This is a genomic window from Pseudomonas sp. S11P7 (assembly GCF_023195435.1).
GTDB lineage: Bacteria > Pseudomonadota > Gammaproteobacteria > Pseudomonadales > Pseudomonadaceae > Aquipseudomonas > Aquipseudomonas fluorescens_G.
In genome coordinates this window covers 5,995,944-6,226,629 of record NZ_JALPKS020000002.1, presented here as the reverse complement: position 1 = coordinate 6,226,629, position 230,686 = coordinate 5,995,944, and the positions used below count along the sequence as shown (strand labels likewise).

Annotated in this window: 197 protein-coding genes, 1 tRNA gene, 5 pseudogenes and 1 riboswitch (2 of these 204 only partly in view); of the genes and pseudogenes, 111 read left to right on the top strand and 92 right to left on the bottom strand. The window is 60.8% G+C overall.

Annotated features, from left to right (window positions below; genetic code table 11):
• Window positions 1-954, top strand: the 3' portion of a protein-coding gene (estP, locus tag M0746_RS28440; protein ID WP_258451389.1) for an esterase EstP. The gene continues 954 nt to the left of window position 1, outside the view; the window shows 954 of its 1,908 coding nt (coding positions 955-1,908); its start codon lies beyond the left edge, outside the window; the stop codon is at window positions 952-954.
• Window positions 955-1,127: 173 nt separating this feature from the next.
• Here estP and trpE read toward each other — a convergent pair whose 3' ends face one another.
• The 10 genes from trpE to M0746_RS28390 form a co-directional block, all read right to left on the bottom strand.
• Window positions 1,128-2,609: an anthranilate synthase component I gene (gene trpE, locus M0746_RS28435; RefSeq protein ID WP_258451388.1), complete on the bottom strand. Its 1,482-nt coding sequence runs from the start codon at window positions 2,607-2,609 to the stop codon at window positions 1,128-1,130.
• Window positions 2,610-2,679: 70 nt separating this feature from the next.
• Window positions 2,680-3,498, bottom strand: coding sequence for a phosphoglycolate phosphatase (locus M0746_RS28430; RefSeq protein WP_258451387.1), 819 nt, complete (start codon window positions 3,496-3,498; stop codon window positions 2,680-2,682).
• Complete coding sequence (rpe, locus tag M0746_RS28425; protein ID WP_007918813.1) at window positions 3,495-4,169, bottom strand: ribulose-phosphate 3-epimerase; 675 nt, start codon at window positions 4,167-4,169, stop codon at window positions 3,495-3,497. The genes M0746_RS28430 and rpe overlap by 4 nt, the downstream gene beginning before the upstream one ends.
• Before the next feature lie 114 nt (window positions 4,170-4,283).
• On the bottom strand, window positions 4,284-5,432 hold the full coding sequence (locus M0746_RS28420; protein WP_258451386.1) for an iron-containing alcohol dehydrogenase: 1,149 nt from the start codon (window positions 5,430-5,432) through the stop codon (window positions 4,284-4,286).
• A gap of 286 nt (window positions 5,433-5,718) precedes the next feature.
• The gene (locus tag M0746_RS28415; protein ID WP_093097808.1) at window positions 5,719-6,543 is read right to left on the bottom strand and encodes an ABC transporter permease; all 825 of its coding nucleotides are present in this window, start codon (window positions 6,541-6,543) and stop codon (window positions 5,719-5,721) included.
• A gap of 12 nt (window positions 6,544-6,555) precedes the next feature.
• Window positions 6,556-7,803 carry an ABC transporter permease gene (locus M0746_RS28410; RefSeq protein WP_090286823.1) on the bottom strand — a complete coding sequence of 416 codons (1,248 nt, stop codon included), beginning with the start codon at window positions 7,801-7,803 and terminating at the stop codon, window positions 6,556-6,558.
• 198 nt (window positions 7,804-8,001) lie between these two features.
• Window positions 8,002-9,045 carry an ABC transporter substrate-binding protein gene (locus M0746_RS28405; protein ID WP_258451385.1) on the bottom strand — a complete coding sequence of 348 codons (1,044 nt, stop codon included), beginning with the start codon at window positions 9,043-9,045 and terminating at the stop codon, window positions 8,002-8,004.
• A 48-nt stretch (window positions 9,046-9,093) separates the two neighbouring features.
• A complete protein-coding gene (locus tag M0746_RS28400; RefSeq protein ID WP_208939542.1) occupies window positions 9,094-10,218 on the bottom strand; it encodes an ABC transporter ATP-binding protein in 1,125 nt (374 codons plus the stop codon).
• 348 nt (window positions 10,219-10,566) lie between these two features.
• Window positions 10,567-11,196 (bottom strand): response regulator, encoded by a 630-nt coding sequence (locus M0746_RS28395; RefSeq protein WP_090286829.1) that lies wholly within the window; start codon window positions 11,194-11,196, stop codon window positions 10,567-10,569.
• A gap of 85 nt (window positions 11,197-11,281) precedes the next feature.
• Window positions 11,282-13,678, bottom strand: coding sequence for a PAS domain-containing sensor histidine kinase (locus M0746_RS28390; RefSeq protein ID WP_258451384.1), 2,397 nt, complete (start codon window positions 13,676-13,678; stop codon window positions 11,282-11,284).
• A gap of 73 nt (window positions 13,679-13,751) precedes the next feature.
• Here M0746_RS28390 and M0746_RS28385 point away from each other — a divergent pair, with 73 nt between their 5' ends.
• Window positions 13,752-14,741 (top strand): alpha/beta hydrolase family protein, encoded by a 990-nt coding sequence (locus tag M0746_RS28385; RefSeq protein ID WP_258451383.1) that lies wholly within the window; start codon window positions 13,752-13,754, stop codon window positions 14,739-14,741.
• Window positions 14,742-14,876: 135 nt separating this feature from the next.
• Here M0746_RS28385 and M0746_RS28380 read toward each other — a convergent pair whose 3' ends face one another.
• From M0746_RS28380 to M0746_RS28370, 3 genes are read right to left on the bottom strand one after another with little or no spacing between them, the layout of a single operon-like run.
• Entirely contained in the window at window positions 14,877-15,644 is a 768-nt protein-coding gene (locus M0746_RS28380; RefSeq protein WP_258451382.1) for a TerB family tellurite resistance protein, read from the bottom strand.
• A gap of 1 nt (window position 15,645) precedes the next feature.
• Window positions 15,646-16,317, bottom strand: a complete 672-nt coding sequence (gene murU / locus M0746_RS28375; protein WP_258451381.1) for an N-acetylmuramate alpha-1-phosphate uridylyltransferase MurU — start codon at window positions 16,315-16,317, stop codon at window positions 15,646-15,648.
• Window positions 16,314-17,333, bottom strand: a complete 1,020-nt coding sequence (locus M0746_RS28370; RefSeq protein ID WP_258451380.1) for an aminoglycoside phosphotransferase family protein — start codon at window positions 17,331-17,333, stop codon at window positions 16,314-16,316. Before M0746_RS28370 ends, murU begins: the two co-directional genes overlap by 4 nt.
• A gap of 130 nt (window positions 17,334-17,463) precedes the next feature.
• On the opposite strand from M0746_RS28370, the gene M0746_RS28365 reads away from it, so the two are divergent.
• The 11 genes and pseudogenes from M0746_RS28365 (at window position 17,464) to M0746_RS28315 (ending at window position 31,557) form a co-directional block, all read left to right on the top strand.
• Complete coding sequence (locus M0746_RS28365; RefSeq protein WP_258451379.1) at window positions 17,464-20,265, top strand: LPS-assembly protein LptD; 2,802 nt, start codon at window positions 17,464-17,466, stop codon at window positions 20,263-20,265.
• Window positions 20,240-21,562, top strand: a complete 1,323-nt coding sequence (gene surA, locus M0746_RS28360) for a peptidylprolyl isomerase SurA (RefSeq protein WP_208939535.1) — start codon at window positions 20,240-20,242, stop codon at window positions 21,560-21,562. Before M0746_RS28365 ends, surA begins: the two co-directional genes overlap by 26 nt.
• Window positions 21,559-22,548 carry a 4-hydroxythreonine-4-phosphate dehydrogenase PdxA gene (pdxA, locus tag M0746_RS28355; RefSeq protein ID WP_258451378.1) on the top strand — a complete coding sequence of 330 codons (990 nt, stop codon included), beginning with the start codon at window positions 21,559-21,561 and terminating at the stop codon, window positions 22,546-22,548. The genes surA and pdxA overlap by 4 nt, the downstream gene beginning before the upstream one ends.
• Window positions 22,545-23,363 carry a 16S rRNA (adenine(1518)-N(6)/adenine(1519)-N(6))-dimethyltransferase RsmA gene (gene rsmA / locus M0746_RS28350; protein WP_258451377.1) on the top strand — a complete coding sequence of 273 codons (819 nt, stop codon included), beginning with the start codon at window positions 22,545-22,547 and terminating at the stop codon, window positions 23,361-23,363. Before pdxA ends, rsmA begins: the two co-directional genes overlap by 4 nt.
• Window positions 23,364-23,476: 113 nt before the next feature.
• A complete protein-coding gene (gene apaG, locus M0746_RS28345) occupies window positions 23,477-23,857 on the top strand; it encodes a Co2+/Mg2+ efflux protein ApaG (RefSeq protein ID WP_258451376.1) in 381 nt (126 codons plus the stop codon).
• Window positions 23,857-24,738, top strand: coding sequence for a symmetrical bis(5'-nucleosyl)-tetraphosphatase (locus tag M0746_RS28340; protein WP_258451375.1), 882 nt, complete (start codon window positions 23,857-23,859; stop codon window positions 24,736-24,738). Before apaG ends, M0746_RS28340 begins: the two co-directional genes overlap by 1 nt.
• Window positions 24,739-24,771: 33 nt before the next feature.
• Window positions 24,772-25,100 (top strand): annotated as a pseudogene (gene glpE / locus M0746_RS28335) (thiosulfate sulfurtransferase GlpE).
• 294 nt (window positions 25,101-25,394) lie between these two features.
• A complete protein-coding gene (locus M0746_RS28330) occupies window positions 25,395-27,317 on the top strand; it encodes a PrkA family serine protein kinase (protein ID WP_090286853.1) in 1,923 nt (640 codons plus the stop codon).
• Between the two features lie 117 nt (window positions 27,318-27,434).
• Entirely contained in the window at window positions 27,435-28,706 is a 1,272-nt protein-coding gene (locus M0746_RS28325) for a YeaH/YhbH family protein (protein WP_090286856.1), read from the top strand.
• Window positions 28,703-30,265: a SpoVR family protein gene (locus tag M0746_RS28320; protein WP_208939529.1), complete on the top strand. Its 1,563-nt coding sequence runs from the start codon at window positions 28,703-28,705 to the stop codon at window positions 30,263-30,265. Before M0746_RS28325 ends, M0746_RS28320 begins: the two co-directional genes overlap by 4 nt.
• Window positions 30,266-30,327: 62 nt before the next feature.
• Entirely contained in the window at window positions 30,328-31,557 is a 1,230-nt protein-coding gene (locus M0746_RS28315; protein WP_208939528.1) for a multifunctional CCA addition/repair protein, read from the top strand.
• Window positions 31,558-31,636: 79 nt separating this feature from the next.
• Here M0746_RS28315 and M0746_RS28310 read toward each other — a convergent pair whose 3' ends face one another.
• The 3 genes from M0746_RS28310 to folB all read right to left on the bottom strand — a co-directional run bounded on the left by M0746_RS28310 (window position 31,637) and on the right by folB (window position 33,801).
• On the bottom strand, window positions 31,637-32,632 hold the full coding sequence (locus M0746_RS28310) for an IS110 family transposase (RefSeq protein ID WP_258451374.1): 996 nt from the start codon (window positions 32,630-32,632) through the stop codon (window positions 31,637-31,639).
• A 303-nt stretch (window positions 32,633-32,935) separates the two neighbouring features.
• On the bottom strand, window positions 32,936-33,454 hold the full coding sequence (gene folK, locus M0746_RS28305) for a 2-amino-4-hydroxy-6-hydroxymethyldihydropteridine diphosphokinase (RefSeq protein ID WP_208939527.1): 519 nt from the start codon (window positions 33,452-33,454) through the stop codon (window positions 32,936-32,938).
• Window positions 33,445-33,801 (bottom strand): dihydroneopterin aldolase, encoded by a 357-nt coding sequence (gene folB / locus M0746_RS28300; protein ID WP_008085185.1) that lies wholly within the window; start codon window positions 33,799-33,801, stop codon window positions 33,445-33,447. Before folB ends, folK begins: the two co-directional genes overlap by 10 nt.
• 74 nt (window positions 33,802-33,875) lie before the next feature.
• Here folB and plsY point away from each other — a divergent pair, with 74 nt between their 5' ends.
• The gene (plsY, locus tag M0746_RS28295) at window positions 33,876-34,445 is read left to right on the top strand and encodes a glycerol-3-phosphate 1-O-acyltransferase PlsY (protein WP_208939526.1); all 570 of its coding nucleotides are present in this window, start codon (window positions 33,876-33,878) and stop codon (window positions 34,443-34,445) included.
• Between the two features lie 23 nt (window positions 34,446-34,468).
• Here the strand turns inward: plsY and tsaD are convergent, their stop codons facing one another.
• On the bottom strand, window positions 34,469-35,494 hold the full coding sequence (gene tsaD / locus M0746_RS28290) for a tRNA (adenosine(37)-N6)-threonylcarbamoyltransferase complex transferase subunit TsaD (RefSeq protein WP_208939525.1): 1,026 nt from the start codon (window positions 35,492-35,494) through the stop codon (window positions 34,469-34,471).
• 199 nt (window positions 35,495-35,693) lie between these two features.
• Here tsaD and rpsU point away from each other — a divergent pair, with 199 nt between their 5' ends.
• From rpsU to M0746_RS28210, 16 genes and pseudogenes are all read left to right on the top strand, one after another.
• On the top strand, window positions 35,694-35,909 hold the full coding sequence (gene rpsU, locus M0746_RS28285) for a 30S ribosomal protein S21 (RefSeq protein WP_002551877.1): 216 nt from the start codon (window positions 35,694-35,696) through the stop codon (window positions 35,907-35,909).
• A 486-nt stretch (window positions 35,910-36,395) separates the two neighbouring features.
• Window positions 36,396-38,360 carry a DNA primase gene (gene dnaG, locus M0746_RS28280; protein ID WP_258451373.1) on the top strand — a complete coding sequence of 655 codons (1,965 nt, stop codon included), beginning with the start codon at window positions 36,396-36,398 and terminating at the stop codon, window positions 38,358-38,360.
• A gap of 67 nt (window positions 38,361-38,427) precedes the next feature.
• Window positions 38,428-40,275, top strand: coding sequence for an RNA polymerase sigma factor RpoD (gene rpoD, locus M0746_RS28275; RefSeq protein WP_258451372.1), 1,848 nt, complete (start codon window positions 38,428-38,430; stop codon window positions 40,273-40,275).
• A 126-nt stretch (window positions 40,276-40,401) separates the two neighbouring features.
• A pseudogene (locus M0746_RS28270) lies at window positions 40,402-44,149 on the top strand (bifunctional diguanylate cyclase/phosphodiesterase).
• A 15-nt stretch (window positions 44,150-44,164) separates the two neighbouring features.
• A tRNA-Ile gene (locus M0746_RS28265) sits at window positions 44,165-44,241 on the top strand.
• Window positions 44,242-44,666: 425 nt separating this feature from the next.
• Complete coding sequence (locus tag M0746_RS28260) at window positions 44,667-45,107, top strand: hypothetical protein (RefSeq protein ID WP_208941031.1); 441 nt, start codon at window positions 44,667-44,669, stop codon at window positions 45,105-45,107.
• A gap of 294 nt (window positions 45,108-45,401) precedes the next feature.
• Window positions 45,402-45,875 (top strand): Lrp/AsnC family transcriptional regulator, encoded by a 474-nt coding sequence (locus M0746_RS28255; protein WP_258451536.1) that lies wholly within the window; start codon window positions 45,402-45,404, stop codon window positions 45,873-45,875.
• A gap of 224 nt (window positions 45,876-46,099) precedes the next feature.
• On the top strand, window positions 46,100-47,782 hold the full coding sequence (locus M0746_RS28250) for a flavin monoamine oxidase family protein (RefSeq protein ID WP_208939522.1): 1,683 nt from the start codon (window positions 46,100-46,102) through the stop codon (window positions 47,780-47,782).
• A 12-nt stretch (window positions 47,783-47,794) separates the two neighbouring features.
• A complete protein-coding gene (locus M0746_RS28245) occupies window positions 47,795-48,589 on the top strand; it encodes a carbon-nitrogen hydrolase family protein (RefSeq protein WP_258451370.1) in 795 nt (264 codons plus the stop codon).
• Between the two features lie 38 nt (window positions 48,590-48,627).
• Window positions 48,628-51,042, top strand: coding sequence for a pyrroloquinoline quinone biosynthesis protein PqqF (gene pqqF, locus M0746_RS28240; protein ID WP_258451369.1), 2,415 nt, complete (start codon window positions 48,628-48,630; stop codon window positions 51,040-51,042).
• A gap of 156 nt (window positions 51,043-51,198) precedes the next feature.
• Window positions 51,199-51,273 (top strand): pyrroloquinoline quinone precursor peptide PqqA, encoded by a 75-nt coding sequence (pqqA, locus tag M0746_RS28235; RefSeq protein ID WP_003444522.1) that lies wholly within the window; start codon window positions 51,199-51,201, stop codon window positions 51,271-51,273.
• Between the two features lie 81 nt (window positions 51,274-51,354).
• On the top strand, window positions 51,355-52,266 hold the full coding sequence (pqqB, locus tag M0746_RS28230) for a pyrroloquinoline quinone biosynthesis protein PqqB (protein ID WP_258451368.1): 912 nt from the start codon (window positions 51,355-51,357) through the stop codon (window positions 52,264-52,266).
• Window positions 52,267-52,406: 140 nt separating this feature from the next.
• The gene (gene pqqC, locus M0746_RS28225) at window positions 52,407-53,159 is read left to right on the top strand and encodes a pyrroloquinoline-quinone synthase PqqC (protein ID WP_090286883.1); all 753 of its coding nucleotides are present in this window, start codon (window positions 52,407-52,409) and stop codon (window positions 53,157-53,159) included.
• Complete coding sequence (gene pqqD, locus M0746_RS28220; RefSeq protein WP_258451367.1) at window positions 53,156-53,431, top strand: pyrroloquinoline quinone biosynthesis peptide chaperone PqqD; 276 nt, start codon at window positions 53,156-53,158, stop codon at window positions 53,429-53,431. Before pqqC ends, pqqD begins: the two co-directional genes overlap by 4 nt.
• A complete protein-coding gene (gene pqqE / locus M0746_RS28215) occupies window positions 53,403-54,563 on the top strand; it encodes a pyrroloquinoline quinone biosynthesis protein PqqE (protein WP_258451366.1) in 1,161 nt (386 codons plus the stop codon). The genes pqqD and pqqE overlap by 29 nt, the downstream gene beginning before the upstream one ends.
• The gene (locus M0746_RS28210) at window positions 54,529-56,340 is read left to right on the top strand and encodes an alpha/beta hydrolase family protein (protein WP_258451365.1); all 1,812 of its coding nucleotides are present in this window, start codon (window positions 54,529-54,531) and stop codon (window positions 56,338-56,340) included. Before pqqE ends, M0746_RS28210 begins: the two co-directional genes overlap by 35 nt.
• Before the next feature lie 117 nt (window positions 56,341-56,457).
• Here the strand turns inward: M0746_RS28210 and M0746_RS28205 are convergent, their stop codons facing one another.
• Complete coding sequence (locus M0746_RS28205; protein WP_003228885.1) at window positions 56,458-56,616, bottom strand: YqaE/Pmp3 family membrane protein; 159 nt, start codon at window positions 56,614-56,616, stop codon at window positions 56,458-56,460.
• A 195-nt stretch (window positions 56,617-56,811) separates the two neighbouring features.
• Window positions 56,812-58,095, bottom strand: a complete 1,284-nt coding sequence (locus M0746_RS28200) for an aspartate aminotransferase family protein (protein ID WP_258451364.1) — start codon at window positions 58,093-58,095, stop codon at window positions 56,812-56,814.
• Window positions 58,096-58,264: 169 nt separating this feature from the next.
• On the opposite strand from M0746_RS28200, the gene M0746_RS28195 reads away from it, so the two are divergent.
• Window positions 58,265-59,179: a LysR family transcriptional regulator gene (locus M0746_RS28195; RefSeq protein ID WP_258451363.1), complete on the top strand. Its 915-nt coding sequence runs from the start codon at window positions 58,265-58,267 to the stop codon at window positions 59,177-59,179.
• Between the two features lie 227 nt (window positions 59,180-59,406).
• Here M0746_RS28195 and M0746_RS28190 read toward each other — a convergent pair whose 3' ends face one another.
• The 4 genes from M0746_RS28190 to M0746_RS28175 form a co-directional block, all read right to left on the bottom strand.
• Window positions 59,407-61,185 carry an acyl-CoA dehydrogenase C-terminal domain-containing protein gene (locus M0746_RS28190; protein WP_258451362.1) on the bottom strand — a complete coding sequence of 593 codons (1,779 nt, stop codon included), beginning with the start codon at window positions 61,183-61,185 and terminating at the stop codon, window positions 59,407-59,409.
• A 181-nt stretch (window positions 61,186-61,366) separates the two neighbouring features.
• Complete coding sequence (locus tag M0746_RS28185) at window positions 61,367-63,163, bottom strand: acyl-CoA dehydrogenase C-terminal domain-containing protein (protein WP_258451361.1); 1,797 nt, start codon at window positions 63,161-63,163, stop codon at window positions 61,367-61,369.
• A gap of 90 nt (window positions 63,164-63,253) precedes the next feature.
• Window positions 63,254-64,543, bottom strand: a complete 1,290-nt coding sequence (locus M0746_RS28180) for a GGDEF domain-containing protein (RefSeq protein ID WP_208939511.1) — start codon at window positions 64,541-64,543, stop codon at window positions 63,254-63,256.
• A 190-nt stretch (window positions 64,544-64,733) separates the two neighbouring features.
• On the bottom strand, window positions 64,734-66,539 hold the full coding sequence (locus tag M0746_RS28175; protein ID WP_258451360.1) for a phenylacyl-CoA dehydrogenase: 1,806 nt from the start codon (window positions 66,537-66,539) through the stop codon (window positions 64,734-64,736).
• A 311-nt stretch (window positions 66,540-66,850) separates the two neighbouring features.
• Between M0746_RS28175 and M0746_RS28170 the strand changes: the two genes are divergently transcribed.
• Window positions 66,851-68,098: a hypothetical protein gene (locus M0746_RS28170; RefSeq protein ID WP_258451359.1), complete on the top strand. Its 1,248-nt coding sequence runs from the start codon at window positions 66,851-66,853 to the stop codon at window positions 68,096-68,098.
• Between the two features lie 87 nt (window positions 68,099-68,185).
• Here the strand turns inward: M0746_RS28170 and M0746_RS28165 are convergent, their stop codons facing one another.
• From M0746_RS28165 to bioB, 6 genes are all read right to left on the bottom strand, one after another.
• Complete coding sequence (locus M0746_RS28165) at window positions 68,186-68,482, bottom strand: pyrroloquinoline quinone biosynthesis protein PqqE (protein WP_208939508.1); 297 nt, start codon at window positions 68,480-68,482, stop codon at window positions 68,186-68,188.
• A gap of 108 nt (window positions 68,483-68,590) precedes the next feature.
• Complete coding sequence (gene bioD, locus M0746_RS28160) at window positions 68,591-69,271, bottom strand: dethiobiotin synthase (protein ID WP_258451358.1); 681 nt, start codon at window positions 69,269-69,271, stop codon at window positions 68,591-68,593.
• Complete coding sequence (gene bioC / locus M0746_RS28155; RefSeq protein ID WP_258451357.1) at window positions 69,268-70,077, bottom strand: malonyl-ACP O-methyltransferase BioC; 810 nt, start codon at window positions 70,075-70,077, stop codon at window positions 69,268-69,270. Before bioC ends, bioD begins: the two co-directional genes overlap by 4 nt.
• Window positions 70,070-70,801 (bottom strand): alpha/beta fold hydrolase, encoded by a 732-nt coding sequence (locus M0746_RS28150; RefSeq protein ID WP_258451356.1) that lies wholly within the window; start codon window positions 70,799-70,801, stop codon window positions 70,070-70,072. The genes bioC and M0746_RS28150 overlap by 8 nt, the downstream gene beginning before the upstream one ends.
• Window positions 70,794-71,972 (bottom strand): 8-amino-7-oxononanoate synthase, encoded by a 1,179-nt coding sequence (gene bioF, locus M0746_RS28145; RefSeq protein WP_258451355.1) that lies wholly within the window; start codon window positions 71,970-71,972, stop codon window positions 70,794-70,796. The genes M0746_RS28150 and bioF overlap by 8 nt, the downstream gene beginning before the upstream one ends.
• Window positions 71,973-72,134: 162 nt before the next feature.
• Window positions 72,135-73,190, bottom strand: a complete 1,056-nt coding sequence (gene bioB / locus M0746_RS28140) for a biotin synthase BioB (RefSeq protein WP_258451354.1) — start codon at window positions 73,188-73,190, stop codon at window positions 72,135-72,137.
• A gap of 90 nt (window positions 73,191-73,280) precedes the next feature.
• Between bioB and M0746_RS28135 the strand changes: the two genes are divergently transcribed.
• From M0746_RS28135 to rarD, 5 genes are all read left to right on the top strand, one after another.
• Window positions 73,281-74,015 (top strand): ComF family protein, encoded by a 735-nt coding sequence (locus M0746_RS28135; protein WP_258451353.1) that lies wholly within the window; start codon window positions 73,281-73,283, stop codon window positions 74,013-74,015.
• 183 nt (window positions 74,016-74,198) lie between these two features.
• Window positions 74,199-74,963: a TOBE domain-containing protein gene (locus tag M0746_RS28130; RefSeq protein WP_258451352.1), complete on the top strand. Its 765-nt coding sequence runs from the start codon at window positions 74,199-74,201 to the stop codon at window positions 74,961-74,963.
• A gap of 70 nt (window positions 74,964-75,033) precedes the next feature.
• Window positions 75,034-76,935: a PhoX family protein gene (locus M0746_RS28125; protein WP_258451351.1), complete on the top strand. Its 1,902-nt coding sequence runs from the start codon at window positions 75,034-75,036 to the stop codon at window positions 76,933-76,935.
• 166 nt (window positions 76,936-77,101) lie between these two features.
• On the top strand, window positions 77,102-78,076 hold the full coding sequence (locus tag M0746_RS28120; RefSeq protein ID WP_258451350.1) for a serine/threonine protein kinase: 975 nt from the start codon (window positions 77,102-77,104) through the stop codon (window positions 78,074-78,076).
• A gap of 205 nt (window positions 78,077-78,281) precedes the next feature.
• Window positions 78,282-79,169, top strand: a complete 888-nt coding sequence (gene rarD / locus M0746_RS28115) for an EamA family transporter RarD (protein ID WP_258451349.1) — start codon at window positions 78,282-78,284, stop codon at window positions 79,167-79,169.
• A 221-nt stretch (window positions 79,170-79,390) separates the two neighbouring features.
• Here rarD and M0746_RS28110 read toward each other — a convergent pair whose 3' ends face one another.
• Window positions 79,391-79,909 (bottom strand): glycine cleavage system protein R, encoded by a 519-nt coding sequence (locus tag M0746_RS28110; RefSeq protein ID WP_203419758.1) that lies wholly within the window; start codon window positions 79,907-79,909, stop codon window positions 79,391-79,393.
• A gap of 545 nt (window positions 79,910-80,454) precedes the next feature.
• Between M0746_RS28110 and M0746_RS28105 the strand changes: the two genes are divergently transcribed.
• Entirely contained in the window at window positions 80,455-82,632 is a 2,178-nt protein-coding gene (locus tag M0746_RS28105) for a malate synthase G (protein WP_258451348.1), read from the top strand.
• A gap of 321 nt (window positions 82,633-82,953) precedes the next feature.
• Here the strand turns inward: M0746_RS28105 and M0746_RS28100 are convergent, their stop codons facing one another.
• A complete protein-coding gene (locus tag M0746_RS28100; RefSeq protein WP_208939497.1) occupies window positions 82,954-83,400 on the bottom strand; it encodes a response regulator in 447 nt (148 codons plus the stop codon).
• Window positions 83,401-83,653: 253 nt separating this feature from the next.
• Between M0746_RS28100 and M0746_RS28095 the strand changes: the two genes are divergently transcribed.
• The 8 genes from M0746_RS28095 to M0746_RS28060 all read left to right on the top strand — a co-directional run bounded on the left by M0746_RS28095 (window position 83,654) and on the right by M0746_RS28060 (window position 92,974).
• A complete protein-coding gene (locus M0746_RS28095) occupies window positions 83,654-85,594 on the top strand; it encodes a DUF294 nucleotidyltransferase-like domain-containing protein (protein ID WP_258451347.1) in 1,941 nt (646 codons plus the stop codon).
• The gene (locus M0746_RS28090; protein ID WP_258451346.1) at window positions 85,591-86,298 is read left to right on the top strand and encodes a 3'-5' exonuclease; all 708 of its coding nucleotides are present in this window, start codon (window positions 85,591-85,593) and stop codon (window positions 86,296-86,298) included. Before M0746_RS28095 ends, M0746_RS28090 begins: the two co-directional genes overlap by 4 nt.
• Window positions 86,299-86,602: 304 nt before the next feature.
• A complete protein-coding gene (locus M0746_RS28085; RefSeq protein WP_208939493.1) occupies window positions 86,603-87,121 on the top strand; it encodes an RNA polymerase sigma factor in 519 nt (172 codons plus the stop codon).
• Window positions 87,118-88,092, top strand: a complete 975-nt coding sequence (locus M0746_RS28080; RefSeq protein WP_208939492.1) for a FecR domain-containing protein — start codon at window positions 87,118-87,120, stop codon at window positions 88,090-88,092. Before M0746_RS28085 ends, M0746_RS28080 begins: the two co-directional genes overlap by 4 nt.
• Before the next feature lie 235 nt (window positions 88,093-88,327).
• Window positions 88,328-90,754 (top strand): TonB-dependent siderophore receptor, encoded by a 2,427-nt coding sequence (locus M0746_RS28075; RefSeq protein ID WP_258451345.1) that lies wholly within the window; start codon window positions 88,328-88,330, stop codon window positions 90,752-90,754.
• A gap of 74 nt (window positions 90,755-90,828) precedes the next feature.
• Window positions 90,829-91,959 (top strand): PepSY-associated TM helix domain-containing protein, encoded by a 1,131-nt coding sequence (locus tag M0746_RS28070; RefSeq protein WP_258451344.1) that lies wholly within the window; start codon window positions 90,829-90,831, stop codon window positions 91,957-91,959.
• A complete protein-coding gene (locus M0746_RS28065; RefSeq protein ID WP_258451343.1) occupies window positions 91,956-92,135 on the top strand; it encodes a DUF4175 domain-containing protein in 180 nt (59 codons plus the stop codon). Before M0746_RS28070 ends, M0746_RS28065 begins: the two co-directional genes overlap by 4 nt.
• A 209-nt stretch (window positions 92,136-92,344) precedes the next feature.
• Window positions 92,345-92,974 (top strand): glutathione S-transferase, encoded by a 630-nt coding sequence (locus M0746_RS28060; protein ID WP_258451342.1) that lies wholly within the window; start codon window positions 92,345-92,347, stop codon window positions 92,972-92,974.
• 178 nt (window positions 92,975-93,152) lie between these two features.
• On the opposite strand, the gene creD is transcribed toward M0746_RS28060, so the two are convergent.
• The 4 genes from creD to rloA2 all read right to left on the bottom strand — a co-directional run bounded on the left by creD (window position 93,153) and on the right by rloA2 (window position 97,365).
• Window positions 93,153-94,520: a cell envelope integrity protein CreD gene (gene creD / locus M0746_RS28055; RefSeq protein ID WP_258451341.1), complete on the bottom strand. Its 1,368-nt coding sequence runs from the start codon at window positions 94,518-94,520 to the stop codon at window positions 93,153-93,155.
• A 174-nt stretch (window positions 94,521-94,694) separates the two neighbouring features.
• The gene (creC, locus tag M0746_RS28050) at window positions 94,695-96,113 is read right to left on the bottom strand and encodes a two-component system sensor histidine kinase CreC (RefSeq protein WP_258451340.1); all 1,419 of its coding nucleotides are present in this window, start codon (window positions 96,111-96,113) and stop codon (window positions 94,695-94,697) included.
• Window positions 96,113-96,793: a two-component system response regulator CreB gene (creB, locus tag M0746_RS28045; protein ID WP_258451339.1), complete on the bottom strand. Its 681-nt coding sequence runs from the start codon at window positions 96,791-96,793 to the stop codon at window positions 96,113-96,115. The genes creC and creB overlap by 1 nt, the downstream gene beginning before the upstream one ends.
• 68 nt (window positions 96,794-96,861) lie before the next feature.
• A complete protein-coding gene (rloA2, locus tag M0746_RS28040) occupies window positions 96,862-97,365 on the bottom strand; it encodes a retropepsin-like aspartic peptidase RloA2 (RefSeq protein ID WP_258451338.1) in 504 nt (167 codons plus the stop codon).
• Window positions 97,366-97,553: 188 nt separating this feature from the next.
• On the opposite strand from rloA2, the gene M0746_RS28035 reads away from it, so the two are divergent.
• The gene (locus M0746_RS28035; RefSeq protein WP_258451337.1) at window positions 97,554-98,441 is read left to right on the top strand and encodes an acyltransferase; all 888 of its coding nucleotides are present in this window, start codon (window positions 97,554-97,556) and stop codon (window positions 98,439-98,441) included.
• Between the two features lies 1 nt (window position 98,442).
• Here M0746_RS28035 and M0746_RS28030 read toward each other — a convergent pair whose 3' ends face one another.
• A complete protein-coding gene (locus M0746_RS28030) occupies window positions 98,443-99,000 on the bottom strand; it encodes a DUF2780 domain-containing protein (RefSeq protein WP_208939483.1) in 558 nt (185 codons plus the stop codon).
• A gap of 149 nt (window positions 99,001-99,149) precedes the next feature.
• Between M0746_RS28030 and M0746_RS28025 the strand changes: the two genes are divergently transcribed.
• From M0746_RS28025 to M0746_RS28010, 4 genes are all read left to right on the top strand, one after another.
• On the top strand, window positions 99,150-99,785 hold the full coding sequence (locus tag M0746_RS28025; protein WP_258451535.1) for a sigma-70 family RNA polymerase sigma factor: 636 nt from the start codon (window positions 99,150-99,152) through the stop codon (window positions 99,783-99,785).
• The gene (locus M0746_RS28020; protein WP_258451336.1) at window positions 99,782-100,456 is read left to right on the top strand and encodes an anti-sigma factor; all 675 of its coding nucleotides are present in this window, start codon (window positions 99,782-99,784) and stop codon (window positions 100,454-100,456) included. The genes M0746_RS28025 and M0746_RS28020 overlap by 4 nt, the downstream gene beginning before the upstream one ends.
• Before the next feature lie 153 nt (window positions 100,457-100,609).
• Complete coding sequence (locus M0746_RS28015; RefSeq protein WP_208939481.1) at window positions 100,610-100,930, top strand: hypothetical protein; 321 nt, start codon at window positions 100,610-100,612, stop codon at window positions 100,928-100,930.
• A 94-nt stretch (window positions 100,931-101,024) separates the two neighbouring features.
• Window positions 101,025-101,240 (top strand): cold-shock protein, encoded by a 216-nt coding sequence (locus M0746_RS28010; protein ID WP_208939480.1) that lies wholly within the window; start codon window positions 101,025-101,027, stop codon window positions 101,238-101,240.
• Window positions 101,241-101,304: 64 nt separating this feature from the next.
• Here the strand turns inward: M0746_RS28010 and fdhA are convergent, their stop codons facing one another.
• The 8 genes from fdhA to M0746_RS27970 form a co-directional block, all read right to left on the bottom strand.
• On the bottom strand, window positions 101,305-102,504 hold the full coding sequence (gene fdhA, locus M0746_RS28005; protein WP_090286964.1) for a formaldehyde dehydrogenase, glutathione-independent: 1,200 nt from the start codon (window positions 102,502-102,504) through the stop codon (window positions 101,305-101,307).
• A 201-nt stretch (window positions 102,505-102,705) separates the two neighbouring features.
• Window positions 102,706-103,563 carry a formyltetrahydrofolate deformylase gene (purU, locus tag M0746_RS28000; protein ID WP_208939479.1) on the bottom strand — a complete coding sequence of 286 codons (858 nt, stop codon included), beginning with the start codon at window positions 103,561-103,563 and terminating at the stop codon, window positions 102,706-102,708.
• Window positions 103,564-103,772: 209 nt separating this feature from the next.
• Window positions 103,773-104,405 carry a sarcosine oxidase subunit gamma gene (locus tag M0746_RS27995; protein WP_258451335.1) on the bottom strand — a complete coding sequence of 211 codons (633 nt, stop codon included), beginning with the start codon at window positions 104,403-104,405 and terminating at the stop codon, window positions 103,773-103,775.
• Window positions 104,406-104,534: 129 nt separating this feature from the next.
• On the bottom strand, window positions 104,535-107,552 hold the full coding sequence (locus M0746_RS27990; protein ID WP_258451334.1) for a sarcosine oxidase subunit alpha: 3,018 nt from the start codon (window positions 107,550-107,552) through the stop codon (window positions 104,535-104,537).
• Window positions 107,549-107,878, bottom strand: coding sequence for a sarcosine oxidase subunit delta (locus tag M0746_RS27985; protein WP_016772830.1), 330 nt, complete (start codon window positions 107,876-107,878; stop codon window positions 107,549-107,551). The genes M0746_RS27990 and M0746_RS27985 overlap by 4 nt, the downstream gene beginning before the upstream one ends.
• A gap of 14 nt (window positions 107,879-107,892) precedes the next feature.
• Window positions 107,893-109,143, bottom strand: a complete 1,251-nt coding sequence (locus tag M0746_RS27980) for a sarcosine oxidase subunit beta (protein ID WP_003177603.1) — start codon at window positions 109,141-109,143, stop codon at window positions 107,893-107,895.
• A 20-nt stretch (window positions 109,144-109,163) separates the two neighbouring features.
• On the bottom strand, window positions 109,164-110,417 hold the full coding sequence (gene glyA, locus M0746_RS27975; protein WP_024014589.1) for a serine hydroxymethyltransferase: 1,254 nt from the start codon (window positions 110,415-110,417) through the stop codon (window positions 109,164-109,166).
• A gap of 284 nt (window positions 110,418-110,701) precedes the next feature.
• Window positions 110,702-111,412 carry a conjugal transfer protein TraX gene (locus tag M0746_RS27970; RefSeq protein ID WP_258451333.1) on the bottom strand — a complete coding sequence of 237 codons (711 nt, stop codon included), beginning with the start codon at window positions 111,410-111,412 and terminating at the stop codon, window positions 110,702-110,704.
• A 126-nt stretch (window positions 111,413-111,538) separates the two neighbouring features.
• On the opposite strand from M0746_RS27970, the gene M0746_RS27965 reads away from it, so the two are divergent.
• Window positions 111,539-112,579, top strand: coding sequence for a threonine aldolase family protein (locus M0746_RS27965; RefSeq protein WP_090286977.1), 1,041 nt, complete (start codon window positions 111,539-111,541; stop codon window positions 112,577-112,579).
• Between the two features lie 524 nt (window positions 112,580-113,103).
• Window positions 113,104-113,637, top strand: coding sequence for an REP-associated tyrosine transposase (locus M0746_RS27960; RefSeq protein ID WP_258451332.1), 534 nt, complete (start codon window positions 113,104-113,106; stop codon window positions 113,635-113,637).
• A gap of 58 nt (window positions 113,638-113,695) precedes the next feature.
• On the opposite strand, the gene gbcB is transcribed toward M0746_RS27960, so the two are convergent.
• Window positions 113,696-114,796: a glycine-betaine demethylase subunit GbcB gene (gene gbcB, locus M0746_RS27955; RefSeq protein ID WP_208939476.1), complete on the bottom strand. Its 1,101-nt coding sequence runs from the start codon at window positions 114,794-114,796 to the stop codon at window positions 113,696-113,698.
• Window positions 114,797-115,092: 296 nt separating this feature from the next.
• Here gbcB and gbcA point away from each other — a divergent pair, with 296 nt between their 5' ends.
• Window positions 115,093-116,388, top strand: coding sequence for a glycine-betaine demethylase subunit GbcA (gene gbcA, locus M0746_RS27950; RefSeq protein ID WP_016772823.1), 1,296 nt, complete (start codon window positions 115,093-115,095; stop codon window positions 116,386-116,388).
• Between the two features lie 928 nt (window positions 116,389-117,316).
• Here the strand turns inward: gbcA and etfB are convergent.
• The 6 genes from etfB to M0746_RS27920 form a co-directional block, all read right to left on the bottom strand.
• Entirely contained in the window at window positions 117,317-118,087 is a 771-nt protein-coding gene (etfB, locus tag M0746_RS27945; RefSeq protein WP_208939475.1) for an electron transfer flavoprotein subunit beta, read from the bottom strand.
• Window positions 118,088-118,096: 9 nt separating this feature from the next.
• Window positions 118,097-119,317 (bottom strand): electron transfer flavoprotein subunit alpha, encoded by a 1,221-nt coding sequence (gene etfA / locus M0746_RS27940; protein WP_258451331.1) that lies wholly within the window; start codon window positions 119,315-119,317, stop codon window positions 118,097-118,099.
• Window positions 119,317-121,266 carry a dimethylglycine demethylation protein DgcB gene (gene dgcB, locus M0746_RS27935; protein WP_258451330.1) on the bottom strand — a complete coding sequence of 650 codons (1,950 nt, stop codon included), beginning with the start codon at window positions 121,264-121,266 and terminating at the stop codon, window positions 119,317-119,319. Before dgcB ends, etfA begins: the two co-directional genes overlap by 1 nt.
• Window positions 121,267-121,428: 162 nt before the next feature.
• On the bottom strand, window positions 121,429-123,489 hold the full coding sequence (dgcA, locus tag M0746_RS27930) for a dimethylglycine demethylation protein DgcA (protein WP_208939472.1): 2,061 nt from the start codon (window positions 123,487-123,489) through the stop codon (window positions 121,429-121,431).
• A 15-nt stretch (window positions 123,490-123,504) separates the two neighbouring features.
• Entirely contained in the window at window positions 123,505-124,035 is a 531-nt protein-coding gene (locus M0746_RS27925) for a DUF5943 domain-containing protein (RefSeq protein ID WP_005792152.1), read from the bottom strand.
• Window positions 124,036-124,140: 105 nt separating this feature from the next.
• Complete coding sequence (locus M0746_RS27920; RefSeq protein ID WP_007962626.1) at window positions 124,141-125,118, bottom strand: dipeptidase; 978 nt, start codon at window positions 125,116-125,118, stop codon at window positions 124,141-124,143.
• A 231-nt stretch (window positions 125,119-125,349) separates the two neighbouring features.
• On the opposite strand from M0746_RS27920, the gene M0746_RS27915 reads away from it, so the two are divergent.
• Together M0746_RS27915 and M0746_RS27910 are read left to right on the top strand one after the other, a co-directional pair.
• The gene (locus tag M0746_RS27915; RefSeq protein WP_042606632.1) at window positions 125,350-125,751 is read left to right on the top strand and encodes a lysozyme inhibitor LprI family protein; all 402 of its coding nucleotides are present in this window, start codon (window positions 125,350-125,352) and stop codon (window positions 125,749-125,751) included.
• A gap of 47 nt (window positions 125,752-125,798) precedes the next feature.
• Entirely contained in the window at window positions 125,799-126,215 is a 417-nt protein-coding gene (locus M0746_RS27910) for a DUF3010 family protein (protein WP_258451329.1), read from the top strand.
• Between the two features lie 122 nt (window positions 126,216-126,337).
• Here M0746_RS27910 and M0746_RS27905 read toward each other — a convergent pair whose 3' ends face one another.
• Window positions 126,338-127,282 (bottom strand): GlxA family transcriptional regulator, encoded by a 945-nt coding sequence (locus M0746_RS27905; RefSeq protein ID WP_258451328.1) that lies wholly within the window; start codon window positions 127,280-127,282, stop codon window positions 126,338-126,340.
• 190 nt (window positions 127,283-127,472) lie between these two features.
• Between M0746_RS27905 and M0746_RS27900 the strand changes: the two genes are divergently transcribed.
• The 6 genes and pseudogenes from M0746_RS27900 (at window position 127,473) to M0746_RS27875 (ending at window position 133,002) form a co-directional block, all read left to right on the top strand.
• Complete coding sequence (locus M0746_RS27900; RefSeq protein WP_258451327.1) at window positions 127,473-128,417, top strand: choline ABC transporter substrate-binding protein; 945 nt, start codon at window positions 127,473-127,475, stop codon at window positions 128,415-128,417.
• 119 nt (window positions 128,418-128,536) lie between these two features.
• Window positions 128,537-129,424, top strand: coding sequence for a 3-keto-5-aminohexanoate cleavage protein (locus tag M0746_RS27895; protein ID WP_208939465.1), 888 nt, complete (start codon window positions 128,537-128,539; stop codon window positions 129,422-129,424).
• A 141-nt stretch (window positions 129,425-129,565) separates the two neighbouring features.
• Window positions 129,566-130,530, top strand: a pseudogene (locus M0746_RS27890) (L-carnitine dehydrogenase).
• A gap of 223 nt (window positions 130,531-130,753) precedes the next feature.
• Window positions 130,754-131,230 carry a thioesterase family protein gene (locus M0746_RS27885; RefSeq protein WP_258451326.1) on the top strand — a complete coding sequence of 159 codons (477 nt, stop codon included), beginning with the start codon at window positions 130,754-130,756 and terminating at the stop codon, window positions 131,228-131,230.
• Between the two features lie 25 nt (window positions 131,231-131,255).
• Window positions 131,256-132,419 (top strand): gamma-butyrobetaine dioxygenase, encoded by a 1,164-nt coding sequence (locus tag M0746_RS27880; RefSeq protein WP_258451325.1) that lies wholly within the window; start codon window positions 131,256-131,258, stop codon window positions 132,417-132,419.
• 319 nt (window positions 132,420-132,738) lie between these two features.
• The gene (locus M0746_RS27875; RefSeq protein ID WP_016772808.1) at window positions 132,739-133,002 is read left to right on the top strand and encodes a hypothetical protein; all 264 of its coding nucleotides are present in this window, start codon (window positions 132,739-132,741) and stop codon (window positions 133,000-133,002) included.
• 238 nt (window positions 133,003-133,240) lie between these two features.
• Here the strand turns inward: M0746_RS27875 and gbdR are convergent, their stop codons facing one another.
• Both gbdR and M0746_RS27865 read right to left on the bottom strand, forming a co-directional pair.
• Window positions 133,241-134,344, bottom strand: a complete 1,104-nt coding sequence (gene gbdR, locus M0746_RS27870; RefSeq protein WP_007949927.1) for a choline metabolism transcriptional regulator GbdR — start codon at window positions 134,342-134,344, stop codon at window positions 133,241-133,243.
• A gap of 539 nt (window positions 134,345-134,883) precedes the next feature.
• Window positions 134,884-136,259, bottom strand: a pseudogene (locus tag M0746_RS27865) (L-serine ammonia-lyase).
• A gap of 435 nt (window positions 136,260-136,694) precedes the next feature.
• Here M0746_RS27865 and M0746_RS27860 point away from each other — a divergent pair.
• From M0746_RS27860 to choV, 3 genes are all read left to right on the top strand, one after another.
• Entirely contained in the window at window positions 136,695-137,642 is a 948-nt protein-coding gene (locus M0746_RS27860; protein ID WP_090287010.1) for a choline ABC transporter substrate-binding protein, read from the top strand.
• A gap of 77 nt (window positions 137,643-137,719) precedes the next feature.
• Window positions 137,720-138,565 carry a choline ABC transporter permease subunit gene (gene choW / locus M0746_RS27855; protein WP_258451324.1) on the top strand — a complete coding sequence of 282 codons (846 nt, stop codon included), beginning with the start codon at window positions 137,720-137,722 and terminating at the stop codon, window positions 138,563-138,565.
• Complete coding sequence (gene choV / locus M0746_RS27850) at window positions 138,562-139,740, top strand: choline ABC transporter ATP-binding protein (protein ID WP_034153601.1); 1,179 nt, start codon at window positions 138,562-138,564, stop codon at window positions 139,738-139,740. Before choW ends, choV begins: the two co-directional genes overlap by 4 nt.
• Before the next feature lie 279 nt (window positions 139,741-140,019).
• Here the strand turns inward: choV and betT are convergent, their stop codons facing one another.
• A complete protein-coding gene (gene betT / locus M0746_RS27845) occupies window positions 140,020-142,017 on the bottom strand; it encodes a choline BCCT transporter BetT (RefSeq protein ID WP_258451323.1) in 1,998 nt (665 codons plus the stop codon).
• 422 nt (window positions 142,018-142,439) lie between these two features.
• Between betT and betI the strand changes: the two genes are divergently transcribed.
• The 9 genes from betI (at window position 142,440) to yccS (ending at window position 156,298) form a co-directional block, all read left to right on the top strand.
• The gene (gene betI, locus M0746_RS27840) at window positions 142,440-143,060 is read left to right on the top strand and encodes a transcriptional regulator BetI (RefSeq protein ID WP_258451322.1); all 621 of its coding nucleotides are present in this window, start codon (window positions 142,440-142,442) and stop codon (window positions 143,058-143,060) included.
• Window positions 143,061-143,121: 61 nt separating this feature from the next.
• Entirely contained in the window at window positions 143,122-144,594 is a 1,473-nt protein-coding gene (betB, locus tag M0746_RS27835; RefSeq protein WP_093097563.1) for a betaine-aldehyde dehydrogenase, read from the top strand.
• Window positions 144,595-144,738: 144 nt separating this feature from the next.
• On the top strand, window positions 144,739-146,442 hold the full coding sequence (betA, locus tag M0746_RS27830) for a choline dehydrogenase (protein WP_258451321.1): 1,704 nt from the start codon (window positions 144,739-144,741) through the stop codon (window positions 146,440-146,442).
• Between the two features lie 265 nt (window positions 146,443-146,707).
• Window positions 146,708-148,150 carry a TldD/PmbA family protein gene (locus M0746_RS27825; RefSeq protein ID WP_258451320.1) on the top strand — a complete coding sequence of 481 codons (1,443 nt, stop codon included), beginning with the start codon at window positions 146,708-146,710 and terminating at the stop codon, window positions 148,148-148,150.
• The gene (locus tag M0746_RS27820; RefSeq protein ID WP_258451319.1) at window positions 148,150-149,487 is read left to right on the top strand and encodes a TldD/PmbA family protein; all 1,338 of its coding nucleotides are present in this window, start codon (window positions 148,150-148,152) and stop codon (window positions 149,485-149,487) included. The genes M0746_RS27825 and M0746_RS27820 overlap by 1 nt, the downstream gene beginning before the upstream one ends.
• 154 nt (window positions 149,488-149,641) lie before the next feature.
• On the top strand, window positions 149,642-151,069 hold the full coding sequence (gene mdtD / locus M0746_RS27815; protein ID WP_258451318.1) for a multidrug transporter subunit MdtD: 1,428 nt from the start codon (window positions 149,642-149,644) through the stop codon (window positions 151,067-151,069).
• An 80-nt stretch (window positions 151,070-151,149) separates the two neighbouring features.
• Window positions 151,150-152,535: an ATP-dependent RNA helicase DbpA gene (gene dbpA / locus M0746_RS27810; protein WP_090287027.1), complete on the top strand. Its 1,386-nt coding sequence runs from the start codon at window positions 151,150-151,152 to the stop codon at window positions 152,533-152,535.
• Between the two features lie 146 nt (window positions 152,536-152,681).
• Window positions 152,682-153,860, top strand: a complete 1,179-nt coding sequence (locus tag M0746_RS27805; RefSeq protein WP_258451317.1) for an NAD(P)/FAD-dependent oxidoreductase — start codon at window positions 152,682-152,684, stop codon at window positions 153,858-153,860.
• A 263-nt stretch (window positions 153,861-154,123) separates the two neighbouring features.
• A complete protein-coding gene (gene yccS, locus M0746_RS27800; protein WP_258451316.1) occupies window positions 154,124-156,298 on the top strand; it encodes a YccS family putative transporter in 2,175 nt (724 codons plus the stop codon).
• 78 nt (window positions 156,299-156,376) lie between these two features.
• Here the strand turns inward: yccS and M0746_RS27795 are convergent, their stop codons facing one another.
• On the bottom strand, window positions 156,377-157,114 hold the full coding sequence (locus M0746_RS27795) for a substrate-binding periplasmic protein (protein ID WP_258451315.1): 738 nt from the start codon (window positions 157,112-157,114) through the stop codon (window positions 156,377-156,379).
• Window positions 157,115-157,367: 253 nt separating this feature from the next.
• Here M0746_RS27795 and M0746_RS27790 point away from each other — a divergent pair, with 253 nt between their 5' ends.
• Complete coding sequence (locus M0746_RS27790; RefSeq protein ID WP_258451314.1) at window positions 157,368-157,820, top strand: GNAT family N-acetyltransferase; 453 nt, start codon at window positions 157,368-157,370, stop codon at window positions 157,818-157,820.
• A 123-nt stretch (window positions 157,821-157,943) separates the two neighbouring features.
• Here the strand turns inward: M0746_RS27790 and M0746_RS27785 are convergent, their stop codons facing one another.
• Genes M0746_RS27785 through M0746_RS27775 form a run of 3 tightly spaced genes read right to left on the bottom strand, consistent with a single transcriptional unit; the run spans window position 157,944 to window position 160,925 of the window.
• Window positions 157,944-158,240 carry a winged helix-turn-helix domain-containing protein gene (locus M0746_RS27785; RefSeq protein WP_258451313.1) on the bottom strand — a complete coding sequence of 99 codons (297 nt, stop codon included), beginning with the start codon at window positions 158,238-158,240 and terminating at the stop codon, window positions 157,944-157,946.
• 21 nt (window positions 158,241-158,261) lie between these two features.
• Window positions 158,262-158,756 (bottom strand): M48 metallopeptidase family protein, encoded by a 495-nt coding sequence (locus tag M0746_RS27780; RefSeq protein WP_258451312.1) that lies wholly within the window; start codon window positions 158,754-158,756, stop codon window positions 158,262-158,264.
• Window positions 158,757-158,801: 45 nt separating this feature from the next.
• Window positions 158,802-160,925: a putative bifunctional diguanylate cyclase/phosphodiesterase gene (locus tag M0746_RS27775; RefSeq protein WP_208939449.1), complete on the bottom strand. Its 2,124-nt coding sequence runs from the start codon at window positions 160,923-160,925 to the stop codon at window positions 158,802-158,804.
• A 311-nt stretch (window positions 160,926-161,236) separates the two neighbouring features.
• On the opposite strand from M0746_RS27775, the gene M0746_RS27770 reads away from it, so the two are divergent.
• The 6 genes from M0746_RS27770 to M0746_RS27745 all read left to right on the top strand — a co-directional run bounded on the left by M0746_RS27770 (window position 161,237) and on the right by M0746_RS27745 (window position 165,677).
• On the top strand, window positions 161,237-161,905 hold the full coding sequence (locus M0746_RS27770; protein ID WP_090287046.1) for a polysaccharide lyase family 7 protein: 669 nt from the start codon (window positions 161,237-161,239) through the stop codon (window positions 161,903-161,905).
• Window positions 161,906-162,156: 251 nt separating this feature from the next.
• Entirely contained in the window at window positions 162,157-162,567 is a 411-nt protein-coding gene (locus tag M0746_RS27765) for a hypothetical protein (protein ID WP_258451311.1), read from the top strand.
• A gap of 369 nt (window positions 162,568-162,936) precedes the next feature.
• Window positions 162,937-163,299 (top strand): DUF6124 family protein, encoded by a 363-nt coding sequence (locus tag M0746_RS27760; protein ID WP_258451310.1) that lies wholly within the window; start codon window positions 162,937-162,939, stop codon window positions 163,297-163,299.
• Window positions 163,300-163,398: 99 nt separating this feature from the next.
• Window positions 163,399-163,650, top strand: a complete 252-nt coding sequence (locus tag M0746_RS27755) for a helix-turn-helix domain-containing protein (RefSeq protein ID WP_258451309.1) — start codon at window positions 163,399-163,401, stop codon at window positions 163,648-163,650.
• On the top strand, window positions 163,647-164,846 hold the full coding sequence (locus M0746_RS27750; RefSeq protein WP_258451308.1) for a type II toxin-antitoxin system HipA family toxin: 1,200 nt from the start codon (window positions 163,647-163,649) through the stop codon (window positions 164,844-164,846). Before M0746_RS27755 ends, M0746_RS27750 begins: the two co-directional genes overlap by 4 nt.
• Window positions 164,847-165,209: 363 nt before the next feature.
• Window positions 165,210-165,677: a hypothetical protein gene (locus tag M0746_RS27745; protein WP_258451307.1), complete on the top strand. Its 468-nt coding sequence runs from the start codon at window positions 165,210-165,212 to the stop codon at window positions 165,675-165,677.
• A 9-nt stretch (window positions 165,678-165,686) separates the two neighbouring features.
• Here M0746_RS27745 and fba read toward each other — a convergent pair whose 3' ends face one another.
• The 6 genes from fba to tkt all read right to left on the bottom strand — a co-directional run bounded on the left by fba (window position 165,687) and on the right by tkt (window position 172,056).
• Window positions 165,687-166,751, bottom strand: coding sequence for a class II fructose-bisphosphate aldolase (gene fba, locus M0746_RS27740; RefSeq protein WP_008081027.1), 1,065 nt, complete (start codon window positions 166,749-166,751; stop codon window positions 165,687-165,689).
• A 252-nt stretch (window positions 166,752-167,003) separates the two neighbouring features.
• Entirely contained in the window at window positions 167,004-167,336 is a 333-nt protein-coding gene (locus M0746_RS27735) for an MliC family protein (protein ID WP_258451306.1), read from the bottom strand.
• Between the two features lie 56 nt (window positions 167,337-167,392).
• Window positions 167,393-167,617, bottom strand: a complete 225-nt coding sequence (locus M0746_RS27730; protein ID WP_090287054.1) for a hypothetical protein — start codon at window positions 167,615-167,617, stop codon at window positions 167,393-167,395.
• Between the two features lie 34 nt (window positions 167,618-167,651).
• Window positions 167,652-168,815, bottom strand: a complete 1,164-nt coding sequence (locus M0746_RS27725) for a phosphoglycerate kinase (RefSeq protein WP_090287056.1) — start codon at window positions 168,813-168,815, stop codon at window positions 167,652-167,654.
• A gap of 12 nt (window positions 168,816-168,827) precedes the next feature.
• Complete coding sequence (gene epd, locus M0746_RS27720) at window positions 168,828-169,880, bottom strand: erythrose-4-phosphate dehydrogenase (protein ID WP_258451305.1); 1,053 nt, start codon at window positions 169,878-169,880, stop codon at window positions 168,828-168,830.
• A gap of 178 nt (window positions 169,881-170,058) precedes the next feature.
• Window positions 170,059-172,056, bottom strand: a complete 1,998-nt coding sequence (gene tkt, locus M0746_RS27715) for a transketolase (RefSeq protein WP_258451304.1) — start codon at window positions 172,054-172,056, stop codon at window positions 170,059-170,061.
• A gap of 259 nt (window positions 172,057-172,315) precedes the next feature.
• Here tkt and M0746_RS27710 point away from each other — a divergent pair, with 259 nt between their 5' ends.
• The 4 genes from M0746_RS27710 to M0746_RS27695 all read left to right on the top strand — a co-directional run bounded on the left by M0746_RS27710 (window position 172,316) and on the right by M0746_RS27695 (window position 176,972).
• Window positions 172,316-173,311: an ArsR/SmtB family transcription factor gene (locus M0746_RS27710; RefSeq protein WP_203419812.1), complete on the top strand. Its 996-nt coding sequence runs from the start codon at window positions 172,316-172,318 to the stop codon at window positions 173,309-173,311.
• 18 nt (window positions 173,312-173,329) lie between these two features.
• Window positions 173,330-174,520, top strand: a complete 1,191-nt coding sequence (gene metK, locus M0746_RS27705; RefSeq protein ID WP_024014624.1) for a methionine adenosyltransferase — start codon at window positions 173,330-173,332, stop codon at window positions 174,518-174,520.
• A 282-nt stretch (window positions 174,521-174,802) separates the two neighbouring features.
• Window positions 174,803-176,479: an NAD-dependent DNA ligase LigB gene (gene ligB, locus M0746_RS27700; protein WP_258451303.1), complete on the top strand. Its 1,677-nt coding sequence runs from the start codon at window positions 174,803-174,805 to the stop codon at window positions 176,477-176,479.
• A gap of 97 nt (window positions 176,480-176,576) precedes the next feature.
• Window positions 176,577-176,972, top strand: a complete 396-nt coding sequence (locus tag M0746_RS27695) for a DUF1090 domain-containing protein (protein ID WP_258451302.1) — start codon at window positions 176,577-176,579, stop codon at window positions 176,970-176,972.
• Between the two features lie 113 nt (window positions 176,973-177,085).
• On the opposite strand, the gene M0746_RS27690 is transcribed toward M0746_RS27695, so the two are convergent.
• Window positions 177,086-177,535 carry a c-type cytochrome gene (locus M0746_RS27690; RefSeq protein WP_208939438.1) on the bottom strand — a complete coding sequence of 150 codons (450 nt, stop codon included), beginning with the start codon at window positions 177,533-177,535 and terminating at the stop codon, window positions 177,086-177,088.
• Window positions 177,536-177,663: 128 nt separating this feature from the next.
• Here M0746_RS27690 and mltA point away from each other — a divergent pair, with 128 nt between their 5' ends.
• Complete coding sequence (gene mltA, locus M0746_RS27685) at window positions 177,664-178,842, top strand: murein transglycosylase A (protein WP_258451301.1); 1,179 nt, start codon at window positions 177,664-177,666, stop codon at window positions 178,840-178,842.
• 129 nt (window positions 178,843-178,971) lie between these two features.
• On the opposite strand, the pseudogene M0746_RS27680 reads toward mltA, so the two are convergent.
• Window positions 178,972-179,343 (bottom strand): annotated as a pseudogene (locus M0746_RS27680) (MAPEG family protein); the annotation flags it as partial.
• 430 nt (window positions 179,344-179,773) lie between these two features.
• On the opposite strand from M0746_RS27680, the gene M0746_RS27675 reads away from it, so the two are divergent.
• Both M0746_RS27675 and M0746_RS27670 read left to right on the top strand, forming a co-directional pair.
• Window positions 179,774-180,943, top strand: coding sequence for an MFS transporter (locus M0746_RS27675; RefSeq protein WP_258451300.1), 1,170 nt, complete (start codon window positions 179,774-179,776; stop codon window positions 180,941-180,943).
• A gap of 319 nt (window positions 180,944-181,262) precedes the next feature.
• Window positions 181,263-182,528, top strand: a complete 1,266-nt coding sequence (locus tag M0746_RS27670) for a cation:proton antiporter (RefSeq protein WP_258451299.1) — start codon at window positions 181,263-181,265, stop codon at window positions 182,526-182,528.
• Here the strand turns inward: M0746_RS27670 and M0746_RS27665 are convergent, their stop codons facing one another.
• Both M0746_RS27665 and M0746_RS27660 read right to left on the bottom strand, forming a co-directional pair.
• Window positions 182,529-183,416 carry a formate/nitrite transporter family protein gene (locus M0746_RS27665; protein ID WP_258451298.1) on the bottom strand — a complete coding sequence of 296 codons (888 nt, stop codon included), beginning with the start codon at window positions 183,414-183,416 and terminating at the stop codon, window positions 182,529-182,531.
• 175 nt (window positions 183,417-183,591) lie between these two features.
• Window positions 183,592-183,996: an acyl-CoA thioesterase gene (locus tag M0746_RS27660; protein ID WP_042561508.1), complete on the bottom strand. Its 405-nt coding sequence runs from the start codon at window positions 183,994-183,996 to the stop codon at window positions 183,592-183,594.
• Window positions 183,997-184,194: 198 nt separating this feature from the next.
• Window positions 184,195-184,294: riboswitch (S-adenosyl-L-homocysteine riboswitch) on the top strand.
• 23 nt (window positions 184,295-184,317) lie between these two features.
• On the opposite strand from M0746_RS27660, the gene ahcY reads away from it, so the two are divergent.
• The 4 genes from ahcY (at window position 184,318) to M0746_RS27640 (ending at window position 189,839) form a co-directional block, all read left to right on the top strand.
• Window positions 184,318-185,727, top strand: a complete 1,410-nt coding sequence (gene ahcY, locus M0746_RS27655; protein ID WP_203419822.1) for an adenosylhomocysteinase — start codon at window positions 184,318-184,320, stop codon at window positions 185,725-185,727.
• 186 nt (window positions 185,728-185,913) lie between these two features.
• Entirely contained in the window at window positions 185,914-186,759 is an 846-nt protein-coding gene (gene metF, locus M0746_RS27650; RefSeq protein ID WP_090287084.1) for a methylenetetrahydrofolate reductase [NAD(P)H], read from the top strand.
• Window positions 186,760-186,929: 170 nt separating this feature from the next.
• The gene (locus M0746_RS27645; protein WP_258451297.1) at window positions 186,930-187,742 is read left to right on the top strand and encodes a substrate-binding periplasmic protein; all 813 of its coding nucleotides are present in this window, start codon (window positions 186,930-186,932) and stop codon (window positions 187,740-187,742) included.
• 222 nt (window positions 187,743-187,964) lie between these two features.
• Window positions 187,965-189,839, top strand: a complete 1,875-nt coding sequence (locus tag M0746_RS27640) for a DEAD/DEAH box helicase (protein ID WP_258451296.1) — start codon at window positions 187,965-187,967, stop codon at window positions 189,837-189,839.
• Window positions 189,840-190,024: 185 nt separating this feature from the next.
• Here the strand turns inward: M0746_RS27640 and M0746_RS27635 are convergent, their stop codons facing one another.
• The 4 genes from M0746_RS27635 to M0746_RS27620 form a co-directional block, all read right to left on the bottom strand.
• Window positions 190,025-190,603, bottom strand: a complete 579-nt coding sequence (locus tag M0746_RS27635) for a YceI family protein (protein ID WP_039757580.1) — start codon at window positions 190,601-190,603, stop codon at window positions 190,025-190,027.
• A 31-nt stretch (window positions 190,604-190,634) separates the two neighbouring features.
• On the bottom strand, window positions 190,635-191,186 hold the full coding sequence (locus tag M0746_RS27630; RefSeq protein WP_208939430.1) for a cytochrome b: 552 nt from the start codon (window positions 191,184-191,186) through the stop codon (window positions 190,635-190,637).
• A 191-nt stretch (window positions 191,187-191,377) separates the two neighbouring features.
• Window positions 191,378-191,536, bottom strand: coding sequence for a hypothetical protein (locus M0746_RS27625; RefSeq protein WP_258451295.1), 159 nt, complete (start codon window positions 191,534-191,536; stop codon window positions 191,378-191,380).
• 178 nt (window positions 191,537-191,714) lie between these two features.
• Complete coding sequence (locus M0746_RS27620; RefSeq protein ID WP_258451294.1) at window positions 191,715-193,478, bottom strand: flavin monoamine oxidase family protein; 1,764 nt, start codon at window positions 193,476-193,478, stop codon at window positions 191,715-191,717.
• A gap of 223 nt (window positions 193,479-193,701) precedes the next feature.
• On the opposite strand from M0746_RS27620, the gene M0746_RS27615 reads away from it, so the two are divergent.
• Both M0746_RS27615 and M0746_RS27610 read left to right on the top strand, forming a co-directional pair.
• Window positions 193,702-195,108 carry an adenosylmethionine--8-amino-7-oxononanoate transaminase gene (locus M0746_RS27615; RefSeq protein ID WP_258451293.1) on the top strand — a complete coding sequence of 469 codons (1,407 nt, stop codon included), beginning with the start codon at window positions 193,702-193,704 and terminating at the stop codon, window positions 195,106-195,108.
• Window positions 195,109-195,252: 144 nt separating this feature from the next.
• A complete protein-coding gene (locus M0746_RS27610) occupies window positions 195,253-195,972 on the top strand; it encodes a 16S rRNA (uracil(1498)-N(3))-methyltransferase (protein WP_258451292.1) in 720 nt (239 codons plus the stop codon).
• A 135-nt stretch (window positions 195,973-196,107) separates the two neighbouring features.
• On the opposite strand, the gene trhA is transcribed toward M0746_RS27610, so the two are convergent.
• Window positions 196,108-196,725, bottom strand: coding sequence for a PAQR family membrane homeostasis protein TrhA (trhA, locus tag M0746_RS27605; protein WP_258451291.1), 618 nt, complete (start codon window positions 196,723-196,725; stop codon window positions 196,108-196,110).
• A gap of 141 nt (window positions 196,726-196,866) precedes the next feature.
• Between trhA and M0746_RS27600 the strand changes: the two genes are divergently transcribed.
• Window positions 196,867-197,787, top strand: a complete 921-nt coding sequence (locus M0746_RS27600) for a LysR family transcriptional regulator (RefSeq protein WP_258451290.1) — start codon at window positions 196,867-196,869, stop codon at window positions 197,785-197,787.
• Window positions 197,788-197,994: 207 nt separating this feature from the next.
• On the opposite strand, the gene madM is transcribed toward M0746_RS27600, so the two are convergent.
• From madM to pilG, 16 genes are all read right to left on the bottom strand, one after another.
• Entirely contained in the window at window positions 197,995-198,759 is a 765-nt protein-coding gene (gene madM, locus M0746_RS27595; protein ID WP_041476796.1) for a malonate transporter subunit MadM, read from the bottom strand.
• A gap of 5 nt (window positions 198,760-198,764) precedes the next feature.
• Window positions 198,765-199,157, bottom strand: coding sequence for a malonate transporter subunit MadL (gene madL / locus M0746_RS27590; RefSeq protein ID WP_093097491.1), 393 nt, complete (start codon window positions 199,155-199,157; stop codon window positions 198,765-198,767).
• A gap of 66 nt (window positions 199,158-199,223) precedes the next feature.
• Window positions 199,224-200,144, bottom strand: coding sequence for a malonate decarboxylase subunit epsilon (gene mdcH / locus M0746_RS27585; RefSeq protein WP_258451289.1), 921 nt, complete (start codon window positions 200,142-200,144; stop codon window positions 199,224-199,226).
• Window positions 200,141-200,761 (bottom strand): malonate decarboxylase holo-ACP synthase, encoded by a 621-nt coding sequence (locus M0746_RS27580; RefSeq protein WP_258451288.1) that lies wholly within the window; start codon window positions 200,759-200,761, stop codon window positions 200,141-200,143. The genes mdcH and M0746_RS27580 overlap by 4 nt, the downstream gene beginning before the upstream one ends.
• On the bottom strand, window positions 200,755-201,540 hold the full coding sequence (mdcE, locus tag M0746_RS27575) for a biotin-independent malonate decarboxylase subunit gamma (protein WP_258451287.1): 786 nt from the start codon (window positions 201,538-201,540) through the stop codon (window positions 200,755-200,757). The genes M0746_RS27580 and mdcE overlap by 7 nt, the downstream gene beginning before the upstream one ends.
• The gene (locus M0746_RS27570; protein ID WP_258451286.1) at window positions 201,537-202,388 is read right to left on the bottom strand and encodes a biotin-independent malonate decarboxylase subunit beta; all 852 of its coding nucleotides are present in this window, start codon (window positions 202,386-202,388) and stop codon (window positions 201,537-201,539) included. The genes mdcE and M0746_RS27570 overlap by 4 nt, the downstream gene beginning before the upstream one ends.
• On the bottom strand, window positions 202,381-202,680 hold the full coding sequence (locus M0746_RS27565) for a malonate decarboxylase subunit delta (RefSeq protein ID WP_258451285.1): 300 nt from the start codon (window positions 202,678-202,680) through the stop codon (window positions 202,381-202,383). The genes M0746_RS27570 and M0746_RS27565 overlap by 8 nt, the downstream gene beginning before the upstream one ends.
• A complete protein-coding gene (locus tag M0746_RS27560) occupies window positions 202,680-203,537 on the bottom strand; it encodes a triphosphoribosyl-dephospho-CoA synthase (protein ID WP_208939420.1) in 858 nt (285 codons plus the stop codon). Before M0746_RS27560 ends, M0746_RS27565 begins: the two co-directional genes overlap by 1 nt.
• Window positions 203,537-205,207 (bottom strand): malonate decarboxylase subunit alpha, encoded by a 1,671-nt coding sequence (gene mdcA, locus M0746_RS27555; RefSeq protein ID WP_258451284.1) that lies wholly within the window; start codon window positions 205,205-205,207, stop codon window positions 203,537-203,539. Before mdcA ends, M0746_RS27560 begins: the two co-directional genes overlap by 1 nt.
• A 281-nt stretch (window positions 205,208-205,488) precedes the next feature.
• On the bottom strand, window positions 205,489-205,854 hold the full coding sequence (locus M0746_RS27550) for a DUF6124 family protein (protein ID WP_258451283.1): 366 nt from the start codon (window positions 205,852-205,854) through the stop codon (window positions 205,489-205,491).
• A gap of 601 nt (window positions 205,855-206,455) precedes the next feature.
• The gene (locus M0746_RS27545) at window positions 206,456-206,926 is read right to left on the bottom strand and encodes a chemotaxis protein CheW (protein WP_203419839.1); all 471 of its coding nucleotides are present in this window, start codon (window positions 206,924-206,926) and stop codon (window positions 206,456-206,458) included.
• Window positions 206,919-212,840 (bottom strand): Hpt domain-containing protein, encoded by a 5,922-nt coding sequence (locus tag M0746_RS27540; RefSeq protein ID WP_258451282.1) that lies wholly within the window; start codon window positions 212,838-212,840, stop codon window positions 206,919-206,921. The genes M0746_RS27545 and M0746_RS27540 overlap by 8 nt, the downstream gene beginning before the upstream one ends.
• A gap of 11 nt (window positions 212,841-212,851) precedes the next feature.
• Window positions 212,852-214,900: a methyl-accepting chemotaxis protein gene (locus M0746_RS27535; RefSeq protein WP_090287125.1), complete on the bottom strand. Its 2,049-nt coding sequence runs from the start codon at window positions 214,898-214,900 to the stop codon at window positions 212,852-212,854.
• Between the two features lie 141 nt (window positions 214,901-215,041).
• Window positions 215,042-215,581, bottom strand: a complete 540-nt coding sequence (locus M0746_RS27530) for a chemotaxis protein CheW (RefSeq protein ID WP_090287127.1) — start codon at window positions 215,579-215,581, stop codon at window positions 215,042-215,044.
• 10 nt (window positions 215,582-215,591) lie between these two features.
• Window positions 215,592-215,957, bottom strand: coding sequence for a twitching motility response regulator PilH (gene pilH / locus M0746_RS27525; protein WP_258451281.1), 366 nt, complete (start codon window positions 215,955-215,957; stop codon window positions 215,592-215,594).
• 59 nt (window positions 215,958-216,016) lie between these two features.
• Entirely contained in the window at window positions 216,017-216,421 is a 405-nt protein-coding gene (gene pilG, locus M0746_RS27520) for a twitching motility response regulator PilG (protein WP_208939416.1), read from the bottom strand.
• A 225-nt stretch (window positions 216,422-216,646) separates the two neighbouring features.
• On the opposite strand from pilG, the gene gshB reads away from it, so the two are divergent.
• The 7 genes from gshB to M0746_RS27485 all read left to right on the top strand — a co-directional run bounded on the left by gshB (window position 216,647) and on the right by M0746_RS27485 (window position 222,762).
• Window positions 216,647-217,618 (top strand): glutathione synthase, encoded by a 972-nt coding sequence (gshB, locus tag M0746_RS27515; protein ID WP_090287131.1) that lies wholly within the window; start codon window positions 216,647-216,649, stop codon window positions 217,616-217,618.
• A 153-nt stretch (window positions 217,619-217,771) separates the two neighbouring features.
• Window positions 217,772-218,671: an energy transducer TonB gene (locus M0746_RS27510; RefSeq protein WP_258451280.1), complete on the top strand. Its 900-nt coding sequence runs from the start codon at window positions 217,772-217,774 to the stop codon at window positions 218,669-218,671.
• Between the two features lie 193 nt (window positions 218,672-218,864).
• The gene (locus M0746_RS27505) at window positions 218,865-219,437 is read left to right on the top strand and encodes a YqgE/AlgH family protein (RefSeq protein ID WP_258451279.1); all 573 of its coding nucleotides are present in this window, start codon (window positions 218,865-218,867) and stop codon (window positions 219,435-219,437) included.
• On the top strand, window positions 219,437-219,874 hold the full coding sequence (gene ruvX / locus M0746_RS27500; RefSeq protein WP_041476809.1) for a Holliday junction resolvase RuvX: 438 nt from the start codon (window positions 219,437-219,439) through the stop codon (window positions 219,872-219,874). The genes M0746_RS27505 and ruvX overlap by 1 nt, the downstream gene beginning before the upstream one ends.
• An 81-nt stretch (window positions 219,875-219,955) precedes the next feature.
• Window positions 219,956-220,462, top strand: coding sequence for a bifunctional pyr operon transcriptional regulator/uracil phosphoribosyltransferase PyrR (gene pyrR, locus M0746_RS27495; protein ID WP_258451278.1), 507 nt, complete (start codon window positions 219,956-219,958; stop codon window positions 220,460-220,462).
• 27 nt (window positions 220,463-220,489) lie between these two features.
• On the top strand, window positions 220,490-221,494 hold the full coding sequence (locus M0746_RS27490) for an aspartate carbamoyltransferase catalytic subunit (protein ID WP_007913665.1): 1,005 nt from the start codon (window positions 220,490-220,492) through the stop codon (window positions 221,492-221,494).
• The gene (locus M0746_RS27485) at window positions 221,491-222,762 is read left to right on the top strand and encodes a dihydroorotase (protein ID WP_258451277.1); all 1,272 of its coding nucleotides are present in this window, start codon (window positions 221,491-221,493) and stop codon (window positions 222,760-222,762) included. Before M0746_RS27490 ends, M0746_RS27485 begins: the two co-directional genes overlap by 4 nt.
• 107 nt (window positions 222,763-222,869) lie before the next feature.
• On the opposite strand, the gene M0746_RS27480 is transcribed toward M0746_RS27485, so the two are convergent.
• A complete protein-coding gene (locus tag M0746_RS27480; RefSeq protein WP_090287138.1) occupies window positions 222,870-223,304 on the bottom strand; it encodes an NINE protein in 435 nt (144 codons plus the stop codon).
• A gap of 248 nt (window positions 223,305-223,552) precedes the next feature.
• Between M0746_RS27480 and M0746_RS27475 the strand changes: the two genes are divergently transcribed.
• Window positions 223,553-224,170 carry a C40 family peptidase gene (locus M0746_RS27475; RefSeq protein ID WP_090287140.1) on the top strand — a complete coding sequence of 206 codons (618 nt, stop codon included), beginning with the start codon at window positions 223,553-223,555 and terminating at the stop codon, window positions 224,168-224,170.
• A gap of 125 nt (window positions 224,171-224,295) precedes the next feature.
• Here M0746_RS27475 and M0746_RS27470 read toward each other — a convergent pair whose 3' ends face one another.
• Window positions 224,296-225,330, bottom strand: coding sequence for a type IV pilus twitching motility protein PilT (locus tag M0746_RS27470; RefSeq protein ID WP_208939410.1), 1,035 nt, complete (start codon window positions 225,328-225,330; stop codon window positions 224,296-224,298).
• 56 nt (window positions 225,331-225,386) lie between these two features.
• On the opposite strand from M0746_RS27470, the gene M0746_RS27465 reads away from it, so the two are divergent.
• The 8 genes from M0746_RS27465 to hemW form a co-directional block, all read left to right on the top strand.
• Window positions 225,387-226,073, top strand: coding sequence for a YggS family pyridoxal phosphate-dependent enzyme (locus tag M0746_RS27465; RefSeq protein ID WP_258451276.1), 687 nt, complete (start codon window positions 225,387-225,389; stop codon window positions 226,071-226,073).
• 23 nt (window positions 226,074-226,096) lie between these two features.
• On the top strand, window positions 226,097-226,915 hold the full coding sequence (gene proC, locus M0746_RS27460) for a pyrroline-5-carboxylate reductase (protein WP_258451275.1): 819 nt from the start codon (window positions 226,097-226,099) through the stop codon (window positions 226,913-226,915).
• 10 nt (window positions 226,916-226,925) lie between these two features.
• Window positions 226,926-227,516 carry a YggT family protein gene (locus M0746_RS27455; protein ID WP_039757546.1) on the top strand — a complete coding sequence of 197 codons (591 nt, stop codon included), beginning with the start codon at window positions 226,926-226,928 and terminating at the stop codon, window positions 227,514-227,516.
• Window positions 227,517-227,766: 250 nt separating this feature from the next.
• A complete protein-coding gene (gene metX / locus M0746_RS27450) occupies window positions 227,767-228,906 on the top strand; it encodes a homoserine O-succinyltransferase MetX (RefSeq protein ID WP_208939407.1) in 1,140 nt (379 codons plus the stop codon).
• Window positions 228,907-228,913: 7 nt separating this feature from the next.
• Window positions 228,914-229,534, top strand: a complete 621-nt coding sequence (gene metW, locus M0746_RS27445; RefSeq protein ID WP_208939406.1) for a methionine biosynthesis protein MetW — start codon at window positions 228,914-228,916, stop codon at window positions 229,532-229,534.
• Between the two features lie 25 nt (window positions 229,535-229,559).
• Window positions 229,560-229,994: a DUF4426 domain-containing protein gene (locus M0746_RS27440; protein WP_258451274.1), complete on the top strand. Its 435-nt coding sequence runs from the start codon at window positions 229,560-229,562 to the stop codon at window positions 229,992-229,994.
• Window positions 229,991-230,587, top strand: coding sequence for an RdgB/HAM1 family non-canonical purine NTP pyrophosphatase (rdgB, locus tag M0746_RS27435; RefSeq protein WP_258451273.1), 597 nt, complete (start codon window positions 229,991-229,993; stop codon window positions 230,585-230,587). Before M0746_RS27440 ends, rdgB begins: the two co-directional genes overlap by 4 nt.
• Window positions 230,584-230,686: the start of a radical SAM family heme chaperone HemW gene (gene hemW, locus M0746_RS27430; RefSeq protein WP_258451272.1), read on the top strand. 1,103 nt of this gene lie beyond the right edge of the window; 103 of the gene's 1,206 nt are visible here — the first part of the coding sequence; its start codon is at window positions 230,584-230,586; its stop codon lies off the right edge, out of view. Before rdgB ends, hemW begins: the two co-directional genes overlap by 4 nt.

Here is a 230,686-nt window from a genome sequence, read left to right as displayed (position 1 = left end):
CTGCTGGCCGCACCCTGGGAATTGACCCTGCTACCGGAAATGGCCCACTCCACCGTGCGCGCGCATCAGGACGAACTGCGCAGCCAATGGCAGGCCGACTGGGAAAACTGGCAAGCGGTCGGCCAATGGCGCGCGATTGTTTCGGCGGGCGGGCAACATCTGGACGTCGACAGCCAAAGCAGCGGCGCCAGCGCCGACGGCAGTGGTTACAACCTCAACGTCGGTGGCAGCTATCGCTTGAACGACGCCTGGCGTGTTGGCGTGGCGGCAGGTTTGTACCGGCAGAACCTGGAGGCCGGGCATAACGACTCGGACTACAAACTCAACAGCTACATGGCCACGGCATTTGCCCAGTTCCAGCAGAATCGCTGGTGGGCCGACATGGCATTGACCGGCGGCAAGCTCGACTACGACAACCTCAAGCGCAAGTTCGATCTGGGCGCCAGCGAGGGTGCCGAGAAAGGCGATACCGACGGCAGCCTGTGGGCGTTCAGTACCCGCATCGGCTATGACATTGCCCAGCCGGGCAGCGAGTGGCACTTGTCGCCTTTCGTCAGCGCCGATTACGCCAGCGTCGATGTCGACGGTTACTCAGAGAAGAGCACCCGCGCCACGGCGCTGACCTTCGACGATCAGAGCCGTGATTCGAAACGTCTCGGTCTTGGTTTGCAAGGCAAGTACAACTTCACTCCGCAAACCCAGGTGTACGGCGAGTACGCCCACGAGCGCGAATACGAAGATGACGTGCAGAAGGTCAATATCGCGCTCAACACCCTGCCGGCGAATGACTTCACCCTGGAAGGCTACACGCCGGCCAGCCACCTGAACCGTCTGAGCCTGGGTGTCAGCCACAAGCTCACTGCGGATCTGGCGCTGCGCGGCGGGTACACGTTCCGCAAGGATGACGACTTCAAGCAGCAGGGGTTGAATGTCGGGGTGGTGCTGGACTTCTGATTTGCAGATGTAAAAAAAGCGGCGCCTTCACAAGCGCCGCTTTTTTATGCTTCGACACAAAACCACATGTGGGAGCGAGCCTGCTCGCGAAAGCGCTGGGTCAGCCAACATCAATGGTGACTGACACACCCTCTTCGCGAGCAGGCTCGCTCCCACAGGGGAAATTGCGTGTCTCAGGCGTCCGGGGTTTGCTCGGCCAGCGCCACGGCGCGGAACATCGCCCGGCGTTTGTTCAGGGTTTCTTCCCATTCCAGCGCCGGCACCGAGTCGGCGACGATGCCGCCACCGGCCTGTACGTGCAGTTCGCCGTTCTTGATCACCGCGGTGCGGATGGCGATCGCGGTGTCCATGTTGCCGTTCCAGGCGAAGTAACCGACTGCACCGCCGTACACGCCACGCTTGACCGGCTCGAGTTCGTCGATGATTTCCATCGCGCGGATCTTCGGCGCGCCCGACAGGGTGCCCGCCGGCAGAATCGCCCGCAGCGCATCCATCGCAGTCAGCCCGGCTTTCAACTGGCCGGTGACGTTGGACACGATGTGCATCACGTTGGAATAACGCTCGATGACCATTTTCTCGGTGAGCTTCACCGAACCGATTTCCGAAACACGCCCGGTGTCGTTGCGGCCCAGGTCGATCAGCATCAGATGCTCGGCGATTTCCTTGTCGTCGGAGAGCAGATCCTGCTCCAGCGCCACATCGGCTTCCTCGGTGGCACCGCGAGGTCGGGTGCCGGCGATCGGGCGCACGGTGATCAGGTTGTCCTCAACGCGCACCAGCACTTCTGGCGAACTGCCGACGACATGGAAGTCGCCGAAGTTGAAGAAGTACATGTACGGCGTCGGGTTGAAGCAACGCAGCGCGCGGTACAGATCGATCGGCGCAGCCTTGAAGTCGATCGACATGCGCTGCGACGGCACCACTTGCATGCAGTCGCCGGCAAGGATGTATTCCTTGATGGTGTCGACGGCTTTTTCGTAATCGTTCTGGGTGAAGCTTGAGCGGAATACCGGATCAGCCGACTGCTGCTTGCTGAAGTCCAGGCCACGACGCGGGGTGATCGGCTGGCGCAGCTGCTCGAGCAACTCCTGCAGACGCGACTGACCTTGTTCAAAGGCATCGGCCTGCGCCGGGTCGGCGAGCACGATCGCATGCATCTTGCTGGCGAGGTTGTCGAACACCACAACCGCGTCGGAGACCATCAGCAGAATGTCCGGCACGCCGAGCGGATCGGGATTCGGGCATTTGCCCAGACGTTTTTCGACATAACGCACGCAGTCGTAACCGAAGTAACCGACCAGGCCGCCGTTGAAACGCGGCAGGCCGGCGATGGTCGGCACGTTGTAGCGCGCCTTGAATGTTTCGACGAAAGCCAGTGGGTCTTCAACGTCATGGCTTTCGGTCTCGACGCCATCGACGGTGATGCTGACATGATGGTCGTGCACACGCAGAACGGTGCGGCACGGCAGGCCGATCATCGAGTAACGGCCCCATTTCTCGCCGCCCTGCACCGATTCGAGCAGGTAGGTGTTGGGCTGGTCGGCCAGTTTCAGGTAGATCGACAGCGGTGTGTCGAAGTCGGCCAGGGTTTCGCAGGCCAGCGGAATGCGGTTGTAGCCGTCAGCGGCCAAGCGCAGGAATTCTTCGCGGATCATGAGGTGCCTCGTGGTGTGAGGGGCAATCGGTCAGGTATGCAAACGCGCCGGCAGGCCGGCCAGGAACAAGTCAGGCGCGCCAACGCCAGCGGGCCAGGGCCTTGATGACTTTCATCCAGAGTTTGCGAGTGACCACCACGATGGCGTTTCCAGAACGGGATTGAGCAGCGTCGGGCAACGTTATCTCAGCGGCTGAACCGAGGCAACCGGGAATTAACTCGCGCAGATTGTCGATCACCAGCGCCGGCGATTCCTCGGCGATCGGCCGGCCATGGTTGTAGCCGTAACTGAGCGCCACACACTTGACCCCCGCCGCTTTCGCCGCCAGCACGTCGCTGCGCGAGTCGCCGACGAACAACGATTGCGAGGCCGGGATATTGGCCATTTTCATCACGAAGAACAGCGCTGCCGGATCGGGCTTCTGCTGCGGCAAGGTATCGCCGCCAATGATCCATTTGAAGTAGCGACCGATCTTCATCTGATCCAGCAGCGGCGCGACGAAGCGCTCCGGCTTGTTGGTGATCAGCGCCATGGCCACGCCTTGCTTGTGCAGCCACTTCAAGGTGTCGCGCACACCGGGGTAGACCACGGTCAGCTCATGGCTGGCGCCGTAGGCCTGCATGAAAATTTCCAGCGCGCGTTCGGCCTCGGCGTTATCCACCGCCGAATGATCGATACCCCCGGCCAACGCGCGACGCACCAGCACCGGCGCGCCGTTGCCGACCCACTGGCGTACCGCGTCGATGCCCGCAGGCGGCCGCCCGAGGGTGAGCAGCATGTTGTCCACCGCCGCTGCCAGGTCCGGAACCGAATCGATCAGCGTGCCATCCAGATCGAACATCACCAGCCGTGGCAGTTTCCCCGGGAACAGCTGCTCGAACCCGCTCATGGGCGGGCCAGCGCCAGTTCGGAGCGCATCTTGTCGATGACTTCCTGATAGTTCGGTGCGTTGAAGATCGCCGAGCCGGCAACGAAAGTGTCGGCGCCAGCGGCGGCGATTTCACGGATGTTGTTGACGTTGACGCCGCCGTCGATCTCCAGACGGATATCACGCCCCGATGCATCGATGATCGCCCGCGCTTCGCGCAGTTTGTCGAGGGTGCCGGGAATGAACTTCTGCCCGCCGAAGCCTGGGTTGACGCTCATCAGCAGCACCATGTCGACCTTGTCGATCACGTACTTGAGCACGTCCAGCGGGGTCGCCGGGTTGAACACCAGACCGGACTTGCAGCCGCCTTCACGGATCAGTTGCAGCGAGCGATCAACGTGCAGCGTGGCTTCCGGGTGGAAGGTGATGTAGGTGGCGCCGGCTTCAATGAAGTCACCGACGATGCGATCCACCGGGCTGACCATCAGGTGCGCGTCGATCGGCGCGGTCACGCCGTACTTGCGAAGAGCCGCGCAGACCATCGGGCCGATGGTCAGGTTCGGCACGTAGTGGTTGTCCATGACGTCGAAGTGGACGAAGTCGGCGCCGGCGGCGAGAACGTTGTCCACTTCCTCGCCGAGGCGGGCGAAGTCGGCGGAGAGGATCGACGGAGCAATTACGAAGGGCTGCATGACGCACCTGTGCTGAGCTAAATCACGATGGCGCGCATTGTATACCTCAAGTTTCCACGCGCGCACCGTGACCGCGATGATTGGGTTGTGCCATGACCGGTGACCGGCGCGGACTCAATAAGCCGCGCGGTAGATCTTCTCGATGTCGGCAGCGCTGAGTTTGCGCGGGTTGTTGCGCATCAGCCGCTCAATCCCCGCCGCTTCCACGGCCATCGCCGGAATGGCGTCTTCCGGCACGCCGAAACTGCGCAGCCCGGCCGGGATTTCCACGGTTGCGCACAGATCGGCCATCGCCTGCACGGCTTTGTCCGCCGCTTCGGCCGCACTCAGATGCGCAGTCTTCAGCCCCATGGCTTCAGCAATATCCTGCATGCGCTCGACGCAGGCCATCTTGTTCCAGGTCATGACATACGGCAGCAGCAAGGCATTGCTGACGCCATGGGCAATGTTGAAGCGCCCGCCCAACGGATACGCCAGCGCATGCACCGCGCCGACCCCGGCATTGCCGAACGCCATACCCGCCATGAGGCTGGCGGTGGCCATGTCTTCGCGGGCTTGCAGGTTGGCGCCGTTGGCGTAGGCCTTGGGCAAGGCGCTGGCGATCAGTTTGATGGCGCCGATGGCCAGGGAGTCGGTGATCGGCGAGGCGTTAACCGACAAATAGGATTCGATGGCATGCACCAGCGCATCGACACCGCTGGCGGCGGTGACGCTTCGCGGGCAGGTCAGGGTCATCTGCGGGCTGACCAACGCCACGTCCGGTAACAGATAGTCGCTGACGATGCCTTTCTTCAGTTGCGCGACCTTGTCGGAAAGAATCGCCACGTTGGTCACCTCGGAACCGGTGCCGGCGGTGGTCGGGATGGCGATCAGCGGCGGGCCTTTGCGCGGCACTTGGTCGACGCCGAACAGATCTTCCAGCGCACCGTGGTAACCGGCGTAGGCGGCGACACTCTTGGCAATGTCGATGGCACTGCCGCCGCCCAGCCCGATCAAGCCGTCATGCCCGCCTTCGCGATAGGCGCGCATGCAGTCTTCGACGATGGCGATTTCCGGGTCGGGCAATACACGGTCGAAGATCTCGTAGTCACGCCCGCCCAGTTGCGCCAGCGCCAGCTCAACGGTGCCGGACTGGACCAGCGCGGCGTCGGTGACGATCAGTGGATTATCGACATCTAGGCGGGTGAGCTCGGCGGCCAGTTGTTCGATGGCTGCGGCACCGGTGATCAGCTTGTGAGCGATTTTGAACTGGGACAGATTCATTGGGCGCAGCCTCTTATAAATAGGGGAGCTGGGCACAAGATTAGCTGGGGATTTGGGGTTGTCTGTGATTCAGTTGGTGAATGCTGGATAAGGTCAAGATCAAGAGCCCCTCACCCTAGCCCTCTCCCGGAGGGAGAGGGGACTGACCGCGGTGGATGTTGGAGGTACGCCGACTCGCAATACCGAGTCGAACACAGATTTTGAAGCACACCGAGATCGGCTCCCTTTCCCCCTCGCCCCCTTGGGGAGAGGGCTGGGGTGAGTGGGGTAGCTTTTGATCTGGCCGTTAAACCTGGGCGGTACGCAATTTTTCACTACGCCCGCGTAGCCATTCCAGCGTCAGCAGCAGGATTACGGAGAACGCGATCAACAACGTCGCTGCCGCCGCAATCGTCGGGCTGAGGTTCTCGCGAATCCCGCTGAACATCTGCCGTGGCAAGGTCGCCTGCTCAGGACCGGCGAGAAACAGCGTCACCACCACTTCATCAAACGACGTCGCAAAGGCAAACAGCGCCCCGGAAATCACCCCCGGCGCAATCAGCGGCAAGGTCACCCGGCGAAATGCGGTCAATGGCGAAGCACCGAGACTCGCCGCCGCCCGCACCAGATTGTGATTGAACCCCTGCAACGTCGCCGACACGGTGATGATCACGAACGGCACACCGAGCACCGCGTGCACAACGATCAGCGAGAAGAAGCTGTTACCCAGCCCGAGCGGTGCAAAGAACAGGTAACTCGCCACACCGATGATCACTACCGGGACCACCATCGGCGAAATCACCAGCGCCATCACCAGCGACTTGCCGGGGAAGTCGCCCCGGGTCAGGCCGATCGCCGCCAGCGTACCGAAGATCATCGCCAGCACCGTCGCGGCCGGGGCGACGATGATGCTGTTCTTCAATGCGCGCATCCATTCCGCCGAAGCGAAGAAGTCGTGGTACCACTGCAATGAAAACCCCTGCAGCGGATAGACCAGGAAACTGCCGGAGTTGAACGACAGCGGCACGATCACCAGCACCGGCAGGATCAGGAACAGCAGGATCAGGCCGCAAAGGATCCGCAGGCTGTAGAACCACACCCGTTCGATGGGCGACATGTAAGGACTGAGCATTTCGAATTCCCCTTAGCTCAAGCGCAGGCGACTGGCGCCGACCAGCCAGCTGTAGATCAGATAAAGCACCACGGTCGCCAGCAAGAGCAGCCCGCCGAGTGCGGTGGCCATGCCCCAGTTGATGCTGGTGTTGGTGTAGAAGGCGACGAAGTAGCTGACCATTTGATCGTTCGGGCTGCCGAGCAGCGCCGGGGTGATGTAGTAGCCGATGGCGAGGATGAACACCAACAGGCAGCCAGCGCCGACACCGGCGTAGGTCTGCGGGAAGTACACCCGCCAGAAGCTGGCGAACGGGTGGCAGCCAAGGGAAATCGCCGCGCGCATGTAGGTCGGCGAGATGCCTTTCATCACGCTGTAGATCGGCAGGATCATGAACGGCAGCAGAATGTGCACCATCGAGATGTACACGCCGGTGCGGTTGAACACCAGTTCCAGCGGCTTGTCGATGATACCCATGGCCAGCAATGCGCTGTTGATCAGGCCGCCCGACTGCAGGAGCACGATCCACGCCGCGACCCGCACCAGGATCGAGGTCCAGAACGGCAGCAGCACCAGAATCATCAGCAGGTTGCTCTGCCGTGACGGCAGATTCGCCAGCAGGTAGGCCAAGGGATAGGCGAGCAGCAGGCAGATCACCGTGATGACCAGGCCCATCCAGAACGTGCGGGCGAAGATGTCGAGATAAATCGCCTGGTCCGGGGTCGCCGGGGCCAGTTCGCCGAGGTCGTCGATACGATGGTCGACCGCCGCCAGCAGGTAATAAGGCGTGATGCTGCTGGTGTTGCGTTTGACCGCTTGCCAGTAGGCCGGGTCGCCCCAACGTTCATCAAGGCCTTCGAGGGCTTCTTTATACGAGGCCGGTTCGCTGGCGAACGGCAGCGCCCGGGCGGTTTTGGTCAGCAGGCTGCGATAGCCGGCCAACTCCATGTTCAAGCGCTTGGACAGATCGCCCAGCGTCTGGTTTTTGCGTGCTTCGGCGAGGTCTTCGCTGGCGGCTTTGTACACCGGTTCGGCGGGCAGGCCGCGGCCGTCCCAACTCGCGATGGCAGTGACAGTGCGCGGCATGCCGCCGACCACTTCAGGGTTGCCGACGCTTTTGTAGAGCAGCGCCACGATCGGCACCAGAAACACCAGCAACAGAAACAGCACCAGCGGCGCAATCAGCGCTTGCGCCTTCCAGCGGTTAACCCGCTCGGCGCGCTTGAGCTTCTGCTTCAAGGTGGGGCTGGCGCCCTCGTTCAGGGGAACGGCGATGGCCATGACGTACTCCGCAAATCTTTGATCGTTACAGAGGTGGCGAGCCACCTCGAACTTTTGCCAGTGATCGTTCCCACGCGCAGCACAGGAATGAATACAGTGACGCTCTGCGTCACACGGGGACGCGGAGCGTCCCGGGCGGCATTCCCACGCAGAGCGTGGGAACGATCATCCGGAAAGCCATCGGCCCGTATGCTCGGCTTATTTGGCCGCCCAGGAATTGAAGCGCTGCTCCAGTTGCTCGCCGTTGTCCGCCCAGAAGCTGACGTCGATCTGCACCTGGTTGGCGATGTTTTCCGGGGTAGTCGGCATGTCCTTCAGGACGTCCTTGGCCAACAGCGGTACGGCTTGGGTGTTGGCCGGGCCGTAGGCGATGTTTTCCGAGTAGATCTTCTGCTGCTGCGGCTGCACCGAGTAGGCGATGAATTTCTTCGCCGCTTCGGCACGCTTGGCGTCCAGACCTTTCGGGATGGCCCAGGCGTCGAAGTCGTAGATGCCGCCGTTCCACACCACTTTCAGGTTGGATTCTTTCTGCACCGCAGCGATACGACCGTTGTAGGCCGAGCTCATCACCACGTCACCGGACGCGAGGTACTGCGGCGGTTGTGCACCGGCCTCCCACCACTGGATGCTTGGTTTCAGCTCATCAAGCTTTTTGAAGGCGCGATCCTGACCGCCCTTGCTCGCCAGCTCTTTGTAGACGTCTTTCGGCGCGACACCATCGGCCATCAGAGCGAACTCGAGGGTGTACTTGGCGCCTTTGCGCAGGCCACGCTTGCCCGGGAATTTCTTGGTGTCCCAGAAATCGGCCCAGCTGGTCGGTGCGGTTTTCAGCTTGTCGGCGTTGTACGCCAGTACGGTCGACCAAACGAAGAAGCCCACGCCGCATGGCTGAATCGCGCCTTTGACGTAGTCTTCGGTCTTGCCGAACAACGCCGGATCGAGTTGCTCGAACATGTCTTCATCGCAACCACGGGACAGCTCTGGCGATTCCACTTCGACCAGATCCCACGACACGCTCTTGGTATCGACCATGGCTTTGACCTTGGCCATCTCGCCGTTGTATTCACCGGCGACAATCTTGCCGTTGCCCGCCGCTTCCCACGGCGCATAGAAGGCTTTGACTTGCGCAGCCTTGTTCGCCCCGCCAAACGACACCACGGTCAAATCCGGGCCGGCGGCCATTGCGCCGGTCGCACCCATCAGGCCCAAGGTCAGGGCGGTGAACTTCAGGGATCTCAACATTTATTGTTCTCTCCACGTGCAGGGTTGGTGTTGGTATTGCCGGGGCGCTTAATGCGCCTCTGAAAGAGGATCGAGTGCGCGTACGTGCTCGACCTGCCAGCCAAGCGGCACCACGTCGCCGACGCTGAGCGCTGGATCGAGCTCGGCAATCGGTTGTTTCACGAAGAAGTCGGTCTTGCCGCAGACTTCCAGGCGCACCCGGACGTGGTCGCCCAGATAGATGAATTCCGCCACCCTCCCTGAGAAGCGGTTGACGCATTGATCACTGGAACCGTTGAGACTGACCCGCTCCGGACGGATCGACAGGGTCACCGGCTCGCCGGTCTGGCCGACGTTCACCGCCAACGCCTCGACTTTCTCGCCACGGCCCAGCTCGACCACGCAGCGCTCGCCGCTCTGGCTGAGCAGGCGACCGTTGAGGCGGTTGTTCTCGCCGATGAAGTTGGCGACGAAGGTGTTTTTCGGCTCTTCATAAAGCGTACGTGGCGGGGCGATCTGCTGGATTTCACCCTGATGGAACACGGCGACACGGTCAGACATGGTCAACGCTTCGCCCTGATCATGGGTTACATAGACCACGGTCACGCCGAGGCGCTGGTGCAGGTGTTTGATTTCCATCTGCATGTGTTCGCGCAGTTGCTTGTCGAGGGCGCCCAGCGGTTCATCCATCAGCACCAGTTGCGGTTCGAACACCAACGCGCGGGCCAATGCCACACGCTGTTGCTGACCACCGGACAGCTGCGCCGGATAGCGCGAAGCGAAGGCATCGAGCTGGACCATGCTGAGGACTTTCTTCACCCGCTCGCTGACGTCGCTTTTGTTCAGGCCTCGCACGGTCAACGGGAAGGCGAGGTTTTCCGCCACGGTCATGTGCGGGAACAATGCGTAGTTCTGAAACACCATGCCGATGTCGCGCTTGTGCGGCGGCACGTTGTTGATCGAGCGCCCGGCCAGCAGAATTTCGCCAGCAGTCGGCGTTTCAAAACCGGCAAGCATCATCAGGCTGGTGGTCTTGCCGGAACCGGACGGCCCGAGCAGGGTGAGGAATTCGCCTTTGCGAATGTCGAGGTTAAGGTCTTTGACGATCAGGTTCTCGCCGTCGTAGCTCTTCTGCACACCACGAAAGCTGACCAGTACATCACTGGCCCCTGCGTTTGAATCGACCTGGCTCATACCCGCACCTTTGTTGTGGATGACTGCTTGTGGGGTAAGCCTAGTGGCTGCTGACAGCCGCGCAAATCGGGGCGCAGGAGAGAATGGCTTAAGCCGGATGGAAGGTTGGGGGTAGGGATTGCCCTACAAGGATGGCGCTAATGGACAAGGCAGTTGCGAGGGTTGAGCTGCAAGCCGCAAGCAACGGCAAAAGCACTTGTCGCTAATGGATATGCCTACATTCTCAGGCTAAACAGAGAACCCTGTGGGAGCTGGCTTGCCAGCGATAGCGGTGGGTCAGCCGACATAGATGTGACTGACATTGCCTCATCGCTGGCAAGCCAGCTCCCACAGGAATTTGTGGTGGATTCAGAGAAGCTTGTGTTCCATCGCGTATTTGACCAGTTCGGCCAGCGAGGTGATGTTGAGCTTCTGCATCAGGCGCGCCTTGTGCGTGCTGATGGTCTTGCTGCTCAGCGCCAGTTGCTGGGCGATATCGTTGACATTGGCGCCCTGAGCCAGGCGCTCGAATACCGAGAACTCGCGCTCGGACAGCAGCGAATGCAGCGGCCGCGCATCGGTCAGGCCGACTTCGAACACCATGCGGTCGGCCAGTTCCGGGTCGATGTAACGCCCGCCCGCGGCAACTTTGCGGATCGCCGTGAGCAACAGCGCCGGATCACTGTCCTTGGTCGCATAACCGGCCGCGCCGACTTTCAATGCGCGGGCGGCCATCTGCGCTTCGTCGTGCATCGACAACACCAGAATCGCCGGCGGATTGTTCAACGCACGGATGCGCGGAATCGCCTCGAGGCCATTGACCCCGGGCATGGAGATGTCCAGCAGCACCACTTCGCACGGCACATGGCGCAGGGTTTCCAGCAATTGCTCACCATTGCTCGCCTCGCCGACCACTTGCAGGTCCTTGGCCAGGCCAATCAATTGCTTGATGCCCTCGCGGACGATGGTGTGGTCTTCGGCTACCAGTACACGGATCAATTTTTCTCTCCAGATTTCAGGTACACACCAATCCCTGTGGGAGCGAGCCTGCTCGCGATAGCGTCAGCCCAAGCACCACAAATCTTCAAACCTCACCCACCGGCACCCGCACCACCAGACTGGTGCCCTCCCCCGGCACACTCTCAAGCAGCAACTGCCCGCCCATGATCAGCACCCGCTCGCGCATGCCGACCAGGCCAAACGAAGTCGGCCGACCGGTAGCGGCAACAAATCCTGCGCCATCATCGCTCACGGTCAGACACAACTCCTCGCCTTCCAGCGCCAGCGTCAGTTCCACCGTGTGCGCCTGGGCATGGCGCATCACATTGGTCAGGGCTTCCTGCAAAATCCGGAACAGCCCCACCGCTTTGGCATCGCTGAGCGCCGGCAGATTGTCCGGCACCTGCACCAGACACGGAATCTGCGTACGCGCTTCGAACCGCCGCGCCTGCCATTCGATCGCCGAGGCAATGCCGGCATCGAGAATCGGTGGCCGCAGCGCCGTTGCCACATCCCGCACCAGCTGAAACAACTGGGCGATCAGGCGCTTCATGCTGTTCAACCGCTCATGCAGACCGGGATCGAGTTGCGCATACGCCAGTTCGCACATCGACGTTTCCAGTTTCAGCACGGTGAGCATCTGCCCCAGCTCATCATGGACTTCGCGGGCGATTCGCGCCTTCTCTTCTTCGCGCACGCTTTCAAGGTGCGCCGACAATTCGCGCAGCTGTTCACGCGAGGCGGCGAGTTCCAGCTCGATGCGTTTGCTTTCGCTGATGTCCCAGACGATGCCGTCCCAGACATACGCGCCGTCCTCCAGTCGCCGGGTGATCGCCTTGATCTCGGCCCAGCGCTGCTCGCCCTGACGCGTGAGGATGCGCCCCTGCCATGACCAGTCGCTGTCACTGTCGAGGGCCTGATCCTGAGTGCGGTGATAACTGGCCTTGTCGTCCGGGTGCACCAGACCGCGCAGGCCCATGTCGCGATGGGCGATGACGGCCGGGGCGTAACCGACCAGACTTTCACTGCCTTCGCTGATATAGGCAAAATCGATCTGCCCGGTGACCGGCGCCCGCTCCAGACGGAACACCAGCCCCGGCACGTTGGCGGCGATGCCCTGCAGGCGCGCTTCACTTTCCTGCAACGCCGCCAGGGCGCGACGCCGTTCGGTGACGTCGGTGAGGTAGACCACCAGGTATTCACTGTCGCGAAAACGCAGAAAACTCAGCGACACGTCCGCTGGCAGAACACTGCCGTCGGCACGCACGCAACTGGTTTCGAAACTCAGCGGCCCCTCTTCACTGGTCCGCGCGCGTTTCCACAGGTTGAGCCAGCGATCCATGTGCAGGCCCGGCTCAAAGTCGATCAGCGGGCGTTCGATCAAGCCACCGGCGCAGTAGCCGAGCATGCTTTCCGCCGCGCGATTGGCGTAGCGCACATGACTGTCCCAGTTGACCCAGAGGATGCCGACGGTGCTCTGATCGATGGAAAATTGTGTCAGGCGCAAGGCCTCTTCACTGGCGGCGCGCAAGGCGATGTCTTCACGCGCGGCAAGCAGACGCTGTTCCAGGCTGTGCTGCTGGCGCCGCTGCCAGAACACGATGGCGGCACAACTGAGCAGCATCACCGCAAACAACAGGCTGAGGTTCTGCCAGAACCCTGGCGATTCCGACAACCGTGGATATTTCGGTTGCAGCCACTGGTTGTGCAGCTGTTCCAGATCCTTGGCCGGAATTGCGCGCAAAGCACTCTGGACGATGCCGGCCAGTTCCGGCCAATCACGGCGCGTGGCCACTCGCAGCAGTTGCGGCAGACCGATATCGCCGACCACCACCAGCTCGGCGAACTCCGGCTCGACCGACAGCCGCCCCAGCTGGGCTTCATCGACTACGGCGTAAGCGGCTTGCTGGCTCAACAGCAACTGCAACGCCTGCCGCTCGAGCGGCACGCCTTGCAGGTTCAGGTGCGGATAGTTGCTGCGCAGGTAATCGGCGGTGGTGCTCGGCATGCGCACGGCAACGCGGGTCTGGCTGTCGAGTTTTTCCAGATCGACCACGCCGGCGCCTTTCTGGTCACTGACCACCAGTTGCGGTACGCGCATATAGGGATCTGAAAATTGCCACAGGCGCAACGCGCTCGGGGTCTGGCTGAGACCTGGGGCAATGTCGATTTCGCCGTCGCGCAAGGCGTTTTCCAATTGTCCGAGGTCTTGAAAGTTGCGCCAGCTCAGCTCGATATTCAGCGCTTTCGCCAACAGCTTCATCAGCTCGACATTGGCACCCGACAGTCGCTGCAAACGCCGATCGTACGTCGCGTACGGCGCTTGCAAGACCAGACCGACGCGCAGCTCATTGTGCAGCGCCAGCCACTGCTGCTGGCTCGCCGACAATTGCGCAAGGTGTGCAGGCGGCGCAGGCGCGGCCCAGCCCATCAAGGGAAGCCAAAAACAGCCGATAACCCACAGGCAGCAAAATCGCTTCATTGAAGTCTCATACACTGACAAATTCTGACCAACCCATTAGGCTGCCGGGATACTTTCTGGCCTGGAATAACCGATGCCCTTTGTTAATCGCCTGGCAATGCCAGCATTGTGCCTGTCGCTGATCCTGCCTTGTGCGTTTTCCGTCGAAGCCGCCGATCCGGCGCCTGCCGCCACAGCAGAAAAAACCGCCGAAGAGAAACCGGTGGAGCGCCAGCCCTTGCTTGAGCGTAGTCAGGAAGAAGCCGCTGCACTGGAACGTCTCCTGCCGGCGCAAGAGCAACAACAACTGCAGGCCGGCAGCGAAACTTTCCTGGCACTTTGGAAACCGGCCAACACGGCCGAACCCAAGGGCGCAGTGATCATCATTCCTGGCGCCGGCGAAACCGCGGACTGGCCGCAGGCAATCGGCCCGTTGCGGCGCAAACTGCCGGATGCGCAGTGGAGCAGCCTGAGTATCACCCTGCCCGATCTGCAAAGCGATGCCATCGCACCCCGTGTCGTCGAGCCCGCCGCTGCAGCGAAAGCACCTGAAACCGGCAGCAAGGATTCAACTACCGCGCAGCCGATCGAGCAGGCCGCTGGCGGTGAGGCCGAGGTGGTGGATCAGGTCGTCGCCGAAACCACCGAGGACCAATCCCGGGCTGATGCCGAACGCATCTTCGCGCGCATCGACGCGGCGATTGCCTATGCCGAACAGCAGAGCGCGCGCAGCATCGTCGTGCTCGGCCATGGCACCGGCGCTTACTGGGCGGGGCGCTATCTGAGCGAGAAGCAAACGGCGCAAGTCGAGAAGTTCGTCATGGTTGATGCGCAGGCACCGGCCAAGGTCCTGCCGCCATTGGCCGAGCTGACGCCGACATTGAAGCTGCCGACCGTAGATATTTTCTACATGGACAAGCCGCTGGATCGCAACGCCGCACTGGAGCGCATGCAGGCGAGCAAACGCCTGAAGACTTCGGCGTTCAGCCAGGTGGCGCTCAAGGCATTGCCGGATAAAAAAGCTGAGGAAGTGCAACTGTTGCGTCGGGTGCGCGGGTGGCTGAACCCGCAAAATCCGGACTGACCGTTGAACCGAGGTGCCCTCATTCGCGAGCAGGCTCGCTCCCACATTCGTTCGCATTTCGTCAGTTGAAATGCAATCACCTGTGGGAGCGAGCCTGCTCGCGAAGGGCCAGATCCGACGACATACAACTGACGGTTAGCGAAAATCGCGCCGCTCGCGAATCAACGTGTAGGCATTATGCAGTTCGCGCGTACGCTCCGTCGCCTCGCGCACCTGCGCCGCTGACGCCCCGCTACCGGCAATCTTGTCCGGATGGTGGCGACTGAGCAGGCGCCGATAAGCGCGCTTGATCTGCGCCGGTTCGCTGCTCGCCGAGACGCCGAGCAACTTCATCGCGTCCTGATAACTCACCGCCGCGCTGACGATCGGCCGCTTGCCCGGTTCGTAATCACTGGCCAGCGCCTGCACCTGCTGCGGCGTCCAGCCCAGCCACTTGCCCCACTGTGCCAGCAGCTCACGCTCACTGACACCGGCGCGACCATCGGCCCAGACCATCCGCCAACAAGCGCGCAACACGCCTTCGGCGGCATGCGGCTGCGCGCTCAGGCGGCGCAGATAACCGCGCAGATTGTCGTTGCCGGACTTGCCACGGTTGAATGCCGCAATGGCCCGGCGCGTGGCCGGCTCGCTCATCTCCAGGGCGCGCATTTCATTGCGTGCCTGCTGGATATGCCCGTCGGTCACTCGACCGTCACTTTTGGCCAGCCGCCCGAGCAACACGAACAACAGTTCGTCGTTGCGCAACATCGGCCGGCCGCCAAGTCTTTCCCGCAAATGCCCCCAGCTTTGCAGATTCAGGCGCCGATCCAGCGCCTGCCCCAACAATGCCCCAAGCATGGCCCCCGGAATGCTGGCAATCGCAAAACCCGCTCCGGCTCCAATCAGAGTCCCTGGCCACAACATATCAGCGACTCGCTTTTATCAAGGTTTCAGCTTCGGCCAGCCGCTCATGCGTGCCGACATCCACCCAGTGCCCTTTCAATCGCTCGCCGCTGACCTCGCCGGCCGCCATGGCTTTGCGCAGCAGTGGCGCAAGTTTGAAAGCACCGTCGCTGCAGCCGTCGAACAATTGCGGATGAAGCACGGCGATGCCGCTGTAAGTCAGGGTCTGTGCATTCGGCTGGCCGTCCTGCACCTTGCCGTCGACCAGGGAGAAATCGCCGTTGGGGTGATGCGCCGGATTGTCCGCCAGTACCAGATGCGCCAGCCCGGGGATCGGTTGATGCAGGACGCTGAAATCGTAATCGGTCCAGATGTCGCCGTTGACCACCAGAAACGCATCGTCACCCAACAGCGGCAGCGCTCGGAATATCCCGCCGCCGGTTTCCAGTGGCTCACCTTCCGGCGAGTACTGGATGCTCAGGCCGAACTGCGAGCCATCCCCCAAATGGTTCTCGATCTGCTGACCGAGCCAGGCGTGGTTGATCACGATTTCGTCGAAGCCAGCCGCCGCGAGGGCGCGCAGGTGATATTCGATCAACGGCACGCCGCCGGCACGCACCAGCGGTTTAGGGGTGGTCAGGGTCAGCGGGCGCATGCGCTCGCCTTTGCCTGCCGCCAGAATCATTGCCTTCATGCCGTCGCTCCAGCGCGCAAGCTGCTGAACAGCACTTGCAGTTCCGCCAGTTCGGGACGACGGGCAATCACCGCTTCTATATAAGAGAAGAAGCGCGGCACGTCGGCCAGATAACGCGGTTTGCCATCGCGGTGGCAGATGCGCGCGAAAATACCGATGACCTTCAAGTGGCGTTGCACACCCATCAGGTCGCTGGCGCGCAGGAAATCGTCAAAATCAGCCTGCACCGGAATATTCAGGGCCAAGGCTTGCTGCCAGTATTTTTCCAGCCAGCCGCGCACGCGCTCTTCAGGCCAGCTGAGGAACGCGTCCTTGAACAGGCAAGTGACGTCATAGGTCACCGGGCCGTAGACCGCATCCTGGAAATCCAGCACACCGGGATTGGGCTCGCTGAGCATCAGATTGCGCGGCATGTAGTCGCGGTGCACCAGCACTTTCGGCTGGGCCAGCGCGCTGTCGATCAGCAGATCGCTGATGTGTTGCCATTGCTGTTGTTGAGCCGCATCGAACTCAATGCCCAGCTCATGTTTCACGTACCACTGCGGGAACAATTCCAGTTCACGGCGCAGCAAGGCAACGTCGTAGCTCGGCAGTGGCGCAACCATCGGCAATTGCTGAAACGCCAGCAAAGCTTGCAGCGCATCGTCGAACAAGGCGTCGGCATTTTCGCTATCGATCACGTCGAGATAAGTCTGGTTACCCAGGTCATTGAGCAAAAGAAAGCCGCGCTCGAGGTCTTCGGCATAAATTTTCGGCACGTTGATTGCGGATTTCGCCAGCAAAAAGGCGATATCCACGAACGGTTTGCAGTTTTCCTGCGGCGGCGGCGCGTCCATCACGACGAAGCTGCGACCCTCACCTTCCCAGCGGAAGTAACGGCGAAAACTCGCGTCGCTGCTGGCCGCGGTCAACGTGGCCGGGGGCACGGTGCCCCAGCCTTGTTGCGCAAACAGATTTGCCAACTGCTCATCGAGCCAAACGTTCAGGTGTTGCAAGCGTACATCTTGGTCAGGCATTGCAAGGGTCTCCGACGGCGCTAGCCGTCAAGCGGGTCATGCTTTATTATCCAGCATCTTTTTCAGACCATCGAGAGGCGTGCGGCCCACACCGCGGGCAGATGGCACGCAGGAAGCCCGGACTAATAAGATGGCATTGAAATCCCCCGCGTTTCGTAAAAAATTTCCGTTGTTGGTAACCGGCAGTCTGCTGGCTATGCAACCTCTGGCCAGTCAATTCGTTGTTGCCGCCGAGCAGTATGACTGCTCCGTCTCGGCTACGGGTGGTTGGGACTGTGCGCCCAAATCACCGGCCGCTGCGTTGCCGCCGCGCCCGGTGCATGACGGCAGTGCCGTCAGCGCCACCGGCGATGCGCCGAGCGAGAACGGTTCGACGGCCGACACCGGCCCGAAAACCGCACTCGTCACCGAAGCCAAGGGCCGCGGTCTGAAATCCCGTAGCGAAGACTACAGTCACCTCGACTGGGTTCCGCGCGAGAAACTCACCGCCGCCCAACTGGCCGAGACCGGGCCTTACTGCTCCGGCGCCTACATCGAGCCGACTCGTCCTGGCATGAACGACAAGACGAACAAAAGCGATGCTCCGACCTTTATCGGCGCAAAAGCCTCGCGCTATAACACCGATGATCAAGTCGGTACGCTGGCCGGTGATGTCGTCCTGCGTCAGGGCAGCATGCAGGTCGAGTCCGACGAGGCCAGCCTGTACCAGGCCGAGAGCCGCGCCGAACTCAATGGCGACGTACGCATCCGCGACAACGGCGCGCTGATTGTTGGCGATCACGCCGATGTGCAGCTCGACACCGGCGAAGCCAAGATCGACAACGCCGAATACGTGATGCACAAATCGCGCATCCGCGGTAACGCGCTGTATGCCAAGCGTGCCGAAAACGCGATCATCCGCTTGAAGGACGGCACGTACACCACGTGCGAACCGAACAGCAACGCGTGGCAGCTCAAAGGCAACAACATCACCCTGAACCCGGCCACCGGTTTCGGTACCGCGACCAACGTGACGTTGCGCGTCAAAGACATTCCAATCCTGTACACGCCGTACATCTACTTCCCGATCGACGATCGTCGTCAGTCGGGCTTCCTGCCGCCGACCATCGGCAGCGGCAGCGATACCGGCTTCATGCTGGTCACGCCGTACTACTTCAACCTGGCGCCTAACTACGACGCCACGTTGTACCCGCGTTACATGAGCAAGCGCGGCATGCTGGTGGAAGGCGAGTTCCGTTACCTGACCAAGTCGAGTGAAGGTCAGTTCGGTGCGGCTTATCTGAATGACGAAGATGACGACCGCAAGCGCCAGTCCGATTACAAGGACACGCGTTACATGTACAACTGGCAGCACAAGGGCGGTCTCGACTCCCGCGTGCTCACCGAAGTTGACTACACGAAGATCAGCGATCCGTATTATTTCCAGGATCTGCAAACCGATCAGATCGGCGTCAAGAGCGAAGATTTCGTTAACCAGCAAGGCGCTGTCACCTATCGCGGCGACAGCTATACCGCCCGCCTGAATGCACAGCAGTACCAGTTGGCGACTGTTTCGAACATCACGCCTTACGGTCGCTTGCCGCAGATCACCTTCAACGGTCAACTGCCGTATCACCCGGAAGGCTTGAACTTCGATTACGAAACCGAGCTGGTTCGTTTCGATCGTGACTTGCGCAGTGGCACGTTTGTTCAGGAAGACGGCATCACCACCGAGTCTCGCCTGGACAACAATATCCAGGGTCTGGCCCGCGCCAACGGCGACCGTCTGAATCTGAAGCCGGGCGTCAGTCTGCCGATGAACTGGACCTATGGCTTCCTCAAGCCATCGCTGAAGTACCAGTACACGCAGTACCAGCTTGATCTGGACAACACCGGCAAATCGCAGATCGATGTGATGACCGCCGAGCAGAAGAAGCTTAACGGCGAATTCGACAGCAACCAGAACCGCGGCGTACCAATCGCCAGCATTGACGGTGGCCTGTACTTTGACCGCAATACTTCGTACTTCGGCAAAAACTACCGTCAGACTCTGGAACCACGTCTGTTCTACCTCTATGTACCCGAGGTGGATCAGGAGGACATTCCGGTATTCGACACCAGTGAATACACCTTCAACTACGCCTCGCTGTTCCGCGACAATCGTTTCTCCGGTGCTGACCGCGTCGGCGACGAGAACAAACTGTCGCTGGGTGTGACCAGCCGCTGGATCGAAGACGATGGTTTCGAACGTCAGCGCATCAGTGTCGGTCAAGCCTTGTACTTCAAGGACCGTGAGGTTCAATTGCCCGGTATCGCATTCAAGGACCGCGATGACGCCAGATCCAACGTCTCGCCTTACGCGCTTGAATACGAGTACCGCTGGAACCGCGACTGGCGCACCACGGCCGACTACAACTGGGATCCGGATAGCCACAGCCCGCGTTCCGGCAGTGCAATGTTCCATTATCAGCCTGAAGACAACCCGAACAAGGTCGTCAACCTTGGCTATCGCTATCGCAACGACCAGGTGCGCTTCGACCAGAACACCGGTAAATGGTCGGTGGGCGGCGGTGATTACGGCACGCCGGGCACCCCTGGCTACGTGAAGGACTACTACAAGATCCAGCAGCATGACTTCTCGGTCATCTGGCCGATCGTTCCGCAGTGGAACGCCATCAGCCGCTGGCAGTACGACTACAACCGCAACCGTACGCTGGAAGCTTTCGGCGGTTTCGAATACGACAACTGCTGCTGGAAACTGCGCCTGATCAACCGTTACTGGGTTTCCTATGACGAGTTCAGCCAGGAAGCTCCGCAAAACGAAAAAGGCGACCATGGCGTCTTCCTCCAAATTGTTCTGAAGGGACTCGGCGGCCTCACCGGCGCCAAGGTAGAGAGCTTCCTCGACAAAGGCATTCAAGGTTATCGTGAACGTGAAGACCAAGCTTTCTGATTGTCTGCGCCCGCTGATGCTGGGCGCGCTGTTCCTGGGTACGGCGGCCAACGCCGCCGTACAGTCCATCGATAAAGTGGTAGCGATCGTCGACAACGACGTGGTCATGCAGAGCCAGCTGGACCAGCGCGTCCACGAAGTGCAGCAGACCATCGCCAAGCGTGGCGGCGGCTTGCCGCCTCCGGGCGTGCTGGACCAACAGGTGCTCGAACGCCTGATCGTCGAAAACCTGCAACTGCAGATCGGCGAACGCTCCGGCATCCGCATCACCGATGAAGAGCTGAACCAGGCAGTCGGCACCATTGCCCAGCGCAACAATATGAGCATCGATCAGTTCCGTGCGGCTCTGGCACGCGATGGCCTGTCTTATGACGACGCACGCGACCAGATCCGCCGCGAGATGATCATCAGCCGCGTGCGTCAGCGTCGTGTCGCGGAACGCATTCAGGTCTCCGAGCAGGAAGTGAAGAACTTTCTCGCCTCCGACCTGGGCAAGATGCAACTGTCCGAAGAATTGCACCTGGCCAACATCCTGATTCCGACACCGGAAAGCGCCAACTCCGAAGCGATTCAGAGCGCCGCACGTCAGGCCATGGAGGTTTACCAGCAGCTCAAGCAAGGCGCCGACTTCGGTCAGATGGCCGTGGCAAAATCGGGCAGCGACAACGCACTGGAAGGCGGCGACATGGGCTGGCGTAAAGCCGCGCAATTGCCACCGCCGTTCGATCGCGAGCTGAGCAGCATGGCCGTTGGCGACATCACTCAACCTGCGCGCACGCCGGGCGGTTTCATCATCCTGAAACTGCTGGGCAAACGTGGCGGCGAAGCGCAGATGCGCGACGAAGTGCATGTTCGTCATATTCTGGTCAAGCCGAGCCCGATTCGCGACGAAGCCAAGACCGAGGCGCTGGTGAAGTCGCTGTATGAGCGCATCACCGCCGGGGAAGATTTCGCCACCTTGGCGAAAAACTACTCCGAAGATCCGGGTTCGGCGCTCAACGGCGGCGACCTGAACTGGATCGACCCGAACGTACTGGTTCCGGAATTCCGCGAAGTGATGGCCAAGACCCCGCAAGGTCAACTGTCCAAGCCATTCCAGACCCAATACGGCTGGCATGTTCTGGAAGTCCTCGGCCGTCGCGCCACCGACAGCACCGAACAGGCCCGCGAGCAGCAAGCCATGACCGTCCTGCGTAACCGCAAGTACGACGAGGAGCTGCAAACCTGGCTGCGTCAGATCCGTGACGAAGCGTACGTAGAGATCAAACTTCCTGGTGCAGACCAGGCAGCGCAGTGAAACCCAAGCGTTTCGCGCTGACACCCGGCGAACCAGCCGGCATCGGTCCCGACCTGTGCCTGCTGCTCGCCTCGCAAGCCCAGCCACACCCCCTGATTGCCATCACCAGCCGCGACCTGCTCCTTGAGCGGGCCGTGCAGCTGGGGCTGGCTGTCGACTTGCTCGATGTCGGCCCTGATCACTGGCCGGACGCTCCGGCGCCAGCCAACAGCCTGTATGTCTGGGATACGCCACTGAGCGCCCCCGTGGCGGCCGGGCAACTGGACAAGGCCAACGCGGCGTTCGTTCTCGAAACCCTGACCCGCGCCGGCAACGGCTGCCTGAACGGCGACTTCGCCGGGATGATCACCGCGCCCGTGCACAAGGGCGTGATCAACGAGTCAGGCATTGCGTTCTCCGGGCACACCGAATTTCTCGCTGACCTGACGCACACCGCGCAAGTAGTGATGATGCTCGCCACTCGCGGTTTGCGCGTGGCCCTGGTCACCACTCACCTGCCCCTGCGCGAGATTGCCGATGCAATAACGCCAGAGCGGCTGGAGCGGGTAACGCGCATCCTGCATGCCGACCTGCAGAACAAATTCGGCATCGCCCAGCCACGGATTCTGGTGTGCGGACTCAATCCGCACGCCGGCGAAGGTGGTCATCTGGGCCGTGAAGAAATCGACATCATCGAACCGACATTGGAACGCCTGCGCGGCGAGGGCATGGACCTCCGTGGCCCGCTGCCTGCCGACACTCTGTTTACCCCCAAATATCTGGAGCACTGCGATGCAGTGCTGGCGATGTACCACGACCAGGGCCTGCCCGTGCTGAAGTACAAAGGCTTCGGCGCTGCGGTCAACGTGACGCTGGGCCTGCCGATCATCCGCACATCGGTCGATCATGGCACCGCGCTTGATCTGGCCGGCAGCGGCAAGATCGACACCGGTAGCCTGCAAGTCGCCCTGGAAACCGCCTACCAGATGGCCGAGACCCGTTTATGAACGAGCAATACCAACACAAGGCGCGCAAACGCTTTGGTCAGAACTTCCTGCACGATGCCGGCGTTATCGACCGCATTCTGCGTTCCATCCATGCCAAGGCCGATGATCGCCTGCTGGAAATCGGCCCGGGCCAGGGCGCACTGACCGCCGGCCTGCTGTCCTCCGGCGCGCAGCTTGATGTGGTGGAACTGGACAAGGACCTGATCCCGATTCTCAACCAGCAGTTTGCCGGCAAGAGCAACTTCAACCTGCATCAGGGCGATGCGCTGAAGTTCGACTTCAACACGCTCAACGCCGCGCCGAACAGCCTGCGTGTGGTCGGCAACCTGCCGTACAACATCTCGACGCCGCTGATTTTTCACCTGCTGAACAACGCCGGCATCATTCGTGACATGCACTTCATGCTGCAAAAAGAAGTGGTCGAGCGTCTGGCCGCAGGCCCTGGCGGTGGTGACTGGGGTCGCCTGTCGATCATGGTTCAATACCACTGCCGCGTCGAACACCTGTTCAACGTCGGCCCGGGCGCGTTCAACCCGCCACCGAAAGTTGATTCGGCGATCGTTCGTCTGGTGCCGCACGCGGTGCTGCCGCACCCGGCCAAGGATCACAAGTTGCTGGAGCGTGTTGTGCGCGAAGCGTTCAACCAGCGCCGCAAGACCTTGCGCAATACTCTCAAGCAATTGCTCAGCAATGCCGAAATCGAAGCCGCCGGCGTCGACGGCAGCCTGCGTCCCGAGCAACTGGATCTGGCCGCGTTCGTGCGCCTGGCCGACCAGCTCGCCGTACAAGTCCCGGCCGCCCCTGTCGCCGACTGACCGGCGATGAACGCTATCGGGCAGCACACCACTCTGGTTTACTGCCCGATACTTGCCTAGACTGATTCCCCATCAGCTACGCCCCGCGTTCCGCTTCGTTAAGGCCTTTTTGCATGTCCGATTCCCGTTATAAGGTTGATGTCAGCGTCGTCACCCGCTATCTGGCAGAACAATCGCAACCCGAAAATGACCGCTTCGCTTTCGCCTACACCATCACTGTGCAGAACAACGGTCAGATTCCCGCCAAGCTTATGTCCAGGCACTGGGTGATTACTGACGGTGACGGCCATGTCGAAGAAGTACGGGGTGAAGGGGTCGTGGGCCTGCAACCGTTGATCGACGCAGGCAAGAACCACGTCTACACCAGCGGCACCGTGATGACCACCAAGGTCGGCACCATGCAGGGCACTTATCAAATGCTCGCCGAGGATGGCAAGCGCTTCGATGCAATCATCAAACCGTTCCGCCTCGCGGTGCCCGGAGCCCTGCACTGATGACGACGTATGCCGTCGGCGACCTGCAAGGCTGCCTCGAACCGCTCAAATGCCTGCTCAAGCAAGTGGCGTTCGATCCGCAACTCGATCGACTCTGGCTGGTGGGCGACCTGGTCAACCGTGGCCCGCAATCGCTGGAAACGCTGCGCTTTCTGCACAACATGCGCGAGTCGCTGGTTTGCGTACTCGGCAATCACGATCTGCATCTGCTCGCCGCCGCGAAAAACATCGAGCGCCTGAAAAAATCCGACACCTTGCGTGAAATCATCGAAGCGCCGGACTGCGCCGAACTGCTCGAATGGGTGCGCCAGCAAAAACTCATGCACTACGACGAGCAACGCGATGTCGCCATGGTTCACGCCGGCATTCCACCGCAATGGTCGCTGCGCCGCGCCCTGAAGTGCGCCGCCGAAGTCGAGACGGCGTTGCGCGATGACAACATGCTGCCGGCCTTTCTCGATGGCATGTACGGCAACGATCCGGCGAAATGGGACAGCGACCTCAAAGGTGTCGAGCGCTTGCGCGTCATCACCAACTATTTCACGCGCATGCGCTTCTGCACCGCCGAAGGCAAACTCGACCTCAAAAGCAAGGAAGGCCTCGACGCTGCTCCGCCCGGCTATAAACCGTGGTTTCAGCACAAGGAACGCAAGACCCGCGGCCTGCGCATCATCTTCGGTCACTGGGCGGCGCTGGAAGGCAATATCCACGAGCCGGGTATCTCGGCGCTGGACACCGGCTGTGTCTGGGGTGGCAGCCTGACCCTGATGAACGTCGACAGCGGTGAACGCCTGTCGTGCAAATGCGATGAACGTGGCGGACTCGCACCTTCAGTCACGCCATCCCTACCCGAAATTTCGCCAGTCAACGCGCCGCGTTAGACTGCGCTATCAGTTGAGCACAGGAACACTGCCATGACCGATTTCAAACGAATCCCCCGGAACAGGCCCAGGCCCTTCGTGAACAAGGCGCAGTCGTAGTCGACGTGCGTGACCCGGCGACTTTTGCCGCCCTGCACATCAGCGGCTCGAAGCACCTGGACAACCATTCGCTGCACGCCTTCATTCAGGGCGCCGACCTCGATGCACCGACCGTGGTGGTCTGCTACCACGGCAATTCCAGCCAGGGCGCTGCGGCCTACCTGATCAGCCAAGGCTTCTCGGACGTCTACAGCATGGACGGCGGCTTTGAGCTGTGGCGTACGACTTATCCTGCGGAAACCGCCCAAGGCACCGCCGAATAATTTTTTGTCACGCGCAGCCCCCGGCTTCCGTGGGCCTGCGCGAGGCAGACGAACGGTCTGCCACAACTAATTACGTATCTCGCCTTTACCTCTCGAATTCCCAACTATCCTTAAGCGCAGGCCATCCAAAACAGGGGAGAGCCGGTACACCGGCGCACGGGTCATCGGGAGTAGCTTCCGTGGTTGTCCACTGCGGGAGAGTTCTGGGGGGTAAACAACGGCTGCCACTGTGGCTGTTGCCAGCATCGACTGAGTGATCCGGCGTCGGCTCCACGTATCGAGCGAGGTGACGTCATGAGTATCTTTAGCCACTTCCAACAACGCTTCGAATCCACACGCCAGGAAGAATTCTCTCTGCAGGAATACCTGGAACTGTGCAAAAAGGATCGCAGCGCCTACGTATCCGCTGCCGAACGTCTGCTGCTGGCGATTGGCGAACCGGAACTGCTCGACACTTCGACCAACTCGAGGCTGTCGCGCATCTTCTCCAACAAGGTGATTCGCCGCTATCCGGCCTTTGAAGACTTCCACGGGATGGAAGAATGCATCGACCAGATCGTCTCGTATTTCCGCCATGCCGCGCAGGGCCTGGAAGAGAAGAAACAGATCCTTTATCTGCTCGGCCCCGTCGGCGGCGGTAAATCGTCCCTGGCCGAGAAGCTGAAACAGCTGATTGAAAAAGTGCCCTTTTATGCGATCAAGGGCTCGCCGGTATTCGAATCGCCACTGGGTCTGTTCAACGCCACCGAAGATGGCGCGATCCTCGAGGAAGACTTCGGTATCCCGCGGCGCTACCTCAATACCATCATGTCGCCATGGGCGACCAAGCGCCTGGCCGAATTCGGCGGTGACATCAGTCAGTTCCGGGTGGTCAAGCTGTATCCGTCGATCCTCAATCAGATCGCGGTGGCCAAGACCGAACCGGGTGACGAGAACAACCAGGACATTTCCGCACTGGTCGGTAAAGTCGACATCCGCAAACTCGAGGAATACCCACAGAACGACGCCGACGCCTACAGCTATTCCGGTGCGCTGTGCCGGGCCAACCAGGGCCTGATGGAATTCGTCGAAATGTTCAAGGCACCGATCAAGGTGCTGCACCCGCTGCTGACCGCCACTCAGGAAGGTAACTACAACAGTACCGAAGGTCTTGGCGCAATTCCGTTCACCGGCATCCTGCTCGCGCACTCCAACGAATCGGAGTGGCATACCTTCCGCAACAACAAGAACAACGAAGCGTTCATCGACCGGATCTACATCGTCAAAGTGCCGTATTGCCTGCGCGTCAGTGACGAAGTGAAGATCTACGACAAACTGCTGTTCAACAGTTCACTGGCCAAGGCGCACTGTGCGCCGGACACCCTGAAGATGCTGGCGCAGTTCACCGTGCTGTCGCGCCTCAAGGAGCCGGAAAACTCCAACATCTATTCGAAGATGCGCGTCTACGACGGTGAAAACCTCAAGGACACCGATCCGAAGGCCAAGTCGATTCAGGAATACCGCGACTCGGCCGGTGTCGACGAAGGCATGAACGGCCTGTCGACCCGCTTCGCCTTCAAGATCCTGTCCAAGGTGTTCAACTTCGACCCGCATGAAATCGCCGCCAACCCGGTGCACCTGCTTTATGTGCTGGAACAGCAGATCGAACAGGAACAGTTCCAGGCCGAGACCCGCGAGCGCTATCTGCGGTATCTGAAGGAATACCTCGCACCGCGCTACATCGAGTTCATCGGCAAGGAAATCCAGACTGCCTACCTCGAGTCCTACAGCGAATACGGTCAGAACATCTTCGACCGCTACGTGCTCTACGCGGACTTCTGGATTCAGGATCAGGAGTACCGCGACCCGGAAACCGGCGAAATCCTCAACCGCGTCGCGCTGAACGAAGAACTGGAGAAAATCGAAAAACCGGCCGGCATCAGCAACCCGAAGGATTTCCGCAACGAGATCGTCAACTTCGTGCTGCGCGCACGGGCCAACAACAACGGCAAGAACCCGACCTGGCTCAGCTACGAAAAACTGCGGGTGGTCATCGAGAAGAAAATGTTCTCGAACACAGAGGATCTGCTGCCCGTCATCAGCTTCAACGCCAAGGCCAGCAAGGAGGACCAGCAAAAACACAACGACTTCGTCACACGCATGGTTGAACGTGGCTACACCGATAAACAGGTACGACTGCTGTCCGAATGGTACCTGCGGGTCCGCAAGTCGCAGTGAGGCAGCTGCAAGCTACAAGCCACAAGCTGCAAGAAAGAGCGCGTAACCCCTGAATCAGGGCCATTCGCTTCTACTTGCAGCTTGCAGCTCAAAACTTGAAGCTCCCCGGAGGGGCCTATGAGCTATGTGATCGACCGACGCCTCAATGGCAAGAACAAGAGCACGGTAAACCGTCAGCGTTTCCTGCGGCGTTACCGTGACCACATCAAGAAGGCCGTCGAAGAGGCGGTCAGCCGGCGTTCCATCACCGATATGGAACACGGCGAACAGATCAGCATTCCCGGTCGCGACATCGACGAACCGGTACTTCATCACGGTCGTGGCGGCAAACAGACCGTGGTCCACCCCGGCAACAAGGAATTCACCGCCGGCGAGCACATCGCCCGTCCACCAGGTGGTGGTGGCGGACGCGGTCCGGGCAAGGCCGGCAACTCCGGCGAGGGCATGGACGAGTTTGTCTTCCAGATCACCCAGGAAGAATTCCTCGAGTTCATGTTCGAAGACCTCGAACTGCCGAATCTGGTCAAACGCAACCTCAGCGGCACCGACACCTTCAAAACCGTGCGCGCCGGGATCAGCAACGAAGGCAACCCGTCCCGCATCAATATCATCCGCACCTTGCGCTCGGCGCATGCCCGGCGTATCGCCCTGTCCGGCAGCAGCCGGGCGAAACTGCGCGAAGTCAAAGCCGAGCTGGAGCGCCTGAGACGCGAAGAGCCGGACAACTTCGGCGATATTCAGGAACTGGAAGCGGAAATCGAAAAACTCAGCGCGCGCATCCATCGCGTACCGTTCCTCGACACCTTCGATTTGAAATACAACCTGCTGATCAAGCAGCCGAACCCCAGTTCGAAAGCCGTGATGTTCTGCCTGATGGACGTTTCCGGCTCGATGACCCAAGCGACCAAGGACATCGCCAAGCGCTTCTTCATCCTCTTGTACCTGTTTCTCAAGCGCAATTACGACAAGATCGACGTGGTGTTCATCCGCCATCACACCAGCGCCCGGGAAGTTGATGAAGAAGAGTTCTTCTACTCGCGAGAAACCGGCGGCACCATCGTTTCCAGCGCCTTGAAACTGATGCAGGAAATCATGGCCGAGCGTTATCCGAGCAACGAGTGGAACATCTATGCCGCTCAGGCGTCGGACGGCGACAACTGGAACGATGACTCGCCGATCTGCCGTGACATCCTGATCAACCAGATCATGCCGTTTGTGCAGTACTACACTTACGTGGAGATTACCCCGCGCGAACATCAGGCCTTGTGGTACGAATACGAACGCATCGCCGAAGCCTTTTCTGACACGTTTGCCCAGCAGCAACTGGTCTCGGCCGGAGATATCTATCCGGTCTTCCGTGAACTCTTCCAGCGCAGGTTAGTGACATGACCGCCAAAGAGCAGAAGCGCCAACCCATTTCCACCGGCTCGGAATGGACGTTCGAGCTGATCCAGACCTACGACCGCGAAATCGCTCGGATTGCGGCCCGCTATGCTCTGGACACTTATCCCAACCAGATCGAAGTGATTACCGCCGAACAAATGATGGACGCCTATGCTTCGGTGGGCATGCCGCTGGGTTACCACCACTGGTCCTACGGCAAGCACTTCCTCAGCACCGAGAAATCCTACAGCCGCGGGCAGATGGGCCTGGCCTACGAAATTGTGATCAACTCCGATCCGTGCATTGCCTATCTGATGGAAGAGAACACCATCTGCATGCAGGCGCTGGTGGTGGCACACGCTTGTTATGGTCACAACAGTTTCTTCAAGGGCAACTATCTGTTCCGCACCTGGACTGATGCCAGTTCGATCATTGACTACCTGGTGTTCGCCAAGCAGTACATCATGCAATGCGAGGAGCGCCACGGCATCGATGCCGTGGAAGACCTGCTCGATTCCTGCCATGCACTCATGAACTACGGCGTCGACCGTTACAAGCGTCCCTATCCGATCTCGGCCGAAGAAGAGCGGCGCCGGCAGAAAGATCGCGAAGAGCATATGCAGAAACAGATCAACGATCTGTGGCGCACCATTCCAAAAGGTGCGGACAAGTACAGCGACAAGGACAACGCACGCTTCCCGGCCGAGCCGCAGGAAAACATCCTTTACTTCATCGAAAAGCACGCGCCGCTGCTGGAGCCATGGCAACGCGAGATCGTGCGCATCGTGCGCAAGATAGCCCAGTATTTCTATCCACAGCGCCAGACCCAAGTGATGAACGAAGGCTGGGCAACGTTCTGGCATTACACCTTGATGAACGACCTGTACGACGAAGGGCTGGTCACCGACGGTTTCATGATGGAATTCCTCACTTCACACACCAGCGTGGTGTTCCAGCCAGGTTTTGACAGCCCCTATTACAGCGGCATCAACCCGTACGCGCTGGGTTTTGCCATGTATCGCGACATTCGCCGCATGTGCGAAGAGCCTACCGAGGAAGACCGTCGCTGGTTCCCGGAAATCGCCGGGACCGATTGGCTGTCGACCATCAAGTTCGCCATGAGCAGCTTCAAGGATGAGAGTTTCATCCTGCAGTACCTGTCGCCGAAAGTGATTCGCGACCTGAAACTGTTCAGCATTCTCGACGATGACCAGAAAGACGACCTGCTCGTGCCAGCCATTCATGACGAAAGCGGCTATCGGATCATCCGCGAAACCCTGGCGGCGCAGTACAACCTCGGTAATCGTGAACCGAACGTGCAGATCTACAGCATTGATCGACGCGGCGACCGTTCACTGACACTGCGCCACCAGCAGCACGATCGCAAACCGTTGGGCGATTCCACTGACGAGGTGCTCAAACACCTGCACCGACTCTGGGGCTTCGACATTCACCTGGAAACCCTGCAGGGCGACCAGATCATGAAAACCCATCACGTTCCGCCTCGCAGTGAACACAGCGAAGGGGATTACGGTCGACTCGATCTGGCCGTGATACATCTTTAAGCCGGTTCGGCCTCCGAAAGTCTGACGCAAGGGTTATCCTGTCGGGCTAACGGAGGTTTTTTATGCAGGTTTACAAGGTTGGCGGCGCGGTACGTGATCGCTTGTTGGGGTTGCCGGTCACCGATATCGACCGGGTCGTCGTCGGCGCAACGACCGAAGAAATGCTCGCTCAGGGCTTCCGCCCGGTTGGCGCGGATTTTCCGGTGTTTTTACACCCGAAAACCGGCGAGGAATACGCCCTCGCCCGTACGGAACGCAAGAGTGGCCGTGGTTATGGCGGCTTCACGTTTTACGCAAGCCCCGAGGTGACCCTCGAAGAAGACCTGATCCGCCGCGACCTGACCATTAATGCCATGGCCGAGGACGATCAGCAGAATCTGACCGATCCGTACCATGGCCAGCGCGATCTCGAAGCGCGAATCCTGCGCCACGTTTCCCCGGCATTCGCCGAAGATCCTTTGCGTGTGCTGCGCGTTGCCCGCTTCGCCGCGCGTTATGCAGGCCTGGGCTTTACGGTTGCACCAGAAACGCTGGAGCTGATGCGCCAGCTCAGCGAATCCGGTGAACTGCAAGCCTTGACCGCTGAACGTAGCTGGAAGGAAATTTCCCGGGCATTACTGGAAAATCAGCCGCAAGTATTCATTGAGGTGCTGCGCGACTGCGGCGCGCTGAAAGTGTTGATGCCGGAGGTCGACGCGCTGTTCGGCGTGCCGCAACCGGAAGCACACCACCCGGAAATCGACACCGGGCTGCACACCCTCAGCGTGCTGCAACAGGCGGCCCTGCACAAACAACCGCTGACGGTACGCTGGGCCTGTCTGCTGCACGATCTCGGCAAAGGGCTGACGCCAGAAGAAGAGTGGCCACGACACATTGCCCACGAGCACACTGGGTTGAAGCTGATCAAAGCAGTCAACGAGCGCTTCAAGGCACCAAAGGATTGTCAGGAATTGGCGCTGCTGGTCGGCCAGTACCACACCCATGGTCACCGGGCGCTGGAATTGAAGGCTTCGACACTGCTGGAGTTGCTGCAAAGCTTCGATGTCTACCGTCGCCCGCAGCGTTTTGAGGAGTTTATTGCTGCCTGCGAAATGGACGCCCGTGGCCGCAAAGGCCTGGAGCAGCGGAGTTATCCACAGGCGGATTATTTGCGCGGTGCTGCAACCGCAGCGCGCGGTGTGGCGGTGCAGCCGTTGCTGGAAAAGGGATTCAAGGGACCGGCGCTGGGCGAAGCGCTGAAGCGCGAACGACTAAAGGTGCTGAAAGCCTATAAAGACGCGGCGTCTGCATAAAGCTTCGTCGGACCACAGCCCTGAGCCGACTCACTCCCACATTTTGGAACGCGCCCCCCTGTAGATACTCTGTTCACGGTCAAGCTTTTGCGAGGTGTTTCTCGCTAAAAAGCTTGGCCGTATTGAAATCTTCGCCGGCTCGCATACAGGCCCACAAGCCGGTCAGGTATTTGCGCATGACGGCGATGATGGCCTGCATCTTTCTTTTCCCTCGCCCGATCAAGGCTTCGTAAAAAGCTTTCACGTTACTGTCGCAACGTATGGCAGTCAGCGCTGGCATATACATCGCTGAGCGTAGGTAGGCGTTTCCGCCCTTACTTATCCGTCCAGGTTTATCGATGCTGGTACCTGATTGCGTAAGCCGCACATCGAGCCCTGCATGTCGGCTGACCTGGGCGGACTTAAGCGTCACTGGCAAGGTCGTCAATTCAGCCAATGCCGAAAATACTGAAATTTCGCCCATGCCTGGCGCTGCGATCATGTGCCCGAACTGGGCGCTTAGGGTTGGGCAATTGTCGATCAGCGCCCGACCTGCGAGCCTGAAACGCTCGATTCGCTTGTCAAAAGCTTCAATGGCTTCTTCTTCGTCTTCAATCAGCATTTTCACGGATGTTTGAGTAGCTTTGAGCGCATGCAGCTCGTTCTTGGCTCGGGTGCGATGACACGTCAAACGATTGATATGCCTTCCGATAGCCCGCAGTTCCAGCTGTATGGTCGTGGGCGGCGTCCACAATTTTGGGCTCATGCGTTCGCCGTATTCAGCTAGCAACTGGGCATCAATCGCATCGGTTTTGCTGTTTTTCAACATCAGCTTGGCAAAGTTATGAAAGCTCTTCGGGTTGATAACCGAAACGGGCAAACCCGCCGCAGTGAGTTCCATGGCCAAATCCAGGTAATAGATGCCGGTGGCCTCCATCACTACGGATAAAGGCTTGAGCTCGAGCAATCTGTTGACCGCTGCTTTGCGCCCGGCGGGCGTTTGGTCGATGTTGCAGGCACCTGCAAAACGGCCGTCGTTGCGCCAGCCCATGGCGGTCGTGCGAGACCCCACATCCAAACCGACATGCATGCTCATGCTTTCAACTCCGAGTGAACTGGGTTAGAAATGCATCCTGGTTCCCCTGACCTCGAACTTCATGCCACTGCAACCTTGTAATGCGAAGTCCGACTTGTCGGCTTCTCGATACTCTTCGTGGTGGGCAATGAGGCGGGGGGACCTCTCTACAGACAAGGTCAGGAGCAAGTCCTGCCTTTAGGAGTGATCGGTCTCCCCCAGAAACACATCTTCGTATGTCCGCACCAGCGAGCTTAGATCTCAATCGACTGGTGTGAGGGCAACATACAAGGAGTGAGCCTGCTCGCGATAGCGCCCCTGAGCTCAGTGCAAATCCGGAGGCGTAAGCTGCTGCCCTCGCCAGTCGAATGCCACCGGCGCCAATACCTGATCAATCTGCGCCTCGGCCCACAGCGTCGCGAAGCTTTTTCCCACACCCGGATGCACCCGATCCGGTGCAATCAGCGACAACGGCCACAGCACAAACGCATTTTTCAGAATTTCTGCCCGCGGCAGTACCAAACCATCGAAATTGCCGGCCAGATCGCCGTACAACAGCACGTCTATATCCAGTGGCAATCCTTTGCGATCCGGAGCATAGCGGCCATTGTCCGCCTCGATGAATTTCAGCCGCCGATCCAGCTCCATCAGCGGTAGATCGGTTTGCGCCGATACCACGAAATTGAAAAAAGGACCGCTCTTAATGCCCACCGGCTGGCTTTCGAACACCGCCGAACAGCGGATATCCACCAGGAATGTCGCCAAAGCGTCGAGCCCGGCGCGCAAATGAGTTTCACGGTCGATATTACTACCGAGCCCGAGGTAGACCTGAGTCAGCGACATCCGCGCTCGATCTCCACACCCACGCCGCCCTTGGCCGCTGGTACCGCGCCGGGCTTGGTCAGTTTCAGACGAACCCAAGTGATGTTGAATTCGTTCATGAGCACTTCGACCAGACGCTCGGCGAAGGTCTCGACCAACTGAAACTGCGCCTGCTCGGCAAAGGCCTGAATGCGCGTAGAAACGCTGGCGTAGTCAAGCGCCAGGGTCAGGTCGTCACCGGCAGCGGCCGGGCGATTGTCCCAGGCGAAGCTCAGATCAAGTCGCAGGCACTGGCGGATGCCGCGCTCCCAGTCATAGGCACCAATGACGGTGTCGACTTCCAGGCCCTCGATAAACACTCTGTCCAAGCACTTCTCTCCGCTGCACGACAAGGGCGCAATGCGCCGTTAGAATCAGGGCGTCCTCGCCCGGAATAGTTAGCATGTTTTGGTTACTGGCGATTCTCGCCTACCTGCTCGGCTCGCTGTCCTTCGCCATTTTGCTCAGCCGCCTGACCGGAAATCCGGACCCGCGAATGAGTGGCTCGGGTAATGCCGGCGCCACGAACATGCTGCGCCTGGCCGGTCGCAAACTGGCGATCCTGACCCTGCTGGGTGATCTGTGCAAAGGCTTGCTGCCGGTACTCATGGCAGCGGCTGTGGGCCTTTCGCTGCAGGATCAGGCGTGGATCGGCGTATGTGCCGTAATCGGTCACCTGTTCCCGCTGTATTTCCGCTTCCGCGGCGGCAAAGGCGTCGCCACCGCTGCCGGCATGCTGCTGGGCCTGTATCCGCCCGCCGCGCTGCTGGCCGTTTGCGCCTGGTTGCTGACGTTCTACCTGACCCGCACCAGCTCGTTGGCGGCGCTGATTGCCACGCCGCTGACCCTGCCGTTGCTGGCCTGGCAGGAACCGGCGGCACTGCTGCCGATGAGCGCGCTGACGCTACTGATTGTCTGGCGCCACCGCGGCAATCTACGCGACCTGTTTGCCGGGCGCGAACGGCATTTCTAAATAACGCCGTCGAGCGCCGTTCATCACAACGCCGACAACTGCTCCATCGGCCAGCGCGCCTGCACGCTGATCGCCAGGGTTTCCTGCTGACCGGCCTTCAGCCGCTGGCAACCGGCGAAGGCGATCATTGCGCCATTGTCGGTGCAGAATTCCGGGCGCGCATAAAACACATCGCCTTTCATGTCGCCGAGCATTTTTTCCAGGGAAACCCGCAAAGCCTTGTTGGCACTGACGCCACCCGCGATCACCAGACGCTTCATGCCCGCCTGTTTCAGCGCGCGCTTGCACTTGATGGTCAAAGTCTCCACCACGGCCTGCTGGAACGCCAGCGCAATGTCGCTGCGGGCTTGCTCGCCGTCGTCCCCGGCGCTGACGCATTGCTGCCAGGTATTGAGGGCGAAGGTTTTCAGGCCGCTGAAGCTGAAATCCAGGCCCGGGCGATCACACATCGGACGCGGGAAAGTGAAACGTCCTGCAGTGCCCTTTTCAGCCAACTTGGCGATTTCCGGACCGCCGGGATAATTGAGCCCCATCATCTTCGCGGTTTTGTCGAACGCTTCGCCGGCGGCATCGTCGAGCGTCTCGCCGAGCAGGCTGTATTGGCCGATGCCATCGACCTGAACCAGCTGCGTATGCCCGCCGGAGACCAACAAAGCGACGAACGGGAATTGCGGCGGTTTCGGCTCCAGCATCGGCGCCAGCAGATGGCCTTCCATGTGGTGCACGCCAAGCGCCGGAATCCCCCAGGCGAACGCCAGCGCCTGAGCGCAAGACGCACCGACCAGAAGCGCGCCAACCAGGCCGGGACCTGCGGTATAGGCGATCGCATCGATCTCGGTGGGCACGCAGTCGGCTTCGGCCAACACCTGACGGATCAAGGGCAGCATGCGTTTGACGTGGTCACGCGAGGCCAGCTCGGGCACTACTCCGCCGTAAGCGCGGTGCAGGTCGATCTGGCTGAACAGCGCGTCGGCCAGCAGACCGCGTTCGCTGTCATATAATGCGACGCCGGTTTCGTCGCAGGAGGTTTCTAATCCCAGTACTAGCATGGGTTTGCGCCTTGTTTAGGCTGAATTCGAAGGCGCGCATAATAGTCGCCGCGGGATGCCCCGACCAGCGGTTTTCGATCAGAGGCTTTGCATTCCGAGCGATGAGGGGTTAACATCCGCAACCCTTAAAAACCGACGTCTTCAAGTGCTCTTTTGCCGCGAGGATGTTGACCCCGGTAATGAATGAAGGTAGCTCTGGATGCCAGCCGTCAAAGTAAAAGAGAACGAACCCTTCGACGTAGCTCTGCGTCGTTTCAAGCGCTCCTGCGAAAAAGCCGGTGTACTGGCTGAAGTTCGTAGCCGCGAATTTTACGAGAAGCCAACTTCTGAGCGTAAGCGCAAGGCAGCAGCTGCTGTCAAGCGTCACGCCAAGAAAGTTCAGCGCGAACAGCGCCGCGCCGTTCGTCTGTACTAATACACAGACGTTCGTAGCAAGCTTCTTGCCTAAGCCCGGCTCACTGCCGGGCTAATGGCATTTGCGTAAAACGCTTGATGCTTCACCGTCGACGCCGCAGATGCGACCGAGACAAATCCGCTTCACCGCGTCAGGCCTGGCTTTTTTGCCAGCGGTGCACGTCTTTTCTGACGAGCCTTTCAAGGCTACTGACGAGCACACCCACTGATTCCTCTTACGACGATCAGCCCAAGGCACCTGCATGCGTGCCCGCTTTATTGAGCTATCCGAGGCCTTTTACCGGCCGTCAGCGGACTCAGCGCAACACTTTCAAATAGTCGAAGACTGATAGGTATTAACGTCAGTGGATTTTCGGCAGATACACTTCCCGACAGCGATCACGCAGACGACACCGGTCGAGCCGCACATTTTGTGCGCTTCCAACAAAGACCCGCGTCCTACAGCCTGTCGCAACGGACTTTTTGCAGCGCAGACGACGAGAACGCCATGGCCGGGCTGATACCCCAGAGCTTCATTGACGACCTGCTGAACCGCACCGACATCGTCGACGTGGTCAGCTCGCGCGTGCAATTGAAGAAGGCCGGCAAGAACTACACCGCCTGTTGCCCGTTTCACAAAGAGAAAACCCCGTCATTCAGCGTCAGCCCCGACAAGCAGTTCTATTACTGCTTCGGCTGTGGCGCCGGCGGCAATGCCCTCGGCTTTCTGATGGATCACGACAACCTGGATTTCCCCCAGGCCGTCGAAGATCTGGCCAAAGCCGCCGGCATGGAAATCCCCCGCGAAGAAAGCGGTCGCGAGCGCAAGCCCCGGCAACCGACCGATTCGCCGTTGTACCCACTACTGACCGCAGCCGCCGATTTTTACCGGCAGGCACTCAAGAGCCATCCTGCGCGTAAAGCCGCAGTGGATTACCTCAAGGGCCGCGGACTGACCGGCGAGATCGCCCGGGACTTCGGCCTCGGCTTTGCGCCGCCGGGCTGGGACAACCTGTTCAAGCATTTGAGCAGCGACACCCTGCAACAAAAGGCCATGATCGATGCCGGCCTGCTGATCGAGAACGCCGAAACCGGCAAACGCTATGACCGCTTCCGCGATCGCGTGATGTTCCCGATCCGCGACACCCGCGGCCGGATCATCGCATTCGGCGGCCGCGTACTGGGTGACGACAAACCCAAGTACCTGAACTCCCCGGAAACCCCGGTATTTCATAAAGGCCAGGAACTCTACGGCCTTTATGAAGCCCGCAAGAACAATCGCAACCTCGACGAGATCATCGTCGTCGAAGGCTACATGGACGTCATCGCCCTCGCCCAGCAAGGCTTGCGCAATGCCGTCGCGACGCTCGGCACCGCCACCAGCGAAGAACATCTGAAGCGGCTTTTCCGTGTCGTGCCGAACGTGCTGTTCTGTTTCGACGGCGACCAGGCCGGCCGCAACGCCGCATGGCGCGCACTGGAAGCCACTCTGCCGTGCCTGCAGGACGGCCGTCGTGCGCGATTCCTGTTTCTGCCCGAAGGCGAGGACCCGGACACCCTGGTTCGCGCCGAGGGCACCGATGCCTTCAAGGCGCGGATCAATCAGCATGCGCAGCCGCTGGCCGATTATTTTTTCCAGCAACTGACCGAAGAAGCCGACCCGCGCTCGCTCGAAGGCAAGGCCCACATGGCCACCCTCGCCGCGCCGCTGATCGACAAAGTGCCGGGGGCTAACCTGCGGATCCTGATGCGTCAGCGCCTGAGCGAAATCACCGGGCTGAGCAGCGAAACCGTCAGCCAGCTCGCGCAAAGCGCACCGCAGGAAGCGCCGCCCGCCTACGATCCAGGCATCGATTACGACGCCATGCCGGACTATGGCGACTATCATCAGCCGCAGGCACAGGACATGTATGCGCCGCAGCAGGAGTGGACGCCAAAGAAACCCGGCGCCGGCGGCAAAAAGTGGGACAAGAAACCCTGGGACAAGAACGGCAAGCGCGGCGGCGATCGTGATCAGCAGCGTCCGCGCACGCCGATCGGTGTCGAATCACCGACCCTGACCGCCCTGCGCACACTGCTTCATCATCCGCAATTGGCCAAGCGCGTCGAAGATGCCGGGCATATTGCTGACGAAAATCAGACCAATGCCCAGTTACTTGTGGCACTGCTCGAAGCCGTACAGAAGAATCCCCAGCTAAACTCATTTCAGTTGATCGCGCGATGGCACGGCACTGAACAGGGACGCTTGCTCAAGGCACTGGCAGAAAAGGAGTGGCTGATTGACGGAGAAAACCTTGAACAACAGTTTTTCGACACCATTACTAGCTTGTCAGCCCGCCAACGCGAGCGAAATCTCGAACAGTTACTCAGGAAAGCGCGGCAAAGCGAACTGAGCGTCGAAGAGAAAAATCAACTGCGCGACCTTTTAAGTCGCAATGTTTCCGCATCAAACCCGACCTCAACTGGCGCGTGAGGTCATAGCTCAGGTATAATCCTCGGCTTGTTTTTTGCCCGCCAAGACCTTCAGTGGATAGGGTGTTATGTCCGGAAAAGCGCAACAGCAGTCTCGTATTATTGAGTTGATCAAACTGGGTCGTGAGCAGAAGTATCTGACTTACGCCGAGGTCAACGACCACCTGCCCGAGGATATTTCAGATCCTGAGCAGGTGGAAGACATCATCCGCATGATCAACGACATGGGGATCCCCGTACACGAGAGTGCTCCGGATGCGGACGCCCTTATGTTGGCCGACGCCGATACCGACGAGGCCGCTGCGGAAGAAGCAGCCGCTGCGTTGGCAGCGGTGGAGACCGATATCGGTCGCACCACTGACCCTGTGCGCATGTATATGCGTGAAATGGGTACGGTAGAGCTTCTGACTCGTGAAGGCGAAATCGAAATCGCCAAGCGGATCGAAGAAGGCATTCGTGAAGTGATGAGCGCGATCGCGCACTTCCCTGGCACGGTTGACCACATTCTCTCCGAGTACACGCGTGTCACCACCGAAGGTGGTCGCCTGTCCGACGTCCTGAGCGGTTACATCGACCCGGACGACGGCATTGCGCCGCCAGCGGCAGAAGTGCCACCGCCGGTTGACCCGAAAGCCGTCAAGGCCGACGACGATACCGACGATGAGGATACCGAAGCTTCCGATGACGAAGACGAAGCCGAAAGCGGTCCGGATCCGGTCATCGCTGCGCAGCGCTTTGGCGCCGTGGCCGACCAGATGGAGATCACCCGCAAGGCCCTGAAAAAGCACGGTCGCAACAACAAGGCAGCGATTGCCGAGTTGCTCGCACTGGCCGAGCTGTTCATGCCGATCAAACTGGTGCCGAAGCAATTCGAAGGCCTGGTCGAGCGTGTACGCAGTGCCCTGGATCGTCTGCGTCAGCAAGAGCGCGCGATCATGCAGCTGTGCGTACGTGATGCACGTATGCCGCGCGCCGATTTCCTGCGTCAGTTCCCGGGCAACGAAGTCGACGAAAGCTGGTCCGACGCCCTGGCCAAAGGCAAGAGCAAGTACGCCGAAGCCATCGGTCGCGTGCAGCCGGACATCATTCGTTGCCAGCAGAAACTGATCGCGCTGGAAACCGAGACCGGTCTGACCATCGCAGAAATCAAGGACATCAACCGTCGCATGTCGATCGGTGAGGCCAAGGCCCGCCGCGCGAAGAAAGAGATGGTTGAAGCCAACCTGCGTCTGGTGATCTCGATCGCCAAGAAATACACCAACCGCGGCCTGCAGTTCCTCGACCTGATCCAGGAAGGCAACATCGGTCTGATGAAAGCGGTGGACAAGTTTGAATACCGTCGTGGTTACAAGTTCTCGACTTATGCCACCTGGTGGATCCGTCAGGCGATCACTCGCTCGATCGCCGACCAGGCCCGCACCATCCGTATTCCGGTGCACATGATCGAGACGATCAACAAGCTCAACCGCATTTCCCGGCAGATGCTGCAGGAAATGGGTCGCGAACCGACCCCGGAAGAGCTGGGCGAACGCATGGAAATGCCTGAGGACAAGATCCGAAAGGTATTGAAGATCGCCAAAGAGCCGATCTCCATGGAAACCCCGATCGGTGATGACGAAGACTCCCATCTGGGCGACTTCATCGAAGACTCGACCATGCAGTCGCCAATCGATGTTGCCACCGTTGAGAGCCTGAAAGAAGCGACTCGCGAAGTACTGTCCGGCCTCACTGCCCGTGAAGCCAAGGTCCTGCGCATGCGTTTCGGTATCGACATGAACACCGACCACACGCTCGAAGAGGTGGGCAAACAGTTTGACGTAACGCGTGAGCGGATCCGTCAGATCGAAGCCAAGGCGCTGCGCAAGCTGCGCCACCCGACGCGAAGCGAGCATTTGCGCTCCTTCCTCGACGAGTGATACCAGAACCCCCGGCCCAGGCCGGGGGTTTTGTTTTTATGGCAGATTAAATTCTCCGCACCGCCCTTCCCCCGCCTACCGCGTCTACACTCGAACCAATCATCCCCGAGCCATAACGAGAGCGTTATGCACAGACTGGCGCCCGTGCTTTTTTTGCTGTCATTGATGATCTGGACCGCAACGGCTGACGCGCTGACTCTGACCGATGAAGAACGCAGCTGGCTGGCGGCACACCCGGACTTACGCCTGGGTGTCGACGCGTCGTGGCCACCTTTCGAGTTTCGCGACGATCAGAACCGCTATCAGGGTCTGGCCGCCGACTATATCGGCGTGATTCGCCAACGTCTGTCGATCAAATTGACGCCGATCGAACCGGTCAGTTGGACTGTGGTGCTGGAACAGGTCAAAAGCGGCAAGATCGATCTACTGCCCGGAATCATGTCGACCCCTGAACGCCAGACTTACCTGTCGTTCACACGGCCCTATCTGGACTTTCCGATCGTCATCCTCGCCCATGTTGGCGGCGCTCAGCCGCGAAAATTAGACGATCTGTACGGTTTGAAAATTGCCGTGGTGGAAAATTACGCGCCGCACGAACTGCTGCGCACTCACCATCCGGATCTGAACCTGGTAGCCATGCCTAACGTCAGCTCGGCGTTGCAGGCATTGGCCACAGACGAAGTCGACGCAGTCGTCGGCGATCTTGCTTCCAGCGTCTGGAGCCTGCGCCAGCTCAAGCTCGACGGCCTCTACGTCAGCGGCGAAACCCCTTATCGCTACCAATTGGCGATGGCCGTACCTCGCGAGAACAAGGTGCTAGTGGGAATTCTCGATAAAGTCCTGGCCGACATGAGCCCGGACGAGATCAGCAGCATTCAGGAGCAGTGGGTCGGAAACGTACTCGATCACCGGACATTCTGGTCGGATCTGCTGATTTACGGTCTGCCAGGATTACTGCTGTTGGTGACGATTCTTGCCGTGGTAATCCGCATCAACCGCCGCTTGAGCTCGGAAATTGCCCGCCGCATCGACCTCGAACAGGAATTGCGCAGCAGCGAGTATCACTATCGCGGCTTGGTGGAAAGCCTGTCGGCTATTGCCTGGGAAGCGCGGATGAGCGACTTCACCTACAGCTACGTCTCGCCCCATGCCGAGAATTTGCTCGGTTATCCGCAATCCCATTGGCTGATACCCGGTTTCTGGCACAACATCATCCATCCGGCCGACCTGACCCGCACGCAGAACTACTGCAAAGAGGCCCTGCGCGAGGGCCGCGATCACATCGTCGACTACCGAGTGATTACCGCCGACGGCCGCTGCCTGTGGGTGCGCGACATTGTCAGCCTCATCGAACATGGTCATGAACCGGTGATGCGCGGTTTGATGATCGACATCAGCGAAATCAAGCGAACCGAAGAAGCGCTGCGTCTTTCAGAGCAGAAATTCGCCTCGGTCTTTGAACAGTGCCCGGATATTCTGGTGATCGCGCGCCTGTCCGATGGCTGCCTGCTGGAAGTCAACGAAGCGTTTGAAGAGCAGATCGGCCTGAAAGCCAGGGGACGTCCTCGGGCAGACCGCGACCGATCTGAATATCTGGGGAATTCCCGGTGTCGGCCCGGGACTGCTCCAGCGGTTGCAGGCGGGCAGCATCCGCAACCTGGAGATGCCTTTTCGCCGCAACAACGGCCAAGTGTTCACCGGTCTGATTTCCGCCGAGCCATTCGATCTGGACGCCACCGCGGCGCTGGTGGTGGTCGTGCGTGACATCACCCAGCTCAAGGAAACCCAGCAGCAGCTGCAAACCTCTGAAGAAAAATTCGCCAAGGCTTTCCATGCTTCACCGGATGGCTTGCTGCTGTCGCGCCAAAGCGATGGTCTGCTGCTGGAAGTCAACGAGGGCTTCAGCCGGATTACCGGCTTCAACAGCGCCATGTCGGTGGATCGCTCGACACTTGATCTGGGCATCTGGGTCAATCTCAATGAGCGCAAACAGATGCTCGACTTGCTGCAGCGCGATGGCTTCGTTCGCGACTTCACTTGCCATATCCGCCGCAGTGACGGGCAGATTCGCCTTTGCGAAGTGTCCAGCCGGCCGCTGCCGATCGGCGAAGAAGACTGCATGCTGACCATCGCCCGCGACATCACCGAGCGCCACCTGATGCAGGAAAAACTGCAGCAGGCCGCCACCGTGTTCGAAAGCACCGCCGAGGGCGTGCTGATCACCGATACCCAACAACACATCAGCGCAGTCAACCGCGCCTTCACCGAAATCACCGGTTACAGCGAAAGCGAAGCGCTTGGCCATACCCCGCGCCTGCTCGCGTCCGGCCTGCATGACAGCGCCTTTTACGCGGCGATGTGGCACCAGTTGACCGCCGAAGGCCACTGGCAAGGCGAGATCTCCAACCGGCGCAAGAACGGCGAGTTGTACCCGAGCTGGCTGACCATCAGTGCGGTGCGCAATCGCGACAAGTTCATCACCCACTTTGTCGCAGTGTTCGCCGACATCTCCAGCCTCAAGCATGCCCAGGCCAAGCTTGATTACCAGGCGCATCACGACCCGCTGACCGGCCTGCCGAACCGCACGTTGTTCGAGAGCCGTTTGCAAATGGCGCTGAACGGTCAGCAGGAAAACGGCGGTCAGGGCGCCGTGTTGTTCCTCGATCTCGACCGTTTCAAACACATCAACGACAGCCTCGGCCACCCGGTCGGCGACCTGCTGCTCAAGGGCATCGCCATTCGCTTGAAAGAACAATTACGCGATATCGATACCGTTGCGCGCCTGGGCGGCGATGAATTCATCATTTTGCTGCCCGGCCTGCAACAGGCCAGTGATGCCGACAACATCGCCATTAAACTGCTCAATTGCTTTGGCGCACCGTTTCAGGCCGGAGAGCATGAGTTCTTCATCAGCGCCAGCATCGGCACCAGCCTATATCCGCGTGACGGCTGCGACGTCGCCACACTGGTAAAAAACGCCGACGCGGCGATGTATCGCTCCAAGGCCAAGGGTCGCAACCGCGTCGAAAGCTACACCCGCGACCTCACCGCCCAGGCCAGCGAACGCATTGCGCTTGAACACGAACTGCGCCGCGCCATCGAGCGCGACGAACTGTTCCTGTATTACCAACCAAAAATCAGCCTCGACGATCATCGCCTGGTCGGCGCCGAAGCGTTGATCCGCTGGCGTCACCCGACGTTCGGCGACGTACCGCCCGAGCATTTCATTCCGCTGGCCGAAGAGAACGGCATGATTCTGCAGATCGGTGACTGGGTGCTCGAGACGGCGTGCCGGCAGATGTTCGAATGGAATCAGGTCTACGACAGCCTCGGCCCGCTGTCGGTCAACCTCGCCGGAGCGCAACTGCGCCAGCCGAATCTGCTCGGACGCATCGAGCAACTGCTCAAGGACAACCGCCTGCAGCCGGATTTACTGCAACTGGAAATTACCGAGAATTTCATCATGAGTCAGGCCGAAGAAGCGCTGGCCGTGCTGCACCAGCTCAAACACCTCGGCGTGCAACTGGCGATCGACGACTTCGGCACCGGTTATTCCTCGCTCAGCTACTTGAAGCGTCTGCCGCTGGACATCCTCAAGATCGACCAGTCATTCGTCCGCGGCCTGCCCGACGATCCCCATGATGCGGCCATTGTGCGGGCCATCATCGCACTGGGCCGAAGCATGCAATTCACCGTCATCGCCGAGGGCGTCGAAACCCAGGCACAACAACAATTCCTCGCCGCCGAAGGCTGCGAACAGATCCAGGGCTACATCGTCAGCCTGCCGCTGCCACCGGAAGAATTCGCGGCAACGTTTCTGCGTGTAACCGTATCGGATTTTTCGGATAGCACAGCCGAGAAACCGTCGCTATAATCCGCGACCTACTGAGGGCCTATAGCTCAGTTGGTTAGAGCAGAGGACTCATAATCCTTTGGTCCACGGTTCAAGTCCGTGTGGGCCCACCAAATTGAAAGCCGCGCTATATGCGCGGCTTTTTTATGGGCGGGTGGTTGGGCTCCTACCTTGCGAACGCAGTGTTCAGAAGACTTCCCGGAGACTGTAGGCAAGTTCCGAAGCTGCGATTTTGAGCGTTTTGATGCCTGTTGGGATTATGTTCCCAGGGATACTCTCCAGACGTCGCAGCTTATCAGCGACCAGGCTTGGAAACCCGGCGAAATCAGTGAACAGCAACAGCGCTTCGCTCTATAGCGATGGCGGCCGTAAATAAGACGTCTTAGACGTGCCGGTTTCTGGTTCCGTTTTCCAACCTACGCATGGTTGCCATTCGACTCCAACGAACGTGGTGACTCCCCACATCGCGCTCGTTGCACGTTCGGCGACAATCACTATGGAATGGAAAGACCTGCTTATTGGCGAACGCAAATACTGCATGGTGCATTTACAACCCTTTGAACTTGCGTTCGACGTCGCTGAGCAGCAGCTTGTCGTCAGATTTGAATTCGGCTTCCACTGTTTTACCGATGACAAAGGTCACGGCCAGCCGCTCAGACACAAAGGAGAGGTTCGGTATTTTTGTGCGGACCGCCATTACCGCAGCAGCCAGATTACAGACTACCTGCATAAACGCTTTTTCAAAGGTCTGGCTGTGCCCTTCTACGTAGAAAACAGTCAGCGCTACTACTGCCTTGATTTGCATGACTACGCGCTCTTTTTTTCGATCAGCAAGCCGAAGAACACGACGAACCGTCTGAAACTCCGAATCATTTCCGCCTACGAGGTCGCTGACTGGGGACGAGCGAAGCTGCCGAAAGGAAAACCTCATAACGTCCGCTACATTCTGGAAATGCGTAACGCGGGGAAATCCGTTTGAGAGAAAGCAAAAAGCCCCGATGCTTGCGCATCGGGGCTTTTTGTAAATCTCAATATCGGCCTGTTCTTTCACGGTTTCCCGTTTATCCCGCTCACTGGCTAGGAGTAGCTTGCACCACCGAAATCAACACCCTTTGCTTGCAAAGTTCCGGTCTGTGCTGACGTGCCGATGATAGCCCTTGAACTTGACAAGAGCAACCGTCCCGTCCGTTCGCTTCTTCGTAGACGACGATAGGTGCCGCCGTATGCTCCAACGTGATTGACCCTGTAACATCCGAACCTCATTGCTCATGCTATCGGAGCCACCTTTGCCAGACACCCGCCCCCCACTCTCGACGAAATCGACCGCCAGCTGATCGCCGCCCTGCAAATCAACGCCCGCGAGAGCGTAGCCATGCTCGCCCGGCAGCTGGGCATCGCGCGCACCACAGTGACCTCACGACTGGCGCGGCTGGAAAAAACCAAAGTCATCACCGGTTATGGCGTGCGCCTCGGGCAGCGCGTGGTTGATGGCGGGTTGCAGGCCTATGTCGGGATCAAGGTGCAGCCGCGGTCCGGCAAGGAGGTGTTGCGTCGCTTGAGTGCGATGGCGCAGGTGCAGCAGTTGTGTGCGGTGAGTGGCGAGTTTGATTATGTGGCGTGGTTGCGGACCGATTCGCCGGAGCAGCTGGATCAGTTGCTGGATCAGATCGGCAGTGTCGACGGGGTGGAGAAGACCACGACTTCGATCATTTTGAGTAGCAAGATTGATCGGGGGCAGCCGGTTTGAATTTTTCCCACTGGGGTTTCTCTGTGAGATGTGCAGGCCTCTTCGCGGGCAAGCCCGCTCCCACAGTGATCGAAGTGAAGTCCAGAATCGTCGTTCTGCACAACTTAATAGCAAAACGACGACACATTGAGTCTTATTAACGTGTTCCGTGCTCCCTAGAATGGCTGGCATCTTTTCCTATACTCAGACGCGCATTCCGCGTCGAGTCGCCAGCAAGGTCAGCCATGAACAAGAACAATCGCCATCCTGCAGACGGTAAAAAACCAGTCACCATTTTCGGTCCGGACTTTCCGTTTGCTTTCGACGATTGGATCGAACATCCGGCCGGTCTGGGCAGCATTCCTGAAAACCACCACGGCGCAGAAGTAGCGATTGTCGGCGCGGGCATTGCCGGTCTGGTGGCTGCTTACGAGTTGATGAAGCTTGGCCTTAAACCGGTGGTTTATGAGGCGTCGAAACTGGGCGGTCGTCTGCGTTCGCAAGCCTTCAACGGTACCGACGCCATTGTTGCTGAACTCGGTGGCATGCGCTTTCCGGTGTCTTCCACGGCGTTCTATCACTACGTCGACAAGCTCGGCCTCGAAACCAAGCCTTTCCCCAACCCGTTGACCGGCGCCTCCGGCAGCACCGTGATCGACCTGGAAGGCGAAACCTATTACGCAGAAAGCCTGAAAGATCTTCCTCCACTGTTTCAGGAAGTGGCTGACGCCTGGGCGGATGCGCTGGAGGCCGGTTCGCAGTTCTCCGATATCCAGCAAGCCATCCGTGACCGCGATGTGCCGCGCCTCAAAGAGCTGTGGAACAAGCTGGTACCGCTGTGGGACGACCGAACCTTTTACGACTTCGTCGCGACCTCGAAAGCCTTCGCCAAATTGTCGTTCCAGCACCGCGAGGTGTTCGGTCAGGTCGGTTTCGGTACCGGCGGCTGGGACTCGGATTTCCCCAACTCGATGCTGGAAATCTTCCGTGTGGTGATGACCAACTGCGACGATCACCAGCACCTGGTGGTCGGCGGTGTCGAACAAGTGCCGCAAGGCATCTGGCGGCATGTGCCGGAACGCTGCGCTCACTGGCCCGCGGGCACCAGCCTGAAATCCCTGCACCGTGGCGCACCGCGTTCCGGCGTGAAGAAGATTGCCCATGCACCCCAGGGCCGTTTCGCGGTGACTGACAATAACGGCGACACCCGCGAATACGCCGCCGTGCTGACCACCTGCCAGAGCTGGCTGCTGACCACCCAGATCGAATGCGACGAAACCCTGTTTTCGCAGAAGATGTGGATGGCACTGGACCGCACGCGCTACATGCAGTCGTCGAAAACCTTCGTGATGGTCGACCGGCCGTTCTGGAAGGACAAGGACCCGGAAACCGGTCGCGACCTGATGAGCATGACCCTCACCGATCGCCTGACCCGTGGCACCTACCTGTTCGACAACGGCGACGACAAGCCAGGGGTGATTTGCCTGTCGTATTCGTGGATGAGCGACGCACTGAAAATGCTCCCGCACCCGGTGGAAAAGCGCGTTGAGCTGGCGTTGAACGCGTTGAAGAAGATCTACCCGAAAGTCGACATCGCCGCGCGGATCATTGGCGACCCGATCACCGTGTCGTGGGAAGCCGACCCTTATTTTCTTGGGGCCTTCAAAGGCGCCCTGCCCGGCCATTACCGCTACAACCAGCGCATGTATGCGCACTTCATGCAGGACGACATGCCGGCCGAACAGCGCGGGATCTTCATTGCCGGTGACGACGTGTCGTGGACGCCGGCCTGGGTCGAAGGCGCGGTGCAGACTTCGCTCAACGCGGTGTGGGGGATCATGAAGCATTTCGGCGGTTCGACACATAAAGCGAACCCGGGCCCGGGTGATGTGTTCAAAGACATCGGCCCTATCGCCCTGCCCGAGTAAGAGGATTCTTCGATGCGTGTAGCCCTTTACCAATGTCCACCGCTGCCACTGGAGCCCGCCGCCAACCTGCACCGCTTGCACCGGGTGGCGATGGAAGCCAACGGTTCGGACCTGCTGGTGCTGCCGGAAATGTTCATGACCGGCTACAACATTGGCGCCGAAGCGGTCAGCACCCTGGCTGAGGTCTACAACGGTGAATGGGCGCAACAGATCGGACGGATTGCCAAGGCTGCGGGCATGGCGATCGTTTACGGTTATCCCGAGCGCACCGCGGACGGGCAGATTTACAACGCCGTGCAGTTGATCGATTCGACGGGCGAGCGCTTGGCCAATTACCGCAAGTCGCATCTGTTCGGCGACCTCGACCGGTCGATGTTCAGTCCGGGAGAGGCGGATTTGCCGGTGGTCGAGTTGAACGGCTGGAAGCTCGGCTTTCTGATCTGTTACGACCTGGAGTTTCCGGAAAACGCCCGCCGTCTGGCGCTGGCTGGCGCCGAGTTGATCGTGGCGCCGACAGCCAACATGATTCCGTTCGATTTCGTTGCCGATGTCACCGTGCGTTCGCGCGCGTTCGAAAACCAGTGCTACGTGGCCTACGCCAATTACTGCGGTCACGAAGGCGATATCCAGTATTGCGGACAAAGCAGCATTGCTGCACCGGACGGTAGCCGCATTGCCCTGGCCGGACTCGACGAAGCGCTGATCGTCGGCGAGCTGGATCGTCAGTTGATGAACGACTCAAGGGCTGCCAATCGCTACCTCAGCGATCGCCGTCCTGAGCTTTACGCCGCGCTCAACCGGCGCTAATCCGCTAGCATTGGCACTTCACTGTTCTGGAAGTGCCCATGCCTGCGCCGACTCACCCCCGCCCCCACACTGAGACCCTGGCCAACGGCTTGCGCGTAACCCTGCGTCATGTGCCCGGCCTCAAACGCAGCGCCGGCGCGTTGCGCGTGGCGGCCGGCAGCCACGACGTGCCGCTGGCGTGGCCAGGTCTGGCGCATTTTCTCGAACATTTGCTGTTTCTCGGGACCGAGCGTTTCCCGGCGGCGGAAGGGCTGATGGCCTACGTTCAGGGCCACGGCGGCCAAGTGAACGCCAGCACCCGCGAACGCACCACCGACTTCTTCTTCGAGCTGCCTGTGCGATCTTTCAGCGGCGCGTTGGAGCGTCTGTCAGACATGCTCGCCCATCCGTGTATGAATCTGGACGATCAATTGCGCGAACGTGAAGTGCTGCAGGCGGAATATGTCGCCTGGTCGCAGGATCCGACAGCGCAAAAGCAGTTTGCCCTGTACGCAGGTTTACCGGCAGAACACCCGCTGCGGGGTTTTCATGCCGGCAATCGCGACAGCCTGAAAGTCGAACTGCCGGCGTTTCAACAGGCGTTGAAAGACTTCCATCAGCGCTTTTATCGCACCGGGCAGATGACATTGAGTCTGGCCGGGCCGCAAAGCCTGGAACAGCTGCGTGCGCTGGCCGAACAGTTCGCCGCTGCGCTACCGGCTGGGGATAAAGTTGCGCAGGCAGCGCCTGTGCCGCTGGCGGTGAAAAGTTATCAACAGGTCGACGGAGCGCACGGGCATCTGCTCTTTGCGTTTGATGCATTGCCGCATTCGTCTGCCGAAGCGCTGGCGTTTCTTTGCCATTGGCTCAATAGCGCCAAGGCCGGAGGGTTGCTGGCGCATTTGCAGCGGCACAGTCTCGCTGAGGGACTGAAGGCGCTGCCGCTTTATCACTTCGACGGGCAGGCGCTGCTGCATCTGCACTTCAACGCGGGTGCCGAATCGCTGAAGATGATTCGCCAACATTGGCTCGACTGGCTGAGCTTTTTCGCGCAACAGGACTGGGCGCCGCTACGCGAGGAATATGCAGTCGCACAGCAACGGCAGCAGCAAATCTGCGGTGCGCTGCAATTGGCACGGCTGGACAGTGAACAGTTGCAAAACGGCCTGCCTGATTGCGCCGTTGAAACGCTGAAAAACATTCTGCGCGAACTCGGTGCTGTGGATAACTTCGCCGCGCACTGGCACTTGCCAGCCGCCAACCCCTTCCTGCGCGCTAACGAGCCGCTGGCCAACGCCGGACTGATTCGCGGCCAGACCAGCGCGCACCGCGGCTTGCGCACGTTCGCTCGGGACCGATCGCGCGGGCGCCGCGAACGCTCGCCGATGCAGTTCAGCCAGGCAGTACCGGGCAACGGTGATGAAGGCGCGATTTATCTGCGCTGGCAGGTCGACGCCGCAGCCAGCGTTGATCTGCAAGCGCGACTGCAGCGCAGCCTTCAGCAGATCCGCCAAGATGCCAGCGAGGCCGGGGTCGAGCTGTCATTCAGCGCAACGGGCAAGCAATGGCTGCTGAAACTGACCGGTCTGCAAGAGCCCATGCCCAGCGTGCTGGAGCATGCGCTGAAATGTCTGACATCGATCTCAGCCGATTCCCCGCGTGACGAGCCGGAATCGCCGCTGATGCCGATCCGTCAACTGCTCAAGGCTTTGCCGGAAAGTTGCCTGGAGCCTGTCGGCACATCCGCTGACGCTGCGAATCTGTGGGCAACTGCACGTTGGGACGGGCTCGCGCTGGGTTTCAACCCGCAAAGCCAATCTGCCATGGGCCTGGCCTTGAGTCGCATCCCCGGCCAACCGGACCACCAACTGTCTGCACCTCGCACCATCAACGGCCGATACCTGTGGCAACACATCGATACGGCATCCAGCGAACACGCTGCGCTGCTGTACTGCCCAAGCGCCAGCCAGGACCTCTCAGATGAAGCCGCCTGGCGGTTGCTCGCACAATTGCTTAAGACGCCGTTCTATCAGCGCCTGCGCGTCGAGTTGCAACTGGGCTACGCGGTGTTCAGCACCGTGCGCCAGATCCATGGCCGCGTCGCGCTGATGTTTGGTGTGCAATCGCCCAACGTGCAGCCTGACGAACTGCTCGAGCACATCCAGCAGTTCCTCAACAGTCTCCCGGCGCTGATTGAACAGATGGATGAGGCCAGCCTCAGCCAGCAACGGCAAAGCCTCGCCGATCAGTTCGACGTGGCTGATCTGGACTTCAAGGAAGCTGCCGAGCTGCTCTGGCAGGCCCGACTTGCCGGCCATTCGTCGGATTATCTTGAACGGTTGATCGCAGCCATCGGCGCGCTGGACCACTCGACACTGATGGGTGCTGCCCAGCGTCTGCTCGACGCCGAAGGCGGCTGGCTCTGCCTCGCCAGCGCCCCAGCTCCCGACGCCCCCTGGCAAGCACTGAAATGATCATTACCAAGGCTGCAAGGAGCTTTCTCAAAGATTCACGGGTCATCGCGTTGAAATTTTGAGTAACATAGCCGCCTAACTAATTGGAACATCACCGCGCTGCCGTGGACTATACCTATGGATAGCGCTATCCCAACCCACAGAAGGAGACATCTCATGGCCTGGACCAAACCTGCTTACACCGACCTGCGTATCGGCTTCGAAGTCACCATGTACTTCGCCAGCCGCTGAGTTCTGCTTACGCAGGATCGCAGTGCAACGCCTCGGCTCGCCGGGGCGTTTTATTTTCCGCGTTGAAATGATGGAGTGTTCATGTTCGTCCAGATTCTGGGATCGGCCGCAGGCGGCGGTTTTCCGCAGTGGAACTGCAACTGCGTCAATTGCGCAGGCTTTCGCGACGGCAGCCTCAACGCCAAGGCCCGCACCCAATCGTCCATCGCGATTTCCGATGACGGCGTGAACTGGGTGCTGTGCAACGCCTCGCCGGACATCCGCGCGCAATTGCAAAGCTTTGCCCCGATGCAACCGGGCCGCGCCCTGCGTGACACCGGCTTCAGCGCGATCATTCTGATGGACAGCCAGATCGACCACACCACCGGCCTGCTCAGTCTGCGCGAGGGCTGCCCGCATCAGGTCTGGTGCACGGACATGGTTCACGAAGACCTGAGCACCGGCTTTCCGTTGTTCAAGATGCTCACCCACTGGAACGGCGGGCTGGACTGGAACCGCATCGAACTCGATCAGAGCTTCACCGTCGCCGCATGTCCGAACCTGCGTTTCACGCCGCTGCCGCTGCGCAGTGCAGCGCCACCGTATTCGCCGCACCGCTTCGATCCGCATCCGGGCGACAACATCGGTTTGATCGTTGAAGATTTGAACACCGGCGGCAAGCTGTTCTACGCGCCGGGCCTGGGCAAAGTAGACGCGCCGCTGCTGGAAATCATGGCTGGCAGCAACTGCCTGCTGGTCGACGGCACGCTGTGGGACGACGATGAAATGCAGCGTCGTGGCGTCGGCACCCGCACCGGTCGCGAAATGGGCCATTTGGCCCAGAACGGCCCCGGCGGCATGCTCGAAGTGCTGGAACAGCTTCCCGAGCAGCGCAAGGTGCTTATCCACATCAACAACACCAACCCGATTCTCGACGAGGATTCGGCCGAGCGCGCAGAGCTGGTGCGGCGCAATGTTGAAGTGGCGTTTGATGGCATGAGCATTGTGCTGTAAGCATTTGAGACCGCTGCGCGGCCTATCGCGAGCAGGCTCACTCCTACATTGGAATGCGATCACCAGTAGGAGTGAGCCTGCTCGCGATAAGGCCGGCACAGACACCAGATATTTCTAGGGTTGTTCCCCGGAGAACCGCAATGACCGACACCCCGCTGTCCCCCGCCGAATTCGAAGCGGCCCTGCGCGCCAAAGGCGCCTATTACCACATCTATCACCCCTACCATGTGGCGATGTATGAAGGCCGCGCCACGCGCGAGCAGATTCAGGGCTGGGTCGCCAACCGCTTCTATTATCAGGTGAACATTCCCCTGAAGGACGCGGCGATTCTCGCCAATTGCCCGGATCGGGAAATTCGCCGCGAATGGATTCAGCGCTTGCTCGACCACGACGGCGCTCCTGGCGAAGACGGCGGCATCGAAGCCTGGCTGCGTCTCGGCCAGGCGGTCGGCCTCGACCCGGATCAATTGCGCTCGCAGGAACTGGTGTTGCCCGGCGTGCGTTTCGCCGTCGACGCTTACGTCAACTTCGCCCGCCGCGCCAGTTGGCAGGAGGCCGCGAGCAGTTCGCTGACCGAACTGTTCGCGCCGCAGATCCACCAGTCGCGTCTCGACAGCTGGCCGCAGCATTACCCGTGGATCGACCCGGCCGGTTACGAATACTTCCGCACCCGCCTCGGTCAGGCGCGGCGGGATGTCGAACATGGTCTGGCGATCACGCTCGAACACTACAAGACCCGCGAAGGCCAGGAGCGCATGCTGGAAATTCTTCAGTTCAAACTGGACATTCTTTGGAGCATGCTCGATGCCATGAGCATGGCCTACGAACTGAACCGTCCGCCGTATCACAGCGTCACTGATCAACGGGTCTGGCACAAAGGAATCAGCTTATGAGTTTTGACCGCAGCAAAGTCCCGAGCTGGCGTCCCGGCTACCGTTTCCAGTACGAACCGGCACAAAAAGGCCACGTGCTGCTGTACCCGGAAGGCATGATCAAGCTCAACGAGAGCGCAAGCGAGATTGGCAAATTGATTGACGGTGAACGTGATGTCGCGGCAATCATCGCCAAACTCGACGAGCAGTTCCCCGGTGTGCCTGATCTCGGTGACGACATCGAGCAATTCATGGAGGTTGCCCGTGAGCAACACTGGCTCACCCTTGGCTGATCTGCCGGCCAAACCTGAAGTCGGCCTGCCGCTGTGGCTGCTCGCCGAGCTGACCTACCGCTGCCCGCTGCAATGCCCGTACTGCTCCAATCCGCTGGATTTCGCCCAGCAGGGCAAAGAGCTGACGACCGAACAGTGGATCAAGGTGTTCCGCGAGGCACGGGAAATGGGCGCGGCGCAACTGGGCTTTTCCGGTGGTGAGCCGCTGGTGCGTCAGGATCTCGCCGAGCTGATTCACGAAGCACGGCAGCTGGGTTTCTACACCAACCTGATCACCTCCGGCATCGGCCTGACCGAGCAGAAAATCAGCGACTTCAAGAAGGCCGGGCTTGATCACATCCAGATCAGTTTCCAGGCCAGCGACGAGCAAGTGAACAACCTGCTCGCCGGCTCGAAAAAAGCCTTCGCGCAGAAGCTGGAAATGGCCCGCGCGGTGAAGGCCCATGGTTACCCGATGGTGCTGAACTTCGTCACCCATCGGCACAACATCGACAAGATCGACCGCATCATTGAGCTGTGCATTGCGCTGGAGGCTGACTTTGTCGAGCTTGCGACCTGCCAGTTCTATGGCTGGGCGCAACTCAACCGTGTCGGCCTGTTGCCGACCAAGGAACAACTGGTGCGCGCCGAGCGCATCACCAACGAATACCGGGCGAAGCTGGAAGCCGAAGGGCATCCGTGCAAGCTGATTTTCGTCACCCCGGATTACTACGAAGAGCGCCCGAAAGCCTGCATGAACGGCTGGGGCAGTATCTTTTTGACGGTGACACCGGACGGCACCGCCCTGCCCTGCCACGGCGCGCGTCAGTTGCCGGTGCAGTTTCCCAATGTGCGCGATCACAGCATGCAGCACATCTGGTACGACTCGTTCGGCTTCAACCGCTTCCGCGGTTACGACTGGATGCCCGAGCCGTGCCGCTCGTGCGACGAGAAGGAAAAGGACTTTGGCGGCTGCCGCTGCCAGGCGTTCATGCTCACCGGTGATGCGAGCAACGCCGACCCGGTGTGCAGCAAATCCGAACATCACGGCGTGATCCTCAAGGCCCGCGAAGAAGCCGAGAGCGCCACGCAGACCATCGAACAACTGGCCTTTCGCAATGAACGAAACTCACGCCTCATCGCCAAGGGCTGAGCCCTTCAGCGCTTCGCAAGCCGTCGCCGCCGGCGTGGATTTCGCCGAGTTGCAGCTCGGCGCCAACGGCCTGTTCTGGAATGAATATCGCCCGCTGGATGCCGCGTGCCGGATCTGGCACTGGCGCGATGGCGTGACGCAATGTCTGACGCCGGATGGCTTCAGCGTGCGCAGTCGCGTGTACGAATATGGCGGTGGTGCATTTTGCCTGACGCCTGACGGGGTGGTTTTCGTCAACGAGGCGGACCAGCAGTTGTATCGGCAGCCCCTCAATGGTGCGCCTGAACCACTGACCACCGGCGATTGCCGCTTTGGTGATTTGCAGTATGCGTGCGGGCAGATTCTGGCGGTCGAGGAGCAGCGCGATCGACACCGATTGGTGGCGGTTGATCTGGCTGACGGTGTTCGGCACGTATTGGCTGAGGGCGCAGATTTTTATGCATCGCCCCTTCTGAGCCCGGACGGTCAGCGCCTGGCGTGGATCGAGTGGAGCCGGCCGCATCAGCCGTGGACCTCAACCCGGTTGATGACCGCCCAGCGCTTGCCCGATGGCGGATTCGCTTCGCCGCGCTACGTGGCTGGCGATGACATTGAAGAGTCGATTCAGCAACCGCGCTTCGATGACGAGGGCCGCCTGTATTGCCTGACCGATCGCGGTGGATTCTGGCAACCGTGGGCGGAAGCTGTCGACGGTTTGGAATCATTGCCGGCCGCACTGGCCGATCATGCTCCAGCGCCGTGGCAACTCGGCGGCTGCACCTGGCTGCCGCTTGGTGATGCTTTCCTGGCCAGCTGGAGCGAAGGCGGTTTCGGTCGCCTTACTCTTGGCGATGTAGATTTCACTGGTGAGTACAGCCGCTTCCGTCATCTGGCCGCAGATCAGCAAAACATCTACTGCATTGCGGCCTCGCCGATCAGCCCCTCGGCGATCATTGCCATTGATCGAATGACGAACGAAGTTACCGTGCTGGTCGGCGGTATAGCGCCGTTGCCCGCCGAACGCATCAGCCGTCCGCAAACCCTGCGTTACCCAAGCGGTTCGGGTGAGGCGCACGGTTTCTTTTACCCGGCCATGATCGCCGAGAAGACTCCGCCATTGGTGGTGTTCATCCACGGCGGCCCGACATCGGCCTGCTATCCGATGCTCGACCCGCGCATTCAATACTGGACGCAACGCGGCTTTGCCGTCGCCGATCTCAACTATCGCGGCAGCAGCGGTTACGGCCGGCAATATCGCCAGGCGTTGCATTTGCGCTGGGGTGAAGTGGATGTCGAGGATGCGTGCAACGTCGTCGCGTATCTCGCCGACCAAGGCTTGATCGACGGGCAGCGCGCGTTCATCCGGGGCGGGAGCGCGGGTGGCTACACCACGTTGTGTGCGCTGGCGTTCAAGCAAGTCTTCCGCGCTGGCGCGAGTTTGTACGGAGTCAGCGACCCGGTGGCATTGGGCCGGGCGACGCACAAGTTCGAAGGCGACTATCTCGACTGGCTGATCGGCGATCCCGAGCAGGACGCCGAACGCTATGCCGCACGCACGCCATTGCTGCACGCAGACCATATCCGCGTGCCGGTGATTTTCTTTCAGGGTGAACTGGATGCGGTGGTGGTGCCGCAGCAAACCCGCGACATGGTCGCCGCACTTGAACGTAACGGCATCCCGGTTGAAGCCCACTACTATGCCGATGAACGCCACGGTTTCCGTCGTGCCGTTAACCAGGCGCATGCGCTGGAAAAGGAGTGGCAGTTTTATCGGCGGGTGATGGGCTTATCTGACTGAAATACCGAGCCGCCTCGATCGCGAGCAGGCTCACGCCTACACGGGATCTGTGGTGTTCGCAAATCCTCTGTGGGGGCTAGCCCGCTGGCGATGGCGGGCTATCGACTGACGCCGGACTCAGCGCTTGGCGATGATATACACCGCATGCACAATCCCCGGAATGTACCCGCACAGCGTCAGCAGAATGTTCAACCAGAACGCCCCGCCGAACCCGACCTGCAGAAAGACACCCAGTGGCGGCAACAGAATAGCGATGATGATGCGAATAAAGTCCATGGGGCAGCTCCTGAATGGGGGTTGGCTCACTTGAGCCATACAAGCTAATCGACCTGCGCCGTTCGTCAGGGTTCAGTGCTTCTGCCATTTCATCGCCACTACCCACAAAAAAAACGCCCCACGCCAAAAGCAATCAGACGTGGGGCGTGCGTTATACCGCGAGACGGTTCTGGAAATCGGGTGGGAAATGTCAGCTCAAACGGCAATCCCTTTGCGGCATTGCAACTGTGCCGTGCGCACTCGCGAGAACGCGCGGCCCAGGCGCAGGAGCATTTCGTCGATGTTGGTTTTGCTCACGGTGAGCGCGGGGGTGAAGCGCAGGCAGTTGGCTTGCGGCGCATTGAGCAGCAGGCCTTCATGCAGGGCGGCGTGGACCACGGCATGGGCGCAGTCGTCTGACAGGGTCAGTCCGTAGAACAAGCCTTGGCCGCGCAGGTCGCCGTGATCGTAGCGGTACGCCAATCGGGCCAGGCCTTCGCGCAGATGCTGGCCGTTTTCTCTGACGTGAGCGAGAAAGCTGCGGTCCTGCACGCTCTCAAGTACGACCAGGCCCGCCGCCGTCATCAAGGCGTTGCCGTGATGCGTGCCGCCCAACTCACCGGCGTCAAAACAACAGGCCTTGCCCCGGGCTAGCAGCGCTGCCAGCGGGACACCGCCGCCGAGGCCTTTGCCGAGCACGATGATATCGGCGCGCACGCCGTAGGACTGTTCGGCAAGCAAGTTGCCGCAGCGGCCAATGCCGGTTTGCACTTCGTCGAGGATCAGCAGAATACCCAAGTCACGGCACAGCCGTTCGACACCTTTGAGGTAATGTTCGCTGGCCGGAATCACGCCGGCATCGCTCTGGATCGGTTCGAGCATGATCGCCACGGTCTGCGCATCGACCGCCGCATGCAGCGCCGGCAAGTCGTTGAACGGTACCTGATCGAACCCCGGCAGCAATGGCGCAAAACGATTCGCCAGGTTGCAGCTGTCCGAGGCGGAGATCGTCGCCAGACTGCGGCCGTGACAGCCCTGCCTGGCAACAATGATTCGCGAAGCACCGCCGCGATGCAGTTGTCCCCACTTGCGCGCCAGTTTGATCGCCGCTTCACAGGCTTCGCTGCCGCTGTTGAGCAGATAGGCCTGATCGCTGCCGGTGCTGGCACACAGACGTTCGGCGAGGCTGAGCATGCCGCGATTGTGCAGATTGAAACCGGGATTGATCAGCGCCTGCGCCTGGTTGGCAATGGCTTTGACCAGCGCCGACGGACTGTGCCCGAGACTGTTGGCCCCGCCGGACTGGGAAAAGTCGAGGTAGGCGCGGTCCTGGCTGTCCCACAGCCATGAACCCTGCCCGCGCACGAACACTTGCTGTGGACGCTGAACGCTGGGCATCAGACGCTCAGCGCCGAGATCACTGCCAGCCTCGGGTGCGTCGTTAGCCATAAGGAGATCATCGAGATTAGGCGCCTGGCGCCGCAGACCGAACAGATTCATTGAAAAACACCCCATTCGAAGTGTTTTGAACTGCCTATGCAAACCCTGTCGAAGCGAACGCTGATCATCGCGCTTTCTGACCCTGTAAGCCCTGTGAATGCGGTTAGACTAGGTTCACCGAAGGCTTCGGGCCATTTCGATTTATCAGCCATTTCGATAAGCGTTACTTATGGATTTCAAACAACTGCGTTATTTCGTCGCGGTCTACGAAGAGGGACATGTCGGCCGTGCTGCCGAACGGCTGTCGATCTCGCAACCGGCGCTGTCGCAACAGATCCGTCAGCTCGAACAGAACCTCGACGTCACCTTGTTCGAGCGCAGCAGCAAGCGCCTGCTGCCGACGCTTGCCGCGCACACTTTGTACAATCACGCGCTGCCGTTGCTTGACGGTTTGCAACGGGCGCGCGAGGCGCTGGGCAATTTCAAGGGTCAGGCTTTGCGTACGCTGGCGATCGGCGTGCTGCAAACGGTGCACACCAGCCTGGTACCGCAGATGCTTGAGCGGGTGCGCAAGGCGCAACCGCATCTGGTGGTGCAGATCTACGAGCTGACGGGACTGGAAATCGAACGGCGTTTGCTCAATGGTTCGCTGGACATCGGCATCAGCTATCTGCCCCCGCGCCAACCGGGTCTGCACGGCGTCATGCTCTATGAGGATGAACTGACACTGGTGATTCCGGCGGACCATCCGTTGCGCGAATTCAAGAAAGTCTCGATGCGCCAGGCCGCCGAACTGCCGATGTTGCTGCTGGGTGAGGAGTTCCAGATCCGCCAGATCTGGCAGGCGCAACTGGCCAGCCTCGGTCGGCGCCCGCAGGTACAGGCAGAGCTGAACAATATGGTGGGAATTCTCGACAGCCTGCCGCATACCCGATTGGCGACGGTGCTGCCAGGGCAATCACAGCGGCAGTACGACGATGAGGATCTGCTGTGGAAGCCGCTGAGCGAACCGCGAGTGCCGCTGAAGGTCGGCCTGGTGTGTCGCGATGTGCAACGCCAGCAGGCGTCATTGGCGCTGCTGCGCGGTTTGCTTGAGGAAGTGCTGGAGCGCGAGGCGAAACCGGCGCTGGATCCGCTGGCCTGAAAACTTTTCTTCAGGCAAAAGAAAACCCCGCCGAAGCGGGGCTTTGCAGACTGTTTCCCTGACATCCATTTCACTCCGCCACCCTGGCAGAATCCTACGTGTCCGTGTTGTTGCTTTGCGCTTCCTGCGCGACGTCCATGAAACGTAGATTAGCCGTGGATCCAATTGGCGACTATGGGAGAACAGCAGCACGTCATGTAAGCGAATGCTTACATGACGCTATCGCATCAGAATTGCGCGGCATCCAGCAGGAACAACGACTCGCTGCCGGCCTTCACTGACGCGCTCAACGAGTGGATACGCGGCAGCAAACGGGCGAAGTAGAAGCGTGCAGTGCCCAGCTTGCTGGCGTAGAAATCATCCTGCGCTTCTTTGCCCAGCGCGGCTTTGGCCATCAATGCCCACATGTAGGCATACGCCGTGTAACCGAATGCTTGCAAATATTCGACAGAGGCTGCGCCGATTTCGTTCGGATTATTTTTCGCCCGGTCCAGCAGCCATGAAGTCAGCTCGTCCAGGGTATCGACTGCGTCGTTCAGCGGCTTGGTGAACTCGCCCAGATCGGCGCTCGCGGTGGCGGTGAAATGGCGGATCTCATCGGCGAACAACTGATAAAACGCACCGCCGCTGCCGACGATCTTGCGCCCGACCAGGTCCAGCGCCTGAATGCCGTTGGTGCCTTCGTAGATCTGCGTGATGCGCACGTCACGCACCAGTTGCTCCTGGCCCCACTCGCGGATGTAGCCGTGGCCGCCGAAGATCTGCTGGCCGTGCACCGTGGTTTCCAGGCCCAGATCGGTGAGGAACGCCTTGGCCACCGGCGTCAGCAGTGCGACCAGATCTTCCGCACGTTTGCGCGTCGCCGGGTCTTCGCTGAACTTGGCGGTGTCGAGTTGCATCGCCACATACGTGGAGAACGCCCGGCCACCTTCGTTCGAGGCTTTCATGGTCAGCAGCATGCGCCGCACGTCCGGGTGAACGATGATCGGATCGGCGACCTTGTCCTTGTTCTGCGCACCGGTCGGCGAACGGCTTTGCAGGCGATCGCGGGCGTACTCAACCGCGTTCTGATAGGACCGCTCGCCGGTCGCCAAACCCTGAATACCCACGCCCAGACGCTCGTAATTCATCATGGTGAACATCGCGGCGAGGCCTTTGTTCGGCTCGCCGACCAGATAACCCACGGCTTCGTCGAAGTTCATCACACAGGTCGCGGACGCCTGAATGCCCATCTTGTGTTCGATCGAACCGCAGTTGGCCGGGTTGCGCGCGCCGAGGCTGCCATCGGCATTGACCATGAACTTCGGCACCAGGAACAGGGAAATGCCCTTCGGACCCGCCGGGGCGTCCGGCAGCTTGGCCAGCACCAGATGGATGATGTTCTCGGTGAGGTCGTGTTCGCCGCCAGTAATGAAGATCTTGGTGCCGCTGACCTTGTAGGAACCGTCGGCCTGTGGCTCGGCCTTGGTGCGAATAATTCCCAGATCGGTGCCGGCGTGCGGCTCGGTCAGGCACATGGAGCCGGCCCAAATCCCCGCGTACATGTTCGGCAGATACGCCGCTTTCAGCTCTTCGCTGGCGTGGGCGTTGATCGACAGGCAGGCGCCGGCGGTCAGCATCGGATACAGACCGAACGCCAGGCTGGCGGAGTTGACCATTTCTTCGACCTGAGCCGATACGGCCTTGGGCATGCCCATGCCGCCATAGGCCGGATCACCGCCGACGCCGACCCAACCGCCTTCAGCATAGGTCTGGTAAGCCTCGGGGAAACCGGCGGGCGTGGTCACGGCACCGTCCGCCCAGTGGCAGCCTTCTTCGTCAGCGGCGCGGCTCAGTGGCGCGATGCTTTTGCTGGTGACTTTGCCGGCTTCTTCGAGAATCGCTTCAACGGTTTCGGCGTCGACGGTCTCGGCCAGCGCCGGCAGTTCGGCCCAGAGTTTGGCGACTTCGAACACTTCATTGAGGACGAAGCGCATATCGCGCAGCGGCGCTTTGTAGTCGGCCATGGCAAACCTCGCAGGATCTGGAATAGGTGATTCGTGGAATGATGTTTTCTGTGAGCCCGAGTGTACCTCAACAACTTTTGCGACACATAGGGTCAGGCCATGACTGATTTGTTATTTTTAGTCATCGGCGGATTCCCAAAAAGAAGCCCGCAATCAGCGGGCTCTTTTTTGCCGCAAACCCTTAGAGCGCGAACAGCTCCGCCGGCAATTTCATCAGACAATCACTGCCCGCCTCGATCGCCGCGCGATGTGCAGCGGTGCGTGGCAGCAGACGCTTGAAGTAAAACTCGGCCGTCGCCAGTTTGCCGCGCAGGAAATCCGCCTCGCCTGTGCCCGCGTCCAATTGCGCCTGCGCCACCAGGGCCATGCGCAGCCACAGATAGCCGAGGATGATGTAGCCGCTGTACATCAGATAATCGACCGAGGCCGCGCCGACTTCGTCGGGATTCTTCATCGCGGCCATGCCGACCTTCATGGTCAGATCGCCCCACTGTTGATTCAGCTCGTTGAGCTGCACAACGAAAGCGCCCAACTGCGCATGCTCAGCGTTGGCGGCACAGAATTTATGGACGATTTTGGTGAAGCCACGCAGCAACTTGCCCTGGCTGCCGAGCACCTTGCGCCCGAGCAGATCCAGCGCCTGAATGCCGTTGGTGCCCTCATAGATCGGCGCGATGCGGCAGTCACGCACCAGTTGCTCCATGCCCCACTCACGAATGAAACCGTGGCCACCGAACACCTGCATACCGTGGTTGGTCACTTCCAGCCCGGTGTCGGTCATGAACGCTTTGCAGATCGGCGTGAGAAACGCCAACAGGTCTTCGGCTTCCTGACGCGCCTCGGCATCGCTGCTCAGATGGGCGTTATCGAGTAGCTGGGCGGTGAAATAGGTCAATGCGCGATTGCCTTCGTTAAAGGCTTTCATGGTCAGCAGCATGCGCCGCACGTCCGGGTGAACGATGATCGGATCGGCGGCTTTGTCCGGCGCTTTGGCGCCGGTCAGCGAGCGCATCTGCAAGCGGTCGTTGGCGTACTTGATCGCGCCTTGAAAGCTCGCCTCGCCCAGACACAAACCCTGCATGCCGGTGCCGAGACGTGCGTGGTTCATCATGGTGAACATGCAGTTCAGGCCCTTGTTCGGCTCGCCGATCAAATAGCCCTTGGCGCCATCGAAATTCAACACGCAGGTGGCCGAGGCCTTGATGCCCATCTTGTGTTCGATCGAACCACAGGAAACGCCGTTGCGCTCGCCCGCTTCGCCTGCCGCATCGGGCAGGAACTTCGGCACGATGAACAGCGAGATGCCCTTGGTCCCGGCCGGCGCGTCCGGCAGTTTGGCCAGGACGAGATGAATGATGTTGTCGCTCATGTCGTGCTCGCCGGCGGAGATGAAAATCTTGCTGCCGGTGATCGCGTAGCTGCCGTCGGCCTGCGGCACGGCGCGGGTTTTGATGATGCCCAGATCGGTGCCGCAATGCGCTTCGGTCAGGCACATGGTGCCGGTCCATTGCCCGGCGGTGAGTTTGCTCAGGTAAGTGTTTTTCTGTTCGCTGCTGCCGTGGGCATGGATCGCCGACATCGCGCCGTGGGTCAGGCCCGGGTACATGCCCCAGGACGTGTTGCTGGAGCCGACCATCTCGCTGATGACCAGCCCCAGCGAACTCGGCAGGCCCTGGCCGCCGTAGGTCGGATCTGCGGCCAGGCCGTGCCAGCCACCCTCAACGTATTGTGCGAAGGCTTGCCTGAAGCCTGTAGGCGTTGTCACCACACCGTTGTCGAAATGGCAGCCCTCTTCGTCACCGCTGCGATTGAGCGGCGCGAGCACGTTCTCACAGAATTTCGCACCCTCTTCAAGAATCGCGTTGATCATGTCCGGGCTGGCGTCATGGGCGCCGAGGGCAGCGTAATTGCTGTGGAAGTCGAAGACGTGGTCGATCAGAAAGCGCATGTCGCGCAGGGGAGCTTTGTACTCAGGCATGGTGGCTTCTCCGTCAGCAGATTTCTTCAACCTACTGCCGGCCACCCCACCCGACAATCATTGTGCAGGCGCTGAATGCGCCGTCATCACTCAACCCGCAGCGGTGTCCATGCGTACCGCGCCACGACGGTTCTGCCCGAACGCCATCACGCAGTTACGCCCGGCGCCCTTGGCGCTGTACAACGCCTGGTCGGCGGACTTGAGCACTTCTTCCGGTGTGCGCTGCTCGAGGCGCTCGGCGACGCCGATACTGACCGTGACCGACACCGCAGACGCTCCTGAACCAGCGCGGCGCTGGCGACCTTGCTGGTCGTCCTGCGGGCGGTTTTCCTGGTTGCGCAGCTGGATGCTGTAGGACGCAATCGACTCGCGAATCACCTCCAGGTGCGGCATGCATTCCTCGAGGGTCTTGCCTGCGAACACCAGGGCAAATTCCTCACCGCCATAGCGATAAGCCCTGCCGCCGCCGCTGATTTTCGACAGCTTGCTGGCGACCAGACGCAACACCTGGTCACCGACGTCATGGCCGTGGGTGTCGTTGAATTTCTTGAAATGGTCGACGTCGCTCATCGCCAACACATAATTGCGTCCCAAACGCTGCATGCGTTCGTTGAGCGCGCGACGCCCCGGCAGACCGGTGAGCTCATCGCGAAAGGCCATCTGATAAGCCTCGTGCGCAACGGCGGCGGCAATCATCAACATCACCTGACTGCACATGATGTTCAGGGTGAACGGCAGGATGAAGGTTTTCGGCAGCATCCAGAACACGCCGAGCAAGCCGACCAGTTGCGCCGCATGCAAAGGCCGCGGGTTACGCCAGTATTGCCACGCCAGCAACAGAAAGGCCGAGATGAATACCGGATAGGACAACTGGATCAGGCTCATCCACGCGCCGTGCAGCGCCGGCCAACGGATCTCCGACAGCCACAACAGCAGCGCCTGTGGGTAACTTTGTTCGAGCCCCAGCGCCACACTGCCGAAGGCCAGCAACACGGCGAATCGCGCAACCATGTCCTGAAACAGATGCGTGCGTTCCTGCCACGCCGCAAACAGTCCGAACAACAGCGGCAAAAGCAGACACACCAGATGAAAGACCACCGCCGCGTCTTCACGGACCTTGCCGTTGTCGCGGTAATAATCGGTCTGGGTATCGAGCAAGAAGTAGGCGATGTACACCGTGAGCATCAGAAACAGTTCACGCTGACGTCGGTAAACCGCGCAATAGGCGCCGCCCAACAGCAGCACCAGGGTCGGCAACACGTTGAACAAGGAGGTAAAGAACACACTCAGGTCTTTGACGTACGCAGCCGCCAACCCCGCCAGCAACAATAGCAGTGAGGGAAGGAAATGACTGAAACGTACAGCGGAAGAACGCGGCAAGGGTAAAGCTCCGACCCGTCATGGCAAAGAGATAGCATTGTGCCTGCAATGTGCGGTTTAAGCACTCACAATGTGATCCAGATCACATGCTGTCTCTGTAACGGCAGAAGCCCTGACTATCTGAGCGAATCGGCAATAAAAAAACCGCTACCCCTCACAGGGCAGCGGTTTCAGCGGACAGCGGCAGGCCTCAGTAGCCCAGCGCGAAGTCTTCTTCTTTCATGTCCATCAGGTTGTTCGCGCCCGACAGCATGGTGGCCACGTGCGTGCGGGTGCGCGGCAGGATGCGCTGGAAGTAGAAGCGCGCGGTTTGCAGCTTGGCGGTGTAGAACGCCGCGTCGCCAGTGCCTTCTGCCAGCTTCTCGGCAGCCAGGCGTGCCATGTCGGCCCAGAAGTACGCCAGGCAGGCATAACCGGAATACATCAGGTAATCCACGGAGGCCGCGCCGACTTCTTCGCGATCTTTCATGGCGGCCATACCGACCTTCATGGTCAGCTCGCTCCATTCCTTGTTCAGTGCAGCCAACGGTGCGACGAACTCTTTGACGGCTTCGTTGCCTTCGTTGCTCTGGCAGAACTTGTGCACGATCTTGGTGAAACCCTTGAGGGCTTCGCCTTGGGTCATCAGCACTTTACGGCCCAGCAGGTCGAGCGCCTGGATACCGGTGGTGCCTTCGTACAGCATCGAAATGCGGCTGTCGCGAACGTTCTGCTCCATGCCCCACTCGGCGATGAAACCGTGACCGCCGTAGATCTGCACGCCGTGGTTGGCGGCTTCGAAGCCGACTTCGGTCATAAAGGCTTTGGCAATCGGCGTCATGAACGCCAGCAGCGCATCAGCTTTCTTTTTCTCTTCTTCATCGACGCCATATTTGACGATGTCGACCTGTTTCGCGGTGAAGTACACCATTGCACGGTTGCCTTCGGCGAAGGCTTTCATGGTCAACAGCATGCGGCGTACGTCAGGGTGGACGATGATCGGGTCTGCGGCTTTGTCCGGCGCTTTCGGGCCAGTCAGGGAACGCATTTGCAGGCGATCGCGAGCGTATTTCAGGCCGCCCTGGAAACCGATTTCGGCGTGGGCCAGACCTTGCAGTGCGGTGCCCAGACGTGCGGTGTTCATGAAGGTGAACATGCAGTTCAGGCCTTTGTTCGCCGGGCCGATCAGGAAACCGGTAGCGCCGTCGAAGTTCATTACACAGGTGGCGTTGCCGTGGATGCCCATCTTGTGTTCCAGCGAACCGCAGGTGACTGCGTTGCGTGCGCCGACGGTGCCGTCAGCATTCGGCATGAACTTGGGAACGATGAACAGCGAGATACCTTTGGTACCAGCCGGTGCATCCGGCAGGCGGGCCAGTACGATGTGGACGATGTTGTCGGCCATGTCGTGTTCACCGGCCGAGATGAAGATCTTGGTGCCGGAGACTTTGTAGGAACCATCGGCCTGAGGTTCGGCCTTGGTGCGCAGCATGCCCAGGTCGGTGCCGCAGTGCGGCTCGGTCAGGCACATGGTGCCGGTCCATTCGCCGGACACCAGTTTGGTCAGATAGGCTTCCTGCTGCTCAGGCGTGCCATGCTCGGAGATGGTGTTCATCGCGCCGTGCGACAGGCCCGGGTACATGCCCCACGACCAGTTGGCCTCGCCAACCATTTCGCTCACCGCCAGACCCAGCGACTCCGGCAGGCCTTGACCGCCATGCGCCACGTCGTGCGCCAGGCTCGGCCAGCCGCCTTCGACGAATTGCTTGTAAGCCTCTTTGAAGCCGGTCGGGGTTTTCACGCCGGACTCGCTCCAGGTGCAGCCTTCCAGGTCGCCCACACGGTTCAGCGGTGCCAGTACCTGCTCACAAAACTTGGCGCCTTCTTCGAGAATGGCGTCAACCATGTCCGGAGTTGCGTCTGCGCAAGCCGGAAGGCTCTGATAGTGCGCTTCGTAGCCGAGCAGTTCGTCACGAACGAAGCGAATATCACGCAAGGGGGCCTTGTAGTCAGGCATAGCGATAAACCTCTGCTGATGTAACCGGGAATGAACGACCGCGTTGATTTGTTGTGACGGTCAAACAGTTGTTTGAAACATACGTTTACGCCGAAATCTTGTCAAGCGGCGATCTTTTGCCGTTCGTCATTCATTACAAAGTCGCACTGCAGCTAACGAATCTGGCTCGCAAAGCTACTGATTTGGCCTGCAAAGGGCCCAGAACTGTCAGTTATGACAGGTGTTTATTCTCTCGACAGTGGCTTAACTGACCTTGCCCGTATTCACTTTAGCCGGGGTGGCTGAAGCCGGGCCGCTAAGGGAGAGAAAACATGCCGTTAAAAAATGGACCGCGCCTTGAAGATTCACCCGGTGAACTGGATAAAACATTCGCCACCGCAGGGCAGATAGAGATCGAGCAGAGAGGTACTGCCAATGCGATCACATCTGACTCCGAAGCCCGGCTCCTTCTAGCCTTACAGGAAAACAACGGTTTTGTGCTTTCACGCTACGGTGTCGATGGCGAAAAAGATGGCGACTTCAAGGAAACACACTGGAATTTCGAAGACGGAGATGTTTCCACGCCTACTCGCGTGTTATTGCAGGAAGACAACAAAATCGTCTTGATCGGCAGGTCTCTAAAAAACGGGATCGAAAGAGCCGCTGTAACGCGATTCAATTCAAATGGCAGTCCTGACCTGGTGTTCGGTCGCAGAGTCCTCCCTGTTCCCGATAACACCGTAACTCCACGGCTCAATTACAAATTTGTAGATGGTTGCCTGAAGCACGGAAACAAGATTCTTGTTTGCGCGTGCCATAAATCCGGGCCCCTGGAAGTGCCGCTGAGCAGGGTGTATTGCCTGATGGGCAACGGTGAGCCTGACGAAACGTTCGGCTCCGATGGCGGGTTCATCAATATCATGCTCCACGATCAGCCGAGCTATGTAACCGATGTGCAAATCCAGCACGACGGAAAGATCATTGTCGCGGGAAGCTGGACATACTCCGGTAAATCAAAAAGAACCCGCACGGTGGCACGCTACACGCCAACGGGCGTTCTCGATAATACGTTCGGGCGTGCGGGGTATGCCGACATCGTTGTTCCTGACGAGTCGAGCCCCAAAGCGAAGGCGCTGGATTTTGCTGACCTTGTCAATCGACTGGTCATACAGAGCGACGACAAGATTCTCATTGCAGGTTATTCGCCAGCAGCAGACGGACGCGAAAGCGGATTGCTCGCAAGACTGAATGTTGATGGCACTGTTGATGCTGATTTCCATGCAGGCACGCCGTTACTCGTCTCGCGGCCCTTGAACGATCTGACCTTGAATGCGCTTGCCTTGCAGCCCGACGGAAAAATCGTAGCCGTAGGCAGAAGCCTGGTGGCCGGGACCGTCATGCAGTGTTACGAGCGAATCAGCGAGACGGGTGAGCTTGAGAATTTCTGGAAGGGGAACAGTATCGGCGACTGCAGCGATGTAACAATCCAGCCGTCAGGGCGTGTGGTCATTGCGGGCAGCAGTGGAGCGTCCTTCACGGGTGCTCGTTACCCTAGGGTCTGGGGACGGGTGGGTAACTGATCTCAACGACTTTGCCAGTTCGTGCGCTCGGTTAACTGAAGTCAAGAGCGCAGGCAAGTGGCGATCGTAACCGAGTGCTTTTATCGATCAGGCGAAGGTGTCGATGATCGTCCCGAGCACTTCGTCGGAAGCCTTGGCCACCTTCACGCCCAGCTCTGCCTGGATCTTGCCCTGGGCCATCTCGACCATATTGCTGGCCAGATCCGATTGCTGGGCACGATCCACCCCGCGCAGACGATCAACCTGCACTTCGGACGACTGGCTGGTCACCGAACGTTCGATGGTGTTGTTGGCGATCTGGCTAGCGGCCTGATCGATGCGGTTCTGCCCGCTCTGAATCGAGCTCAGGCCTGCGTAAAAAGCGGTACTGCCGGAGATTTCCATAACGGTTCTCATCCTTGGAAAGGATCAATAGGCGCCATTGAAGCAGAGCCGCCAGAAAAACACCCGTCAAAAACACTAATGGCACAGTGCCTGCCCATAGACAAAAGCTTAGTCGAGCAGATCCAGTTGCAAGTGCTCGGCGACTGCTTCGGCGCTCGGCGCCTTGAGTTTCGGCACGTGGCCCAGGCACGGCGCCGGGATCCGCTCAGCCAGTGTCGCCAGATTCTCTTCCAGCCGCGAGGTCTTCGGATCGATGATATTCGCCACCCACCCGGCCAGTTGCAGACCATCGCGGGCTATCGCCTCGGCCGTGAGCAAGGCATGGCTGATGCAACCCAACCGCACACCCACCACCAGAATCACCGGCAGCTTCAGCGCGATCGCCAGATCCGACAGATTATCCTGATCGGCCAATGGCACCCGCCAGCCGCCGGCACCTTCGATCAAGGTGAAATCGGCGTTCATCGCGAGAATCCCGCGCATCGGCGCCAGCAACGCTTGTACGGTCAACGCCACACCCGCTTCGCGCGCCGCCAGATGCGGAGCGATAGCCGGTTCGAACGCCAGCGGATTGACCTGTTGATACGTCAGCGGCAGCGAACATTCGGCCAGCAGCGCCAGCGCATCGGCGTTGCGCAAACCCTTGGGCGTAACTTCGCACCCGGATGCCACCGGTTTGCCCGCCGCCGTACTCAAGCCCGCCGAGCGCGCCGCGTGCAGCAAACCGGCGGCTACAGTAGTTTTGCCCACATCGGTGTCGGTGCCGGTGATGAAATAGGCTGCGCTCATACGGGTTTCTCCAACACGGCGTAGACCACCTGATAAGTCGCTGGCAATCCCGACGCCTTGCGGAACCGCTCGTAAGCCTCGACCAGCGCGAGAATCCGCGCACGTCCGGTCAAGCCACCCGGCCGTCCCGGATTGAGATTGTGCGCGCCCAGCGCTTTCAACTCATGGGTCAGGCTGCGCACATCCGGGTAATGCAGCACGTGCGGCAGATTCGCCAGACTCAGCGTGCGCAGGCCACTGGCCGCGCACGCCTGCTCATAGCGAGCAAATTCGCGGAAGCGGTTGACATGCACCAGCCCGTCGACCTGTCGCCAACTCTCGCGCAGCTCGAACAGCGTCCCTGTGCAAAGACTAGCAAATGCAAAAATCCCGCCCGGTTTCAGCACGCGAAACGCCTCGCTGAGCACCGCCTCGAAATCCGCACACCACTGCACCGCGAGGCTGGAGAAGATCAGCTCACAGGTCGCATCCTGCAACGGCAGGCGCTCCGCATCGCCGGCAATGAAATGCTCGGCGCCGCCCAGCGGCCGCGCGTGGTTGAGCATGCCTTGCGCAATATCCAGCGCCAGCCCTTGGCCTTCGGTAAAGCGTGAGCCCAGCGCGCGAGTGAAATAGCCGGTGCCACAGCCCAGATCCAGCCAACGAGCGGGGACGAAATCCAGCGGCAAGCGCGCCAGCAACTGTGTACCGACATCACGTTGCAGCTCGGCGACGCTGTCATAACTGGCCGCCGCGCGGGAAAAAGACGCGGCAACCTGACGCTTGTCGGGCAAGCCGCCGGGCAGCACAAGAGACAAATCAGTCATCAGCGCACTCGTGTAGAAAAGCCTGGATTGCGCCCGCCAGTCCGTGGGGGTCCTCCAGAAGAAACGCATGGCTGGCCTGTTCGATCAGGCCAATTTCGATATCCGGCAACAGCGCAAACAAGGCCCCGGCAGCTTCCGCCGGCACCAGACCGTCCTGGCCGGCGAACAGGTGCAACTGCGGACCGCGAAACGCTTGCAGCGCCGCGCGGATATCCATCTGCGCGAGCAATTCCAGACCGGCCATCAGTACTGCGCGCGAGGTGTTCGGTGCCGCGCCGAGCAGCAATCGGGATAAGCCGCGCGGATCTTGCGCACCCTGGGCACACAGCAGCGAAAAACGCTTGAGCGTCGCGCGCGGGTCGGCCTGGCAACCGGCCAGAAACGCATCGAACGTCTCGGCCGGCATCGCATGCGGCCACTGCTCATGAGCAACGAAACAGGGATTGCTCGCCAGGGTCAGCACACCGCAGCAATGCTCGCCACGGCGCGCCGCCAGTTCGGCGGCGAGCATGCCGCCCAGCGACCAGCCGCCGAGCCAGACGTCTTGAGGGATACGTTCATCGAGTTCATCGAGCCAGTCCTGCGGGTCACTGGAATCCAGCTCCGGCAACGGCTCGATGCTGACCGTCAGATGCTCGTCCAGCCCTTGCAATGCGGCCGCCAAAGGTTCCATTGGCGAGATGCCAAGGCCCCAGCCAGGCAACAGAATCAGACGATCACGCATGGTTTGGCTCCGACGAAAGCCGAGCAAAGCAATCGGCCAGTCCCTCTAACAATAGCTGCACCTGCGCCTCGCTGTGGGCGGCGGTCAGGGTCACGCGCAGCCGCGCGCTGCCGGCGGGCACGGTCGGCGGGCGGATCGCCGTGACCATCAACCCGCGCTCGCGCAGCATCTGCGACAGGCGCACCGCGCGTCCGGCATCGCCGATCAGGATCGGCTGGATCGGGGTAAAGCTGTCCATCAATTGCAGGCCGATCTGCTCGGCACCGTGGCGGAACTGACGGATCAACGTCTGCAGATGCTCGCGACGCCAGTGTTCGCTGCGCAGCAGTTCAAGGCTTTTCAGCGTCGCGCAGGCCAGCGCCGGTGGCTGGCTGGTGGTGTAGATGTACGGGCGGGCGAACTGGATCAGGCTCTCGATCAGCTCTTCGCTGCCGGCGACAAATGCGCCCGCTGTACCGAATGCCTTGCCGAGGGTGCCGACCAGAACGGGGACGTCTTCCTGGCTCAGGCCGAAATGTTCGACGATGCCCGCGCCCGTCGCGCCGAGCGGACCGAAACCGTGGGCATCGTCGACCATCAACCAGGCACCCTTGGCCTTGGCTTCACGGGCCAGTGCCGGCAGATCGGCGATATCGCCGTCCATGCTGAACACGCCGTCGGTGACCACCAGCGTATTGCCGGTGGCTTTCTCGAGACGCTTGGCCAAGCTCTGCGCGTCGTTATGCAGATAGCGATTGAACCGTGCTCCTGACAGCAGACCGGCATCCAGCAGCGAAGCATGATTGAGCCGGTCTTCGAGCACTGTATCGCCCTGCCCGACCAGCGCTGTGACTGCGCCAAGATTGGCCATGTAACCGGTGGTGAACAACAGCGCACGCGGCCGGTCGGTCAGGTCCGCCAGCGCTTCTTCGAGCGCGTGATGCGGGCCACTGTGGCCGATCACCAGATGCGAGGCGCCACCGCCGACGCCCCAGCGCTCGGCCCCGGCGCGCCAGGCTTCGATCACCTGCGGATGATTGGCCAGACCCAGGTAATCGTTGTTGCAGAAGGCCAGCAACGGTTTGCCGTCGACCACCACTTGCGGCCCCTGCGGGGATTCAAGCAGCGGGCGCTGGCGGTAGAGGTTGTCGGCACGGCGGGCGGCAAGGCGTGCGGCGAGATCGAAAGACATGCAGGCCTCGAAAAAATCCAAACACATGAATCCAGATAGACACAGCACCTGTGGGAGCTGGCTTGCCAGCGATGAGGACAGCAGATTCAACATCCATGTCGACAGTCAGTCCGCTATCGCTGGCAAGCCAGCTCCCACAGGTGCTTGCATCGCTTCAAACAATCAGACGGCAGCGTTATAGAACTGCTCGCTGCTCTTCTGCTCCACCAGCGCCTGTTCGATCGCCGCCTGATGCACTTCATCGGCATGCTCTTCGCGCGCTTCTGGCTGGATACCCAAACGTGCGAACAACTGCATGTCCTTGTCCGCCTGCGGGTTGGCGGTGGTGAGCAACTTGTCGCCGTAGAAAATCGAGTTGGCACCGGCGAAAAACGCCAGCGCCTGCATCTGCTCGTTCATCGCTTCGCGGCCGGCGGACAGGCGTACGTGAGACTGCGGCATGAGGATGCGCGCCACGGCGAGCATGCGGATGAAGTCGAACGGATCGATATCTTCAGCATTTTCCAGCGGCGTGCCGGCGACCTTGACCAGCATGTTGATCGGTACCGATTCCGGGTGCTCCGGCAGGTTGGCCAGTTGAATCAGCAGATTGGCGCGGTCATCCAGCGACTCGCCCATGCCGAGAATGCCGCCGGAGCAAATTTTCATGCCCGACTCACGCACATAAGCCAGCGTCTGCAGACGCTCGCTGTAAGTGCGCGTGGTGATGATGCTGCCGTAGAACTCCGGCGAGGTGTCGAGGTTGTGGTTGTAGTAGTCGAGACCGGCCTTGGCCAGCGCTTCGGTCTGCTTCTGGTCGAGCCGCCCCAAGGTCATGCAGGTTTCCAGGCCCATGGCTTTGACGCCTTCGACCATTTTCAGCACGTAGGGCATGTCCTTGGCCGAAGGATGCTTCCAGGCGGCGCCCATGCAGAAGCGCGTCGAACCGATGGCTTTGGCGCGCGCCGCCTCTTCGAGGACTTTCTGCACTTCCATCAGCTTTTCTTTTTCAAGACCGGTGTTGTAGTGACCGGACTGCGGGCAGTACTTGCAGTCTTCCGGGCAGGCGCCAGTCTTGATCGACAGCAGCGTCGAGACCTGAACGCGGTTGGCGTTGAAATGCGCGCGGTGCACCGTTTGCGCCTGGAACAGCAAGTCGTTGAATGGCTGTACGAAGAGTGCTTTGACTTCGGCCAGAGACCAGTCGTGACGCAGGGTGGCGGTGGTGCTCGCGCTCATGGGCAATTCCTTGGTTATGCTTGGCTGGCGCCAGGGAAATGGAATACCCACAGGCGCTACACGGATGTTCGGCATATTTAAGGAAGTGTCATGCGCTGTCAACCACGATACGAAGGACCGGTTTACATCTGTTTAAAAAACGTACAGATCTGCTTGTTGTGTGATGAGCCCGCAGAAGCAGAAATGCCAATCTGCGTGGCCTGCGAAACCGAGTTGCCCTGGCTCGGCAGCCATTGCCAGCGCTGCGCTTTGCCCTTGATTGCCGAGGGCCTGACATGCGGAGCATGCCTGCTAGAGCCTCCGGCGTTTATGCAGGTCGCCGCGCCTTGGCTGTATGGCTTCCCGGTGGACAGTCTGATTACGCGTTTTAAACACAACGCGAAATGGCCGTTTGGCCACTTGCTCGCCGACGTACTCGGACAATACCTGCAACATCGCTTCGATGAAGATTTGCCAAGGCCCGACGCGTTGGTGCCGGTGCCACTGGCGCGTAAACGCTTGCGTCAACGCGGGTTCAACCAGGCCGCGATGCTCGCACGGTGGCTGGGCAAGTCGCTGAGTCTGCCTTGTGAAGAACAGATCTTGCGTCGCGTCAAAGAGACCGATGCGCAGCAGGATCTCGATGCCAATGCGCGTAGACAAAATTTGCGCAACGCCTTCGATCTGCTGCCAAACGCAGCGGTAAACGGTCGGCATTTCTCGCTGATCGATGACGTGCTGACCACTGGCGCCACCGCCCAGGCGCTGGCCCGGTTGTTGATGAGCGCAGGTGCAGCGCGAGTTGATGTGTATTGCCTGGCCCGCACGCCAAAACCCGGCTCCTGAAAACAACGCAATTCCCCTGTGGGAGCGAGCCTGCTCGCGAAAGCGTCGGCACATTCAACACAGATGTCGACTGACACACCGCCTTCGCGAGCAGGCTCGCTCCCACAGGTTTTGTGCCCGGCTTGACTCCGGCGCGCGAAGCCGCCAGCTTCTGTAGCAACTGCCGCAACTAGTCTGGCCGATATGTCCCTACCCTCCCTCCTCTCCCAACACATCGTGCGCCGTCCGCAGCGCATCGCCCTGCTGCAACACATCGCCGAGCAGGGCTCGATCACCCGCGCGGCGAAAAGCGCGGGCCTGAGTTACAAAGCGGCGTGGGACGCCATCGATGAGTTGAACAACCTGGCGCAGAAACCGTTGGTCGAGCGGGTCATCGGTGGCAAGGGCGGGGGTGGCGCAAAACTGTCCAGCGAAGGCGAACGCGTGCTGCGCCTGTATCAAAAGCTGCAAGCGTTGCAGGCCCAGGTACTCGAAGCCGCAGAGGACGCCAGTGATCTGGACCTGCTCGGGCGCCTGATGCTCAGAACCAGCGCGCGCAATCAGTTGCACGGCAAGGTGGTAGCGATCGGCAGTCAGGGCCGCAACGACCTGATCCGCCTCGAACTGGCCGAAGACCTGTGCCTGGATGCGCAAATCACTCACGACAGCACCCTGCACCTCGAACTGCAGATCGGCACGCCAGTGGTCGCGCTGATCAAGGCCGGCTGGCTGGAATTGCTTGGCCGTGAGCAAGTCGCAACGCCGGGACACAATTTGCTCGACGGCCTCCTCGAGGCGATTCTCGATGCCGAGGACGGCCCCAGCGAAGTGCGCATTTCTTTGCCCAACGGCCACACCCTTTGCGCTCTGGCCGAACCGCTGGAGTTGCGTGAACGCGGCTTGGGGGTCGGTCAGCCGGTGCGTGTGCAGTTTTCGCCGAGCAATGTGCTGATCGGCACGCCGCTCTGAGCGGGCGCTGCCACGAAAGCGTCATGGTTGCTCATTAAGGTGGCTGCCAAAACCATGCAGGGAGCCTGAGATGAGCCTGTTAGAAGAAAACCAATCCACCGATCTGGAAAAAATGGTCGGCCTCAGCCGTCGCGGTTTCATCAGCGCCGGTGCGTTGTGCGGTGCCGCGATGTTTCTGGGCGGCAACCTGCTGAGCCGCAGCGTGATGGCGGCGAGTGTCAGCGCCGGCAACAGCCGTCTGCTCGGTTTTGAAAGCATTCCCGCCGCAACCAGCGACGCGATCAGCCTGCCCAAGGGCTACAAGTCTTCGGTGCTGATCAGCTGGGGCCAGCCGCTGCACAAGAACGGCCCGGCCTTCGACCCGAGCGGCAATGGCACCGCGGCCGCACAGGAAGTGCAGTTTGGCGACAACAACGACGGCATGAGCCTGTTCGCCTTCCCGGATGACCGCAACCGCGCGTTGATGGCGATCAACAACGAATACACCAACTACCGCTACCTCTACCCGCACGGCGGCATGCCGCAGTCGGCTGAAGACGTGCGCAAGGCGCTGGCGTGTGAAGGCGTGTCGGTGATCGAAGTGCAGCGCAAGAACGGCCAATGGCAGTTCGTCCAGGGCTCACGCTACAACCGGCGCATCCACGGCAATTCGCCGCTGCGCATCAGCGGCCCGGCGGCCGGTCACGACTTGATGAAAACCGCTGCCGACAAGCACGGCAAAAAAGTCCTCGGCACGTTCCAGAACTGCGCCAACGGCAAAACGCCGTGGGGCACCTACCTGACCTGCGAAGAAAACTTCACCGATTGCTTCGGTAGCAGCAATGCCCAGCAGCAATTCGACGCCGCGCAAAAACGCTACGGCGTAACAGCCGCCAGCCGTGAGATCAACTGGCACCCGTACGATCCGCGTTTCGACATGGCCAAGAACCCGAACGAGTTGAACCGTCACGGCTGGGTGGTCGAGATCGATCCGTTCGACCCGCAATCGACCCCAGTCAAACGCACCGCGCTGGGCCGTTTCAAACACGAAAACGCCGCCCTCGCCGAGACCGACGACGGCCGTGCCGTGGTGTACATGGGCGACGACGAGCGTGGCGAGTTCATCTACAAATTCGTCAGCCGCGACCGCATCAACCACCGCAACGCCAAAGCCAACCGTGACATCCTCGATCACGGCACCCTGTACGTGGCCAGATTCGATGCCGGTGACGGTAACCCTGATCACCCGAAAGGCCAGGGACAGTGGATCGAACTGACCCACGGCAAGAACGGCATCGACGCCAGCAGCGGTTTCGCCGATCAGGCCGAAGTGCTGATTCATGCACGCCTTGCAGCCAGCGTCGTCGGCGCGACACGCATGGATCGTCCGGAATGGATTGTCGTCAGTCCCAAGGATGGCCAGGTCTATTGCACCCTGACCAACAACGCCAAACGTGGCGAGGACGGTCAGCCAGTGGGCGGGCCGAACCCGCGCGAGAAAAACGTCTACGGGCAGATTTTGCGCTGGCGCACTGACCGCGACGATCACGCCGCGAAGACATTTGCCTGGGATCTGTTTGTGGTGGCTGGCAACCCCGGCGTGCATGCCGGTACGCCGAAGGGCGGCTCGTCCAACATCACCCCGCAAAACATGTTCAACAGTCCGGATGGCCTGGGCTTCGACAAGGCCGGACGTCTGTGGATTCTCACCGACGGCGATTCGAGCAATGCCGGCGACTTCGCCGGGATGGGCAACAACCAGATGCTCTGCGCCGATCCGAAAACCGGTGAGATTCGCCGGTTCATGGTCGGGCCGGTAGGTTGCGAGGTGACCGGGATCAGCTTCTCGCCGGATCAGAAAACCCTGTTTGTCGGGATTCAGCATCCGGGCGAGAACGGCGGTTCGACCTTCCCCGAGCATTTGCCCAATGGCAAGCCGCGGTCTTCAGTGATGGCGATTACTCGTGAAGATGGCGGGATCGTCGGCGCCTGATAATCCCTCATCGCTGGCAAGCCAGCTCCCACAAGGTCTTGCGCAAAACCTGTGGGAGCTGGCTTGCCAGCGATGGCATCAGCAAGGACATCAACCAACTTCCCCGCCGCCATCTGCGCTAACATGCCGGGCCGGACGCGGCAGCCTGCTGCGCGCAGGAGTCAGCATGGCCCACCCGTTTGAAACCCTCACACCCGATCTCGTCCTCGACGCCGTCGAAAGCATCGGTTTTCTCAGCGATGCGCGCATTCTGGCGCTCAACAGCTATGAAAACCGTGTCTATCAGGTCGGCATCGAAGACTCCGAGCCGCTGATCGCCAAGTTCTACCGTCCGCAACGCTGGACCAACGAAGCCATCCTCGAAGAGCACCAGTTCACCTTTGAATTGGCCAATGTGGACATCCCTGTGGTCGCGCCGCTGGTTCACAACGGCGCAACCCTGCACGAGCACGCCGGTTTCCGCTTCACCCTGTTTCCGCGTCGCGGCGGGCGCGCGCCGGAGCCGGGCAATCTCGATCAGTTGTATCGCCTCGGCCAGTTGCTTGGACGGATACACGCGGTCGGCGCGACCAAACCGTTCGAACACCGCGAAGCCCTCGCCGTGCAGAACTTTGGTCACGCCTCGCTGAACACCCTGCTCGAAGGCAACTTCATTCCGAAAAGCCTGCTGCCGGCTTACGAGTCCGTCGCCCGCGACCTGCTCAAGCGCGTTGAAGACGCCTACGCCAGGACGCCGCATCAGAACATTCGCATGCACGGCGACTGCCACCCCGGCAACATGATGTGCCGCGACGAGATGTTTCACATCGTCGACCTCGACGACTGCCGCATGGGCCCGGCGGTGCAGGACATCTGGATGATGCTCGCCGGTGATCGTCAGGACTGTCTGGGACAGTTGTCGGAACTGATGGACGGCTACAACGAGTTCCACGATTTCGACCCGCGTGAACTGGCGTTGATCGAACCACTGCGCGCCCTGCGGTTGATGCATTACAGCGCCTGGCTGGCGCGGCGCTGGGACGATCCGGCGTTCCCGCACAGTTTTCCGTGGTTCGGCACCGAGCGTTATTGGGGCGATCAGGTACTGGCGCTGCGCGAGCAACTGGCGGCGCTGAATGAGGAACCGCTGAAGCTCTTCTGATTTCCCAATATTCTTGTGGGAGCGAGCCTGCTCGCGAATACGGACTGACATTCAACACTGATGTCGATTGAAATGACGTCTTCGCGAGCAGGCTCGCTCCCACAATTGTCCGCCGTTCACAATTTCCCGACCATTGCGGTACGGCATTCGTAGACAAATCTCCTTACAATCCCTCCTTTGTCAGCTGCCAAAGCAAGGATTCTGCATGCAAGCCGCCAACCCGCGTCGCGGGTACATTCTGGGCCTGAGTGCCTACATCATCTGGGGCCTGTTCCCGATCTATTTCAAAGCCATCGCCGAAGTCCCGGCAGTCGAGATCATCATCCATCGAGTGTTGTGGTCGGCGCTGTTTGGCGCGCTGCTGCTGATGGTGTGGAAACACCCGGGCTGGCTGCGCGAACTGCTCGACAATCCCAAGCGTCTGGCGATCCTGGCCTTGAGCGGTACGCTGATCGCGGCTAACTGGCTGACTTATGTGTGGTCGGTGAATAACGGGCGCATGCTCGAAGCGAGCCTCGGTTATTACATCAACCCGTTGATCAACGTACTGCTTGGCATGGTGATTCTCGGTGAGCGGCTGCGGCGCATGCAGTGGCTGGCGGTGGGGCTCGCCGCGGTTGGCGTGGCGCAGCAGGTGTGGCAGGTCGACAGTCTGCCGTGGGTGTCGCTGGCACTGGCGCTGACCTTCGGCTTCTACGGTCTGATCCGCAAACAGGCACCGGTCAAGGCGTTGCCGGGGCTGGTAGTGGAAACCTGGATGCTGGTGCCGATTGCGATTGCGTGGTTGTTGTTCAACCAGACCGCGACTAGCGTACAACCGGAATTCTGGACTACTTCCCAAGCCTGGTGGCTGGTAGCCGCCGGCCCGGTGACGCTGGTGCCGCTGGTGTGTTTCAACGCCGCGACCCGGCATCTGCCCTACACCACCATCGGCTTCCTGCAATACATCGCGCCGACCCTGGTGTTGTTGCAAGCAGTGCTGTTGTTTGGCGAGCACTTGTCGTCAAGCACGCTGGTGGCGTTCATCTTCATTTGGGCGGGTCTGGCGGTGTACAGCGTCGATGCGTGGATAAGTTTGCGCCGCCGCAGCTGATCAAAAAACGTACAAACCTTCACAGGCCACGGTTCTCGTGGCCTGTATCGTTCCTTCCCAAGGTTATCCACAGCGTGATCCCCGCCGTTTGTGCGCAAGTCACTGAATACTGCCGGTTTTTTGATCAATTACCGCAAAGCCACGGCGGACGTGGCGTGGCGCTCGGTCTCTACAGGTTATCCACAGGCAGGTGCACGTTTAAACTGGATAACCCTGACGGCTCAAACTTCGGTGCGCAATACCAGCTCCACCATCAGATCATCGGCCAGGGTTTCCAGGCGCGCCTGCAATACATCCAGCGACAGCGTCAACGGCACGGCCAGAATCGCTTCGGCGTGAAACAGCGGCTCGCTGCTCATCGGCGCCGGACGCACTTCGGTGACCAGCCTTTCGAGATTGACGCCCTGCTCGCTCAACAGCCGCGTAATGTCGCGGACGATGCCGGGGCGGTCATTGCCGACCAGCTCCATGGCGATCGGCTTCCAGGTACAGGATTGCTCGATACCGCTTTCGGCGACCAGTACACGAATACCGTGCGCCGTCAGTGCTTGTAAGGCATCGACCAATTCATCGTAAGCCTCTGCCGGTACGCCCACGCGCAGGATCCCGGCGAACTGCCCGGCCATCCGTGACATGCGGCTTTCCAGCCAGTTGCCGCCGTGCTCGGCGATGCATTGGGCGATGCGCTCGACCTGCCCGGGCTTGTCCGGGGCGAAAACGGTGAGTACGAGATGGTCCATGGCGCAGCCCTCTTGTCATGACTTTTGTTATCGAAGGGCAAGTATAGGCAAGGGCTTGTCTTGCGTTGAATGGACTGGCGCTTTCGCGAGCAGGCTCGCTCCCACAGGGGATCGCATTGCCAGTGTGGGAGCGAGCCTGCTCGCGAATAGCCGCACCAGCGCGATATCTGACGAAAGAAATCGTGTACAACTTTGGATATTTAACTGGAACAATCCAATGCTTTTTTGAGAACATCCCGTTCCGCGACGTGACCGCAATGCGTCATGAGGTCGCAGAACGACGTAATTAGTCTGATTTTCACAAGCGCAAGTCATCATGTAGTATGCCGCAGCGCGCACTACATAACGCCGGATCGATGTCCGCCCAGGCCTGTTCGCAACCCTGAAAGCCCCGTCAGCAAGGCCTCCAAGCCGTTGATTGGTCCTAGCCCAGCCGCCAGCAATGGCATGTACTGGTCGGCAGGTTTGTGGTTTAAATGGCCCGAGGCTTCATTGTTAAATTGAAGAGCTGAAAAGCGAAATAGCTGAGCAGAGTGAGGCAAGCAATGACTGAACACGTTCAAGTCGGTGGCCTGCAGGTCGCCAAAGTCCTGTTCGACTTCGTGAACAACGAAGCCATTCCCGGTACCGGCCTCACCGCCGAGCAATTCTGGGAAGGTGCCGACAAGGTCATTCACGACCTGGCGCCGAAGAACAAAGCCCTACTCGCCAAACGCGATGACTTCCAGGCACGCATCGATGCCTGGCATCAGCAGCACGCAGGTCAGGCGCACGACGCCGTGGCCTACAAAGCTTTCCTGCAAGAGATCGGTTATCTGCTGCCAGAAGCGGCTGATTTCCAGGCCACGACGCAAAACGTCGATGACGAAATCGCCCGCACCGCCGGCCCGCAACTGGTGGTGCCGGTGATGAATGCGCGCTTCGCGCTCAATGCCTCGAACGCCCGCTGGGGTTCGCTGTACGACGCCCTCTACGGCACCGACGCAATCAGCGAAGACGGTGGCGCGGAGAAAGGCAAAGGCTACAACAAGGTGCGTGGCGACAAGGTCATCGCCTTCGCCCGCGCGTTCCTCGACGAAGCCGCGCCACTGGCCGCCGGCTCCCACGTCGATTCGACCGGCTACAAGATCGCTGACGGCAAACTGCTCGTTACCTTGAAGGGCGGCAGCACCAGCGGCCTGCGCGACGACGCTCAGTTGACCGGTTTCCAGGGCGACGCCAATGCGCCGATCGCGATTCTGCTGAAACACAACGGCCTGCACTTCGAAATCCAGATCGACGCCAGCACCCCGGTCGGCCAGACCGATGCCGCCGGCGTCAAAGACATCCTGATGGAAGCGGCACTGACCACCATCATGGACTGCGAAGACTCCGTGGCCGCCGTCGATGCCGATGACAAAGTGGTGATCTACCGCAACTGGCTCGGCCTGATGAAGGGCGACCTGGCGGAATCGGTGTCCAAGGGCGGCCAGACCTTCACCCGCACCATGAACCCGGATCGCACCTACACCGCGCCGAATGGCGGGGAAGTGACCCTGCACGGGCGTTCGCTGCTGTTCGTGCGCAACGTCGGTCACCTGATGACCATCGACGCGATCCTCGACAGTCAAGGCAACGAAGTGCCAGAAGGCATTCTCGACGGTCTGGTCACTTGCCTGGCGGCGATGCACAACCTCAACGGCAATACGTCGCGGCGCAACACCCGCACCGGTTCGGTGTACATCGTCAAACCGAAGATGCACGGCCCGGAAGAAGCGGCGTTCACCAACGAGCTGTTCGGTCGCATCGAAGACGTGCTCGGCCTGCAACGCAACACGCTGAAAGTCGGGATCATGGATGAGGAGCGCCGCACCACGGTCAACCTCAAGGCCTGCATCAAGGCCGCCAGCGAGCGCGTGGTGTTCATCAACACCGGTTTCCTCGACCGCACCGGCGACGAAATCCATACCTCCATGGAAGCCGGCCCGGTAGTGCGCAAGGCCGACATGAAGGCTGAGAAGTGGATCGGCGCCTACGAAAACTGGAACGTCGATATCGGCCTGAGCACTGGCCTGCAAGGTCGTGCGCAAATCGGTAAAGGCATGTGGGCGATGCCCGATCTGATGGCAGCGATGCTCGAGCAGAAAATCGCTCATCCGCTGGCCGGCGCCAACACCGCGTGGGTGCCCTCGCCGACTGCCGCTGCGCTGCACGCGTTGCACTACCATAAGGTCGACGTGTTCGCCCGCCAGGCCGAACTGGCCAAACGTGCGCGCGCTTCGGTGGACGACATCCTGACCATCCCGCTGGCGGTCAAGCCGAACTGGACCCCCGAGCAGATCAAGAACGAACTGGACAACAACGCCCAGGGCATTCTCGGTTACGTGGTGCGCTGGATCGACCAGGGCGTTGGTTGCTCGAAGGTGCCAGACATCAATGACTTCGGCCTGATGGAAGACCGTGCGACGCTGCGTATCTCCAGCCAGCACATCGCCAACTGGCTGCGCCACGGTATCGTCACCGAAGCGCAAGTGATGGAAAGCCTCAAGCGCATGGCACCTGTGGTCGACCGGCAGAACGCCAACGACCCGCTCTACCGCCCGCTGGCACCGGACTTCGACAGCAACATCGCCTTCCAGGCGGCGGTCGAACTGGTGATTGAAGGCACCAAGCAGCCGAACGGTTATACCGAGCCGGTGCTGCACCGTCGTCGTCGTGAGTTCAAGGCTGCGAATGGTCTGTAAGTTGCTTTGATGCCGGAAATTAAAAAGGCCCTGATCGAGAGATCAGGGCCTTTTTGTTTGTGCGGTGGATTGAATTCTTGTGGTGGGCTTGAGATCCATCCCCCTCACCCCAGCCCTCTCCCCCAAGGGGTAGAGGGGAAAGGGAGCAGATTGGGGAAGCTTCAACTCCTGATTTCGACTCGGGACTTCTGATCGTTCCCACGCTCCTGCGTGGGAATGCAACCCGGGACGCTCTGCGTCCCTTCCAAAGCCGAACGCGGAGCGTCCGTGGAAGGGTTCCCACGCAGAGCGTGGGAACGATCAGCGAAAGAGCGGCAGGTCCTAGGGTTCGATACCCAATTCATGCTTGACCAACCCCAGCAACTTCTCCGTATCAATCGGCTTGAGCAGAAAATCCACCACGCTCAAGTGCATCGCTTCGATCGCGTCCTTCACGTCGGCATCACCGGAAACGATGATGATCGGCATCGCCGCCCGCACCGACTCGCGCACCTGGCGAATCAGCTCCAGGCCATCGACATTGCCCATGCGCAGGTCAGTGATGACCAGTCCGATCGAAGGCTTTTCTTCGAGCATTTTCAGCGCGGTTTCACCACTGGCCGCAGTCAGGCAGCGGATGCCATCGAGCGCAAGAATCTCCGACAGCAGCTCGCGAGCGTCCTTGTCGTCATCGACGATCAACACGCGCTGCGGTGGCAGATCGGGTTCGAGCATCACTGCGCTGAGCGCTTCACGCTCGGCATCGCTCAAAATATCGTGGTCGGACATGGCGCTCTCTAAGTATTCGAATCAATCACCTGGCACAGTCGTCTGACATCGCCCGGCAGCGCTTCAATGTGCACTTCGTCGGATTTTTTTCCAAGAGGCTGAACAAGGTAATTTCCGACTGTTTGCGTAGGGCATCTCCGAAACCATGCCGATGATGGCAAAACCTAGACTTACGTCCAATGGGCACCCCGCGCGCAGGGGTCGACCATGGCCGCAACGATCCGACAACAACAATTCGAAAAAGACTGCGGTAATGGTTATGAGTAAAGCGGACGCCTTCACCCAGGCAGGGAAAACCGCGGTTTTGCAGAACATTCAGGGCACCCTGCAATTCCTCCAGCGCTTCCCGCCCTTCAATCAGATGGAACACGCCCACCTCGCCTATCTGGTCGAGCAATGTCAGCTGCGGTTTTATGCCCAGGGCGAAAGCATCATCAAACCCGCCGACGGCCCGGTCGAACATTTCCATATCGTCAAACAGGGCCGAGTGGTCGGCGAGCGCCCGCACACCGCCAAGGGCGGTACCGAAACCACGTTCGAAATCACCACCGGCGAATGCTTTCCGCTGGCGGCGCTGTTGGGCGAGCGAGCCACGCGCACCGAGCACCTCGCCGGCGAAGACACCTTCTGCCTGCAATTGAACAAACTGGCGTTCATCAAACTGTTCGCCCTCTCCAACCCGTTTCGCGATTTCGCCTTGCGCGGGGTCAGCAGCCTGCTCGATCAGGTCAATCAGCAAGTCCAGCAAAAAGCCGTGGAAACCCTCGGCACCCAGTATTCGCTGAACACGCGTCTGGGCGAACTGGCGATGCGGCACCCGGTGACGTGCCCGCCCGACGCGCCACTGCGCGAAGCGGTGAAGCTGATGCACGAGCAGCAGGTCGGCAGCATCGTCGTGGTGGATGAGCACAAGGCGCCGCTGGGGATTTTCACCCTGCGCGATCTGCGCCATGTGGTGGCCGAAGGTGCTGCTGATTTCGGTGAGGCCATCGAGCGCCACATGACCCGCGCACCGTTTTATCTGTCGCCGGATCACAGTGCCTTCGATGCGGCGATTGCCATGACCGAACGGCACATCGCGCACGTCTGTCTGGTCAAGGATCAGCGGCTGTGCGGCGTGGTCTCCGAGCGCGATCTGTTCTCGCTGCAACGGGTCGATCTGGTGCATTTGGCGCGGACCATCCGCAGCGCCCAGCGGGTCGAACAACTGGTCAGCCTGCGCGGCGAGATCGGCCAGCTGGTCGAGCGCATGCTTGCTCACGGCGCCTCCTCGACGCAGATCACCCACATCATCACCCTGCTCAACGATCACACCGTGTGCCGGGTGATCGAACTGACGCTCGCCGAAAAAGGCGACCCCGGCGTGCCGTTCAGCTGGTTGTGTTTCGGCAGCGAAGGCCGCCGCGAACAGACCCTGCACACCGATCAGGACAACGGCATTCTGTTCGACGCCCCCGATGCTGCACATGCTGCGGAGATTCGCGGCAAGCTGTTGCCGATCGCCCAACAGATCAACCACAGCCTGGCGCAATGCGGTTTCACCCTGTGCAAAGGCAATGTCATGGCCGGCAATCCCGAGCTGTGTCTGTCGCGCGCGGAGTGGGCGCGGCGTTTCGCGGCGTTCATTCGTGAAGCAACGCCGGAGAACCTGCTCGGTTCGAGCATTTATTTCGATCTGCGCGTGGTCTGGGGCGATGAGAAAAGTTGCGAGCAATTGCGCCGCGGGATTCTCGAGCAGGTCGGCGACAACCGCTTGTTCCAGCGCATGCTGGCCGAGAACGCGTTGCGCAATCGGCCGCCGGTCGGGCGCTTCCGCGAGTTTGTGCTGGCGCGCAAGAACGGCGAAAAAGCCACGCTGGACCTGAAGATTCAGGGCCTGACGCCCTTCGTCGATGGCGCGCGCCTGCTGGCGCTGGCCAACGGCATCGACGCCAACAATACCCTCGAACGCTTCCGCCAACTGGTGGTGAAAGAAGTCATCGAACCCCTCGACGGCGCGGCGTATGAAGAGGCGTATCACTTCATTCAACAAACGCGCATGCAGCAACATCAACTGCAGACTCGGGAAAATCTGCCGTACTCCAACCGCGTCGACCCGGACAGTCTCAACCATCTCGACCGGCGCATCTTGCGTGAATCCCTGCGTCAGGCCCAGCGCCTGCAAAGCAGCCTGACCTTGCGGTATCAGCTATGAGCCTGTTCTCGTGGCTACGTCCGGCCGGCCCGCCAGTGTCGGCGCAGGTGCAACAACGCCTGACGCAATTACCGGTGGTCACCGAGCTGAGCGAATGCAGTCTGCGCGAACAGCGCTGGGTAGTGCTGGATCTGGAAACCACCGGGCTCAATCTGCACAAGGATCGGGTGTTGTCGATCGGTGCGGTAGTGATCGAGGACGGCGCGATCGATTTCGCCCAGCAGTTCGAACGCACACTACAATGTCGCGAACTGAAGATCAGCCCCAGCGTGTTGATCCACGGTCTGGCGCCGAGCGCGATTGCCGCCGGCAGCGATCCGGCCGAGGCGTTGCTGGAACTGATGGAATTTATCGGCGACAGCCCGGTGCTGGCGTTTCATGCGCCGTTCGATCAGCACATGCTCGGGCGTGCCTTGAAGGAGCATCTGGGGCACAAACTCCAGCATGTGTTTCTCGACGTGGCCGATATTGCCCCGCTGGTTTGCCCGCAGGCACAGATTCGTGAGGCCGGGCTGCATGACTGGATCGAGTTGTTCAAGCTTGAGGTGTTCGAACGCCATAACGCCAGTGCCGATGCGTTGGCGACGGCAGAACTGGCGCTGATCCTGTTCAGCCGCGCGCGGGCGCAGCAGATTCACAGTCCGCGAAATTTGCAGCAACGCTTGAGTCAGTGGAAGCGGCGGCAGCGGGTGCCCTCCTTTTAGAATCATTCAGATCAAAAGCCCCTCACCCCAGCCCTCTCCCGGAGGGAGAGGGAGCCGATCCTGGTGTCCGAAGCCTTATATCGACCTGAAAGACCGAGTCGATTATGGATTCAGCAGAAATCTTTCACGTCGGCGTATTGCGTCAATATCCCCCGATCAGTCCCCTCTCCCTCCGGGAGAGGGCTAGGGTGAGGGGCCGCCCTTGATTCATCACCTGACCAGTGGCCAATTGCTAACCATTCCCACCTCTGCCAGAATCGCGAACAATTCGCGTTAGTTAATCTTTCCCAATCGGTGATGTCCGGTGTCGTCAGTCCCAAGCCCTCACAGTCAGCTTGTCGGTGCGCTGTATCGCGATCATCGCGGTTGGCTGCTGGCGTGGCTGCGGCGCAATGTGGCTTGCCCGCAGCGTGCCGAAGACCTGAGCCAGGACACCTTCGTGCGCCTGCTCGGTCGCGATGAATTGCCGACACCGCGCGAGCCGCGCGCCTTTCTGGTGGCGATCGCCAAGGGCCTGCTGTTCGACTATTTCCGTCGCGCCGCGCTGGAACAGGCCTACCTCACCGAATTGATGCTGATTCCCGAAGCCGAACAACCGTCGGTGGAAGAACAGCAAATGATCCTCGACGACCTCAAGGCCATCGACCGCTTGCTCGGCAAGCTCTCGACCAAGGCCCGTGCGGCGTTTCTGTATAACCGCCTCGATGGCCTCAGCCATGCCGAGATCGCCACCCGCCTCGGCGTCTCGGTGCCGCGTGTGCGTCAGTATCTGGCGCAGGGTATTCGCCAGTGCTACATCGCCCTCTACGGTGAGCCGACATGAGCCCGGCCAGTTCCCGACCGGTGCCGGCGCATGTGCTGGATGCGGCGATTGCCTGGCAACTGACCCTCGATTCGAGCAGCCCGCTGGAACGCGAGGAGTTCGCCAAATGGCACGCTGCCAATGAAGAACACGCCCGTGCCTGGCGCCAGTTGGGCATGCTTGATCAGCGCTTCAGCGTGGCCAAAGGTCCGGCGCGCAGTGCCTTGCTGCAATCACGCGAGGGCATTCGTCGGCGCGTGCGCAAACTCGGCAGCGGCTTGGCCAGCGTGGTAGTGATCGTCGGTCTGGGGCTGTTCGCCAGTGAACGCTTTCTGCCGCTGGATTACTGGCTGGCCGACCAGCGCACTGCGACCGGCGAGCAGCGCACCGTGCGCCTGGCGGACGGCACCGTGCTCAATCTCAATACCCACAGCGCGGTGGATGTGCGATTCGATGACCAGCGCCGGTTGATCGTCTTGCAGGAAGGCGAAATTCTCGTCGAGACCGCTCATGGCGATGCGCGGCCATTTATCGTCGAAACCCGCGAAGGCAGCATGCGCGCTTTGGGCACGCGGTTTCTGGTCAAGCGTGAAGAAGACGGCACGCGGTTGAGCGTGTTGCAGTCGGCGGTGGCCGCCCATGGGCAAGCCAATCCGCAGGAACAGATTCTGCGCGAAGGCCAGCAAGTGCTGCTGCACCGCGATGGCCTTGGCCAGGTCGCCGCGCTCAATCCCGGCGCCGATGCCTGGACCCGCGGCATGCTGGTGGTCGATAACGCGCGCCTCGGCGATCTGGTGCATGAGCTGGGACGTTATCGTCGCGGGCATCTGGGCGTGGCACCGGATGTGGCGGACTTGCGCATTACCGGCAGCTTCCCGCTGCACGATACCGATAAGGCCCTGAGCGCGCTGCTGCCGACCCTGCCGGTGCAGATCGAGCGGCATACGCCGTATTGGGTCACCGTGGCGAAGGCTGAGCCCTCCTCCCCTTGACCTGATCGTTCCCACGCTCTGCGTGGGAATGCAGCCCCGGACGCTCTGCGTCCCTGCCGAAGCGGACGCAGAGCGTCCATTGAGGCATTCCCACGCGGAGCATGGGAACGATCAATCCCGCAGAAATGTGGCTGTTTTTCAGTTAATCGAAATTATTTTCATCCCGCCCTATCACTTTTTGATTCTCGTCCGGCACACAGGCAATTGAGAAATATTTCCATTCAGGAGCCGCCGTATGTCCCGTTCGCTAGACACCTTGTTGCGCCCCAGTCTGCTGGCCGTCGCCATTGCGCTCAGCGCCCCGCTGATCAGCAGCCCGTTGCTCGCCGCCGAGCAAGCGTCCAGCGTGCGCGCCTACAACTTGCCGGCGGCGCCGCTGTCGACCACCTTGAACCAGATCGCCAGTCAGGGCGGTCTGGCGTTGTCGCTGAATCCGGCACTGGCGGCAGGCAAGACGTCGGCGCCGGTCAGCGGCCAATACGATGCCGCCGGCGCCCTGCGCGCAGCCTTGCGTGGCACCGGCCTGCAACTGGAACAAAGCAGCGCCGGCACCTACACCCTGGTCGCGGTGCCTGAAGGCACGCTGGCCCTGCCGGAAACTTCGGTCATCGGCGTAGAGAATCTGGAAACCGCCTGGGGCCCGGTCGAGGGCTACACCGCCACGCGCACCGCGGCCGGCACCAAGACCGACACCGCCCTGGTCGAAGCGCCGCGCTCGATCTCGGTGGCGACCCGTCAGCAAATGGACGACCGCAGCGTGCACAGCCTCGACGATGCCGTGCGCTACATGCCGGGCATCACCGCCAGCAGCTACGGCAGCGACACCCGCGCCGACTGGCTGCGCGTGCGCGGTTTCGAACCGACCCAGTTCCTCGATGGCCTGCCGCTGCCCAAAGGCGTGTACGCCAACCCGAAACAGGAAACCTGGAACCTCGACCGCCTCGCCCTGCTGCGCGGCCCGGCCTCCTCGGTCTATGGCCAGACCCCGCCGGGCGGCCTGCTCGACATGGTCAGCCGCCGCCCGAGTGCTGAAGCGAGCAACGAAATCCAACTGCAATATGGCAGCGACAATCATCGCCAGATCAACTTCGCCAGCACCGGCAAGATCGATGACGCCGGGCAGTTTCTGTACGGCATCAGCGGCGTGGTGCGCGACAGCGGCACGCAGATCGACCACGTCGACAACAAGCGCTACAACATCGCGCCGAGCCTGACCTGGAACATCGACGACGACACCAAATTCACCCTGCTGAGCCAGTTCACCCGCGATGACACCGGCATCACCAGCCAGTTTCTGCCGATCCAGGGCACCAAAATCAACTCGCCGTTCGGTGATATTTCTCACCACAAGAACCTCGGCGATCCGGACTGGGAATATTACGACCGCACCTACTACGCGCTGGGCTACGCCTTTGAACATCGGCTGAACGATGTCTGGCAGTTCAAGCAGAACCTGCGCTACACCAAGTCGGATCTGTCGTTCCAGGTGCTGACGCCGGGCTCTTATCCATTCACCACGGTGGATGAGCAAGGCAACGTCGGTCGCACCAGCACCAGCGTTGAAGAAGACATCAGCCAGTTCGCCGTGGACAACAACTTTCAGGCCGATTTCGCCACCGGTGACATCCGCCACACCCTGCTGCTGGGTCTGGATCACCAGCGCAGCAATACCAACTACACCTCGATTTTCGGCGATGGCCTGACCACCAACGTGATCACCCCGATCTACGGCCAGCCGATCGTCCGTCCGGCGCGCTCCACGGCGTTTTACGACTACGACCAGAAGACCTACCAGACCGGCCTGTACGTGCAGGACCAGATGGCCCTCGACCAATGGCGCCTGACCCTCGGTGGTCGCGAAGACTGGGTGCACACCAGCACGCAATTCATCAACCAGGGCGACGCCACCAACACCCAGCGCGACAAGAAATTCAGCGGCAACGCAGCCCTCAGCTACGTGTTCGACAACGGTTTCGTGCCGTACCTGTCGTACGCCGAGTCGTTCCAGCCAACCACCGGTGCCGACGCCACGTCCACCGGATCGCTGAAACCCACCGAAGGCAAGCAATGGGAACTGGGCATCAAGTACCAGCCGCCGGGCAGCAAGACCCTGCTGACCGCTGCCGTGTATGACCTCACCCAGAAGAACGTCTCGGTCAACACCTTCGTCAACAACGTTTCGATCACCAGCCAGACCGGCGAAGTCAAAGTCAAAGGTCTGGAGCTGGAAGCGGTGTCCGACGTGACCGATAACCTGAAAGTCATCGCCGCCTACACCCTGGCCAAGTCGGAAGTGCAAAATGGCGTCGACAAGGGCAATCGCCTGCAACTGATGCCCAACCAGCAAGCCTCGCTGTGGACCGATTACACCTGGCACAGCGGCGTGCTCGACGGCTTCGGCATTGGCGGCGGCGTGCGTTACACCGGCAACACCTATGGCGACAAGGCCAACACCTGGCTAGGCAAGGCCGACGCCTACACGGTGTTCGACGCTTCGGTGCATTACGACCTCGGTCGCCTCGACAACAGCCTCAAAGGCGCATCGCTGGCGGTCAACGCGACCAACCTGTTCGACAAGGAATACATTTCCACCTGCGACAGCTTCTATTGCTACTACGGCGACCAGCGCAGCGTTGTCGCCAGTGCCACCTACAAGTGGTAAGCGCGTGAGCTGAAACGGGCCCCATTACCAGGCCGTCCGCCGTGGACGGCTTCGGTGTTTTTGAAGGTCATGCAATGAAAAGTAAAACCATCCGCCGCTGGTCGTTCATTCACACCTGGACCAGCCTGATCTGCACGGTGTTTCTGCTGATGCTGGCACTGACCGGTCTGCCGCTGATTTTCAGCCACGAGATCGATCATCTGCTCGGCAACGCCCCCGAGTTGCGCGAGATGCCGGCCGACACGCCACAGCTCAACCTGCAGCAACTGGTCGACGCCGCGCAGCAGCATCGCCCCGGCGAAGTCATGCAGTACTTCGGTTATGACGACGAAGAGCCGAATGCGGCGTTCGCGATCATGGCGAAAACCGCCGACACCGAACCGAACTCGTCGCACACCTTCATGCTCGATGCGCGCACCGGCGAGGCGCTGGAAACGCCCTCGGCCAACGGCGGCTTGATGCTGTTCATCCTGCGCCTGCACGTCGACATGTTTGCCGGGTTGCCGGGCAAACTGCTGCTGGCCTTCATGGGGTTGTTGTTTGTCGTGGCGATCGTGTCCGGGACGGTGCTGTACCTGCCGTTCATGCGTCGCTTGAAATTCGGCACCGTGCGTCAGGACAAATCCACGCGGCTGCGCTGGCTCGACCTGCATAACCTGATCGGCGTCGTGACCCTGACCTGGTGTCTGGTGGTGGGGGTGACCGGGGTGATCAGCGCCTGCGCCGACCTGCTGATCGCCGCGTGGCGCAACGACGCGCTGACCACGCTGATTGCACCGTACCGCGATGCGCCGCCGCTGACTCAACTGGCGCCGGCCACGCGCTTGCTCGACATCGCCGCTGAAGTCGCACCGGGCATGAAGCCGGATTTCATCGCCTTCCCCGGCACACGTTTTTCCAGCGAACACCATTACGCAGTGTTCATGAAGGGCGGCACGCACCTGACTTCGCATCTGCTGACGCCGGTACTGATCGATGCCACGACCTTGCAAGTCACCGCTGTGGCCGAGCGCCCGTGGTACATGGACGCCATGGGCATGTCGCAGCCTTTGCATTTCGGTGACTACGGCGGAATGCCAATGAAGATTTTGTGGGCCACGCTCGATGTGTTGACCATCATCGTGCTGGCCAGTGGCGTGTACCTGTGGGTGGTGCGGCGCAAAGCGGCGAACCGGGTGGCGGAAACCGCGGAGGCCTCGGCATGAAGCCGCGTCAGTCGAGTTTCTGGAAGGTCTTCAGCACACCGATCGTGATCGCCCTGCTCAGTGCGGCGGGGTTGTTTGCGGCGTTGCTGGGAGATGGCATCTGGGATGCGTTGAGCTGGGTCGGGCTGGGTGTGCCGGCATTTCTGGCGCTCAAGGGATTGCTGCAGCGCAGGTGATATTTGTGTTGTCGATGATGGCCTCATCGCTGGCAAGCCAGCTCCCACAGGGGTTTACGCTGAATCTGAAATTTGTGTTCACTGCAAAACACTGTGGGAGCTGGCTTGCCAGCGATGGCGATCGCCAAGGCACCATCATTTCCCTCGCCAGCCACAGAGGTTGTGGCTAGGCTAACCTCCTGCTCTTCGACGATCACCGAGGTTTGCCCATGTCCGCCCCCAGCATGACCCTGTACCACAACACGCTCTCCCCGTTCGTGCGCAAAGTGATGGTGTTGCTCCACGAAACCGGGCAGCAGGATCGCGTGGCGCTGCAAGACTGTGTGCTCAGCCCGGTCAGCCCGGACCCGGCGCTGATCGCCGACAACCCGTTGAGCAAGATCCCTGCCCTGCGTCTGGCCGATGGCAATGTCATCCATGACAGCCGCGTGATCCTTGAATACCTCGACCAGCAGCACGTCGGCAATCCGCTGATCCCGCGTGAAGGCGCGGCGCGCTGGCGGCGTCTGACCCTGGCGTCGATGGCCGACGGGATCATGGATGCCTCGGTGATGGTGCGTTACGAAACCGTCCTGCGCCCGGTGGAAAAACACTGGGAGCAGTGGCTCGACGCTCAGCGCGACAAGATCCGCCGCGCCCTCGCCGTGCTGGAAAACGAGGCGATTGCCGAGCTGACCAGCCACTTCGACGTGGCCGCGATCAGCGTCGCCTGTGCCCTGGGTTATCTGGATCTGCGTTTCCCGGACATGGACTGGCGCGCGGCCAATCCACAACTGGGCAACTGGTATTTTGAAGTGAGTCAGCGACCGTCCATGGTCGCGACAATGCCCAAGCCCTGATTCTGCGGCGCCTGTTCGGCCCCCATCGCGAGCAGGCTCACTCCTACAATTGACCGCATTCCCCTGTGGGAGCGAGCCTGCTCGCGATGGCACCACCTCGGTTGCAGTGGCAGAGCTGCAAGAATCAGGGTCAGCAAAACCGCTGCTTCCCTGCGCTCCTCGCGCAAGCCCACCCCGCTCATTGCACCACCCCCAGATCAAACTCCAGCGGCTTCGCCGGTTTCTGCGCAAGCGCATACCAGTCCAGCCGGCGCGTCAGCACCATGAACACCCCAAGCAGTCCGAACAGCAGCAGCGAGCCCATCAGCAGCGCGTAATCCTCGGCGCTCAGCAATCCGTAAAGCAGGCCATACAACGCCGCCAGCCCGGCGGAGAAGCTCAAGCCGTGACGCACGCTGCGCAGCACATGGCAGACGTAAAAGCCGATCAGCAACACGCAACCACTGGCCGACAGCAGATAGGCCAAGGCAAAGCCGATGTGTTCCGACAGCGACAGCAGCAACAGGTAAAAGAACGCCAGCGCCACACCGACCAACGCGTACTGCACCGGGTGCACCGCCAGGCTCTTGAGCACTTCGAAGAGGAAGAAACCAGCGAAGGTCAGGACGATGAACAGCAAGGCGTATTTGATCGCCCGGTCGCTTTTCAGGTATTGGTCGACCGGGTCAATGAAGCTCACGCCGAAGCTGCGGCCGTTCAGCCCATCGCAATCGCCGACGATGCAGCGGTCCATCGCCTCTTGCAGGTTGGTGGAGAAAAACGAAGTCTGCCAGTCGGCGCTGAAACCCTGATCGTTGATTTCACGCTTGGCCGGCAGGAAGTTGCCGACAAAGCTTGGGTGCGGCCAGTTGGCCTTGAGGCTGACGCTGCTGGTCTTGCCCACCGGCAACACTTTTAGCGAGCCGGTGCCTTGCAGGCGCAGGTCGAAGGCAAAGCTCAGTTGGGTGGCTTTGCCGGTGTCCAGCGCTGGCAGCGTTACGTGCACGCCTTCACCGATCCAGCCCACTTCCGACCCTGGGACAAAGTCCAGGCGCTGGCCGTCGATTTCCAGTTTCAGCGCGTTTTCGATGCCGCGAATGTCGCTGATGCCCACCGCCAGGAACGGCGCGTCAAACTGGTAATCGGTGAAGTTCTCTTTGATCCCCAATTGCGCCGGCAAGGCGAAATGACCGTTGATGCGATTGTCGGCATGGAACAGCCGCGCCTCATAGATACCGCGCTTGCGCAGCTCGGTTTCCACTTGCCCGTCGAGTTCGAAACGCTCCGGCAGGAAGTACAGACGCCCGCGTTCCTCACTGACTTCTTCGTAGCGCTGATTGGTTTTGTCGTTGGTTTTCCAGGTGCGCACCACCTTGCGATACGGCACCACCATCACCGGCCCGCTCAGCTGCTGGCTGTAGCTGGAGCTGCGGGCGATGTCATCGAGCACACCGTCGCGTAATTGTTGGCGCTCGTCAATGACGCCGTCGATCATCAGCAGCGGTATCAGCAACAGCAGGATCAGCAAGGCGATGGCGCCGAGCTTGATGGTCAGATTTCGGTTCATGGGACTCTCCCTGTTTGGATGGGCAGAGTCTGGTGAGGGCGTGTGAGGGTTTTGTGGTGAGAGTATGGAGATTATGTGGAGAATGCGCCGGTCCCTTCGCGAGCAGGCTCGCTCCCACTTTGGAATGTGCTTCTCTGTGGGAGCGAGCCTGCTCGCGATGGCCGCGACTCAGTCTCAAGGCAAGCGCAAAGTCACCTCAACGCCGTTTTCGACATTGCCAATGCGCAGCGCCCCACCATGCAACTTGACCACTTCTTCAACGAAGTTAAGCCCCAACCCGGTGCTCTTGCGCCCACTGTCCGGGCGCGGCAATGAGTAGAAGCGCTCGGTCAGACGCGGCAAGGCGTAATCGGGAATCGGCGCCGTTTCGTTGAACAAACGCACCTCGATCTGCTCGCCAACCCGCTCGGCACTCAAGCGCAACAGCCCCTGCGCCGGAGTGAAATCCAACGCGTTCTCCAGCAGATTGCCCAACGCCTGACGCAGCAGAAACGGCTCGCCAATCAGCAACAGATCCGCGCCAATCGCTTGCTCGACACGCAACTGCTTGCCTTCGATCCGCGCAGCCTGCGCCTGCAGCAACTCCGCGACCAACAGCGCCAGCGGCACTGCCACACGCTCTTCCAGGCCTTGACGTTGTTCGACCTGCGCCAGATTGAGCAAGCGTTCGATCAACTGCTGCATCCGCGCGCTTTCGCTGTCGATGTTGCTGACAAAGCGCAGACGCTGGGCGGGCGGCATCTCGCTTTGCAGCAATTCCGCCGCGCCACGAATCGCCGCCAACGGACTTTTCAGTTCGTGGGTCAGCGTGTGCACATAGCGCTCGACATAGGCTTTGCCCTCAAGCTGAGTGCGCATCTGCTCCACTGCAGTGGCGAGCTGTTGCAGTTCGCCGCCGCGGTAATGCGGCACTTCCACGCGCCGGCCCTCGCTCACCGCCTGGGCATAACCGGTCAGCCTGTGCAGCGCGCGGCTCAGCCACCACGACAGCAACGCGCCAAACAACAGGCCGAGGCCGATCAGCGCGGCGCCGTAGATCAGCAAGCGCCGCTCGGTGCGATCGACGTAAGGCTGCAACGAGCTGTTCGGTTTGGCCACGGTGACCACGCCGATGATCTTGCCGTTGTCGCGGATCGGCGCGCCGACGTGCATCACCGAGGAGTTCGGGTCGTTAGGATCGCTGCGGCTCGATCGCGCGCCGTATTCGCCGCGCAAGGTCAGGTAGACGTCATTCCAGCGCGAGTAATCCTGGCCGACCGCGACGCCGCTGGAATCAAGCACGACGATGCCGTGGGCGTCGGTCACGTAGATCCGGTGGTTGACCTGATTCTTCGGCAAACCCCAGATCGTCGCCTGCGGCTGGCGCTCGCCATAAGCGCGCAGCAGTTGCGGCCAGCGGTTTTCACTGAGGGTGCCGGCCTTGAAGTCGTCGCGCAGGATTTCCGCCATCAGGTTGGCGGTGTCGACCAGGGTTTCCTCGGTGGACTGGCGCACGCCGGGGCGGATTTCCTCCATCACCGTGTTGAGCACGAAATACCCGGTCAGGCCGACGAACAGCACATACACCAGAAAAATCCGCAGCCCCAGCGACATCAGCTGTGCCCCGGACTGTAGCTGTAGCCGAGGCCGCGATGGGTCTGGATCGGCTCGGCGTCGGCGCGCACCAGACGCAGTTTGGCGCGCACGCTTTTGATGTGGCTGTCGATGCTGCGCTCGTAACCGGCGTCGGCGGCTACGCCCAAGGCGTCGAGCAGTTGCTCACGACTGAACACCCGTTCGGGTTGTTCGAGCAGGCATTGCAACAGGCGGAATTCGTGACGGGTCAGGCTCAGGGTCTGGCCGCGATAGATGATCTGCACCCGATCGGCATCGATGCGAAACAGCGCCGAAGCACCTTCGATCGCCGGGCGCGGCGCCATGCGTTTGAGGATGGCCTTCACCCGAGCGGCAACTTCACGCGGGCTGAACGGCTTGACCACGTAATCGTCAGCGCCGATTTCCAGGCCGACCACGCGATCGATCTCGGCATCCCGCGCGCTGAGGAACAGCACCGGCACCTCGCTGAAGCGCCGCAGTTGCTTGCAGGTCTCGAAGCCACTGATGTCCGGCAGGCCGATGTCGAGAATGATCAGATCGGCCGGCGTCTGCCGCTGATGTTCCAGCGCTGCCGCGCCGAGGCTCAGCCATGTGGTGCTGAAGCCTTCGCCCTGCAGGGCGAAAATCAGCGTATCGGCAATCGCCGCTTCGTCTTCGACAATCAGGATATGGGGCATGGCGTCCGAGCCTGTGGGTTAGGTGCGCGAACGGTGCCCCAAGCCTGAGGTTACGTCAATGAGACCACTTAGCAGTCCGGCTTGTCAGCGGTGAAGCGCCGCGCCGGATTCACTGCGGCGCCAAACTCGCGCAACGCCTTGGCACCGATCAGCAACGGATAATTGAAGTGGCTGCGGTCGGTCAGGTTGACTTCGACGGTGCGCTTGACGTTGCCCAGACACAGTTCCAGATCGACCACCGGGCGCTTGGCGACGTCGGTGCTTTCACCCTCGTCCTCTTCGTCCGAGCGGCTCTTGATCTTGCTGATCCGCGCGACCTTGTGCTCATAGACCTTATTGCTGGCGTCCTTGGTGGCGAGGCGGAAACGCACCCATTCATCGCCATCGCGGGTGAAGGTTTCGATGTCCTTGGCCGACAGCGAGGCGGTCAGCGCACCCGTGTCCATCTTGGCCTTGAGCACTTCACCGCCGATTTCCGGCAGCGCGATGTATTCGTAGCGCCCGTACAGGGTCGGCTCGGCGGCCATGACCGGCAGGGCGGCGAGGGCAAACAGTGCAAGGAGGGATTTCACGTAGGGGGCTTCCTTGGAAGAGGTTGGGCAACGGGATTTTAGACCGTTGCGCGCTTGATCGTTCCCGCGCTCTGCGTGGGAACGATCAGGTTAACGCGACTAAAGTGAAACATTCGTCACCACCGATTTGGCCTGTCGCGCGAAGCTGCTTATCATGGCCCGCCTCCTGACACTTCCAAGAGTTGCCTATGCGCCGCCTGCTCACCGGCTGTTTCGTCACCCTGCTGCTGTTGCTCAATACCCTGATCCTGATCGGCCCGTTGATGGTGTTTGCCTTGCTCAAACTGATCGCACCGGGGCGCTGGCGCGATCATGCGTCCGCGGCGGTGATGTGGATTGCCGAAACCTGGGCGGAGATCGACAAGCTGATCTTTCAGCTATGCATTCCGACAAAATGGGACATTCGCGGCGGCGACGATTTGCGTCGCGACACTTCCTATCTGGTGGTCAGCAACCATCAATCGTGGGTCGACATTCCCGCGCTGATCCAGACCCTCAACCGGCGTACGCCGTTCTTCAAGTTTTTCCTCAAGAAAGAGCTGATCTGGGTGCCGTTCCTTGGGCTGGCGTGGTGGGCGCTGGATTACCCGTTCATGAAGCGCTACACCAAGGCCTTTCTGGCGAAGAACCCGGAACTGGCAGGCAAGGATCTGGAGATCACCAAAGCGGCGTGCGAGCTGTTCAAGCGGCAGCCGGTGACCGTGGTGAATTATCTGGAAGGCACGCGCTACACCTTGGCGAAAAGCACACAGCAGACATCACCGTTCAATCACCTGCTCAAACCCAAGGCCGGTGGCGTGGCGTTTGTATTGGCGGCGATGGGCGAACAGCTCGATGCGATGCTGGATGTGACGGTGGTCTACCCGCAAGAGAAGATTCCGGGTTTCTGGGATTTGATCAGCGGCAACGTGCCGCGGGTCATCATCGACATCAAGACCCGCGAACTCGACCCGGCGCTGTGGCAGGGCGATTACGAAAAGGACCCGGTGTTTCGCGAGCGTGTCCAGAACTGGGTCAACCAGCTCTGGACCGAGAAAGATCAGCGCATCGCCGAACTGCGCAACGAGCGCCGCTGACTCAGCTACCGCTGCCGGTGCCCCAGATATTGCCCAGGCTGCTCAGCAACGAACCGCCGACACCCTGCTGACCGAGGTATTGCAGGAGCACCGGGGCAAACTGGCCAATCATGCCGCTGTCCATACCCAGCGCGCTGAAGGCGTTGTTCAGGTCGTTAGTGTCTTTGACATTGCCCAACGCATTCTCAAGGCCAGCGGACTTGCCGGACGAACCGAGCAGCGCACCCAACGCCGCCAGATTGCCGCTGCCACCGGACAGCTTGTCGATCCCCGGCACTTCCTTGGCCAGTTGCGAATAGTCGGTGCTGCTCAACTGGTTCTTCGCCAGCCCGAGCATCGCACTGGTGCCGCCCACCGCTTGCTCCGGCGTCACGTCCAGCGCACTCAGGGCGCTGAGCAAACCAGCGGTTTCCGAGGTCGGCGCCGCCGCAGCCGCCTTGTCGCCACCCTGCATACCCGAGACCGCACCGGCCACATCATTCAGGCTGAAACCGGCAAACACCGGCCCGGCAGCCAGGGTCAGGAGCGATGCCAGGGCAAAACCGCGTGAAATCTTCATTCAGACATCCTCTCGAGCTGTGAAAACCACCCGGTCGACGGGCAGTAAAACTGCCGGTTTGACCGGGTATCCAGGCGCATGTTCCGGCGCGGCGCATCCATTTTCATTTGGCCCGCGTATATAAAATGTGAAATCCGGACGCCGACATGATGAATGGCACAAGCGCTGTCGCTGAACTAGCCTATGAACAGTTCGAGCCTCGCCGTCGTGCGCTCACGCTTGTCTGGAGAATGGTCATTTCCATCGCCGACACCGATCAGTTGCGCCAGCTCCTCGCCCAGTGCTCACAAGGGGATCGGCGCGCCTTCGAAACGTTGTACCGCAGCGTCGGCCCGCGCTTGCACGGCGTGGCGCTGCGCTTCATGGGCCGCGCCGATCTGGCCGAAGAGGTGCTGCAGGAAAGCTTCGTGCGCATCTGGCACAACGCCTCGCGCTACGAGGCGCACTTGTCGGCGCCGCTGACCTGGATGATCAACATCACCCGCAATCAAGCCATTGATCAATTGCGCAAGCAGCGCGAGCGGCCGCTGAGCGAGGTTGAGCAAGACGCGCTGTCGGATGAAAGCCCCTCGGCGCACGAGCAATTGAACAGCGCCCGTGAAGCCCACGCCTTAAACCGCTGCCTGGAAACCCTCGACGGCATGCAGCGCCAATCGATCAGTGTGGCGTACTTTCAGGGGTTGTCCTGTAGCGAACTTGCCGTACATCTGGCCACGCCCCTGGGAACCGTCAAATCGTGGATTCGCCGAGGCCTGGAACGCCTGCGCCGGTGCCTTGAAGCATGAACTACCAGACCCCTGCCCTGCGCCGCGCCCTCGCTGCCGATTATGCTATCGGCCTGATGCCTGCGTCGGCGCGGCGGCGCTTTGAACAGTTGCTTGTGGATGACGCGGCACTGCGCCGCGAGCTGGCGCACTGGCAGGAAACCCTCGCCGCTCTCACCGAAGCACTGCCGGAACGCCCCGTGCCCGACCGCGTCTGGCACAGCATCACCGCGCGCATCGAACCGCAAGTGCTGCACGTACCCGAGAAACGGCCGTTCTGGAATTGGCTGCGGCTTACGGTGGCGGCGTGCTCCATCGTCGCGCTGGTGTTCATTGGCGCGCTGTACAACCGTGACGACGCCCGCTACAGCGCCACCCTGTTAAGCGTCGATGCAAAACCGGCGCTTAAGGTCGAAGCGCATGCGGATTATCTGCAGGTCGAACCGCTGACACTTGCAGCGGTGGAGGCGGATCGCAGCCTCGAATTGTGGGCGATTCCCGACGGTGGCACGCCGATCTCGCTGGGTGTGGTTCCGGTCGGGGGCAAGGGCAAGGTCGAGTTGAGCGAGGCGCAGAAAGGGTTGATCGGCAAGCCGATTACGTTGGCGGTAACGCTTGAGCCCAAGGGTGGGTCGCCGACTGGCAAACCAACCGGACCTGTTCTTTATCAAGGGGTATTGGTTACTCTTTAATTACGGAGACTGTGTCTTTCTAAGTTCTTTTGTTTCTTGAAATTCGAGTTGATATTTCAAATCGAGCTATAAAACTGTCAGATCTAACAGTAGGCGATTGAAATCTTCCACGCGAATATTGACGCTCCCCAGTTATCTAACGGAGCACAAGCAATGAAGCTTAAAGTTGTCACCGGCCTGGTGATCAGTCTGACCATGATGAGTGCCACCTACGCAGCTACCTGCCCAACAATTTCGGTGTCCCGCTCGCAAGACGGTGAAGACCTTACCTTCATCTCTGCACGCGTCAAAGATAAAAACACTTCCAAATCGGTTGTCATCTGCAGATATGAGGGCAAGGACGACCTGGGCGTATCGGCCGGTTACAGAAACGGTACTCCGGTTAGTACCACTGGAAGCGGCTGGACGGGTGATGAATGCACAGCGGCTGGCGGTGACGCCAATAAATGTGCATTCAAGGCCAAGAAAAAGTAGCAATACAAAGACAACCATATGGGCTGTCTTTTCATTCGCGTACGTCTTAGGTCGCACCGTGTGATACCAATTTTACAATGCAGGAAGCGCGGATATGCCAAACAGACAAACCGGTACGGTTAAGTGGTTTAGCGACGAAAAAGGCTTCGGGTTTATTACCCCTGAGGGCGGTGGCGAAGATCTTTACGTTCATTTTAAGGCCATCATGACGTGGGGAGCCAAGAGTCTAAAAGAAGGGCAGAAGGTGTCATTTGTTGCCACGAGAGGACAGAAAGGTATGCTAGCTGAAGATGTTCAGATCAATGTTTGAAACGGAACACTGTTCCATAAAAACGGCGCCTGAATGGCGCCGTTTCTGCGTTTGCAGTGAAACCCTACGCCGCACTGAACAACTTATGCGGATCAATCACAAACTTCTTCGGCACGCCCGCATCGAACTCGCCATAACCTTCCGGCGCCTGGTCGAGGCTGATGACCTGCACGCCTACCACTTCGGCGATGTTGATGCGATCCCACATGATTGCCTGCATCAACTGGCGGTTGTACTTCATCACCGGCGTCTGGCCGGTGTGGAAGCTGTGCGACTTGGCCCAACCGAGACCAAAGCGAATGCTCAGGCTGCCCATTTTCGCGGCGGCGTCGACGGCACCCGGATCTTCGGTGACGTACAGGCCCGGGATACCGATCTTGCCGGCTACGCGCACCACGCCCATCAGTGAGTTGAGTACGGTGGCCGGGGCTTCGGCCTTGACGCCGTCGTGGCCGTGGCCGCGGGCTTCGAAGCCGACGCAGTCGACTGCGCAGTCGACTTCCGGCTCGCCGAGCAGTGCAGCGATCTGTTCGTGCAGCGGAGTGTCTTTGGACAGGTCGACGATTTCAAAACCCTGCGCCTTGGCGTGGGCCAGGCGGATGGTATTGACGTCGCCGATGATCACCACCGCCGCACCCAGCAGACGTGCCGAAGCGGCAGCGGCCAGACCCACCGGGCCGGCGCCGGCAATGTACACGGTGCTGCCCGGACCCACGCCGGCAGTGACTGCGCCGTGGTAACCGGTCGGGAGGATGTCGGAGAGGCAGGTCAGGTCGCGGATCTTCTCCATGGCCTTGTCGCGGTCCGGCAGTTTCAGCAGGTTGAAGTCGGCGTACGGCACCAGCACGTATTCGGCCTGGCCGCCGGTCCAGTCGCCCATGTCGACGTAACCGTAAGCGCCACCGGCACGGGCCGGGTTGACGGTCAGGCAGACGCCGGTGTGTTGCTCCTTGCAGGAACGGCAGCGCCCGCAAGCCACGTTGAACGGCACGGAGACCAGATCGCCGATCTTCAGGTTTTCGACGTCGGAGCCTTTTTCGATAACCTCGCCGGTGATTTCGTGACCCAACACCAGACCGGTCTGCGCCGTGGTACGGCCGCGCACCATGTGTTGGTCGGAGCCGCAGATGTTGGTGGAAACCACACGCAGGATCACACCGTGTTCGATCTTCCTGCCGCGCGGGTCCTGCATTTTCGGATAGTCGATTTTCTGTACTTCGACCTTGCCAGCGCCGAGATACACCACACCACGATTGCCAGACATGCTTTCACCTCACTGTTGTTTTTATGGAACCGCGTTGCCCCAGGCAGGGCAGCGCGTTGAGTGCTCGGGTACAGGTGCTGCTTTTGTGTTGCCTGTCAGGGCCTCATCGCTGGCAAGCCAGCTCCCACAGGTTTTGGGTGGAACTCAAAAATTCTGTACGACACAAATCCCTGTGGGAGCTGGCTTGCCAGCGATGGCGGCCTAAAGAACAACGGTTCTGTTGGCATTGAGAAACACTCTGCGCTCAATGTGATACCCCACCGCCCGCGCCAGCGTCAGCCCTTCGATATCGCGCCCCTTGGCAATCAGGTCCTCGGGATAATGACTGTGATCCACCGCCTCGACGCCCTGGGCAATGATCGGCCCTTCATCCAGATCGTTGTTGATGTAATGCGCGGTCGCGCCGACCAGCTTCACGCCCTTGTTGTAGGCCTGGTGATACGGCTTGGCGCCCTTGAAGCCCGGCAGCAGCGAGTGGTGAATGTTGATCGCCTTGCCATCGAGCTTGCGGCACAGCTCCGGCGACAGCACTTGCATGTAGCGGGCGAGAATTACCAGTTCGGCGCCGGACTCTTCGATCACCTGCCAGACCTGCCGCTCCTGCGCCGGTTTGTCGTTGGGGTCGAGGGGGAAATGGTAGTAGGGAATCTGGTGCCAGTCGGCCAACGGCTTGAGATCCGGATGGTTGGACACCACCGCCGCCACGTCCATCGACAGCTGGCCGATGCGCTGGCGATAGAGCAAGTCGTTGAGGCAGTGATCGGCCTTGGACACCATGATCACCACTTTCGGCCGGTAGTTCGGCGCGGTCAGCTCGAACAGCATGCCAAAAGCCTGCCCGCGTTCGGCGAGGCCGGCGCGGAAGGATTGTTCGTCGAAGCCGTCGGGCTGGCGGAATTCCACGCGAATGAAAAAGCGCCCCGAGAGGCGGTCATCGAATGAATGGTGCTCAGTGACGTAGCAGCCCTGCTCGAACAGAAAACGCGTCACCGCGTCCACGGTGCCGAGGACGCTGGGGCAGTCGGCGGTCAGAATCCATGTGTCTGGGGCACGGCTCATGTTTTTTCCTCTGATCGTTCCCACGCTCTGCCTGGGAATGCCGCCATGGACGCTCTGCGTCCGCTCTTGGGACGCGGAGCGTCCCGGGATGCATTCCCACGCGGAACGTGGGAACGATCATCCAACTCAGGTCGAAAACAACACAAATCGGCTCCCTTTCCCCTCTCCCCCTCAGGGGAGAGGGCTGGGGTGAGGGGGGCGTTTGATCTTCAGGCCTGAACGCTGAGGCCGTACTCGGCCGAAGCATCCTGCAACCACAACCACCAGTAATCCGAGAAGCTGCGACGGATCAGCAGTTCCCAGGTGTCTTCAGCCGTGTGGCGAATCATCAATTGCGACTTGGCGAACACCGTGCCCACCGCTTTGCCGACCGGGAAGTTGTTCGGGTGAACGTCGTAGCTGGTCGACTTCATCAGCACCTGACGCACGTTCGGCCCGCTCAATTCGAGAAGCTGCTGACCGCCGCTGACGTTGACGATTGCGATGTGCAGATCGCCCAGCGCTTCGCGCAGTTGCTGCTCGGCGGCGAATTCTTCACCGCTGGGCACGATCAGCAGCCACTCGTCCGGGCCCATCCATTGCAGGCTGGTTTCACCTTTGACGACGACGCTGAGGGCGCCGGGCAATTCAATGCCCAGCGCCTTGTGCACACCGGCGGCGAAGGCGGCATCGTGGCCATCACCGCGAATGGTCAGGTGGCCGAGGAGTTTTTTCTCACGCACGATCACGCCGGCGTTCTTGCGGCCCTTGCCGACCAGGCTGGCGAGGTCGGCATGGTGCAGCGACGACTCGGCGCGGGCGCCGGTGGTCGGACGTTGTTGGTACACATTGGCTGTGGTCATAAAGCACCTTCTTGTATTGATCGTTCCCACGCTCTGCGTGGGAATGCCGCCATGGACGCTCTGCGTCCGCTCTTGGGACGCGGAGCGTCCCGGGATGCATTCCCACGCGGAGCGTGGGAACGATCAGTGTCAGATGTTCTGCCGCTCACCCTTCGGATCGAAGAACACCGAAGAAACGATTTCCGCCTCGATCACGCTGCCATCGGCCAGCGGTGCGAACACCCGCTCACCCATGCGCTTGAGACCGCCCTTGACCACACCCATGGCAAACGAATAACCCAGGGAGTTGTGCGCGTAGCTGGAAGTCACGTGGCCGACCATGCTCATCGGGATCGCCTGCTTGGTGTTGAACACCAGCTGCGCACCTTCCGGCAGCCATTTCGTTGGGTCGATCGGTTTGAGGCCGACCAGTTGCTTGCGCTGATCACGCACGCAATCTTCACGGTTCATGCCGCGCTGGCCGATCCACGAGAACGGTTTGGTGCGGCCGACGCACCAGCCCATGTTCAGGTCGTCCGGGGTCATCGAGCCGTCGGTGTCCTGGCCGACGATGATGAAACCCTTCTCGGCGCGCAGCACGTGCATGGTTTCAGTGCCGTACGGGGTCAGGTTGTACTGCTTGCCGGCCTCGACGATTTTTTCCAGCACGCCCATCGCATAGTCGGCCTGGACGTTGACTTCGTACGACAGCTCACCGGTGAACGAGATGCGGAACACCCGCGCCGGCACGTCACCCACCAGACCTTCTTTCCAGGTCATGAACGGGAACGCTTCGTTGCTCAGATCGATGTCGGTCACGGCACTGAGCAGCTTGCGGCTGTTCGGCCCGGACAGGGTCATGGTCGCCCAGTGGTCGGTGACCGAGGTGAAGTACACCTTCATCTCCGGCCATTCGGTCTGGTGGTACAACTCCAGCCACTGCAGCACGCGGGCAGCGCCGCCGGTGGTGGTGGTCATGACGAAATGGTTGTCGGCCAGACACGCCGTCACACCGTCGTCGAAGACCATCCCGTCTTCCTTGCACATCAAACCGTAACGCGCCTTGCCCACGTCGAGCTTGGTCCAGGCGTTGGTGTACACGCGGTTGAGGAATTCGCGGGCATCCGGGCCTTGAATGTCGATCTTGCCGAGGGTCGAGGCATCGAGCAGGCCGACGCTGTCGCGCACAGCCTTGCATTCGCGCTTGACCGCGGCGTGCAGGTCTTCGCCGTTTTTCGGGAAGTACCATGGACGCTTCCACTGCCCGACGTCTTCAAACTCGGCGCCGTTTTTCACATGCCAGGCATGCAGTGCGGTGTAGCGCACCGGCTCGAAGATGTGACCACAGTGACGACCGGCCACGGCGCCGAAAGTCACCGGCGTGTAGTTCGGGCGGAACATGGTGGTGCCCATCTGCGGGATGCTCACGTTCAGCGAACGCGCAGCAATCGCCAGGCCGTTGACGTTGCCAAGCTTGCCCTGATCGGTGCCGAAGCCCAGCGCGGTATAGCGCTTGACGTGCTCGACCGACTCGAAGCCTTCACGGGTCGCCAGTTCGATGCCACCAGCGGTGACGTCGTTCTGCAGATCGACGAATTGCTTCGGCGCCCGTGCCGAGTTCTTCTCGTGGGGCACCTGGAACAGCGCCAGCGTCGGTTCTTCGACGCGGCTCAAGGCTTTCGGCAGTACGCCTTCGACAGTCTGGAAACCGGCCTCAGCGGCAGCGCGCACGCCACCCTCGAAACCGTCAGCCAGAGAATCCCCCAGCGCATAAACGCCGTTGACACCACCCACGCACACGCGTTTCTGCGGTGCCTCACCCGGTACGAAACCGAGGATGTCTTCACGCCAGATCGGCTTGCCGCCCAGGTGCGAAGCCAGGTGCACCACCGGGCTGTAACCCCCGGAACTGGCGACCAGATCGCAGTCGAGCCATTCGCCCGGGCTGGTCACGGCGTGTGCCTTTACATCGATCGCCGCAACGCGGGCAGCGGTCACGCGCTTGCTGCCACGGGCTTCGATCACAGCGCTGCCGGTAAGGATGCGAATGCCTTTGGCGCGCGCCTCTTCGACCAGTGCCCCGCGCGGGTTGCTGCGGGCATCGGCGATCGCGACCACTTGCAGACTCGCATCGAGCCAGTCCAGTGCGACGCGATAGGCGTGATCGTTGTTGGTGCTGAGGACAAGTTTCTTGCCCGGCGCCACGCCATAGCGACGTACGTAAGTCGACACCGCACCAGCCAGCATGTTGCCCGGCACGTCGTTGTTGCCGTAAACCAGCGGACGCTCATGCGCACCGGTCGCCAGCACCACACGCTTGGCGCGCACACGGTGAATGCGCTGGCGCACCTGACCGATCGGCGCGCGGTCACCGAGGTGATCGGTGAGGCGTTCGTGAATGGTCAGGAAGTTGTGGTCGTGATAACCGTTGACCGTGGCGCGCGGCAACAGCAGCACGTCCGGAGTGTTCTTCAATTCGGCGATAACGCTGGCAACCCACTCCATGGCCGGTTTGCCATCAAGGCTTTCGCGCGAGTCGAGCAGGCTGCCGCCGAACTCTTCCTGCTCATCGGCCAGAATCACCCGGGCACCGCTGCGCGCAGCGGCCAGGGCAGCGGCAAGACCGGCCGGGCCAGCGCCGACGATCAGCACGTCGCAGTGCTGGTTCATGTAGTCGTAGGTATCCGGATCGTTCTCGGTCGGCGAACGGCCAAGACCAGCGGCCTTACGAATGTACTTCTCGTAAGTCATCCAGAACGATTGCGGGTACATGAAGGTTTTGTAGTAGAAACCCGGCGGCATCAGCTTGCCGCCGACCTTGCCGAGAATGCCCATCATGTCGTTGTTGACGCTCGGCCAGCCGTTGGTGCTGGTCGCGACCAGACCTTGGTACAACGCCTGTTGCGTGGCGCGCACGTTGGGAATCTGCGTGGCTTCGGTGGCACCGATCTGCAGAATCGCGTTCGGCTCTTCGGCACCGGCGGCGAAGATGCCGCGTGGACGCGAGTACTTGAAGCTGCGGCCGATGATGTCGACGCCGTTGGCAATCAGCGCGGCGGCCAGGGTATCACCCTCGAAACCTTTGTAGGTCTGGCCGTTGAAGGTGAAGCTCAGCACTTTGTTGCGGTCGATCCGTCCACCGTTGGACAGGCGATTGGTCTGGCTCATACCTTCTCTCCCAGCGCCGTCGTGGCGGTTTTCGCAGTGCCAGCCTTGTCGGTGAATTGTGGCTTCTCGCCGATCTTGTAGCTTTCAAGAATCTCGTAGGTCACGGTGTCGCGGGTGACGTTGAAGTACTGCCGGCAACCGGCGACGTGGTCCCACAGTTCGTGGTGCAGACCGCGCGGGTTATCGCGGAAAAACATGTAGTCGCCCCACTCCTCGTCGGTGCAGGCGTTCGGATCCAGTGGGCGCGGGATGTGCGCCTGGCCGGATGCGTGGAATTCCTCTTCGGAGCGCAGTTCGCCGCAGTGAGGACAGAAGATATGCAACATGGGGATTTCTCCTGTTAGTGGGCGACGGCAGCAGCGCCGTGTTCGTCGATGAGGGCGCCGTTGTGGAAACGGTCGATGGAAAACGGTGCGGCCAGCGGGTGCATTTCACCCTTGGCCAGACTCGCGGCAAACACATTGCCCGAGCCAGGCGTGGCCTTGAAGCCGCCGGTGCCCCAACCGCAGTTGAAGAACATGTTCGGTACCGGGGTTTTCGAAATGATCGGGCAGGCGTCCGGGGTGGTGTCGACGATGCCGCCCCACTGGCGGTTCATGCGCACGCGGGACAACACCGGGAACATCTCGACGATCGCTTGCACGGTGTGCTCGATCACCGGGTACGAACCACGCTGGCCGTAACCGTTGTAGCCGTCGATACCGGCGCCGATCACCAGGTCGCCCTTGTCGGACTGGCTGATGTAACCGTGCACGGCGTTGGACATGATCACGCTGTCGATAATCGGCTTGATCGGCTCGGACACCAGCGCTTGCAGCGGGTGGGATTCGATCGGCAGACGGAAACCGGCGAGCTTGGCCATGTGCCCGGAGTTACCGGCAGTGACCACGCCGACACGCTTGGCGCCGATGAAGCCCTTGTTGGTTTCGACGCCGATGCACACGCCGTTTTCCTTGCGGAAACCGATCACTTCGGTCTGTTGGATCAGGTCCACACCCAAGGCATCGGCGGCACGGGCAAAGCCCCAGGCCACGGCATCGTGGCGGGCGACGCCGCCGCGACGCTGCACGGTAGCGCCCATCACTGGGTACCGGGTGTTCTTCGAGCAGTCGAGGTACGGAATTTCGTCCGCGACTTGCTTGGCGTTGAGCAGTTCACCATCAACGCCGTTGAGGCGGTTGGCGCTGACCCGACGCTCGGAATCGCGAATGTCTTGCAGGGTGTGGCACAGGTTGTAGACGCCACGCTGGGAGAACATCACGTTGTAGTTGAGGTCTTGCGACAGGCCTTCCCACAATTTCATCGCGTGTTCGTAGAGGTGCGCCGACTCGTCCCACAGGTAGTTGGAGCGGACGATGGTGGTGTTGCGCGCGGTGTTACCGCCGCCCAGCCAACCCTTCTCGACCACCGCGACGTTGGTGATGCCGTGTTCTTTCGCCAGGTAATAGGCGGTCGCCAGACCGTGCCCGCCACCGCCGACGATGACCACGTCATAGACCTTTTTCGGCGTGGGCGTGCGCCACATGCGCTGCCAGTTTTCGTGGTGGCTGAGCGAGTGTTTGAAGAGGCCGAAGCCCGAATAGCGTTGCATAGTCATTTACTCCAGAACGCTCAGCGATAAACCGGGAAGTCTGCGCACAGGGCCGACACCTGTTGGGCGACATTGGCCTCGACATCGGCGTCACCGAGGTTGTCGAGGATGTCGCAGATCCAGCCGGCGAGGGTTTCGCACTGGCTGACCTTGAAACCACGGGTGGTCACCGCCGGGGTGCCGATGCGCAGGCCCGAGGTCACGAACGGCGATTGCGGGTCGTTCGGCACGGCGTTCTTGTTCACGGTGATGTGCGCACGGCCGAGGGCGGCATCGGCGTCCTTGCCAGTCAGGCCCTGACGGATCAGGCTGACCAGGAACAAATGGTTATCGGTGCCGCCGGACACTACATCGTAGCCACGTTTGATGAACACGCTGGCCATCGCCTGAGCGTTGTCGATCACTTGTTGCTGATAAGCCTTGAAGCCCGGCTCCAGCGCTTCCTTGAAGCACACCGCCTTACCGGCGATGACGTGCATCAGCGGGCCGCCCTGGGCGCCGGGGAATACTGCGGCGTTGAGCTTCTTTTCGATCTCTTCGTTGGACTTGGCCAGGATCAGCCCACCGCGTGGACCGCGAAGGGTTTTGTGGGTGGTGGTGGTGACGACGTCAGCGTACGGCAGCGGGTTCGGGTACAGACCGGCGGCGACCAGACCGGCAACGTGAGCCATGTCGACGAACAGCAACGCGCCAACCTTGTCAGCGATCTGGCGGAAGCGTGGGAAGTCCAGGGTCTTCGAGTAAGCCGAGAACCCGGCTACGATCATTTTCGGCTTGCACTCAACGGCCAGACGCTCGACTTCGTCATAATCGATCAGCCCGGTGTCGGTGTTGATGCCGTACTGCACGGCGTTGTAGAGCTTGCCCGAGGACGACACTTTTGCGCCGTGGGTCAGGTGACCGCCGTGGGCCAGGCTCATGCCGAGAATGGTGTCGCCCGGCTGGATCAGCGCCAGGTACACCGCGCTGTTGGCCGAAGAACCGGAGTGCGGCTGGACGTTGGCGTAATCGGCGCCGAACAGTTGCTTGGCGCGTTCGATCGCCAGCGCTTCGACTTTATCGACGTGCTCGCAGCCGCCGTAGTAGCGCTTGCCCGGATAGCCTTCAGCATATTTGTTGGTCAGGCCACTGCCTTGCGCCTGCATGACGCGCTTGCTGGTGTAGTTTTCCGACGCGATCAGCTCGATGTGATCTTCCTGACGTTGCTCCTCGGCATTCATCGCCGCCAGCAGTGCATCGTCGTAACCCTGGATCTGGTCTTGCTTGCTGAACATCGCGTCTCTCCCAGCGGCATCTGTGCGCCATTCGTCTCGGTAAGGCACCGGCAATCGCAGCGGTGCCCTTTGATGCGATGGTATGACCGGCACAGACAGCTCAAATGCCTGCGCGCGCCACGCAAAGGTGCGTTTACGACATGGCTGGAAATGCGTTTTCCAGACTCGATCTCGAAAACACTGGAGAACCTTGTGGGAGCTGGCTTGCCAGCGATGGCAGCGGCACATCTGGCATGGATGGTGGCTGACCCACCGCTATCGCTGGCAAGCCAGCTCCCACAGGGTTAAGCGGCGAGCTGGCGGATCAGTAGCAGCAGCAGGAAATGCGCTGGATACAGCGCATACGCCCATCGGCGCATCGGTGCAGGCCGGACATGTCGCGCATGTCGCAACAGGAACATCCCCAGCATTGGCGCCAACAGACACATCGCCAGACCGACAATCGCCACGCGATTGCCGAACCGTGCCGATTCGAGCAACACCTGCCATTGATTCGCAGCGAGACAGATCAGGCCCGGCAGCAGACTGAAATACCACGGGCGACGAAACACCAGCAGCATCGCCAAGGGCAGCAGAACGCCGAAAAAACCGAACATCAGTCGCTCTGAGAAAGCCGCCGCAGCCACCAGCGCAGCGGCCGCGAGCAATCGTGATACGCACGATGAGTCCTGCCAACCGCGCGCCACCAACAACCCCAACGCCAGCGTCGGCATCACGTTCAACGTGTCAGGATCAGGAATGTACAAGCGATACGGAATCTCACTGACGGCGCTGAACAGCAACAGCCAGCCCAGATAGCGCCACTCCATTTTCCTCGAACCGTCGCGAGCCAGATTCGCCGCCATCGCGAGGCAAAACCACGGAAACGCCAGTCGCCCCGGCACATACAGCCAATCGGCGGAAAAGCCGACATATCGCAGGTGATCAAGGACCATGCTCAATAACGCCAGCCACTTGAGCAGATCCAGCGCGCCGTCGCGTCGGCTCAGGTGCATAATCGGCCCATAAACTGATAGTTTTCTGCACCCGACATCGCATGTGCTCCCCGGAAGATCTTCGGTAAAGTGCGCATCTTCATTGACCACGAGCCTTCACAAGAGTCTCGATTACGGAAGCCGGCCATGACCGACAAGAGCCAACAATTCGCCAGCGACAACTATTCCGGTATCTGCCCGGAAGCCTGGGCTGCCATGGAACAGGCCAACCACGGCCACCAGCGCGCCTATGGCGACGATGAATGGACCGCCCGCGCGGCCGATCATTTCCGCAACCTGTTTGAAACCGACTGCGAAGTGTTCTTCGCCTTCAATGGCACCGCGGCCAACTCGCTGGCCCTGTCGTCGCTGTGCCAGAGTTACCACAGCGTGATCTGCTCGGAAACCGCCCACGTCGAAACCGACGAATGCGGCGCCCCGGAGTTTTTCTCCAACGGTTCGAAACTGCTGATCGCCGGCACCGAAAACGGCAAGATCACCCCGCAGTCGATCCGCGAAGTCGCGCTCAAACGCCAGGACATTCACTACCCGAAACCGCGTGTAGTCACCCTGACCCAGGCCACCGAAGTCGGCAGCGTCTACACCCCGGAAGAAGTCCGCGCGATCAGCGCTACCTGCAAAGAGCTGGGCCTGCACCTGCACATGGACGGTGCGCGGTTTTCCAACGCCTGCGCATTCCTCGGCTGCTCGCCGGCGGATCTGACCTGGAAGGCCGGCGTCGATGTGCTGTGCTTCGGCGGCACGAAAAACGGCATGGCCGTGGGCGAGGCGATTCTGTTCTTCAACCACAAACTGGCCGAAGACTTCGATTACCGCTGCAAACAGGCCGGGCAACTGGCGTCGAAAATGCGCTTCCTGTCGGCGCCTTGGGTCGGCATTCTGGAAAACGGCGCCTGGCTCAAATACGCCCGCCACGCCAACCACTGCGCGCAACTGCTGGCAGAGCTGGTCAGCGACATTCCCGGCGTCGAGCTGATGTTCCCGGTGCAGGCCAACGGCGTGTTCCTGCAACTGTCGGAACCGGCCATCGCCGCGCTGACTGCGAAGAACTGGCGCTTCTACACCTTCATCGGCAAAGGCGGCGCACGTTTCATGTGCTCCTGGGACACCGAAGAAGAACGCGTGCGCGAACTGGCGCGTGACATCCGCGAAGTCATGTCGGCCTGATTCCCCCGCCAGACTGATCGTTCCCACGCTCCGCGTGGGAAAGCCTCTTGGGACGCTCCGCGTTCCAGCCCCAACACCTTCGCCAGACTGAATACCGCTGTGACGCAGAGCGTCAGTGGCTGCATTCCCACGCAGAGCGTGGGAACGATCCGGCGTCAAAATGAGGTTTCCCACGCACACCAGTGGCCTCTTCCGCTAGCGCGATAAATCCGCCCGCCCCACCCTGATCGTTCCCACGCTCCACGTGGGAACGCCTCCCAGGGACGCTCCGCGCTCCAGCCCCAACACCATCGCCAGACTGAATACCGCTGTGACGCAGAGCGTCAGTGGCTGCATTCCCACGCAGAGCGTGGGAACGATCCCGCGTCAAAATGACGTTTCCCACGCACACCAGTGGCCTCTTCCGCTAGCGCGATAAATCCGCACGCCCCACCCTGATCGTTCCCACGCTCCGCGTGGGAACGCCTCCCGGGACGCTCCGCGTTCCATCTCCGTCGCACCGCACGATTCAAGGATCGAATCCCATGGGCCGCAGCCGCTATTTGGTTACCGAAACCGACAAACCGCATTTCCTCACCTGCACGGTGATGGAATGGCTACCGTTGTTCATCCGCCCATACATTGTCGACCACCTGCTTGATTGCTGGCGCTATCAACAAACTCATCACGACTTGAAGCTGTATGGCTACGTGATCCTGGAAAACCACCTGCACTTCGTCGCTCAAGCACCCGATCTGAGCAAATGCCTCAGCCAGTTCAAGTCTTTCACCGCGCGACAGATCATCAATGATTTGCAAACCAAAGGCGCCGACAAAGCCCTGCAGCGTCTGCGCTTCAGCAAACGCGCGCATAAGCAGGATCGGGTTTATCAACTGTGGCAAGAAGGCGCGCACGCAGAGATGGTCTACAGCGAATCAGTGATGCGCCAGAAGCTTGATTACATCCACAACAACCCGGTGAAACGCGGTTACGTGGATTTACCGGAGCATTGGCGGTATTCGAGTGCCAGGGACTACGCAGGAACTGAGGGACTGATTGAGGTTCAGCGCTGGTATTGAAGTGGGACGCGGAGCGTCCCGGGCTGCGTTCCCACGCGGAGCGTGGGAACGATCATATTCAAAACTCAATACGCACATCGCCTTTAGGCACACTGCAGCAAGAAAGGATGAAACCCTCGGCTTCATCATCCTCGGTAATCCCGCCGTTGTGCTCCATCTCCACTTCGCCGCCCAGTTTCATCACCTTGCACGTTCCGCAAATGCCCATGCCGCAGGCTTTCGGAATCATCAGGCCCAGCTTGGCCGCCGCCGCGTGCACGGTTTCGCCCGGTGCCACACGGATGCTCTTGCCCGAGGCGGTGAATTCGACCTGATGCAGGTCCGCCGCGTCGATTTCCGGCGCATCGGCTGCCTGCTCGGCTTGCTCCACCGCGTCGGCACGCGCTTCCGGTGGCGTGGCGCCGAACGATTCCTCGTGATAACGCGACATGTCGTAGCCAGCGTTTTCCAGCAGGCGCTTGACCGCGGTCATGTACGGCGTCGGGCCGCAGCAGAACACTTCGCGCTCGAGGAAGTCCGGCACCATCAGTTCGAGCATTTTGTGGTTGAGGTAGCCGCGATAACCGGCCCAGGGCTCACCGAGGCCATGTTTCTCGCAGATCAGGTGCAGGCTGAAGTTGTCGATCCGCGACGCCATGTGTTCCAGCTCGCGGTGATAAATGATGTCTTTTGGCGAGCGCGCGCTGTGGATAAACGTCATGTCGACGTTGGCGTTAGTGTCGTAGAACCAGCGCGCCATCGACATGCACGGGGTGATACCGACGCCGCCGCTCAGGTACAAGACCTTCGGGCTTGGGAAGTCGATGGCATTGAACAACCCGACGGGGCCGTGCACTGCCAACTCCTGTCCTTCATGCAGCGTGTCGTGCAGCCAGTTGGACACCTTGCCGCCCGGCACGCGCTTGATCGTCACCGAGAAGCTGTACGGCACCGACGGCGAGCTGGAAATGGTGTACGAGCGCATGACCGGCTGGCCTTCGATTTCCAGCTCCAGGGTGACGAACTGCCCCGGCTTGAAAAAGAACATGATCGGTTGATCGGCCATGAAGCAGAAGGTGCGCACATCCCAGGTTTCCTGGATGACTTTGACGCAACGGACAATGTGTCGGCCATTGGCCCAGGTCTGGGTGGTGACCGGATTCAGGAAGCTGTTGGACATGCTGTTCTCCACGGCCGACTGTCGGCCTCATGTCGGCGATTCTGCGTATAGCGCAGACCGTCCGTTTACCTATCCGCGACATTGACATACTTATCGCGACCAGCCCCCAACCACCGGGACTTGCGCGTCGGGAACAGATTGCACCATGTCGCCCATGGATAAGGTTCGGGGCAGCGCCGGCCCCACACTCGCCCCAACACAAGACGACTTCTTTACACCTTGCGTAGCAACCGTTTTGCAGCACACCTGATCAGCCACTTTCGCCGGCCACGCAGAGGGCCATGAGGATTACATCGATGGACGTCACCGCAAAAATCAGCCTGGGCGATCCGCTGGAACCCGCACGCAAGGCCACCGCACAGATGCTCCAGGAACGCGAGCGGACCTTTTCGCTGCCGCAGCCGTTCTACAGCGACGAGCGCCTGTTCGATATCGACATGCAGGAGATCTTTCAGAAAGAGTGGTTGATCGCCGGCATGACCTGTGAAATCCCGGCCAAGGGCAACTACCTGACCCTGCAGGTCGGCAAGAACCCGATTATCGTCATTCGCGGTGCCGAAGGCGTGGTGCACGCATTCCACAACGTCTGCCGCCACCGTGGCTCGCGCCTGTGCACCAGTGAAAAAGGCAAGGTCGCCAAACTGGTCTGCCACTACCATCAGTGGACCTACGAACTGGACGGGCGCCTGCTGTTCGCCGGCACCGAGATGGGCGCTGACTTCGACATGAAGCAGTACGGCCTCAAACCGGTGAATGTGAAAACCGCCGGCGGCTACATCTTTATCAGCCTGGCGGAAAACCCGCCGGCCATCGATGACTTTTTGTCGACGCTCAACCATTACATGGAACCGTACGACATGGAGAACACCAAGGTGGCGATCACCACCACCTTGATGGAAAAAGCCAACTGGAAACTGGTGCTGGAAAACAACCGCGAGTGCTACCACTGCAACGCGTCGCACCCGGAACTGCTGAAAACCCTGCTGGAATGGGACGACGTCACCGACCCGCGCGCCGATCAGGCGTTCAAGGATCACGTCGCCGCCTCCGCGGCCGCTTGGGAAGCCGAGAAGATTCCGTACGCCCACGCCAGCTTCGGCCTGCGCAACCGTATCGTGCGCATGCCGCTGCTCAAGGGCACCGTGTCGATGACGCTCGACGGTAAACAGGGCTGCGCCAAGTTGATGGGCCGGATCAAGAACCCGGACCTCGGCTCAATGCGCATCCTGCACCTGCCGCATTCGTGGAACCACTGCATGGGCGACCACATCATCGTCTTCACCGTGTGGCCGATCAGCGCCCAGGAAACCATGGTCACCACCAAATGGCTGGTGCACAAGGATGCCGTTGAAGGCGTCGATTACGACGTCGAGCGCATGCGTCAGGTATGGGATGCGACCAACGATCAGGACCGCCGTCTGGCTGAGGAAAACCAGCGCGGCATCAACTCCACCGCGTACCAGCCTGGGCCTTACTCGAAGACTTATGAGTTTGGCGTGGTCAACTTTGTCGACTGGTACAGCGAGCGGATGCTGAACAACCTCGGGGCTGAGCCAGCGCCGTACCTCAAAGGCGTTCCTGTCCAAGGCTAAAAAAAGCATCGCGAGCAGGCTCACGCCTACAGTTTGGAATGCGTTCCCCTGTAGGAGTGAGCCTGCTCGCGATAGCCATGTCACATTCACCCTGTTTTCAAACCCTGATTGCACACTTTCTGATCAACTACCCCGCCAGCCATACCCGGCAAGCCCCCAGCCTTCCGCAAACAAGTTATCCACACACCCGCCCACAGCAACTGGGGGTAACTGTGGATGAACTGAAAAATATTCCACTGATTTTTAAAGAAAAACCGTTACTTATTCAGAATCATGGTTTCTGAAAACGACTGATCACTTTTTGAACAAATCTCTACAGGCCACGTATTTAGAGCTCTGTAGCGGGTAGCGAACACGTTATCCACAGAAGCGCCAACAGAGTTCGGGGGTAACTTCGCTTGATCTGTGGAAAAGCGTGCGGGGGTGGGGAAAAGACCACGCCCAGGGGACTTCCAGTGCAGAAAGACATCATTTGATCAAAATATGATCACATCCTTGTAAGCCCCGTTCCATAAGGCTTTCAGAGGATAGCGAACATGTTGTCCACAGAAGCGCCAACAGAGATTGGGGGCAAGTTTTCGCAGGGTCTTGTACAAAAACCGCTGAAAATCCGTAGGTTACGCTGATTACTTTCTGATCATCGGGCTGGAAGGCTTGATTGGCGTGGCGTGCAGTGAGGGGCGAACATGTTATCCACAGAATCGCCAACAGGGATTGTGGGTAAGCTGCTTGCCCTCACCCCAGCCCTCTCCCAAAGGGAGACGGAGCCGACCGAGTCGACTCGCAAAGGTACATCGAACAGAACGATCGAGGCGGTCTCAGGTTTGGCCAAACCAAGGCCACCGTAACGTCGCAGGTCGATGTAATTGGCCAATTCACCACGGTAGGTCCCCTCTCCCCCTGGGAGAGGGCTAGGGTGAGGGGCTTTTCAGCGCACGACGCCTTCTTCGATCAGCAACTTGAGGATGGCCTCGGCACCCGCCTGCGCGGTTACACCTTTCAAAACCTGCCCACCGCCACCGCTGGCCTTCGCAGTGGCGGCCTTCATCCGGTCAGCCCCGCTCTTGGCCTTGATCACTTTCAAGCGCTTGGGCCGTGGCTTGGCGGGTTGCAGCGTGGCGACGGCCAGCAGTTCATCGTCCAGCACTTGCACGTCTTCAGCGTTCAACACGCCCCGTCGCGCCGGCCCATAAGCACTTTGCCGAGGCTTCGGCGCAGCGTTATCCACAGTCGCCAGAAACGGCAGCTTCACCTTCAAGCGTCGCCGCTGGCCGCGCGGCAACGCTTGCAGCACCAGTGCCGAGCCGTCGTTGATCGACTCCACCTGCGCCAGCCCCACCACCAATGGCCAGCCCAGCCCTTCGGCCAAAAGAAACGGCAACATGCCCGAACCTTCGCCGGTTTCCGCCTGGCTGCCGGTCAGCACCACCTGCGCACCCGCCTCACGCAGGTACGCCGTCAGCGCCGGCAACGCATCGGCGCCAGCCGGTTGTTCCAGCACGTGCATCTGCTCAAGACCCATGCCCAGATAGGCGCGCAGGGCCGGTTCGGCGATGTCGCCGGCGTGCAGCACTTGCAGGTTATCCCCAGCCAGTTGCAGGCCCAGCTCGACAGCGCGAGCATCCTGTTCGGCGCGCCGTGGCCGGCCCGAGGTCGGGTGGGCGCCGATCGAAACCAGACTGATAACGTTCGTGTTCATAGGGTTTCCTTAAGCCGCATCGCGCTTGGCATCGTTGCGGTAAGCCGCGACCGCTTCGATCAACGCTTGCAGAATCTCTGCGCTTTCGCCGATCACCGAAAGATCGGCGCGCTTGATCATGTCGCAGCCCGGATCGAGGTTGATCGCCACTACCTTGTCGCAGGCGCCGATACCTTGCAGATGCTGGATCGCCCCGGAGATACCCACAGCCACATAGACCCGCGCCGTGACCCAGGTGCCGGACGCGCCGACCTGGCGATCGCGGGCCATGAAGCCATCGTCCACGGCGACTCGCGACGCGCCTTCGGTGGCGCCGAGTGCAGCGGCGGTTTCGTGGAACAGCGCCCAGTCCTTCACGCCGTTGCCACCGGAGAAAATGAATTCGGCTTCGGCCATCGGAATCGCGCCCGGGTCCACCGCCACCGCACCGAGATCTTCGATTCGCGACAGGCTGCGCGCGACGCTTGTGGATAACTCTACTGGCAGTGCTTCGTGACGGGTTTCGCTGACGGGTTCGGCGCATTCGGCCGCCGCCAGAATCAACCGTGCAACCGGACGGGCGAGGTCTTGCAACCCAGCGCCGGCACGACCGATGCATTCCTGGCCCTTCACTTGCCAAACGCGTGTTGCCGGGCGTTCGCCCAGCGCTGCAGCAAAGCGTCGGCCGAGTTCGCCGCCACCGCTGCGACTGTCCGGCAGCAGCCAGTGGCGCGGGTTGAACTGGTTATCCACAGCCCGGAGGCCTTGCACGCGTTGTTCCGGTGCATAACCGCTGAACTCGTCGCCTTCGAGCACCAGCAAGCGATCGACGCCTGCAGTTTCAAAAGCGCTTTCCTTGTGCTCGCCAAAAACCACCGCCAACACCGCGCCGTCCGTGCCGGCCAATTGGTGGGCAAGACCGAGCAGGTCGCGGTCGTGGCTGCTCAGGCGGCCGCCGACCATGTCCGGCACCACGCTGATGTAAAACGCCGGGGCCGGCACCTGATGCAATGGCAGTTGCACTTCAACCGTGGCCGAACGCTTGACCGCCCCGCCCTGTTGCGCGCCACTGCGGTCAATGCGTTTGATGCCGTTGGGGCCGATGAAACCGATGCCGTGCAGATTCTTGCGGATGACGCCGTTGGGCCCCATCCAGCTGTATTGCGCCGGTTGCATTGCCGCGTGCAGCGGATGCAGACGGTTGCGCGCAATCCATTCGGCGCGCGGGTCGCGGCGGATAATGTCGCTCATCAATGCACCTCCGCAGGTTCACGTTTGGCCGGTGTCGCCGGTTTGCTCGGCGCGGCGTCTTCGAGCAGCGCGTCGGCGACCAGTTCGGCAATGTCCTTGATCAGCGGGCGCGGTTCGACGACACCTTCGAGCATCGCCGTGCATTGTGGACAACCCACGGCCACCAGTTCGGCGCCGGTCTCGCGGATGTCCTCCATGCGCATGTCGGGGATGCGCTGCTTGCCCGGAATGTCAGTGATCGGCGCGCCGCCACCGCCGCCGCAGCAGCGTGAGCGGAAGCCGGAACGTTGCATCTCTTTGACTTCGATGCCGAGCGCACGCAGCACTTCGCGCGGGGCTTCGTATTCGCCGTTGTAGCGGCCCAGGTAGCACGGGTCGTGATAGGTCACGCTGTTGCCTTTGTGCTGGCCGAGGTTGAGTGCGCCAGCCTGAATGATCTCAGCCATGTAGGTGCTGTGGTGCTGCACCAGATAGTTGCCGTCGAACGCGCCGTACTCGTTTTTCAGCACATGGAAACTGTGCGGATCGCAGGTAACGATGCGGTTGAAGCGGTATTTGGCCAGGGTCTGAATATTGCGCTTGGCGAGCAACTGGAACGTCGCTTCGTCGCCGAGCCGCCGCGCCACATCACCGCTGTCACGCTCTTCGAGGCCGAGCACGGCGAAGTCGATTTTTGCCGCTTTCAGTACTTTGACGAAGGCACGCAGGGTGCGCTGGTTGCGCATGTCGAAAGCGCCGTCGCCAACCCAGAACAGCACGTCGGTAGTTTTCTTCTCGCTGAGCAGATTGAGGTTCAGATCCGCTGCCCAGTTCATCCGCCCGCCCGGTGCGAACCCGCCTGGGTTGTCGGTGGCGATCAGGTTCTCTAGGACTTCGGCGCCCTTGTTCGGCGTCGCGCCTTTTTCCAGAGTCAGATGGCGGCGCATGTCGACGATCGCATCGACGTGCTCGATCATCATCGGGCATTCCTCGACGCAGGCGCGGCAAGTGGTGCACGACCACAGGGTTTCGGCATCGACCAGACCGTTGACGATCGGCTGATGCGGATTGCCGCCATGTTCGCCTACAGGCTTGCCCGGGTACGGACTGCCAGCGAATTTGGCATCAGTGCCGCCGGCGAGGCCGACGACCATGTCCTGAATCAGTTTTTTCGGGTTCAGCGGCTGGCCGGCGGCGAACGCCGGGCACGCGGCTTCACATTTGCCGCACTGCACGCACGCATCAAAACCGAGCAACTGGTTCCAGGTGAAATCCTTGGGTTTTTCTACGCCCAGCGGTGCGTCTGGATTGCTCAGGTCCAGCGCTTTCAAACCGGTCGAGCGACCACCGCCAAAGCGTTCCGGGCGACGGTGCCAGGCCAGGTGCAGGGCGCCGGCGAAGGCGTGCTTCATCGGCCCGCCCCACGTCATGCCGAAGAACAGTTCCGACACGCCCCACAGCACGCCAACACCGAGAATGGCGGCGAGCACCCAACCGCCGAAGTTTTCCGGCAGGATCCCGGCCACCGGCAAGGTCACCAGAAAGAACGACGCCGAGAATGCCAGCAGGCTTTTCGGCAAGCGCATCCACGGGCCTTTCGACAGCCGCGCCGGCGGGTTGCGCCGACGCAGGTACATGAAGATCGCGCCGACAAACATCACCGCCGACATCAGCAGCAAGGCGTAGCCGAGGATGCGGTTATGCAGGCCGAAACCGTGCACCAGAATCGCCAGCACAATCGACGCCACCGCACCGCCCGCCGTGGCGACGTGGGTGTTGGCGATGTATTTGTCCCGCGCCACGACATGGTGCAGATCGACCATGTAGCGCTTGGGCATGGCCAGCAGACCGCCGAGCAGATCGACCTTCGCCGCCCGCCCCCGGCGCCACATGTTCATCCGCCGCAGCGCGCCGAGGACCGCAAGGCCCAAGGCTGCGAACAACAGGATTGGAAGAAGGGTGTTCAACATGGTGCAGCTCCCACCAGACAGCCTGGAGAAACACGGCGTTCGATGATCGTTCCCACGCTCTGCGTGGGAATGCAGCCCGGGACGCTCCGCGTCCCAAAGCGGACGCAGAGCGTCCAATGAGGCATTCCCACGCAGAGCGTGGGAACGATCAGTTAACGAGTCTTAGAAATCCTTGCACAGCCGCAGGGCGTCATAGATCGCGGCGTGCGTATTACGCTGCGCCACGCAGTCGCCGATGCGGAACAGCAAGTAACCGTCGCCCGCTTCGCTCAGCGAAGGCTGCGGCTGGATCGCGAACAGCGCTTCGACGTCGATCTGGCCCTTGTTGCGCGAGCCGTCCTTGAGTGCGTAGTAGATTTCCTCGTCCGGGCGCACGCCGTTTTCGACGACCACCTGATCGACCACCCGCTCCTCTTTCGCGCCGGTGTACTCGTTCTCCAGCACCGCCACCAGCTTGTCGCCTTCGCGGTAGACCTTCTCCAGCATCATGTCGCCGGTCATGATCACTTCTTTCGGGTACATGCTGCGGTAGTAGGTCGGGAACGACGTACCGCCAATGGCCACGCCCGGTTTGATGTCGTCGGTGACGATCTCGACCTGGCTGCCCTTGTCGGCGAGGAAGTCGGCGACCGACATCCCGGTGAACTCGCAAATGGTGTCGTAGACCAGCACGTTCTTGCCCGGCGCGACTTTGCCGTCGAGCACGTCCCAGCTGCTGACCACCAGCCCTTCGGCGGCGCCCCAGTGCTCGTTCTGCTCAAGGTACGGATGCCCGCCGACCGCCAGCACCACCACGTCTGGACGCAGGTCCATGATGGTGTCGGCGTCGGCCGCAGTGCCGAGGCGCAGATCGACTTTCAAACGCGCCAGTTCCAGCTGGAACCAGCGAGTGATGCCGGCGATCTGGTCGCGCTGCGGCGCTTTCGACGCGGTAGTGATCTGCCCGCCGATGAAGTCTTTCTTTTCGAACAGCGTTACGTCGTGACCCCGCTCGGCAGCCACCCGTGCGGCTTCCATCCCGGCCGGGCCGGCACCGACGATCACCACTTTGCGTTTCGGCCCGGTGGATTTCTCGATGATGTGCGGCACGCCCATGTATTCACGGGAAGTCGCGGCGTTCTGGATGCACAGCACATCGAGACCTTGATACTGACGGTCGATGCAGTAGTTGGCGCCGACGCACTGCTTGATCTGGTCGATCTGGCCCATCTTGATCTTGGCGATCAGGTGCGGGTCGGCGATGTGCGCCCGGGTCATGCCGACCATGTCGACGTAACCGCCCTCGAGAATCCGAGTGGCCTGGTTCGGGTCCTTGATGTTCTGCGCGTGCAGCACCGGCACCTTGACCACTTCCTTGATCCCGGCAGCCAGATGCAGGAACGGCTCCGGTGGATAACTCATGTTCGGAATGACGTTGGCCAAGGTGTTGTGCGTGTCGCAACCCGAGCCAACCACGCCGATGAAGTCGAGCATGCCGGTGTCGTCGTAATACTTGGCGATCTGCTTCATGTCCTCGTGGGACAAGCCGTCCGGGTGGAACTCGTCACCGCACAGGCGCATGCCCACGCAGAAGTCGTCACCGACCTCGGCGCGCACGGCTTTGAGCACTTCGAGACCGAACTTCATCCGCCCTTCGAAGCTGCCGCCCCACTCGTCGGTACGCTTGTTGACGCGCGGGCTCCAGAACTGGTCGATCATGTGCTGGTGCACGGCCGACAGTTCGACGCCATCGAGGCCACCGGCCTTGGCCCGGCGCGCGGCCTGGGCGTAATTGCCGATCACCCGCCAGATCTCTTCCGGCTCGATGGTCTTGCAGGTGGCGCGGTGCACCGGTTCACGGATGCCCGACGGCGACATCAGGGTCGGCCAGTTGAAACCGTCCCAGCGCGAGCGCCGGCCCATGTGGGTAATCTGGATCATGATCTTGGCGCCATGCTTGTGCATGGCGTCGGCCAGATTCTGGAAGTGCGGAATGATCCGGTCGGTGGACAGGTTGACCGAACTCCACCATTCCTGCGGGCTGTCGATCGCCACCACGGACGAACCGCCGCAGATGGCCAGGCCGATGCCGCCCTTGGCTTTCTCTTCGTAGTATTTGACGTAGCGGTCGGTGGTCATGCCACCGTCAGTCGCGTAGACCTCGGCGTGCGCGGTGCTGAGCACGCGGTTGCGGATGGTCAGTTTGCCGATCTGGATCGGCTGGAACATTGCTTCGAAAGCCATGGCACGGTCCTCGGCTTACAACGGCTTGACGGTGAACAAGCCGTCATCGTGGCCCTCTTCGGAGCCTCCGTAGACTTGTTCGGCCACAGTGCGAATTTTGCTGCCACGGGCTTCGAGGATCTGGTCCATGGCGCCGGCAAACCAGCCGGTGAACATGTAGTCGACCTTGCGCCCGACTTTGCCGTAGACATAGACGAATGCAGAGTGCTCGAGCTTGACACTGGCGGTGCCTTTATCGAGGTCGATGTCCTGAATCTTGAACAGACCCCAGCCGCGTTGCGACAGGCGCTTCATGTAGTGTTCGAACACCGCAACGCCTTCCAGACCGTGGCATTCAGCTTCTTTTTCGCACCAGTGCCAGGCGGACTTGTAGCCGGCCTTGTAGAGGATTTCGGCGTAGGCGTCAGCGCCCAATACCTCCTCGATGCCCATGTGGTTATTCACGAAGAAGTGCCGCGGCACGTAGAGCATCGGCAGGGCGTCGGAGGTCCAGACACCGGTCTCGCTGTCGACTTCGATTGGCAATTGCGGGGCGATCTTGGCCATGGAAACTTAACTCCAGAAAAATGATGGTTCAGTGTTGGCCGCGGCCCTCACCCCAGCCCTCTCCCGCAGGAGAGGGGGCAGATCGGCGGCGGTCTTGAGAAAGCGTTATTCGCCCCAGACGTCTTTTAGGACGTTGACCCAGTTCTCGCCCATGATCTTGCGCACCACGCGTTCGGAATGGCCGCGTTTGAGCAGGGTTTCGGTGAGGTTGGGGAATTCGCCGACGGTGCGGATGCCCAGCGGGTTGATGATCTTGCCGAAGCTGGTCAGACGGCGGGCGTAGCCCTTGTCGTGGGTCAGGTATTCGAAGAAGTCCTGACCGTGACCCTGAGTGAAATCGGTGCCGATACCGATGGCGTCTTCGCCGACGATGTTCATGGTGTATTCGATCGCTTCGGCGTAATCGTCGATGGTCGAATCGATGCCCTTGGCGAGGAACGGCGCGAACATGGTCACGCCGACGAAACCGCCGTGGTCGGCAATGAACTTGAGTTCTGCATCGGACTTGTTGCGCGGGTGCTCTTTGAGACCCGACGGCAGGCAATGCGAATAGCAGACCGGTTTTTTCGACTCGAGGATAACTTCTTCGGAGGTCTTGGAACCGACGTGGGACAGGTCGCACATGACGCCGACGCGGTTCATCTCGGCGACGATTTCACGACCAAAACCCGACAGGCCGCCGTCACGCTCGTAGCAACCGGTGCCGACCAGGTTCTGGGTGTTGTAGCACATCTGCACGATGCCGACGCCGAGCTGCTTGAACACCTCGACATAGCCGATCTGGTCTTCGAAAGCGTGGGCGTTCTGAAAGCCGAAGAGAATGCCGGTCTTGCCCTGTTCCTTGGCGCGCCGGATGTCGGCGGTGGTGCGCACCGGCATCACCAGGTCGCTGTTTTCGCGGATCAGCTTCTGGCTGGCGGCGATGTTGTTCACGGTCGCCTGAAAGCCTTCCCACACCGACACAGTGCAGTTGGCCGCCGTCAGACCGCCCTTGCGCATGTCTTCGAACAGCTCGCGGTTCCATTTGGCAATGATCAGACCGTCGATAACGATGCTGTCGGCGTGTAATTCGGCTGGGCTCATCAGGCGTCCCCTTGTTGGCGATTCATGCGCCGAATCGTCTGCCGGCGCTTTGGGGCCAGCATATGCCTAGGTGTCGGGGCGACCGGGTGCAAAAACGACAGGGGAATTGCCGAAAGCGTCAATCCGCGACAAAGGGTCGTGCGCCGCCCTCCTCGGCTGGCTGTTCAAGCCCGCGCGCTTGCGCCAGAATCTGCCGCAGCCTGCACCTACCCACGGATTAGAGCGACCCCAATGAAATCGATCTTCCTCGCCCTGGCACTGATTGCGACCGGCGCCCACGCCGCCGAAGAATCCGAGAACAACCCGTGCGACGCGGTGGAAAACGACATCCAGACCCTGGAATGCTCGGCCTACAGCCGCACTACCGCCGAAGACCTGCTCAAGGACAACTACGCCAGCCTCAACGAACGCATGCAGACCGCGTACGGCAAGAACCCGACGCAACTGGCCGACATCACCGCCAAGTTGAAGACTGCACAGCAGCAATGGTTGAAGACGCGGGACGCCGATTGCGCAGTGGAAGCGTTCCCGGCGACGGCTGGCAGCAAGGCGTTCACTATTGCGCAGAATGATTGTGTGGCGCGGATGAGTGATGAACGGTCGGAGTTTTTGGAGTCGATCGGGCAGGAGTGAGTGTTTGAGCTGTAAGCTGAACCTCTTAAGCCAGTCTAAGGATTCCCATGAACATCTGCGGCATCGAAATCAAAGGCAGCGAAGCGATCATCGCCGTGGCTGCGCTCGACGGTTCGACTCTGAGCCACATCCCTCTCGCCACGAAAAAAATTGCCCTCGATGACGATGACGATGCGGCCAACGTGAAGCTGTTCGCGGCGCAGGTGGCGTCGTTTGTGCGGGAGAACGCGGTGGACCGGATTGCGATCAAGAAGCGCAGCAAGAAGGGTGAGTTTGCCGGTGGGCCGACGACGTTCAAGATTGAAGGCGTTTTTCAGCTGCTGGACGGGTGTGAGGTGACGCTATTGTCGCCGCAGACGATCAATGCCCAGGCCAAGAAGCATAATTTCGAGCTGCCGGGGACGCTGAACAAATATCAGCATGAGGCTTACAAAGCCGCTTGTTCGGCGTTGGTGAAGAGGTAATGCCGATCAAATTGCAGGAGTGAGCCTGCTCGCGATAGCGGTGGGTCAGTCCCGCACATGTCAGCCGATAGACCGCCATCGCGAGCAGGCTCACTCCTACAGGGGTTTGTGTGTGAAACCATTCAGGCCTGCGCGGTACGCCGGTCTTCGCGCGGGCAGCGGGCAAATTTTGCGCGATAGCTGCGGGTGAAGTACGACGGTGATTCAAAACCGCAGGCAATGCTCACTTCGAGCACGCTCATGTCGGTCTGGCGCAGCAGTTGCCGCGCCTTCTCAAGGCGCAGGCGCAGATAGAAATTGCTCGGTGTGTCATTCAGATGCAGCCGGAACAAGCGCTCCAGTTGTCGCCGGGTGACGTTGATGGATTCCGCCAGTTGCAGCGTGGTCAGCGGCGGTTCGCTGTGTTGTTCCATCTCGCCGATCACCTGCACCAGTTTCTTGTTGCTGATGCCGTAGCGCGTGGCGACTTCCATGCGCTGGTGGTCCTTGCGCGGGCGGATGCGCCCGAGCACGAATTGCTCGCTGACCTGAATCGCCAGTTGCGGGCCGTGGGCCTGGGCGATCAGATCGAGCATTAAATCAATCGATGCCGTGCCACCCGCCGAGGTGATCCGCCGCCGGTCGATCTCGAACAGCTCCTGGGTCACGCTGAGCTGTGGATAAGATTCCTTGAACGCATCGATCGCCTCCCAGTGCAGCGTCAGGCGATGCCCGTCGAGCAGGCCTGCTTCGGCGAGGACGAAACTTCCGGTGTCGATACCACCGAGCGTCACACCGTCGTTGTCCAGCCGACGCAACCAGTGCTCCAGCGTCGGCGTGATGAACTTCAGCGGCTCGAACCCGGCCACCACCAGCAACGTCGCGCCCTTCTTCAGCGGCTCCAACGCGGCATCGGCGTTGACCGACATGCCATTGCTTGCCAGTACCGGCCCGCCGTCGGCGCTGAGCACATGCCAGCGATACAGCTCGCCACGAAAGCGGTTGGCCACGCGCAGCGGTTCGATGGCGGAGATAAAGCCGATGGCAGAGAACCCCGGCATCAGCAAAAAGTAAAAATCCTGGGACATGGGCGCACTCGGTTGGCGGACGCGTGGAACGTTGATACGCCGTTTGCCGGCGGCATTCAAGCGTGCAGGTCGCTACAGTGCAAATGCCAGTCGCCGCTGTGCGCTTTCACCGGGCCGTTGCTGCGTAACTTGGCACCACCGGCGCGCCAGATGCCGGAAACCCAATAATCGAACTGCCGAGGAACCCGACATGAAACGACTGATCAGCAGCTGCGTTCTTGCACTCAGCGGTACCGCTTTTTTGAGCACCGGCGTCATGGCGGCCGAACCGGCGTCCTGCAAGAACGTGCGCATGGGCGTGGTCAACTGGACCGATGTAATCGCCACCAGTGCCATGACCCAGGTCCTGCTCGACGGCCTCGGCTACAGCACCAAACAGACCAGCGCCTCCCAGCAGATCATCTTCGCCGGGATTCGCGATCAGCGCCTGGACCTGTTCCTCGGTTACTGGAACCCGCTGATGACCCAGACCATCACCCCGTTCGTCGAGGCCAATCAGGTCAAGGTGCTCGATGCGCCAAGCCTGAAAGACGCCCGCGCCACCCTCGCGGTGCCGACGTATCTGGCGGACAAGGGTCTGAAGACCTTTGCCGACATCGCCAAATTCCAGAAGGAGTTGGGCGGCAAGATCTACGGCATCGAGCCAGGCTCGGGGGCCAATACGCAGATCAAGGCGATGATCGCCAAGAACCAGTTCGGCCTCGGCAAGTTCCAGCTGGTCGAATCGAGCGAGGCCGGCATGCTCGCCGCCGTCGATCGCGCAGTACGTCGCAAGGAAGCCGTGGTGTTCTTCGGCTGGGCGCCGCATCCGATGAACGTCAACATTCAGATGACTTATCTGACCGGCAGCGAAGACGCACTTGGCCCGAACGAAGGCATGGCCACGGTGTGGACCGTGACCGCGCCGAAATACGCCGAGCAGTGCCCGAACATCGGCCGCCTGCTGACCAACCTGACCTTCACCGCCGAATCCGAGAGCCGGATGATGCAGCCGCTGCTCGATCATAAAGACGCCTTCGAATCGGCGAAGCAATGGCTCAAGGATCACCCTGAAGACAAGCAGCGCTGGCTCGAAGGGGTGACCACGTTCGATGGCAAACCGGCCGCTGAGAATCTGCAGCTGACCAGCAAATAACTCCCATTTGAAAAGCCCCTCACCCTGACCCTCTCCCGTAGGGAGAGGGGATTTAACGACGCTTCGCAGCCCCGAACAGGGCCGCGGACAGACCCATAACGCCCCAAGGAAACCGCACCATGAACCACGACGTCATCATCACCTGCGCACTCACCGGTGCTGGCGACACGACCGCCAGGAGCCCGCACGTGCCGGTCACCCCGAAACAGATCGCTGCCGCCGCCGTCGAAGCCGCCAAGGCCGGCGCCACCGTCGTGCACTGCCATGTGCGCGATCCGCAGACCGGCAAGTTCAGCCGTGACGTGGCCCTTTACCGCGAAGTGATGGAGCGCATCCGCGAGGCGGACGTCGACATCATCGTCAACCTCACCGCCGGCATGGGCGGTGACCTGGAAATCGGCGCCGGCGAAAACCCGATGGAGTTCGGCCCGAACACCGATCTGGTCGGCCCGCTGACCCGTCTGGCCCATGTTGAAGAATTGCTGCCGGAAATCTGCACCCTCGATTGCGGCACCCTGAACTTCGGCGACGGCGACACCATTTACGTGTCCACCCCAGCGCAACTACGGGCCGGGGCCAAGCGCATCACTGAATTGGGCGTGAAGGCCGAACTGGAGATTTTCGACACCGGTCACCTGTGGTTCGCCAAGCAACTGATCAAGGAAGGCTTGCTCGACAACCCGCTGTTCCAGCTGTGCCTGGGCATTCCGTGGGGCGCGCCGGCCGACACCACCACCATGAAAGCCATGGTCGACAACCTGCCGGCCGACGCGGTCTGGGCCGGGTTCGGCATCGGCCGCATGCAGATGCCGATGGCGGCGCAAGCGGTGCTGCTGGGCGGCAACGTGCGGGTCGGTCTCGAAGACAACCTGTGGCTGGACAAGGGCGTGCTGGCGACCAACGGCCAACTGGTCGAGCGCGCCAGTGAAATCCTCAGCCGCCTCGGCGCCCGCGTGCTGACCCCGGCTGAAGGTCGCAAGAAAATGGGCCTGACCCAGCGCGGCTGAACCGAACTCACCTCAACCCTTGTGGGAGCGAGCCTGCTCGCGAAGAGGCCGGTACATCCGTCGCATCTTCATCAGCAGTGCCAGCCCCTTCGCGAGCAGGCTCGCTCCCACATGGGATCACCGAACATTCAAGGACCGCTCATGAGTTTTATCACCGAAATCAAAACCTTCGCCGCCCTCGGCAGCGGTGTCATCGGCAGTGGCTGGGTTGCCCGCGCCCTCGCCCACGGTCTCGACGTAGTGGCCTGGGACCCGGCACCGGGCGCCGAAGCCGCGCTGCGCAAACGCGTGGCCAATGCCTGGGGGCACTGGAGAAAAACGGTCTGGCACCGGGCGCTTCGCAGGATCGCCTGCGCTTTGTCGCGACCATTGAAGAATGCGTGTGCGACGCCGATTTCATTCAGGAAAGCGCCCCCGAACGGCTGGATCTGAAACTTGAGCTGCACAGCAAAATCAGCGCAGCGGCCAAGCCCGATGCGTTGATTGGTTCAAGTACCTCGGGCCTGCTGCCGAGCGAGTTCTACGAGAGTTCGACGCACCCTGAGCGTTGCGTGGTCGGGCATCCGTTCAACCCGGTGTATCTGCTGCCATTGGTAGAAGTGGTAGGCGGCAAGAACACCGCGCCCGAGGCCGTTCAGGCGGCGATGCAAGTCTACGAATCCCTCGGCATGCGTCCGTTGCATGTGCGCAAGGAAGTGCCGGGGTTCATCGCCGACCGTTTGCTCGAAGCGCTGTGGCGCGAGGCGCTGCATCTGGTCAATGACGGCGTGGCAACCACCGGCGAGATCGACGATGCGATCCGCTTTGGCGCCGGGTTGCGCTGGTCGTTCATGGGCACGTTTCTGACTTACACCCTGGCCGGGGGTGATGCCGGCATGCGTCACTTCATGTCGCAGTTCGGCCCGGCGTTGCAGTTGCCGTGGACGTATCTGCCGGCGCCGGAGCTGACTGACAAGCTGATCGATGATGTGGTTGATGGCACCACAGATCAACTGGGCCGGCACAGCATTGCGGCGCTGGAGCGCTATCGTGATGATTGTTTGCTGGCGGTGCTTGAGGCGGTGAAAACCACCAAAGAGAAGCATGGGATGACGTTCAGCGAGTGATGCGTATGGCATGACACCGCAGCCCTCACCTAGCCCTCTCCCGGGGGAGAGGGAACTGACCGCGTTGATTGTTCGAGTGACGCCGACTTGCACCAGCGAGCCGAGCTCAAGTTTTGAAAGGCCCCCGATCAGCTCCCTTTCCCCTTCTCCCCTTGGGGAGAGGGTTGGGGTGAGGGGGTTGCTCTTGATCCTAACGACCCACCAACTGCCGGAACCGAAAACCATGCCCCACCTCACCACCTACCAAACCAGAATCATCCCCGACTGGGTCGACTACAACGGCCACCTGCGCGATGCCTTCTACCTGCTGATCTTCAGCTACGCCACCGACGCGCTGATGGATCGCCTTGGCATGGACAGCAACAACCGCGAAGCCAGTGGTCATTCGCTGTTCACCCTCGAACTGCACCTCAATTATCTGCACGAAGTGAAGCTCGACACCGAGGTCGAAGTGCGCACGCAGATCATCGGCCACGACAACAAACGCCTGCACCTCTACCACAGCCTGCACAAGGTCGGTGATGCGCAGGAACTGGCCGGCAACGAACAGATGCTGCTGCACGTTGACCTCGCCGGCCCGCGTTCGGCGCCGTTCAGTGCCGACACCCTGAGTCACCTGCAAAGCATCGTCGCCGAGCAGCAGGACCTGCCCGCTCCCGCTTACATCGGCCGCGTCATTGCGCTGCCACCCGCCCGGTAAAATTCATCGATCATCTGGAGCCGCCATGAACACCGCTGCCGCTGTTGCCGATTTTCGTACTTATCCGTTGATCAGCGCGCTGAGTGGTGTGCAGGGTCTGGCGGATCGCGTTGTCATCAAATGGGCTGACGGCCGCGTCAGCCCGTTTCATCATGTCTGGCTGCGGGACAACTGTCCGTGCCAACAGTGCGTTTACAGCGTTACCCGCGAGCAGGTCTTCGAGATTGTCGATGCACCTGACGAACTGCAACCGAGCGCCGCCTACGTTGATACCGAAGGCTGCCTGCGCATCGATTGGACCGACGGCCACCTCAGCCGTTTCGATCCGGGCTGGTTGCGCGCGCATGCCTATGACGATGAATCTCGCGCTGAACGACTCGCCGCGAAACCCAAGCCTTTTCTTTGGCGCAGCGATCTGCAGTTGCCGGTGTTCGAATATTCAGCGCTGTTGAACGACAACACCGCCCTGCTGCAGTGGTTGCTCGCAGTGCGCGACATTGGCCTGACCCAAGTGCGCGGCGTGCCCACCGAGCCCGGTTCGCTGAAGCTCATCGCCCAGCGGATTTCCTTCATTCGCGAGAGCAATTTCGGCGTGCTGTTCAACGTGCAATCCAAAGCCGACGCCGACAGTAACGCCTACACCGCTTTCAACTTGCCGCTGCACACCGACCTGCCCACCCGCGAGCTGCAACCGGGCCTGCAGTTTCTGCATTGCCTGGTGAATGACGCCGAGGGTGGCGAAAGTATTTTCGTCGACGGCTTTGCGATCGCCGATGCCTTGCGCCAAGAGGATCCGCCGCTGTTTCAGGCGCTATGCGAAATCCCCGTGGAATTTCGCAACAAGGACCGTCACAGCGACTATCGCCGCCTGGCGCCGATCATTGCCCTCGATACGCTGGGACGGGTCGCGGAGATTCGCATGGCGAACTTCTTGCGCGGGGCATTTGAGACTTCAGTTGAGCAGATGCCGTTGCTGTATCGCGCCTATCGGCGGTTTATCGCGATGACCCGCGAGCCGCGGTTTCGGCTGATGCAACGGCTCAATCCAGGTGAGCTGTGGTGCTTCGATAACCGACGCACGTTGCATGCGCGCAATGCCTTTGATCCCGCGACCGGAGCGCGGCATTTTCAGGGTTGCTATGTCGACCGGGATGAATTGTTGTCGCGGATTCTGGTGTTGCAACGCTAGACCCTGTGGGAGCTGGCTTGCCAGCGATGGCGTCAGCACAGACAACCGGGGCATTTCTGATTCACAGGCAAAAAAAACCCCGATCAAGCCGTGACAGGATCGGAGCTGAGGAGGGTACTGTCGAGGAGCTGCCAGGCGAGGGTGACCAAACCTTCGTGAAGCGAGCTGAGGCCAGTGTGCCTAGTCGACATTTTCGCCGGTTAGCCGAAAACGACCTGTTCATAGTCGTCCCGGCCACTGCGACAAAACGCCCTTGCCGCCTCCGGTCGGGGCCACCAGAATCGAGCCAGACCTCCGATGCCACAGAAGGATTTGCGTGATGATGTACGCCGATTTGATTGATCAGGAAGACCTGTTGGGCCAGCTCAAGGCGTTGGGCATCCAGGTGCCGAGCGGCACCACCGCCGAACAGGCCTGCGAGTGTGCGGTGCGCGGGCTGGACAACGTGCGCGCGTTTGAACTGCGCAAGATGGTCAAGGACATGTACACCAGCGGCGCGAGCATTCAGCCGGCGGTGCGTCAGGCAATCGACAAGCAGTTGCTGCCAGCCCTCTCGGATTACCAGCAGTCCCACAGCGCCTGACAGGCCGCCATCGCTGGCAAGCCAGCTCCCACAATGATCCGGGCCGACGCAAAATTTGTGTAATGCCTTGACCCTGTGGGAGCTGGCTTGCCAGCGATGAAGCTGACGCGGTCTACAGCCTTGCCTGATCGTTCCCACGCTCTGCGTGGGAATGCCTCAACGGACGCTCCGCGTTCGGCCTTTTGGGACGCAGAGCGTCCCGGGCTGCATTCCTTTGCTGCGCGTGGGAACGATCACATCAAAGCCTTACGCTGGCAAACGTCGATTCATTACGCGCCTGACTCAACGCCGACATCGGTCCCGACAACGGCGACATCACAATCGCCTGCGGCAGCGGCAGCATCGCCACTTGCTGGGTGGTGTTGGAGCCGACACGCTCGTCACGCGGCGGAATGCCGAAGTACTCGCGGTAGCACTTGGAGAAGTGCGGGGTCGAGACGAAACCACATACCGACGCCACTTCGATGATCGACATCGGCGTCTGCTTGAGCAGTTGCCGGGCGCGGATCAGCCGCAGCTTCAGGTAATAGCGCGACGGCGAGCAGTGCAGGTATTTCTGGAACAACCGCTCCAGCTGTCGACGCGACACCGCGACATACACCGCCAGTTCATCCAGATCGATCGGTTCTTCCAGGTTGGCTTCCATCAACGCGACGATCTCCTGCAGCTTCGGCTGGTTGGTGCCGAGCATGTGCTTGAGCGGCACGCGCTGGTGATCCTGCTCGTTGCGGATGCGCTCGTAGACGAACATTTCCGAGATCGCCGCCGACAGCTCGCGGCCGTGATCGCGGCTGATCAGGTGCAGCATCATGTCCAGCGGCGCAGTGCCCCCGGAGCTGGTGAAACGGTTACGGTCGAGGGTGAACAGGCGTGTGCTCATGGCCACGCGTGGAAAGGCTTCCTGCATCGCCGCCAGACATTCCCAGTGCACGCTGCAATCGAAACCGTCGAGCAGGCCGGCGCAGGCCAGCGCCCAACTGCCGGTGCACACCGCGCCAAGACGCTTGGACTGACGCGCCTGGCTTTGCAGCCAGGACACATGTTCACGGGTCACGGTGCGCTGAATGCCGATGCCGCCGCAGACAATTACAGTGTCCAGCGGTGGGGCTTTGTGCATGGAGGCGTCGGGAGTGATCTGCAGACCGTCACTGGCCCAGACCTGGCCGCCGTCAACGGTGAGGGTGCTCCAGCGATACAGCTCACGACCGGACAACTGGTTGGCCATGCGCAGCGGTTCAACTGCGGACGCCAGAGAAATCAGCGTGAAATTGTCCAGCAGCAGAAAGCCGATGGATTGAGGCGCACGGTTCTGGGGTTGGGCCCCGGAGTTGAACGACGTCATCGCGGTATCTCCTCACACAAAGCGGGTGATGGCCTCAGGCGGAGGCTCTTGTTATTGCCGGCGTTCTCACGAGGGAAGCAGGCTTTGTTATGACAGAGCAATTGCCATGCCTAAAATTGGACGGCCATTCAATAACTCCTGAAAACGACCTCGCGACGCGTCTATTCGAGACCTGCGAACGCGGCATTTCGAAGTGCCATCAGGCGCCGCCAGAGCCCTGCCGCGCAGCCTGTGAGCAGATCGGTAGCACTTGTGGGAACTGGCCTGCAGGGGATTGGCACAGAGTGTCACCGCAAGCACAAGCGATGGACGGTCGATTAGCGACTCGGCGGTCACGACTGACAACCGCTCTTATCTGATTGCGACGCGCCAAAAGGTGGCGCGGTTGAATGGTGGTGTGCGTTTGGTGAGCAGTTTTGACTGGTCTGGCCCCATCGCTGGCAAGCCAGCTCCCACAGGGATTTGTGGTGTTAACCAAATAGCATCAACACTGAAGAACCTGTGGGAGCTGGCTTGCCAGCGATAAGCGCAACTCGGTTTCAACACTCAACCGCGCTGACCGCCAACCCACCGCGCGAGGTCTCTTTATATTTGTCATGCATATCCGCGCCGGTATCGCGCATGGTGCGGATCACCCGATCCAGCGAAATAAAGTGCTGACCGTCGCCACGCAACGCCATTTGCGCCGCGTTGATCGCTTTCACTGCGGCAATCGCATTGCGCTCAATGCACGGCACCTGCACCAGGCCGCCGACCGGGTCGCAGGTCAGGCCGAGGTTGTGCTCCAGACCGATTTCCGCCGCGTTGCATAATTGCTCAGGCGTGGCGCCGAGAATTTCCGCCAGCCCTGCCGCCGCCATCGCGCAAGCCGAACCGACTTCCCCTGGCACCCCACTTCCGCACCAGAGATCGAAGCATTCTTCTTGCACAGAATCCCCACTGCCGCCGCGCCGAGGAAGTAGTCGACGACGTTGGCGTCCGTCACTGCTTCGCTGAACTTCATAAAGTAGTGCAACACCGCCGGGATAATCCCCGCCGCGCCGTTGGTCGGCGCCGTAACCATACGCCCACCGGCGGCGTTTTCTTCATTCACCGCGAGGGCGAACAGGTTGACCCATTCCATCGCGCTCAACGTCGAGCCGATGACATTGGGTTTGTTCAGTTCTTGCAGACTGCGGTGCAACTTCGCCGCACGCCGGCGCACATTCAAGCCGCCGGGCAGAATGCCTTCGTGCTTCAAACCCTGCTCGACGCAATCCTGCATCGCCCGCCACAGCTTCATCAGCCCGGCGCGGATTTCTTCTTCACTGCGCCAGACCTTTTCGTTGGCCATCATCAGTTCGGCGACGCGCAGGTTGTGCTTCTTGCACAGTTCGAGCAGTTCGACCGCGCTGGAAAAGTCGTAGGGCAACTCGGTACGGTCAAGATCGACGACACCGCTGGACGCCTGGGCTTCATCGACAACAAAACCACCGCCGACCGAATAGTAGGTGTCGCGATGCAATTCACCGCGATCACCCTCGGCAACGAGGGTCATGGCATTGGGATGGAACGGCAGGTTTTCATCGATCAGGCGCATGTCGCGCGCCCAGACAAACGGCACCGCCAGGCGACCATCCAGTAACAGCGTATGAGTTTCGCGCAGTGCCTGAATGCGCGGGCCGATCTGCGCCGGGTCAATGGCGTCCGGCCACTCGCCCATCAGGCCCATGATCACTGCGTTGTCGCTGCCGTGACCAACGCCGGTGGCCGACAGCGAACCGAACAGTTGCACCTCGATACGGCGCACTTGCTCCAGCTGGTGCTTGTCGCGCAGCGCCTCGACGAACAATGCCGCGGCGCGCATCGGCCCGACGGTGTGCGAACTGGAAGGGCCGATGCCGATTTTGAACAGGTCGAAAACGCTGATAGCCATTGCTGCAGAGCTCCTGAGAATACCGGTCCGGGCGGCAAAAGCGCCCGCTGGCGGAGCTGCTACGCTCAAGCTGCGATCCGCCGAATGCCGGCATCATCAGGCTTTTGTCGGCGCGCACGGCGTCTGACACCGACGCACTCATGTCCAGCAGCGCCGTTACGTTTTCGCCCCGCAAATGCGCCGTTTTTATGCAGATCAGAAGGCCATCGAGGGCGGAAAAAAGCTGTAAGCGACGTCACCGACACTGGAAGCGACCATCCCTGTACTGGATACGACCCTCCCTGTAGGCGTCAGATTTTCACTGGTACATGATCGGGATGACTCGATTGCCAGGCGCTGCGGTAGAGCTGTCTTCAGAACGCCACCAACCGCAACCCATAAGTGCGGTGGTCCACAGTCGGAACACTGCCAAAAAAAACACCAAGGAGTCCATCCATGAAAGGTTCCCCGTCGTTGTTGTTGGCCGCCCTGCTGAGTCTGCCGCTACTGGCGCAAGCCGCAGAACCGGCACAGTGCAGCCTCGTTAACTTCTCCGATGTCGGCTGGACTGACATCACCGCCACGACCGCCACCACTTCCGTTGTCCTCAACGCCCTCGGCTACAAGACCAAGACCACCATGATCTCCGTACCCGTGACCTACAAGTCGCTGGCCGACGGCAAGAACATGGACGTGTTCCTCGGCAACTGGATGCCGACCATGGAAAACGACATCAAGCCGTATCGCGATGCCGGCACCGTGGACACCGTGCGCACCAACCTCAAGGGCGCCAAGTACACCCTCGCCGTGCCGCAAGCCCTGTATGACAAGGGTCTGCACGATTTCGCCGACATCGCCAAATTCAAGAAAGAGCTCGACGGCAAGATCTACGGCATCGAGCCGGGCAACGACGGCAACCGGTTGATCCAGAGCATGATCGACAAGGACGCCTTCGGCCTGAAGACCGCTGGTTTCAAAATGGTCGAGTCATCGGAAGCCGGCATGCTCTCGCAGGTCGACCGTGCGCAGAAGCGCGACACCGCGGTGGTGTTCCTCGGCTGGGCGCCGCACCCGATGAACAAGCGCTTCAAGATTCAATACCTGACCGGCGGCGATGATTTCTTCGGCCCCGACTTCGGTGCCGCCACCGTGGCCACCAACACCCGCAAGGGTTACGCCGAAGAATGCAGCAACGTCGGTCAGTTGCTGAAGAACCTGGAGTTCACCGTCGACATGGAAAGTGAACTGATGGGCAACATCCTCGACGACAAGATGAAGCCTGACGCGGCCGCCAAGGCCTGGCTGAAAAAGAATCCACAGGTGCTCGATACCTGGCTCGCTGGCGTGACCACCATTGACGGAAAACCAGGCCTGGAGGCCGTGAAAGCCAAGCTCGCGCCTTGATCCGAGGGGCATCGCTTATGCCGGGCAGGCGTGCCTGCCCGGGCTGTTAATTTCCTTGCATGCGGACGTTCACTACCATGCTGATTGATCAGAAAATACCTTTAGGCCAGTACATCGCGGGCTTCGTCGAATGGTTGACGCAACACGGCGCCCACACCTTCGATGCAATCGCCGTGACACTGGAAACGATGATCCACGGCGTGACGTTTGCGCTGACCTGGTTCAACCCACTGGTCTTGATTGGCTTGATTGCAATCATCGCCCATCTGATTCAACGCAAGTGGGGCCTGACCGCGTTCGTGGTCGCCTCGTTCCTGCTGATCCTCAATCTGGGGTACTGGCAGGAAACCATGGAAACCCTCGCCCAGGTGCTGTTCGCCACCCTGGTCTGCGTGTTGATCGGCGTGCCGCTGGGCATCGTCGCCGCGCACAAACCGATGTTCTACACCATGATGCGGCCGGTGCTCGATCTGATGCAGACCGTACCGACCTTCGTTTACCTCATTCCTACCCTGACCCTCTTCGGGCTGGGTGTGGTACCGGGCCTGATCTCCACGGTGGTCTTCGCCATCGCGGCGCCGATCCGCCTGACCTACCTGGGCATCCGCGATGTCCCGCAAGAACTGATGGACGCTGGCAAAGCCTTTGGCTGCTCGCGTCGCCAGCTACTCTCACGGATCGAACTGCCCCACGCCATGCCGAGCATCGCCGCCGGCATCACCCAATGCATCATGCTGTCGCTGTCGATGGTGGTGATCGCGGCACTGGTCGGCGCCGACGGACTCGGCAAACCGGTGGTCAACGCACTGAACACTGCTGATATTGCGCTGGGCTTCGAAGCAGGCCTGGCAATCGTACTGCTGGCGATCATGCTCGACCGTATCTGCAAACAACCCGACGCCAAAGTAGGGGGTGACGCATGAGCATTATTCGCTTCGAAGACGTCGACGTAATTTTCTCGAAAGATCCGCGCGAGGCACTCAAGCTGCTCGACCAGGGCATGACCCGCAACGAGATCCTGAAGAAGACCGGGCAGATCGTCGGCGTGGAAAAAGCCACGCTGGACATCAACAAGGGCGAGATCTGCGTGCTGATGGGTCTGTCCGGCTCGGGTAAGTCGAGCCTGCTGCGCTGCATCAATGGCCTCAACACCGTGAGCCGCGGCAAGCTGTTCGTCGAGCATGAAAACCGCCAGATCGACATCGCCTCGTGCACACCGGCCGAGCTGAAAATGATGCGCACCAAACGCATCGCCATGGTGTTTCAGAAGTTCGCCCTGATGCCGTGGCTGACGGTGCGCGAGAACATCAGCTTCGGTCTGGAAATGCAGGGTCGACCGGAGAAGGAACGCAAGAAACTGGTCGATGAGAAACTCGAACTGGTCGGCCTGACCCAATGGCGCAACAAGAAGCCTGACGAACTCTCCGGTGGCATGCAGCAGCGTGTCGGCCTCGCCCGTGCGCTGGCCATGGACGCCGATATTCTGCTGATGGACGAACCGTTCTCGGCCCTCGACCCGCTGATCCGTCAGGGCCTGCAGGATGAATTACTGGAACTGCAACGCAAGCTGAGCAAGACCATCGTCTTCGTCAGCCACGACCTCGACGAGGCGCTCAAACTGGGTAGCCGCATCGCGATCATGAAAGACGGGCGAATCATTCAGTACAGCGTGCCGGAAGAAATCGTCCTCAACCCGGCGGACGACTATGTGCGCACCTTCGTCGCCCACACCAACCCGCTCAACGTGCTCTGCGGGCGCAGCCTGATGCGCACGCTCGACAAGTGCAAACGCATCAACGGCTCGGTGTGCCTCGATCCCGGCGGTGATTCGTGGCTGGACCTGGCTGAAGGCAACACCATCAAGGGTGCGCGGCAGAACGGCTCGGTGCTGAACCTGCAGAACTGGGCCCCGGGGCAAGCGGTGGAAGGCCTCGAGCGCAAGCCAACGCTGGTGGACTCGAACATCGGCATGCGCGACGCGCTGCAGATTCGTTATCAGACCGGCAACAAGCTGGTGCTGCACGATGACAATCATGTGGTGGGGATTCTGGGCGACAGCGAGTTGTATCACGCGTTGCTGGGCAAGAATCTGGGGTAATGCGCCAAGTGGGATAAAAAAGGGATCGCGGTGAGCGATCCCTTTTTAGTTGGGTCAGGGAAAAGCCCCTCACCCTAGCCCTCTCCCAGAGGGAGAGGGGACTGACCGGGGGATGCTGCAGTTATCCCTGATCGTTCCCACGCTCTGCGTGGGAATGCAGCCCGGGACGCTCCGCGTCCCACGACAGCGGACGCAGAGCGTCCATTGAGGCATTCCCACGCGGAGCGTGGGAACGATCATGCAAAAGGGGCTCAATCGAGCCCCTTTTGTTTTGGCTGTTTAGCTGTACACCCGCCCAAGCAACTGCCGATGACTCTCAAACTGATCCAGCACATCCCGGGTAATCTGCTCTGGCGTAAAGCCCATCAAGTCGTAATCCTGGCTGCCGTTGTGCAGATACACCTCAGCCCGGTAATAACGCTGACGCGCCTCATCCGATTGCGCCGATTCAGTCGGGGTCGCCAGATAACCCTCCAGGCTCACCTCGTAAACGAACGGATTGCCCTCTTCCATCTCGACCCGCACGCCCATGCAACGCTTGGCTTTACCCAACAGCGTCTGCACTTCAATACCCTGATGGCGCAACTGCGCCGCTGCGTCTTCGAGCGCCGGAGTGACGTGCTTGTCCATGAAACGCTGAACCACCGATTGGCTCGGTTGCAGATCCAGTTGCGTCAAGCGCTCGCTGAAACCGCGACGCCCACGCTCGGCCAGTTGCGCCTGCTCCTGTTCGATCTGCACGTCCTGACGCATCGCCTTGTGCAGGCCGAACATGAAGCACACCAGCACCACCGAGAATGGCAAACCGGCCAGCACCACCATGGTTTGCATGGCTTCAAAGTTACCGGCGAACAACAAACCGATGGTCACCAGTGTGATCACTACCGACCAGAAGATCCGCAGCCAGTGCGGCGCATCTTCGTCGACGTTGCCGCCCTTGCAGGAAAGATTCGCCATCATCACCGCGCCGGAATCGGCCGGGGTCAGGAACAGTACGAAGCCGACGAAGATCGACACACCGATCACGACTTTCGACGCCGGGTAATGCTCAAGCAATTGATAGATCGCCATCGACGGCTGTTCCAGCGCCGTCTTGCCCAGCTCCACCGCGCCGTGGTTCATCACCAGATCCAGCGCCGAGTTGCCGAAGATCGACAGCCAGGCCAGGGTGAAGCCCAGCGGAATCAGCAGCACGCCGGCGACCAGTTCACGCACGGTGCGACCACGTGAAATTCGCGCGATGAACATGCCCACGAATGGCGCCCAGGAAATCCACCAGGCCCAGTAGAACAGCGTCCACAGGCCCAGCCAGCGATCGGACTTGGCGTTGTCGCCTTCATAGACGTACAGGTCGAACGTCTTCAGCACCACGCCGTTCAGGTAATCACCGATGTTCTGCACAAAGCCGTTGAGCAAATGCAGGGTCGGGCCGAACAGCAGGACGAAGATCAGCAAACCGCTGAACAAAACAATGTTCAGGTTGGACAGACGCCGGATGCCGTTTTCCACGCCGGACACGGCAGCGATGGTCGCCACGGTGCTCATGACGATAATCACGATCAACAGGTTGGTGTTGCTGTGCTCCATGCCGAACAGGTTTTCCAGCCCAGAGGACACTTGCAGCGAACCGATGCCCAGGTTGGTCACCAGACCCAGCAGGGTCACGAACATGCCGAAGCCGTCCACCGCATGCCCGGCCGCGCCTTTGACCCAACGCTCGCCGACCAGCGGATACAACGCCGAACGCAGCGCCAGCGGCTGGTTATGCCGATAAGCAAAGTAAGCAACCGCCAGGCCGACCAGTGCGTAGATCGCCCAGCCATGCAGGCCCCAATGCAGGAAGGTCAGCTGCACCGCCTGACGCGCCGCCAGATTGCTGGCCGACGTGCCTTCCGGCGGATTGAAGTAGTGATCCAGCGGTTCGGATGCGCCGAAGTACAACAGCGAAATGCCGATACCCGACGAGAACAGCATCCCGGCCCAGGCGCCGTAACTGAAGTCCGGGGTATCGTCCTTGCTGCCCAGTTTGAGTTTGCCGTACGAGGAAAACGCCAGACCGACCACGAACACCAGGTACGCGGCGATCACCATCATGTAGTACCAGCCGAAGCTGCGCGATAACCAGGCCTGAGCCATCCCCAGCACTCTGCCGGCCTCTTGCGGGGCGATGATCAGAATGGCGGTCAACAACAGAATCAACGCGGTCGAGGTGTAGAACACCCAACCGTTGACCGTCACCTTCTCGGGCGGGGTCTTTATTAGCGAGGCAGAACTCATGGCACAAATGCTCCAGGCAGTGCGAGAGAAGAACACAAGGCATCACGGAACCCGACCAATCGGTTAGTTGGCAGCCGACTGGCGGGTGATATAAAGACACTCCGAAAAAAGCCCGAACCTGCCGAAATGGCGTGTCGCTTTCGTGGCCAGGTGTGCGGACGTTCATCCGAAACCTGGCCCCGAGCGTCTTGCCCTTTCAACACGTCCATCGAATCGCGAACCGCGCCATGCCCCACGCAGGTTTCGAGCCGTTTCAGGTGTCGGTTTTTATCGTCATTACACGTAGGAAAAAGCTGTAGGCAGCGACGAATTGTCGCAGATCTTATTCTTTGTTGATTGAACGTTCAATCAAAACAAAATAGACTGGCCCTCAATCCGATCGGCGTCATTCGCCCCTCGGAAGGCCTAAGGAGATGTGCAAGATGCCCAAGGTCGGTATGCAACCCATCCGCCGTCAACAACTGATCGAAGCCACGTTGCAAGCGGTCGATCAGGTCGGAATGGGGGACGCCAGCATTGCGCTGATCGCCCGTTTGGCCGGTGTCTCGAATGGCATCATCAGTCATTACTTTCAGGACAAGAACGGCCTGATCGCCGCCACGATGCGGTACCTGATGAACGTCCTCAGCGAGAACGTCACCGCGCGCCGTCAGGCGCTGACAGATGACAGCCCACGGGCGCATCTGCAGGTGATCATCGAAGGCAACTTCGACGCCAGCCAGGTCAATGGCCCGGCAATGAAAACCTGGCTGGCCTTTTGGGCCACCAGCATGCACCAGCCGTCTTTGCACAGGTTGCAGCGGATCAACGATCACCGTCTGTATTCCAACCTGTGCTGCGAGTTCCGCCGGGTGTTGCCGCTCGAAGAAGCGCGCAATGCCGCGCGAGGCCTGGCAGCGTTGATTGACGGCTTGTGGTTGCGCGGCGCGCTGTCGGGAGACGCTTTCGACACGGCGCAGGCGCAACGGATCGCTTACGAATACATGGATTTCCAATTGGCCAAGCAGGCAGGTCAGAGCACACAGAAACCGCTCGACGCCTGAACCCCACCGTAGCGTCATCGCGGTGGCCAAGGCCAACAACCAATGCACTTGCGAGGACACTATGGCCCGTTTCGAACTGCAAAAACTCTACATCGATGGCGCGTACACCGACGCTGGCAGCGATGCCACCTTCGAAGCCATCAACCCGGCGAACGGTGAAGTCCTCGCCCAAGTGCAACGCGCGACCAAGGAAGACGTCGAGCGCGCTGTGGTCAGCGCCGAAAAGGGCCAGAAAATCTGGGCCGCGATGACCGCCATGGAGCGTTCGCGCATCCTGCGTCGCGCCGTCGACATCCTGCGCGAGCGCAACGATGAACTGGCCGCACTGGAAACCCTGGACACCGGTAAATCCTTCTCCGAAACCAAGTACGTCGACATCGTCACCGGCGCCGACGTGCTGGAATACTACGCAGGCCTGGTGCCGGCCATCGAAGGCGAGCAGATCCCGCTGCGTGATACCTCTTTCGTCTACACCCGTCGCGAGCCGCTGGGCGTGGTCGCTGGTATCGGCGCGTGGAACTACCCGATCCAGATCGCTTTGTGGAAATCCGCTCCAGCCCTGGCGGCCGGTAACGCGATGATCTTCAAGCCAAGCGAAGTCACCTCGCTGACCACCCTGAAACTGGCCGAAATCTACACCGAAGCCGGCGTACCGAACGGCGTGTTCAACGTGCTGACCGGCAGCGGCCGTGAAGTCGGCACCTGGCTGACCGAGCACCCGCGCATCGAGAAAATCTCCTTCACCGGCGGCACCGACACTGGCAAGAAAGTCATGGCCAGCGCTTCGGCTTCGTCGCTCAAAGACGTGACCATGGAACTGGGCGGCAAGTCGCCGCTGATCATCTGCGACGACGCCGACCTGGATCGCGCCGCCGACACCGCGATGATGGCCAACTTCTACAGCTCCGGTCAGGTCTGCACCAACGGCACCCGCGTGTTCGTTCCGGCGCACCTGAAAGCCGCGTTCGAAGCCAAGATTGTTGAGCGCGTTGCGCGCATCCGCGTCGGCAACCCGGAAGACGAAAACACCAACTTCGGTCCGCTGGTCAGCTTCGCCCACATGGAAAGCGTGCTGGCCTACATCGAGAAAGGTAAGGAACAAGGCGCGCGTGTACTGTGCGGCGGCGGTCGTCTGACCGACGGCGAATTCGCCAAAGGCGCGTTCGTGGCACCGACCGTGTTCACCGACTGCACCGACGACATGACCATCGTTCGCGAAGAAATCTTCGGTCCGGTCATGGCGATCCTCTCCTACGAAACCGAAGAAGAAGTGATCCGCCGCGCCAACGACACCGACTTCGGCCTCGCCGCCGGTATCGTCACCCGCGACCTGAACCGCGCCCACCGCGTGATTCATCAACTCGAAGCCGGTATCTGCTGGATCAACGCCTGGGGCGAGTCCGACGCGAAAATGCCGGTTGGCGGTTACAAGCAGTCGGGTGTGGGCCGTGAGAACGGGATCAGCTCGCTGAACAACTTCACCCGCATCAAATCGGTACAGGTCGAGCTGGGCGATTACGTCTCGGTGTTCTGATGAGCTGATCAGCTGCAAGCGGCAAGTTTCAAGCTGCAAGTAAAAGCAGTTTGGGCTTGCCGCCCTCCCCGATTTCAAAGCCACAGCTCGCTGTTTTTCCTTGCAGCTTGCAGCTCGCGGCTTGTAGCTCCCGCAGGAGAATTTATGACTAAAGAATACGACTACATCATCATAGGCGCCGGTTCTGCAGGTAACACACTTGCCACCCGTCTGACTGAAGACGAAGGCGTCACCGTTCTGCTGCTCGAAGCCGGTGGCCCCGACTATCGCCTCGACTTCCGCACGCAAATGCCGGCCGCGCTGGCGTTCCCGCTGCAGGGTCGTCGCTACAACTGGGCTTACGAAACCGATCCAGAGCCACACATGGACGGTCGCCGGATGGAATGCGGTCGCGGCAAGGGCTTGGGCGGTTCGTCGCTGATCAACGGCATGTGCTACATCCGCGGCAACGCCATGGACTACGACGGCTGGGCGAAACTGCCGGGCCTGGAAGACTGGTCGTACCTCGATTGCCTGCCGTACTTCCGCAAGGCGGAAACCCGTGACATCGGCCCGAACGACTACCACGGTGGCGACGGCCCGGTCAGCGTGACCACGCCGAAAGCCGGCAACAACCCGCTGTTCCACGCCATGGTTGAAGCGGGCGTGCAGGCCGGTTATCCGCGCACCGAAGACTTGAACGGTTATCAACAGGAAGGCTTCGGCCCGATGGACCGCACCGTGACGCCGAATGGCCGCCGTGCTTCCACCGCCCGTGGTTACCTCGACGTCGCCAAAAAGCGCTCGACCCTGACCATCGTCACCCACGCGCTGACCGACAAGATTCTCTTCGAAGGCAAGCGTGCAGTCGGCGTGCGTTACCTGATCGGCGACGCTGAAGAGCGCGTTGAAGCCAAGGCGCGCAAGGAAGTTCTGCTGTGCTCCGGCGCCATCGCGTCGCCGCAGATTCTGCAGCGCTCCGGGGTCGGCCCGGCGAAACTGCTGGAAAGCCTCGACATTCCGGTGGTTCACGACCTGCCGGGCGTCGGTGAAAACCTCCAGGATCACCTTGAGCTGTATCTGCAGTACGCCTGCACCCAACCGGTCTCGCTGTACCCGTCGCTGCTTTGGTACAACCAGCCAGCCATCGGTGCCGAGTGGCTGTTCAACGGCACCGGCATCGGCGCCAGCAACCAGTTCGAGGCCGGCGGTTTCATCCGTTCGCGTCCGGAATTCGAATGGCCGAACATTCAGTACCACTTCCTGCCGGTGGCGATTAACTACAACGGCAGCAATGGTGTGAAAGAGCACGGTTTCCAGGCGCACATGGGCTCCATGCGTTCGCCAAGCCGGGGCCGCATCCAGGTCAAATCCAAGGACCCGCGCCAGCACCCGAGCATCCTGTTCAACTACATGGCCACCGAGCAGGACTGGCAGGAATTCCGCGACGGCATCCGCCTGACCCGGGAAATCATGCAGCAGCCGGCACTGGACGCGTTCCGTGGTCGGGAGATCAGCCCGGGCATTGACGTGCAAACCGATGAGCAACTGGACAAGTTCATTCGCGAGCACGCCGAAACCGCGTTCCACCCGTCCTGCTCGTGCAAGATGGGCACCGACGAGATGGCCGTGGTCGACGGCGAAGGCCGCGTGCACGGCATGCAGAGCCTGCGCGTGGTCGATGCCTCGATCATGCCGATCATCACCACCGGCAACCTCAACGCGCCGACGATCATGATGGCCGAGAAAATCGCCGACAAGATCCGTGGCCGCAAGCCACTGCCGCGCAGCAATGCCGCTTACTACGTGGCCAATGGCGCGCCGGTCAAAGGCAAGCCGATGCGGGATATCACCCCCGTTACGCAGTAAGACGTAACACCTTCCCCCTGATCGTTCCCACGCTCCGCGTGGGAATGCATCTCGGGACGCTCCGCGTCCCAAAGCGGACGCAGAGCGTCCATGGCGGCATTCCCACGCGGAGCGCGGGAACGATCAGCTCGCGAATACAGTAAAACCTCCTACACCCCCTCTTCACTTGATCCTACCCCCACGCAGGCCTACTCTAGACCTCGCGCAACCGTTTCATCCCTCCCCGCCGTCGCTGTGCCGCTTGCCCCTACAAGGAGGTTTCCGAATGTTCGATTTCCACCCCCAGCTCAAGCAGCGCTTCGCTGCCTTGCGCACGGGCGCCGAGTTTTTTTCCCTGCGCTATGTCCGCGAGTCCGGGCAGTACCTGTCGGTGCGCAAGAACGTCGCCGAACCGCCGAGCCTGAGCCGCGATGAAGGGGCGATGCTCACCGTGCGCGTCAACGGCGTCGAAGCCTACGCGGCGACCAACGACCTTTCGCAGCAAGGCCTGCAAACCGCGCTCGAGCGCGCCGAACAGCAAGCCCGCCGGCTCAAGCCACACGCCTTGCTCGACCTGCGCGATCAACCGTTGAGCAGCGATCGGGCTGACTACTTTTCGCCCAACCTCGAACAACCCTTCCCGTCGCTGAGCGAATGCTATGAATTGCTCGGCGCGGAATCCGCCTCGGTGCCCAAGGATGAGCGCCTGGTGAACTGGCAAGTGAGCATCGGCATTACCCACGTCGAGCAGATCTACCTGAGCAGCGCCGGCGCCGAATTGCGCCAGGCCCAGCGCTTCGTTTATCCAAGCCTCGACGTCACCGCCTACGACGGCAATGACAGCCAGACCCGCAGCCTCGGCCGCGAGAACTTCGGCCAGCAGGGCGGCGCCGATGTGATCAGCCCTTGCGGCCTGGTCGGCGCCGGCCCGCAAGTCGCCGATCAGGCGCTGCAGCTGCTGCTCGCACCGAACACCCCGCAAGGCCCGCGCGATCTGCTGTTGATGCCCGACCAGATGATGCTGCAAATCCACGAATCGATTGGCCACCCGCTGGAACTTGACCGGATCCTCGGCGACGAGCGCAATTACGCCGGCACCAGTTTCGTCAAGACCAGCGACTTCGGCAGCCTGCAATACGGTTCGAAGCTGCTCAACGTGACCTTCGATCCGGGCATTCCCGAAGAACTCGCCAGTTACGGGCATGACGACGACGGCAGTCAGGCGAGCAAACAATTCCTGATCCGCGACGGCCTGTTGCTGCGCCCATTGGGCGGCGCGCTGTCGCAGTACCGCGCCGGTCTCGACGGCGTCGCCAACAGCCGCGCCTGCAGCTGGAACCGCGCGCCGATCGACCGCATGGCCAACCTCAATATCGAACCGGGCGACCAGCCGCTGAGCCAGCTCATCGAAGGCATCGAGCACGGCATTCTGATGAGCACCAACCGTTCGTGGTCGATTGACGATGCGCGTAACAAATTCCAGTTCGGTTGCGAATGGGGCCAGTTGATCGAGAACGGTGAACTTAAAGGCGTGGTGAAAAATCCCAACTACCGGGCAATTTCCGCGCACTTCTGGAAAAGCCTGCGCGCCGTGGGCAACGCCGACACTGTCAAGGTGCTCGGTACGCCGAACTGCGGCAAGGGCGAACCGAACCAGGTGATTCGCGTCGGCCACGCTTCGCCGGCCTGCGTGTTCAGCAATATTGATGTGTTTGGGGGAGACGCCTGATGAGCATTTCGAAGAATCCGTCCGACGCCTTCAAGGTCATGGTCGATTGGCTGCGCGACAGCGTGCGCGAGCCGGAGCAGTTCACCCTCAGCTACGCCGCCGAAGCCTCGGCGTTCGTGCGCTTCAATCACGCCAAGGTGCGCCAGGCCGGGCAAGTGCAACAGGCCAACGTCATTCTGAAGCTGATCAATGACGGTCGCCACGCCGACTTGCAAGTGACCCTGTCCGGCGATCAGGAAGGCGATCTGCGCAGGCTCGGCGAAGGCCTGCAACAACTGCGCGAAACCCTGCCGCTGTTGCCGCAGGACCCGTACCTGCTGCTCAACCACAACGGCTGGCAGAGCAAGAATGTGCAGGAGCATCCGCTGCCGGACACCGAACAGGTTGTGGATGAAATCTGCGCTGCTGCTGAAGGTCTGGATCTCGTCGGTTTCTACGCCGCCGGGCCGATCAGCCGTGGCTTCGCCAGCTCAGCGGGGGCGTTCGGCTGGCATCAGGCCAACAGCTTCAATTTCGATTTCAGCCTGTTCCATGAAAACGGCGAAGCGGTGAAGGCCAGCTACGCCGGGCATGACTGGAGCAGCGAAGGATTCGCCAAACGCTTCGCTCAGGCGCGCGAGCAGCTTGAGTTTCTCGGTCGACCGTTACGCACATTGGCACCGGGACAGTACCGCGCCTACCTGGCACCGGCGGCGCTGGAAGAAATCATGGGCATGCTCAGTTGGGGCGGGTTTTCGGCACAGTCGATTGCCAGCAAAAGCAGCCCGCTGCAGAAGTTGTATGTAGGCGATCAAACGTTCAGCCCACTGGTGTCGCTGGACGAGAAAGTCAGCACTTCGCTGAGCCCGGCGTTTTCCGGTGAAGGTTATCCGCGCAGCGATTTGCGCCTGATTGTCGAGGGCAAGGCTGGCGATCAACTGGTCGGCTCGCGCAGTGCCGCCGAATATGGCCTGGCGGCGAACGGCGCGGGCGGCGGTGAAATGCCCAGTGCGTTGAACATGGCCGCCGGTGACTTGGCGCAGGAACAGATCCTCCAGCAGTTGGGCACCGGGCTGTACATCAGCAACCTTTGGTACCTGAACTACTCGGATCAACCCGCCGCGCGCATGACCGGCATGACCCGCTTCGCGACCTTCTGGGTCGAGAACGGCGAAATCCAGGCACCGGTCAGCACCATGCGTTTCGACGACAGCGCCTACAACCTGCTCGGTTCGCAGCTAGAGGCACTGACCACCGAGCGGGAGTTGCTGCTGTCGGCCAGTACTTATAGCCAGCGCAACACCTCGTCATCGTTGCTACCGGGGGCACTGGTCAGCCGGTTGACCCTGACCCTCTGACACCGCAACACCGCAACACCTGTGGGAGCTGGCTTGCCAGCGATGAGGACATCAGATTCAACATCTGTTTGTCTGGAGATCCGCCATCGCTGGTAGGCCAGCTCCCACACTGACCGCGCTCGACCTTGAATATGCACTGACCACACGAGGTTCCATGCCCAACCGCCCGCCTCTCGACGCCATCACCGCCCGCTGGTTGCCGTGGGTCGTCGCCATTGCGTTTTTCATGCAGTCCCTCGACGGGACCATCCTCAACACCGCCCTGCCGGCAATGGCCCGCGACCTGGCCGAAGACCCGTTGCGCATGCAGGGCGTGATCATTGCCTACATGCTCACCGTGGCCTTGCTGATTCCGGCTTCGGGGTGGATCGCCGACCGTTTCGGCACCAAGAAAATTTTCTTTGGCGCGATTTTGCTGTTCAGCTTCGGCTCGTTGCTCTGCGCCTTGTCCAGCAGCCTGAGCATGCTGATCGGCGCACGGGTGATTCAAGGCCTCGGCGGTGCGCTGATGCTGCCGGTCGGGCGGCTGGTGGTGCTGCGCGCCTACCCCCGCTCGGAGCTGGTGCGGATCATGGGCTTCATCACCATTCCCGGATTGCTCGGCCCCTTGATCGGCCCGACCATGGGCGGCTGGATGGTCGAGTACCTGACGTGGCACTGGATCTTCCTGATCAACCTGCCGGTCGGGTTGATCGGTTGCTACGCGGTGTGGAAGTTCATCCCCGATCTGCGCGGCAGCGAGCGTACGCGCTTCGACAGCCTGGGGTTTTTGCTGTTCGGCGCGGCGATGATCCTTATCACCATCGCCATGGAAGGTCTCGGTGAATTGCACCTGCCGCACCTGCGGGTGATGTTGCTGTTGTTCGCCGGCATGGCCTGTCTGGCGGCGTACTGGTTGCGCGCCGGGCACATCGACAACCCCTTGTTCGCACCGTCGCTGTTCAAGACCCGCACCTTTGCCGTCGGCATTCTCGGCAATCTGTTCGCCCGTCTGGGCAGCGGCGCCCTGCCGTTTCTGGTGCCGTTGCTGCTGCAAGTGGCGCTGGGTTATTCGCCGTCGCAAGCGGGGATGAGCATGCTGCCGCTGGCCGCGGCGGCGATGGTCGCCAAGTGGGTGGCGCGGCCGCTGATCGAACGCCTCGGTTATCGCATCGTCCTGACTGGCAACACCCTGGCGCTGGGGATCATGCTGGCGAGCATGGCGCTGTTCAGCGAGCAGACGCCGTACTGGCTGCTGCTGTGCCTGCTGGCGGTGCTCGGCGCGATCAACTCGTTGCAGTTCACGGCGATGAACACGGTGACGCTGATCGACCTCGACGACGCCAGCGCCAGCAGCGGCAACAGCCTGTTGTCGGTGGTTGCGCAGTTGTCGCTGAGCCTGGGCGTGGCCTGTGCCGGTGCGCTGCTCGGCGGGTTTACCGCGCAGATCGGCAACGACGGCGTGGACACCGTGCTCGGCGCGTTCCAGCTGACCTTCGTCACGGTTGGGGTCATGGCGATGCTGGCGGCGACGATTTTCTCGCAGCTGTCGAAGGAAGACGGGCGCCGGCCCAAACGTCCGGAACAACACATCGAACATTGATCGCTGTTCGTCCAGAACTTTCGAAGAAAGTGGCACGGGGCTGCTACACTGCGCGACATTTTGTTTTGCAGGCCCGTCCCGTGACCACCATCGCCACCGCTTTTAATACTCTGCCCCTGTCCGCCGCCATGCTGGCTAACCTCGAATCACTCGGTTATGCCCAGATGACGCCGATCCAGGCGCAGAGCTTGCCGGTGATCCTCAAGGGGATGGACCTGATCGCCCAGGCCAAGACCGGCAGCGGCAAGACCGCCGCGTTCGGCATCGGCCTGCTCAATCCGATCAACCCGCGCTACTTCGGCTGCCAGGCGCTGGTGATCTGCCCGACGCGTGAACTGGCCGACCAGGTTGCCAAGGAAGTGCGCCGTCTGGCCCGCGCCGAAGACAACATCAAGGTCCTGACCCTGTGCGGCGGCGTGTCGTTCGGCCCGCAGATCGCTTCGCTGGAGCACGGCGCGCACATCATCGTCGGCACCCCGGGGCGCATTCAGCAGCACCTGCGCAAGGGTTCGCTGGTGCTCGATGGCCTGAACACGCTGATCCTCGACGAAGCCGACCGCATGCTCGACATGGGTTTTTACGACGCCATCGAAGACATCATCGTCAAGACCCCGGAGCGCCGTCAGACTCTGCTGTTCTCGGCCACGTACCCGGTGGGCATCAAGCAACTGGCGTCGAAATTCATGCGTGACCCGCAAACGGTGAAAGCCGAAGCGTTCCACGATGACACCCAGATCGAGCAGCGCTTCTACGAGATCTCCCCGGAAGATCGCATGAGCGCAGTGACCAAAGTCCTCCACCACTTCCGTCCGGCCTCGTGCGTGGCGTTCTGCTTCACCAAGCAGCAGGTGCAGGAAACCGTCGATCACCTGACCGCCAAAGGCATTTCCGCAGTCGGTCTGCACGGCGATCTGGAACAGCGTGATCGCGATCAGGTGCTGGCAATGTTCGCCAACCGCAGCACCTCGGTGCTGGTTGCTACCGACGTTGCCGCCCGTGGTCTGGACATCGATGCGCTGGACATGGTGATCAACGTCGAGCTGGCCCGTGATTCGGAAATCCACATTCACCGGGTTGGCCGTACCGGTCGTGCGGGCGAAAAAGGCATTGCCATCAGCCTCGTCGCACCGGGCGAAGCGCACCGCGCGCAAGCCATCGAACAACTGCAGAAATCGCCGCTGAACTGGGACCAGATCGACAACCTCAAGTCCCAGGGTCTGGCACCGCTGCAACCGCCGATGACCACTCTGTGCATCGGCGCCGGGCGCAAAGACAAAGTGCGCCCGGGCGACATTCTTGGCGCGTTGACGGGCGAAGCCGGTATTCCCGGTGCGCAGGTGGGCAAGATTGCGATCTTCGATTTCCAGGCGTATGTGGCCGTGGAACGCACCGTGGCCATGCAGGCCTTGCAGCGTCTGAACGACGGCAAGATCAAGGGCCGCTCGTTGCGCGTACGCATCCTCTGAGGACTGCGTAGATTGATCGTTCCCACGCTCCGCGTGGGAATGCATCCTGTGACGCTCCGCGTCACGTCTTGAAAGCGGACGCAGAGCGTCCATGGCGGCATTCCCACGCAGAGCGTGGGAACGATCATTTGTGTGAGGACACCGTTTTGCGCTCTACCGAAGTCGTGATCATTGGCGCTGGCGCCGCTGGGTTGATGTGTGCACTGACCGCCGCCGGGCGCGGGCGTCAGGTGTTGCTGCTCGATCACGCGAACAAGGCCGGCAAGAAAATCCTCATGTCGGGCGGTGGCCGCTGCAACTTCACCAATATGTACACCGAGCCGGGCAATTTCCTTTCGCAGAATCCGCATTTCTGCAAATCGGCACTGGCGCGTTACACCCAGTGGGATTTCATCGGCATGGTCGGCAAGCACGGCGTGCCGTACCACGAGAAAAAACTCGGTCAGCTGTTCTGCGATAACAAATCCAGCGACATCCTCGAGATGCTCCTCGACGAGTGCGATCAAGCTGGCGTCGAGTTGCACCTCGACACCTCGATCCAGACCATCGAGAAAGTCGACAGCGGTTACCTGCTCGACACCACGCTGGGCCAGGTGCAGTGCCAGTCGCTGGTGATCGCCACCGGCGGCTTGTCGATCCCGACGCTGGGCGCCACCGGTTTCGGCTATCAGGTAGCGAAACAGTTCGGCCATGAACTGCTGCCGACCCGTGCGGGGTTGGTGCCGTTCACCATCACCGACCAGCTCAAGGAACTGTGCACCGAGCTGTCCGGCACGTCGGTGGATTGTCTGGTCAGCTGCAACGAGCAGAGCTTTCGCGAAAACATCCTGTTCACCCACCGTGGCCTCAGCGGCCCGGCGATTCTGCAGATTTCCTCATTCTGGGAATCCGGCGACACGGTGGAAATCAATCTGCTGCCGGATCACGACGCGGCGAGCTGGCTGCAGCAGCAAGTGGCCGAACGGCCAAACAGCGAATTGAAAACCCTGCTGGGTGAAATCTTCACCAAGAAGATGGCCAACCTGCTCGCGGATAACTGGTTCATCTCCAAACCGATGAAACAGTACACCCACGCCGAACTGGCCGAGATCGCCGACAAGCTGGGCAGCTGGAAAGTCGTGCCGGCGGGCACCGAAGGCTATCGCACGGCCGAGGTGACGCTGGGTGGCGTGGATACTCGCGAAGTTTCGTCGAAGACCATGGAATCGCTGAAAAGCCCCGGCCTGTATTTCATCGGCGAAGTGCTCGACGTCACCGGGCATCTGGGCGGGTTCAACTTTCAGTGGGCGTGGGCGTCCGGCTACGCGGCTGCGCAGTACGTCTGATCCCATTCTCTCGAATGTGAAATGCAATCTCTGTGGGAGCTGGCTTGCCAGCGATGAGGCCGGTACATCCAACATCAATGTTGAATGTCAGACCGCCATCGCTGGCAAGCCAGCTCCCACAGGGATATGTACGCCATTCGAGATTTAGTTCGGCACAAGATCTCAAAGGAACACTTTTTGCTGTCAGATGTGCTCGGCGCCATTGCGTCGGCGTCATTACTGGCTCAATTTAGCGGCATCGCCTCGGAAGGCCTTCGCACTTCATGTCCTCGACCTCGTTTCGTCAGTCTTTGCGGCGCCTGTGGGCGCTGGATAAATTCAGCTATAGCGTGCGGGTGTTTATCGCCCTGACCGGCAGCATGGCGCTGTGCTGGTATCAGGATGAAATGGGCCTGCTGATCCCGTTGTTCCTCGGCATCATCGCCAGCGCCCTGGCGGAAACCGACGACAGTTGGCAGGGCCGCCTTAATGCCCTCGCAGTAACGCTGGTGTGTTTCAGCATCGCCGCGCTGTCGGTGGAATTGCTGTTCCCCTACCCGATCATTTTCGCCGTGGCCCTGGCGCTGGCCAGTTTTGGCCTGACCATGCTCGGTGCACTCGGCGAGCGTTATGGGGCGATTGCCTCGGCTACGCTGATTCTTTCCGTGTATACGATGATCGGCGTCGATCAGCGTGGCGGCGCGGTTACCGATTTCTGGCATGAGCCAATGCTGCTGGTCGCTGGTGCGGCGTGGTACGGCTTGCTCTCGGTGCTGTGGCAGGCGCTGTTCTCCAACCAGCCAGTGCAGCAGAGTCTGGCGCGGCTGTTTCGTGAGCTGGGTTTTTATCTGAAGCTGAAGTCGTCGCTGTTTGAGCCGATCCGGCAGATGGACGTCGAAGCCCGGCGTCTGGAACTGGCGCAGCAGAATGGCCGCGTGGTTGCCGCGCTCAACACCGCCAAGGAAATCATTCTGCATCGGGTCGGCAACGGTCGCCCCGGGTCGAAAGTCAGCCGTTACCTGAAGCTGTACTTCCTTGCTCAAGACATCCACGAACGCGCCAGCTCTTCGCACTATCCGTACAACGCCCTCGCCGAGGCGTTCTTTCACAGTGACGTGCTGTTCCGCTGTCAGCGTCTGTTGCGCCAGCAAGGCAAGGCCTGCCGCGCGCTGGCCGAATCGATCCAGATGCGCCAGCCCTTCGTTTATGACGCGAGTTTCGCCGAAGCCCTGGGCGACCTGCACGCCTCCCTCGAACACCTGCGCATCCAGAGCAATCCGGCATGGCGCGGTTTGCTCCGCTCGTTGCGCGCACTGGCGGCCAACCTTGGCACCCTCGACCGTTTGCTCAGCGATGCGAGCAACCCCGATGCCTTGGCCGATGCGACCGACAGCAGCCTGCTCGACCGCTCGCCGCGCAATCTCAAAGACGTGTGGATTCGTCTGCGCACCCAGCTGACGCCGACCTCGTTGCTGTTCCGCCATGCCCTGCGCCTGCCACTGGCGCTGAGTATTGGTTACGGCATGGTGCACTTGATTCACCCGTCGCAAGGTTACTGGATCATCCTCACCACGCTGTTCGTCTGCCAGCCGAACTACGGCGCGACGCGGCGCAAACTCGGTCAGCGGATTTTCGGCACAGCGATCGGCTTGACGGTGGCGTGGGCGCTGTTCGACCTGTTCCCCAATCCGCTGGTGCAGTCGTGTTTCGCCATCGCCGCCGGGGTGGTGTTCTTTACCAACCGCACCACGCGCTACACCCTGGCGACCGCAGCGATCACCATCATGGTGCTGTTCTGCTTCAACCAGGTTGGCGATGGCTACGGGCTGTTCCTGCCGCGCCTGTTCGATACCTTGCTTGGCAGCCTGATCGCCGGGCTGGCGGTGTTCCTGTTCCTGCCGGACTGGCAGGGCCGACGCCTGAACAAAGTGCTGGCCAACACGCTGACCTGCAACAGCATCTATCTGCGCCAGATCATGCAGCAATACGCCGCCGGCAAGAGCGACGACCTCGCCTATCGCCTGGCCCGCCGCAACGCGCACAACGCCGATGCGGCCCTGTCGACAACGCTGGCGAATATGCTGATGGAGCCGGGGCATTTCCGTAAGGAAGCGGACGTCGGCTTCCGCTTTCTGGTGCTCTCGCACACCTTGCTGAGTTACCTGTCAGGGCTGGGCGCACACCGCGAGACGCAATTGCCAGCGGACGTGCGCGAGCATCTGATCGATGGCGCCGGGGTGAAGCTGGCGGCGAGCATCGACGAAATCGCCCAGGGGCTGGCGAGCAAACAGCCGATTGCGATTCAGAGCGACGAGGAAGAAGCGCTGGCCAATGAGCTGGAGCAAATGCCTGATGAGATCGATGAAGGCCAGCGTCTGGTGCAGACGCAGCTGGCGTTGATCTGCCGGCAGTTGGGGCCGTTGCGCACGCTCGCGGCGCACCTGATCAAGGAGGTTTAGCCGCAAGCCTCAAGCTACAAGCTACAAGCCTGTCCGCTTTTAGCTTGCAGCTTGAGGCTCGAAACTTGAAGCTGCCGTTTACATCCCATGCGCGCGCAGCAGCTTTTCATAACTGCCATCCGCCTTCATTGCTGCAATCGCCTTATCGAACCCCGCAATAATCTGATCATGCTGAGGATTCTTCAGGCTGACCAAAATATGCAGGCTGTTCTCGCTCAGCGGCTTGGGCAGGAATTCCACTGAATTGCGCACCTTGGCTGACTCGCGCGCCAGGTAATACTTGGCCACGTATTCGTCTTCCAGGGTCAACTTGACCCGATCCGCCGCGAGCATGCGCACGCCCATGGCGAAGTTATGCACCGGGACTTTCTGCATCGCCGTGTCGGCATCGAACACCGCCGAATAGGCGTAGCCGCGCACCACCGCAATCGGATAGGTGTGCAGCTCTTGCAAATTGCTGTAATCGATCGGCGCGTCTTTGCGCTTGAGGAAGCGAATCCGGTTGGTCAGGTATTCGCCGGAGAATTGCCCGTAGCGGGTGCGGTCTTCGTTGTACCAGGCGTTGACCAGCACGTCGTAACGGCCTTCGTCGATGCCGAGCAGGGCCCGCGCCCATGGCACCTGTTCATAACCGCTGGCGTAACCGGCCCGGGCCAGCGCAGTGCTGACGATATCGGTGGCGAGGCCACCATTGACCAGCGTGTCGTCGGTAAAGGGTGGCCAATGATCGAATACCAGTCGCAGCTTCTGCGCTGTCGCATCCTGGCCCAGCAACAGCAGTCCGGTCAAAGCCATGGCTTGAAGCAATCGCGGCATGCTTGAACATCCTCAGCGGGCAACTGCCCGACGTCTTCACGTCAAAAAACCAAGACCCTCTACCGGCAAAACCCAGGCACTAACATTAGCTCATTACAACCCGTGCACAGCGCTCTTGAGCAGATTACACAAAGTCGGCACGGCTGCGCGAAAGGAATGATGGCATTTTGACCTTTATCACAGACGCTTACGCCATAAAGACATCTGTGTCGCGTGCGCTTAGTATCGGGCGACACGAACAAGGAATCGGCAAATGACAATCGAGTGGATCTGCAAACATCACAGCGATCTGGGCAAGGAACAGCTGTACGCGCTTCTGAAACTGCGCTCGGAAGTCTTCGTCGTCGAACAGAAATGCGCCTATCCCGATCTCGACGGCCAGGACCTCGACGGCGACACCCATCACCTGATGGGCTGGGAGAACGACCAACTGGTCGCCTACCTGCGCTTGCTGGATCCGCAGTCTCAGGGCGGTGACGTGGTGATCGGTCGCGTGGTGACAGCACCGGCCGGTCGCGGCAAAGGGCTGGGGCACAAGATGATGGAGCAGGCGCTGAAACAGGCCGAGAAGCATTGGCCGCAGGTGCCAATCTACCTGTCGGCGCAGGCGCATTTGCAGGGGTATTACGGCAAGTACGGGTTTGTTGTGGCGGGTGAGGAATATCTTGAGGATGACATTCCACATATCGGCATGCGTCGCGCCTGAAGGCCCCATCGCTGGCAAGCCAGCTCCCACAAGGAATTGCGTCGTTCACAACTTGTGTGAACACCAGAAAAACCTGTGGGAGCTGGCTTGCCAGCGATGGCGCCAGCCCAATCCACTCAGGATTCAGGGATACTCCAGTACAATCTTGATCTGGCGCAGATTGCGCTGGATCCAGCCTCGATCAATCGCTCCCCAATCGCGAATCCGATAGCGCCCGGCGTGATTGCGCGCGCCCTCTTCCTGCTCGAATTCGCAGATGATATCCAGATCCGCCAGCGCCGCGATCGTATCCTGCGCTGTACGACGGGGCATGCCGGTCACTTCGGTCAGTGCCGGCACGCTCGGCGCCAGGCCGCTGTCGATCAGGTACGCCACAAACAGGCGGCGGTAGAAACTGCTTTTGGTCTTGCTGACGTCCATCCACCTCTTCCTGATAGCTGATCAAGCCTGCATGTCGCGCCAGGTCAGGTACACGCGCAGGTCGAACTCGACCTGGTGATACCCCGGCAGCATGTGCTCGCACAATTTATAAAACGCCTTGTTGTGGTCCGACTCCTTGAAGTGCGCCAGTTCGTGCACGACGATCATTTTCAGAAAGTCCGGCGCGGCGTCCTTGAACAACGAGGCGATGCGAATCTCTTTCTTGGCCTTGAGCTTGCTGCCCTGCACCCGCGACACCGTGCTGTGCAGGCCGAGCGCGCGGTGGGTAAGGTCGAGGCGGTTGTCAAACAGCACCTTGTCGATGGCCGGCGCATTGCGCAGGTATTCCTGCTTGAGCTCCAGCGCATAGCTGTACAACGCCTTGTCGCTCTGCACGCCATGCCGCCCCGAATAGCGTTGATCGAGGTATTCGCCCAACCGCCCTTCGGCGATCAACTGGCGCACCTGATCCTGCAAACGTTCAGGATAGGCCTGGAGGTATTTCAACGCAGTCATGAACGGGCAGCACGGTTGGCAAAAAGGTGCGCCAGTGTAGCGAATTCAAACGGGCAGCGCGCCCCAGTCAAACGGCTCGGCGAAACTGGCCGCATCCTCGGCGATCAACGGCCGCGCCACCAGGAAGCCCTGCACATACTCGCAGCCATGGGCTTGCAACCACTGGTATTGCTCGACGGTTTCCACCCCTTCGGCGATCACCAGCAAACCGTATTGCTTGCACAGACTGATCACCGTACTGACCAGCGAGGCGTCGCGGGGCGAATCAGGCAAACGAGCGATCAAATGACGATCAAGCTTGAGCGTATCCAGCTCCAGATCACGCAAATGCGCCAACGAGCACGGCCCGGAACCGAAGTCATCCAGCGCCACGCGCACGCCGAGGTTACGCAGCAAGCGCAACTGTTTGCGGGTTTCGTCGGGGTTCTGCATCAGGGCTTCTTCGGTGACCTCGACCTCCAGCTGCTGCGGCTGCAAGGCGTGGCGCTCCATGACCTGGCGTAACTCGGTGACCAGATTCGGCAGGCTGAACTGGGTGTTGCTCAAACTCACACCCAGCACCAGATCATCGGCGAACAGGCTTTCCCAGGCTTTACGCTGACCGGCGCCGCGATGATAAATCCAGCTGCCGAGGCGACTGATCAACCGCGCCTCCTCCAGCAACGGCAGAAACAGCCCCGGCGGCACGTCGCCCACGCTTGGGTGCTGCCAGCGCAGCAGTGCCTCAAAACCGCGGATCTGGCCACTGCCGATCGCCACTTGTGGCTGGTAGACCAGGTTGAAATCACGATTCTCGATCGCAGCGCGTACGCTTTCTTCGAGCATCAGCCGCGAACGCGCGCGGCCGTTCATTTCATGATCATAGAAACGATATTGCTGACGCCCGGCGCGCTTGGCTTCGTACATCGCAATATCGGAAGCGCGCAGCAAGCCGTCGAGGTTCGCCCCGCAATCCGGATAGGTGGCAATGCCGATGCTGGCGCCCAGAACGATGTCCAGCCCTTCGATCTGCTGACAGATCGATACGCGTTCGATGAGTTTTTCCGCAATCTTCGCCGCTTGCTCGGGAAACTCCAGATCGAGCAGCGCGGTAAATTCATCGCCACCCATGCGCGCCAGAATGTCGAACGGCCGCAGGCAGGCTTTCAATTGCTCGGAAACCCAGCGCAACACCCGGTCGCCAGCATCGTGGCCAAGGGAGTCGTTGACCCGTTTGAAGCCGTCGAGGTCCAGATACAGCAGCACCCAACTGCTGTCGCTGCGCTCGCCGCGCAACAGCAGGTTTTCCACGGTTTGGTAAAAACCGCGGCGGTTGAGCAGACCGGTCAGCGGATCAGTCACGGCCTGAAATTCCAGCTGCTGATGCAGGTGCCGCACCACCGACATGTCGAGCACGGTCACCACCATCGCATGCTGCTCGGTCGGCAGCGCGGCGCAGGATAACGCAACCGGCACTTGCTGGCCGGGTGCCGTGCGCAGCAAGGCGTCGTGCAGCCTCAAGGTCTCCCCACGTTTATAGCCGGCATAGAACTCGGAATCGGCCCACAGCGGAATGTGCGGTTTCTGCAAATAATCGAGAAATTCCTTGCCCTCCAGCTCCTTCACCGGCGCGTTGAGCAAGCGCGAAATCGCCGGGTTGGCAAAGCGGATCAAACCGTCCTCGCCGAGCACCAGAATGCCCTCGGCCGCGTTGTCCAGCACCGAGGCGTTGAAGGCTCGGGCCAATTCCAGGTCATGACTCAGCCGCTGCAACGCACGGCGGTTGCGCTGGTGCTCCAGCAACGCCTGCACTTTGGGCTTGAGGATCTGCGGGTCGAAAGGCTTGAACAGATAATCCACCGCGCCACTGGCGTAGCCCTTGATCACGGCGTCCTGGGATTGCTCATTGGCGGTAAGGAAAATGATCGGCGTCAGCCGTGTGCGCTGACTTCCACGCATAAGCCGCGCCACTTCGAAGCCGTCCATGCCCGGCATCTGCACATCCAGCAGCACCAGATCGACGTCCTGCTCGAGCAGAATATTCAGCGCCTCGAAACCGGAGGCGGCGGTGATCACGTGCCAATCCTGGCGCTGCAGCAACGCGCGCATGCTGATCAGGTTCTCAGGGTAATCATCGACGATCAAAAGGACAGAGCTGCCTTCACCTGGCTGGGGTTGCGCGCATTCCATGCTGCTTCTCTTTTCGGGACCGTTGCCGGCAAAAACGTAGACGTACTGAGCCTTCACTCTAGACGCGGATCGGTGAAAGCAGAAGCTGTCATCCCGCCATCATCTAAACAATGCTCAACCCAGCCGACTAACGGTCACCGCTACAGCCCCCGAAAACCGGGCCAGATGGCATTTCGACAGGACTTTGACGTCAAGTAATCGCCGGACGGGCATTAACAAAAATCGCCGCTACGCTTATAAAGACGCCCGAAAACGCGCGGGCTAGAGCTTCTGGCACCGACGTTCCGGATGAATTGAGTGGAAGAACCGTCATGATCGATCTCGCAACCTGGAACCTCAGCGTTCCTGTTGGCAGCCCGCCGTACACCGTCGAAACCTCGAAACTGGTGGATGGCTTCAAGGATCAGTACTTCCATTCCGACACCGGCACCCTGTTTTTCTGGTCACCGGTGACCGGCTCGAAAACCGAAAACGCCATCTACCCGCGCACCGAACTGCGTGAAACCTTCAGCAACGGCACCCTGCGCAACTGGTACTACCCGGACGCCGACAACCTGCTGCGCGCAACCCTCACCGTGAATAAGGTGCCGAGCTCCGGCAAGATCGTCATCGGCCAGATTCACGCGTACGAAAGCCAGCGGCCAATGGTCAAACTCGAGTATCAGTACAAGACCAAAACCGAAACCGGCAATCTCGTGATCAAAGTGCGCATGCGTCCCGATGACGCGGAAAGTCGTGTTATCACCCTCGCCACCGGAATCAAGCTCGACCGCGAATTCAACTACCTCATCCACCTCAGCCCCGGCGGCGCGCTGGGTGTGAGCGCGGCGGGTTATCAGTGGGACTCACAGATCAGCGCGACGTGGCGCGACAAGCCGTTGTACTTCAAGGCTGGGGTTTATGTGCAGGACAACACGGGGTATACGAGTGAGGGTGGGCAGGTGACCTTCTCCAAACTCGACATCGATCACGACAAATAACCCAATCCCCACGGTAGGAGCCGCCGAAGCTGCGATCTTTCGATCCTTTTGATTCTAAAAAGACAAAATCAAAGGTCGCAGCCTTCGGCAGCTTCTGAAGGCTTCAGCGCCCATCTCTGCAGCACTCAAAACGGACTTAAAAAACGTATCAACATCCAAAAAGGTATAAAAACCTGTCAGACCTGACAGTTGGCCCTGTTAACCAACCCCGATAACGTTGGTTCACACATCAATCCGCCAAGAAGTCGCCCATGCCAGGTCCACTCGGAAACTTCTGCAACGACGACAACAGCTTTTGCATAGACATTACCCATGCAAACGCAAACAACGGTCAGTTGTGGGGCACGCTGAAAGATAACGCTCAGAGCTACCCGATTGCCGGGTCTTATTACCACCGAGACAGTACCTATACCGACGTTTGGTTCATGACCGACATCGCCGATGCAAGAGACAGCTGGCAAGGAGAAATGGACTGTTTGAGAGGTTACCCGACACTCAGCGCCATCCGCGCTCATGCCACGGGAGGCGGGCGCCATACCCTGACCGGTTATCACTTGAAAGAGATGGCTCCTCCCCAGTCAACTCACTGCGCTCATTCAAGTGCGGAGGCACCGCTTGACGGTGGATTATTCGTTCAGTTGAAGCGCTGGATGCTCGGTTGACCTGTTTTAAATCCACCCTTTAAACAGCGCTGTTTAGATCTGTCAGCAGTTACGTCCTGATGCCTACAACACCTTGCGCCGTTGCCTACCACTGCGCCAGAATCCGCCGGCTTGTGCGCCTGGCGGGCCATCGGTAACTTGACTCGCGTCACTGATTTCCAGTGATCGGGTTTAGTAGCCCGTGGTTTCAAGCTTTGTGCATCAGCATCTGTCGGTCAGGTATTCCATACCTGCGCTTGATGGTAACTGTGCGCAGGGCACCTTCGGGTGCGCCGGCTTGCTCGAAACCCCGGTCTACTAACCTGCGTACAGTTGCCTCCACTTTGATTAGTAGCCAGAGCGGAGGCACTCCAATCAGGTTTCGAGCACATGATCAAATCAACACCACATCCGCCAGTCACCGACCCGGCATCCCCGTACGACTCCCTCGACTCAAAAAAACTCAACGACGCCGCCGAACGCGCCCTCGACCACTACCTCAGCCCCGCCGCACACATCATGACGTGCGCCCACGAACCTGAGGCCATGTACCTCGCCAACCCGAAGTACAACACCGAGTCGCTGCTGGCCAACGCCAGCGAAACCCTGGGGTCGGCCAACGAAATGCTCAGCAACTTCGCCGCCACGCTCGACACCTCGCACCGCAAGACTGCGCTGGGTATTGCGCAAGTTGTCATGCTGGGTGAGTTGGCGGTAAATCAGGCGCTGGATCATGTTGAGCTTAAAGAATAAAAACCGCGCAAAAACCCGCCTCATGGCGGGTTTCTCTCGCAAAGGGCTTTAATGTTCTGTATACGGTACATTCAGACCACAATGTGATGTTAGTGCAACATGGATTACTCCCTTTTGATCAGCCGTCTCGGCATGCAATTACGTGCAAAACGCCTGAATCGAGGCCTGACGCAGGCTCAGCTTGCCGAGCTGGCAGGACTGACACGCTACAAAGTTATCGCGGTGGAGAAAGGTACCCTTTCTGTCGGAATGGTCGCTTATGCGCGGGTTTTGGCTGCTCTCGATTGCGAACTTGCGGTGGTTCCAGCAACGATGCCAACCCTCGAAGAGCTTGGGGATTTATTCGAATGAAAACGACCTCTCTTCAAATCAGCACGCCGCAAGGTAAAAGTGGCAGGCTTTTCAGCGACAGCGAGAATTTCACTTTTCGTTATCACGAAGATGCATCGCCACCCATGGCAATCAGCCTCTCAATGCCTGTACGGCATGACGAGTTTCGCCGCCGCGAGCTGCATCCGGTTTTTCAGATGAACCTGCCAGAAGGCTATGTACTGGAGCAGTTACGCAATCGCTTGGCCAAAACTGTGAGCGTCGAGCCAATGCTGCTCCTGGCGCTGTCCGGCAGCACGTCGCCCATCGGCAGGGTTCACGTACGCTCTGAAACAGTCGACGCCTTATTGGAAGAGCAAGAGTTTCCGGGAGAAAAACTCGACGAGATTCTGACGTGGGACGGTACGGAAGATATCTTTGCCAACATGCTTGATCGCTACATCCTGCGGGCGGGTATTTCAGGCGTTCAACCCAAATTGCTGGTACCAGAACGACAAGAGGCTGGATTGCCTCGAGTGACATCCAAAACATCGGATCTGATCATCAAAAGCGGGCGGGACGAATTCCCCGGCCTGGCGATCAACGAATTCCTTTGCATGTCCATGGCGAAAGAGGCGGGGATTTCTGTTCCACCGTTTTACCTTTCCGACAACGCCAAGCTGTTTGTCATGCGTCGATTTGACCGCGACGACCAGCTCAATCCGATTGGGTTTGAAGACATGGCGGTTCTGATGGGGCTGTCGGCTAGTCAGAAGTACAGTAAGAGTTATGCGGCAATCGCCAAGGCTGTCCGGGTTTTTTGCCCGGTGAGGCACTTTCGTACGTCGCTTGATCAACTCTTCGATAGCGTCGCCCTGAGCTGCATCGTCGGAAACGGTGACGCTCATTTGAAGAATTTCGGATTGCTCTATTCAGAACCCACGCAACGCGATGCGCATCTGGCGCCGGCTTACGACATCGTCAACACCACGGCCTATATTCCAGAAGATGTACTGGCATTGGATCTGGCGGGCAACAAGTCAATGTTCGCCTCACGACAAGGACTCCTGGAATTTGCCCACACCTGTGAAATCGACCAACCCAAGGAACGCATTCAGCATCTCCTTGCCTCGGTTGAAGTCGTGCTCAAACGCTACTCCCACTATCGCGAACAGGCGCCCCATGTGTTCAACGCCATTGAGCACGCGGCAGCGCCATTTGCTCTGACTTTTGGATAGCTTCGCAACCGCCTACCAAGACCCGCATCGAGATTTTTTTAACAGCAGTTTTACACTGCTTAAACTTAGTTAACCCTTGCTTCCAACTCATCCTTGAGAGAATGCTTACACATCGCTTCCAGCGAGATTTTAAAAAACCATCAATTTTTGACATTCCTCTTTTAGTACATTTCCTTTCTTTACAGAAGCCTTGGCGCCCTTATAGCAAATGAATATTAAAAACTGTCATTTATTACAGGCGCCCGCCCGACCATAAAAAACTAATCTTACTTACGCAACACGAACTAAAACAAGGCACACAATCAAATCTATTCCTTTTCGCCAATCGAAAAAACCACGCGCCCACCGCTCAAGGAGTTTGACATGTCATATACAATAAATGGCGACTATATCAATGGCGGCTACGACACCAAGCAGGAGTCTATTGTTTTTGGCATTTCCAGCAATGAGGAAGCCAGCGGCAAATTCAGCGGGACATTAACTGAGTACAAGCCCGGCCAGCTTCCAGCCAAACAAGATATAAAAGGATGGTTCCATTTCAATAGAGACAGCAGTTCTACATCGTTTACTTTCGAGACACCTACAGACACTTGGGATTTGCAATCACCATACTTGGGGAAGTCGAATCAGTTCACGACAATGACCGCAACCCGCACCCCTAAAGACCAATCGCAACCGCCTCGGAAATTGGTTTTTTTAGAGCAGGAGTGCATGCTTAGCCAATCTCCATTTACCAACGAAATGCTATTTCATGAAGGCGCATTTTCGTCAGGCGAAATAATCGCCCCAAAAAAACCCGCCTCACGGCGGGTTCATTTTAAATCAATCTAACGCTAAGACTTAGTTAACCTTGGCGTTCAACTCACCCTTCAGATAACGCTGGTACATCGCTTCCAGCGAGATCGGTTTGATCTTCGAAGCATTACCGGCAGTACCGAAAGCTTCGTAGCGAGCGATACACACGTCACGCATTGCAGTCACGGTGGCGCCGAAGAACTTGCGTGGGTCGAACTCGCTCGGGTTGGTGGCCATCAGGCGACGCATCGCACCGGTGGATGCCAGGCGCAGGTCGGTGTCGATGTTGACCTTGCGCACGCCGTGCTTGATGCCTTCGACGATTTCTTCAACCGGTACGCCGTAGGTTTCTTTGATGTCGCCGCCGTACTGGTTGATGATCGCCAGCCACTCTTGTGGTACCGAGGACGAACCGTGCATCACCAGGTGGGTGTTCGGGATGCGTTTGTGGATTTCCTTGATGCGGTCGATTGCCAGCACGTCACCGGTTGGGGGCTTGGTGAACTTGTAGGCACCGTGGCTGGTGCCGATGGCGATGGCCAGGGCGTCGACCTGGGTGCGCTTGACGAAGTCAGCCGCTTCTTCCGGGTCGGTCAGCATCTGGCTGTGATCCAGAACGCCTTCAGCGCCGATGCCGTCTTCTTCACCGGCCATGCCGGTCTCCAGCGAACCCAGGCAGCCCAGCTCGCCTTCTACCGAAACGCCGCAGGCGTGAGCCATCGCTACAGTTTGTTGGGTAACGCGAACGTTGTAGTCGTAGTCGGTCGGGGTCTTGCCGTCTTCGCCCAGCGAGCCGTCCATCATCACCGAGCTGAAGCCCAGTTGAATCGAACGCTGGCAGACGTCAGGGCTGGTGCCGTGGTCCTGGTGCATGCACACCGGGATGTGCGGGAATTCTTCGATCGCCGCCAGGATCAGGTGACGCAGGAAAGGCGCGCCGGCGTATTTGCGGGCGCCGGCCGAAGCCTGAACGATCACCGGGGAGTCAGTCTTGTCAGCGGCTTCCATGATGGCGCGCATCTGCTCAAGGTTGTTGACGTTGAAGGCTGGAACGCCGTAGCCGAACTCGGCTGCGTGGTCCAGCATCTGGCGCATGCTGATAAGTGCCATTGTGTGTGTCTCTCCCGGTTGAGGGTCGTTGATCGTGCCAGCCTGCCGGAGCGGCGGCGGCTATTCAAGTGATTGCAGATCGGGGGTTGAGGCCCGGTCGGGTGATTCGGTAAAGCCAATTCCTGAGAACTACACAGATCCCTTGTAGGAGTGAGCCTGCTCGCGATAGCAATCTTTCAGTCAATATTGCAGCGACTGTCAGGCCGCTATCGCGAGCAGGCGAAGGCCTACAATGGGCCTGCGGTGTTGCAATTATTCGGCCTTGCAGCCCCGGCCAATCAGGTCATTGGTGGCGACCCAGTACACCAGGCCTTCATCACCCGTGACGTGAAACGCCAGCATGCCGTCGCTGTACAGCGTGCCCGACGCGCCCGGCTCTTCTTTCAGGCGATAGACCTGATCGCCGCCGCCCAGTCGCACATCGACTTCTTTCTGGCCGGCATCGGCGTAACGCCACAGCACTTTGGCCTGGCTGTCGCAGGTCCAGGTGGTCCAGTTGTCTGCCGGGGCGGACGACTGAAACAGGTTCAACTGCGCACAACCGCCCAACAATGCCAACGCCGCAATGGCGATCAAGCCTTTCATCCGTGTTCCTCGACTGACGGCGCACGCCGCCAGCCCTGAGTTAAGAGTCAGACCCGTCAAGGACAACCATGTTCCTTGGCCGGGGTTTGCGTCTCGTATTTCTCCAGACCGTCCGGCCCGGAACGCTTGTTCAGCACCGGGTTGGTTTCGGCCTGCCAGTCGGCCTGGTAACAGCCTTTCTGCGGCTCGCTCGGTGCCGGCGTGGCTTCGGCCTTGGGATTGTTACTCCCGCAGGCCGCCAGCGTTGCGGTCAGCAGCAACAGCGCTAACGACTTGACCATATGAACACTCCTTTGCCTGGCCAAACGGGCGGCCTCAGGCCTTGGCCCGGCTTTCCAGGACTTCAACGGCCGGCAGCACTTTGCCTTCGACAAATTCGAGGAACGCGCCACCACCGGTAGAAATGTAGGAGATCTGTTCAGCCACGCCATATTTATCGATCGCCGCCAGGGTGTCGCCACCGCCAGCGATGGAGAACGCCGAGCTTTCGGCGATGGCTTGAGCCAGCACTTTGGTGCCGTTGCCGAACTGGTCGAATTCGAACACGCCGACCGGGCCGTTCCACAGAATGGTTTTCGACGATTTCAGCAGCTCGGCGAAGTTGGCCGCGGTTTGCGGGCCGATGTCCAGAATCATGTCGTCAGCCGCGACGTCAGCGATCAGCTTGACCGTGGCTTCGGCGGTTTCGGCGAATTCTTTGGCAACCACCACGTCGACCGGCAGCGGCACGCTGACCTTGGCGGCGATGGCGCGCGCGGTGTCGAGCAGATCCGGCTCGTACAGCGACTTGCCCACCGGGTGACCGGCCGCCGCGAGGAAGGTGTTGGCGATGCCGCCACCGACGATCAGTTGATCGCAGATCTGGCTCAGGCTGTTGAGCACATCGAGTTTGGTCGAGACCTTGGAACCGGCAACAATGGCGGCCATTGGCTTGGCCGGCGCGCCGAGGGCTTTGCCCAATGCGTCCAGCTCAGCGGCGAGCAGCGGGCCAGCAGCTGCCACTTTGGCGAATTTAGCTACGCCGTGGGTCGAGCCCTCGGCGCGGTGAGCGGTGCCGAAAGCGTCCATCACGAACACGTCGCACAGGGCGGCGTATTGCTGGGCCAGTTCGTCGGCGTTCTTTTTCTCGCCCTTGTTGAAGCGCACGTTTTCGAACAGCACGATGTCGCCGGCCTTGACGTCGACACCGCCCAGGTAATCAGCCACCAGCGGCACTTCGCGGCCCAGCGCCTTGCTCAGGTAGTCAGCGACAGGCTTGAGGCTGTTCTCGGCAGAGAACTCGCCTTCGGTCGGACGGCCCAGGTGCGAGCAGACCATCACGGCCGCGCCTTTTTCCAGGGCCAGCTTGATGGTCGGCAGCGAAGCCAGGATTCGCGCGTCGCTGGTGACGACACCGTCCTTGACTGGGACGTTGAGGTCTTCGCGGATCAATACGCGCTTGCCTTGCAGATCGAGGTCGGACATCTTCAACACGGTCATGGGTCGCACTTCCTACGGTTTTTTTGAAGTTGCTGTTTGCAGATAGTGGTCTGCAACGTCCAGCATTCGGTTGGCAAAACCCCACTCGTTGTCGAACCAGGCCAGGATGTTCACCAGCCTTGGGCCGGAAACACGGGTCTGACTGGCATCGACGATGGCCGAATGTGGGTCATGGTTGAAATCACAACTGGCGTGCGGCAACTCGGTATAGGCCAGAAGCCCCTTGAGCGGGCCGCTGGTGGCGGCTTCGCGCAGGATCCGGTTGATCTCGTTGGCGTCGGTCGCCGTAGCGGTCTGCATCGTGATATCGAGGCAGGACACGTTGACCGTCGGCACGCGTACGGCTTTGGCCTGAATTCGTCCGGCAAGTTCCGGCAGCAGACGCTCGATACCGCGCGCCAGACCAGTGGACACCGGGATCACCGACTGGAACGCCGAACGGGTGCGGCGCAGGTCTTCGTGGTGATAAGCGTCGATCACCGGCTGATCGTTCATCGCCGAGTGAATCGTGGTGATCGACACGTAATCCAGGCCAATCGCCTTGTCGAGCAGACGCAACAGCGGCACACCGCAGTTGGTGGTGCAGGACGCGTTGGACACCAGCCGTTCGTCACCGGTCAGGCAATCCTGATTGACCCCGTAAACGATGGTGGCATCGACATCCGCCTCGCTGGCCATCGGCTGCGAGAACAACACGCGTGGCGCGCCAGCATCGAGAAAGCGCTGGCCGTCTTCACGGGTGTTATAGGCACCGGAGCACTCGAGCACCAGATCGACGCCCAGCGACGCCCAATCGATGCCTTCGGGAGTGGCACTGCGCAAGACCTTCACGCAGTCACCGTTAATATGCAGACAATCGCCTTCTACGCGCACTTCGCCGGGAAAACGGCCGTGGGTGGAGTCAAAGCGTGTCAGGTATTCGATGCTGGCCATGTCGGCCAGATCGTTGATCGCGACAATTTCAAACCCGGCTTTCTCGCCTCGCTCAAACAGCGCACGCAAAACGCAACGACCAATGCGGCCGTAGCCGTTGAGTGCAACTTTGTAGGGACGCGGTTGAGGCATGGGGTTCTCGATAGTACGCAGGCAGACGCAATGTTTGTTGCAACACAACCCCTGTGGGAGCTGGCTTGCCAGCGATAGCGTCCATTCAGACAACTTTTATGTTGGAGCTGATGACCCTATCGCTGGCAAGCCAGCTCCCACAGGGATTGCGGTGACCTTAAGGCCACCGCGCTGTGTTTTAGTCTTCCAGCAGTTCCTCAGCCTGACCGAGGATGTTTTCCAGGGTGAAGCCGAACTCTTCGAACAGTGCCGAAGCCGGAGCCGATTCGCCGTAGGTGGTCATGCCGATCACGCGGCCTTCCAGACCGACGTACTTGAACCAGAAGTCGGCGTGGGCCGCTTCGATGGCGATACGCGCGCCCACCTGCAACGGCAGCACCGATTGCTTGTAGCTGGCGTCCTGCGCATCGAACACGCTGGTGCACGGCATGGAAACCACGCGAACCTTGCGGCCCTGTTCGGTCAGCTTGTCGAAGGCCTGAACAGCCAGACCGACTTCCGAACCGGTGGCGATCAGGATCAGCTCAGGCTCGCCGGCGCAGTCCTTCAACACGTAACCGCCGCGGCTGATGTCGGCGATCTGGCCGGCATCGCGCTCCTGGTGTTGCAGGTTCTGACGCGAGAAGATCAGCGCCGATGGGCCGTCCTTGCGCTCCAGCGCGTTTTTCCACGCGACTGCCGATTCAACGGCATCGGCTGGACGCCAGGTGTCGAGGTTCGGCGTGGTGCGCAGGCTGGTCAGTTGCTCGATCGGCTGGTGTGTCGGGCCGTCTTCGCCCAGACCGATGGAGTCGTGGGTGTAGACGTGGATCACACGCTTCTTCATCAGCGCCGACATGCGCACCGCGTTGCGGGCGTATTCCATGAACATCAGGAAGGTTGCGCCGTAAGGCACCAGGCCGCCGTGCAGGGTCACGCCGTTCATGATCGCGGTCATGCCGAATTCGCGCACGCCGTAGTACATGTAGTTGCCGCTGGCATCTTCAGCGTTGACGCCCTTGCAACCTTTCCACAGGGTCAGGTTGGAACCGGCCAGGTCAGCCGAACCGCCGAGCAGTTCCGGCAGCAGTGGGCCGAACGCGTTCAGGGTGTTCTGGCTGGCTTTACGGCTGGCGATGGTTTCGCCCTTTGCTGCGACTTCAGCGATGTAGGCCGAGGCTTTTTCCGAGAAGTCGGCTGGCAACTCGCCGCTCAGACGACGGATCAACTCGTTGGCTTCGCTCGGGAACGCTGCGGAGTAAGCAGCGAAACGCTGGTCCCACTCGGCTTCGGCGGCGCGACCTTTTTCCTTGGCATCCCACTCGGCATAGATGTCGGCCGGGATTTCGAAAGGACCGTAGTTCCAGTTCAGCGCCTGACGGGTCAGGGCGATTTCCGCGTCACCCAGCGGGGCGCCGTGGCAGTCTTCCTTGCCTTGCTTGTTCGGCGAACCGAAACCGATGGTGGTCTTGCAGCAGATCAGCGTCGGCAGCGGGCTCTTGCGCGCGGTGTCGATGGCAGTCTTGATCTCTTCCGGGTCGTGACCGTCAACATTGCGGATCACTTGCCAGTTGTAGGATTCGAAACGCTTCGGCGTGTCGTCGGTGAACCAGCCTTCGACTTCGCCGTCGATGGAAATGCCGTTGTCATCATAGAAGGCGATCAGCTTGCCCAGACCCAAGGTACCGGCCAGGGACGCGACTTCGTGGGAGATGCCTTCCATCATGCAGCCATCACCGAGGAACACGTAGGTATGGTGGTCGACGATATCGTGGCCGGGACGGTTGAACTGCGCGCCCAGAACCTTTTCTGCCAGCGCGAAACCGACGGCGTTGGCCAGGCCCTGACCCAGCGGGCCAGTGGTGGTTTCAACACCCGGGGTGTAACCGAATTCCGGGTGGCCCGGCGTGCGGCTGTGCAGTTGACGGAACTGCTTGAGGTCGTCGATCGACAGGTCGTAACCGGTCAGGTGCAGCAGCGAGTAGATCAACATCGAGCCGTGGCCGTTGGACAGCACGAAGCGGTCACGGTCGGCGAACGACGGGTTGCTCGGGTTGTGCTTGAGGTAGTCGCGCCACAGCACTTCGGCAATATCTGCCATACCCATGGGGGCACCGGGATGGCCGCTGTTGGCTTTTTGCACGGCATCCATGCTGAGGGCACGAATGGCGTTGGCACGCTCACGACGGCTAGGCATCGCTGATCTCCTGGGTGTGAATAGATTGAAACGGAAAAAAGGAAGGCATTTTCCCTCACCCATGCGCCTCGGGGCAATGACAGATAGTGATCCGGAGGCGTTTTTCCAATCGATAGCGCCGGTTTCTGCTGGTGAAACCTTTCCGCTATTGGTTTGTAGAGACCACCGTCCAATGAGAAGTGCCATTTATCGAGCAATATCAAAACTTTTTGATATTGACCTTGCGATGCCCACGCACCGTCTCTAGACTGCCAGCCCTATGAACCTACGCGTGCCTTCCATTCGCCATGACGATTGCGACGAGCTGGCGGCCCTGTGCAAGGCCGGCGGCGATCCGTTGCGGCTGAATGTCCTGCGCGCGTTGGCCAACGATTCGTTCGGCGTGCTGGAGCTGGCGCAGATTTTCGGCATCGGTCAGTCCGGCATGAGTCACCACCTTAAAGTGTTGGCGCAGGCCGATCTGGTGGCGACCCGCCGTGAAGGCAACGCGATCTTCTATCGTCGCGCCCTGCCCCATACCGAATTGCTCGGCGGCAAGCTGCACGCAGCATTGCTGGAAGAAGTCGACGATCTGGCGCTGCCGGACGACGTGCAAACGCGGATCGAACAGGTCCACGGGCAACGCGCCGCCGCCAGTCAGGACTTTTTCGCCCGGGTTGCAGAGAAGTTTCGCGCCCAGCAGGATTTGATCGCCGGGCTGCCGCAGTACCGCGACAGCGTGCTGGCCTTGCTCGACAAGCTGAACTTCAATGGTGCTGCCACGGCCATCGAAGTCGGCCCCGGCGATGGTGCTTTTCTGCCGGAACTGGCGCGTCGTTTTGCCAGCGTGACCGCGCTGGACAACAGCCCGGCGATGCTCGAACTGGCGCGTCAGGTCTGCGAACGTGAACAGCTGGCTAACGTCAGCCTGCAATTGGCCGATGCATTGAACGGCAGTAGCGTTCAGGCCGATTGCGTGGTGTTGAACATGGTGTTGCACCATTTCGCCGCCCCGGCCGATGCGCTCAGGCACATGGCCGACCTGCTGCAACCGGGCGGTAGCCTGCTCGTGACAGAGTTATGTAGCCACAACCAGAGTTGGGCCAGGGAGGCCTGCGGTGATCTCTGGTTGGGGTTTGAACAGGACGATCTGGCCCGTTGGGCCACCGCTGCGGGACTCGTTCCCGGGGAAAGCCTCTATGTAGGCTTACGTAATGGTTTCCAGATCCAGGTCCGCCATTTTCAGCGGCCGGCTGGCGACACTCACCATCGGTAAATTCAGGAAAACATCGAGATGAGCGAATACTCCCTCTTCACCTCCGAGTCCGTGTCCGAAGGGCATCCGGACAAAATCGCCGACCAGATTTCCGATGCGGTGCTGGACGCCATTATTGCCCAGGACAAACACGCTCGCGTAGCGGTGGAAACGCTGGTCAAGACCGGCGTGGCCATCGTTGCCGGTGAAGTGACCACCAGCGCCTGGGTCGACCTGGAGCAGATCGTTCGTGACGTGATCTGCGACATCGGCTACACCAGCTCCGAAGTCGGCTTCGACGGCGCGACCTGCGGCGTGATGAACATCATCGGCAAGCAGTCCCCCGACATCAACCAGGGCGTTGACCGTGCCAAGCCTGAAGATCAGGGCGCCGGCGACCAGGGCCTGATGTTCGGCTACGCCAGCAACGAAACCGACGTATTGATGCCAGCGCCGATCACCTTCTCGCACCAACTGGTGCAGCGTCAGGCCGAAGCGCGCAAATCGGGCTTGCTGCCTTGGCTGCGCCCGGACGCCAAGTCGCAAGTGACCTGCCGTTACGAAGGCGGCAAGGTTGTCGGTATCGACGCCGTGGTTCTGTCGACCCAGCACAACCCTGAAGTGTCGTACAAAGACCTGCGCGAAGGCGTGATGGAGCTGATCGTCAAGCACGTACTGCCTGCCGAACTGCTGAGCAAGGACACCCAGTTCCACATCAACCCGACCGGCCAGTTCATCATTGGCGGCCCGGTAGGTGACTGCGGTCTGACCGGTCGCAAGATCATCGTCGACAGCTACGGCGGCATGGCCCGTCACGGCGGTGGCGCGTTCTCCGGCAAGGATCCATCGAAGGTTGACCGTTCGGCTGCCTACGCTGGCCGTTATGTGGCCAAGAACATCGTCGCGGCCGGCCTGGCCGAGCGTTGCGAGATTCAGGTTTCCTACGCGATCGGTGTGGCCCAGCCTACCTCGATCTCGCTGAACACCTTCGGCACTGGCAAGATCAGCGATGACAAGATCATCAAACTGGTGCGTGAAGTATTCGACCTGCGCCCATACGCGATCACCACCATGCTCGACCTGCTGCACCCGATGTACCAGGAAACCGCAGCCTACGGCCACTTCGGCCGCGCGCCGCAGACCAAGACCGTTGGCGAAGACAGCTTCACCACGTTCACCTGGGAAAAAACCGACCGCGCCGACGCCCTGCGTTCCGCTGCCGGCCTGTAAGCCCTTCCCGGCTACAAGAAAGCCCCGCACGGTTCGCGCCGTGCGGGGTTTTTTCATGCCTTGAAATATCTCCAGCTGCTCTGCTTGCAAGCCTGAACTCACCGCGCCGGTTCAGGTCGGCGTACTTCGAAAGAACCACTCGGTCAGTCCCCTCTCCCTCCGGGAGAGGGCTAGGGTGAGGGGCTTTTAGGTCCATGCAGAAATATGCAGCAAAACACCCACGCACCCGTGCCAATATCCCCACCTACGCTTCAATCATCACCCCCGAGCAAGGAAGCTCACATGCCCTCTACCCTGCCCCTGCTGTCGGTTCTCCTGCTGACACTCGTCACCCTCCACGCCCACGCTAACTGCCCAGACTGGCCACCCACCAAAGCCCAACGCGAACTCACCGCCCTGCAAACCCAGATCGATCAATGGGACGACGCCTACCACCGCCAGGGCCGCTCGCTGATCAGCGACGAACTCTACGACCAGTCACGCCTGCGTCTGGAGACATGGCGACGATGCTTCCAACGGCCCTCGCCGCCCGCGCCATTGCGCAGCGCCAGCGGCCCCGTCCAGCATCCCGTCGCTCACACTGGCCTGGACAAGCTTCATCAAGCCGAAGACGTCGAACGCTGGCTGCGGTCGCGCAAGGCTGTCTGGATTCAACCAAAAATCGACGGTGTAGCGGTCACCCTGATCTATCGCCAAGGCCTGTTACACCAAGCCATCAGCCGTGGCGACGGCCTCTCGGGGCAGGACTGGACAACCACGGCGCGGCAGATCCCGGCGATCCCGCAACGTCTGAGCCAACCGCAAGATCTGCTGGCCCAAGGCGAACTCTACTGGCGCCTGAAAGATCACGTGCAAGCCAACGCCGGCAGCGTCAACGCCCGCGCTACCGTGGCCGGATTGATGGGGCGCAAATCGCTGGATGCGCAACAAGCCGCCGGGATCGGTCTGTTCGTGTGGGACTTGCCGCAGGGCCCCGTGGATTTACCCGAGCGATTAACCCTGCTGGCGACACTGGGTTTCGCCACCATCGAACCCTACAGCCACGCCGTCACCGACTTCACCGAGGCGCAAAAATGGCGCGAGCACTGGTATCGCTCCCCTCTGCCGTTTGCCACCGACGGCGTGGTCCTGCGCCAGAGTCAGCGCCCACCTGCCGAGCGCTGGCAGGCCCGCGCGCCGTATTGGGCGACCGCCTGGAAATATCCGTTCGCGCAGGCTTTGGCTGATGTGCGCAAGGTCAATTTCAAGATCGGTCGCACCGGACGCATCACGCCCGTGCTGGAGCTGACCCCGACGATGCTCGACGACCGCGAGATCAAGCGGGTCAGCGTCAGCTCATTGAAGCGCTGGCAGCAGATGGATATCCGCCCCGGCGACCAGGTGGCGATCAGCCTTGCCGGGTTGACCATCCCGCGGCTCGACAGCGTGGTATTACGTGCCACCGAGCGCGCAGCGCTATCCGTTCCGAACGCCCAGGACTTTCATGCGCTGAGTTGCTGGCAACCCACCGCCGGCTGCGAAAGCCAGTTTCTCGCGCGTCTGGCCTGGCTCAGTGGCAAGCAAGGGCTGGCGATGGCGCATGTCGGTCGCGGCACCTGGGAGAAACTTTTCGAAACAGGCCGTCTGAACAACCTGCTGGATTGGTTGACCCTCGACGAGCCAGAGCTTGCTAACATCGCCGGCTTCGGCGAACGCAGCAGCGCTCGCCTGATCAACAGTTTTCACAGCGCTCGCCAACGACCATTCGCGCAGTGGCTCAAAGCCTTGGGCCTGCCGCCGACCGGTCAGGCACAACTGGCCGACTCCTGGCAGGTGCTGGCACAACGCGACACCGAACAATGGCAGGCAGAACCCGGTATCGGCCCGGGCCGTGCGGCGCAATTGAGCGCCTTCTTTCGCGACCCGCAAGTGTTAGCCTTGAGCGAGACCTTGCAGGCCGCCGGGATCGACGGCTTCTGAACATGCCTTCCCCGCTCGACGGGAACCCAATGGCCGGCCCGGCGCTCCAACAGCGCAGTGCCCTCCAACCCGATATGTTTATGCACATGGAGCTTTTATGAAATTTCTCGCACCGCTCGCCCTGTTCACCCTGTGCGGCGTCCTGGCCGTCCCGGCGATGGCGGAAGAAGAAGGCCCGGGCCTGACCGGTTGCGCTGCCAAGAAGCAGGGCATCATCAACCAGATTGAACAGGCCAAGTCGCGCGGCAACATGGAGCAGCAGGCCGGTCTGGAAACAGCCCTGCGTGAAGTCAGTGAACACTGCACCGAGGCCGGACTGAAAAAAGAACGCGAGAACAAGGTGCTTGAAGCCAAGCATGAAGTCAGCCAGCGTCAGGCCGACCTCGACAAGGCCATGAAGAAGGGTGATCCGGAGAAGATCAACAAGCGCAAGGAGAAACTGGCCGAGTCGCGCAAGGAACTGCAGGAAGCGCTGGACGAGATCGACAAGTAAGCAATCATGCGGTGAATCTGATGCCCTCTTCGCGAGCTGGCTCGCTCCCACGTTGGAATACATATCCCATGTGGGAGCGAGCCTGCTCGCGAAGGCAGCTCAGACGACAGCGCCTAATGATCCCGAAACTGCTTATGGCAAGCACTGCAGGCATCTTCAACTTTTTGCACGGCCGGCCCAAGGTTACTGGCCTTGTACGGCTGAACCTTGCTGGCGATGACCAGTTCACCGGTAGCCGCTTCGAGGTCTCGAGCCATTTGCTGAAACTGTGCCTGCTTCTGCCAGACATCATCCTTGGCGCTGGTGTGATCTTCTTCGCGAACCTGCGGGAAATGCTGCCACGGCTCGTGGGACAAGGCATCGAGCCTGACCGCGCCTTCAGTAAATTTCGGCCCGTCGAACGGGATGCGCCCACGCAGCATGCCGCCGAGGTCTTCGCTGGTCTTGAGCATCTGTTTGAAGATGGCCTTGCGCTGGCCCAGCGGGGAATTCGGATCGACACCGCCACAGGCGGACAAGGCCACACAGGCCAGCAATACAACAGCAATTCGTTTGAGAGTCATGGCGGCTTCAGGTCGCGGAAATCGGCGGCCAGTATCCTCGCGTCACCATCAAACACCAATAGCCCTATTAAAAATACGGGTTGCTTGAGCGCATGGAGCACTTGGGCGACCGGCACAGGAATCACTCCATGAATCGCCGTTTCCAGGCCTGGCGCCACCCACTGCTTGCCACCCTTCCACTGCTGGCCGCACTCGCTGGCTGCACCGGTGGTGACAGCGACAAGCCGAAAACCCATGCGCTGGCCACGTATTCAAGTGCCACCTGGGAAGCCCTGCCCGCCGTATCCGACAGCGATCTGGTCGCCGGTTTCGGCTCATGGCGCAGCGCCTGCACCCGATTGAAAGCCGATGCGGTCTGGGGCCCGACCTGCGCGGCTGCCGCCAATGTGCCGCAGAGCGCCAGCGAAATCCGTGTCTTCCTCAAGCAGAACCTTGATGTGTATGGCCTGCGTGCGGAAAACAACAATCCCAACGGCCTGATCACCGGCTATTACGAACCCGTCTATCCCGGCAGTCTGACGCCCACTGAGGCGGCGAACGTGCCGGTGTATGGCGTGCCGGAAGACATGATCATCGTGTCTCTGGACAGCATTTATCCGGAGCTCAAAGGCAAACGTCTACGCGGTCGGCTCGAAGGGCGGGTGCTCAAGCCTTATGACGACGCCGCCACCATCGAAACCAAAGGCGTGAAAGCGCCGGTGGTGGCCTACCTGACCGACCCGATGAACCTGCAATTTCTGCAGATCCAGGGTTCGGGAAGGATTCAGACCGAGGACGGCAAACAGCTGCGCATCGCCTACGCCGATCAGAACGGCCATCCCTACCGGCCGATCGGGCGCTGGCTGGTCGAGCAGGGCGAGTTGAAGAAAGAAGACGTGACCATGAGCGCCATCAGCAACTGGGCCAAAGCCAATCCGTCACGGATTCCCGAACTGCTGGCGAGCAACCCGAGCTACGTATTCTTCACCCGCAACCCGGACAGCAATGAAGGCCCGCGCGGCTCGCTGAACGTGCCACTGACCGCCGGTTACAGCGCGGCGGTGGATCGCAAGGTGATTCCGCTGGGCAGTCTGTTGTGGCTGTCGACCACGCGCCCGGATGGCACGCCGCTGGTGCGCCCGGTGGCCGCGCAGGATACCGGCGGCGCGATTGCCGGAGAGGTTCGCGCGGACCTGTTCTGGGGCACCGGCGATGCCGCCGGGCAACTGGCCGGGGACATGAAACAGCAGGGGCAGATCTGGATGCTCTGGCCCAAAGGTGCGCCGTTGCCGCAGGTGCCGCAGGTGGCGGATACACCGAAGAAGTAACCCTTCGGATTCGCTGAGGCAGTCAGGCCGCTATCGCGAGCAGGCTCACTCCTACACTTGGAATGCGTTCCCCTGGAGTGAGCCTGCTCGCGATGAGGCCATCGGCAACACCCGACAATCAGATCGACACAAAAAGAACGAAGCAATCAACCCCATCCCCACAAACCACACCACCGAGCGCAACGCCGCCCAGTCGGCCAGATAGCAAATGATGTAGAGCAGGCGACTGGTGATGAATAGCACCGCCAGCACGTTGACCGTTACCAACTGCGCCGTACCGACCAGGTGCGCAACGAGCACCGCGGCGGCAAACGCCGGGGTCACTTCAAAACTGTTCAGTTGTGCGGCATGCGCACGTCGCGCCACACCGTCGACACTGTCGAGAAAATCCCGCGGGTCGTAATTGTCCTTCAGCCGAAAACCGCCAGACGCCTTCGCCACGATCGTGCACACGTACGGCAGGAAAATCGCGATCAACACACACCACAAAGCTACCGTCATAACACCATCCTTTTTTGATTTTGGAATTCGTGGGCCGGCAGAACGACATTACCCGCCCACAGGCTAAGAGCCGCCGGTGGCCGAAAGGTTCTTGAGGTAGCGCGTGCTGACCAATCACACGGATCACACTGAGCCCGACTCCATACCCCGCCGCACCAGAGCGTAGCTGACAACCGGGCGTCTTACCCCGCATGCAGCAACGCCGCCAGAGCTGTCGCCCCTCTCGCCCTGTCTCTGACGTTAAACCAATTAGTCAGATTATTGATTCGCGATGTGTCCATGGCTGTTTATACTGCGCGCGACCACGCCGCACTCAGTTGCGCACAGAAAAATACCAATAATGGCTGCCTGCGCCGCTCTCGCTCGAGATCGGTCGTCGGCCCGCGTATGCCTGATCAAAGCGTCAAGACTATTCACCGAGACCTTGCGCATGCCACTCGCCTTGCTTGCCCTCGCCGTCGCCGCATTCGGCATCGGCACCACTGAATTCGTGATCATGGGCCTGCTGCCCGATGTCGCCCGCGACCTGGCCGTAAGCATTCCTCACGCCGGTCTGTTGATTACCGGTTATGCCCTGGGCGTGGTGTTTGGCGCACCGATTCTGGCGATCGGCACCGCGAACATGCCGCGCAAAGCGACGTTGCTGGGGATGACGCTGATGTTCATCCTCGGCAACGTGCTGTGCGCTCTCGCGCCGAATTACGCCACGCTGATGGCCGCGCGCGTGGTCACCGCCCTGTGCCACGGAGCGTTCTTCGGCATCGGCTCGGTGGTTGCCGCCGGGCTGGTCGCGCCGAACAAGCGCGCCCAGGCCATTGCCATGATGTTCACCGGCCTGACGCTGGCCAACGTGCTCGGCGTTCCGCTGGGCACTGCGCTCGGCCAATACGCCGGCTGGCGCTCGACGTTTTGGGCGGTGTCGGTGATCGGCGTGATCGCGGCACTGGCGCAATGGCTGTGGTTGCCAAAACACATTGCGATGGACAAGGCCAACCTCGCCAGCGAGTTCAAAGTGCTGGGCAAGGTCAACGTGCTGCTGGCGCTGGGCATGAGCGTGCTGGCCTCGACCAGTCTGTTCAGCGTATTCACCTACATCGCACCGATCCTGCAAGACATCACCGGCGTCAGCCCCCACGGCGTCACGGTGATGTTGCTGCTGTTTGGCGTCGGCCTGACGGGTGGCAGCATGCTCGGCGGGCGTCTGGCCGACAGCCGTTTGCTGCCGTCGCTGGTCGGCGTGGCTTTGGCGGTGGTGGTGATTCTGGCGGCGTTCAGCCAGACCAGCCGCTCAGTGGTGCCTGCGGCGATCACACTGGTGTTGTGGGGGATTTTCGCTTTTGCGCTGTGCCCGATTCTGCAACTGCTGATCATCGACCAGGCCCATGAAGCGCCGAATCTGGGTTCGACGCTGAACCAGAGCGCTTTCAATCTGGGCAATGCGGCGGGCGCCTGGATTGGCGGACTGGTGGTGGCCAGTGGCGCCGATCTGGCGGATTTGCCGTGGACCGGGGCGCTGGTCGGCGTGCTGACGGTGCTGGCGGCGTTGTGGTTTATTTATCTGCAACGTCGGCGGGGTGCCGGGGTCAATGTGTCTGGGTGATTTGGGTCGTGTCAGCTCCAGCCCTCACCCTAGCCCTCCCGAAACGTCGGACCGCCCAGAGGGAGAGGGGACTGACCAAGTTGTCTTGCGTGATGCATTAGCCTGAAACACCGTGCCGATTATGGATTCGCTGAGCAACTCCGAGGTCGGCGTCTTTCTCGAGCATCCCCATTCGGCTCCCTCTGGGAGAGGGCTGGGGTGAGGGGCTGTTGAGCGCAACGCCGAATCCGAATGTGCCCTCAGCCACCCCCACCCCATCAAACCCCTGCGCCCAAAACTCCGGTCGCGCTCCATTCACCCTTCATCCAAAGGACCCCGGATGCTTGAACTTGTCGCCGCTTTCATCTGCTTGACCACCCTTCTCACCTTCGTCAACTTCCGCTTCATCGGCCTGCCGCCGACCATCGGCGTGATGGTCACTGCCTTGCTGTTTTCACTGATCCTGCAAGGCCTCAGCGTGCTCGGCTTCCCCGGCCTCGAAGACCGTGTGCAGCAACTGATCGGCCAGATCGACTTTGGCGATCTGTTGGTGAACTGGATGCTGTCGTTCCTGCTGTTCGCCGGCGCCCTGCACGTCAATCTGAATGACTTGCGCAGCTACCGCTGGCCCATCGGCCTGCTGGCGACCTTCGGTGTATTGATTGCCACTGCGGTGATCGGCAGCCTCGCCTATTACATTTTTGCCCTGTTCGGCTGGCACGTGAGTTTCCTTTACTGCCTGCTGTTCGGCGCGCTGATCTCGCCCACCGACCCGATTGCGGTGCTCGGCGTGTTGCGTACCGCCAATGCCTCGAAACCACTGAAAACCACCATCGTCGGCGAATCGCTGTTCAACGATGGCACCGCGGTCGTGGTGTTCACCGTGCTGCTGGGCATCGCACAACTGGGCGAAACCCCGACAATCAGCGCCACAGCCATGCTGTTTGCGCACGAGGCGCTGGGCGGCGTGCTGTTCGGCGGGCTGATCGGTTATCTGGTCTATCGCATGATCAAAAGCGTCGAGCAGCATCAGATCACCGTGATGCTGACCCTGGCCCTGGTGATCGGCGGCTCGGCGATGTCCACCGAACTGCACGTCTCGGCGCCAATCGCGATGGTGGTTGCCGGGCTGATCATCGGCAACCTGGGCCGTAACCTGGCGATGAACGACATGACCCGCCGCTACCTCGACGGTTTCTGGGAATTGCTCGATGACATGCTCAACGCGCTGCTGTTTGCGCTGATCGGCATGGAGCTGTTGCTGTTGCCGTTCAACTGGCTGCACATGGCCGCAGCAGGTTTGCTCGCAGTGGCGATTCTGCTGTCGCGCCTGCTCACCGTGGCCCCGGCGATTCTGTTGCTGCGGCGCTGGCGCTCAGTGCCGGCCGGCACCATCCGCATCCTGACGTGGGGCGGTCTGCGCGGCGGCGTCTCGGTAGCGTTGGCGCTGGCTCTGCCGCTGGGCCCGGAGCGCGATCTGCTGCTGAGCATCACCTACATCGTGGTGCTCTCGTCGATTCTTCTCCAGGGCCTGAGCATCGGCAAACTGGTCAAGCATGCGACGCGCAACGAGCCGGCCCCCGTGCCTGAGCCAGCGCATCACTGATCATTTTCTGATCGACTGCGGATCGGTTTTCTTCGCCTGATCCGCAGGTTCCTTCGGCACCCCGCTCTCGCTGCGGATCTGCGCATGGCTGATCAGCGCAAAGATGAAGCTGCCACCGATGATATTCCCCGCCAGCGTCGGCCCGGCGAACACCATCCAGAAATCACTCCACGGCAGTTCGCCAGCAAACACCAGATACGACACCTCCGCCGAACCGACGACGATGTGGGTGAAGTCGCCTAACGCCATGAAGTAGGTGATGAGGACGATGATCCACATCTTCGCGTTCTCCATGGACGGGATCATCCAGACCATGGTGGCAATCATCCAGCCGGAAATGATGCCCTTGGCGAACATCTGGCTGGCATGGTTTTCCATGACCTTGCGGCCGATTTCGAGAAAGGCATGGTCCGTCTTGCTGTCGAAGATCGGCAGTTCGAGCATGACGTAGGCGACCAGAAGGGTGCCGCACAGGTTGCCGACCAGTACCACTGTCCACAGACGGAGCAGTCGCAGGAAATTCTTCAGCGTCGGCTTGGTCATTACCGGCAACACCGCAGTCAGGGTGTTTTCGGTGAACAGTTGCTGGCGCGCCAGAATCACCGCAAGGAAACCTGCGCAGTAGCCGAAACTGGCGATCACCTTGAACTCGTCGCCGTCGGGCAGACGCGAGTTGAGCAGGCCCATGCCCATCAGCGACAACCCCATGGTCAACCCGGCCGCCAGCGCCGACCACCAGAGCGCGGCAATGCTGCGTTCCAGTTCCTGATCGCCTTGGGTGCGGATGATTTCATGCAGGACGGCCGCGCGGGGCGGCTGGCTTTTCTCGACTTCGTGTTGCTCTTTGGCCGAGAGGTCGGGAGTTTTGTCGCTGGTGGGCGTGGTCATGGCGTGGCAACCGTGGGGGGGGCGATTTAGCTACGACCGTTGCGCTTCATGGCTGTTCAGTGGCCAGGTGAATCTTCGCTGATGGCACCACCGCTATCGCCAGCAGGCTGGCTCCCACAGGCACATTGTCGCCTCTGTGGGAGCCTGCCTGCTGGCGATGAAAGCGCCGCCAATCTTACTGAACGGCCTCGTCATCCTTGAACTGATCTTTCACATACCGGATCTCGGTCCGCCCGTGCGGCGCCGGCAAGCCGTCTTCACCCAGATTCACAAAGACCATCTTCTCAACGGTCAGAATGCTCTTGCGGGTGATCTTGTTGCGCACCTCGCACGTCAGGGTGATCGAGGTGCGGCCGAACTCGGTGGCGGTGATGCCCAGTTCGATGATGTCGCCCTGGCGCGAGGCGCTGACGAAATTGATCTCGGAAATGTACTTGGTCACCACGCGCTGGTTGCCCAACTGGACGATCGCGTAGATCGCCGCTTCTTCGTCGATCCAGCGCAGCAGACTGCCGCCGAACAGGGTGCCGTTGGGGTTGAGGTCTTCGGGTTTTACCCATTTGCGGGTGTGGAAATTCATCTGCACTCCTTGAGTCTCTTGCCGAATGATGGCGCCATCTTGGCAGACCGGGCGGTCATGCTCTATGCGGCTTCGACTATGGTCGCCATTAACGATCTTCATCCAGCCGACAGAAACCCTTTGGAAGATCAGTCTAGACGGCTATAATCGCCACCGTTTCAAAACGGTAATGATCGCTTGTTACCGTTTTCCCGCCACCTGTCCGAGGGGCGCTGCAGCAGGTTCGACCTGTCAGGCTCGGATGGGGCGTTGACCGGCCGCAGGCTGGACATTAAACGCACAACGGCGCCCATTCGCATACATTACGAATGGAGGCTCTTCATGAGCGCTGTTATCACGCCTGCAGATTTTACCGATTACAAAGTCGCCGACATGTCCCTGGCCGCCTGGGGCCGTCGCGAAACCATCATCGCCGAATCGGAAATGCCGGCCCTGATGGGTCTGCGTCGCAAGTACGCCAGCGAGCAGCCGCTCAAAGGCGCCAAGATCCTTGGCTGCATCCACATGACCATCCAGACCGCCGTGCTGATCGAAACCCTGGTTGCCCTGGGTGCCGAAGTGCGCTGGTCGTCGTGCAATATTTTCTCCACTCAGGACCAGGCCGCTGCCGCTATCGCTGCTGCCGGTATCCCGGTATTCGCCTGGAAAGGCGAAACCGAAGAAGAGTACGAGTGGTGCCTGGAGCAGACCATTCTCAAGGATGGCCAGCCATGGGACGCCAACATGATCCTCGACGACGGCGGCGACCTGACCGAGCTGCTGCACAAGAAATACCCGCAGGTGCTGGACCGCGTTCACGGCGTGACCGAAGAAACCACCACCGGCGTACACCGCCTGCTGGACATGCTGGCCAAGGGCGAGCTGAAAATCCCGGCCATCAACGTCAACGACTCGGTGACCAAGTCCAAGAACGACAACAAGTACGGCTGCCGTCACAGCCTCAACGATGCGATCAAGCGTGGTACCGACCACCTGCTGTCCGGCAAGCAAGCGCTGGTCATCGGCTACGGTGACGTGGGCAAGGGCTCGGCCCAGTCCCTGCGTCAGGAAGGCATGATCGTCAAAGTCTCTGAGGTCGACCCGATCTGCGCCATGCAAGCGTGCATGGACGGTTTCGAACTGGTGTCGCCGTTCATCGACGGTATCAACGACGGTTCCGAAGCGAGCATCGACAAAGCGCTGCTGGGCAAGATCGACCTGATCGTGACCACCACCGGTAACGTCAATGTTTGCGACGCGAACATGCTCAAGGCCCTGAAGAAGCGCGCCGTGGTCTGCAACATCGGTCACTTCGACAACGAAATCGACACCGCTTTCATGCGCAAGAACTGGGCATGGGAAGAAGTGAAACCACAGGTGCACAAGGTTCACCGCACCGGTGCCGGCAGCTTCGACCCACAGAACGACGATTACCTGATCCTGCTGGCCGAAGGCCGTCTGGTGAACCTGGGCAACGCCACCGGTCACCCGAGCCGCATCATGGACGGTTCGTTCGCCAACCAGGTACTGGCGCAGATCTTCCTGTTCGGCCAGAAGTACGCCGACCTGTCGCCAGCGCAGAAAGCCGAGCGTCTGACCGTTGAAGTACTGCCGAAGAAACTCGACGAAGAAGTGGCTCTGGAAATGGTCCGCGGTTTCGGCGGCGTGGTCACCCAACTGACCAAGCAACAGGCTGACTACATCGGCGTCACCGTCGAAGGCCCGTTCAAGCCGCACGCTTACCGCTATTAAAAGCAGCTGCGAGCGACAAGCTGCAAGCGGCAAGTAAAAGCGGGTGGTTTACTTGAGGCTTGTAGCTGTCGCTGGCTTCTTCATCGTTATTTCGCAGCCGCTGGTTGCAAGCTCCAGGCACAAGATTTCGGCGCTCCGCCCTCTTGCAGCTTGAAGCTTGCAACTTGCAGCTGGAGGTCCCCTCCGATGTCTCAAGACCGTCGCTACAGCTTCGAGTTCTTCCCGACCAAGACCGATGCTGGGCATGAAAAACTGCTCGCCACTGCCCGCCAGTTGGCCACTTACAATCCCGATTTCTTTTCCTGCACCTATGGCGCCGGCGGTTCGACCCGTGACCGCACGCTCAACACCGTGCTGCAGCTGGAAAGCGAAGTCAAAGTACCGGCCGCACCGCACCTGTCGTGCGTCGGCGACAGCAAGGACGACCTGCGCGGCCTGCTGAACGAGTACAAGGCTGCCGGCATCAAGCGCATCGTCGCCCTGCGCGGCGATCTGCCGTCCGGCATGGGCATGACCAGCGGTGAACTGCGTCACGCCAATGAACTGGTCGAATTCATTCGTGAAGAGACCGGTGACCATTTCCACATCGAAGTTGCCGCCTACCCGGAGATGCATCCGCAGGCGCGCAATTACGAAGACGATCTCGCCAACTTCGTGCGCAAGGCCCGTGCCGGTGCCGACAGCGCGATCACCCAGTACTTCTTCAACGCCGACAGCTACTTCTACTTCGTCGAACGTTTGCAGGCACAGGGTGTGGATCTGCCGATCGTGCCGGGGATCATGCCGATCACCAACTACAGCAAACTCGCGCGCTTCTCCGACGCCTGCGGTGCGGAAATCCCGCGCTGGATCCGCAAGCAACTGGAAGCCTACGGCGATGACACGCAAAGCATTCAGCGCTTTGGCGAGCAAGTCGTCAGCGAGATGTGCGAACGCCTGTTGCAGGGCGGCGCGCCGGGGCTGCACTTCTATTCCATGAACCAGGCCGAGCCTAGCCTGGCGATCTGGAACAACCTGAAGTTGCCGCGCTGAAGCAGCTGCAAGCTTCGAGCTGAAAGCTACCAGCAAGATCAAGAGATCGCAGTGTTTGGCAACGCCTTTGTCGGGTTGTCAGTGCTGCGATTTTTTGGTTTGAAGCCGCGAAACAGAGCTTGTGCGGCTGCTTTCTGGCTCTTTCGCGATTCTCGTCGTAATCTCCAGCCATGCCTTTGATCACACAGTTGTTCGCCGTGCTGGTATTTGCTTGCCTGAGCTTCGCCGCTCGGGGCGAGAAGTTGCGTATTGTCACCGAGCCGTGGGCGCCGTATGTGTATGAAGACGGCAGCAAGAAGCTCGGCCTCGACTACGAAACCACGGCCATTGTGTTCCAGCGTCTGGGCATCGAAGTCGAATGGCAGTTCCTGCCGTGGAAACGCTGCCTGTCGATGCTTGAAACCGGGCAGGCCGACGGCGCGCTGGACATCTTTCATAGCGCCGAGCGCGACGCCACCCTGCTCTATCCGAGCGAACCACTGTCGGACGTCGAGTTCGTGATGTTCTACGCCAACGACCGGCCGCACCCGTTCAGTCGGCTCGAAGAACTCAAGGGCCTGACCATCGGCACCTCGCCGGGCTATTTATATAGTGAAGATTTCAGCCAGTCGCAGCTGTTTACCCGAGAACCGGCGCCGACCCATGAAGCCAACTTCGGCAAACTGGTACGGGGGCGCATCGACCTGCTGATTACCGATCGACGCGTGGGTCAGCATTTGCTCGATGAACTGGACATACGCAGCTTGATCACTGAAAACCCCACGGTTATTAGTCGCCAGAGCCAGTTTCTGGCCGTTCGGCGCAATGCCGGCATGGATCTGCTGGTGCAGCGATTCGGTGCCGAGCTCAAGCGTTTCAAGCGCGAACCTGCCTACGCCGAGCTGAGCGCGCGCTACGGTGCCGCGCCCGTTGGCAGTGTTTTGTTGAAGTCGGCGACGGTCAGCGGCAAAACCGTTGAGCAGCAGGAAAGCGGCGCGCGGTGATTGCTCTGTTATACTCCGGCGTTCCCGCCAGGCTCACGCCCGGACGCCCGGAACCGTAACAGGCCTCCCGACCCGCTACAGCGCAGCTTTGCAGCCCGCGCGAGCGCTCCCGACGTGCCTTCGGAACCGCAGCAGGACCGGACGGGATTGCGTCCTCTTAAACGCCATTCGCGCCAGGCAAGACTCCCATTGGGCCAAGCCCTAACTAAAACAGGATTACTCATGTCCTTTGCTTCCCTCGGTCTCTCCGAGGCTTTAGTCCGCGCCATCGAAGATGCGGGCTATACCGAGCCTACTCCGGTGCAACAGCGGGCCATTCCCGCCGTGTTGCAAGGTCGCGACCTGATGGTTGCGGCACAGACAGGTACCGGTAAAACCGGCGGTTTCGCCCTTCCGATCCTGGAGCGGTTGTTTCCCAACGGTCACCCGGACAAATCCCAGCGTCACGGCCCGCGCCAACCGCGCGTCCTGGTCCTGACCCCGACCCGCGAACTCGCGGCCCAGGTTCACGAGAGCTTCAAGATCTACGCCCGTGACCTGAAATTCGTCAGCGCCTGCATCTTCGGCGGCGTCGGCATGAACCCGCAGGTTCAGGCCATGTCCCGTGGTGTCGACGTGCTCGTCGCCTGCCCGGGTCGTCTGCTCGACCTCTGCGGCCAGGGCAGCGTTGACCTGTCTCACGTTGAAATCCTCGTCCTCGACGAAGCCGACCGCATGCTCGACATGGGTTTTGTGCACGACGTGAAGAAAGTCCTCGCGCGCCTGCCGGCCAAACGTCAGAACCTGCTGTTCTCGGCGACCTTCTCCAAAGACATCACCGACCTTGCCGGCAAGCTGCTGCACAACCCGGAACGCATCGAAGTGACGCCGCCGAACACCACGGTCGAGCGCATCGAACAACGCGTGTTCCGCCTGCCGGCCAGCCACAAGCGTGCCCTGCTGGCGCACCTGATCACCGCCGGCGCGTGGGAACAGGTACTGGTGTTCACCCGCACCAAGCACGGCGCCAACCGTCTGGCCGAGTATCTGGACAAACATGGCCTGCCGGCTGTGGCGATCCACGGTAACAAGAGCCAGAACGCGCGCACCAAAGCGCTGGCTGACTTCAAGGCCAACCAGGTTCGCATTCTGGTTGCCACCGACATCGCTGCTCGGGGCCTGGACATCGACCAGTTGCCGCACGTGGTCAACTTCGAGCTGCCGAACGTCGATGAAGACTACGTGCACCGGATCGGTCGTACCGGCCGCGCCGGTCGTTCGGGCGAGGCGATCTCGCTGGTCGCGCCGGACGAAGAAAAACTGCTGAAAAGCATCGAGCGCATGACCAAGCAGAAGATCGCCGACGGCGACCTGATGGGCTTCGACTCCAGCACCATCGAAGCCGAGAAGCCGGAAGCCCGCGAGCGTCCGGACATCCGCAATCCGCGTAACCCTCGCGGCCCGCGCGGCGACGGCCCGAATGGCGGCGGCGGTGGCGGCGGTCGTAAAGACAAGGGCAAGGACAAGGGCAAGGAAAAACCGGCCGGTGAACGTGGCGAGCGCCCTGCCCGCCAGCAGAAGCCGCGCGAAGGTACGCCGAGCCGCGAACAGCGTCCGAGCCAGCCACCCCGCGCAGCATCTGATCGTGCGCCCGACGAGTTCCTCGACGACGATATCGATAACTTCGGTAACCGCGTCGACTACGTGCCGAAAGCCGCACCGGCCGGCGGCCGTGGTCGTCGTCCAGGCGCGCCGGCTCAAGGCGCAGGTGCCGGCGCACCACGCGGCGGTCAGTCGCAAGGTCGCCAGAACGGCCCGCGCAACAGCAACGGTTCGAGCACCGGCACCCCACCGGCCAAACGCAGCGGCCCGCGCAACGGTGCACCGCGTGACGGTCAGGGTCGTCGTGACGAGTCTTCGTCGTCCTCGCGCAACCGCCGTCCAGCCCGTGACGATCAGCCACGGAGCGAGCCAGCCGTGCAAAATCCGCGCAGCACCGGGCCGAAGATCATGCACAAGGAATCGAAAGCCGACCGCTTCCCGACGCCTGAGCAGCTCGATCAACTGCCAAGCCGCCCGCGTGGCGAAAAACCAGCACTGCTGACCCGCAATCGCTGAGTTGACGCCGCAATGAAAAATGCCCCGGCTCGTGAGAGCCGGGGCATTTTTTTGCCACAAATACTTCTGCCACACCGCCATACCCTGTGGGAGCGAGCCTGCTCGCTCCCACGGAATAGCGTGCTGCAGCAATAAAAAACGCCCCCGGCCTTTCGACCGGGGGCGTTTTTTTGTTGCCGCGAAAATTACTTCGCTTTCACACCTTCAAACGAAACATACAGCTCGACCGCATCGGACTTCGGCCCGAGGTCTTTCTGCTTGCCGAAATCGGAACGTTTGATGGTGGTGGTGCCTTCGAAGCCGGCACGGTAGCCGCCCCATGGATCCTTGCCTTCACCCAGGAAGGTCGCTTTCACCACGACAGGCTTGGTCACGCCCAGCAGGGTCAGGTCGCCGGTCACGTCAGCGGTGTTGGCGCCGGTGGATTTGACGCTGGTGGACACGAAGGTGGCCTTGCCGAATTTGCTGGCGTTGAGGAAGTCAGCGCTGGCGATGTGCTTGTCGCGTTCGGCGTGGTTGGTGAACACGCTGGCGGTGTTGACGTTGAACTCGATCTTGCTGTCTTCAGGCTTGGCAGCGTCGAAGCTGAACTTGCCGTCGATGTCCTTGAAGGTACCGGTGATGTAGCTGTAGCCCAGGTGGCTGATCTTGAAATCGACGAAGGCGTGCTGGCCTTCCTTGTCGACTACGTAGTCAGCGGCCATTACGTTGGCGGACAGCACGGCAGAACCGATTGCCAGAGCGGCCAGAGTCTTTTTCAACATGCTTTCTTTTCCTTTGAGTCGAGGTTGAATTTCAGGCTTTGCGACCGAGCATTCGGGTGAGGGTCGCATCACGATCGATAAAGTGGTGCTTCAATGCTGCCAACGCATGAAGGCCGGAGAAAATTACCAGCGCCCACGCCAGCCAGAGATGAATCACCCCAGCGGTATCTGCCTGATCCGGTAGCCCGGAGAGCAGTGCAGGAACTTCAAACAGGCCAAACACCGGAATCCCGACACCGTCTGCGGTGGAAATCAGGTAACCGGCAATCATCACAGCGAACAGCGCCAGATACAGAAACCCGTGGCCGAATTTAGCGCCAATGCGGGTCATGCGGCTGTAGCTTTGCAGCGTCGACGGCGGTGGGCTGATAAAGCGCCACAGCACCCGCAACACCATCACACCCAGCAACACCAGACCGATACTCTTGTGCAGGTCCGGCGCGTCTTTGCGCCAGGTGCTGTAGTAATCCAGCCCAACCATCCACAAGCCCAGCGCAAACAGCCCGAAGACCGCCAGCGCCACGCCCCAGTGCATGAAGATGCTGACCCAACCATAGCGCGAAGAAGAGTTACGTAGCTGCATTGCCCAAATCCTGTGAGAACTGCGAACCAAGACTAGCGAGTTATCTATCGAATTAAAGCGGAAAATTTCGCTTTGAAATATCGAGAAATACGATCAAGAGTCTGCAAGAGAGGTGTTAAGAAAGGATTAAAGGCGATTTCGGCGAGGGGCGCTTGGATGGATGATCGGTGTTGTGCCAGATACCGTAGACACTAGTTATGCAGTACCGCTGGAGGTTGCAGGCAATCGGCACTGTACGGATCAATCTTGCACTTGTGCGCCAGTTCAGAGCTGTAACCGCCGGGAAAGAAATGCCCGTTGGTGCAGCCGGGAAGAGCCATCAGTAAAAGCATGAGCGTGAGCGTTTTCATCCAGAGTCTCCGGTTTTTCCCAGCTTAAAACTGCCGGTCTGGCAGTCGCTATCGCCTCATTCCGAGCGGGCTGTGGGAAGGCTCCGGTACACCGGTAAGCTGCTTGAACAGACTGCGAAAGAAAAAACCAGGCAAAAAAACGCGACCCTAGGGCCGCGTTTTTCGTGCAAGCAAAGCCTTACTGGGCTTTAGTCTCGGTGGTTGCTGCGGGCTTGGCCGCTGGCTTTTTCGCCGGTTCAGCCTTTTTCGCTGCTGGTTTGGCTGCTGGCTTTTTCGTTTCGGTTTTCGCCGCGGGCTTCTTCGCCGCTGGCTTGGCCGCGGCTTTCTTCGCCGGCTCGGTTTTCACCGGGGCGGCTGGCTTCGGTGCTTCCACCGGAGCTGGCGCAGGGGTCGGCGCAGGCGCTGGAGCAACCGGGGCGGGAGCCGGCTCAGGCGCCTTGACAGGCTCAGGCTTCTTCTCGTCATCCGAACCGCCAAACAGGTTGCTGAAGAAGTTGCCCTTCTTCGCCGCCACGGCACCCGCCGCGCCTGCTGCTGCGGCAGCCGGTACCACTTTGGCCGGTTCGAACGATTTGCCGGCGGCCAGATCTTCAACCTGGCTGGCCGCGCGCTGGCCAGTGCGCAGTGCGCCTTCCAGGGTGCCCGGGTACAAGGTGTCGGTGTGTTCGCCAGCGAACGCTACGCGTTGCAGCGGACGTTCCCACAGACGCCAGAACTTGCTGATCTGCCCCGGGCCGTAAGCCAGGTAGGCGCCGCCCATCGACGGGTCGGTGCTGTAGCGGCGGATTTCATAACCGGTGAACGAGCCACGGGCCTGTGGATAAAACGCGTGCAGACGGATCAGCACCTGATCGACCATCTGCTTGTCACCGAACGCCTGCATTACGCGGGCGTTATCGCCGGACAGGTTGATCACCACATTGGCGCCACCCTTCAGGGCAGGTTCGATCCAGAGCATGCCGAGGCCGGTGTTGCTGTAGATCTCGCCGGACATGCGTGCCTTGCTTTCCCACACCGGCGTCTTGAACTTCAGCATGATCTGGTCGCGCCAGCCGTAGTTGGTGCCTTTGATCGCTGCCAGATGCTGGGCATCCAGCGCCGGGGTCAGGGCAATCTTGTTCAGCGCGCGCAATGGCACGGCCAGCACCACGTAGTCAGCCTGGTAACCGACACTGCCGACCTTGACGGTCACGCCGTCCTTGTCCTGGGTGATGGCCGAGACCGGCGAGTTGGTCTTGATGGTCTTGATCTGTTTGACGAACGCCTGGGCCAGCACCTGGCTGCCGCCGACCAGCCGCGAGGCGCGCAGGTCACGGTCAGAAACGCCGCGATAGACGCGGTTCTGCTGGGCGAAATACAGCAGCGACAGCCGCGAAGGCTCGTCGTAATGGGTGCGGATGTCCTGATTGATCAACTGACGCGCAGTCGCCGGCAGGTTCTGCTTGTCGAGCCAGCTCGACACGGTGATCTGGTCCAGCGCATGCAGGGTGGCGGTCGCGGCCGGATTTTGCGGATCGTCGATCGAGCGCGCCAGATCATCGAGGGTTTTCTGATAGCGCTTGAGCGCATCGGCAGTGGCCGGTTGCTTGGTCGCCAGATCAGCGGCGGAGAAATAGTCACCGTCGATCAGGTAACCCGGCGTACGGACGAATTCCGGTGCCGGGGTGGTGCCGAGCTTGAAGGTCGACACGTACTTGTTCAGCACCGGCTGGGTCTTGTCGTTGCCGATCCACTCGCTGGTGGCCATGCCCGAGCGCCCGCCCAGGCTCGGCTTGGCTTCGAGCAGGGTGACCTGCCAGCCCTTGTTTTGCAGCTCATAAGCGGCGGTCAGGCCCGACAGGCCGCCGCCGATCACGATTGCAGTTTTATCCTTGGCCAGCGCTGTAACGCTGAACAGCCCCAACATCACCAGCGCACAGGCGCGCAGCCAACCGACAGACATTCAGCGAACTCCGGAAAAACATGTGGGAAAAAGCAGTTTGGCGGGTCAGACGACCCAAAGAACCGCGAAGAATACGTTAGCCATCAAAACGCCGCCAGCGACGTCTATCGGCTCAGACAAAGTAGCTCAATCGACACAATGGGTTGTCCCCGCGCGATGCATTGCATAGGCTTGCGCGATTGTTTGCCCGCGCCTGCCGCGAGCCGCCTCGAGGAGACTGTAAATGGGCCTGAATAACCAGTGGATGCAACGCGATCTCGCGGTGTTGTGGCATCCCTGCACCCAGATGAAAGACCACGAACAGCTGCCGCTGATCCCGATCAAGCGCGGCGAAGGCGTCTGGCTCGAAGACTTCGAAGGCAAGCGCTACCTCGACGCGGTCAGCTCGTGGTGGGTCAACGTGTTCGGCCACGCGAACCCGCGGATCAACCAGCGCATCAAGGATCAGGTCGATCAACTCGAGCACGTGATTCTCGCCGGCTTCAGCCATCAACCGGTAATCGAGCTGTCCGAGCGTCTGGTGAAGATGACGCCGGAAGGCCTGAACCGGGTGTTCTACGCCGACAACGGCTCGTCGTGCATCGAAGTCGCGCTGAAGATGAGTTTTCACTACTGGCTCAATCGCGGCCAGCCGAACAAGAAGCGCTTCGTCACCCTGACCAACAGCTACCACGGTGAAACCATGGCGGCGATGGCGGTCGGCGACGTGCCGCTGTTCACCGAGACCTACAAAGCCTTGCTGATGGACACCATCAAGGTGCCGAGCCCGGATTGCTACGGGCGCCCCGACGGCATGAGCTGGGAAGAGCATTCGCGCAACCTGTTCGCGGCCATGGAACAAACGCTGGCGGAAAATCATGACAGCGTTGCGGCGGTGATCGTCGAGCCGCTGATTCAGGGCGCCGGCGGCATGCGCATGTACCACCCGGTTTATCTGAAACTGCTGCGCGAAGCCTGCGACCGTTACGGTGTGCACCTGATTCACGACGAAATCGCCGTCGGCTTCGGTCGCACCGGGACGATGTTCGCCTGCGAACAGGCCGGCATCCGTCCGGATTTCCTCTGCCTGTCGAAAGCCTTGACCGGCGGCTACCTGCCGCTGGCCGCCTGCCTGACCACCGACGAGGTCTACAGCGCGTTCTACGACGACTACCCGACCCTGCGCGCCTTCCTGCATTCGCACAGCTACACCGGCAACCCGCTCGCGTGTGCAGCGGCGCTGGCGACGCTGGATATTTTCGAGCACGACAACGTCATCGAGAACAACAAGGCTCTCGCTCAGCGCATGGCCTCGGCGACGGCGCACCTGGTCGATCACCCGAACGTCGCCGAAGTGCGCCAGACCGGCATGGTTCTGGCGGTCGAGATGGTCAAGGATAAAGCCAGCAAAGAGGCCTACCCTTGGCAGCAACGCCGTGGCTTGAAGGTGTTCCAGCATGCGCTGGAGCGTGGCGCGTTGCTGCGGCCGCTGGGCAGCGTGGTGTATTTCTTGCCGCCGTATGTGATTACCCCGGAGCAGATCGACTTCCTCGCTGAAGTGGCTAGCGAAGGCATCGATATTGCTACGCGTGACAGCGTCAGCGTGGCGGTGCCGAAAGATTTCCACCCCGGCTTCCGCGATCCGGGCTGATCTATTTCAATTAAGCCTTAGCGGTGACCGGACTACCGTCATCGCTGGCAAGCCAGCTCCCACAGGTTCTGCGCAAACCCCTGTGGGAGCTGGCTTGCCAGCGATGGGGCCACCAGACTTTTACAATTTTTCCAGAGACCCCGCATGAGACTGTCCCGCTTCTTTATCGACGCCCCGCTGAGCACCGGCGAACACGAACTGCCGGAAGCCCAGGCGCATTACATCAGCCGCGTGCTGCGCATGGCCGCAGGCGATGCGCTGCAGTTGTTCGACGGTTCCGGCCATGAGTTCCGTGGAACGCTGGTGGAAGTCGGCAAGAAGCGCGTCGTCGTGCAGATCGACGAACAATTGCCCGGTCAGGTCGAATCGCCGTTGCACATCCACCTCGGCCAGGGCTTGTCCCGGGGCGAGCGCATGGATTGGGCGATTCAGAAAGCCACCGAACTGGGCGTGAATGAAATCACCCCGATCTTCAGCGATCGCTGCGAAGTCCGTCTCAAGGACGAACGCGCCGACAAACGCCTGCTGCACTGGCGTCAGGTAGCGATCAGCGCCTGCGAACAGTGCGGGCGCTCGCGAGTACCGGTGATTCATCCGCCGGTGTTGCTGGCGGACTGGATCAAGCAGACTGAAGCCGAGCTGAAACTGGTGCTGCACCCGGTGGCAGAGCCGTTGGTGAGCCATGCCAAACCGGCGACTTTGGCATTCCTGGTCGGGCCCGAAGGCGGTTTGACGGATGCCGAAGTCGAGCAGGCCAAAGACAACGGCTTCCACGCCGCCCGCCTCGGCCCGCGCGTGCTGCGCACCGAGACCGCGCCGGTTGTAGCGTTGGCGGTGGCCCAGCAACTTTGGGGTGATTTCTAACTCGCTCTAGACCTTGATCGTTCCCACGCTCTGCGTGGGAATGCAGCCCGGACGCTCCGCGTCCCCAAACGGCGTGACGCAGAGCGTCACAGGAGGCGTTACCACGCAGAGCGTGGGAACGATCAGTCAGCGGGGTTACAAGACATAAAACAGTATTGCGACAAAGTGCAGCAAGCTCCCGGCAATCACGAACAGATGCCAGATCCCATGCGCATGCCGCAACCGGTGATCGAGGGCAAAAAAGATAATCCCCACCGTATACAACACCCCGCCCGACGCCAGCCAGGCAAACCCCGCCGTGCCCAGCGCGGCAATCAACGGCTTGACCGCCACCAGCACGATCCAGCCCATCACCGCGTAAATCACGATCGACAGAATCCGCGCCTCCGAGCGCGGTTTGATTTCCTGCAGGATGCCGATCAGCGCCAGCCCCCAGACGATCCCGAACAGCGTCCAGCCCCACGGTCCGCGCAGGGTCACCAGACAAAACGGTGTGTAGCTGCCGGCGATCAGCAGGTAGATCGAAAAATGATCGACCTTCTTCATGATCGCTTTCTTGCGCCCGCGCACGCTGTGGTACACGGTTGATGCGCTGTACAGGACCAACAAGGTGAACGAGTAGATCGCCACACTGACGATCTTCCACGGACTGCCGTCGAGACTGGCGATCACCAGCATCCACACGCCGCCGATAAACGCCGCCACCGCTCCGACCAGGTGGGTCCAGGCGTTGAGTTTTTCCCCGTGATACATGTGTTTCACACCTCGTCTTCATGACCGCAAGCGCGCAAGGCTCGGGCCTTGAGCGTAAAAGCGCAATGTTTCTGTTCAACCTCGCCTGCGCGGCACGCGGGAATTGGGCACAATCGGTCGATACCAAAAAGAGTCCGCGCCATGCTGATCGACGAAGAATTGACCCTGAAAAAACTCGAGGTGTTCCTCGCCTTCATGCGCACCGGCAACCTCGCCCGCGCCGCCGCCGAACTGCAGACCAGCAACGTCAGCGTGCACCGCGCGATTCACTCGCTGGAAAGCGCCCTGCGCTGCCCGCTGTTCAAACACGAGGGTCGCAATCTGACGCCGCTGGAAAGTGCTTACGTGCTGGAAGAGCGCGCGCAGAAGCTGATCAACGATGTGGTCGACAGCGTGCGCCTGACCCGCGAAGCCGCCGGGTTCTCCGCTGAGCGCTTCAAGCTTGGCTCGCTGTATTCGCTGACGGTGAAAACCGTGCCGCAGCTGATCATGGGCCTGAAAATCCGCCGCAGCGAACTCAACATCGACCTGATCCTCGGCTCGAACATCGACCTGCTCTACAAGCTGAAAAACATGGAGGTCGACGCGATTCTGGTGTCACTGGACGACAGCATCAACGACCCGGACTGCGCGCAGATCGCATTGTTTTCCGACGACATATTCCTCGCCACCCCGGCGGATTCGAAGTTCGCCCAACGCAGTGAAGTCGACCTGGCCGAGGTGCGCGATGAAACTTTCATCACCCTGACCCAGGGCTTTGCCACGCATCAGGATGGCAACCGGGTGTTCAAGCAGGCGGGGTTCGAGCCAAAGGTGGCGATGCAGGTGAACGACATTTTCACCCTGCTGAGCATGGTCAGTTCCGGGGTCGGTTATGCGTTGTTGCCGGGGCGGATTGCGGCGGTGTACGAGAATCGCGTGAAGCTGATTCCGTTGCAGGAGAAGTATCGGTTGCAGCAGCACATCGGGGTGGTGTTTCTGAAGGCCAAAGAGAGGGATCCGAATCTGCTGGCGTTGCTGGCGGAGTGTCGGATGTATGCCAATCGCCAGGCCAGCCCATGATCGACAAAAGATCAAGATCAAAAGCTACCCCCCTCACCCCAGCCCTCTCCCCCAAGGGGTAGAGGGGGAAAGGGAGCAGATTTGGGGGCTTTTCAGAACCTGAGTTCGACTCGGTATTTCACTTCGGTGAAGATCAAACAAACACCTCGGTCAGTCCCCTCTCCCTCCGGGAGAGGGCTAGGGTGAGGGGCTTTTGGGGGTGACTAGCTAGCCCATCAAGCCTCGCATCGCCAGAAACAACAGCGAAGGCCCAAGCAGACACCCAAGCGCGGTATAGAACGCGGCGGTCAGGCATCCATAAGGCACCAGCTTCGGATCCGTCGCCGCCAAGCCGCCAGCGACGCCACTGGAAGTGCCCATCAACCCGCCGAAAATCACCGCGCTGCGCGGGTTGTTCAGGCCGATCATCGGTGCCACGAACGGTGTCATCACCATCACCAGAATCGCCTTGATCAGCCCCGCCGCGATCGACAGCGCCATTACCTCGGAACTGGCACCGATCGCCGCGCCTGTCACCGGGCCGACGATATACGTCACGGCGCCCGCGCCAATGGTGGTCAGGCTGACCGCATCGGTGTAACCGAACGCCATCGCCACGCCAACGCCCGCTACAAACGAGGTGCCGACGCCGACAAACAGCGCCAGCACGCCGACAAACCCGGCGCGTTTGAGCTCGTCGACACTCACACCAAACGCGGTGGCGACAATCGCAAAATCGCGCAGCATGGCGCCGCCGAGCAGGCCGATACCGGACAACAACGGAATATCCACCACGCCCTTCTGTCCGCCGGTCAGCGCGCCGCCGATATACGACAACACCAGGCCGAGCAGAATGGCAATCGCTGAGCCGTGCAAGCGGCCCTTGGTGAAGGTGTTGGACATCCAGTAGGACACCCACATGGTCAGGCCGACAATCAAAAAGCCGCTGATCAGGCCGTAGCCGGTGATCACTTTCATCATTGATTCGTACATGGCGCTTACCCCGCAGTCTTGGCTGGAGCAATCGGCGTCTGTTGCTTGTTGCCCATGCGCGTCAGCACCGGCACCAGAGCAAAGGCGATCACCACGGCCAGCGTGCCGGCGAGAATTGCCATCGGCCCGCCCTTCAGCGCGCCGTAGACGTTCTGCTGCGCCGCCATGGCGACCACGATAGGAATGTAGATCGCACTCCAGAACTCCACGCCCTGCTCGGTCTTGCCCTTGAGCCAGCCGCTTTTGTAGAGATAACTGCCGAGGCCGATCAGCAGCAGCATCGCAATGCCGACACCGCCGACGTTGGCCGGCACGCCGATCAGCTTGCCGAGCAATTCACCGATCCAGATACCGACCAGCGTACAAAAGGCGAGAAACGCCACACCGTAAATGATCATTGTTGTAGTCCTCAAAGTGCATCGTCGAATGTTGTTTTTGTTTTCGAAGCTTGAGTCGCGGCGGTTTTAGAGTTGGCGGCCACCCTCCTCTCGCAACAGCGCTTGCAGGGTGTCGAGGCGGGCACTGTCGAAGGCCGTGACGGTGCCCTGCTCGAACACCCGGCGCGCCAGTCCGGTCAGCACCGCACCGGGCGGCAGTTCGATCTGTAAGCGCACGCCGCGCTCGTAGGCGCTTTGCACGGTGCCGCGCCAGTCCACCACGCGGCACATATTGAAGGCGAGGTCGTCGCGCAGCGCTTCGACCTTGGTCACAGGCCGCGCACGGCTACCGCTCAGGTAAGCGATTTTCGGGGTTCTCAATTCAACCCTGGCAAAGGCTTCGGCGAGGGTGTGCGCCGGTTCGTCCAGCAGCGGACAGTGCGACGGCACACTCACCGCCAGACGTTTTGCCAGACCGGCGCCACGACTGCGCGCCAGTTCGGCCACCGCTTGCATGCCGCGGTCACTGCCAGCGATGACCACCTGATTATCGGCGTTGATATTCGCCAGATACGCCGGCGAATCCTCGCTGTGGACCTGCGCCAGCAGCGTTTCGACTGTGGATAATTGCAAGCCGATGATCGCGGTCATGCCGTAGCCCTGTGGATAAGCCTGCTGCATCAGCTCACCGCGCAGGCTGACCAGATGCAACGCGTCACTGAAGCTCAAAGCCCCGGCGACCACCGCAGCCGGATAGGCGCCGATGGACAGACCGGCGACGTAATCCGCGCTCAGTTCATCCTGCAATAACTGCCGCGAAGCAGCGACACCGGCGATCAGCAGGCACAGCTGCACCGCCCGTGTGGTGCGCAACGCTTCGGCAGAATCGAGCCGCGAGACATCTTCACCGAGCACATCGCTGGCCTCGGTCAACGTTTCCCCGGGCAAGCGCTGAAGCATGCCCGCTTGCTGCGCGCCCTGGCCGGGGAACACCAGCAGACTGCTCACGCTGCCTGCTCCTGCGGGTTCCATGGATCAATCACCAGTTGCGCCTGTTGCGCATTTTTCAGCAGCACCCGCGCCGAAGCACTGGCCCATTCGCGCAACGCCACCGCGCCGAATGGCGTTTGCAGCTGCATGTCGACCCGGCACGCGGCGCGATCAAAAAACGCGGCCAGTTCGCGTGCCTGCTGTCGGGTAATCGGTTGCGCTGTGCGCAGGATCAAATCAAGGTCGCTGGCCGCGTGCATCGCGGCAAAACCGCTGGCCAGCTCAAAGCCGACACTGCCGCTGACACCCCAGACCCAACCACAGTCATCGAGCATCGGCCGCAATTGCCGTAGCGCCTGCATGACCGGCAGATCACGCGTGCTGTCGACATGACACAACGCTTCCGGGCTGACCCGACAGGCAATCGAATCAAGCCGCATGAACGTCGCCAGCCGCTGCTCGCGCAGCAAACCGCGCACGCCCACCGCGACCAAACCTTCAGCACTCACCGCGCGCCGCACCACCACCGGTTGCCCGGCGGCCAGCGACTCGATCGCCCACTGCGGCGCATCCGCCGGCAACTGCGCCGGGCTCATGCCCCAGAGCAGGTCGTGGGCCAGTGGCAGGTTCACCACTGCGCCCTCAACAGTTCGCGGACCTTGCTCGACGCCGCGCGATTGCTGGCGCCGAGGCGATTGCTCAAATCGGTGCCGGCGATATCACCAATGGCTTGCTTGAGGCATTCGCTGACCCGCGCCAGATCCTCTGCCGTCGGCTGTTCGATCTGCTGCACCGAAAGGGTTTCCCAGAGCAGACCAAGACTGGCGTAGCTGTCGATGTCGTAGGCCATCGGCGGCACGCTTGAGGCCAGCGCTTCCAGTTCTTCAACACTGCGCAACGTCACCCGCGCCGCCGAGGCCTTGCCCATCGCGTGGACCATCACCCCGGGATCGCGCAGGGCGATCAAGCGATTGGCCTGATAACCGTGAGCCAGAAATGCCCCGGACATGGCCTTGCCGACCAGCAAGGCAATCACCGGGTGCCCGGCCAGCCGCGCACGGGCATAACTGTCCGCCGCGCCGGCCAGCGCCTGATGAATGCCGAGCGCTTCTTCGCGCCGACCGTAGGCCTGGCTCGGCACATCGACGATGGCGATGATCGGGCGTTTCTGTGTCTTGTCGCGGTCGGCTGCGATTGCATCGTCTACAGCCTTGGCCAGACCCCAACCTTCGAGCAAACCGACTTCGCCGTTGCGAGCGCGTGGGAAACGGTTGTCCGGGTCAGCGACCACGGCGATAAACCGCCCGAGTTCACCGTCAGCGACTTTCAACGAGGGCGGCAGCCCTTCGACGCTTTCAGCGCCCGCGCTCAAGGCGTTGAACCAGTTCAAGCCGCGCAGAGAATAACCGCTCATGAGCGCTCTCCTTGATACAGATCGCGAACCACCGAGGGTTCGATTTGCTGGTCAGTGTTCAGACTGCTCAGACGTTGCAGGAACCACTCGGCGCGCTGACTGCGTGGCTGAGCCGGCAAGCCTTGCTGGAGCAATTCGCCGACCTGCTGACGAATCTGCGCCACATCATCGCCAACGTAACGATCCACCAGACCGCTGTTGAAGCGTTGCTCGCCCCCGGTCAGGCTCCAGATGAACGGCCGGTCGCGCGAGTCGTATTCCTCGATCCCGGCTTCCTGCTCGATGACTTGCGGGCCGTTCAGGCCAAGACGTGCTTCCTGAGTCACCAGCAGATAGCTGCACAGCGCCGCGGCAATCGACATGCCGCCGAAGCAACCGACGCTGCCGGCGACCACGCCGACCACTGGTTGGTATTGCTGCAAATCGACAATCGCTGCGTGAATATCGGCAATCGCCGCGAGACCAAGATTGGCTTCCTGCAAGCGCACGCCACCGGTTTCCAGCAGCAGCACCGCGCGGGTCGGGATGCCTTTGCGGTTGTCCTCGGCGGCCAGCTCCAGCGCGCCGGCAATTTTCGCCCCGCCGACTTCGCCAAGGCTGCCGCCCTGAAAAGCGCCTTCGATCGCGGCAATCACCACCGGCAAACCATCGAGGCTGCCCTTGGCGATGATCACCCCGTCATCGGCTTGCGGCACCACGCCCTGGCGTTCCAGCCACGGCGACATGACCCGTTGAAACGGGTCGAGCAGTTCACGAAACGTCCCGGCGTCGAGCAAGGCTTTCGCCCGTTGCCGCGCGCCGAGTTCGACGAAGCTGTGTTTGTTGAGCAACGCGGCGCTGTCAGTCATGACCGATCTCCTCGAAACCCTGTTCCAGACGCAAGCGCACCACCCCCGGCGTCGCGCCGAAATCGTGGATATCGATGGCCATCGCCGGTGGCGTGGTGCCGTCGAACATCCGCGCAAACAGATGCTGCCAGCGCTGTTGCGCGCCGTTGACCGAGGTCTGCACGTTGATCGTCAACGTGCCGGCCAGGCCCGGTTCGATCAGCACTTCCAGATCCCCCGAGCCGACACAACCGACCAGCGCACGCCCGCGTGGCGGCTGCCCGGCGGGAAATTCAAACGATAGGCTTTCCATCAAAACGCTCCCTGAGAGAGGCCGTCGCGCTCGATTCGATCGAGCAGCAGCGTGGCGGCGAGCAAGTCGGCGGCGCCACCGGGCGAGGCATTCAATGCGATGAGTTGTTGATCCAGTTCGTGCAATCGGCGGCGGCCTGTCAGGCTGGCACTGCCGCCGGCGTCGAGCACCGCTTGCGCGCCGCTTTGCATGGCGTGCAGGCCTTGTTCGCCGGCGCGGTAGAGCACGCAGGTGTCGGCCAGTTCGGTCATGATCGCCAGCAAGGCGTCGAGCCGGGCGTTCTGTTCGCCGACGCCGTTGGCGCGGCTGTTCTGCAATTGCGGCAAGCCGCGCTGCAGCACCGAGGGGAAGCCGAGTTGCGCTTCCTCGCGAGCACCGCGTGCGCCGTAACGCTGGGCGACTTGCGCGCCGTGGCTGAGTGGCTTCGGTGCGTAGCGGTCGTCGAGCAGTGCCAGGCGTGCCGCACACAGAGCAATGGAGTTCGGTTGCAGAGCGGCGGCAGTGACCAGCAGACCCAGCGCCCAGATCGCGCCGCGATGGGTATTCACACCGTTAGTGGTCGCGAGCATCGCTTGCTCACCTTCGCGACCGATCCGGCCAATCGCTTCGCGCAACGGCAATCCGACTTCGCCAATGTCTTGCGCCGCCTCGGCCATTTCCTTGAACGCCGGCCACAACGCCAACGCCGACGCGTGCATCAGGCCCAGGTGCAGATCGGTGTGCGCGCCGTTGCCGCGACGATCGACCAGCGCCGGTTTCGGCGACAGGTCGGCTTCGTCGATCAACGCGTCCACCGCCAGATCGGCCAAGCGGTCAGCCAGCGACAGCGGTTTTGCTTGCAGGTTGAATGCGTGCATTACCAGCTCCTGAATTTGGCGGGCGGGTTGTACAGGCCACCGGACCACTCGACCAGATCCGCCACGCTTTTCGCCGCGAGCAGTTCACGGGTGGCGTCGGTGCGGCGGATGCCGAGGTCTTCGGGCAAGGCAATCAGGCCTTCGCGGCGCATGCGTTCGGTGTCTTTCGGATTGTGGCGCAGGCCAATCGCGGTGACGCCGGCCACCGCGGCGATCATCGCCTGGCGCTCTTCCAGCGAGCGCGCCTTGTACAGGTAGGCGATGCCTTCTTCGGTCAGCAGGTGAGTAACGTCGTCACCGTAGATCATGATCGGCGCCAGCGGCATGCCGCTGTTCTTCGCCACTTCGACCGCGTCGAGGGTTTCGACGAAGGTCGGTTTGCCGCCCTCCTGGAAGGTCTCGACCATTTGCACCACAAGCTTCTTGCCGCGTTCGAGCATCGGTTGCGGCGCATCGCCGTGACGCATGTCGAGCCACGCCGGCGTGCCGTGACGGCGACCACGCGGGTCGTGGCCCATGTTCGGCGCGCCACCGAAACCAGCGAGGCGCCCACGGGTGACGGTCGAGGAATGCCCGTCGCCATCGACCTGCAATGTCGCGCCGATAAACAGGTCCACCGCGTACTGCCCGGCGAGTTGGCAGACCATGCGGTTGGAACGCAGCGAGCCGTCGCGGCCGGTGAAGAACACGTCCGGGCGCGCGGCGATGTAGTTTTCCATGCCCAGTTCGGTGCCGAAGCAATGCACGCTTTCGACCCAGCCGCTCTCGATCGCCGGGATCAACGTCGGGTGTGGGTTGAGGGTCCAGTTGCGGCAGATTTTGCCTTTGAGGCCGAGGGATTCGCCGTAGGTCGGCAGGATCAATTCGATGGCGGCGGTGTTGAAACCGATGCCGTGGTTGAGCGACTGCACGTTGTGTTTTTCGTAGATCCCGCGGATCGCCATCATCGCCATCAACACATGCACAGGCTTGATGTGGCGTGGATCGCGGGTGAACAGCGGTTCGATATAGAACGGCTTGTCGGCCACCACGACGAAATCGACCCATGAAGCGGGAATGTCCACGCGCGGCAGTTCGCTGACGTCATCGACCAACTGGTTGACCTGAACGATGACGATACCGTCGCTGAACGCGGCCGGTTCGATCAATGCCGGGGTGTCTTCGGTGCTCGGGCCGGTGTAGATGTTGCCGGCGCGGTCGGCCATGAACCCGGCCGAGAGCACAACGTTGGGGATCAGGTCCACCACCAGCCGTGCATAGAGTTCGATGTAGGTGTGGATCGCGCCGACTTCGAGCAGGCCGTCTTCGAGCAACTGGCTGATGCGCAGGCTCTGGGTACCAGCGAAAGAGAAATCGAGTTTGCGGGCGATGCCGCGTTCGAACAGATCAAGGTGCTCGGAGCGGCCGACGCTGGGCATGATCATGTGCAGGTCGTGAAGCTTGGCCGGATCGGCTTTGGCCAGGGAACGCGAAAGGAAATCCGCCTGCTTCTGGTTGTTGCCCTCCAGCACCACACGGTCGCCGGGATGGATCAGCGCTTCGAGCGCGGCGACGATCCTGTCGCTGGGCAGCACCGCGCCATCGGCCAGCCCGCGCACCTTGTCGAGCCGGCGCTGCTTCTCATCGCGCCGCCGCGTCCAGCGCGAGTCGGGGGAAATTATTGTTGTCATGCTCACTCCACGGGGTTCGCTGTCGTGGAGCCAAGGTAGGCGTGTGCGGTGGGGGCATCAATCAAGCACGGTGGTGAATCGTTACGCTGAGCGTAATGGTCACTGCTTGCGAAGAAGCCAGCCGAAGCAGCGCAAATTCTGGATCAGCCCGCCGATGATCGTTCCCACGCTCTGCGTGGTAATGCCTCAACGGACGCTCTGCGTTCGGCTTTTTGGGACGCGGAGCGTCCCGGGCTGCATTCCTTTGCTGCGCGTGGGAACGATCAACCGTGACCAATGGATCACTCAGTCGGCACCAACCTGTCCAACACACGATTCACAGCCATCTCAGCGACCATCACCACTTGCGCAATACCCTGCACAGTCTTGCGGTGCGTGCCTTCAACCATGGCCGCGTGGTTGTTGAGCATGACGGTGGCCGAGCCGAGGGTTTCGCTGGCGTCGGCCAGCAGGGATTCGGTTTCGGCATTCGGGTTGGCCATGTACAGCGTGTTGGGGGTATAGGGCGTGGCCATGAGGTCGGCGTTGGTCGGACCGAGGTAGTGGTCGAGCGCGCGCTCGGCGGCTTCGTGGAATTTCTTTGAATCGGGGGATTCGTAGGGGGATGCGGGGTCGGTGAGCGGGGGGCTTGGCGTAGGTTTAATCATCTTCAGGTTCCGAAATTAAGCTGGAACCGCTTCTCTGCTAAAAGAAGGGGTGGCAGCTGAACGCAGGTTAGCAGACCGGGGAACCTAAGGAAGCCGGCGCGCCGAAGCGCCCTGCGCACAGCCGCCATCGAATGCAGGCGCTAAGCCTGACGATGATGTATGTGCACCCTTAGATTAACCACGGGCTGCTAAACCCGATCACTGGAAATCAGTGACGGAATCAAGTTACGCAGCCTGCCAAAGGCGCACAAGCCGGCGGATTCTGGTGCATGCGTAGGCAGCGGCGCAAGGATTTGTAGGCTGGTGAGCCGTAACACTGGGTGTCTTTAAACAGCTGGGTTAAAGGATGTTTATTGCACTGCAGAAATTGAGGATTTTCCTGCAAGAATTTGGTGATGCAACTGGCCCCATCGCTGGCAAGCCAGCTCCCACAGTGTCCGAGTGGTATCCGAATTTTTTGTACCACACAAAACCCTGTGGGAGCTGGCTTGGCAGCTCCCACAGGGTCCGAGTTGGGTATCCGAATTCGGTGTACCGCACAAAACCTTGTGGGAGCTGGCTTGCCAGCGATGAGGCCCGTCTGAGCGCCACCCATTCTGGATCAATGGACCAGGCCAGCCTCCACCAACAACTGCTCCAGCGCCAACAGATCCGGCACCTTCGCCACCTGTTCGCCGACCTGCACCGCCGCTCGCTCCAGCCCGCACAGTGGCACGTCGACATAACTCAACTGGCTGTCGAGCTTGTACGAGCGCGGGATGCCCTGCACCAGCAATGCGATGAACCTGAGCTCCGGCAACCCGCCCAGCGCATTCAAAATCACAATCCGTACCCGCTCGCCGATGACGATTTTCTGCCCGCACGCCGACTCGAAACTGATCAGCGGGATCTGCCGCTCGCGCCAGGTCACCCGCCCCAGATACCACGGTGGCGTGTCGAGGTCGAAGGCGCTGGCCTGGTAGTCGATCAGTTCGGCGACGGCGACGTTGGGCAGGATCAGGTTGCGGTCCGCCAGCGGCAACAACAGGCCGGTGAGTTGGCTGCTGCGCAGCGAGTGCCCGTGTTCATGCATGTCTGTTGCTCCAGTGGGCAATGCTTTCGAGCAGCACCGATTCCTGATACGGCTTGCCGAGGTAATCGTTGACGCCGATGGCCATCGCACGGTCGCGGTGTTTCTGGCCGGTGCGCGAGGTGATCATGATGATCGGCAGGTGCTGCAGGCGTTCGTCGTTGCGCACTTGCGTGGCGACTTCGAAACCGTCCATGCGCGGCATTTCGATGTCGAGCAGCATCACGTCAGGCAGGTGTTCTTCGAGCAGCAGCATCGCGTCGACGCCGTCCTTGGCGGTCAGCACGTTCATGCCGTGGCGTTCGAGCAAACGGCTGGTGACCTTGCGCACCGTCACCGAGTCGTCGACCACCATCACCAGCAGCGGTTTCTGTGGTTCGCTGTCGAGGTCGCTCAGTGCCTGCGGCTGCGCCACCCGCGCCTGCATCGCGCGGATCGGTGCGAGCAGATCAAGGATCAGTACCACTCGGCCATCGCCGAGAATCGTCGCGCCGGACACGCCCTGCAATGCGGCAAATTGCGGGCCGAGGCTCTTCACCACGATTTCCCGGGTACCGGCCATGGCGTCGACCAGCACGGCGATGCGCCGGTCGTTGCAGTGCACCAGCAGCACCGGCAACGGCAGATTCTGCCCGAGCAGTTTCGGCCGTGGCGCGGTTTTCAGCAGTTCGCCGAGGTAGCACAGTTCATAAGTCTGCCCGGCGTAGTGATAGCGCGGCGGGTCCTGACGAAAGTGCCCTTCCAGATCATTCGGCAACACGCGCACGATGCCTTCGATGGTGTGCAGCGGAATCGCGTATTGATCCTCGCCGCACTGCACCATCAACGCACGGTTGACCGACACGGTGAACGGCAGGCGAATACGAAAATGCACGCCCTGCCCCGGCACCGAATCGATGCTCATGCTGCCGCCCAACTGCCGCACTTCTTCGTGGACCACGTCCATGCCGACGCCGCGTCCGGAAATCTGGGTGATCTTTTCCGCCGTGGAAAACCCCGGCTGCAGGATGAACTGCAACACATCGCGGTCGCTGATCTCCGCATCCGGTGCGAGCAACCCGCGTTTGATCGCCTTGCGCCGCACCGCTTCGAGCGGCACACCGGCGCCGTCATCGCGAATATCGAAAACGATGTCGCCGCCTTCTCGGGACAGGTCGAGGGTGATCCGCCCCTGCGCCGGTTTGCCTGCCGCGAGCCGCACTTCGGCGGACTCCAGGCCATGGTCGACGGCGTTGCGCAGCATGTGTTCCAGCGGCGCGGCCATGCGTTCCAGCACGTTGCGATCCATCTCGCCTTCGGCGTTGCCTACCACGAAAGCGACGTCCTTGTGCAACTCCTCGGCAACCTGGCGGACGATACGCTTGAGCCGTGGCAGCATGCGTTCGAACGGCACCATGCGCGTGCGCATCAGGCCTTCCTGCAATTCGGTGTTGACGCGCCCCTGTTGCTGCAACAGGTTTTCCGCGTCGTGGTTGCGCCGGTCGAGGGTTTCCTTGAGGTCGAGCAGGTCGGAAGCCGATTCGAACAAGGCCCGCGACAGTTGCTGCAACTGTGAATGGCGATCCATTTCCAGCGGATCGAATTCTTCGTAGCCAAGGCGTTCGCCGTCGACTTGCTGGCGACTGAGAATCCGCCCCTGGGTTTCGGTGTCGAGGCGGCGCAATTGATCGCGCATGCGCTCGATGGTGGTTTCCATCTCGTTCAGCGCGACCTGCGCGTCGTTGACCTGCTGCTCGATACGGCCACGAAAGATCGACGTTTCGCCGGCCAGGTTGACCAGCTCATCGAGCAGGTCGGCGGAGACCTTGACCATGTCCGCGCCGGCCTCGGCGGGCGCTGGCGTCGGCTCGGATTTCGCCGGCAATGGCGGCGCTGGCGGCACTTCGGCACTCAGCGGATGGCTGAAATTCTGGATCGCATTGATCAAGCGGTCCGCCGGTGGGCACGGTTGCCCGGCACGCACCCCGTCGAGCATTTGCGCCAACCGGTCATGACCGCGCTGCACCAGAGCGAACAACTCTGCCGACGGTTGCAAGGCGCCGGTGGACAGGCTTTCGTAAAGGTATTCGAGTTCGTGGGCGAGGTCGCCGATCGGGCCGATCTCGACCATCCGCGCGCCGCCCTTGAGGGTGTGCAGGTCGCGCAACAGGGTTTCCACTTCCTGGCGGTTGCCCGGCTCGGCCTGCCAGCGCAGCAACGCGGCGCCGGAGTTTTCGATGATGTCGAAACCTTCCTCAAGGAAGATCTCCAGCAACTCCGGATCGTGACCAGCGTTGTCTGGGTCGGCGCTGGCCGTCGGCGTTTCGCTGGCGCTCGCACCATGGCGCGCCTGGCGCAGCGCTTCGATCAACGCCTGCGCCGGTTCCAGCGCTTGCCGGGTTTGCAGTTGCTCGACCAGCAACGCCAGGCGTTCATGGCCGTTGAGCAACAACTGCGCCAGCGCGCTGCTGTGGCTGAAACGCCGATCAGCCAGGCCTTCGTAAAGGTTTTCCAGTTCTTGGGCGAGGTCGCCAATCGCCTCGACCTCGGCCATCCGCGCACCGCCCTTGAGGGTGTGCAGGTCGCGCTGCAACGACGACAGCGGTGCACCGTTGTCCGGTTCGCTTAACCAGCGCTGCAAGGCCTGGCCGGCGCTGTCGAGAATGTCGATGGCCTCTTCTATGAAGATCTCGACGATTTCGTCATCCGCCGCCAACGGCTCGGCCGTCTGCTGCAATTCGGCGGTGGCGCTGCCCAGTTCACGAATGCTCAGGGTGCGGCTGCCGTCGCTGCGGATCAGGCCCATGGACGACGGGTCGAGGCTTTCATCGAGCAGTTCGTGCAGGGCGCGCACCCGCTCGGGCTGCGGGGTGATTTCCTGGCCGGCGGCCAGTTCGTCGAGCATGTTGATCAGCGCTTCGTGGGCCTGCTGCGCTTCGTGGAAAAACCGCTCGCTGACCGCCAGACTGCTTTCTTCGACGGCGCCGTAAAGGTCGAGCAACGCCTCGCAGAGCACGTCGACCGACAGCAGATCGGCCAGATGCGCGCCTTCGCCGAGGGTCGTCAGTTCGTCGAGCAAGGCGCTCAGTTCCTGGCGTTCGCCGGGGTGCTGCTGCCAGCGCTGCAACAGGCTTTCGGCGTCGAGCAGAATGTCCATGCCCTGAGCGAGAAAGCTGTTGATCAGCTGCGGATCGCGCTTGACCCGCAGGCCGGTGTCCGGCGCCTCAAGGATCGACGCGAGACGCTCGGCGAGCAGGCTTTGCGAACGTTTGATCAGCGATTGCGCACCGACAATCGGCGCCAGCGGATCGTGCTTGAGCTGGCGCAGGCCAACGCGCAGAAGACCTTCGGCTTCCAGCAGCAACTCAACCTCGTCGAGGTCCAGCGGCAACTGGTGCGCCTTGAACTCGCGGGCCAGTTGATCGAGTGGCGCGGCGAGTTCGGCAATTGGCACCACGCCGGCCATCGACGCGCTGCCCTTGAGCGTGTGCAAGGCGCGTTGCAATTCATCGCTGGCCGGCAGCGGTACGTGCTCGGCCGCCTGGTCGAGGAAGCGGTTGAGGCTGGCGAGGTGGGTTTCGGCTTCTTTACGGAAAATCTCCAGCAGCAACGGATCGAGCGCGGCGACATCGTCGACGTCTTCGGCGGCCAGCGGCTCGTCGCCCTTGGCCAGCGCGTGGGCACGCGCGGCCAGTTGATCAACATCGTTGCGCTGGCGCTGGCGCTGCGTGGCGAACTCGCTGATCAGCTCGGGCAGCAGCAAAACGGTGTCGGTGAGCAAGCGCTGCACCACCGAACCCGGTTCGACGCTTTGCTCCAGTACGCGGTTGAGCAGGTTTTCCACCGCCCACGCCAGTTCACCGAGGATCAGCGCGCGGACCATGCGCCCGCTGCCTTTGAGTGTGTGGAAGGCGCGGCGCAGTTCGCTCAGCGCTTCGCGGTCCTGCGGATCGGCGCTCCAGCGCGGCAGGTATTCGTGCAGCACGGCGAGCACTTCGTCGGTCTCTTCGAGGAACACCTCGCGCAGCTCGTCATCGACCGGTTCTTCATCGGCGGGCGGCGGCAGCAGGCTACCCGGGGTGCTGCGCGCCGGCGGATTGACCGCCGAAACCGGACTGGCGAGGACGTCGGCCAGTGACTGCACAACGTCCGGGTCGTCCAGCGTTTGCAGATCCTGCATCACCAGCGCCTCGCTGGGGCTAAGCACCTCGTCGAGCACCGGCACCCGGGCTTCACCGGGCGCCTCGTTGGCGTGATCATCGGGAAAGAACCCGAGGCTGGCGAGGCGCTTCTGCGCCACGTCCAGCAGTGGCTCGCTCGGCGCCAGCGGGTCGTCGCCCCAGCGCTCGAGATAATATTCGAGGCTGCTGATGACGTCGGCGAGTGCGTCCAGTTGCTGCCAATCCGGTTCATGCGGATCGAGTAGAAGATGTTCACGGATGAAGCCGTTGCAAGCCTCGACCAGACTCGCCGCACGGCTCAAGGCAATCATCGCCAGCGCACCGCGCACTTGCGTCAGCAGCGCGGGCAACGCTTGCAGTTGCTGGCGATCCCAGTCGGCGTCGATGTAGTCGACGATCATGTCCTTGGCCTGTTGCAGGCAGATGCGCGCTTCCTTGATCACGATCTGGTGAATCTGCGTCAGGTCGGTGGTCGGCAACTGCGCGTCTTCCGCGCTTTCTGTTTCGACGGTGCCGACCATCCCGGCCAGGGTCGCTTCGACGTAGAGCAAGGCGCCGGCGACATCCATCAGGATCGCGTCGTTCGGTTCGCGCTGGCCCTGCGCGAGGCTGAGCACCACCGCCAGTTGGTCGATGATGACCTTGCGCGGCTGGCCGAAACCGAGCACCGCGAGGGTGTCGGCGATCTGCCGTAGCGGCGCGAGCAGGCTGTCCAGATCTGCTGCGTGCTGACGGTCGCTGCGCACGAACAGGTCGAGGCGTTCCTTGACTCGCACCAGTTCTTCGCAGAGCGCCGTGAGCACCGAGCGCATCGCATCGCGATCGGGCCCGGCCAAGCGTGCGCGTTCTTCATCGACCATTGCGCTGTCGGGCAGCGCGTCGTCCAGGGAGTAGTGATCTTTCATGGTCAGCATCTGCCCGGTGGGATGTTCGGCTTTGGCAATATAGAACAACAGGCTTTTCAGCAGCTCCGGTGGCGCGGGCTGGTTGAGCCCGGCCATGCCTTGGTCAAGCAGGCGCTTGAGCTCCTTGTCGGCATCCTTGAACAGGCTGCGCAGCGCCGGACTGTTGGCGATGACGCCGTCGCGCATGCCTTCGACCAGCGCCGCCGCAACCTTCCACAACGGACTCAGCGGCGAATCGCCGCTCAACGCCTCGAGGCGGCTGAAGACTTTGTCCAGATAACCGAGGTGAGTCGGGTCATCCTGCTCGCGCAGCAGGCCGACCAGGGCCATTTGCAGCGTTTGCCGCAGCTTGCGCAGTACGTTCGGCAGTTCGGCCGGTTCCAGTTGCGCCAGCGCCGGCGCGCTGAGCGGCGCCAGTTCGGGCAATTGCGGGCTGAACAGGCTGGTTTCCGAGAGCAGACTCTCGCCACGAGCGCTGCGCAGATCATTGATCAGCGGCAGCACCACCAGCGGCAGGTCACGTCGCGCGTTCTGCACGCGGTCGAGGTAGATCGGCAACTGCCCGAGCGCTTGCAGCAACAGGTGCAGGGCTTCATCGCGATGCGTGACACGGTCGTGTTGCAGGGCTTCGACCAGATGCTCCATTTCTTCGGCGAGCAGCGCAGCGCCGTAGAACTCGATCATCTGCAGACTGCCGTGCACCTGATGAACGTAATCCAGGCATTCATCCAGTCCCGGAAAGGCCTGCGGATCATCCAGCACGGCTTCGATCGCCTGATGCGCCTGCTTCAGCGTATCGGCGATCGCGCCTTTGACCCACTCGAGGGCCACGTAGTCGTGCCGGGCACCCATAACCACTCCACTCACGCTTTGTCTGTCGCCGCCGGCAAGGTGAATCCGGACACCGAGCGGCGCAGCTGGCTGGCCATTTTCGTCAGGTTGCCGATGCTCTCGGCGGTGGCGGTGGAGCCAGACGAGGTCTGCGAGGTGATCTGCTGGATCACGTTCATCGTCAGCGAGATCTGCCCGGCCGAAGACGTCTGCTGCTGCGCCGCGTTGGAAATGCTCTGGATCAGCGCCGCGAGGGTTTTCGACACGCCTTCGATTTCTTCCAGAGCCACCCCGGCATCCTGCGCCAGTCGCGCGCCGCGCACCACTTCGGTGGTGGTCTGCTCCATCGAGATCACGGCTTCATTGGTGTCGGTCTGAATCGCCCGCACCAGGGTTTCGATCTGCCGGGTTGCGGCGGACGAGCGCTCGGCCAGGCGCTGCACTTCGTCAGCGACCACGGCAAAACCGCGCCCGGCATCACCGGCCATCGACGCCTGAATCGCCGCGTTGAGCGCAAGGATGTTGGTCTGGTCGGCGATGTCGTCGATCAGGCTGACGATGTCGCCGATTTCCTGGGACGACTCGCCGAGGCGCTTGATGCGCTTGGCGGTGTCCTGAATCTGTTCGCGAATGTTGTCCATGCCGTGGATGGTGTTGTGCACCACCTCGTTGCCCTTGTTGGCGATTTCCACCGAGCGCTCGGCAACCGCCGACGACTCCGCGGCGTTGGCCGAGACCTGATCGATCGATTGCGCCATGTCGTTGATCGCGGTCGACGCTTCGGAGATCTGCTGGGCCTGATGCTCCGAGGCCTGGGCCAGGTGCATGGCGGTGGCCTGGGTTTCCTGTACGGCGGCGGCGACCTGACCGGCGGTGAGGTTGATGGTCGCGACCAGATCGCGCAACTGGTCGACGGAATAGTTGATCGAGTCGGCGATGGTCCCGGTGAAGTCTTCGGTCACCGAAGCGGTCACCGTAAGGTCGCCGTCGGCGAGGTCTTCAATTTCATCGAGCAGGCGCATGATCGCGTTCTGATTACGCTCGTTCTTCTCGGCGGTCTCACGCAACTGCCGGTTGGTTTCGCGCACCATCACCAGGCCGATGAGGATGATCGAGGCCAGCGCCAGCAAGCCGAGCACGTAACCGCCGATGGTATCGGTGTTACGCCCGCCAGCGAGGTTTTCGAAACGGGTGGCCAGGTGCGAGGCTTCGTCGAGCAGGGTTTGCGACAGCGAGAAGATATTGGTCGCCGACTCGCGCACCTTGAACAGCTCGGGCGAGGTTTCGAGGATTTCGTCCACCGAGCCTGAGACGAACTGGAACAACTCGGAGATTTCACTCAGCCGCGCGCGCGCATCGCGGTCTTCGACCTGAGTGATCTTCAGCGCCGGATTGCCCTGCAGCATGCCGTTGAGCACTTGACCGAACCGGGTCGCATCACGACCAAAAGCGTCAGCGGCCTGCTGCGAATTTTCGTCACCGGCCAGCACGGTGTTGACCGCGCCAAGGATGCGTTCGGCCAGAAGCGACTGACGCTGGGCCATCGCCACTTGCGCCGCCGGCGCGCCGCGTTGCAACAGGATTTCGACGACTTTTTCGTATTCGATCTGCAACTGCGGCACGGTTTCGGCCAGGGTTGCGGCGACCTGATGCAGGGACAGCACGGTCTGTTCGCTGGAAAGAATCGCGTCGGTGTTTTTCAGCAGGCGTTCCCAGTCCAGCTGCACCGCGCGCATTTCCGGGCGCACGGTGGCCGGTGCCGGTGGCAGGCCGGTATTCGGGTCGCCTTTTTTCAGGTAACCCCAGCGCTGGGCGAAATCGTTGCGCGCGTCACTGAGCAGCTTGAATGCTGCGGCCTTGCCGGCGGCGGCTTCGGTGGCGTTCTTGGCGATGCGTTGCGACAGCACGCGCAATTCACCGGCGTGGCCGATGTACTGTTTGTCGTAGTTCGCCTGGGTGTTGAGGTAGGCGAAGTTGGCGAACAGCAGCATGATGAACACGATCAGCGCGATGAACAGCACGATGATCTGCGCGCGGCTGCGCGACGCTTCTGCCGACTTGCCTGTTTTTGCTGTTGTCATCGGTCCTCGCCTTGGGAACGTTCCACTTACCCTGTGGGAGCGGGCTTGCCCGCGATGAGGCCGGCACATCCGACATCGATAGCGACTGATCCGGCGCTATCGCGGGCAAGCCCGCTCCCACAGGGGACGGTGTTGAATCTGTCAGATCGCGACGCTCATGAACACCGGCGACTTCGCCAGGGCAAACAGGCTGAACACCCGCCAGTTCTGCTCGCGGCGAAAATAGCCTTTGACGAACTCGGCCTTCGAGCCCTGGCGCTTGCTGATCGACAGCGGTTCGAAGCTGTGCTGATCGAAATGCTGCAGACCGATGACCTCGTCGACCATCACCCCGGCAAACACGTCTTCATGCTCCACCACCAGCACCCGCCGCTGTTTGCGCAGCGGCGACAGCTCATGGCCGAAGAAGCCGCACAGGTCCATGATCGGCAGCAGCCGCCCGCGCAGGTTGGCCACACCCTTTACCCACGGCTTGACCCCGGGCAATTGGGTGAAGCGCGGCTCATGCAGCACTTCGCTGACCTCGCCCATCGGCGCCACATACCAGTGCTCGCCGAGACGGAAACCGATGCCGCTCCAGCGCTCTTCGCGTGCCGCTTGCGACGGCAGGTCGGCCGCCAGCAAACGGCAGCGCTGGTCGATCTGCCAGAGCAATTCGAACGCGGTCAGCGACTCGCTCATGATCGCGCGATCAGCCTTTGAGTACGTTGTTCAGGGTCTTGATCAGGGTGTCTTCGTCAACCGGTTTGGTCAGGTAGTCCTTGGCGCCCTGACGAGTGCCCCAGACCTTGTCGGTTTCCTGATCCTTGGTGGTGATGATGATCACCGGGATTTGCGCCGTGTCAGCGTCCTTGGTCAACTGCCGGGTCGCCTGAAAACCGTTGAGGCCGGGCATGACGATGTCCATCAGCACCGCGTCGGGTTTTTCCTGGCGGGCCAGAGCCACGCCGTCGGCGCCGTTTTCGGCCTTCAGCACTTCATGGCCGTGCTTTTCGAGCATGCCGGTGAGTTTGTACATTTCGGTCGGCGAATCATCGACGATCAGGATACGTGCCATGGTTTTCCCCATTTTCTTGTCGACGCCCGGCCCGCTGGCCGCGTGTCTCTGAGTCTTCGTTACTGCGACACAACGGCGGCGAAGCCCGGAACATGGGCCTGGATCGCGCTGAGCAGTTCTTCCTTGCTGAACGGCTTGGTCAGAAATTGATCGGAGCCGACGATCCGCCCCTTGGCCTTGTCGAACAGCCCGTCCTTTGATGACAGCATGATCACCGGCGTAGCCTTGAAGGCGCTGTTGTTCTTGATTAACGCACAGGTCTGATAACCATCCAGACGCGGCATCATGATGTCGACGAAAATGATTCCGGGATGGTGGTCGGCGATCTTCGCCAGGGCGTCGAAACCATCGATGGCGGTAATCACTTCGCAACCGACATTCTTCAGCAATGTTTCGGCGGTGCGGCGAATCGTTTTCGAGTCGTCGATCACCATGACCTTCAAGGCGCTGGACTGCTGTTCCATAAGAGGGCTCTACCGTCGCCTTTGCGAATCAATTTGTCCGTTTTGCACTCAATAATGGCCTCAAACCCTTGATACCCAAGGGTCGGCGCGCTCTGCCAGCCTTTTTAGCACAGTCTCCAGATGCAATCTATCGACGGGTTTTTCCTTGACCGAAAACCCGCCCGGCGCCACTCTGGCGGCACTTTTTCAATACCGATCCGGTAGCCAATTTTCGAGGAAAACCCAATGAGCGTTCGCGTCGGGATTGTCATGGACCCTATCGCCAGCATCTCCTATAAAAAGGATAGCTCGCTGGCCATGCTGCTGGCGGCGCAGAAGCGCGGCTGGGAACTGTTCTATATGGAACAGAAGGATTTGTATCAGGCCGAAGGTCAAGCGCGCGCGCGCATGGCGCCGCTGAAAGTCTTTGCCAATCCGGAAAAATGGTTCGAACTGGACGCCGAGCAGGACAAGCTGCTGAGCGACCTGGACGTGATCCTGATGCGCAAGGATCCGCCGTTCGACATGGAATTCGTCTATTCCACCTACCTGCTGGAACAGGCCGAAGCCGCCGGCGTGCTGGTGGTGAACAAGCCGCAGAGCCTGCGCGACTGCAATGAAAAGCTGTTCGCCACGCTGTTTCCGCAGTGCACGCCGCCGACCATCGTCAGCCGTCGCCCGGATGTATTGCGCCAGTTTGCCGATCATCACGGCGACGTGATCCTCAAACCGCTGGACGGCATGGGCGGTTCGTCGATCTTCCGCCACACCGCTGGCCACCCGAACCTCTCGGTGATCCTCGAAACCCTGACCCTGCACGGCAAGCAGCAGATCATGATTCAGGGCTACCTGCCGGCCATCGTCGATGGCGACAAGCGCATCCTGATGATCGACGGCGAGCCGGTGGATTATTGCCTGGCGCGAATTCCGGCCCTCGGTGAAACCCGCGGCAACCTCGCCGCCGGCGGCCGTGGCGAAGCGCGTCCGCTGACCGACAAGGACCGCTGGATCGCCGCTCAGGTCGGCCCGACCCTGCGCGAGAAAGGCCTGCTGTTCGTTGGTCTGGACGTGATTGGCGAGCACCTGACCGAAATCAACGTCACCAGCCCGACCTGCATCCGCGAAATCGACAACGCCTTTGGCACCGACATTGGCGGCATGCTGATGAATGCTATCGAAAGCAAGCTGCAAGCTTCGAGCCGCAAGCCTCAAGCTTAAAGCCAGGCGGCAAGCTCTTAACTTGCAGCTTGCAGCTCGAAACTTGCAGCTGCCCCTATGCAGCTTGTCGCTTGAAGCTAGTCGCTTGCAGCTAAAAACCAACATTGCGTTATCATGCCGAGCCCGAAAAAACGTGATGTTGGTTTTTCTGCCATGACCCTCCCGTCCGATCTGCCCGCTGAACTCGCCCATCGTGGCGTGCGCCCGGCCGATCGCCTCGGCTTTACCCTGTTTCTGGCGGCGCTGATCCATTTGGCGCTGCTGCTCGGCGTCGGCTTCAGCATGGTCGAGCCGAAACAGATCAGCAAAACCCTGGAAATCACCCTCGCCACGTTCAAGAGCGAAAAGAAGCCACAGAAGGCTGACTTTCTCGCTCAGGAAAACCAGGAGGGCAGCGGCACGCTGGACAAGAAGGCGCTGCCCAAGACCACCGAAGTGGCGCCGTTCCAGGACAATCAGGTCAAGAAGGTCACCCCGCCACCGGCTGCCAAGGCCGAAGTGCGGGAGGCCGCGCCCAAGGCCGCGGTGACCACCGTCGCGCCGCAACCGAAGAAGGCCCCGACCAAGAAGGAAGAGCGCAAGACCGAGGTCAAACCGACCGTCGACGCGCCGGAATTCGACAGTTCGCAGCTGTCCAGCGACATCGCCAGCCTCGAAGCCGAATTGGCCAAGGAGCAACAGCTGTACGCCAAACGCCCGCGCATCCACCGCTTGAGCGCCGCCTCGACCATGCGCGACAAGGGCGCCTGGTACAAGGACGACTGGCGCAAGAAGGTCGAACGCATCGGCAACCTCAATTACCCCGAAGAAGCGCGGCGCAAGCAGATCTACGGCAACCTGCGCCTGATGGTCTCGATCAACCGCGACGGCTCACTGTACGAAGTGCTGGTGCTGGAATCCTCCGGCCAGCCGCTGCTGGATCAGGCCGCGCAGCGAATCGTCAGGCTGGCGGCACCGTTTGCGCCGTTTACCGGCGATCTGTCGGATGTCGATCGTCTGGAAATCATCCGCACCTGGAAATTTGCTCGCGGCGACAAACTCTCAAGCAATTGAAAACACCATAAAACCCTGTGGGAGCGGGCTTGCCCGCGATGGGGCCGGCACATCCAACATCCGTGGCGACTGACCTGACGCCATCGCGGGCAAGCCCGCTCCCACAGGGTTCAGCATTGCTCGCGGTTATTTGCAGCACTACCCAGACATCTCCACCTTGTCAGTTCGCCCCTCGAACGCCACACTAGCGCACATGAAAAACGTCAGCCCCAGCTACCTCAAGCATCACTTCCTGATCGCCATGCCGCACATGGCCGACCCGAACTTTGCCCACACCTTGACCTACATCGTCGAGCACACGGCCAATGGCGCGATGGGGCTGGTGGTCAACAGGCCGCAAGAGTTGAATCTGGCCGACATTCTCGAGCAACTCCGTCCGGACATCGAGCCGCCAGCACTGTGCCAGCACGTACCGATCTTCATCGGCGGCCCGGTGCAGACCGATCGCGGTTTTGTCCTGCATCCCGCCGGCCAGACTTTCCAGGCCACCGCACAACTGGATGGCGATCTGGCCCTGTCGACCTCGCAGGATGTGCTCTTCGCCATCGCTGACGGCGTCGGCCCGGCAAAAAGCCTGATCACCCTCGGGTATGCCGGTTGGGAAGCCGGGCAGCTGGAAGCCGAACTGGCTGACAACGCCTGGCTGACCTGCCCGTACGACGCCGATATCCTCTTCAACACCAGCAGCGAGCTGCGCCTCGACGCGGCAGCGCGGCATTTGGGCATTGATCTGAACCTGCTCACCAGCCAGGCGGGTCACGCCTGATGGCCCTGCGCCTGATTCTCGGCTTCGACTACGGCACCAAACAGATCGGCGTCGCGGTCGGCCAGGTGATTACCGGCCAGGCCCGCGAGCTGTGCACGTTGAAAGCGCAAAATGGCGTGCCGAACTGGGATCAGGTCGAAGCGTTGATCAAGGAATGGAAACCCGACGCAGTGGTAGTCGGCCTGCCGCTGAACATGGACGGCACGCCCAGCGACATGTGCGTGCGCGCGGAAAAATTCGCCCGCCGCCTGAACGGCCGCTACAACCTGCCCTTCTATACCCACGACGAACGCCTGACCACGTTCGAAGCCAAAGGCGAGCGCCTGGTGCGTGGCGGCCAGAAGGGCAGTTACCGTGACAACCCGGTGGACGCCATCGCCGCCGCTCTGCTGTTGCAGGGCTGGCTCGATGAAAACACTGCATTGTTTGAATCCTGACAAGCGCTTCGGCGCTTTTCTTTTGGTTATAAACCGGGCCTTGTCCGGCAGGACGCGGCCCGGATTCACGAAGGAGCAACCATGAGCCTGCCCAATCCCGCCGATCTGATCAGCCAGATGGCGACCCGCCTCAAGGCGCACCTTGCCCAGCGTGACATCAGCGAACCGCGTTACATCGGCATCCGCACCGGCGGCATCTGGGTCGCGCAGGCGCTGCTCAAGGAGCTGCGCAGCGATGCGCCACTGGGCACGCTGGACGTTTCCTTTTACCGCGACGACTTCAGCCAGAACGGCCTGCACCCACAAGTACGCCCGTCCGCCCTGCCCTTCGAGATCGAAGGCCAGCATCTGGTGCTGATCGACGACGTATTGATGAGCGGCCGCACCATCCGCGCCGCGATGAACGAACTGTTCGATTATGGCCGCCCGGCCAGCGTCACACTGGTCTGCCTGCTGGATCTGGACGCCGGCGAGTTGCCGATCCGCCCGAACGTGGTCGGCGCAACCCTGACGCTGGCCGCCCACCAGCGCGTGAAGCTTTCCGGCCCCGAGCCGCTGGCCCTCGAACTGCAAGACCTGTCCCTTTAATCCGCCCTATTGAGAGTCCCCTTCGCGATGACGCCTCTAGATACCAAGCGCCCGCTGCAGCTCAATGATCAGGGCCAGCTGCGCCACTTCCTCTCGCTCGACGGCCTGCGCCGCGAGTTGCTGACGGAAATCCTCGACACCGCCGACTCGTTCCTCGAAGTCGGCGCCCGGGCGGTGAAGAAAGTCCCGTTGTTGCGCGGCAAGACCGTGTGCAACGTGTTCTTCGAAAACTCCACGCGCACCCGCACCACCTTCGAACTGGCGGCCCAGCGGCTGTCGGCAGACGTGATCACCCTGAACGTGTCGACCTCGTCGGCCAGTAAAGGTGAAACCCTGCTCGACACCCTGCGCAACCTCGAAGCGATGGCCGCCGACATGTTCGTCGTGCGCCATGGTGATTCCGGCGCGGCGCACTTCATCGCCGAACATGTCTGCCCGCAGGTGGCGATTATCAATGGCGGTGACGGCCGCCACGCCCACCCGACGCAAGGCATGCTCGACATGCTCACCATCCGTCGGCACAAGGGCGGTTTTGAAAACCTCTCGGTGGCGATCGTTGGCGATATCCTGCATTCACGGGTGGCGCGCTCGAACATGCTCGCGCTGAAAACCCTCGGCTGCCCGGATATCCGCGTAATTGCGCCGAAAACCCTGCTGCCAATCGGCATCGAGCAGTACGGCGTCAAGGTCTACACCGACATGACCGAAGGCCTGAAAGACGTCGATGTGGTGATCATGCTGCGCCTGCAGCGCGAGCGCATGACCGGCGGCCTGCTGCCGAGCGAGGGCGAATTCTACCGCCTGTTCGGCCTGACGACCGCGCGTCTGGCCGGGGCCAAGCCCGATTGCATCGTCATGCACCCGGGGCCGATCAACCGTGGCGTGGAAATCGAGTCTGCAGTGGCCGACGGCCCGCACTCGGTGATCCTCAATCAGGTCACCTACGGCATCGCCATTCGCATGGCCGTGTTGTCCATGGCCATGAGCGGGCAGACCGCGCAACGTCAATTCGAGCAGGAGAACGCCCAGTGAAGCTCAGCATCCTCGGCGCACGCGTCATCGATCCTGCCAGCGGCCTGGATCAAGTCACCGACATTCACGTTGAAGCCTGCAAGATCGTCGCCCTCGGCGCGGCGCCCGCCGGTTTCACAGCCGTTGAAACCATCGATGCCAGCGGTCTGGTTGCCGCACCCGGGCTGGTGGACCTGAATGTCGCCCTGCGCGAGCCGGGCTACAGCCGCAAGGGCTCGATCGTCAGCGAAACCCGCGCCGCCGCGGCCGGTGGCGTGACCAGCCTGTGCTGCCCGCCGCAGACCAGACCGGTGCTCGACACCTCGGCAGTGGCCGAGCTGATCCTCGACCGCGCCCGCGAGGCCGGCAACACCAAGGTGTTCCCGATCGGCGCGCTGAGCAAAGGTCTGGACGGTGAGCAACTGGCCGAACTGGTGGCCCTGCGTGACGCCGGTTGTGTGGCATTCGGCAACGGTCTGGAGAGCTTTCGCAACACCCGCACCCTGTGCCGGGCGCTCGAATATGCGGCGACCTTCGACCTGACGGTGATTTTCAACTCGCAGGATCACGATCTCGCTGATGGCGGCCTGGCACACGAAGGCGCAGTGGCCAGTTTCCTCGGCCTGCCGGGGATTCCGGAAACCGCAGAAACCGTGGCACTCGCCCGCGATCTGCTGCTGGTCGAGCAGACCGGCGTGCGTGCGCACTTCAGCCAACTGACCAGCGCCCGCGGTGTCGCCCTGATCGCCCAGGCTCAGGCGCGTGGCCTGAAGGTCACGGCAGATGTCGCGCTGTATCAGTTGATCCTGACCGACGAAGCGCTGATCGACTTCAGCAGCCTCTATCACGTACAGCCGCCGCTGCGCACCCGCGCTGACCGCGATGGTTTGCGTGAGGCGGTGAAATCCGGCGTGGTCTCGGCAATTTCCAGCCATCACCAGCCCCACGAACGCGATGCCAAACTGGCGCCGTTCGGCGCGACTGAGCCGGGCATCAGCAGTGTTGAACTGTTGCTGCCACTGGCGATGACCCTGGTTGCGGATGGTTTGCTCGACCTGCCGACCTTGCTCGCGCGCTTGAGCGCAGGCCCGGCCGACGCGCTGCGCTTGCCGGCGGGCAAACTGGCGGTGGGCGGTGCGGCGGATATCGTCCTGTTCGATCCGAAGGCTTCGACGGTGGCCGGTGAAAGCTGGCTGTCGAAGGGTGAGAACTGCCCGTTCATTGGGCACAGTCTGCCGGGAGTAGTGCGCTATACGTTGGTGGATGGGCGGATCAGTCACCAGGCTTGATACCGAGGCGCTTCAATCGCGGGCAAGCCCGCTCCCACAGGGATTTGTAAAAACACAAATCCCTGTTTTACCCCGAAACCTGTGGGAGCTGGCTTGCCAGCGATGGCTTACTGGAAAGCGCCGCGATTCTGCGCGTTGCGCACCGAGACCTGATCATTCAGCGTCCAGAAGTCATACAGCACACCCAGAAAGAACAGCCCGCCGGTCAGCAGGTACACCAGGCCGCTGATCCACTTGCCCTGGTACATCCGGTGCACGCCGAGCGCACCGAGGAATGTCAGCAGAATCCACGCCACGTTGTATTCGATCGGCCCGGCCGCAAAACGCAGGTCGGCTTCGCGATCCATCGCCGGGATCAGGAATACGTCGATGAGCCAACCAATCCCCAGCAAACCGAAGGTAAAAAACCAGATCGTCCCGGTGACCGGCTTGCCGTAATAAAAGCGGTGGGCGCCGGTGAAACCGAAGATCCACAACAGGTAGCCGATGACTTTGCTGTGAGTGTCTTTTTCCTTCACGCGGGGTAGCTGATAGCTGTTCATTAAGACCTCATTGCACTCGATAGATAAATATTCTTCATTTCTTTGTGACTTTTTTACGGGTAGCCGACGTATGGCAAATGTTACCGTTGCTAGCGCGAACCCCTTGTAGAACCTGACTTCTGTCGGACAATTGCGTACTTTTTGAGCGTTTTTGGTTCCGTAGCCAGCCGAATGAATCGATGAACGGCCTCGGAGCGACAAAAAAAGCTGTTATAAAGTTGCGCGCTATCACTCAAGAGCCACGCCTAATGCGACCATTTTTCAAGACATGGCTAACCATCTGCCTGTTAATGCCACTGGCCGCCCACGCCACCAATCGTGAGCAACGTCTTCCCAACGTCAACGGCTTCACCCCTAAATCTCATGCTTCGGCTCCTTCGAGCAAAAGCAGCAAGAGCAAAACCACCACGCTGAGCAGCAAGAGCCACAGCAAGCTGGTGCCACCGATGGCGAGCAAGGAAAGCAGCAATGTGCTCAGCCGTGCGGTGAACGTGCTCGGTACACCTTATCGTTGGGGCGGCAGCAGCCCAAGTAAAGGCTTCGATTGCAGCGGTCTGGTGAAATACGCGTTCAATGACGCCACTTTCGACCTGCCACGCACCTCCAACGCCATGGCCAGCGGTCACGGCGAGAAAGTCGAGCGCAAGGATCTGAAACCGGGCGATCTGATTTTCTTCAACATCAAGAGCCGTCGGGTCAACCACGTTGCCATCTACCTGGGCAACGACCGCTTCATCCACGCCCCGCGCCGCGGCAAAGCGGTGAGCATCGATACGCTGAACAAGCCGTATTGGCAGAAGCATTACGTTGTAGCCAAGCGCGTGTTGCCGAAAGAACAAGGCCAGTTGCGCGTAGTCCAGCGCTGACACCGCATACCGATCGTTGGGAATGCAACCCGGGACGCTCTGCGTCCCTGCCGAAGCGGACGCGGAGCGTCCATTGAGGCATTCCCACGCGGAGCGTGGGAACGATCACGCCCCTTCGCTTCCCCTCAGAAATTATCCGGGGTGCGCGCCTTCTCCCGCGCATGCTCGCGACTGATCAAGCCTTTGCTCACCAACTCCTTCAGGCACATGTCGAGTGTCTGCATGCCCAACGACCCGCCGGTCTGAATCGCTGAGTACATCTGCGCGACCTTGTCTTCGCGGATCAGGTTACGAATCGCCGACGTCCCCAACATGATCTCGTGCGCCGCCACCCGCCCACCGCCGATCTTCTTGATCAGCGTCTGCGAGACCACTGCCAACAGTGACTCCGACAACATCGAGCGGACCATCGATTTCTCGTCGCCGGGAAACACATCGACCACGCGGTCGATGGTCTTCGCCGCCGAGGTGGTGTGCAACGTGCCGAACACCAGATGCCCGGTCTCGGCAGCGGTCAGCGCCAGGCGAATGGTTTCCAGATCACGCATCTCGCCAACCAGAATCACGTCCGGGTCTTCACGCAACGCTGAACGCAACGCGGTGGCGAAACTGCGGGTATCGCGATGCACTTCACGCTGATTGATCAGGCATTTGCGCGATTCGTGGACGAATTCGATTGGGTCTTCGATCGTCAGGATGTGATGGTGGCGGTGGGTGTTGAGGTAATCGATCATCGCCGCCAGCGTGGTCGACTTGCCCGATCCGGTCGGCCCGGTGACCAGCACCAGCCCGCGCGGTGCGTCGGTGATCTTGCGAAAGACGTCGCCCATGGCGAGGTCTTCCATACTCAGCACTTTCGAGGGAATGGTGCGGAATACCGCGCCGGCGCCTCGGTTCTGGTTGAAGGCATTGACCCGAAACCGCGCCACGCCGGGGACTTCAAAGGAAAAGTCGGTTTCCAGATGTTTCTCGAAGTCGACCCGCTGGGTGTCGTTCATGATGTCGTAGATCAGCTCGTGCACCTGCTTGTGATCCAGCGCCGGCAGATTGATCCGCCGCACATCGCCGTCAACGCGGATCATCGGCGGTAGCCCGGCCGACAGGTGCAGGTCGGAAGCGCCCTGTTTGGCGCTGAAGGCCAGCAGTTCAGTGATATCCATAGCGTCCCTCAATTCCAGTAGAATGCCGCGAACCTACAGACCGCCGGCGCCTCTTGATGTCCACGATAGCAGACAACATCGCCCTCGTTAGTTCACGCATTCAGGCCGCGACGGCTGCTGCCGGGCGTGCCGAAAACAGCGTCCAGCTATTGGCCGTGAGCAAGACCAAACCCGCCGAAGCCCTGCGCGAAGCGTATGCCGCTGGCCTGCGCGACTTCGGCGAGAACTACCTGCAGGAAGCCCTCGGCAAACAGCTGGAACTGGCCGACCTGCCCTTGATCTGGCACTTCATCGGCCCCATTCAATCGAACAAGACTCGCGCCATCGCCGAGCATTTCGACTGGGTGCACTCCGTGGATCGCCTGAAAATTGCTCAACGCCTGTCCGAACAGCGCCCGGCCGATTTGCCGCCGCTGAATATCTGCATTCAGGTCAATGTCAGCGGCGAAGCAAGCAAATCCGGCTGCACCCCGGGCGACCTGCCAGCGCTGGCCGCGGCCATCAGCGCACTGCCGAGGCTGAAACTGCGCGGACTGATGGCGATTCCCGAGCCGACCGATGATCGCGCCGAGCAGGATGCTGCATTCGCCACCGTTCAGACGTTGCAGGCGAGCCTCGACCCGCCGCTCGACACCCTTTCGATGGGCATGAGCCACGATCTCGAGTCGGCGATTGCCCAAGGCGCCACCTGGGTGCGGATCGGTACCGCGCTGTTCGGCGCCCGAGATTATTCCCAGTCTTGAACGTTTCCAGATAAGGACCACACATGAGCAACACACGTATTGCGTTTATCGGTGCGGGCAACATGGCGGCCAGCTTGATCGGCGGCCTGCGCGCCAAAGGTCTGGAAGCAGCGCAGATCCGCGCCAGCGATCCGGGCGAAGACACCCGCGCCAAGGTCAGCGCCGAACACGGCATCGAAACCTTTGCCGACAACGCCCAAGCGATCGACGGCGTCGATGTCATCGTGCTGGCGGTCAAGCCACAGGCGATGAAAGCCGTCTGTGAGGCGATCCGCCCAAGCCTCAAATCCAATCAACTGGTTGTCTCGATCGCCGCCGGTATCACCTGCGCAAGCATGACCGCGTGGCTCGGCGAGCAGCCGATCGTGCGCTGCATGCCCAACACCCCGGCGCTGCTGCGTCAGGGCGTCAGCGGTTTGTACGCGACCAGCGAAGTGACCGCCGAACAGCGCCAGCAAGCCGAAGAGCTGTTGTCCGCTGTCGGCATCGCCTTGTGGCTGGAACAAGAACAGCAACTGGACGCCGTGACTGCGGTGTCCGGTTCCGGCCCGGCGTATTTCTTCCTGTTGATCGAAGCCATGACCGCCGCCGGCGTCAAACTCGGCCTGCCGAAAGAAATCGCTGAGCAGTTGACCGTGCAGACCGCTTTGGGCGCCGCGCACATGGCAGTGTCCAGCGACGTCGACGCGGCCGAACTGCGCCGCCGTGTGACTTCGCCAAACGGCACCACCGAAGCGGCAATCAAATCATTCCAGACCCATGGCTTCGAAGCCCTGGTTGAAACCGCACTCGGCGCCGCCGCGCACCGCTCGGCCGAAATGGCCGAACAACTGGGCAAATAAGGAGCCTTTCATGATCGGATTGAACACCGCAGCGGTTTACGTGCTGCAAACCCTAGGCAGCCTGTACCTGCTGATCGTGCTGCTGCGCTTCGTCCTGCAACTGGTGCGAGCGAACTTCTACAACCCGCTGTGCCAGTTCGTGGTCAAGGCCACCCAGCCGCTGCTCAAGCCGCTGCGCCGGATCATCCCGAGCCTGTTCGGCCTCGACATGTCGTCGCTGGTCCTGGCAATCCTGGTGCAGCTACTGCTGATGGCGCTGACCCTGCTGCTGACCTATGGCACCACCGGTAATCCGCTGCAACTGTTGATCTGGTCGCTGATCGGCGTCACCGCGCTGTTCCTGAAGATTTTCTTCTTCGCCCTGATCATCAGCGTGATCCTTTCGTGGGTCGCCCCGGGCAGCCACAATCCGGGCGCTGAACTGGTCAACCAGATCTGCGAGCCGGCACTGGCACCGTTCCGCCGTTTCCTGCCGAACCTGGGCGGTCTGGACCTGTCGCCGATCTTTGCCTTCCTCGCGCTGAAGCTGATCGACATGCTGGTGATCAACAATCTGGCGGCGATGACGATGATGCCGGAGATTCTGCGTTTGCTGATGTGAGGTCGAGGACTGGGCGCTGGTCTTGATATCGGCGTCGCCTGCGCCCCTCACCCCAGCCCTCTCCCGAGGGAGAGGGAGCCGATCGGGTTGTTTTCAAGGTCTGAGTCGACCCGATATCTCGGGCCAGCGTCACTCTGAAGATCGCCGCGGTCAGTCCCCTCTCCCTCCGGGAGAGGGTTAGGGTGAGGGCCGCTTGCCGCTACTCCCCCGGTCTTTAGACTTACGCCTCATTTCAACGAGAGCAGGGTCGATGCCAACTGCCTTTCCCCCCGATTCTGTTGGTCTGGTCACGCCGCAAACCGCGCACTTCAGCGAACCGCTGGCGCTGGCCTGTGGTCGTTCGCTGGCCGCCTATGACCTGATCTACGAAACCTACGGCACGCTTAATGCGCAGGCGAGCAACGCCGTGCTGATCTGCCACGCGCTGTCCGGCCATCATCACGCGGCCGGCTATCACAGCGTCGACGACCGCAAGCCCGGTTGGTGGGACAGCTGCATCGGCCCCGGCAAGCCGATCGACACCGACAAGTTCTTCGTGGTCAGCCTGAACAACCTCGGCGGCTGTAATGGCTCCACCGGCCCAAGCAGCGTCAACCCGGAAACCGGCAAGCCATTCGGCGCCGACTTCCCGGTGCTCACCGTGGAAGATTGGGTGCACAGCCAGGCGCGTCTGGCCGACCTGCTCGGCATCGGCCAGTGGGCGGCAGTGATCGGCGGCAGCCTCGGCGGCATGCAGGCACTGCAGTGGACCATCACTTACCCGGATCGCGTGCGCCATTGCCTGGCCATCGCCTCGGCGCCGAAGCTGTCGGCGCAGAACATTGCGTTCAACGAAGTGGCGCGACAGGCGATTCTCACCGACCCGGAATTCCACGGTGGCTCGTTCCAGGAACAAGGCGTGATCCCCAAGCGCGGGCTGATGCTGGCGCGGATGGTCGGGCACATCACCTACCTGTCCGACGACTCGATGGGTGAGAAATTCGGCCGGGGTCTGAAGAGCGAAAAGCTCAACTACGACTTCCACAGTGTCGAGTTCCAGGTCGAAAGCTACCTGCGCTATCAGGGCGAAGAATTCTCCGGGCGCTTCGACGCCAACACCTATCTGTTGATGACCAAGGCGCTGGATTACTTCGATCCGGCGGCGAACTTCAACGATGATCTGGCGAAAACCTTCGAAAACGCCACGGCGAAATTCTGCGTGATGTCGTTCACCACCGACTGGCGTTTCTCTCCGGCCCGCTCGCGCGAGCTGGTCGACGCGCTGATGGCGGCGCGCAAGGACGTCAGTTATCTGGAAATCGACGCACCGCAGGGCCACGACGCCTTTCTGATTCCGATCCCGCGCTATTTGCAGGCGTTCGGCAATTACATGAACCGCATCACGCTGTGAGAAAGCCATGAGAGCTGATCTGGAAATCATCCAGGAATGGATCCCCGCCGGCAGCCGCGTCCTCGACCTCGGTTGCGGTAACGGCGAGCTGCTGAGCTGGCTGCGCGACAACAAGAATGTCACCGGTTATGGCCTGGAAAACGACGCCGAGAACATCGCCGAATGCGTGGCCAAAGGCATCAACGTCATCGAGCAGGATCTGGACAAGGGGCTGGGCAATTTCGCCAGCAACAGTTTCGACATCGTCGTTATGACCCAGGCCCTGCAAGCGGTGCACTACCCGGACAAGATCCTCGACGAGATGCTGCGGGTCGGTCGTCAGTGCATCATCACCTTCCCGAACTTCGGCCACTGGCGCTGCCGCTGGTACCTGGCGAGCAAGGGCCGCATGCCGGTGTCGGAGTTTCTGCCGTACACCTGGTACAACACGCCGAACATCCACTTCTGCACGTTTGAAGACTTTGAAGAGCTGTGCCGCGAACGTGACGCCAAGGTCATTGATCGGCTTGCCGTGGATCAACAGCACCGCCACGGGTGGGCCAGTAAGCTATGGCCTAATCTGTTAGGTGAAATCGGTATCTACCGGGTCAGCAGCCCGCTGCTGGCCGACCATAAGGTCGCGGTCTGAGCCGGGTTATTCGAGGAGCACGAACATGAGTCGTCTAGCGTTGTTGTTACTGACTGCCTGCCTGAGCGCCGGCGCCCTGGCGGCCGACGTCATCAAGGGCGAACGCAAGGAAACCTTCGGCGACGTCACGGTGCACTACAACACCTTCAACTCGACCTTCCTGCAACCGGACATTGCCAAAGCCGCCGAACTGATCCGCAGCAAGAACCAGGGCGTGATCAACGTCTCGGTGCTCAAGAACGGCAAACCGGTGATCGCCAGTGTCACCGGCACGGTCAAGGACCTGACCAGCAACAGCGTGCCGCTGAACTTCCGCCAGGTCACCGAACAGGGCGCGATCTACTACATCGCCCAGTATCCGGTGCCGCAGCAGGAAACCCGTACCTTTGAAATCAAGGTGCAGAACGGCGACAAGATCAACACCCTCAATTTCAACCAAGAACTCTTTCCCGGCGAATGATGAACATCAAGCAGCTCGTACTGGCCAGCCATAACGCCGGCAAACTCAAAGAACTTCAAGCGATGCTCGGCGACTCGGTGCAACTGCGCTCGATCGGCGAATGGAGCAAGGTCGAGCCGGAAGAGACCGGTCTGTCGTTTGTCGAGAACGCGATTCTCAAGGCACGCAACGCTGCGCGCATTTCCGGGCTGCCGGCGCTGGCCGACGACTCCGGTCTGGCGGTGGATTTTCTCGGTGGCGCACCGGGCATCTATTCGGCGCGTTACGCCGATGGCAAGGGCGATGCGGCGAATAACGCCAAACTGCTCGACGCTTTGAAAGATGTGCCGGAAGCCGAGCGCGGCGCGCAGTTCGTCTGCGTGCTCGCCCTGGTGCGTCACGCAGACGATCCGTTGCCGATTCTGTGCGAAGGCCTGTGGCATGGACGGATTCTGACCGCCGCCAGCGGCGAACACGGCTTTGGTTATGACCCGCTGTTCTGGGTGCCGGAACGTGACGTGTCCAGCGCCGAGCTGAGCCCGGCCGACAAGAATCAGATCAGCCACCGCGCCCGCGCCATGGTGCTGCTGCGCCAGCGTCTGGGTCTGCAATGACCGGTGACGCTTCTGCATCGGCGCTGATTATCGGCGGCGCCGCCTCCTCGCCTCGGGCGCCGCTGCCAACGCTGCCGCCGCTGTCGTTGTACATCCATA

Excerpts from the sequence above, each read along its gene's own strand:
- M0746_RS27710 (WP_203419812.1), top strand. The coding sequence starts at position 172,316 with ATGAACCTACGCGTGCCTTCCATTCGCCATGACGATTGCGACGAGCTG.
- M0746_RS27765 (WP_258451311.1), top strand. The coding sequence starts at position 162,157 with ATGCCAGGTCCACTCGGAAACTTCTGCAACGACGACAACAGCTTTTGC.
- M0746_RS27920 (WP_007962626.1), bottom strand. The coding sequence starts at position 125,118 with ATGAGCCCAGCCGAATTACACGCCGACAGCATCGTTATCGACGGTCTG.
- rsmA (WP_258451377.1), top strand. The coding sequence starts at position 22,545 with ATGAACGAGCAATACCAACACAAGGCGCGCAAACGCTTTGGTCAGAAC.
- betT (WP_258451323.1), bottom strand. The coding sequence starts at position 142,017 with ATGAGTTCTGCCTCGCTAATAAAGACCCCGCCCGAGAAGGTGACGGTC.
- M0746_RS27480 (WP_090287138.1), bottom strand. The coding sequence starts at position 223,304 with ATGAACAGCTATCAGCTACCCCGCGTGAAGGAAAAAGACACTCACAGC.
- M0746_RS28420 (WP_258451386.1), bottom strand. The coding sequence starts at position 5,432 with ATGAATCTGTCCCAGTTCAAAATCGCTCACAAGCTGATCACCGGTGCC.
- gshB (WP_090287131.1), top strand. The coding sequence starts at position 216,647 with ATGAGCGTTCGCGTCGGGATTGTCATGGACCCTATCGCCAGCATCTCC.
- etfB (WP_208939475.1), bottom strand. The coding sequence starts at position 118,087 with ATGAACACGAACGTTATCAGTCTGGTTTCGATCGGCGCCCACCCGACC.
- M0746_RS27725 (WP_090287056.1), bottom strand. The coding sequence starts at position 168,815 with ATGACCGTGTTGAAGATGTCCGACCTCGATCTGCAAGGCAAGCGCGTA.
- trhA (WP_258451291.1), bottom strand. The coding sequence starts at position 196,725 with ATGTATCACGGGGAAAAACTCAACGCCTGGACCCACCTGGTCGGAGCG.
- M0746_RS27980 (WP_003177603.1), bottom strand. The coding sequence starts at position 109,143 with ATGCAACGCTATTCGGGCTTCGGCCTCTTCAAACACTCGCTCAGCCAC.
- proC (WP_258451275.1), top strand. The coding sequence starts at position 226,097 with ATGAGCAACACACGTATTGCGTTTATCGGTGCGGGCAACATGGCGGCC.
- bioD (WP_258451358.1), bottom strand. The coding sequence starts at position 69,271 with ATGAGCGCAGCCTATTTCATCACCGGCACCGACACCGATGTGGGCAAA.
- M0746_RS27470 (WP_208939410.1), bottom strand. The coding sequence starts at position 225,330 with ATGGATATCACTGAACTGCTGGCCTTCAGCGCCAAACAGGGCGCTTCC.
- M0746_RS28385 (WP_258451383.1), top strand. The coding sequence starts at position 13,752 with ATGCCCTTTGTTAATCGCCTGGCAATGCCAGCATTGTGCCTGTCGCTG.
- rarD (WP_258451349.1), top strand. The coding sequence starts at position 78,282 with ATGCAAGCCGCCAACCCGCGTCGCGGGTACATTCTGGGCCTGAGTGCC.
- M0746_RS28320 (WP_208939529.1), top strand. The coding sequence starts at position 28,703 with ATGACCGCCAAAGAGCAGAAGCGCCAACCCATTTCCACCGGCTCGGAA.
- M0746_RS27885 (WP_258451326.1), top strand. The coding sequence starts at position 130,754 with ATGCCCCACCTCACCACCTACCAAACCAGAATCATCCCCGACTGGGTC.
- M0746_RS27540 (WP_258451282.1), bottom strand. The coding sequence starts at position 212,840 with ATGGGTGCCCGGCACGACTACGTGGCCCTCGAGTGGGTCAAAGGCGCG.
- M0746_RS28060 (WP_258451342.1), top strand. The coding sequence starts at position 92,345 with ATGTCCGCCCCCAGCATGACCCTGTACCACAACACGCTCTCCCCGTTC.
- M0746_RS27825 (WP_258451320.1), top strand. The coding sequence starts at position 146,708 with ATGTTCGATTTCCACCCCCAGCTCAAGCAGCGCTTCGCTGCCTTGCGC.
- M0746_RS27665 (WP_258451298.1), bottom strand. The coding sequence starts at position 183,416 with ATGACCACGCCCACCAGCGACAAAACTCCCGACCTCTCGGCCAAAGAG.
- M0746_RS28010 (WP_208939480.1), top strand. The coding sequence starts at position 101,025 with ATGCCAAACAGACAAACCGGTACGGTTAAGTGGTTTAGCGACGAAAAA.
- M0746_RS27610 (WP_258451292.1), top strand. The coding sequence starts at position 195,253 with ATGAGACTGTCCCGCTTCTTTATCGACGCCCCGCTGAGCACCGGCGAA.
- mdcA (WP_258451284.1), bottom strand. The coding sequence starts at position 205,207 with ATGACAACAATAATTTCCCCCGACTCGCGCTGGACGCGGCGGCGCGAT.
- M0746_RS27760 (WP_258451310.1), top strand. The coding sequence starts at position 162,937 with ATGATCAAATCAACACCACATCCGCCAGTCACCGACCCGGCATCCCCG.
- pqqD (WP_258451367.1), top strand. The coding sequence starts at position 53,156 with ATGAGTTTTGACCGCAGCAAAGTCCCGAGCTGGCGTCCCGGCTACCGT.
- M0746_RS27490 (WP_007913665.1), top strand. The coding sequence starts at position 220,490 with ATGACGCCTCTAGATACCAAGCGCCCGCTGCAGCTCAATGATCAGGGC.
- M0746_RS27795 (WP_258451315.1), bottom strand. The coding sequence starts at position 157,114 with ATGCCGCGATTGCTTCAAGCCATGGCTTTGACCGGACTGCTGTTGCTG.
- fdhA (WP_090286964.1), bottom strand. The coding sequence starts at position 102,504 with ATGTCTGGCAATCGTGGTGTGGTGTATCTCGGCGCTGGCAAGGTCGAA.
- ahcY (WP_203419822.1), top strand. The coding sequence starts at position 184,318 with ATGAGCGCTGTTATCACGCCTGCAGATTTTACCGATTACAAAGTCGCC.
- M0746_RS27960 (WP_258451332.1), top strand. The coding sequence starts at position 113,104 with ATGGGCCGCAGCCGCTATTTGGTTACCGAAACCGACAAACCGCATTTC.
- M0746_RS28150 (WP_258451356.1), bottom strand. The coding sequence starts at position 70,801 with ATGCGTGATCGTCTGATTCTGTTGCCTGGCTGGGGCCTTGGCATCTCG.
- dnaG (WP_258451373.1), top strand. The coding sequence starts at position 36,396 with ATGGCCGGGCTGATACCCCAGAGCTTCATTGACGACCTGCTGAACCGC.
- rpoD (WP_258451372.1), top strand. The coding sequence starts at position 38,428 with ATGTCCGGAAAAGCGCAACAGCAGTCTCGTATTATTGAGTTGATCAAA.
- M0746_RS27670 (WP_258451299.1), top strand. The coding sequence starts at position 181,263 with ATGCTTGAACTTGTCGCCGCTTTCATCTGCTTGACCACCCTTCTCACC.
- M0746_RS28365 (WP_258451379.1), top strand. The coding sequence starts at position 17,464 with ATGGCATTGAAATCCCCCGCGTTTCGTAAAAAATTTCCGTTGTTGGTA.
- rpsU (WP_002551877.1), top strand. The coding sequence starts at position 35,694 with ATGCCAGCCGTCAAAGTAAAAGAGAACGAACCCTTCGACGTAGCTCTG.
- tkt (WP_258451304.1), bottom strand. The coding sequence starts at position 172,056 with ATGCCTAGCCGTCGTGAGCGTGCCAACGCCATTCGTGCCCTCAGCATG.
- tsaD (WP_208939525.1), bottom strand. The coding sequence starts at position 35,494 with ATGCTAGTACTGGGATTAGAAACCTCCTGCGACGAAACCGGCGTCGCA.
- M0746_RS27600 (WP_258451290.1), top strand. The coding sequence starts at position 196,867 with ATGCTGATCGACGAAGAATTGACCCTGAAAAAACTCGAGGTGTTCCTC.
- M0746_RS28245 (WP_258451370.1), top strand. The coding sequence starts at position 47,795 with ATGCGTGTAGCCCTTTACCAATGTCCACCGCTGCCACTGGAGCCCGCC.
- M0746_RS28190 (WP_258451362.1), bottom strand. The coding sequence starts at position 61,185 with ATGGCCGACTACAAAGCGCCGCTGCGCGATATGCGCTTCGTCCTCAAT.
- rdgB (WP_258451273.1), top strand. The coding sequence starts at position 229,991 with ATGATGAACATCAAGCAGCTCGTACTGGCCAGCCATAACGCCGGCAAA.
- M0746_RS27625 (WP_258451295.1), bottom strand. The coding sequence starts at position 191,536 with ATGAAAACGCTCACGCTCATGCTTTTACTGATGGCTCTTCCCGGCTGC.
- ligB (WP_258451303.1), top strand. The coding sequence starts at position 174,803 with ATGCCCTCTACCCTGCCCCTGCTGTCGGTTCTCCTGCTGACACTCGTC.
- M0746_RS28195 (WP_258451363.1), top strand. The coding sequence starts at position 58,265 with ATGGATTTCAAACAACTGCGTTATTTCGTCGCGGTCTACGAAGAGGGA.
- betB (WP_093097563.1), top strand. The coding sequence starts at position 143,122 with ATGGCCCGTTTCGAACTGCAAAAACTCTACATCGATGGCGCGTACACC.
- M0746_RS28110 (WP_203419758.1), bottom strand. The coding sequence starts at position 79,909 with ATGGACCATCTCGTACTCACCGTTTTCGCCCCGGACAAGCCCGGGCAG.
- M0746_RS28315 (WP_208939528.1), top strand. The coding sequence starts at position 30,328 with ATGCAGGTTTACAAGGTTGGCGGCGCGGTACGTGATCGCTTGTTGGGG.
- M0746_RS27675 (WP_258451300.1), top strand. The coding sequence starts at position 179,774 with ATGCCACTCGCCTTGCTTGCCCTCGCCGTCGCCGCATTCGGCATCGGC.
- purU (WP_208939479.1), bottom strand. The coding sequence starts at position 103,563 with ATGAGCCGTGCCCCAGACACATGGATTCTGACCGCCGACTGCCCCAGC.
- M0746_RS27615 (WP_258451293.1), top strand. The coding sequence starts at position 193,702 with ATGGGCCTGAATAACCAGTGGATGCAACGCGATCTCGCGGTGTTGTGG.
- M0746_RS27915 (WP_042606632.1), top strand. The coding sequence starts at position 125,350 with ATGAAATCGATCTTCCTCGCCCTGGCACTGATTGCGACCGGCGCCCAC.
- M0746_RS28025 (WP_258451535.1), top strand. The coding sequence starts at position 99,150 with ATGAATGGCACAAGCGCTGTCGCTGAACTAGCCTATGAACAGTTCGAG.
- creB (WP_258451339.1), bottom strand. The coding sequence starts at position 96,793 with ATGCCCCATATCCTGATTGTCGAAGACGAAGCGGCGATTGCCGATACG.
- M0746_RS27510 (WP_258451280.1), top strand. The coding sequence starts at position 217,772 with ATGACCCTCCCGTCCGATCTGCCCGCTGAACTCGCCCATCGTGGCGTG.
- betA (WP_258451321.1), top strand. The coding sequence starts at position 144,739 with ATGACTAAAGAATACGACTACATCATCATAGGCGCCGGTTCTGCAGGT.
- M0746_RS27570 (WP_258451286.1), bottom strand. The coding sequence starts at position 202,388 with ATGACTGACAGCGCCGCGTTGCTCAACAAACACAGCTTCGTCGAACTC.
- M0746_RS27965 (WP_090286977.1), top strand. The coding sequence starts at position 111,539 with ATGACCGACAAGAGCCAACAATTCGCCAGCGACAACTATTCCGGTATC.
- M0746_RS27465 (WP_258451276.1), top strand. The coding sequence starts at position 225,387 with ATGTCCACGATAGCAGACAACATCGCCCTCGTTAGTTCACGCATTCAG.
- M0746_RS28015 (WP_208939481.1), top strand. The coding sequence starts at position 100,610 with ATGAAGCTTAAAGTTGTCACCGGCCTGGTGATCAGTCTGACCATGATG.
- M0746_RS28065 (WP_258451343.1), top strand. The coding sequence starts at position 91,956 with ATGAAGCCGCGTCAGTCGAGTTTCTGGAAGGTCTTCAGCACACCGATC.
- M0746_RS27620 (WP_258451294.1), bottom strand. The coding sequence starts at position 193,478 with ATGTCTGTCGGTTGGCTGCGCGCCTGTGCGCTGGTGATGTTGGGGCTG.
- M0746_RS27995 (WP_258451335.1), bottom strand. The coding sequence starts at position 104,405 with ATGACCACAGCCAATGTGTACCAACAACGTCCGACCACCGGCGCCCGC.
- M0746_RS27875 (WP_016772808.1), top strand. The coding sequence starts at position 132,739 with ATGATGTACGCCGATTTGATTGATCAGGAAGACCTGTTGGGCCAGCTC.
- M0746_RS28170 (WP_258451359.1), top strand. The coding sequence starts at position 66,851 with ATGCCGTTAAAAAATGGACCGCGCCTTGAAGATTCACCCGGTGAACTG.
- bioC (WP_258451357.1), bottom strand. The coding sequence starts at position 70,077 with ATGACTGATTTGTCTCTTGTGCTGCCCGGCGGCTTGCCCGACAAGCGT.
- M0746_RS27780 (WP_258451312.1), bottom strand. The coding sequence starts at position 158,756 with ATGACTGCGTTGAAATACCTCCAGGCCTATCCTGAACGTTTGCAGGAT.
- M0746_RS28410 (WP_090286823.1), bottom strand. The coding sequence starts at position 7,803 with ATGGCCATCGCCGTTCCCCTGAACGAGGGCGCCAGCCCCACCTTGAAG.
- M0746_RS27550 (WP_258451283.1), bottom strand. The coding sequence starts at position 205,854 with ATGATTAAACCTACGCCAAGCCCCCCGCTCACCGACCCCGCATCCCCC.
- M0746_RS28090 (WP_258451346.1), top strand. The coding sequence starts at position 85,591 with ATGAGCCTGTTCTCGTGGCTACGTCCGGCCGGCCCGCCAGTGTCGGCG.
- M0746_RS28070 (WP_258451344.1), top strand. The coding sequence starts at position 90,829 with ATGAAAAGTAAAACCATCCGCCGCTGGTCGTTCATTCACACCTGGACC.
- M0746_RS28250 (WP_208939522.1), top strand. The coding sequence starts at position 46,100 with ATGAACAAGAACAATCGCCATCCTGCAGACGGTAAAAAACCAGTCACC.
- pilG (WP_208939416.1), bottom strand. The coding sequence starts at position 216,421 with ATGGAACAGCAGTCCAGCGCCTTGAAGGTCATGGTGATCGACGACTCG.
- etfA (WP_258451331.1), bottom strand. The coding sequence starts at position 119,317 with ATGAGCGACATTATCCGCCGCGACCCGCGCGCCGAATGGATTGCGCGC.
- M0746_RS27735 (WP_258451306.1), bottom strand. The coding sequence starts at position 167,336 with ATGAAAGGCTTGATCGCCATTGCGGCGTTGGCATTGTTGGGCGGTTGT.
- M0746_RS27640 (WP_258451296.1), top strand. The coding sequence starts at position 187,965 with ATGTCCTTTGCTTCCCTCGGTCTCTCCGAGGCTTTAGTCCGCGCCATC.
- M0746_RS27530 (WP_090287127.1), bottom strand. The coding sequence starts at position 215,581 with ATGAGCGAGTCGCTGACCGCGTTCGAATTGCTCTGGCAGATCGACCAG.
- M0746_RS28200 (WP_258451364.1), bottom strand. The coding sequence starts at position 58,095 with ATGAATCTGTTCGGTCTGCGGCGCCAGGCGCCTAATCTCGATGATCTC.
- M0746_RS27860 (WP_090287010.1), top strand. The coding sequence starts at position 136,695 with ATGAAAGGTTCCCCGTCGTTGTTGTTGGCCGCCCTGCTGAGTCTGCCG.
- bioF (WP_258451355.1), bottom strand. The coding sequence starts at position 71,972 with ATGTCTTTCGATCTCGCCGCACGCCTTGCCGCCCGCCGTGCCGACAAC.
- choV (WP_034153601.1), top strand. The coding sequence starts at position 138,562 with ATGAGCATTATTCGCTTCGAAGACGTCGACGTAATTTTCTCGAAAGAT.
- plsY (WP_208939526.1), top strand. The coding sequence starts at position 33,876 with ATGTTTTGGTTACTGGCGATTCTCGCCTACCTGCTCGGCTCGCTGTCC.
- M0746_RS28030 (WP_208939483.1), bottom strand. The coding sequence starts at position 99,000 with ATGAAGATTTCACGCGGTTTTGCCCTGGCATCGCTCCTGACCCTGGCT.
- bioB (WP_258451354.1), bottom strand. The coding sequence starts at position 73,190 with ATGAGCGCGAGCACCACCGCCACCCTGCGTCACGACTGGTCTCTGGCC.
- M0746_RS28205 (WP_003228885.1), bottom strand. The coding sequence starts at position 56,616 with ATGGACTTTATTCGCATCATCATCGCTATTCTGTTGCCGCCACTGGGT.
- M0746_RS27695 (WP_258451302.1), top strand. The coding sequence starts at position 176,577 with ATGAAATTTCTCGCACCGCTCGCCCTGTTCACCCTGTGCGGCGTCCTG.
- pilH (WP_258451281.1), bottom strand. The coding sequence starts at position 215,957 with ATGGCACGTATCCTGATCGTCGATGATTCGCCGACCGAAATGTACAAA.
- M0746_RS27630 (WP_208939430.1), bottom strand. The coding sequence starts at position 191,186 with ATGCAGCTACGTAACTCTTCTTCGCGCTATGGTTGGGTCAGCATCTTC.
- pqqF (WP_258451369.1), top strand. The coding sequence starts at position 48,628 with ATGCCTGCGCCGACTCACCCCCGCCCCCACACTGAGACCCTGGCCAAC.
- mdcE (WP_258451287.1), bottom strand. The coding sequence starts at position 201,540 with ATGAGCGGTTATTCTCTGCGCGGCTTGAACTGGTTCAACGCCTTGAGC.
- apaG (WP_258451376.1), top strand. The coding sequence starts at position 23,477 with ATGTCCGATTCCCGTTATAAGGTTGATGTCAGCGTCGTCACCCGCTAT.
- dgcB (WP_258451330.1), bottom strand. The coding sequence starts at position 121,266 with ATGTTGAACACCCTTCTTCCAATCCTGTTGTTCGCAGCCTTGGGCCTT.
- M0746_RS28310 (WP_258451374.1), bottom strand. The coding sequence starts at position 32,632 with ATGAGCATGCATGTCGGTTTGGATGTGGGGTCTCGCACGACCGCCATG.
- M0746_RS28080 (WP_208939492.1), top strand. The coding sequence starts at position 87,118 with ATGAGCCCGGCCAGTTCCCGACCGGTGCCGGCGCATGTGCTGGATGCG.
- M0746_RS27925 (WP_005792152.1), bottom strand. The coding sequence starts at position 124,035 with ATGGCCAAGATCGCCCCGCAATTGCCAATCGAAGTCGACAGCGAGACC.
- mltA (WP_258451301.1), top strand. The coding sequence starts at position 177,664 with ATGAATCGCCGTTTCCAGGCCTGGCGCCACCCACTGCTTGCCACCCTT.
- M0746_RS28185 (WP_258451361.1), bottom strand. The coding sequence starts at position 63,163 with ATGCCTGAGTACAAAGCTCCCCTGCGCGACATGCGCTTTCTGATCGAC.
- M0746_RS28370 (WP_258451380.1), bottom strand. The coding sequence starts at position 17,333 with ATGCCTGACCAAGATGTACGCTTGCAACACCTGAACGTTTGGCTCGAT.
- M0746_RS28415 (WP_093097808.1), bottom strand. The coding sequence starts at position 6,543 with ATGCTCAGTCCTTACATGTCGCCCATCGAACGGGTGTGGTTCTACAGC.
- M0746_RS27690 (WP_208939438.1), bottom strand. The coding sequence starts at position 177,535 with ATGACTCTCAAACGAATTGCTGTTGTATTGCTGGCCTGTGTGGCCTTG.
- M0746_RS28340 (WP_258451375.1), top strand. The coding sequence starts at position 23,857 with ATGACGACGTATGCCGTCGGCGACCTGCAAGGCTGCCTCGAACCGCTC.
- M0746_RS27910 (WP_258451329.1), top strand. The coding sequence starts at position 125,799 with ATGAACATCTGCGGCATCGAAATCAAAGGCAGCGAAGCGATCATCGCC.
- M0746_RS27730 (WP_090287054.1), bottom strand. The coding sequence starts at position 167,617 with ATGGTCAAGTCGTTAGCGCTGTTGCTGCTGACCGCAACGCTGGCGGCC.
- M0746_RS27565 (WP_258451285.1), bottom strand. The coding sequence starts at position 202,680 with ATGGAAAGCCTATCGTTTGAATTTCCCGCCGGGCAGCCGCCACGCGGG.
- metX (WP_208939407.1), top strand. The coding sequence starts at position 227,767 with ATGCCAACTGCCTTTCCCCCCGATTCTGTTGGTCTGGTCACGCCGCAA.
- M0746_RS27635 (WP_039757580.1), bottom strand. The coding sequence starts at position 190,603 with ATGTTGAAAAAGACTCTGGCCGCTCTGGCAATCGGTTCTGCCGTGCTG.
- folK (WP_208939527.1), bottom strand. The coding sequence starts at position 33,454 with ATGTCGCTGACTCAGGTCTACCTCGGGCTCGGTAGTAATATCGACCGT.
- M0746_RS27990 (WP_258451334.1), bottom strand. The coding sequence starts at position 107,552 with ATGAGCCAGACCAATCGCCTGTCCAACGGTGGACGGATCGACCGCAAC.
- M0746_RS27475 (WP_090287140.1), top strand. The coding sequence starts at position 223,553 with ATGCGACCATTTTTCAAGACATGGCTAACCATCTGCCTGTTAATGCCA.
- pqqC (WP_090286883.1), top strand. The coding sequence starts at position 52,407 with ATGACCGACACCCCGCTGTCCCCCGCCGAATTCGAAGCGGCCCTGCGC.
- M0746_RS27900 (WP_258451327.1), top strand. The coding sequence starts at position 127,473 with ATGAAACGACTGATCAGCAGCTGCGTTCTTGCACTCAGCGGTACCGCT.
- gbcB (WP_208939476.1), bottom strand. The coding sequence starts at position 114,796 with ATGTCCAACAGCTTCCTGAATCCGGTCACCACCCAGACCTGGGCCAAT.
- M0746_RS28175 (WP_258451360.1), bottom strand. The coding sequence starts at position 66,539 with ATGCCTGACTACAAGGCCCCCTTGCGTGATATTCGCTTCGTTCGTGAC.
- M0746_RS28120 (WP_258451350.1), top strand. The coding sequence starts at position 77,102 with ATGGCCCACCCGTTTGAAACCCTCACACCCGATCTCGTCCTCGACGCC.
- M0746_RS28035 (WP_258451337.1), top strand. The coding sequence starts at position 97,554 with ATGCGCCGCCTGCTCACCGGCTGTTTCGTCACCCTGCTGCTGTTGCTC.
- M0746_RS28325 (WP_090286856.1), top strand. The coding sequence starts at position 27,435 with ATGAGCTATGTGATCGACCGACGCCTCAATGGCAAGAACAAGAGCACG.
- M0746_RS27775 (WP_208939449.1), bottom strand. The coding sequence starts at position 160,925 with ATGGAATGCGCGCAACCCCAGCCAGGTGAAGGCAGCTCTGTCCTTTTG.
- M0746_RS27545 (WP_203419839.1), bottom strand. The coding sequence starts at position 206,926 with ATGCATGAACACGGGCACTCGCTGCGCAGCAGCCAACTCACCGGCCTG.
- glyA (WP_024014589.1), bottom strand. The coding sequence starts at position 110,417 with ATGTTCAGCAAGCAAGACCAGATCCAGGGTTACGACGATGCACTGCTG.
- M0746_RS28210 (WP_258451365.1), top strand. The coding sequence starts at position 54,529 with ATGAACGAAACTCACGCCTCATCGCCAAGGGCTGAGCCCTTCAGCGCT.
- M0746_RS27645 (WP_258451297.1), top strand. The coding sequence starts at position 186,930 with ATGCCTTTGATCACACAGTTGTTCGCCGTGCTGGTATTTGCTTGCCTG.
- M0746_RS27895 (WP_208939465.1), top strand. The coding sequence starts at position 128,537 with ATGAACCACGACGTCATCATCACCTGCGCACTCACCGGTGCTGGCGAC.
- M0746_RS27440 (WP_258451274.1), top strand. The coding sequence starts at position 229,560 with ATGAGTCGTCTAGCGTTGTTGTTACTGACTGCCTGCCTGAGCGCCGGC.
- M0746_RS28330 (WP_090286853.1), top strand. The coding sequence starts at position 25,395 with ATGAGTATCTTTAGCCACTTCCAACAACGCTTCGAATCCACACGCCAG.
- M0746_RS28390 (WP_258451384.1), bottom strand. The coding sequence starts at position 13,678 with ATGAAGCGATTTTGCTGCCTGTGGGTTATCGGCTGTTTTTGGCTTCCC.
- metW (WP_208939406.1), top strand. The coding sequence starts at position 228,914 with ATGAGAGCTGATCTGGAAATCATCCAGGAATGGATCCCCGCCGGCAGC.
- M0746_RS27750 (WP_258451308.1), top strand. The coding sequence starts at position 163,647 with ATGAAAACGACCTCTCTTCAAATCAGCACGCCGCAAGGTAAAAGTGGC.
- fba (WP_008081027.1), bottom strand. The coding sequence starts at position 166,751 with ATGGCACTTATCAGCATGCGCCAGATGCTGGACCACGCAGCCGAGTTC.
- M0746_RS27790 (WP_258451314.1), top strand. The coding sequence starts at position 157,368 with ATGACAATCGAGTGGATCTGCAAACATCACAGCGATCTGGGCAAGGAA.
- epd (WP_258451305.1), bottom strand. The coding sequence starts at position 169,880 with ATGCCTCAACCGCGTCCCTACAAAGTTGCACTCAACGGCTACGGCCGC.
- pqqB (WP_258451368.1), top strand. The coding sequence starts at position 51,355 with ATGTTCGTCCAGATTCTGGGATCGGCCGCAGGCGGCGGTTTTCCGCAG.
- gbcA (WP_016772823.1), top strand. The coding sequence starts at position 115,093 with ATGGACGTCACCGCAAAAATCAGCCTGGGCGATCCGCTGGAACCCGCA.
- M0746_RS28430 (WP_258451387.1), bottom strand. The coding sequence starts at position 3,498 with ATGAGCGGGTTCGAGCAGCTGTTCCCGGGGAAACTGCCACGGCTGGTG.
- betI (WP_258451322.1), top strand. The coding sequence starts at position 142,440 with ATGCCCAAGGTCGGTATGCAACCCATCCGCCGTCAACAACTGATCGAA.
- M0746_RS27785 (WP_258451313.1), bottom strand. The coding sequence starts at position 158,240 with ATGGACGTCAGCAAGACCAAAAGCAGTTTCTACCGCCGCCTGTTTGTG.
- M0746_RS27535 (WP_090287125.1), bottom strand. The coding sequence starts at position 214,900 with ATGACAACAGCAAAAACAGGCAAGTCGGCAGAAGCGTCGCGCAGCCGC.
- murU (WP_258451381.1), bottom strand. The coding sequence starts at position 16,317 with ATGAAGGCAATGATTCTGGCGGCAGGCAAAGGCGAGCGCATGCGCCCG.
- madM (WP_041476796.1), bottom strand. The coding sequence starts at position 198,759 with ATGTACGAATCAATGATGAAAGTGATCACCGGCTACGGCCTGATCAGC.
- M0746_RS28400 (WP_208939542.1), bottom strand. The coding sequence starts at position 10,218 with ATGAGCCAGGTCGATTCAAACGCAGGGGCCAGTGATGTACTGGTCAGC.
- choW (WP_258451324.1), top strand. The coding sequence starts at position 137,720 with ATGCTGATTGATCAGAAAATACCTTTAGGCCAGTACATCGCGGGCTTC.
- M0746_RS28380 (WP_258451382.1), bottom strand. The coding sequence starts at position 15,644 with ATGTTGTGGCCAGGGACTCTGATTGGAGCCGGAGCGGGTTTTGCGATT.
- M0746_RS27755 (WP_258451309.1), top strand. The coding sequence starts at position 163,399 with ATGGATTACTCCCTTTTGATCAGCCGTCTCGGCATGCAATTACGTGCA.
- M0746_RS28020 (WP_258451336.1), top strand. The coding sequence starts at position 99,782 with ATGAACTACCAGACCCCTGCCCTGCGCCGCGCCCTCGCTGCCGATTAT.
- M0746_RS28135 (WP_258451353.1), top strand. The coding sequence starts at position 73,281 with ATGCGCTGTCAACCACGATACGAAGGACCGGTTTACATCTGTTTAAAA.
- trpE (WP_258451388.1), bottom strand. The coding sequence starts at position 2,609 with ATGATCCGCGAAGAATTCCTGCGCTTGGCCGCTGACGGCTACAACCGC.
- rpe (WP_007918813.1), bottom strand. The coding sequence starts at position 4,169 with ATGCAGCCCTTCGTAATTGCTCCGTCGATCCTCTCCGCCGACTTCGCC.
- M0746_RS28100 (WP_208939497.1), bottom strand. The coding sequence starts at position 83,400 with ATGTCCGACCACGATATTTTGAGCGATGCCGAGCGTGAAGCGCTCAGC.
- M0746_RS27660 (WP_042561508.1), bottom strand. The coding sequence starts at position 183,996 with ATGAATTTCCACACCCGCAAATGGGTAAAACCCGAAGACCTCAACCCC.
- M0746_RS27770 (WP_090287046.1), top strand. The coding sequence starts at position 161,237 with ATGATCGATCTCGCAACCTGGAACCTCAGCGTTCCTGTTGGCAGCCCG.
- M0746_RS28125 (WP_258451351.1), top strand. The coding sequence starts at position 75,034 with ATGAGCCTGTTAGAAGAAAACCAATCCACCGATCTGGAAAAAATGGTC.
- metK (WP_024014624.1), top strand. The coding sequence starts at position 173,330 with ATGAGCGAATACTCCCTCTTCACCTCCGAGTCCGTGTCCGAAGGGCAT.
- M0746_RS27745 (WP_258451307.1), top strand. The coding sequence starts at position 165,210 with ATGTCATATACAATAAATGGCGACTATATCAATGGCGGCTACGACACC.
- M0746_RS27985 (WP_016772830.1), bottom strand. The coding sequence starts at position 107,878 with ATGTTGCATATCTTCTGTCCTCACTGCGGCGAACTGCGCTCCGAAGAG.
- dgcA (WP_208939472.1), bottom strand. The coding sequence starts at position 123,489 with ATGGCTTTCGAAGCAATGTTCCAGCCGATCCAGATCGGCAAACTGACC.
- gbdR (WP_007949927.1), bottom strand. The coding sequence starts at position 134,344 with ATGACGTCGTTCAACTCCGGGGCCCAACCCCAGAACCGTGCGCCTCAA.
- madL (WP_093097491.1), bottom strand. The coding sequence starts at position 199,157 with ATGATCATTTACGGTGTGGCGTTTCTCGCCTTTTGTACGCTGGTCGGT.
- M0746_RS27970 (WP_258451333.1), bottom strand. The coding sequence starts at position 111,412 with ATGCACCTGAGCCGACGCGACGGCGCGCTGGATCTGCTCAAGTGGCTG.
- creC (WP_258451340.1), bottom strand. The coding sequence starts at position 96,113 with ATGTCGCTGGGGCTGCGGATTTTTCTGGTGTATGTGCTGTTCGTCGGC.
- M0746_RS28165 (WP_208939508.1), bottom strand. The coding sequence starts at position 68,482 with ATGGAAATCTCCGGCAGTACCGCTTTTTACGCAGGCCTGAGCTCGATT.
- M0746_RS27505 (WP_258451279.1), top strand. The coding sequence starts at position 218,865 with ATGAAAAACGTCAGCCCCAGCTACCTCAAGCATCACTTCCTGATCGCC.
- mdtD (WP_258451318.1), top strand. The coding sequence starts at position 149,642 with ATGCCCAACCGCCCGCCTCTCGACGCCATCACCGCCCGCTGGTTGCCG.
- M0746_RS27455 (WP_039757546.1), top strand. The coding sequence starts at position 226,926 with ATGATCGGATTGAACACCGCAGCGGTTTACGTGCTGCAAACCCTAGGC.
- pyrR (WP_258451278.1), top strand. The coding sequence starts at position 219,956 with ATGAGCCTGCCCAATCCCGCCGATCTGATCAGCCAGATGGCGACCCGC.
- metF (WP_090287084.1), top strand. The coding sequence starts at position 185,914 with ATGTCTCAAGACCGTCGCTACAGCTTCGAGTTCTTCCCGACCAAGACC.
- M0746_RS28105 (WP_258451348.1), top strand. The coding sequence starts at position 80,455 with ATGACTGAACACGTTCAAGTCGGTGGCCTGCAGGTCGCCAAAGTCCTG.
- M0746_RS27880 (WP_258451325.1), top strand. The coding sequence starts at position 131,256 with ATGAACACCGCTGCCGCTGTTGCCGATTTTCGTACTTATCCGTTGATC.
- M0746_RS27560 (WP_208939420.1), bottom strand. The coding sequence starts at position 203,537 with ATGCACGCATTCAACCTGCAAGCAAAACCGCTGTCGCTGGCTGACCGC.
- M0746_RS28130 (WP_258451352.1), top strand. The coding sequence starts at position 74,199 with ATGTCCCTACCCTCCCTCCTCTCCCAACACATCGTGCGCCGTCCGCAG.
- creD (WP_258451341.1), bottom strand. The coding sequence starts at position 94,520 with ATGAACCGAAATCTGACCATCAAGCTCGGCGCCATCGCCTTGCTGATC.
- M0746_RS27820 (WP_258451319.1), top strand. The coding sequence starts at position 148,150 with ATGAGCATTTCGAAGAATCCGTCCGACGCCTTCAAGGTCATGGTCGAT.
- M0746_RS28260 (WP_208941031.1), top strand. The coding sequence starts at position 44,667 with ATGGTGCATTTACAACCCTTTGAACTTGCGTTCGACGTCGCTGAGCAG.
- ruvX (WP_041476809.1), top strand. The coding sequence starts at position 219,437 with ATGGCCCTGCGCCTGATTCTCGGCTTCGACTACGGCACCAAACAGATC.
- yccS (WP_258451316.1), top strand. The coding sequence starts at position 154,124 with ATGTCCTCGACCTCGTTTCGTCAGTCTTTGCGGCGCCTGTGGGCGCTG.
- M0746_RS28095 (WP_258451347.1), top strand. The coding sequence starts at position 83,654 with ATGGTTATGAGTAAAGCGGACGCCTTCACCCAGGCAGGGAAAACCGCG.
- M0746_RS28405 (WP_258451385.1), bottom strand. The coding sequence starts at position 9,045 with ATGTTGAGATCCCTGAAGTTCACCGCCCTGACCTTGGGCCTGATGGGT.
- M0746_RS28075 (WP_258451345.1), top strand. The coding sequence starts at position 88,328 with ATGTCCCGTTCGCTAGACACCTTGTTGCGCCCCAGTCTGCTGGCCGTC.
- M0746_RS27905 (WP_258451328.1), bottom strand. The coding sequence starts at position 127,282 with ATGTCCCAGGATTTTTACTTTTTGCTGATGCCGGGGTTCTCTGCCATC.